Raw genomic sequence first — 230,686 nt, forward strand, 5'->3', positions numbered from 1 at the left:
AGCGGGCGCAAGCCCGCGTCTCGAAGGATGGGCCACGGGCCACATGGTTCGAGACGGCGCTTGCGCGCCTCCTCACCATGAGGATCAACAAATCAGGGAGTGGAAAAAGCAAATGCCCGTTCCGACACACATCTTCGATCCCCCCTTCAACATCATCCGCTGCAGTCACGCCGTGCTTGATGTCGTCGACCTCAACAAGAGCCGCGCCTTCTACGAGAACACCGTCGGCCTCCATGTCGAGGACGCCGACGACAAGGCGGTGTATTTGCGCGGCAGCGAGGAGCATCAGCATCACTCGCTGGTGCTGCGGAAGGCCTCTGTCGCGGCCTGCAGCCGGCTCGGCTTCAGGGTTGGCAATGACGGCGATCTCGACAAGGCGGCCTCATTCTTTTCCGAGAATGGCATCACCTACGCCTTCGCTGAGCAGCCGTTCCAGGGCCGCACACTGCAGTTCACCGATCCGGCCGGCTTCCAGCTCGAACTCTATGCGACGATGGACAAGCGCCCGCATCTGCTCAGGCGCTACGATCTCTACAAAGGGTGCCATCCGCAACGGCTCGATCATTTCAACGTCTTCGCGCCCGAGGTACAAAACACCGTCGATTTCTATGCCCGGCTCGGCTTCCGCCTGACCGAATATGGCGAGGAGGACGGCCCGAACGGGCGCATCGCCGCGGCGTGGATGCACCGCAAGGGCAATGTCCACGACTTCGCCATCACCAATGGCAAAGGCCCTCGCCTGCACCACATGGCCTATTGGACGCCGACCGCGATGAACATCCTGCATCTGTGCGACGTCATGGCCTCCAGCGGATACCTGAAGAACATCGAGCGCGGCCCCGGCCGCCACGGCATCTCGAATGCGTTCTTCCTCTATGTCAGGGATCCCGACGGCCACCGCCTCGAACTCTATACCAGCGACTACTTCACCGGCGATCACGACCACGAACCGCTGCGCTGGTCGCTGAAGGACCCGCGCCGGCAGACGCTGTGGGGCGCGCCCGCGCCGCGCTCCTGGTTCGAGGAGGGTACGCCCTTTACAGGACAGGCGGTGCGCGAACCGGCTTTCGTCGCCGACGTCACGATTGCGGATTGATTGGATAACAGATGGCCCGTCCCCGTCTCGCTACCTACACCATCAACGGCGCGCAGAAATATGGTGCCGTGACTGATACCGGCATCGTCGATCTCTCCGCGCGTTTCGGCAAAGAATACCCGACGCTGCGCGAAGTCATTGCCGCCGGCGCATTGATGAAGCTCGCCGAAGACGCCGCGCGGCGTTCGTCGGACCATGCGCTCGATGCGATTACCTGGCAGCCGCCGATCCCCTCGCCGGAAAAAATCATCTGCATCGGCGTGAACTACCCGGACCGCAACGCCGAATACAAGGACGGCCAGGACGCGCCGAAATATCCGAGCATGTTCATGCGCACGCCGCGCTCCTTCGTCGGTCACAACACACCGCTGGTCCGCCCGCGCGCTTCCGCGCAGCTCGATTACGAGGGCGAACTGGTGCTGATCATCGGCAAGGCCGGCCGGCATATCAAGGAGAGCGACGCGCTGGACCACATCGCCGCCGTCACGCTCTGCAACGAGGGCACCATCCGCGACTGGGTGCGGCACGCCAAGTTCAACGTCACCCAGGGCAAGAATTTCGATTCAACCGGCAGCCTCGGCCCCTGGCTCGTGCCCTACACCAGTGAAAGCCAGATCGCGGATATCCGCCTGACCACGCGCGTCAACGGCGAGACGCGGCAGGACGATCGCACCGGGCGATTGATCTTCGGCTTCCGATACCTCATCAACTATCTCTCGACCTTCACCACGCTGGTGCCCGGCGACGTCATCGTGACGGGGACGCCGACCGGGGCCGGCGCGCGGTTCGACCCGCCGCGCTATCTCAAGCCCGGCGATGTCATCGAGGTTGAAGCCGATGGCGTCGGCGTGCTGAAGAACGGCGTGGCCGACGAAGCCTGATAAATCCTGAGAAGCGAGTGGAAAGAGCAATGAAATCAACCTCCGGCGGCGAAGCGATCGTCAATGGCCTCGTCGCGCATGGCGTCGATACCGTGTTCGGCCTGCCCGGCGCGCAAACCTACGGCCTGTTCGATGCCTTCCATCAGGCGCAGTTGAAGGTGATCGGAGCACGCCACGAGCAGGCCTGCGGCTACATGGCTTTTGGTTATGCGCGGTCCTCGGGGCGGCCCGGCGTGTTCAGCGTGGTACCCGGCCCCGGCGTGCTCAATGCGGGTGCGGCGCTGTTGACCGCGTTCGGGTGCAATGAGCCGGTACTCTGCCTCACCGGCCAGGTGCCTACGCAGTTCCTGGGCAAGGGCCGCGGCCATCTGCACGAGATGCCGGACCAGATCGCGACACTGCGCACGTTTGTAAAATGGGCCGACCGCATCGAATATCCCGACCTAGCGCCCGCGATGGTATCGCGCGCGTTTCAGGAAATGATGTCGGGGCGTCGCGGCCCGGTGTCGCTGGAAATGCCGTGGGACGTGTTCACGCAGCGCGCGGAGGTCGGCGCTTCAAAGGTATTCGACACCCTTCCCGCCCCGCAGCCCGACCCTGACCGCATCAAGGCCGCCGCCGATCTCATCAAGGCCAGCAAGCGGCCAATGATCTTCGTCGGCAGCGGCGCGATCCATGCGCGCGAGGAAATCACCGAACTCGCCGAGATGATCGATGCGCCCGTGGTGGCGTTCCGCAGCGGCCGCGGCATCGTCTCCAACGCCCACGAACTCGGGCTGACCATGGCGGCGGCCTACAGGCTGTGGCCGACCACCGATCTGATGATCGGCATCGGCACGCGGCTGGAATTGCCGACGATGTCGCGCTGGCCCTATCGCCCGGACGGACTGAAATCGGTTCGCATTGATATCGATCCCGTGGAGATGCGGCGTTATGTGCCCGACACGGCTGTGATCGCGGATGCCAAGGCCGGCACCGCCGATCTGGCGACGGCGGTGAAAAAGGCCGGCTACAGCAAGAGCAGCGGCCGGCGCGGCGAGATCCGCGAGGCCACCGCGGCGGCGCATCAGGAGATTCAGAAGGTGCAGCCGCAGATGGCGTATCTGAACATCCTGCGCGAGGTGCTGCCCGCGAATGCGATCGTCACGGATGAGCTGTCCCAGGTCGGTTTCGCCTCCTGGTACGGCTTTCCGATCTACGAGCCGCGCACCTTCATCACCTCGGGCTATCAGGGCACGCTCGGCTCGGGATTCCCGACGGCGCTCGGCGCCAAGGTCGCCAATCCGGACCGGCCGGTGGTCGCGATAACAGGCGATGGTGGCTTCATGTTCGCGGTGCAGGAGCTCTCGACCGCCGTGCAGTTCAAGATCGGCGTGGTGACGCTGGTCTTCAACAACAACGCCTATGGCAATGTCCGCCGCGACCAGCGCGAACGCTTCGATGGCCGCGTGGTCGCGTCCGACCTCGTCAATCCGGACTTCGTAAAACTTGCGGAATCTTTTGGCGTTGGCGCGGCGCGCGTGACCTCGCCGGATCATTTCCGCCCGGCGCTGGAAAAGGCGCTGGCCGACGGCGGGCCGTATGTGATCTCGGTGGAGGTGCCGACGGATTCGGAAGTCTCGCCGTGGGCGTTCATTCATCCGGCGAAGAACGCCTAGCCACACGCAACGCCTTCGTCCCTTCTCCCCTTGTGGGAGAAGGTGGATCACCGCGTTTTTCGGAAAGTCAGGTTGATGCGCTGACGGCCCATGATAGCGTGTTCGCCGTCGGCGAGCGGCGCTACACCGTGAAAGAACAGCCGCGACGGGCCGCCCCAGACCACGACGTCGCCATGCTCCAGCCGGTAACGGTTCGGCTTGTCGGCGCGCTTCGGGCCGCCGAACAGGAAGATCGCGGGCAGCCCCAGCGACACCGACACGATCGGCGCGGCAAAATGCAGCTCGTCCTTGTCCTGATGCAGCGACAGCTTCGCGCCGGGCACATAGCGGTTGATGAGGCAGGCTTCCGGCTCGAAGCCGTTGAACCCGGCGTCCGACGCCGCGTCGGCCGCGAGCCTGCGCAGCACCGTCGGCATCGCCGGCCACGGCAGTTTGGACACGGGGTCGATGGCGCCATAGCGATAACCCGTGTCGTCCGACACCCAGCCGACACTGCCGCAATTGGTCATCGCGACCGACATGCGGTGGCCGCCCGGCGTAATCAGATGCCGGAACGGCGCCTGTTTGACGATCGCGCGAAGCGCCGGAAGCAGCTCGGCTTCAAACGGCCGCGCGAATCCGCGCAGCAACACCGCGCCCTCCGCCATCGCTTCACGCGACGGGCGCGCGTCCGGAACAGCCTCGAACAAATCCGCAGTCAACTCAGCCCGCACTCACTTTGCATCGTGGAAGATCACGCCGACGGTGTGGCGATGGCCGGATCGGATCCGGCTGACGCCATGGCGCAGATTAACGCGATACGGCCCGCGCGTCCCCTGCACCGGCCGGTGATGCACAGCAAACGCCACCGCGTCGCCCTGCTTTAGCGGAACCACCTCGGGCCGCGACTGCATCCTTGGCCGCTGCTCCGTCAGCACGAACTCGCCGCCTTCGAAATCACGCCCCGGCTCCGACAGCAGGATCGCGACCTGCAGCGGAAACACGTGCTCGCCATAGAGATCCTGATGCAGGCAATTGTAATCGTCCTCGCCATATTGCAGCAGCAGCGGCGTCGGCCGCGTCTGCCCGGCGTCATGGCAGCGTTTCAGGAACGCCTCGTGCCGGTCGGGGTAGCGGATGTCGATCCCCATCGTCTCGTTCCAGCGATTGGCTGTCCCGCAGAGCCTCGTATAGAGCGCGGGCCGCAATTGCGCGATCAGCTCGGGCAGCGGATAGGCGAAATACTTGTATTCGCCGCGGCCGAAGCCGTGGCGGCCCATCACGATCTTGCTGCGGAAATTCTTGTCGTCAGGATAGAGCGCCGCCAGCCCGTCGCATTCTTCTGGCGACAGCAGTTCCTTCAGGACGGCGCAGCCCTGCGCGTCGAGATCGGCGGTCGCCTGCGTCCAGTCGATGGCGTCGACGCGGGAGGGGATGGTGACGGGATTTGCCCTGACGGTCGCGAGGTTGGCTTTAGACATGTCGGTCTCCGAAATTGGTCATTCCGGGGCGGCGCGAAGCGACGAGCCCGGAATCCATACTCACGATCGTGGCTATGGATTCCGGGCCTGCGCCTACCAGCGCATCCCGGAATGACCGACTATTTCGCAATTCCGGGCTACATCCACCACCCGATTCCCGGACGATCTGCTATTGGAACCGGCTAATTCTCGGCACTATTTGCCAACAATGTGCGGCCAAGCCCCCGCACACTTCACAGGTACCATGCGCAAGGCGCTCATCATCTTCGGAAAGTCCCTTCTGGCCCTGCTCTCACTGGCAGGTGTGGCGTTGCTATGGTTCACAGGCTGGCTGATCTGGCACTACGAATATGGCCTCGGGTTTCCGAACGAAGCTCAACTCGCCGCGCTATCATCAACCGGTCCGGTCTGCACGGCTGCCACGCAACAAACATACGTTCCCCTCGCCGAGATTCCGCCCTTGCTTCGTAATGCCGCGATCGCTTATGAGCAACCTGATTTCTACGAAGTCTGGTCCCTGAATCCCTTTGCGCACCTCGCTTTTGGCGGTGGCAATCCCCATCGGGCACAGCACATCCTGCACTCCGTCACGCATTGCCTGATATCTCTTGCTCCGGGTTGCTGCAGGGGATTGGACTGGAACATCGGTGCAGTCTTCTTCATGCAGCGCATGGCGAATACCCTGTCCCGCGACCGCATCCTCGAAATCTACCTGAATGAGAGCTATCGCGGCCGCGGCGCGTATGGCGTCGCGGCCGCGGCGGAAGCGTACTTTGGAAAGCCGCTCTCGAACCTTGATATTGACGAGGTCGCATTCATCACATCGCGCGCGCGGCTACCTAATACCAGCCGCCGATCCTTCGAGACGAGCGTCAGAGACTCCGTCATCGATCGCATGCAGACGGCCGGCTTGGTCAGCGCGATGCAGGCGACAACAGCCAAGAGCCGGCCGCTGCTTCTGAAGGACATTCCGGGCGGCCATGCCAAGCCGGTCAATCAGTGATCGCGTCAGCTATCCCAACACCGGCATCGTGATCACATCGTACCCATGACCGATCTTCCGCTTCAGCACGGGATCTTCCAGCTCGAACTCGAAGCGATCAGCCGGGCGAATGCCGCCCTTGGCCGCAAACGTGCCGCCGAACATGGCGCAGCCGTCGGGCAGGCCCTTTCCGCCGAAGCCGCGGTCGATCAAATCCTGCACCGGCAGCATCGCATCGAGCGTGCCTTCCTGGTAGAGGACACGGGCGCCGTCGATGACGGCCCAGGATCGAAGGATCATCTTGTCCCAGTGGGCGATGATGTCCTCGAGTTCCCACAGTACCGAGGCTACTGGCTTGTCGCACATCTGCTTGGAGACCGTGACGCTGTAGGCTTCCACCTTGCGGTCGGTGTGGTCGGAGCCGCAGCCGACGAAGATGCGGCCCTGCCATCCGATCAGCACGAACTCGACCTCGCCGCTGGAGTCCCCGCCCGAGACCTCGATGCGGTCGGCCTGCGTGATCCGCCGCGCCGAGCAGCGATAGTAGATCGGCGTCGAAGCCGGCCGCGCGATGCCGATCGCTTCGAGTTCAGCGATGTGCTTGTCGCGCGCCACCGGATCGCGGCCGGTCCAGCCGGCGATGACGGCCTGATCGATCGCAAGCGTCAGCGGCGTCAACATACCCTTGTCGTCGACGTTGAAGGTCAAATCAAACACGGATGATGTTCTCCATTCCGGCGGCCAGTTCAAAGATGCGGCGGTCCGATCCGCCGGCTGCCGCCAGCATCAGCCCCACGGGCATCTCGCCTTCGCGATGCGCCGGCAGCGAGATGGAGCAGCCGTCGAGCATGTTGATCAGCGTACAGTTGCGCAAAGCGCGCAGATTTTGTGTGGCGAAGGCCTTGTCATCGGCGAGATCGGCAATTCTGGGCGGCGCATTCGCTGTGGTCGGCAGCACCAGCGCGTCGTAGGGCGCGATGCGCCGTTCGGTGCGTGCAATGAACGAGCGGCGCGCATTGAGGATATCGATATAGTCGGCCGCGCTGATGCCTTCGCCGCGCAGGATGCGGACTCGGACGCGAGGGTCATAGACGTCGCCATGGCTCACGATCAGGTAGCGGTGCCAGGCGTAGCTCTCCGCGGCGGCAAAACCGCCCTTGCTGTTCATGACACCGACATCGTTAAATTCCGGCACCTCGATCCGCTCGATCGACGCGCCCTGCCGCGACAGCGTTTCCAGCGCGCGCTCGAACGTCGTCGCGACCTCGTCGTCGAGATCGTCGAGCGCGACTGTCGTCGGCACCGCGAGCCGCATGCCCTTGACGGGCCTCGGCTGCAGCGGTGGCACAGCCTCATTGGCGAGCACGGCATCCAGCACCGCGCAACAGCCGACCGTGCGTGCCAGTGGTCCAAAACTGTCGAGCGAGAACGATAGCGGCACGCCGCCATCGAGCGGCACGCGCGCCTGCGTCGGCTTGAAGCCGACGATGCCGTTATAGGCCGCCGGAATCCGGCACGAGCCGCCGGTATCGGTACCGAGCGCGCCGTAAGCCATGCGATCGGCGATCGAGACAGCCGCGCCCGAGGACGAGCCGCCGGGCACATGACCGACGTGGCGATTGAAGACGCTTTTCGGCGTGCCGTAATGCGGATTGATGCCGATGCCGGAATAGGCGAATTCGGTCATGTTGGTGCGGCCGATGACGATGAAGCCGGCCCGGCGCAGCCGCGCCACCACGGGCGCATCGGCTTCGGCGGGGGGCGAATCCTCCAGCGCACGCGAGCCTGCGCGGGTCACCTGTCCCTTGATGTCGAACAGGTCCTTGATCGACACGGGAATGCCGACATAGGGCGACGGCGCGGCGCGCGCTTTGCGCAAATGATCCATCGCATTCGCAGCCGATATCGCGGCGTCCTTGTCGACGTGGATAAAGGTCTGCGCGCCCTCGCCGGCGGGATCGGCAATTCTTGCGAGACATTCCTCGACCAGTTTGCGCGCGGTGGTGCGTCCGGCATCGAGGTCGGCGGCCAAAGTGGCGAGTGTCGGGTTAGCAGACATGATCGTCGGTTGCTCTCTTGTTATTTGCCATCCGGCGCGGTTGAGATGTCGAGATCAAGCAGCGCAGAGCTCAATGATTTGCCGTGCGCATCGAGGGCCAGCGAGCGCGTCACGCCGCCTCCCAGCGCCTGGTCCATCACGAAATTCAGTGCAGACAGATTGGGCAGTTCATAACGAACCACCTCGCCCTGGACAACACCTGCGAAATGCGATTTCACCCGCGCGGCCGTCACCTGCTCAAGCAACAGCGGATAGTGCTTCGCGTCATAGGCAATGACGGAGATGTTGGAAATGTTGCCCTTGTCGCCGGTGCGGGAATGGGCGATCTCGCGCAATTTCACCTTAGGCTCCCACAAATCGGACTTGCGGCTTTGCCAGCTCGCGCGGCAGCAGAACGGAAGCGACCGCCACCACGTCGCGCGCCGATTTCCACGCACCGCCGCCCGCGGCCGGACCGTTGGTATAGAGCGTCTCGACCTCGTTGCCGATCCTGATCGCTTCGCGGAGGTTTTCGGTGCGCCCTGAAATGCGCACGCGCACCTCGTAGGGTTCGCCGGCGTGCGCGGAAACCTGGGGCCCGTGCAGGGAATCGACGCCGACCAGTTCGAACCGCAATTCGCTCGCGGCGACATTGGTCAGCTTCAGCCGCTCGCGGACGATCTCCAGCGCCAGCCGTCCTCGCGCCAGTGCGCCGGGGCCGGCATAGGAGATCTGTCCTTCGCCGATGTAGCTGTCGACATAGCCAACCGAGACCTTCAGCGTATCGGTACGCCTCGCACCGCGCCCGCCGCTGACACGAACACGATCGGGTCCGATTTCCTCGATCCTTACCTGCGAGAAATCCGCGACCACGTCCGGCTGGAAATACTTGGCAGGGTCGTGCACCTCGTACAACAACTGTTCCTTGCAGGTTTGCGCCGTCACCGCGCCGCCCGACCCCGCAACCTTGGTGATGACAAGGCTGCCGTCCTCGCCGACCTCTCCAATCGGAAAGCCGAGCCGCGCCAGATCTGCCACATCCTTGTAACCGGGATCGGCAAAATAGCCGCCGGTGATCTGGCCGGCGCACTCCAGCAAATGTCCGGCGACCGTCCCCTGCCCGAGCAGATTCCAGTCGTCCATCGCCCAGCCGAAGGCATGGATCATCGGCGCCAGGAACAGTGCCGGATCGGATGCCCTGCCGGTGATGACGATATCGGCGCCGGCGACCAGCGCCTGCGCCATCGGTCCGGCGCCGAGATAGGCATTCGCCGACAACAGCCGGTTGCCGAGCTGCTTGATCGTGCCGTCGAATTCCATGATCGGCAGATCGCCGGCCTTGCAGGCGTCGAGTACGTCGTCGCCGACGATGGCGGCCACTTTCAGAGAGGGTAGCCCGAGCGACCTGGCGATGTCGGCGGTCTTTCGCGCGGCGGCTTCCGGATTAGCCGCACCCATATTGGTCACGATCTTGATACCCTTTGCGGCGCAGATCGGCAGCACCGCGCGCATCCGCTCCTCGAGCAATGGATCATAGCCGCCGTCGGGATTCTTCATGCGCGCCTGCTGCGCCAGCGCCACCGTTCGTTCCCCGAGGCACTCGAACACGAGATACTGGATATCGCCCTTCTCGGCGAGTTCGATCGCGGGCTCGATGCGATCGCCCGAATAGCCGGCACCGGATCCTATTCGTATCGTTCGCACGTCGTCTCCTTAGTCGTCACAAGCACCACGCAGCTTGCAACAGAAATACCCTAGCGCGGAAAATTACTGGCATACAAGCGCTGTGGCTTGGAGGAATGCGGCCATGCGGCAACGCCGTTGCTGGGACCGTTGACGGGAAACGGTCAATGGCGCATCAAGTTCGCAACGAGCGGGCTTAGCCCGCAGCCCTAAGGAGAATAGCCGATATGGCGGAGCCTGCGCGCGCAAAACCAAAACCCACGCCCGAAACGCAGCATTTCTGGGATGGAACGCAGGCCGGAGAGTTGCGCCTGCAGCGTTGCGATGCCTGCGCCAATGTCTATTTCCCGCCGCGTCCGTTCTGCCCCTCCTGCGCCTCGCGCAAGGTCAGCGTGTTCAAGGCCAGCGGCAAGGGCACGCTCTACAGCTATGTCATCAATCATCGCCCGGCGGCGCCCGGCTTCACCCCGCCCTATGCGATCGCCGTCGTCGAACTCGACGAAGGCCCGCGCATGATGAGCAACATCATCGACTGTCCGCAGACGCCGGAGGCGCTCGAGCTCGACATGAAGCTCGAAGTCGCGTTCGAAAAACTCGACGACAAGATCACCCTTCCTTTGTTCCGTCCGGCGAAGGGCTAAGCACCATGCGCAAAAATGCAGTCGCCGTCGTCGGCGCAGCCGAGACCACCGAGCTCGGCGTCATCCCGAACATGTCGCAGATTCAGCTCCATGCGGACGCGGCGCTCAACGCCATCGCCGATGCCGGACTGAAATTGTCGGATATCGACGGCATCGCCACCGCGGTCGAAACCCCGCAGCAGATCGCCCACTACCTCGGCATCACGCCGACCTGGGTCGACGGCACGTCGGTTGGCGGCTGCTCGTTCATGCTGCATGTCCGCCATGCTGCCGCCGCGATCGAGGCCGGCCTCTGCAAGACCGTGCTGATCACCCACGCCGAAAGCGGTAAGTCGATGATCGGCAAGCTGCCGCGCTCGACGCCGCCTGACAGCCTCAACGGCCAGTTCGAATCGCCCTTCGGCGTCTACGGCCCGCCCAGCATGTTCCCGATCCCCGTGCTGCGCTACATGAAGACCTACGGCATCACGCATGAGCAGATCGCCATGGTCGCCGTGGCGCATCGGGAATGGGCCGCGAAGAACCCGCGCGCCACGATGAAAGCACCGATCACGGTCGAGGACGTGCTGAATTCGCGGATGATCGCTTATCCGTTCCGCATCCTGCAATGCTGCCTCGTCACCGACGGCGGCGGCGCACTGATCCTCACTTCCGCCGATCGCGCCAAAGACTTTCCGAACAAGCCGGTCTATATTCTAGGCACCGGCGAGAGCGTGGAAACGCCGATGGTCAGCCAGATGGAGACGTTCAACTCCTCGCGCGCCTTCAAGGTCTCAGGTCCCACGGCTTTCAGGGAAGCCGGCATCGCCCACAAGGACGTCGATCATCTCATGATCTACGACGCCTTTGCGCATCTGCCGCTTTTTGGCCTGGGCGATCTCGGCTTCATGCCGCATGAGGAAACCGGCAAGTTCATCGCCGACGGCAACACCCGCCCGGGCGGCAAGCTGCCGCTCAACACCAATGGCGGCGGATTGAGCTATATGCATTCGGGCATGTACGGCATGTACGCGCTGCAGGAGAGTGTGCGGCAAATGCGCGGCATCGCGCCGGCGCAGGTCAAAGACGCGAAGATTTCGGTCTGCCACGGCGTCGGCGGCATGTTCGCGGCATCAGGCACGATCGTCTTTACGAACGAGAAGTAACCTCTTCGTCATTCCGGGGCGCGCAACGCGTCGAACTATGATGTGCAATTGCACATCAGAGAATCTCGATATTCCGGGTCTGGTGCTTCGCACCATCCCGGAATGACGAAGAACAACAGGAGACTCCCATGGCAAAATCACTGCAAGACAAAGTCATCATCGTCACCGGCGCAGGCCGCGGCATCGGGCGTGAAATCGCGCTGCTCTGCGCCGCCGAAGGCGCTAAGGTCGTGGTCAACGATCCCGGCGTTGCCGCTGATGGCGCCGGTTCGAGCGCTGCGCCCGCCGAGGAAGTGGTCGAGGAGATCAAGAAGCGCGGCGGCACCGCGGTTGCCAATTTCGAATCGGTGGCGGAAGCGATCCCCGCCAGCAAGATCGTGAAGACGGCGACCGATCATTTCGGCCGGCTCGACGGCGTCGTCAACAATGCCGGCATCCTGCGCGACATGATCTTCCACAAAATGAGCGTGGAAGCGTTCGAGGCCGTCATCAAGGTGCACCTGATGGGCTCGTTCTATGTCAGCCACGCCGCGGCGCGGCTGTATCGCGAACAGGAGAGCGGCTCCTTCGTGCACTTCACGTCGACGTCGGGCCTGATCGGCAATTTTGGCCAGGCCAACTACGCAGCCGCCAAGCTCGGCATCGTCGGCCTGTCGAAGTCGATCGCGCTCGACATGGGCCGCTTCAACGTGCGCTCGAACTGCGTCTCGCCCTTTGCCTGGACACGCATGATCGGCACCATCCCGACCGAGACCGAGGCCGAGAAGGCGCGCGTGGCCAAGATCCAGCAGATGGGACCGGAGAAGATCGCGCCGATCTGCGCTTATCTGCTCAGCGACGCCGCCAAGGACGTGACCGGGCAGATCTTCGGGGTGCGCATGAACGAGATCTTCCTGTTCAGCCAGAATCGTCCGCTGCGCTCGGTGCAGCGGAGTGAAGGCTGGACGCCGCAAACCATCGCCGAGCACGGCATGCCGGCGCTCGCGGGATCGTTCTACAAGCTCGATCGTTCCGCGGACATCTTCCCCTGGGATCCGATCTGACGTCCTTGTAGCCCGGGTGGAGCGTAGCGAAACCCGGGAATTTGGAATGTCGGCCCCGGATTGCGCTTCGCTCCATCCGGGCTACCGCTATGCCGACATCTCCGGTTGTTTCGCTACAACCCGCCCGCTTTATGCCGGAATGCGGGCAGATGTTTTTCCTCCCAACAAAAAATACACGGGAGGAAATCATGACAACCTCGCTGACCCTTTCCGATTCCCAACAACAAGGCGGCGGTTTTGACCGTCGCAAGATACTGACCGGCGCGGCAGCACTCGCCGCCTCGGCTGTAACGATGAAGACGGCCTCTGCGGCTTCCGTCGCGCCGCTCGGCCAGACCGCCGCGCCAACAACGGCATCGCCGCCCCTGCCGCTCGGCCCGCTTTCCGGAGCCCGCTATCCGGACGCCCGCCTGGAGTCGATGAAGAAGCCGAAGGTTTCGTTCGGGCCGACAGGCTTTCCGGCCTTCGCCGGCACCATGGCGGTCGAGCGCGTCGCGACCGGGTTCCGCTGGGCCGAAGGTCCGGTCTACTTTCCGGCTGGGCGATACGTTCTGTTCAGCGACATTCCCAACAACCGCATCATGCGCTTCACGGAGGACGACGGTCACCTCAGCGTCTATCGCCAGCCGTCGATGAACTCGAACGGCAACACCATTGATCGGGAAGGACGCCTGATCACCTGCGAACATAGCGGTCGGCGGGTGACCCGGACCGAACTCGATGGCTCGATCACGATCATCGCCGACAAGTACAATGGCAAGAAACTGAACTCGCCGAACGACGCGGTCGTCGCGGCCGACGGTTCGATCTGGTTCTGCGACCCAGCCTACGGTATCGGAGGATTTTACGAGGGCATCAAGGCCGACGCCGAGCAGGACAAGAAAAACGTCTACCGGGTGGATCCGAAATCCGGCGACATCAAGATGGTGGTCGATGACTTCGTGCAGCCGAACGGCCTTTGCTTCTCGCCCGACGAGAAGAAGCTCTATATCTGCGATACCGGCTTCACCGATGGGCCGGACAACCCGTCGCATATCCGCGTGTTCGACGTGGATCTCGGGGCCGGAAAGCTTTCGAACAGCAAGGTCTTTGCGGACATGCCCAAGCCCAGCATTACCGACGGGCTGCGCTGCGATCGTGAGGGCCGCCTTTGGTGCTCCGTGGGTTGGGGCGATCCGAACGAGGACGGCGTGCGCTGCTACACGGCGGACGGCGACCTGCTCGGCAAGATCCACATCCCGGAAACCGTCGCCAATTTGTGCTTCGGCGGCCAGCAGCGAAACAGACTTTATATCTGCGGCTCGTCGTCGCTGTACGCGGTTTATACGAGTGTGCAGGGCGCCATGAAGCCGTAAGAGGCATCCGCCGTCATTGCGAGGAGCGAAGCGACGAAGCAATCCATGCATCTGCGTACGCGGAGAGATGGATTGCTTCGCTACGCTCGCAATGACGGGGAGAGGTCGTCGTCCATTCTCACCCGCTGTTCCTTAACCCCGCCGAGATCCCGTTGATCGTGAGCTGAATCCCGCGCAGCACCTGTTCGTCCGGGTTCTGCGCGCGATGCTCCTTCAGCAATTCCACCTGCACATGGTTGAGCGGGTCGAGATAAGGGAAGCGGTTGCGGATCGAACGGTCCAGCAGCGGGTTGCCTTGCAGAAGCCGCTCGTGTCCCATGATGTCGAGCAGCGTCTCGATCGAGGAATGCCATTCGCGCCGGATGCGCCCAAAGATGCTCTCGCGCAGCTTCACGTCGGGCACCAGTTCAGCATAACGCGAAGCGATCGCGATCGAGCTTTTCGCCAGCACCATGTCCATGTTCGACAGCAGCATGCGGAAGAACGGCCATTCGCGGTAGAGCTCCTGCAGGAACGGCATGCCCTGCTCCGGATGTTCCGCGATCCAGGTCTCGACCGCGGAGCCGAACCCGTACCAGCCCGGCAGCATCAGCCGGCATTGCGCCCAGCTGAACACCCAGGGAATGGCGCGGAGGTCTTCGATCTCGCGGGTCTTCTTGCGCGACGCCGGGCGGCTGCCGATGTTGAGCGTCGAGATTTCGGTGATGACGGTGGAGCCCCAGAAATAATCGGCAAAGCCCTCGGTCTCATAGACCAGCCCGCGATAGGCCTTGAATGCCAGGGCGGAGAGCTGCTCCATCGCGGTCAGATATTCCTTGCGCGGCGCGCTCTGCCGGGGATGCAGCAGGCTTGCTTCCAGCGTGGCGGCGGCGAGGATTTCCAGATTGCTGCGGCCGACCTCGGGATTTGAATATTTGCTGGAGATGATCTCGCCCTGCTCGGTGATGCGGATCTGGCCGTTCACGGCGCCGCCGGGCTGCGCGATGATGGCGTCATAGCTCGGCCCGCCGCCGCGGCCGACCGATCCACCGCGGCCGTGGAACAACCGCAGCCGGATGTGGTGGCGCTCGAACACCTCGACCAGCTCGATTTCGGCCTTGTAGAGCTCCCAGCCCGAGGTGACGAAGCCGCCATCCTTGTTGCTGTCGGAATAGCCGAGCATTACTTCCTGAATGCCGCCGCGGCTGTCCACCAGCTTGCGATAATCGTGCAGCGACAGCATCCGGTCCATGATGCCGGATGACGCCTGCAAATCCTCGATGGTCTCGAACAGCGGCACGATGTTGATGGCGCTGCGGCCGGAGGGGTTGATGAGACCGACCTCCTTCAGCAGCACCGCCACCTCCAGCATGTCCGACATCCCCTTGCACATGGAGATGATGCATTGGTGGATCACATTGGTGCCAAACCTGGCATGGGCCTCGGCCGCCGCGCGGAAGACCGCGAGTTCGCCAAGCGTCTCCTCGCTGTATTTGACGAAGGCCGAGCTGAGTGGCCGCGCACTGCGCAGCTCGCTCAATAGCAGATTGACGCGGGCTTCTTCGTTGAGGTCCAGATAGGACATCCCGGGGATCGCCGCGTCGAACAGTTCCGCCACCGTGCGTTCATGCACCGCGGAATTCTGCCTTATATCGAGCCGGGCGAGATGGAAGCCGAAACAATCCACGGCCCGGCGCAACGACCGCAGCCGCCCGCGCGCGATCACGCCGGAATTATTTGCGATCAGCGAGCGGTTGAGCACGTCGAGATCGGCTTTGAATTCCTTGACGCTCGCATAGGGCGCAGCCTCGCCGACCGGCCGGCGCGTGGTTTCAACCTCCAGCCGCAGCGCGGTCGCAGTCAGCCGGGCATAGATGCCTGACACCGCCAGGCGATACGGTTCGCCGCTCCGATGCGGCGATTTGTCGGGCGAGCGCTCGGCCAGCGCGCGTAATTCGTCGGAGACGTCGGCAAGATGCGCCGCCAGCGACAGTTCCGAGCCGAGGACGTGCAGCTCCTCCAGGTAGAAGTTCATCACCCGGCTCGACTGCAGACGCAGCGTGCCGCGCATGACGTCGGCGGTGACGAACGGATTGCCGTCGCGATCGCCGCCGATCCAGCTTCCCATGGTCAGGAACGACGCCAGTTCGCCTGATGTGCCGCCCTCCTCCTGGTTGAGCCGGTCTTCCAGTGCGCAATGCAGCCGGGGGACCTCATGCAGGAACGTGTAGTCGTAGAATGACAAACCGTTTGAGACTTCATCGAGCACGGTCAGTTTGGTCCGGCGCAGCAGATTGGTCTGCCACAGCGTCAGCACGGCGCGGCGCAACTGCTCGTCGCTGGCCTCAACCTCTTCCGGCGTGAGCTGCACCCGCTCGCGACGCTCAAGCAGCGCCGCTATTTCCATCTCGCGGTCGATCGTGCTCTTGCGGCGAACCTCTGTCGGGTGCGCTGTCAACACCGGGCTGACCTGCGCATCCCCAAGAAAACGCCGCAACTCCGCGGCGCTGATGCCGGCCGTTTTGGCGTGTGACAACGTCTGCGTCAGCAGGCTCGGCCGCGGCCCGCCGGGGCCTCGACCGCGCATCTGGCGGATGTTGTTCTGGTCCTCGGCGATGTTGGCGAGATGCGAGAAATAACTGAAGGCGCGGACGATGCGCACGGTATCGCTGGTCGACATGCTGTCGAGGATGGTTTCGAGTTCCCGCCGCGCCAGCTTGTCCTCGTCGCGATGGAACCGGATCGAGGTCTGCCGGATGCGCTCGACCAGGTCGAACACCTCGGCACCCTCCTGATCGCGCACGGTATCGCCGAGAATACGGCCCAGCAGGCGAATATCCGTGCGCAGCCGCGCGTCTTCCTCCAACGCCAGCGCCAGTGCTTCATCGGTACGGTTGAACCGGACCTCGATCTCGGGAGGCATGGTCTGGGAAGACATTGGCTGGCCACCTCAGAAATTGCCCGGCGATTTCCGAGTGTGCAATTTTTTTGCCGCAGTGCAAGATAAAGATGGAAGACACCACGGCTGTCGTCCCCGCGAACGCGGGGACCCATACTCCGTGCCTTCTGTTATGGCGCGCTCGGGAGAGATCTTTCGCAAGCCCCAAGGGCTGTGGATATGGGTCCCCGCATTCGCGGGGACGACAGAATCAAATCCTCCGCCCGGCCCGCTCCCAATAAGGATCGCGCAGACGGCGCTTGAAGATCTTGCCGGAATCTTCCCGCGGCAGGTTCGACTGGATCTCGATGTGCTTCGGCACCTTGTAGTCGGCTAGCGAGACCTTGAGCTGGGCGCGGACCGAGTGCATGTCGAGCGTCACGCCCGGCTGCGGCTCCACCACCGCCATCAGCGCCTCGCCGAATTCCGCGTCGGGAATGCCGAATACCGCGCAATCATGCACGCCCGGTATCGCGTGCAGCGCGGCCTCGATCTCGGCCGGATAGATGTTGACGCCGCCCGAAATCACCATGTCGCGCTTGCGGTCGCAGATGAAGACATAGCCGTCCGCGTCGATGTAGCCGACATCGCCCGAGGTGATGAAGCCCTCGCGATCGATCTCGGAGCGTTTTTCCGGCTTGTTGTGATAGGTGAAATCAGGGTTGCCCGCGATGCGCGAATAGATTTCGCCGATCTCGCCCTGTGGCAGTTCTTTGCCGTCGTCACCGATGAAACGCAGCTCCGCGCCGGGCGAAATCTTGCCGACGGTGCCGGGCTTCTTCAGCGCGTCCTCGGAAGTGGCGAAGGTGACCGCGCCGGACTCGGTCGAGCCGTAGAATTCGTAGATGATCGGCCCCCACCATTCGATCATCGCGCGCTTGACGTCGGCCGGACAGGGCGCAGCCGCATGAATGACGTGGCGCAGCGACGACATGTCGTATTTGCTGCGGACATCATCCGGCAGCTTCATCAGCCGGATGAACATGGTCGGCACCATGAAGATGGTGTCGATTTTTTCGGTCTCGACCACGCGCAAAAATTCTTCCGCGTCGAAGCGCGGCATGATTGCCAGCGCGCCGCCGAGGCGGCCGGCGCGCAGGCCGAACGAGTTCGGCGCGGAATGATACAACGGCCCCGGCAGCAGCGCGCGGGCGCCCGGCCTGAGGCCGTAGATCAGGCTACGCATGCGTTCGGCGTTGGCGGTTTGCTCCGGCGTCGGCGCGAAACGACGGACACCCTTGGGATGGCCCGTGGTGCCCGAGGTGTAGATCATGTTCTGGGGCTGCGGCACCGCCGGCCCGTCATAGCGCGGATGCTGTTTCAGCCAGGATTCGAAATCGATCGCGAAATCGGGCGTGGTGAGGTGATCGGGATTGATCTTGTAGTTGGCAAGGATCTCCGGCGGTGTCGGCACGCTGAGCGCGGTGACGCCGTCCGGAATCGCCTCGCGCAACTGATGCAGCATGTCGGCATGCGCGATCAGCACCGAGGTGCCGGAATCCTTCAACACATAATTGATCTCTTCCGGCTTGAAGTGCCAATTGACGGGCACGCCATAGGCGCCGAGCCGCATCGCGGCATAGGCGGCCTCGATGAAGGCGATGTCGTTGCGCATCAGCATGGCGACGCTGTCGCCCTGTTTGACGCCGAGTTTTTGCAGGCCGCTGGCGATGCGGTCGGTGCGGTCGGCGATCTCGTCGTGGCCGCGCCTGCGCGGGCCGCTGATGATGCCGTGGAAGAGTGATGAGGTTTCGGTCATTGCCTTCTTTTTCTTACGAGGACTTCTCAGATCGTCATGGCCGGGCAAAAGCGCGAAGCGCGTCTTCGCGTTAGGTAACCCGGCCATCCACGTTCTTGCTCGCGGTTACAAAGGTCGTGGCTCACCGGGACATCTAGCGCGAAGACGCGCTTCTGCCCGGTGATGACGGCGAATTATCCCACGTCCGCGAATCGCGGCGCGCGCTTTTCCATATTGGCGCGCACGGCCTCGGTCTGGTTGGGGTTGCCGAGCAGCTTCTGCTGTTCGACGGATTCGGCGAGCAGCGCCGGGGCGGGATCGACGGACAGTTTGTTGAGCATGCGCTTGGCGGCGCGGATCGCGTCCGGACTCTTGCCCGCGATTTCGCGCGCGACCTCGAGGGCCGCAGCAAGCGGGTCGTCGCAGATCCGCGTCGCGAGGCCGTAGCTCATGGCTTCCTGCGCCGAGAAAATGCGGCCGGTATAGGTGAGTTCGCGCAAAATATCGTCGCGGACGAGGCTTGCGAGGATCGGCGTGCCGGCCATGTCGGGCACCAGGCCCCATTTGATCTCCATGATCGACATCCGCGCGTCGGGCGTGAGGAAGCGCATGTCGGCGCCGAGCGCGAGCTGGAACCCGCCGCCAAAGGCCACGCCCTGGATCGCGGCTATGACCGGCACCGGAAGCTGACGCCAGCCCCAGACCGCAGCTTGCGGAAAGTTCGCCAGCCCATGCGTGCGTGCAGTGAGGTCGCGTTTCTCGCCACCGGCGATCCCGTTACCGCCGCTCTCCTTCATCGCGGCAAAGCGTCCCATATCGAGACCGGCGCAGAACGCCCGCCCCTCCCCGGACAAAACTACCGCCCGAACGCCTTTTTCATGGGCAAGCCGCTCGGTTGCGGCCACCAGCGCCTCGAACATCGCGGCATCGAGCGCGTTCATCTTGTCCGCCCGCACCAGCCGGACGTCAGCGATGCCGTCCGAAATCGATATCGAGACGCGTTGTTCCATGAGAATTCTCCTCCACACTTCCTTCTTGGCGCTTTACAGAACGGCCGTTGCCGGTTTTAGTCAATCGACCAATTAACAGACAATCCCCTTGGGTGGAAACGATGTTCAACGATCAGCTTCTCGCCGGGCGGCGCATTCTCGTGACCGGAGGCGGCACCGGCCTCGGCAAGTCCATGGCCGCACGGTTTCTCCAACTGGGAGCCGAGGTCCACATCTGCGGCCGCCGCAAAATCGTGTGCGACGAGACCGCGACCGAACTGATGGACCTTCATGGCGGGCGTGTGATCAGCCACGGCGTCGACATCCGCAATGCAATGGCCGTCGACGAAATGATCGAACAGATCTGGACCTCGGGTCCCCTCACCGATCTCATCAACAACGCCGCCGGCAATTTCATCTCGCGCTCGGAAGAGCTGTCGCCGCGCGGCTTCGATGCGGTCGCCAATATCGTGATGCATGGCACGTTCTATGTGACGCATGCGGTGGGACGGCGCTGGATCGCCGCCAAGCTGCCCGGCAATGTGGTGTCGATCACCGTGACCTGGGTGCGTAACGGTTCGCCCTATGTGGTGCCGTCGGCGATGAGCAAATCGGCGATCCATGCCATGACAATGTCGCTCGCGGTCGAATGGGGCAAACACGGCATCCGCCTCAATACCATTGCGCCCGGCGAAATCCCGACCGAGGGCATGAGCAAGCGCATCAAGCCGGGCGACGAAGCCGGCGCGCGTACCCGGGCGCAGAACCCGATGGGCCGGGTCGGCACCATGGAGGAACTTCAGAATCTGGCCGTGTTCCTGATCTCCGGCGGCTGCGACTGGATCAACGGCGAAACCATCGCCATGGACGGCGCGCAGGCGCTGGCGATGGGCGGCAATTTCTATCAGCTGCGCGACTGGAGCGACGACGACTGGAACACGGCGCGCGATTCGATCAAGGCGCAGAACGAGAAGGATCGCGCCGCGCGGGGGTAAGTTGTCGTCCCTGCGAACGCAGGGACCCATAACCACCGACGTTCGTTTTGCGAAGGCAACTAGCTCCATCGTCTCACCGATAAGCCGCGGCGTATGGGTCCCTGCGTTCGCAGGGACGACGTGCTGAAACGTCGCGACCATCATCCCGTATTGTCTTTGTTGCCGGATGACGCCAAACTCCGCGCAACGAAAACAAGACGCTACGGGAGTGACATGTCCGCACCAGAGCAACTGACGAACCTTGCCGACATGGTGCGCGACCGCGCCAAGACGCTTGGGAACGCGCCGGCCTATGAGTTCGAGGGACGCCAGACAACTTTCGCCGAGTTCGACGTCAACACCAATCGCGTTGCGAACGCGCTGATCGCGCTCGGCGTCAAGCCGGGCGAGCGGATCGCGTATCTCGGCAAGAACAGCGACTTTTATTTCGAGCTCTTGATGGGCGCGATGAAGGCCAAGGTGGTGATGGCGCCGGTCAACTGGCGCCTCGCCGGCCCCGAGGTCGCGTTCATCGTCGGCGACTGCAAGGCGCCGGTGCTGTTCGTGGGACCCGAGTTCATCACCCAGGTCCGCAACATCAAGCCGCAATTGCCTGACGTCCGCACGGTTATCACCACCGAGGGCGGCGCGCCGGAATGGCAGGATTTTGCAGCCTGGCGCGATGCCGCCGATGGCGGCGACCCGAAGGTGCCGATCAGCCCGAAGGACATCGCGATCCAGCTCTATACGTCGGGCACCACGGGCAAGCCCAAGGGCGCGATGCTGTCGCATGCCAACTTCCTCAATCTGGTGAACGCCGGCAGCGAGGCCGAAAAGCCGGAATGGAACAAGTGGACGACGGATGACGTCTCGCTGGTGGCGATGCCGATCTTCCATATCGGCGGTTCCGGCTGGGGCGTCATGGGCCTCTACCACGGCGCCAAGGGCGTGATCGCGCGCGAGTTCGATCCGACCAGGATTTTGGATTTCTTCGAGCAGTCCGGCATCACAAAACTGTTCATGGTGCCGGCCGCGATGCAGCTCGTGGTGCGGCAGCCGCGGGCGCGGCAGGTCGATTTCTCCCGGCTGAAATACATGCTTTACGGCGCCTCGCCTATTCCTGCCGCGCTGCTGAAGGAATGCATCGAGGTGTTCAAGTGCGGCTTCGTGCAGTTGTACGGTATGACCGAGACGACAGGCACCATCGTAGCCCTTCCGCCCGAAGACCATGTCGAGGGGCTGGAGCGTATGCGCTCCGCCGGCAAGGCCCTGCCCGGCATCGAACTCGCCATCCTCGATGCCGACGGCAAGCGATTGCCGCCGCGCGAGGTCGGCGAGATCGCCACCCGCTCCGGCTCCAACATGGCCGGCTACTGGAACCTGCCGGAGGCAACCGCGAAGACGCTCGGCAGCGACGGCTGGCTGCGCACCGGCGACGCCGGCTACATGGATGAGGACGGCTACCTCTACATCCACGACCGTATCAAGGACATGATCATCTCCGGCGGTGAGAACATTTACCCGGCCGAAGTCGAAAGCGCGATCTGCGATCACCCTGATGTGGCCGAAGCCGCCGTGATCGGCATCCCCGACGACAAATGGGGCGAAGCGGTGAAGGCGATCGTGGTGATGAAGCCGGGCAAGGCAGCGACCGCGACCGACATTATCAATTTTACGCGCGAACGCATCGCCGGATTCAAGACGCCGAAGTCGGTGGATTTTCTGGAGGCGCTGCCGCGCAATCCGTCGGGGAAGATATTGCGGCGGAATCTGCGCGAACCGTATTGGGCTGGGAAGGATCGTCAGGTGAATTGATCTCCGCTGCATGGGGTTTGGGAGCGGCATTTCATCCCCATCGTCGTCCCTGCGAAAGCAGGGACCCATACGCCGTACCGTCGGTTATGTGGGAAGTGTTAATTGCCTTCGCTTGATGCCCTAAACCACGTCCTGTGGTTATGGGTCCCTGCGTTCGCAGGGACGACGTGGAGAGAGAGAGATGCGCATCGCACTCCTTAATGTTTCCCCGCCCCCATGTAGCCAAACAGGAATCCCGCCACTTTCCGCTTCTGGATTTCCTCGCTGCCCTCGGTGATCCGATAGCGGCGGTGGTGGCGGTAGATGTGTTCGAACGGCTTGTGGCGTGAATAGCCCATGCCGCCGTGGACCTGCATGGCGCGGTCGGCGGCTTCGCAGCACAGGCGGTTGGCCCAAAAATTACACATCGACACCCGGTCGGAGAGCGTGTGCTCGACCTGCGCCTGCGTGAGCTGGTCCATTTCCCACGCGGTCTTGCGGATCAGCAACCGCAGCATCTCGGCCTGCGTCGCCAGCTCCACCAGCGGCCACTGGATCGCCTGGTTCTCAGCCAGCGCCTTGCCAAACGGCTTTCGCTCGCGCGCGTATTTGACGCTTTCGTTGATGCAATAGACGGCGGCACCCAGCGAACTCGCCGCCTGCCGGATGCGGTTCTCATGCACGAAGCATTGCGCCAGCGACAGCCCGCGGCCGATTTCGCCGAACAGCGCGTCGTCAGGCACGAACACATCCGTGAAGCTGACGCGCGGATGGTCCGTCGGCATGTTGAAGGTCCACATATACTCCTCGACCTTCACGCCTGCGCTCTTGGCGGGCACCAGCAGGCAGGTGATGCCGCGCGCGTCGCCATCATTGCCCGACGTGCGGGCGAACAGCGCGCAATGGGTGGCGACGTGCATGCCGGTCGTCCACATCTTCTGGCCGTTGATGATCCAGCCCTTGACGTTGTCGCGGGTCGCCTGGACGGCTTTAGTTTCCATATGCGTCGCGTCGGAACCGTGGTCGGGCTCGGTGAGGCCGAAGGTGATACGATATTTTCCGGTGATCGACCCGTCGATCATCGCCTTCTGATCGTCGGTGCCGTAGCGATCGAGCATGGTGACGATGGGTAAATTGCCGACGATCGAATGCTCGTTCTGCAAATCGTTGTGCAGGCCGAGACCCTTTGACGCGAAATGCTCGCGGATGACGGCCATCCAGAGGTTGGAACCATCCTTGCCGCCGTAACGCTTCGGAATCGCGAAGCGCAAATGCCCCGCGGCATCGGCGAGATTTTTCGCCTTGCGCAGCAGCGCTTCCCATTCATGCCGCGGCAGACCGCCGTTCTCGAAATCGGTGCGCGCCCATTCGCGGCGATGATCGAAGAAGCGGATGTTGTCGTCGGCCTCCTCCAGCGGCTTGATCTCGCGCGCGATGAAGCGGTCGAGTTCATCGAGATAGGCCGTGAGGTCGGCAGGCAGGTTGAAATCCAAGGCGGTCTCTCCCGGAAATGTCGTTTGCTTTGATTTGCGTTTAGGCGCTACGAGCGCGCTCCTGCTCGGATCGATTTAGGTGAGAAGACCACGTCCAAGTCAAGCAAGGGAATGGACCTTGGCACGCGCGGGGGCCTTGCGTAATTGGATGGTATCGGACGCCGCGCCGGCGCTATGATCGCGGTCAATATTCTTCGCCGCAGAAAATCGAAACGGGAGCAAACATGGACCTGAAGTTCTCCAAGGTGACGCGCAAGGGACCGGTCACGATCATCACGCTGTCGCGGCCCGAAGTGTACAATGCGTTGCATATCGACGCGCATTTCGAACTCAACAAGGTGTTCGACGACTTCTCCGCGGACCCCGAGCAATGGGTCGCGATCGTCACCGGCGCCGGCGACAAGGCGTTCTGCGCCGGCAACGACTTGAAATGGCAGGCCGCCGGCGGCAAACGCGGCTGGGACAAGGGCGGCTTCGCCGGCCTCACCTCGCGCTTCGACTGCGACAAGCCGATCATCGCCGCCGTCAACGGCGTCGCGATGGGTGGCGGTTTCGAGATCGCGCTGGCCTGCGACCTCATCATCGCGTCGGAGAATGCGACCTTCGCGCTGCCTGAGCCCCGCGTCGGCCTCGCGGCATTGGCCGGCGGCGTGCACCGCCTGCCGCGGCAGATCGGGCTGAAGCGCGCCATGGGCATGATCCTCACCGCCCGCCACGTCTCGGCCAAGGAGGGGCTTGAACTGGGTTTTGTGAATGAGGTGGTTCCCGCCGGCGAAGCGCTGGCGGCGGCCGAGCGCTGGGCGGAGACGATTGCCAAGAACTCGCCGATGTCGATCCGCGCCTCCAAGCAGGCGATCCAGCGCGGGCTTGACGGGTCGCTGGAACAGGCGATCGCCGAGCAGCGGGAATATCCTGCGGTGAAGGCGATGGCGGCCTCGCAGGATTACATCGAGGGGCCGAAGGCGTTTGCGGAGAAGCGTGCGCCGAAATGGCTGGGGAAGTAGGGATCGCGACGCTCTATCCCCATCATTGCGAGCGAAGCGAAGCAATCCATCTATCCGCTTGCGGTGAGATGGATTGCTTCGTCGCTGCGCTCCTCGCAATGACGTGGTGGGATTTTCGACCACTCTACTTATTTCCCCAGCTCCCGCTTGTACGACGCATAGTTCGGCTGATCCACGGCGAGCTTGTCCATCGTGGTCTGCCAGAGATGCTCGGCCAATCCCGGCGTCTGCAGATCGACCTCGCCGTTCGCGATCTTCTCCGATAGCGCGCGATTCAACTCGATCAGGGAAGCGTCCAGACCCAGCAACTTTTTCAGCCGCGCGGCTTCCGCAGCATCGCCCCCCTGCTCCAGCGCCAGTTGCCGCGTGACGAGGTCCAGCGCGTTGATGCCGACGCGGAGCTTGAAGGCGTTGTGGCCCTTAATAGCTGGCGTGATCTCGTTGCGGAGAAAATCCGCGACCGCCTTGATCAGTTCGGTGGGTGTCGGTTCGTCCTGCATCTCACCCTCCCCTTGGAGCCAGCAGTCGTAACAGATCGATTTCCGTCTCCGACGAGCGCCGGCCGATCATCGCGCGCTCCATCGAATGATCCGGCCCGGAGCGAAACCGCTGCATCATGCCGCAGCACATGATGCCCCAGCGCAGCGTGCCCATCACTTCCCAGAACATCACGCGCGCGGGATCGGCCTTGCGGCCCGCCTCCGCATAGCCCGCGAACAATTCCTCACGCGAACCAAAGCCGCCGACCGGCTTGTCGATCACGCCGAAGCGCCAGGAGTTGACGCAGATCCAGCCGAGATCCTCCATCGGATCGCCGAAATGCGCGAGCTCCCAGTCCAGCACCGCGCGGACGCCATCGGGGCCGACGATGAGGTTGCCGTGGCGGAAATCGCCATGCACCAGCGTCACCTCTTTCGACGGTCCGGGATCGCGCTCGCGCAGCCAGCGTAGCGCCAGTTCGAACACCGGACGCGGCCAACCGAAGCTGCGGTATTCGCGTTCGAGATCGGCGATCTCCTTTGTCGCGCTCATCTCGCGCAGTTTTGGCAGCCTCAAAGCCGGCAGACCGTGAATGCCGGCGATCACGCGGCCGAGCTGCCGCGCCAGGATCGGCCGCGCCTTGGCGAACTGCGCATCGCGCAGAATCTTGCGCGCGATGGTCTCGCCCTCGATGCGCTGCATGATGAAGCCGGTGCCGAGTTCGTCGTCAGGCGTGAGCACATGCATCACACGCGGCGACGGCAGGCCGGCGTCGTGCGCAAGCTGCATCAGTGTCGCCTCGGCATCGAGCCCGGCGGCCCGCCCCGGCGAGGCGCCATAGCCCGGCGGCGCACGGCGCAGGATGGCGCCGACGCTGCCGTCCGCGTGCACGATGTCAAACGTCCAGGTCTCCTGGCTGGCGCCGCCGGAAAGTTTGGCGGCGCCGGTCACGCCGGTCGCTCCCGGATACCAGGAGGCGACGCAGCGTCCGAGCTGGTCCTCGATCATTTGCCTTTGAACTTGGCGGGGCGCTTTTCCAGGAATGCGGTGACGCCTTCCTTGAAGTCTTCCGCCGCGCCGGCGATGCGTTGCGATTCGAATTCGAGGTTGAGCTGTTCCTCAAAGGAATTTTCCGGGCTGTCCCAATAGAGTTTTCGGATCAGCGACAGCGCGATCGTCGGGCCATTGGCGAGATCGTGCGCGAGCTTCATCGCCTCTTCCATCAAGACCGCATCGTCATAGACGCGGTTGACGAGGCCCCATTCCAGCGCCTTCTCCGCCGGCAGCCGCTCGCCCATCAAGGACAATTCGACCGAACGCGCCTTGCCGATCATGCGCGGCAGCAGCCAGGTCGAGCCGCAATCCGGCACCAGACCGATGCGGCGGAACGCCTGCAGGAAATAGGACGAGCGCGCGCACACGATCATGTCGCCCATCAAAGCAAAACTCATCCCGGCGCCGGCGGCGGGGCCATTGACCGCCGACACGATCGGGCAATGCAGCCTGCGCAGCCGCCGCAGGAATGGATGAAAGCCGATTTCCAGCGATTGTCCGGCATTGCTTTTGCCGGCTTTCTGGTTGCCCCGGCCCTGCAGGTTGGCGCCGGTGCAGAAGGCGCGGCCGGCGCCGGTCAGCACGAGGCAACGCACCTCATCCCGCTTGTCGTCGATCGCATCGAGCGCCTCGCCGAGACCGCCCAGCATGTCCATCGAGACCGCGTTCATGACCTCCTGATGGTCGAGCTTGAGAATGGCGACCGGGCCATCGAAATCGAGCGTGACGTGCTTGAACTGCATTGCTTCCTCATGACTTGTGTTTACGCGCTATTTCGCTGCGCGGAAGATCGGACGATGTCTCGCCCATATTTGATTTTTCGGACGCGCTTGTCCATGCTTGCGGCAGAGCATCTGCCCGTCACTGGGCGCACGACTTAACGCGCCCGACACCAAATGGAAACATCCAATGAGCATCTTTGACCTCACGGGCCGCACAGCCGTCATCACCGGCGGTAACGGCGGCATCGGGCTTGGCATCGCACAGGCGCTGAACGCGCAAGGCTGCAACGTCTCGATTTGGGGCCGCAACACCGACAAGAACAAGAACGCGGCGGCAACCATGTCGGCTGGTCCCGGCAAGGTGCATAGCCTCGTCTGCGACGTCTCCGATCCTGCTTCGGTGAAAGCTGCGATGCAGGCGACGCTCGATACATTCGGCCGCGTCGATGGCTGCTTTGCCAATGCCGGCATCGGCGGCGGCGGGCGCCGCGCCTTCATCGACCGCACCGAAGAGGAATGGCGGCGCATGTTCGCAACCAATCTCGACGGCGTCTTCCACGTATTCCAGGTTGCCGCCCGCCACATGACCGAACGCGCCGAGGCCGGCGACAAATTCGGCCGGCTGGTCGCGACCTCGAGCCTGGCGTCGCTGTTCGGTACCGCGCGCAACGAGCATTATGCCGGCACGAAAGCGGCGCTGAACGCGCTGTGCCGCGCGCTTGCCGTCGAGCTCGCGCGCCACGGCGTCACCGCGAACGCGATCCTGCCGGGGTGGATCAAGAGCGACATGACCGCGGGGATCATGGGGAATGAAAAATTCGTCGCCAACGTGATGCCGCGGATTCCGGTGCGCCGCTTTGGCGAGCCCACGGATTTCGGCGGCATCGCCGTGTACATCATGAGCAAGGCGTCGTCGTATCATACGGCGGATTGTTTCGTGATCGATGGCGGGTACACGGCGTTTTAAGGTTGGGTGTGGAACTGTAGCCCGGATGAGCGAAGCGAGATCCGGGGCGGTGTGAGCGTGATCCCGGATGTCGCTGCGCTCATCCGGGCTACGAAGCTTGCGTAACGTGTCATGCGGGGCATCCAGTACGCTGCGGCTTATCGGTTCAATCATTTGGCGTCTCTGGGATACTGGGTCGCCCGGCCAAGCCGGGCGATGACAGCTGAATATGCGTTAGCGATCTCGCGGCACAATGCGCCCGAGGTTTGCATCTTCATTTGGCCCTCTTCGAAATAGAGGGCGCAGGGAAGACCGGGTGCGCGCCGCACCCGCGGTCTCGCGTGCAATTTGCGCATAAGAACGCGCACACGAGCATACAGGTTCGGCGGAAACACTCCGGCCTTCCCTGCGCAATGGCTTTACGGCTTACTTCGTGCTCTCCCCGGTGAACGGCTTTCTTGCCACCGTCGTCCGTGAGAGGCGTGCCTCTCGCGAACTTAGCGCCAGCACCGCGGCGCCAGAACCACACGACTTCGCCGTACGCTTCAGGCGCGTACGTCTATCGCGCCTCTCGCGTCCATAGCATCTCACCGCACGTTCGTGACGATGGCCAACGCCCCTCATCTGCCGTGAGACGGGCGGAGTTATGCCGGTGATTTGCGTGAGAACGAAAGCGGAATATTTTTGCGGGAAGGGCTGGACGACCCAAATCAGCTTGATCCGCCTTGGAAAATTGGCGTTTTGGCGCAGCGCTCTCTCCGCGTCATTGCGAGCGAAGCGAAGCAATCCATAGCGCGGCTTGCGGAGACGTGGATTGCTTCGCTTCGCTCGCAATGACGGTGAAAGTCCGTAGGGTGGGCAAAGCGAAGCGTGCCCACCGTTTCGATGCGCGGTCGGCGATAGATGGTGGGCACGTCGCTAACGCTCCTTTGCCCACCCTACGATCTCAGCATCCCCAGCTCCCCCGGCGATTGTCCCGGTTTGCGGGAATCTCCATCACACCCGGCGGCGATTGTTTCCTGAAATCATCGAAGCCAGCTTTGTTCGGGTAAATGGAGAATCCTTCATGACATCCGACAGACGTACCTTTCTAGGCGCCGGCCTCGGCATCGCCGCGGCCGCGACCTCGCGAAACTGGGGCCTCACAGCCAACGCAGCCGAAATGCCGTCGCGCGAAAACATCCGCGCCGAAGCAAGCACCGATTTCGGCCACCTGATTCACAGGGAGCCGCGCGCGGTAGCGCAGCCGGTGTCCCCTGAGGAGGTCGCCAGCCAGTTGCGCCTGGCGAGGAGCGAGAGACTGAAGGTTGCGGCCCGCGGCCAGGGCCATTCAATTTACGGCCGCTCGCTGAGCGAGGACGGCATCGTGGTCAATATGGGCAGGCTCAGTTCGATCCGCGATCTCCAGGCGGATCGCGTCGTGGTTAGCGCCGGCGCCACGTGGAAGAGCGTGCTCGATGCCACGCTGCCGCAAGGCCTGACGCCACCGGTGCTGACCAATTATCTCGGCCTGTCGGTCGGCGGCACAATCGCCGTCGGCGGTATCGGCGGCTCGTCATCCCGATACGGCATGCAGACCGACAACGTTCTCGAACTGGACGTCGTGACCGGCGATGGACGCCAACTGACCTGTTCGGCGGAATCGAACCCGAATGAATTCGACGCCGTTCGGGCCGGCCTCGGCCAGTGCGGCATCATCACGCGCGTGACGTTGCGCCTGGTGCGTGCGCCGGAACGCGTTCGCCGCTTTCAACTGTTCTACCCTGGCCTGACCGAACTGATCGCCGACCAACGGCGCGCCCTGGCGGAAGAACGTTTTGATCAGTTGCAGGGTGCCATCCTCCCCGACGGCGCCGGCTGGCGATATCAGCTCGACGGAGCCGTCTTCTATGACAGTAACGAGCCTCCCGACGACAAAGCCCTGCTCAAGGCGTTATCGGACACGCGCAGCGCCGCCGTCATTTCCGACCTTACCTACGGTGAAGATGCCGGTGCATTTGCAAAATTCGAAGCCCTGCTTCGATCGAAGGGCCAGTGGGCCACGCCAAAACCCTGGCTGCTGACGTTCCTGCCCGGAAGCAACGCGGAAAAGCTCGCGCGCGACGTCCTCACCGGATTGACCCCTGCAGATATCGGACCGTTCGGACGGATCACCTGCTATCCCATGCGAACGCAAGCGTGCCACACGCCGCTGTTGCGTCTGCCCGACGAGAGTGTCGTCTTCCCGTTCAATGTCATCCGCATGCCGGCCTCCGACGATCGCGCTGCGACACAGCGAATGGTCGCACAGAACCGCTCGCTCTACGATCGGCTTCGCAGCGCCGGAGCATTTCAGTATCCGGTTGGCGCCTTTCCGATGTCGCAAGACGACTGGAAAGATCATTTCGGACCAAGCTGGGCGCGATTTGCCGAAATCAAACAGCGCCTCGATCCAGCCAACCTGCTTGCCCCCGGTTACGAGATATTCTGATGATAGCTAGAGCAGCTCGGCCTTGAGACCGTTCGCCAGGAAATCGGTGAAGCGCCGCATGCGTTCCAGCGGCGCTTTCGTCGGTGGCCAGACAAGCTGGATCGGCATGCCCTCGGTTTCGAACTCCTGCAGGACGACGGCCAGCGCACCCTCTTCAACCAGCTCCCTGATCTGCCAGAGCGGCAGCTGCGCGAGGCCGACGCCTTCGCTGGCCGCCGCTCGGATCGCCGCAGCGCTGTTCGAGTGAAAGCGGCCGGATACCCTGACCTTGTGCAACTTGCCGCCGATGCGAAACGGCCATTTGTCTGATGGCCCGGTCCCCGCCCGTAGCACGCAGTGATGATTTTCGAGCTCGTCCGGATGTTTCGGAATGCCGTGCTGGGCCAGGTAGGATGGCGCACCACAGGTCACGACGCGCAGCGCCTGCAGCCGGCGTGCCGTCAGCTGTTCGTCGACAGACGAACCGATCCTTACGGCCAAGTCGAGGCCTTCGGCAACGAGGTCGACCTGATCGTCGGATGCCTTCAGTTCGATCTCGACCTTCGGATAGAGTTTTAGAAAACGGCCGATGATCGGGGCGACGTAGGATGACGCAAACAACACCGGCGCGCCGATCTTCAGCGGACCCGATACTTCGGCGCGAATGCTGGCGGCTTCGTTGCGCGCCTCGAGGATTTCGGCAACCGCCGGCTTAATGCGTTCGTAGAACAGCTTCCCGGCTTCTGTGGGTTCCGATCTCCGTGTCGTTCGCTTCACCAGTTCCACGCCGACCGAGCGCTCCAGCGCGATCAGCGACCGGTTCAGCGATTGCAGTGGACGCCGGAGATGGCGCGAGGCGGCGGCCTGACTGCCTTTCTCGACAACCGCCACAAATGCTTCGAGGTCGTCCAATCGTTCCACGCCGGGATCCTTGTTTGCTGTATCAAAGAGCTCCCTAGTCGCGCGCGGCGCCGACGGAATCCGCAAAACCATGGCAGCCTATATCGGCAGGAAGCCACACATGGACGTGGTAACGCACCACACGACCATTGCCGGCGATTTCGCGATGACAGGCCCGCCGCTGTGACAGCCGCGGGCCTTGTCCTGGTCTCGCCTTCTATTTGCCTATCCCCACGGTCCGCGTGAGGCCGAGGGCCGGCCCCACGGGCTGCGGCGCGGATAGCTGCCGCGGGTGTTGACGGAAAGCGTTCCGCCCTGCGCGCCCATCTCCGCCGCGAGCTGTTGCAGCGCTGCGATGCGATTCTCCGTCGCCGGGTGCGTCGTGAACAGATTGTCGACGCCATGGCCTGACAGCGGGTTGATGATGAACATGTGCGCCGTCGCCGGATTGCGCTCCGCTTCCGGATTCGGGACTTGATGCGCAGCCCCGGCGATCTTGGACAATGCCGACGCCAGCCACATCGGCTGGCCGCAGATGCGCGCGCCGAGATCGTCGGCGGCGTATTCGCGGGTCCGGCTGATCGCCATCTGCACCAGCATGGCGCCGAGCGGGGCCAGGATCATCATCGCGATCGAGCCGATGATGCCCGGTCCGTGGTTGTTGTCGCGGTTGCCGCCGAAGAACATGCCGAACTGCGCAACCATCGAAATCGCACCGGCGATCGTCGCGGTGATCGTCATCAGCAGCGTATCGTGATTCTTGATGTGCGCGAGCTCATGCGCGATCACGCCGGCGAGTTCCTCGCGGCTCAGCGACTGCATCAGACCCGTGGTCACGGCGACCGCCGCGTTCTGCGGATTGCGGCCGGTGGCAAACGCATTGGGCTGCGCCTCGTCCATCACGAACACACGCGGCATCGGCAGGCCGGCGCGGCCGGCCAGCTCGGCCACGAGGTGAACGAGGTCGGGCGCGCTGTTGCGGTCGACTTCATGGGCGCCGTACATCGACAGCACCATGCGGTCCGAATTCCAGTAGGCGAACAGGTTGGTCGCGGCGGCGATCACGAGCGCGATCACGGCGCCGCTGGCGCCGCCGATCAGATAACCGACGCCCATGAAGAGGCCGGTAAGACCGGCCAGCAGAATGGCAGTCTTGAAATAGCTCATCGTCGTCTCCCTGCAGCCCACGGCCAGGACGCCGGGCTGGCATCCCAGAGGTAGGGATTGCCCCGGCGGGCCTTCAAGATGCCATGGTGCGTCGTGGCGCCGCGCTGGCTGGCGGGCCCATGGCGGATTACCAAAGCGTAATCCGCCGTATCGGTTCCGCTCCCCTGTTCACGGGTAAGGGACCGGATCGTTCTCCGGAAGGTCAAATCAAAGTTGAAGCTCCGGTGGCCTCGCAAACCCCCCGAATTCCCGTTCCAGCATGGCTGCGAAGGCCAACGGGGTACGATCTTCAAGCAGCGGCCCGATGATCTGAACACCGATCGGAAGACCGGCTTTGGAACGGCCCACCGGCATCACCGTGGCCGGCAAACCCGGCGGCGTCGCAACCGTCGACCAGACGATCAATGAAAGGTAGGGGTGGGTTTCGCCATCGATGTCGATCGTGCGCTGCTCCTGATCCGGCTTCTGGTCGTGCGGGAATGCGACCACAGAAAACGGCGGACACAGAACCACGTCGAATTCGCGGAACAGGGCCGCCCATTGCTGGCGCAGCCGGGCGCGGGCGATTTCTCCGGCCATCCACTGGTGATGATTGAGCAAGGGCGCGCGCGTTCGCCACGCTTTCAGACTGTCATCATCCGGTTTGAGTGCCGCAACTTCATCCTGGTGTTTCTTGAAGAACTCCGGAGGACGGCCGAAGGCGACGAAGTTGCGCACCATGCGGGTGTGCAAACGTGCGGATTCGGCGAGATCAGGCAGCAGCGAGCTTGACCGCGCAACTTTCGCGCCCGTCGCCGACAGCTTGCCCGCGAGTTGATCCAACGCAGCGTGAATTTCGCTCGCGACCGGCAACAATGGATGACTATCGAGCATCAGGACACGAAAGTCTTTCAAGGCTCCGTGGCGCGCCGGCGGGAGGGCAAGACGATAAGCGAGCGCATCAGACTCGTCCGGTCCTGCCAGCACGTCCAGCGCCAGTGAAAGATCAGCGGCGGTTCGAGCCATCGGTCCGCAGACGCCAAGTCCACTTGTCAGATCCGTCGCCAACGCTGGCGAGCGCGGCGGCGCCTGGCCGCGTTGCGGGACCAGATTGGATGTGGGCTTGTGGGCGAAAACACCGCACAGATGCGCCGGTATCCGGGCCGAGCCGCTGAGGTCAGAACCGAGCTCCAGCGGCACGTATCCGGCGGCCAGCGCCGCCGCGGATCCGCCGGACGATCCGCCGGCCGTACGCGTGATGTCCCAGGGATTGTTCGTCGTGCCGTAGATCGGATTGAAACTCTGCCAGTCGCCGAGCGCGATCGCAAGATTGGTCTTGCCAACGATCACGGCCCCCGCCGCCTTCACCCGCGCGACGGCGACGGCGTCTTCCGGCGGCTGCCAGTCGCGGCCCGTCGGCAACCCCCAAGTGGTCGGCAATCCCCCGACATTGAAGGACTCCTTGACGGTCATGGGTATGCCCAGCAGCGGCCGGCGCTCGCCACGCCCCAGCGCGGCATCCGCCTCGCGCGCGGCGGCGCGGGCGCGATCGAAGTCGCGCACGACCACGGCATTGATCCGCAAATCGAAGGCTTCGATGCGGCCGACGGCGTGCTCGAACAATTCGACCGCGGAAACCTTGCGCGCGTCGAGCAGCGCCCGCAACTCGCTCACGCTGCGATAATCCAGGCTTTGCCCCGAAGCGGTCGCGCGCGCCTTTTGGGCGGAAACCGGGTTGGGCAACGTGCCCGCCATGGTCGCCAATGTGCTGGCGGCGGCGCCCAGAAAGAAACGTCGGTTCATGGTCATGGTGGCTCTCCTTCCGCTCGACGGGGTGGACGCCATTCCCGTTGCCGCCGATCTGGCCTAGGATCGGGGCAAGCAGGGCGTCGGCATTGCCGCCGTTCTGTTTCGGTTGGGAGAGCTTGGGCGCTTTGACGCCGCGACGCCCGAAAGAGTGCCGAATGAACGCCGAAATTGGCGCGAAAACGAAGCCGACGGCCGCGGACGGCGACACGCCGGCCACGGTTCCTCACGGCGTACGGCGCTTCGCAGGCTTCGTGGTCGATCTCGACCGGGGCGAGTTGCGTGTTGGCGGCACGGCGGTTTCCCTGCGACCGAAAACCTTTGCATTGCTCGCCTACCTCGCCGGCCGCCCCGGCCGATTGCTGACCAAGGATGAACTGATCGAGGCGGTGTGGCCCGATGTGACCGTGACGGACGACTCGCTGGTGCAATGTGTCAGCGAGCTTCGGGCCGCCTTCGGGGATGACGGCCAAAGCCTAATCAAGACCGTTCCGCGGCGCGGCTACCTCCTCGACGCAACCCCGGTCGAGGCGACACAGGCCGATGAAGCGTCCGGGATCGACGCGAACGCTGCCCCGCCGCATAACGCTGTGCCCCAACCTGCCGCGCGAAGCCGGTCATTGCCGCTGCTCGCTGCTATGGCGGTCGCGGTCGCGCTCGCCGGAGCGCTCTGGTTCGGGCTTGGGCATCGGGGACAAGGCGGCGCCGTCGTCAGCAAGAACACCATCACCATCCTGCCGCTGGCCGGCGTTGGCGGGCAGAATGCCGCCGACCTCGCCGAGGCCGTCACCGAAGATCTGACCATCGAAGTGTCGCGCCTGCCCGATACGGTCGTGATCGCGCACCCAGCCGGCCCCGACAGCGATGTACCGAGCGTCGGCCGCCGGCTGAACGTCGACTATGTCCGGAGCGGCAGCCTGCAGAGGCAGGGCGAAGCCGTCTCGATCGCGGTGAAATTGCAAACCACCGCCGGCGGCACGCTGCTATGGTCGGAGCGGTTCGACTATGCCGAACAGGCCGGATGGAATTGGCGGCGCGACATCACCGCGCGCATCGCCAATCAACTGAAAGTCCGGATCGACGATTCCGGAACGCCCTTCGACAAACCTTATGCCGGCCGCCCCCTCGCCGCCATCGACCCGACGCTGCAGGGCTGGCGTATCCTCAAGCGGGTCTATGCGCATGAAGAGCCGCAGCGGGCCCGCGCCCTGTTCGAGCAGGCGCTGCAGGTCGATCCCGATTCCGCCAGCGCGCTCTCGGGACTGGCGCTCAGCCACATCACCGAAGTGCTGAACCGCTCGAGCAAGACGCCTCACAACCAGATCGCGCTGGCCGCGCAAGCGATCGAACGATCGCTGGCGCTGCAACCCAACGATCCCCGCGCCAACTACGTGCGAAGCCTCGTGCTGTCGACGCAGGGCCGCATCGGTGAAGCCGAACAGGCGATCCAGCGCGCGCTGTCGCTCTATCCCAATCATCCGCGGGCGTTGCAGCGGCTGGGCTTCCTGAAACTGCAGCAGGGTTACCCTGAGGAGGTCGCAGCCCTGGTCACGCTGTCGCTGCGCCTCGATCCAACCAATGCCGAACAGGTGAGCCTCGGTCACTTCACGCTCGGCATGGCGGAATTCCATCTGCACCATGACGACGCCGCCTACGAGCACATGCGGCAGGCAACCATCAGCAGTCCGCAGAATGGCTTTGCCTGGCAATGGCTCGCAGCTATCGATGCCCTGCATGGCCGCACCGAACAGGCCAGGATGAATCTGGCCGAGTATCAAAAGCGGTTTCCCGGTCATACGATCGGCAGTCTGAAGGCCTCCGAGCTTTCGCGCTATTCTGCGTTCTGGCAGGGACGCAACCGCTTCTATGAAGGGTTGAAGCTGGCCGGATTACCTGAGTAGCGTTGCGTCAGGCCGGCACCTCGCTCTCCTGCTTGTGCAACACCCACGCAGCCGTTTACATTGCCCAAACGCGGGCGGCGTGGACCATTCGCCCCAAGAACCGGGAGGAATATAGGAAATGTTTTCGCATGTGATGATCGGCACCAACGACCTCGAAAAGGCCAAGGCGTTCTACGACGCCCTGCTCGGCACGCTCGACATCCGGCCGGCCAGGGTCGACGGCCACCGTATTTTCTACTTCACCAAGACCGGCGTGTTCTCGGTGTCGAAGCCGATCAACGGCGAGCCGGCGACGCACGCCAATGGCGGCACCATCGGCTTTGCGGCTGCTTCCCCCGAGCAGGCCGATGCGTGGCACGCGGCCGGCATCGCCAATGGCGGCAAGACTTGCGAAAACCCGCCCGGCATTCGCGAGGGTTCTGCCGGAAAGATGTATCTCGCCTATCTGCGCGATCTCGATGGCAACAAGCTCTGCGTGATGCACCGGATGCCGGCGTAACTGCCCTTCTTCCGTCATGGCCGGGCTGGTCCCGGCCATCTACGTCTTCGTTGCAGAAGGAAAGACGGCCCAATCAAGGAGCGCTGAGCCATGAATCGATTTGTCAGCTCATTGGCAGTGTCCGTCGCATTACTCGCGGCAAGTCTGGCGCCGGCCCATGCCGAGCTCGACGTCCCCAGTCTGAAGAAGGCGATCGAGACCTCGCTCGCGAGCGACTATCCGAAGCTCGACGCGCTCTACAAGGAAATCCACGCCCATCCCGAGCTTGCGTTTCAGGAGGTGAAAACCGCCGCCAGGCTCGCCGCGGAAATGCGCGCGCTCGGGTTCGAGGTCACCGAGAATGTCGGCATGACCGGGCTGGTCGCCATCTACAGAAACGGCGACGGGCCCACCATCATGGTGCGTACCGAACTCGACGCGCTGCCGATGGAAGAGAAAACCGGCCTCGATTATGCGAGCCGCGACAAGGCCAACTGGAACGGGCGGGAGGTATTCGTCGCCCATAGCTGCGGCCACGACATTCACATGGCGAGCTGGGTCGGAACGGCGAAGACGCTGCTTGGCCTGAAGGACCAATGGCGCGGCACGCTGATGTTCATCGCCCAGCCGGCGGAAGAGATTGTGTCCGGCGCCCGTGCCATGCTTGCGCATGGCCTGTTCACGCGCTTTCCCAAGCCCGACGCCGCCTTTGCCCTGCATACCGGCCCATTCTCCCATGGCACGGTCTTCTATCGTACCGGGGTCGGCACGTCCGCCGCCGACAGTCTCGAGGTGACATTCCACGGCCGCGGCGGTCACGGTTCGGCGCCGCACACGACTATCGATCCCGTGGGGATCGCGGCGCGCTTCATCGTCGAAGTGCAAAGCGTGATCAGCCGCGAAAAGGATCCAACCGAATTTGGCGTCGTGAGCATCGGCGCCATTCACGGCGGCACCGCTGGAAATATCATTCCCGACTCCGTGCAGCTCTCCGGCACCATCCGCTCCTACAAGCCCGAGGTTCGCGCTAAAATGCATGCCGGGATCGAACGAACGGCAAAGGCTGCTGCCGCCATGTCAGGCGCACCCGCGCCCGATATCCGGATCGCCGAGGGCACCAAGCCCGTCATGAACGATCCCGATGTGGTCGCCGCCACTGCTGAAGTGTTGAAGACCGTATTTGGCGACAAGTTCAGGGTTTCGCCGCCGGGGACCGCCAGCGAGGATTTCTCCGAATTCGCCGGCGCAGGCGTGCCATCGATGATGTTCAACATCGGCGTCTATGACCAGGAACGTATCGACGCGGCACGCAGCGGTGCCGGCCCGCCAATACCGTCCAATCATTCACCGCTGTTCGCGCCGGTGCCAAAGCCGACCATCGAAACCGGCGTCACCGCCATGACGCTCGCGGTGCTCAGCGCGTTCGACAAAGCCCGGCGCAAATGAGAGTGGTAACGTAATTCGCCCATAACGGGACACCGGCCTCGCTTCCCACGAGGCGGAAAATCGCGCCCTTTTGCGCGTGCTTGTACAAGCCCTGCCCGCCCGTCTACATTGCCGGCCAACGAGCCGAGTGCGCGCCCGCAAGATGAACGTTCTTGCGCAAATGGGAGGAAATAATCCATGAAACACGCCTACATCCCGCGAACGACGACCTACAATCTCAATCCGGGCGAGGAACTCAACGATCTGCGCATGTCGGACGAGGTCCGTCCGCTGTACGAGCACGTCAAGAAATTCATCCGCGAAACCGTCGACCCGATGTCGGTCGAGTTCATGCGGCTTGCCGAAGGCAAGAAGGATCGCTGGAGCTTTACGCCGGAACAGCTCGCGGTGCTGCAGAAGGCCAAGGACAAGGCCAAGGAAGAAGGCCTGTGGAACTTCTTCCTGCCTGACGACGAGACCGGCCAGGGCCTGAAGAATCTCGATTACGCCTATATCGCGGTGGAGCTCGCGAAGAATCCGCTCGCCTCCGAGACCATGAACTGCTCGGCGCCCGACACCGGTAACATGGAGGTGCTGGAGCGCGTCGGCACCAAGGCGCAAAAGGAGAAATGGCTGAAGCCGCTGCTGGCGGGCGAAATCCGCTCGGCCTATGCGATGACCGAACCGAACGTCGCCTCGTCGGACGCCAAGAACATTTCGACGACAGCAAAACTCGTCGGCGACGAATGGGTGATCAACGGCGAGAAGTATTACATTTCCGGCGCCGGCGATCCGCGCTGCAAGATCATGATCGTGATGGTGAAGACCAATCCCGACGCGCCGCCGAGCAAGCAGCAGTCGCAGATCCTGGTGCCGATCGACACGCCCGGCGTCGAGATTTTGGGCCCGATGCATGTGTTCGGCCACGACCACGCGCCGCGCGGCCACATGCACCTGCGCTTCAACAATTGCCGGGTGCCGAAGGAGAACATGCTGCTCGGCGAAGGCCGCGGCTTTGAAATCTCGCAGGTCCGCCTCGGACCGGGCCGCATCCATCACTGCATGCGCACGATCGGCAAGGCGGAAAAGGCGCTCGACCTGATGGTGTCGCGCGGGCTCACCCGCGAAGCCTTCGGCAAGAAGATCGCCCATCTCGGCGGCAATCTGCAGATCATCGCGCAGGCGCGCTGCGAAATCGAGGCGATGCGGCTGATGGTGCTGAAGGCGGCCAAGGCGATGGACGTGCTCGGCAACAAGGAGGCGCGGATCTGGGTCAGCATGGTGAAGGCCATGGTGCCGGAGCGCACCTGCAAGATCATCGACCAGGCGATCCAGATGCACGGCGCCACCGGCATTTCGCAATGGAGCCCGCTCGGCGAAATGTACCAGGACGTGCGCCACCTGCGCTTCGCCGACGGTCCCGATGAAGTGCACTGGATGGTGGTTGGCCGGCATGAGCTGAGCATGCCGTAGTCTGATCTGCGTAGGGTGGGCAAAGGCGCGCTTGCGCCGTGCCCACCACCTATCCAGACCGTTATCTTCAATGGTGGGCACGCTTCCGCCTTCGTTCTGCGAACTACGGCGGACAAGCCGCTTTGCCCACCCTACGGGAGCTCCGCGAATCCTCCATGCAATACGATCCCAGCGATCTGAAACCCCGCGAGCGCTACAAGGTGCTCACATCCTTCGTGCTGCCACGGCCGATCGCGTGGGTGACGTCGGTGGGACCTGCCGGCGTGGTCAACGCGGCGCCGTTCAGTTTCTTCAACGTGTTCTGCGAAGATCCGCCGCTCTGCATGTTCGCCGCCAATCTGCGGCCCGACGGCCGCATCAAAGACACCGTGATCAACATCCGCGCCACGAATGAATTCGTGGTCAACATGACCGACGAGGCGCTGGCGCATGCGATGCATGAGAGCAGCGGCGACTTCCCGCCTGATATCGGCGAGCCGGATTATTTGAAACTCAAACTCGCACCCTCGACCAAAATCGCCGTACCGCGGCTGGCGGATGCGCCGTTCTCGATGGAGTGCAAGACCTGGAAGGAGATCGACGTCAACGGCGACCGGTTGCTGGTGATGGGCGAAGGCATTCACTTCCACATCCGCGACGATCTCTGGGACCACGCCGCGATGCGCGTGCATATGGAGCGCTATCATCCGATCGGCCGCATGTTCGCGGATCGCTATTGCCGGACGGACGATCGCGTGGTGTTTCCGCCGGCCGAGGGGGCGAAGAGCGCTGTCTAGACGTAGGATGGGTGGAGCGAAGCGATACCCATCGGCATCACGAATGGTATTGATGGGTATCGCTGCGCTCCACCCATCCTACGGACTATGGCACCGGCCGGTGCGCCCGGAGGAAGGACCGGATCTGGCGTACCGCCAGCGGCACGCGCTCCTTTGGCTCCTTCCACGGAAACAGGCTGACTTCCGCGTTCGGCGCCAGCATCGCGCTCTCCATGGCGACGGCGTATGGATGCGCCGGGATATCGTCGGGCAGGATCAGCACCGGCGTCTGGCATTGGCGGACGAAATCGCGTGTGACCGTGAAGACGAAATCGGGGTTGGTGCGATACATTTTCGTCAGGAACTTCTCGGCCTGCTCCATCGTGATGTCGGGCCGGCGTTTTGTCAGTTCCGGCGCCCAGCCCTTCATGTTGTTGTCGTAGAACAGGTCGCGCATTTCGGGGCGCGACCCCGAAGGCATCGCCAGCACGCCGGCAACGACGCGATCCGGCGCACGCTTGAGCAAATTCCAGATCAAGGGACCGCCGATGCAAAAACCAAGCACCATGAATTTTTCGATGCCGAGGTGATCCATCAGTGCGAGCTGATCGTCGGTGTGGGAATCCCAGGGGCGGTCGATCTCGAGCGGGCCGGAGGACTCGCCAGGTGGCGCGTTGCGCAGGTCGTAGGCGATGCAGCGGTACTCGTCGCCGAACTCCTTGATTGCGTTGAAGGGCGGATAGTCGCCGGTAATCCCTGAGATGTTCGAATTCAATCCGCCGCCGGCGATCAGCAGCAGCGGAAAGCCGGAGCCGGCCTCTTCATAATGGATGCGAACGGCGCCCTTCTCGAAAAAGCTCATCACGTTCCCCTCGCCTCACGCCTTGGCGGGCTCCCCGATCTTGTCCTGGGTCTTCGTATCGAAATCGCTGACCTCATGCCGCTCATGCAACTGGCTCGCCGGATCGCCCGAGATACGATTGACCATGCGCCCGCGCTTGACGGCGGGGCGCTTTGCAATCGCGTCGGTCCAGCGCTGCACGTTCTTGTATTCGTGCACCGACAGGAATTCGCCGGCGCCGTAGACCAAGCCCTTGGCCAGCGCGCCGTACCACGGCCAGGTCGCCATGTCGGCAATCGTGTACTCGTGGCCTGCGAGATACTCATTGTCGGCAAGCCGGCGGTCGAGCACGTCGAGCTGGCGCTTCACCTCCATCGCATAGCGGTCGATGGCGTACTCGATCTTGGTCGGTGCGTAGGCGTAGAAATGGCCAAAGCCGCCGCCGAGAAACGGCGCGCTGCCCATCTGCCAAAAAAGCCACGACAGGCATTCGGCCCGCGCCGCCCCGCTTGTCGGCAGAAACGCCCCGAACTTTTCGGCGAGATGCATCAGGATCGCCCCGGACTCGAACAGCCGGATCGGCTGAGGTCCGCTGCGGTCCATCAGCGCCGGGATTTTCGAGTTCGGATTGACCGCGACAAAACCGCTGCCGAACTGGTTGCCGTCGATCTTGATCAGCCAGGCGTCGTATTCCGCTCCGCTGTGGCCGGCGGCCAACAGCTCCTCGAACATCACCGTGACCTTGACGCCGTTCGGCGTCGCCAGCGAATAGAGCTGGAACGGATGGCGGCCGACCGGCAGTTCGGCCTCATGCGTGGGGCCTGCGATCGGGCGATTGATGCTGGCAAAGCGGCCGCCGCTTTCCTTGTTCCAGGTCCAGACCTTTGGCGGCTCGTAAGCGGTGGGATCGGTGACGGGGGCGTCGGTCATTCGGGTTGGCTCCAGGCTTAATTCGGCCGTCTCACGGTTTAAGTCATCTGTCGCGCGGCGGCCGCCGCAATCCATGTAAGGTTTCGTATCAGCACCGCAACCAGACAGAAAGCGCGCAGAAGTCAGGGGAGGAATGCGCCATGCTGCGCCTGCCGCAATCGCACGGCGTGGCAGGTGTACTCGGAGCAATGCTCCTGTGGCTGGCGCAGTCGAGATCGGCCATAATGAATGTGTCGCTACAAAAGAGACCATCCAATGCTCCCATCGCAGCGTGCCTTGTTCGAGATACCGCGCCAGATCTGCTACCTGAATGCCGCCTCCTACAGCCCGCTGCCGCTTCGAACGCTGGAGGCCGGCCGAGCTGCCGTTCTCCGCAAGGGCACGCCGTGGACGCTCGAGGCCTCCTTCGCCAACCAGCAGCATGAGCGCGCGCGCCTTGCCGCCGCCCGGCTGATCAATGCCGAGGCCTCCGATGTCGCGCTGATTCCCTCGATCAGTTACGGCGTCGCGACCGCCGCGAAGCTGCTGCCGATCGCTCGCGGCACGCGCGTGATCGTGCTGGAGAACGATCATTCCTCGCCGGTGCTCGAATGGCAGACGCGGGCCGAGGCGGAAGGGTTCACCGTCGAGACGGTTCGCCAGCCGGACGACGGCGACTGGACATCGGCGGTTCTCGAAAGCATCGAGCGATCCGGCGCCCAGCCGCTCAGTCTGGCCTCGATTTCATCGGTGCACTGGTCGGACGGCGGGCTGATCGATGTCGACAAGGTCGGCGCGGCACTGCGACAGCGGGGCGCGGCTTTCCTGATCGACGCGACGCAAGGCGCCGGCGTGCTGGCGACGGACGTAAAGCGTCTCGACCCGGATTTTGTGATCTTCCCGACCTACAAATGGCTGCTCGGCCCTTACGGTCGCGCCTTTCTCTATGTTGCAAAACGCCATCAAGGCGGTATCCCGCTCGAGCAGACCGCGTCCGGCCGCCGCAACGTGCGCGCCGAGAACGCGGTCTATTTCACCGATGTCAGCTACGTTCCCGATGCGCGGCGCTTCGACATGGGCGAGCGCGATCATTTCGTCTCGATGGAGATGGCCTCGATCGGCATGGAGATGATGGTCGAATGGGGAGCGCCCGCCATTGTGCAACGTATCACGATGCTGACGGAGCGGATCGCGCAGGCCGTGCGCGGCATCGGCGTCCACGTGCCGGAGCCTCACCTGCGGGCGCCGCATATATTGTGCCTCGCCTTCAAGGGCGGAATGCCGGCGGGATTGATCGAGGGAATGGCAAGCGAAGGCGTCTATGTCGCCCCGCGCGTGGGGCGCATGCGCGTGTCGCCCCACGTCTATAATGACGAGGCTGATGTCGATCGGTTTGTTGAGGTTTTGACGCGGCGGCTGCGGGGCTGACTTGTAGGGTGGGCAAAGCGCAGCGTGCCCACCGCTAATGCTCGGCTCGCGATGGTGGGCACGCTGCGCTTTGCCCACCCTACGGGAGATTACGACGCCGCCAGCTTTCGCGGCGCTTCCGCCCTCTCCATCACAAACCCTTCATAACCCTTGGCCGCGACGTCGTTGCAGATCTGCCGGTAGGGGCCGACGCCGCCGATATAGGGCATGAAGATCCGCGGCTTGCCGGGGACGTTGGCGCCCATGTACCAGGAGTTGGCCTGCGGATAGAGCGTGGTGTAGGCGACCTCGTTGACATGAGCGACCCATTTGTCTTCGGCATCGGTTGCAGCTTCCATGGTGTCGAGGCCGCGATCACGCAGGTACGCCAGGCAATCGCTGATCCAGTCGACATGCTGCTCGATCGAGACGATCATGTTCGACAGCACCGACGGGCTGCCCGGACCGGTGACGACGAAGAGATTCGGAAAACCCGCGCTCATCAGGCCGAGATAGGTGCGCGGGCCCGCGGCCCATTTCTGGTTCAGCGTCTGGCCGCCCCGGCCTCTAATGTCGATTTTCGCCACCGATCCCGTCATGGCGTCAAAACCGGTCGCCAGCACCAGCGCATCGACTTCGTAATCCCTGGCGCCGACGCGCACGGCATTCTCCGTGATCTCCTCGATCGGATTGGATCTGATGTCGACCAGCTTCACGTTGGGGCGATTGAAGGCCGCGAAATAATCGGTGTCGATGCAGATGCGCTTGGAGCCGATCGGATGGTTGTTCGGCTGCAACAGCTTTGCCGTCTCCGGGTCCTTGACGATCTCGGCGATTTTTCCGCGGACGAAATTGGCGGCGGTGTCGTTGGCCGCCTTGTCGAGCGCAAGGTTGTTGTAGACCGACATGAAGGTGAGCCCGCCGCGATTCCAGCGCGCCTCGTATTTCGAGCGGCGTTCGTTGTCGCCGTCATCGAGCGCACCGCGATCGGGCATCTCCGTATAGATGCCGTTCTTCGCCACCTCGCGCGCAAAACGCCTGATCTCGGGATAGTTTGCACGAAACTTCTCCCGCTCCTGCTCGCTGAGCGCAGCGTTGCGGGCGGGAATGGAGAAGTTTGCGGTGCGCTGGAATACCGTGAGCTGGCTCGCCTGCTCGGCAATGACCGGCACCGACTGGATCGCCGAAGATCCGGTGCCGATGACGGCAACGCGCTGGCCGGTGAAATCGACCGCTTCATGCGGCCAGTGGCCGGTGTGATAGACCTTGCCCTTGAATTGATCGAGGCCCTTGATGTCGGGCATCCGCGCGTTCGACAGGCAGCCGGTAGCGAGCACGACGAATTTCGCCATCACTGTCTTGCCGTCGGATGTCGAGACCGACCACACGCCGGTCACTTCGTCGAAGGCGGCGCTTTCGACCCGAGTGTTGAACTGGATGTCGGGCCGCAGGTTGAAACGATCCGCGACGTGGTTGGCGTATTTCAAAATCTCCGGCTGCGGCGCGTAGCGCTCGCTCCAGTCCCATTCCTGCTGCAACTCTTCGGAGAACGAATAGGAATATTGCATGCTCTCGACGTCGCAGCGCGCGCCGGGATAGCGGTTCCAGTACCAGGTGCCGCCGACGCCACTGCCCTGCTCAAAGACGCGCGCCGTCATTCCCTGCCCGCGCAACCGGTGCAGCATGTACATGCCGGCAAAGCCCGCACCGACCACGACGACGTCGTAAGTCTCAGTAGATTTGGCGGAAGATGGCATTGCGGACATGAATATGGGCTCCCTGATATTCTCTTTGATTTGGCAACCAGCATTCCTTCCGTAGCGCCAAAGCGCAAGACGCAAATCCGCGGCATGGCCTTGCATATTTTGCGACGTGGAATGTGTGCTCCTCGGGATGGGCGTTCCGCTTGGCACGCATACCCCCGATGGGCTAGCGTCGGTTCAACACCGCCAATCAAAACCAACAATGAGCGGCTGGCCCGCGGCCGCCACAGGGAGCAACCAACCATGAAATCGCCGATCTGCGACATGCTGGGAATTGAGTTTCCGCTACTCGCCTTCAGCCACTGCCGCGACGTGGTCGCGGCCGTCAGTCGCGCCGGCGGCTTTGGCGTGCTGGGCGCCACCGCGCACTCGCCGGAGACGATCGAGCAGGAACTGAAATGGATCGACGATCACACCGACGGCAAGCCCTACGGGCTCGACGTGCTGATCCCGGAAAACATTTCGACCGCGGGTGAAAAGGACGTCACCTGGAAAAGCCTGGAGGCGCGGATCTCGCCGCAGCATCGCGACTTCACCCGAAACCTGCTGAAGAAATACGGCGTCGAACTGACGACGACCAATGTCGCCGACAACCAGCCGCAGCCATTCGACGCGCAGCGCGCGCTCGACGTACTCGACGTCTCCTTCCGCCATCCGATCAAGCTGATTGCGAATGCGCTTGGCGTACCGCCCAAGCAGATGATCGACATGGGCCGCAAGCACGGCGTGCCGGTCGCAGCGCTCGTTGGTTCCAAGGAGCATGCGCTGCGGCAGGTCGCTGCCGGCGTCGATATCCTGGTCGCGCAGGGCACCGAGGCCGGCGGCCATTGCGGCGAGGTCTCGACCATGGTGCTGGTGCCCGAGGTGATCAAGGCGATCAAGCCGACCCGTGATGTGCCGGTGCTGGCCGCCGGTGGCATCATGACCGGACGTCAGATGGCGGCCTGCATGGCGATGGGCGCGGCGGGCGCCTGGACCGGCTCGGTGTGGCTGGCGACGGTGGAGTCCGAGACGACCGAAATCTTCCGCGAGAAGATGATCGCGGCGTCCTCGCGCGACGCCGTCCGCTCCAAGGGCCGCACCGGAAAGCCGGCGCGGCAATTGCGTTCGGTGTGGACCGATGCGTGGGATCGCGGCCCGGACAGTCCCGGCGCGCTGCCGATGCCGCTGCAGAGCATCATCAGCCGCGACGCCTTCAACTCGATCGACCGCGCCGCCGCCGCGGGGAATGCGCAGGCGCGCGACCTCGTGACATATTTTGTCGGCCAGGGCGTCGGCCTGATCGACAGCGTGAAATCGGCCGGCGCCGTGGTGCAGGAATTCAAGGAGGATTTTGCCGATGCGGTGGAGCATATGAATATGCTGATGGAGGAGTGAAGGTCTCTCCACGTCATTGCGAGCGAAGCGAAGCAATCCATACTTTCTTTGCCGCCATGGATTGCTTCGCTTCGCTCGCAATGACGGACAAAGCTCGTAGGGTGGGCAAAGCGAAGCGTGCCCACCACTTCCGAGCAAGATGCTAGATGGTGGGCACGGCGCTGACGCGCCTTTGCCCACCCTACGAATTGAATCTCTAAGAAAGCAAAGCAAGAAAAAATGTCCACCGCTCCCCTCCCCGAAGACCGCATTCCCGTCATCGTCGGCATCGGCGAGATCGCCGATCGGCCAAAGGACATCGCTGCCGGCCTCGAACCGCTGGCGCTGCTCGAAGAAGCCGTGCGGCGCGCGGAGGCGGACAGCGGAGCAAAATTGCTCGGCGAGCTCGGCTCACTCGACGTCGTCAATTTCCTGAGCTGGCGCTATCGCGATCCCGAGAAGCAGCTTGCGGCGCGGCTCGGCGCCAATCCGGCGCATTGCTATTATGGCCCGGTCGGCGGCGAGAGCCCGATCCGCTACATTCACGAAGCGGCAAAGCGCATTGCGCGCGGCGAATGCAGCGTGGCGGTGGTCTGCGGCGCGGAAGCGCAATCCACCGCAACCAAGGCCGAGCGCGGCAGCATCGCGCTGCCGTGGACGCCGTTCGCCCATGACGTCGAGGAGCCGAAGCGCGGCGCGGCGTTCCAGAAGCCGATGGCGGTGAAGCTCGGCGTGTTCCGCCCCATCACGGTCTATCCGCTGTACGAATCCGCAACCTCGGCGCATTGGGGCCAGACCCCGCGCGAGGCCCTGGCGGAGTCCGGTGCGCTGTGGTCGACCTATGCGAAGGTCGCCTGCGAAAATCCGAATGCGTGGCTGAAGAAGCGCTTTGCGCCCGACGAGATCACCACGCCCACGCCTGAGAACCGGCTGATCGCCTGGCCGTACACAAAACTTATGGTGGCCAATCCTACCGTCAACATGGGCGGCGCGGTCCTGTTGACATCGCTGGCAAAGGCCCGCGCGGCCGGCGTATCCGAAGATCGCCTGATCTATCCGATCGGCGGCGCCTCGGCGGAAGAGCCGCGCGATTATCTGGTCAGGGACCAGTTCTACGAAAGTCACCCGCAGAACGCGGTGCTGAAGGCAGTCATGGACCTCGTCGAGGGCGACGGCAGAAAATTCGACGCGATCGAGCTTTATAGCTGCTTTCCCTGCGTGCCCAAGATGGCACGGCGGACGCTCGGCCTCGGCGCGGACGTGCAGCCGACGGTGACCGGCGGTCTCACCTTCTTCGGCGCGCCGCTCAACACCTATATGACGCACGCAGCGGTCGCGATGGTGCGCAAGCTTCGTCAAGGCGGCAAGCTCGGCCTGCTCTACGGCCAGGGCGGTTTCGTCACCAAGCATCACGGGCTGGTGCTGTCGCGAGAAGCACCGCGCGAGGCGCTGAAGCAGGACACCAGCGTGCAGGCCGAAGCCGACCGCAACCGCCGTAAGGTACCGGACTTCGTCACCGAAGCTGCAGGCAAGGGCAAGGTCGAGAGTTTTACCGTGATCTACAAGGCCAAGGGTGAGGTCGAGCACGGCGTGGTGATGCTGCGCACCGAAGGTGACGCGCGGGCGCTGGCCCGAATCCCGGCTGCGGATACAGCGACGCTCGTGCATCTACTAGATATGGAACGGACGCCGGTCGGATCGGTCGGCAATATCGTCACGGCCGAAGACAGCGTGCTGGAGTGGCGGGTGGGGTAGCCCTCGCCTGGCATTGCCGGGAGCACATTCGTAGGGTGGGCAAAGCGAAGCGTGCCCACCATTCTCGGCGACAATCCCGGATGGATAGTGGGCACGGTGCAAGGCGCCTTTGCCACCCTAAAGTCTACCTCGCGCGAAAGCCCTCTACCCCTTCACGTCCTGCTTTTCGGAGGCGGTCGTGGGCTTCCCGTCCTTGGCACCGACCACGCGAACCTGGTCACCGTCGGCGAGACCGTCCGGAGGCGCGGTGATAACTCGGTCGTCGGCTGCAAGGCCGGAGGCGAGCTCGATCTCCCTGCCGAGGTCGCGCGCGATGGTCACGGTCTTGAACAGCACCTTGTCATCGGGACCGACGGTGGCGACCCGCAGGCCGTCCTTGTTGAAGATCAGCGCGCTTGCGGGGATGTGCAGCGGCACGGCATCGCGCTGCAGCGGCAGGCGGACGTTGGCATAGCCGCCCGGCATCAGCTCGCCCTTCGCATTGTCGAGCGCCAGCTGCATGCGCGTGGTGCCGGAAGATACGTCGACCGATTGCGACGAGGCTTCCACCGTCGCTGCAAACGTCCGGTTCAGATATTCCGGCATCGTCAGCACCGCCTTGGCGCCGATCCTGATCGCGGGCACGTAGTTCTGCGGGACGTTCACATAAACCCGCAACTTGGTGATGTCGGAGACAACGAACATCGCAGGGCCCGCGCCGCCGCCGGCATTGATCAGCGCGCCGACATCGGTTTCGCGCGAGGTGACCACGCCGACGAATGGCACCGTGATCTTCTTATAGCCGGCAAGCGCTTCCAGCCGCTCGACATTGGCCTGCCCGGAATTGACGGCGGCCTTCTTGTTGGCGAGATCGGCCGTGCGTTCGTCGATCTCCTGCATCGAGACGAAATTCGAGGCGAGCAGCGTCTTGCGCCGGTTCAAGGTTGCTTCGGACAGCCGCGCGCTGGATTGCTGACTGGCGAGATCGGCCCTCGCCTGCAGCAATTGCTGGTCGAGGTCCGGCGCCTCGATCTCGGCGATCACCTGCCCTGCCTTGACACTGGCGCCGATATCCGCGCTCCAGCTCTTCAGGTAACCGCTGACGCGCGCGAAAATCGGCGCGCGCGAATAGGCCTCCAGCCGGCCCGGCAGATCGATGGTCGGACTGAGCGCCTTCCCGCTGGGAGGCGCAACAGCGACGGACGGGACCGCCTGCGCATCGGTCCATTCCTTGAGCTTCGCGTTGGAATCCTCGCGGGCGCGAATGCCGGTGGCGACGATCAGGCCCGCCCCGATCAACGCTGCAAGCCCGAAAATGCCCAGTTTCCGATGCGAGACCGGCGGGCGCGGTTCAGTGGGCATGCGGCATCTCCGATGGGGCGGCGGCTTCGGCGCCCTGTTTCTTGTGTACCATGCTGAACACCACAGGGACAAACATCAGGGTAGCGATCGTTGCAAAAATCAGGCCGCCGATCACGGCGCGCCCGAGCGGGGCGTTCTGCTCCCCGCCCTCGCCGAGCCCCAATGCCATCGGCGCCATGCCGATGATCATGGCAAGCGCCGTCATCAGCACCGGACGGAAGCGGACGAAGCCGGCTTCGAGCGCGGCGGCGACGGGATCGCCGAGCTCTTCGTAGCGCTCGCGGGCAAAACTGATCACGAGCACGCTGTTGGCGGTGGCCACACCCATGCACATGATCGCACCGGTCAGTGCCGGCACCGAGAGCGTGGTCTGGGTCGTGAACAGCATCCAGACGATGCCGGCGAGCGCCGCCGGCAGCGCCGTGATGATCACGAACGGATCGGACCAGGACTGGAAGTTCACGACGATCAGGAAATAGATCAGCACCACGGCAGCAAGCAGCCCGAACAGCAGGCCGGAAAAGGCGCTGTTCATGGTCTCGACCTGGCCGAGCAGCACCACCGACGATCCCTTCGGCACGTCCTTGGCCGTATCCGCCATCGCTGCCCTGACATCGGCGGCGACCGCGCCGAGATCGCGGCCCTGCGGCGTCGCAAAGATCTGAACCATCGACTGGATGTCGTATTGGGAAACGACGGCACTCGAGGTCGAGCGCTTGACGTCCGCAATGCCGCCCAGGATCGGCGATTGCGGATTGCCGCTGGCGGTGATCGGCAGCGCCTGCAAGGCGCTCAGCGAGTCCATCTTGTATTGCGGCGTCTGCATCACGATCGAGTACGACACGCCATTGTCAGGGTTGAGATAGAAGGTTGGCGCGACCTGCGAACTGCCGGCGAGGTTGACGACGAGGCTGTTGGTGACGTCGCGCTCGGTCAGCCCGACATATTGCGCGCGCGTACGGTCGACGTCGATGTTGAAGGTCGGGTTGTTGGGCGATTGCTGGATGCGCGCGTCGGCGATGCCGGGAATCCGGCGGATCCGGCTCAGCAGCTTGTTGGCGTAAGCGAAATTCGCTTCGAGGTTGGCGCCGCGGATCTGCAGGTCGATCGGCGCCGGCGCGCCGAAATTCAGGATCTGGCTGACGATGTCGGCCGGAAGGAACGAGAAGTTCATGCCGGGAAACAGCCGCGGCAATTGCTCGCGCAGAGCCTGGACGTACTCCTCCGTCGGCCGGTGACCTTCCCGGAGCTTGATCTGGATGTCGCCGTCCGCCGGGCCGATCACGCCGGTGTTGTTGTAGGTCATGTTGATGCCGGAAATCGGCATGCCGATATTGTCGGTGAGCGTGTCGATCTCGCCGGGCGGAATGATCTTGCGGATCGCCTTCTGAACGTCGGCGAGCTGGTTGGCGGTCTCCTCGACGCGGGTGCCGATCTGGGTGCGGACGTGCATCAGGATGTTGCCGGCATCCACCGCCGGGAAGAAGTTGCGGCCGAGAAACGGCACCAGCAGGAAAGACAGCGCGACGACGCCGAGGAAGCCGGTGACGAACAGCGGCCGCCGCCCCAGTGCCATCGAGAGAAGATCGCGATAGGTGGCGCGCACGCGTTCGAACCGCGCCTCGAACGCACGCTGGAAGCGCACCAGCGGATTGCGTGACGGCGGCGGTTCGCCGTCATGATGGACATGCGCCCTGAGGAGATATTTCGCCATCGTCGGCACCAGCGTGCGCGACAAGATAAAGGACCAGATCATCGCAAACATCACCGCTTCGGCCATCGGCACGAACAGGAAGCGCGCGACGCCCTGCAGGAAGAACATCGGCACGAACACGATGCAGATGCACAGCAGGGATACGAAGGCCGGCGTCACGATCTGGTTGGCGCCGTCGAGGATGGACAGTTCGACCGGCTTGCCCTGCTCCAGATGGTAATTGATGTTTTCGATGGTGACGGTGGCGTCGTCGACGAGAATACCGACCGCCAGCGCCAGCCCACCGAGCGTCATGATATTGAGCGTCTCGCCGATCGCCGACAGCATGATGATGGCGCCGAGCACCGAGAGCGGGATCGAAACGGCGATGATGACCGTCGAACGCCAGCTTCCGAGGAAGAGCAGGATCATCACGCTGGTCAGGAGCGCGGCAATGACGCCTTCGACGGCAACACCTTCGATCGCGCCGCGGACGAACACCGACTGGTCGCCGATGAAGCCGATCTTCAGCGTCTCCGGCAGCTGGTCCCTGACGTCGATAACCTTCTGCTTGATGCCGGCGATGATGTCGAGCGTCGAGGTCGCGCCCGCCTTCAGCACCATCATCAGCACCGAGCGGTTGCCGTCGACGTGAACGATGTTGGTCTGCGGTGGGTTGCCGTCGCGCACGGAGGCGACGTCGCGAATATAGACCATCGCGCCGCTGACGGCCTTGATCGGCAGTCCGCCAAGCTCCTCCATCCGAAGCGGCGAGTTGTTGAGCTGGATGATGTATTCGAACTGGCCGATCTTCTGGGTGCCGACCGGGGTGATCAGGTTCTGCGCGGCCAGCGCATTGGCGACATCCTGTCCCGACAGGCCGCGGGCCTGCAACGCGGCCGGATTGAGGTCGATCTGAACCTGGCGCTGCTTGCCACCGAACGGATAGGGAATGGCGGCGCCGGGCACGGTGACCAGCGGGGTGCGCAGCTGGTTGATGCCGATATCGGCGAGATTTTGCTCGGTCAGCCCCTCACCCGAGAGCGCGACCTGAATGATCGGAACGGTGGATGCGCTGTAGTTCAGGATTAGCGGCGGCGTCGCGCCCGGCGGCAGCTGCCTGATCATTGTCTGCGAGATCGCGGTCACCTGGGCGTTGGCGGTGCGGATATCGACATTCGGCTGGAAGAATATCTTGACGATTCCAATGCCGTTATAGGAATTGGCGACGATGTGCTCGATGTCGTTGACCGTCGTGGTCAGCGCCCGCTGAAACGGCGTGATGATGCGCCCCGACATCTGGTCCGGTGGCAGGCCGGTATAGTTCCAGACCACCCCGATGACCGGGATGCGGATATCCGGAAAGATGTCGGTCGGCGTGCGGAGCGCGGCCAGCGGCCCGATGATCAACAACAGCAGGGCCAGCACGACAAACGTATACGGCCGGCTCAGCGCGATACGGACCAGCGCAATCATGTAATCGGCATTCCCGGGGCCCCGCGGCGGGATGGCGACTGGGCGCTACAAAAAGCCCAATCTGATTGCGTTGATTTAGCCGAAACGAGCTCAAAAGGCCAATTCCGGCGGCGCAGCCGCCCTTCACTTCCCCGGCATAGCTCGTATGCCGGAGTCGCGGCCGACCTCGTCAGGCCGCCCGCACCGAATCCAAAAACTTACCGACCTCGAGCTTGAGGCGGTTGGAGTCTGACGACAGCGACTGCGCCGCTGAGAGCACCTGCGACGAGGCGGAGCCGGTCTCGCTGGCGCCGCGCTGCACGTCGGTGATGTTGGAGGAGACCTGCTGGGTGCCGTGAGCGGCCTGCTGCACGTTGCGGGAGATTTCCTGCGTCGCCGCGCCCTGCTCTTCCACGGCGGCTGCGATGGCCGAGGCGATCTCCGACAGCCTTTCGATGGTCCCGCTGATTGCCTGGATCGCGGTTACCGACTCCTGGGTCGCGCCCTGGATACTGGTGATCTGCTGGCCGATCTCGCCGGTGGCCTTTGCGGTTTGTTCGGCGAGCGCCTTCACTTCGGAGGCCACGACGGCAAAACCGCGGCCGGCTTCACCGGCGCGCGCGGCCTCGATGGTGGCATTGAGCGCCAGCAGATTGGTCTGGCCGGCGATGGTGTTGATGAGTTCGACCACGTCGCCGATGCGGGCGGCCGCCTTCGACAATTCGCCGACGCGGTCATTGGTGTGACGGGCCTGATCGACGGCCTCATTGGCCATCCGCGCCGATTCCTGCACCTGACGGCTGATCTCGTTGACGGATGAAGACAGTTCCTCCGTTGCCGATGCCACCGACTGCACGTTGGTGGATGCTTCTTCCGAAGCCGCGGCCACCGTGGTCGTCACCTGCTGGGCGCGCTCGGCGGTTGCCGTCAGCGTGCCGGCGGAAGCTTCGAGTTCGGTAGAGGCCGACGACACGGTTTCGACGATCTCGCCAACCGCCGTCTCAAAGGAATCGGCCAGCCTGACCATCTCGGCCTTGCGCTGCTGGGCCGCGATCTGGTCCTGCCTGATCTTGGCTTCCGCCTCGTCGCGGGCCTTCTGCTCGGAGACGACCTTGAATTTCTCGACGGCGCCGGCGACCGCGCCGAGCTCGTCCTTGCGCCCAAGGCCGGGCAACACCACACCGAAATTGCCGCCGGCAAGCTCTTCCATCGACGCGCTCAATGCGCGCATCGGACGGGAGATGGTGAAGTAGGAGAATATGCTGGTTCCGATCAGCAGCAGCATCGTGCCGATGCCGATTGCCATGGCTTCCCATTCGACCGCAGTCATTTCCCTTGCAGCCTGTGCGGTTTGCTCTTCCACGCTGTGCTTGGCGAAATCGGCGATCTGGTTGGAGATCGGCTCGATTTCGGCAATGATCGGTAGCGTTACCTCGCGCGCGATGCGCACGGCTTCCTCGTTCAGCTTCGCAACCCGCACGGCGGCCTCAGCACCGCCGCCCGCCGCGGCAATCGCTTCGCCGCGAACAGCCGCGATCTGCTGCGCGCCTTTCTCATAATCTCCCGCCCTCGCCTTCAGCTTTTCGATGCGCGTACGGTTTTCGGCAGATTTGGACAGTCTCAGCATCTCGTCGGTAAATTTGTTGAGTGCCGTCAACCGGTCCGCCACATAGTCCTTTGCCTTCTGCAGATCGGCCGCGCTGCCGGCGAGGCGGAGGTCACGAACGCCGATCTGCATGCCGCGCAGCGACGCCTTGGCTTCCGCAGCATCACGCGCGATAGTCTGCTGCCCGGCCATGCGCGCATCGAGATCGCGCATCGCCGCGTTGGCCCGGATCTGGACGATCACCATCGTGGCGACGAGCAGAACGCCGAGGCCCGAGGCAATGCCGAGCTTGGCACCAATCGAGAGGTTCAGAAGAAGACGAGTAAGGCTCGACATGAATAACGTCCTTGACAAAAGAGGTCAGTAAAATCGTGGCAATACTGGCTGTTTCCCGAACAGCGGGATCAGGCTTGAAAGAGAGCCGGGCCACACGATTGGACGAGCCGGTTCGTTGCGAACGAAGGGGCTCCTGCGGCAAAGCCACAGAGCGGCACTCATGCCGCTAAGGTTTCCATACGATGGTTAATGAGGGACTAAATCGAGCTGGCGTAAAACTACGGTGTCGCCGCTCGCTTCGCAGGTATCACGACTGACTGTCCGTATTCTTACGTGCCGACAATGTCTGCTGCGGCGTTTCGCCAAACAACTCGCGATAGAGCGAGGAGAACTCGCCCATGTGCCAGAAGCCGTTCACGAGTGCGACCGCCTTGATCGATTGCGGCGACGCACCCCGCAGCAGTTGCTGGCGCACGTTCCACAGCCGCCGCAGGCGCGTGTAGCGATGCACGCTCATGCCGCGAATCGCAACCACGGCGTTATGCAGCGTCCGTACCGAGACCCCAAGCTGTCGGGCCACGTCGGCGCTGTACAGCGTTTTGCCGGCGTTGGCGGCAACGAACTCATCGAACTTTCGGACCAGCGCCAGATAGTGGCTCAGGCTCGGGCGCTTGCCTTCGGACGCCGGCGATGCCGCAGCCATCGCCAGATCGACCGCTTGCAGGATCGATTCCTCGACACTCCCGGTCACATCAGGCTGAGCGAGTGTATCGGGCGAATGCGACGCGAGCATCAGGACGTCGCGCAAGGTTACCCGAAGCGCCTCGAGCTTGGCGGGTTCCGTTGAGATCAGCTGAGCGCGGTCGATCTCGCCCGGCCAGCCGCGATCGTCGACGGAATCAAAATTCACCAAGGCGACCAGATTGGCGTGCTGCTCCACAATCTCACACTGCGCGCTGCCTTTGACCAGCAGGAGCGCCGGCGCGCGGCCCTCCATACCGTTCAGGATCAGCGAACCCGCATCGTCCATCATCAGACCGACGATCGCCCCGGTCGAGGAATATTGTATCTGAAGAATGCGCGGAAATGTCTGCTGCAGATAGACCGTGCAGGACTTCAGCTTCAGCGACGCGAACGATGCGGCGAAATCCCGATGATCGAGCGGAATGCTGCTCGCCTCACCCAGGCCTTCGATGTTCCGGAAATGATCGATATCCGGAGACCGGTTGATCTTCACGAAGTCAGATTCAACGAGTTCATCAAGCAACGACACGCGGCGGTCATCCGAGCCGTCGGTAGCGATCGTCGCAACAACGAAAAAAAGCGCTAGCCGGTATTGAGAGGGATCGTATGCGCAACTTGACCATGGCGGATGGGTGCGTCGATGCGCCCTGCCATCGGATGAAGCGTCTTGAGTCCTGGCGCGTCTTCATTGACGCAGAACACGTGGCATCAGATCCGGCACAAACCTTCGCGATGCATTTGTATGTTACCAATTTTTCCCGATTTCGGAAATTCGTTGGCCACATTCGCCTTCAGTTTCACTCAGGGCGATTGGTCGGCCCATGCCGCAATCGCAATTTTACGATCTAGGGATGTTTCCCGCTCGCCGTGCAGCCGAACAACAGGCTGCCTGAAGGCAGCTTGCGCCTCTGATTCGGATCATCTGTTATCGCGAAGCCGGCATGAAGAACCGGCTTCGGACCGAATAAGTCAATACGAAATCAGGCCGCCCGCACCGAGTCGAGGAACCTGCCGACCTCGAGCTTGAGACGGTTGGAGTCACCCGAGAGCGATTGCGCCGCCGCAAGCACCTGCGACGACGCCGATCCGGTTTCGCTGGCGCCGCGCTGCACGTCGCCAATATTGGAGGACACCTGCTGGGTACCCGCCGCCGCCTGCTGCACGTTGCGCGAGATCTCCTGCGTCGCGGCACCCTGTTCTTCCACGGCCGCGGCGATAGTCGACGAGATCTCCGACAGCTTCTCGATGGTGCCGCTGATCGCCTGGATCGCATTCACCGACTCCTGGGTCGCGCCCTGGATGCTGGTAATCTGCTGGCCGATTTCCCCGGTGGCCTTTGCGGTCTGCTCGGCGAGCGCCTTCACTTCGGAAGCCACGACGGCAAAACCGCGGCCTGCTTCGCCGGCGCGCGCCGCCTCGATGGTGGCGTTGAGCGCCAGCAGATTGGTCTGGCCCGCGATGGTGTTGATCAGCTCGACGACGTCGCCGATGCGGGTTGCCGCCTTCGACAATTCGCTGACGCGATCGTTGGTGACACGCGCCTGATCGACGGCGTCATTGGCCATCCGCGCCGATTCCTGCACCTGGCGGCTGATCTCGGTGACGGACGAGGCCATCTCCTCGGTGGCGGAGGCCACCGATTGTACGTTGGTGGAAGCTTCCTCGGAGGCTGCCGCGACTGCGGTCGTGAGTTCCTGCGCGCGCTCCGCGGTCGCGGTCAGCGTGCCTGCGGATACTTCGAGCTGGCTCGATGCCGACGATACCGCTTCGACGATCTGGCCGACGGCGGCTTCGAAATCATTGGCCATCTTGTTCATGTCCGCCTTGCGGCCGCTCGTCGCGCGAATCTCCGCCTCGCGCTGCTCGCTCTCCAGCGTCTGACGGGCGACGGCATTGCTCTTGAAGATCTCGACCGCCTTGGCCATCTCGCCGACCTCGTCGCCGCGTCCGACACCCGGCACCTCGACGGCAAGGTTGCCGCTGGCGAGATCGTTCATCGCGACCGTCATCCGTTGCAGTGGGCCGGTGACGCTACGCGCCACGAAGATCGACACCACGAGCATGCACAGCAGGATCATGCCGGCAGCGATCAGGGAGCGCTGGGTCGAAGCCCAGGTCTGCGCCTTCAGGTCGTCGATGTAGACGCCGGTGCCGACGACCCAATTCCACGGCGCGAAGCCGACCACGTAAGACAATTTCGGCTGCGGCTTGTCGAAGCCCGGCTTGGGCCACTCATAGGGAACGAAGCCCGAGCCGCTCTTTTTGACCGTATTGACGAAGTCGACGAACAGCAGGTTGCCATTCGGATCCTTGTAGGTCGACAGATCGTTGCCGTTCATTTCCGGCTTGATCGGATGCATCACCATCTTCGGATGCATGTCGTTGATCCAGAAATAGTCGTTGTTGCCGTAGCGGAGCGCCCCGATCCGCGCCATCGCGCGCTTCTGGGCGTCGGCGTCCGAAACGCCACTCTTCTGCACCGCGGCATGCTCTTCCTTGATGATGCCGAGCGCGACGTCGCCGAGGTGCCGCAGCTCGATCTGCTTCTGCTGGTCGAGGCTCGATGCCAGTTCGCGCGACTCGAGAAAGGTCACGCCCAGGAGCCCGATGAAGCTCAGGCAGATGAGGGCATAGATCTTTCGGCCAACCGTCATCCTGGCCCGGCGTATCGTTGCAAACATGTCTGGATCTCCACGCGACGACGGAGGTCGTCCGCCCCATTTACGCGGAATCGTATAGGTGAGCCGCTCCCTTCCCGTTAATATCTACTCAGTAGATATACTGAGATCTCCATCAGCCTGACTTCACGCAGCCGGCACCTCAGGCCGCCCGCACCGAATTGAGGAACTTGCCGACCTCGAGCTTGAGGCGGTTGGAGTCCGTGGAGAGCGACTGTGCCGACGAGAGCACCTGCGCGGAGGCCGAGCCGGTTTCGCTGGCGCCGCGCTGCACGTCGGTGATGTTGGAGGAAACCTGTTGGGTCCCTTCCGCCGCCTGCTGCACGTTGCGGGAGATTTCCTGCGTCGCCGCGCCCTGCTCTTCCACTGCCGCCGCAATCGTCGAGGAGATTTCCGACAGCCGTTCGATGGTGCCGCTGATCTCCCTGATCGCGCCGACCGACTCCTGGGTCGCGGCCTGAATGCTAGAAATCTGCTGACCGATCTCGCCGGTGGCTTTCGCCGTCTGTTCCGCGAGCGCCTTCACTTCCGACGCGACGACCGCAAAACCGCGACCGGCCTCGCCGGCTCGCGCCGCCTCGATGGTGGCGTTGAGCGCCAGCAGATTGGTCTGGCCGGCGATGGTGTTGATGAGTTCGACGACGTCGCCGATGCGAGCAGCCGCCTTCGACAATTCGCTGACGCGATCGTTGGTGTGACGGGCCTGACCGACTGCCTCGCTCGCCATCCGCGCCGATTCCTGGACCTGACGGCTGATCTCATTGACCGAAGAGGAGAGCTCTTCGGTGGCGGAGGCGACCGACTGCACGTTGGTCGAAGCTTCCTCCGAAGCCGCCGCCACCACGGTGGTCAGTTCCTGCGAGCGCTCGGCGGTCGACGTCAGCGTGCCGGCGGAGGCTTCGAGTTCGGTCGAGGCCGACGACACGGTTTCGACGATCTCGCCTACCGCCCGCTCGAAACCGTCGGCGAGCTGAAGCATCTCGGTGCGGCGTTGCGCGGCGGCGCGGACTTCCGCCTCCTTCTGCTCACGCTCCATGCGGATCCGGGCGAGGCCATTCTCCTTGAACACCAGGGCGGTCTTGACGACGTCGCCGACCTCGTCGCCGCGCTCCGTGCCCGAAATGCCGACGTCGTATTTGCCGGCGGCGAGCTGCTGCAACAACTCGACCACCGCCCGGATCGGCTTGGCAATGCCGTACTGACCGACCGCGAAGCCGAACCCCAGGCCGAACACCATGCTTCCGACCGCGAGGATGACAAGCAGCCGCGACGCGGAGGCGTATTCCTCCTCAGTGGCCTTGTTGTTTTCCATGACCCGCTGGTCAAGCCTGGTCGCCACCGCGCGGATAGCGATCTGCAGCGCCTCTGCCGCAGCGCGGCTCTTCATCGTCACGTCCCGCAGCCCTGCCGCCGACTGCGTCACCTCCACGGATTTGGCGTCGTCGACCGATTGAAGTGTCTGCTTCATTTGCGACTGATAGGCGGAAAACGCCGATCTGACGGCCGGCAGCAGAGCCTGCGCCTTCTCGTCAGGGGTCTTGCTCACTTCGGCAAGGCGCTCCTCGAGCTGCTTGAGCTGCTCATCAATCGTCGCGCGTGCAGCCAATCTGTTTTCATCGCGAGGATCAAGAGCGCTGCGAAACTCGGCGCGGTTCATAGTCACCACGTTGTTGTTGGCGCGGGTAGCCAGCAAAGCACGTTCCGCCGATCGCGCCATGGCGCCGGCGCGTTCGCTCACCGAATGCAGCGAACTGATCCCGAGCCAAGCCGTGATCCCCGTAATCAGCGACAGCACACAAATAATTGCCAATACTTTCGTGAGCACACGGAACTTCGCCAGAAACATCGGGGACCTCTTTGTCAGCGGCATAAAAACGCCTGTACAAAGGGTTTAGGCGGCGGCTCTTTATCCAATGTAAAGTTGACGCTCCGTAACTCTACGGTGACTGACGCGTTACTTGCCGAAGCCGATATCGATTTGTTTCTGGTTGTTGCTGGCGACAGCAAGAGGCTTGAGCCAACTGATGCTCCACCCTCGAAAAGAAAAGCCCGGCTGCAAGTGGCGCCGGGCCTCGAATTTGCTTGATGGCGGATAAATCAGGCCGCCCGCACCGAATTCAGGAACTTGCCGACCTGGAGCTTGAGGCGGCCTGACTCCGACGACAGCGACTGGGCCGACGAAAGTACCTGCGAGGATGCCGTGCCGGTCTCGCCGGCGCCGCGCTGCACGTCGGTGATGTTGGCGGAGACCTGCTGGGTGCCCCGAGCGGCCTGCTGCACGTTGCGGGAGATTTCCTGGGTTGCGGCACCCTGCTCTTCCACGGCGGCCGCAATGGTCGAGGATATTTCCGACAGCCTCTCGATCGTGGAGCTGATCGCCTGAATCGCCCCAACCGACTCCTGCGTCGCGGCCTGGATGCCCGTGATCTGCTGGCCGATCTCGCCGGTCGCCTTCGAGGTCTGCTCCGCCAGCGCCTTCACTTCGGAGGCAACGACAGCAAAGCCGCGGCCGGCGTCGCCGGCGCGGGCCGCCTCGATGGTGGCGTTGAGCGCCAGCAGATTGGTCTGTTCGGCGATGGTGTTGATGAGTTCGACCACCGCGCCGATGCGGGCTGCCGCCTTCGACAATTCGCTGACCCGGTCATTGGTGGTGCGGGCCTGATCGACGGCCTCATTGGCCATCCGCGCCGATTCCTGAACCTGACGGCCGATCTCGGTGATGGACGAAGCCATCTCCTCGGTGGAAGAGGCCACCGACTGCACATTGGTGGAGGCTTCCTCGGAAGCCGCCGCCACCATCGTGGTCAGTTCCTGGGCGCGTTCAGCCGTCGACGTCAGCGTTCCGGCGGCCGATTCGAGCTGGGTCGACGCCGACGACACCGTCTCCACGATATTGCCGACCGCACCTTCGAAATCGTCGGCGAGCTTGATCATTTCGGCCTTGCGCCGCTTCGCCGCGACCAGGTCCTGCTCGACCTTGGCTTCGGCTTCCTCGCGCGCCTTGTGCTCGGCGTTCTCGCGGATGACAGTCACCGTCTTGGCGAGGTCGCCGATTTCGTCGCCGCGGCCGGCGCCGGGAATCTCGACCTCGATATTGCCGCCGGCCATCTCGCCTAGCGCACCGTTGAGGCGCGTCATCGGACGGGCGACGCCGAGGAAGGAGAATATTACCGAAGCGATCAGCGAAGCGACCACGACGATCGCCATGATCAGGTTGATCTGATTGGCGCTCTCGGTGTCGGACATCACCGCGTCCTTGGAGATCTTCGCATCCTTCTGCGCACCGCCGACCGTCTCCTCCATCAGGTGGGCGACGTCAGCGGCAGCCTTGACGGTGCGGGTGGCGATGATTTCGCTCTTCGACTGCTCGGTCTTGACGGCCTCCTCATTGGCGGCCAGGAAGCGTTTCACGATCGAGGAAAGGTTGCTGACCACGACCAGCAGATCCCGGTCATCGGCTTCGCCACGCAGCTTGTTGAAGATATCCTTGAGCGAGGCTTCGGTCTTTGCCATCTCCGTGACCAGGTTGGCATCGCCGGTGGCGCCGAGCTTCCAGGCACCAGCCCGCAGCGCGTTCACCTTGCCATCGGCCTGAAACAGCAAACGCTCGATCTCGAGGCGGTTGTCGAGCTTCTGCATAGCCGGCAGCTTCAGCTGAGAATCAACCGACTTGTTCCATTCTTCGGAAATGGCCGAGCGCTTCTCGATTTGAGCCAGCAGCGTCGTCTGCGCCTTCGCGAGATCTTCCACCGCCGCGGTAAAGCCTTCCATCAGGGCCTTGGTCTTCTGGAGCTGTTCTTTGGCTTCCGGCCGCTGGGCCGTTGCCAGCGCCGCCTCCAGCTCCTTCACCGCGCTCGCCTTGTGGCGCTGCAGATCGGCAAGGGCCTTTTCGACTTGCGCGGGCGTTCTCGCCATTCGAACGTCGCCAGCGTCAAGCTGAATCTTGCGCAGGTCGATATGCGCGGCGAGCGCATTATTCGCCACCTGCTGCGATCGGGAGGCGCGATCGCCGGCTTCCTCGATTTTCGTTTCGGTGACCATCTGATTGGCCACCATGCCGATTGCCAGCAAGACGCCGACCGCTCCGGCCAAGCCCAGTTTGTTTCCGATACGGTTGAGCTTGATCATGACGGCGACCCCAAATTCTTCTGAAGCATTTTTCCGGAGGCGGAATTTGCGACGGAACGGAACCCACAACCTGCGCACGCAAACCCCGAAGATGCGGGTCAGCGTAGTGGCGACCGGTTAATTTCCGCTTGCGTAAAGCTACGGAATATCCAGCTTGGTTGTAATTCCATCGACTTCTCGTCACACGCGAAAAGGCCCGACTCCCTCGCCGGGAGCCGGGCCCTTCGTCTGTCGCCGGCCGGTTGTCAGGCTGCCCGAACCGACTCCAGGAACTTGCCGACCTCGAGCCTGAGGCGATTGCTGTCGCCCGACAGCAACTGCGCCGCCGAAAGCACCTGCGAGGAGGCCGCGCCGGTCTCGCTGGCACCGCGCTGCACATCGGTGATGTTGGTAGAGACCTGCTGGGTGCCCCTGGCCGCCTGCTGCACGTTGCGGGAGATTTCCTGCGTTGCCGCGCCCTGCTCTTCCACGGCAGCCGCGATCGCCGAGGAGATCTCCGCCAGCCTTTCGATGGTGCCGCTGATTTCCTTGATTGCGCTCACGGACTCCTGGGTCGCGCCCTGGATGCCGGCAATCTGCTGGCTGATTTCGCCGGTGGCCTTTGCCGTCTGTTCGGCGAGCGCCTTGACTTCCGACGCCACGACCGCAAAGCCGCGGCCGGCATCGCCGGCACGCGCCGCCTCGATGGTGGCGTTGAGCGCGAGCAAATTGGTCTGGCCGGCGATGGTGTTGATGAGTTCGACCACGTCGCCGATCCGGCCCGCCGCCTTGGACAATTCGCTGACCCTGTCGTTGGTGACGCGGGCCTGACCGACCGCGTCCGTCGCCATCCGCGCCGATTCCTGCACCTGACGGCCGATCTCGGTCACCGACGAAGAAAGCTCTTCGGTCGCCGACGCCACTGACTGCACGTTGGCGGAGGCTTCGCCGGAAGCCGAGGCCACGGTTGATGTCAGCGTCTGCGAGCGTTCGGCCGTCGCCGACAGCGTGCCGGCGGAGTCTTCGAGCTGCGTCGAAGCCGACGACACCGTCTGCACGATCTCGCCGATCACGTTTTCGAAGTTGCGGGTGATGCCGTCGACCCGCCGGCCACGCTCGATCTTGGCTTCGGCGTCGGCGGCTGCGGCCTCGTCGGCGGCCTTCTTGGCAATCAGCGCCTGCTTGAAGACCTGCAAGGTGTCCGCCATCGCGCCGATTTCGGTCTTCTCGCCCTGATGCGGCACATCCGCGCTCAAGTCGCCGTTGCCCAGCGCCTGCATCGGCGTGACGATGGAGGCGATGCCATCAGATACGTCGCGAACCAGATAATAGCTGACGGCGATGCCGATGAGCACGGCCGCGCAGAGGATCGCGGCCAGCATGATCAAGGCGGAAGCGTAGCTGTCGGCCGCCTCCTGCGCCGCCTTGTCGCCGCCCGCGTTGTTGAGGTCGATATTCTTCTTCAGAACGGCATCGGCCTGAAGCCCGATCTTGTTCACGGTCGTTGCATTCAGGTCGTTGGCTTCAGTGGGAATCTGCCCGACCGCATTGCGGGACAGCTCCATGACTTCCTGGGTGCCCCTGCGGTATTTGTCCCAGAGCTGCGCCCACTCATTATACAGCGTGCGCTCTTCCGCCGACGTAATCAGGGGCTCATAGGCTGCGCGGATCTTGTTGTTGGCCTCGATCACGGCAGCCAGGGTCTTTTCCGTCGCCAGCTTTTCATCCAGCGTCTCGCTCAGCATGTGCTCGCGGATCACGTTGCGATAGGTGATGACGCCGGCGCGGAGGTCACCGAGCACGCGCACGCTCGGCATCCAGCTCGTCGCGATGTCCACCGTGTTGGCGTTGATGGCGCGCATGTTGCGGACGGCGAGCAGGCCCATGCCCGTCATCGCGACGAGCAGGAAGGCAACCACGGCGACGATCTTGGTGCGGATGGAGTACCTGGCGAGCATGGCTGGAATCTCTTGGTCTTGGGCGCGCGGGGAGCACGCCGGATGGCGGCAAGGCTGGAAGACGGAGGATGCCTTGCCGACATCAAACCCGATGCGTCCTCAGGTTGAGTTAACGCGCGTTGGCAAAGAAGACCGACGCGGCGGACCTTACCGGGAGATGAACGCCGGCTAAGCCGTTAGCGCATCAGCTTCAGTGCATCGGAAAAAAACTCGGGCCCGCCGAAATTGCCCGATTTCAGCGCAAGCAGCATCTCGCCCTTGTCGGCACCCACAGCGCTTAAAACCGGCACTCCTGCAGCGATTTCTGCGCCTACGAGGAATCCGGGAATGCGCAGGCGATCGACGACCGCGCCTGAAGTTTCACCACCCGCGACCACCAATCGCCGCACGCCCGACCGCACCAGGCCTTCCGCAATATCGGCCATCGCCTGCTCGATGGCATGCCCGGCTGCATCGCGGCCATGACGAGATTGCAGAGCTGCGACCTGATCCGGCGTCGAGCTGCTGGCGATCAGAATGGGACCGCCGCTGATTCGGTCGCTCGCCCAGGCCAGCGCGCGACGTACCTCGCCGGGGCCGGCGATGATCTGTTCGGGATCGAGATGCAGGACGGCCATGGACTTCTCGGCGTTGGCGATCTGGGCCAGCGTCGCCTGCGAACAGCTCCCCGCCAGGCACGCCGCCGGTCCGCCGACCGCTGCCCCGGACACCGCGCCGGCCGAAGCCGATTTGACCTTGCCGGAGGCGACCAGCCCCCGGGCGAGGCCGAGACCGATGCCGGATGCGCCGACCGACAGGCGATGATCGAGCGCGACGCTGCCGATGGTTTCGAGGTCGCGATCGAACACGGCGTCGATGATCGCGGCGCCAATGCCCTTCCCCGCGAGATCAGCGAGACGTGCGCGAACCGCATCCGCGCCGCGCGAAAGCGTGGCGAGATCCACCAGCCCGACCTTGGTCTGGCTCTGGCGTGCCAGCACCCGCACCAGGTTGGAATCGTGCATCGGGTTAAGCGGGTGATCCTTCAGCGGGCTTTCGTTCAGCGGCACAGAGCCTACGAACAGATTGCCCTGATAGACGGTGCGGCCGGTTTCCGGAAAGGCCGGCGTCACCAGCACGATGGCGTCGCCGGAATCGGCGCGCAGCGCGTCCATGACAGGGCCGATATTGCCGGCGTCGGTGGAATCGAAGGTCGAACAGATCTTGAACAGCACGTGGCCGGCGCCGCGGCCGCGCAGCCATTTGTCCGCCGCGCGCGAACGATCGACCGCAACATCCGCCTCGATCGAGCGGCTCTTGAGCGACACCACGACCGCGTCGACCTCCGGCAACGCGAGATCGTCGGAAGGTACGCCGATGGTCTGCACCGTGCGCAGGCCCTGGCGGGTCAGCGTGTTGGCGAGATCGGAGGCGCCGGTGTAGTCGTCGGCGATGCAGCCCAGCGATAACTTCACGATTTTGCTCCGGCATAGGGCTTGAACCAGCCGAGGCCGTCGGCGGTCTTGGCCCGCGGGTTATATTCGCAGCCGACGAAGCCGCCATAGCCGAGGCGATCGAGTTCAGCGAACAGGAACGGATAGTTCAGCTCCTCGCCATCGGGCTCGTTGCGCGAGGGAATGCTGGCGATCTGGACGTGGCCGGTGATCGGCATCATCTCGCGCAACCGCATGGTGACGTCGCCATGAATGATCTGGCAGTGATAGATGTCGAACTGCAGTTTCAGGTTCGCGATCTTAAGCTCGGTGATCAGGTCGCGGGCGAAGCCAAAATCGTTGAGAAAGTAGCCCGGCACGTTGCGGGCATTGATCGGCTCGATCACGACGTCGAGGCCATGAGGCGCGAAGAATTCCGCGGCCCATGTCACCGACTTATAAAACTGCTCGACGGCTTTTGGTTCGCTGCGGCTGGCGATACCTGCCATCAGATGCAGCCGCTTGACACCGGTTGCCTTGGCATAAGGAAGCGCCGTCTCAAGGCTTCGCTTCAGATCGTCGAAGCGCTCCGGCAGCGCGGCAAAGCCTTTTTCGCCGGCATCCCAATTGCCCGGCGGCAAATTGAACAACGCCTGCGTCAGACCGTTTTTCTGCAACCGTTCGCCGACGGCCTCCGCCGGATGATCGTAGGGAAACAGGAATTCGACCGCGGTGAAGCCCGCTTTCGCCGCTGCGTCGAAGCGATCGAGGAACGGTACATCCGTGAACATCATGGAGAGATTGGCGGCAAAACGCGGCATCGAGCGTCCCCTTCTTGATCTTGCTGCTATTTCGGCTCACCCGGCAGATGCGTGCCAGTGACCTTGGCATACATCCGCGCCACCGACGCGTCGTCATCGCGGCCCATGCCGGATGCGGCCGTCATCAGGAACATCTGCAGCGCGGCGGCGGCAACCGGCACCGGGAATTTCTGCGAACGCGCCATGTCCTGGATGATGCCGAGGTCTTTCACGAAAATCTCTACCGCGCTGCGCGGCGCGTAGTCGCCGTCGAGCACGTGCGGCATGCGGTTCTCGAACATCCAGGAATTACCGGCGGAGGCCGTGATCACCTCGTAGACCTTCCTGATATCGAGGCCCTGCTTGGCGGCGAAGGCGATGGCTTCGGAGGCGGCGGCGATGTGCACGCCGGCCAGCAACTGGTTGATCATCTTGAACGCGGCGCCCTGGCCGGCGTCGTCGCCAAGCTCGTAGAGTTTTGCGGCCATCGCATCGAGCGCCGGACGGGCTTTGGCAAAGGCGGCCGGACTGCCGGATGCGAGGATCGTGAGCTCACCCTGCGCCGCCCGCTGCGCGCCGCCTGATATCGGCGCGTCGAGGTAGTGCCGTCCGGTTCCTTCGAGTTGCTTCGCTAGCCGGCGCGCGACGTCGGGGTCCATCGTGGCGGAGGAGATGAACACGGCTCCCTTGCCCAGGGTTTCGGCGACGCCATTGGCGCCGAACAGGATGGCTTCGGTTTGGGCTGCGTTGACGACCACGCTGACGACGATGTCGGCCGATTTGGCAGCCTCCGCTGGCGTGCTGGCGCCCTTGCCGCCGTCAGCCACAAACCGCTTCACCGAATCCGCCGAAACGTCGCAGCCGGTCACTTCGAGCCCGGCGCGGCGCAGCGAGGTCGCCATGCCGAATCCCATCGAGCCCAGCCCGATGACGGCAACGCGCGGTTTGGCGGATTCTGGCATGCGGCGGTCCCTCACATGGTTTCATTCTAGCCGCCATTGGCTGGCGGCTCCTTGCCTCTGGGTATCACGGCTTGGCCGCGCTGCCAAAGCGTGAGACAAGGCTTCAAAACGGGGTCAGTTCATGAGCGAAACCAGGATCCGCGAGGAAATCTGCCGCCTCGGCCGCTCGCTGTTCGAGCGCGGGCTGACGCCGGGCTCCTCGGGCAATATCAGCGTGAAACTCGATGACGGCGGCTGGCTGGTGACCCCGACCAATGCGTCGCTCGGCTCGCTGGACCCGGCGCGGATGTCGCGGCTTGGCCCCGACGGACGGCTGGTCTCCGGCGATGCCCCGACCAAGGAAGTCCCGCTGCATACCGCGCTCTACCAGACCCGCACCGCCGCACGCGCCGTGGTGCATCTGCATTCGACCCACTCGGTGGCGTTGTCGATGCTGCCCGAGATCGACCCCCGCGCCGCGCTGCCGCCAATGACGCCGTATTATTTGATGAAGTGCGGCCACACCGCGCTGGTACCGTATTATCGGCCCGGCGATCCGGCGGTGGCCGACGCCATCAAGGGGCTGGCCGGGAAATACTCGTCCGTGCTGCTCGCCAATCACGGGCCGGTGGTGTCGGGCGACACGCTGGAATCCGCTGTTTACGCGATCGAGGAACTGGAAGAGACAGCGAAACTGTATTTGCTGCTGCGGGGGCTGAACCCGCGGTATTTGTCGCCAGAACAGGTGAAGGATTTGACTAAGACGTTCGGGTTGACGCTGCCGGAACATGACGAGCATTCGTAGCGATCGTATGCCGAACTCTCTCCACGTCATTGCGAGCGAAGCGAAGCAATCCAGGGGCCACAGAAAAATTGATTGCTTCGGAGCTAACGCTCCTCACAACGCCGGCGGAGAGATCGGATGAAACAGCCCTGCGTCTACATCGTGGCGAGCTGCCGCAACGGAACACTCTATACCGGCGTAACAAGCAACCTGCCGAAACGGGCTTTTGAACATCGTGAAGGGCTGGTTGCTGGGTTTTCAAGGAAGCACGCGTGCAAGCTTCTGGTTTGGTACGAACTTCACGACAGCATGGTCGAGGCCATTACGCGCGAAAAACAAATCAAGGCAGGTAGCCGCGCCAAGAAGCTGGCATTGATTGAGAGCCTTAACCCCAGCTGGAAGGATCTTTACGGCGATCTAATTTGAGTTCGTCATTTCGCAGAGTATAAGCCACAAAGCCGTCCGGACCGTCTCTGCCGTGAAATTTCTGGATTGCTTCGCTTCGCTCGCAATGACGTGGAGAGAGCCTGCCCTCCCCGGTGCATCACAGCCCCAGATACGCCTTCCTTACATCCGGATTGACGCGGATGTCCGCAGCACTCCCCTGCATCAACACGCGGCCCGTCTGCAGGATATAGGCCCTGTCAGCAATCTCCAGACACTCCGACATGCGCTGTTCGACGATCAGCACGGTCATCCCCGCGTCGCGGATGCGCTTCACCGCCTGGAAGATTTCATCGACCAGTTTCGGCATGATGCCCTGCGACGGCTCGTCGAGCATCAACAGCCGTGGCCGCGTCATCAGCGCGCGGCTGATCGCCAGCATCTGCTGTTCGCCGCCGGACAGTGTTTCGGCGCGCTGCTCCAGCCGTTCCTGCAGGCGCGGAAACAGTTGGAACACGAGATGCAGCGGCTCCTCGCGGTTGCTCTGGCCGCGAAAAAGATAGCTGCCGAGCCGCAGATTGTCGCGCACCGACAGCCGCGGAAACAGCCGGCGGTTTTCCGGCACATAGGCAATGCCGCGCGAGGTGATGACGTGCTGCGCCATGCCGTCGATGCGGGCGCCGTCGAACGACACGGTGCCGGAGCGCGGACGTTCCGCGCCCGCGATCGATTTCAGCAATGTGGATTTGCCGGCCCCGTTAGCGCCGGCGACGCAGACGATTTCGCCCTTTGCCACCTCGATCGAGACCGCCGAGATCGCGACCAGGCCCTGATAGGCGGTGGTGACTTCATGCACCGACAGCATGACGGTCTCCCAGATAGGCGGTAATGACTTTCGGATCGCGGACGACGTCGGCAGGCTTGCCTTCGACCAGCACCTTGCCGAGATCGAGCACGATGGCGCGGTCGACCAGTGGCATCACGATTTCCATGACATGCTCGACCATCAGCACGGTGACGCCGGTATCGCGTACCTTACGCACCAGTTCGACGCCGGTTTTGGCTTCGACCGGCGTCAGCCCGGTGAGCACTTCGTCGAGCAGCAGCAATTTCGGCTCGGTCGCAAGCGCCCGGGCGACTTCGAGCCGGCGCTTTTCGGAAGGCACGAGATCGCTGGCCAGCACGTCGGCGCGCGGGCCGAGTCCGCAGAATTCCAGCACCTGATGCGCCTTGCGGCGGGCATCGCGCATCACGGTGGTGCGGACCAGCGCGCCGACGATGACGTTGTCGATGACCGTCATGGTCTCAAAACTCTTCACGACCTGGAACGTGCGGCCGATCCCGCGCTGGCAGCGTTCCGCCGCCGGCAATGCGGTGACGTCCTCACCGTCGAAGATGATCGAGCCTTGAGTCGGCGGCAGCACGCCCGCGATCAGGTTGAACAGCGTCGACTTGCCGGCGCCGTTCGGACCGATCAGGCCGACGATTTCGCCGCGTCCGACCGAGATCGAGACGTCGCTGTTCGCAATCAGGCCACCGAAGCGCTGCCAGACGCCGCGGGTTTCGAGGAGTGGCGCCGTCGTCATCGTGCCGCCTCCTTACGCCCCAGCGAGAACAGACCGACCAGCCCCTGCGGCCGCGCCAGCGAGATCGCGATGATCAGGCCGCCATAGACGATCAGGTCGACACCGCGGCCGGAGCCGCCGGCGTAGGACCGCGTCAATTCCGTGAGCGGGATCAGAATGACGGCGCCCAGCATCGGCCCCCACAGCGTGCCGATACCTCCCAACACCGCGGGCAGCGCCATCAACAGCGAGATGTGAAAGCCCATGATACTCTCGGGATCGATATAGGAGACGAACTGCGCATAGAAGCTGCCGCCGACCGCGACCAGGAACGCCGATACCGCGGCTGCGCCCATCTTGGAATTGAAGACGACGACACCAAGGCTTTCAGCGGCGTCCGGATTGTCCTTCACCGCGCGCCACCAATAGCCCCATTTGGAATCTTCCAGCCACCAGGTGACGAACCAGGCGACGCAGGCCAGCGCCAGCGCGAAGTAGAAGTACGGCAGCTTGCTGCGCGGGAACTGGAATTTCAGCCAACTGTCGCCGCGCACGGGAATCTCGATGCCCATTGCAGCACCCGCCCAATCCCAATTGTGGAACAGCAAGAGCCCGATCTCGGCGATGACGATGGTGGCGATGACGAAGTAATGCCCGCGCAGGCGGAAGCAGGGATAACCGAGCGCCATGGCAATGACAGCGGAGATCACGCCGCCGCCGAGCATGCCAAACCACGGCAAGACACCGAACTTGGTGAACAGCAGCGTCGTGGTATAGGCGCCAATCCCGAAATAGAGCGCGTGACCGAGCGAGATCTGTCCGCAATAGCCGGAGAGGATATTCCAGCTCTGCGACAGCGCCCCCCACATCAGCGTCAGCACCATGATGTTCTGGACGTAGGAGTCCTTGACAAAGAGCGGCACCACGGCTGCCGTCGCGGCAAGACAAAATGCGACGATGAGGTCGCGGCGGCGGCTTCTGGCGAAATTCGTATCCATCACATCGATCCGAACAGGCCGCGCGGCCGGATGAAGACGACGAGGAGATAGACCGCGTAAATGCCGACCGCCTTGAGCGAAGGCGGCAGGAGCATTGCGGTCGTGGCCTCGACGAGGCCGACGATGATGCCGCCGGCGAAGGCGCCGAACACGCTGCCGAATCCGCCCAGCGCCACCGTCACATAGGCGATCAGCGCGAACGAAGCGCCGACGTCGGGATAGATGTAGAAGAAGATCGCCATCACGGCGCCGGCGAGGCCCACCAGCGCCGCACCAAGGCCCCAGCCCAGCGCAAACACCTTGTTCTTGTCGATACCGACCAGCGCCACCGCGCCGGCGTCCTCGCGGGTCGCCTCCAGCGCGCGGCCGAAATCAGTGCGGTTGATGAAGAGGTAGAGCGCGCCGAATGCGGCGATCGCGACCAGGGCGCCCACCAGTTGCGGCACCGGCAGAAAGATGCCCGCAACCGAAACCGTTTTGCCGCCGAGCCAGGAATGCGTAACGCTGCGGTAGTCCGGCGTGAAGAAGAACTGCGCCACGCCGCGCATGACGATGGCGAGGCCGAAGGTGGAGAAGATCTGCACCATGCCGGCGTTGGCCTTGGCGCGGACCGCAAACCGCACGATCAACAGATAGGCCAAGGCTCCGAACACGAACAGCGCCGCGGCGACCAGCGGCGCCGCCAGCAACGGATCGATCGCGAAGAACACGAACAGGAAGAACGTCGCATACATCGCGATCATCAGGAATTCGCCATGGGCGAAGTTCACGACGTCCATCAGGCCGAAGATCAGCGCAAGGCCTACGGCAATCAGCCCGTAGAGCAGCCCCATCAACAGGCCGCTCGCCAGACTTTGGATAATGGTCTCGGCCGTCATGTCCCCCGTCCCCCTCGTGTTCGATGCTTATTTCATCGGCCAGACGGCTTCGGCGATCGCGGCCTGCGGCGGGAAGATGGTGACGAACTTGCCGCCGATATATTGCAGCAGCACCGGATCGGCGTCGTTGTTCTGGCCCAGCTCGTCGAACTTGACGCGCTTCCACGGCATGATGGTCTGCTCGCCCGGAATGTCGGTCGCCACCAGCGCCTCGCGGATCTTTTCGCCGTCGGTGGATTTGGCGCGGTTGATGGCGTCCGCCATCACCAGCAGACCCATGAACTGCCGCGACGTCAGGTCGTTGAAGTCCTTGCCCGACTTCTCCTTGAACATGGTGTTGATCGTGCCGACCATCGGCCGCTTGGCGGCGAGATCGAGCGAGAAGCTGCCGCGCGAGATCACGCCTTCCAGCTTGTCGCCGACCGCATCATACAGCGCCTTTTCGGAGAAGCCGGCGTTCTGGGCGACGATCGCGTTCGGCTTGTAGCCGAGCTCGGCCATGGTCTTGACCAGCAGGATGCCGTCGGTGGTGTAGCTCGAGGGCATCAGCACGTCGGCGTTCGCCGTCTTGAGCTGCTGAACCTCCGCCGACAATGAGGGAGAATTGGAGCGATACTTGATGTCGGTGGCGATCTTGTAGCCGCGGTCGGCAGCCAGCTTGAGCTGGGTGTTGGCGGAGTCGGTACCGAAGATGGTGTCTTCGTGGAACAGCGACAGCGTGTCGATCTTGGCGCCCTTCTTCTTCATGGCGTCGAAGAAATTGAACATCGCGGCCGAGAACATCTCGTCATGCGGCGCGGCGCGGAAATAGAACTTGAGACCGCGCTTATGCAGGCTCGGCGAGGAATTGTCGGCCGAGATGAATGGGACCTGGTAGCGCTCGCAGACCTGGCTGACGGTGACCGCGACCGAGCTCTGATAGGTGCCGATGACGGCGCAAACCTTTTCCTGGGTGATCAGGCGTTCGGTCTCGGCGCGGCCCTTCTGCGGATCGGCCTGGTGGTCGGCGAACACGAGGCGGATCTTGGCGCCGCCGAGGCCGGGCAGGCCTTCGCCCTTTGCCAGCGGCAGATCGAAATCATGGTTCTTGTTGATGATGTCGAGCGCGGTCTCGAACGACTTCTGCGCATCGACGCCCATCTGGGCGCTGGCGCCGGAGAACGGATAGATCACACCGATCACCACTTCGGAAGTTTGTGCACGGGCCGCGATGGGTCCAAGTGCAGCAGCGGCGGTAGCTCCAAGCAAGACATTCCGGCGCGTGATGTTCATGGCGATATCCTCTGTTGGATCGGCAACTATCGATGAAGCGGTTGATGGTTACGGTAAAGCCTCAATGCGTGGCATTGAGTGCATCAAAGCACGGCAAGCTGTTTGTTCATGAGATCGGTCACCAGCATCAGCCCGGGTGCATGCGTAATGGCAAACGGCAGCTTCGCGGCTGCGATCACCGATTGCGGCGTGACACCACACGCCCAGAACACCGGAATTTCGTCGGCGCCGATCGGCACCGCATCACCGTAATCGGGCTTGTTGATGTCGGCGATGCCGATCGCATGCGGATGGCCGAGATGAACCGGCGCGCCGTGCACAGAGGGAAAGCGCGAGGTGATCTGCACCGCGCGGATCGCGTCCGCTGGCTTGAATGGCCGCATCGACACCACCATCGGCCCCGCGAACGGCCCTGCGGAACCGCAGGCGATATTGGTGCGGTACATCGGCACGCGCAGCTTGCGCTCGATGTGACGGATCGGCAGGCCGTCCGCCAGCAATGCCTCCTCGAAGGAATATGAACAGCCGATCACGAAGGCGACGAGGTCGTCGCGCCAGTGCGCCGTGATGTCGGTCGGCTCTTCCACCACCTCGCCATCACGCCAGACGCGATAGCGCGGCAGGTCGGTGCGGATGTCGAGATCGATGCCGAGCGCAGGGATCCTGGGATCGCCGACATCGGACATGCCGATGATCGGGCACGGTTTGGGATTGAGCTGGCAGAACCGATGGAACGAGGCTGCGAGCTTCTCGGGCAGGATCACAAGGTTGCCCTGGACGAAACCGTTGGCGACGCCGGCCGTGGTGGCGGCCATGCCGCTGCGGCAGGCATGCCGGGCCGCGACGCTCGGCGATAAATCCGCCGTATCGTGGCCGCGTGTTTCCGTCCTCGCCAAGCTGGTCATCGTTATCCCCGCTTCCATTCTTGTCGACATCCACTCCCGCATATGGCTATGATAATGTCTAATCGTCTTTTCTAATCAAGTTCAATAAATTTTCATTATCAACCTGCGATCAGAGGATGCATGACTGATTTCAAGGCAATTGAGACTTTCATGTGGGTGGTGACGCTCGGCAGCTTCCGCGGCGCTGCGCAGAAGCTCAACACCACCCAGCCCGCGATCTCGCAACGGATCGCCCAGCTCGAACGCGAGGTGGGCGTGAAACTCCTGCAGCGCGACCGCCGCATGGTGCTGCCGACGCCAAGCGGCCGGCAGTTGATGGTCTATGCCGAGAAGCTGATCGGCTTGCGCTCGGAAATGCTGGCGGTCGTCGGCGACCGTTCGGCGATGCGCGGCGTGCTTCGGCTCGGCGTCGCCGAAACCATCGTCCACACCTGGCTGCCGCAACTGATCAAGAGCGTCAACCACGCCTACCCGAACCTCTCGCTCGAAATCGAGGTCGACATCACCTCGAATTTGCGAACCCGGCTGCTCGCACAGGAAATCGAACTCGCTTTCGTGCTCGGGCCGCTGACGGCGCCGATGGTCAATAACCGGACGCTGTGCGATTATGCCATAGGCTTTACGGCCAGTCCCTCGCTCGGGCTCGGCAAACAGGAGCTGACCCTGCACGATCTGGCGAAATTTCCGATCATCACCTTTTCGCGCCGGACTCAGCCCTATGAGATCGTGCGTTCCCTGTTCAACCGGCCTGACCTGCCGCCGATACGGCTGCATGCCAGCGCTTCGCTCGCAACCGTCATCCACATGGCAATCGAAGGTCTCGGCATCGCCTTGATACCGACCGCAATCGTCGAGGACGACATGGCAAACGGGCGGCTGCAATTGCTATCGACCAATCTGCAGTTGGCGCCGCTGACGTTTTCGGCAAGCTGGCTCGCCTCCCCCGATACGGTCGCGGTGGAGCGCGTGGTCGAACTCGCCGCCAGCCTGGCGCGAGGCGGCGTCATTGTTGACGCGCCGCCGCAGGCGCGTCATTGAAAATGCGCACCTTGCATATCGTCTGAACTTCGGAACGGCCAATGACAAAAATCGCCTCCAACCTGCAAATCGACTCCGCCCGGCTGTGGGACACGATTCACGAAACCGCCAAATTCGGCGCCACGCCCAAAGGCGGTGTGCGGCGGCTGACGCTCGGCCCCGAGGACAAGCAGGTGCGCGACTGGTTCCGGAACGCCTGCGAGGCCGCAGGACTTGAAGTGCACGTCGATGCACTGGGTTCGATGTTCGGGCTGCGCAAGGGCCGCGACATGGCGAAGGCCCCAATCGGCCTCGGCTCCCACCTCGACACCCAACCCACCGGCGGCAAATATGACGGCGTGCTCGGCACGCTGGCGGCGTTGGAAGTGGTGCGTACACTCAACGATGCCGGCATCGAAACCGAGACGCCGATCTGCATCTGCAACTGGACCAACGAGGAAGGCTCGCGGTTTGCGCCGGCGATGATGGCGTCGGCGGCTTACGTGGGCGACTTCACCACCGACGACATCTTGTCGCGCCGGGATGCCGAGGGCGTCACCGTGGCACAGGCGCTCGACGGCATCGGATATCGCGGCGCGACCCCGGTGGGGACGCAGAAATTCTCAGGGTTCGTCGAACTGCACATCGAACAGGGGCCGATTCTGGAGGCGGAAAACAAGACCATCGGCGTGGTCGATTCCGGCCAGGGCGTGCTCTGGTATGACGGCAAGATCACCGGTTTCGAAAGCCATGCCGGATCGACGCCGATGCCTTTGCGGCGCGACGCGCTGGCGACGCTGTCCGAAATCGTGCTGGCGATGGAGGCCATTGCCAGGAAGCACGGGCCGAAGGCCGTCGGCACCGTCGGCGAGGCGGTGATTGCCAACCCCTCGCGCAACGTCATTCCCGGCGAGATCGCCTTCACGGTCGACTGCCGCAGCGCCGATGCCGCCATCATGGACACGCTGGACAAGGATTTGCGCAGCGCGATTGCCGAGATCGCGGCACGGCGCAAGGTCGATGTCCAGTTCGATCTGATCTGGCGCAAGCCGCCGACGCATTTCGATCCGCGGCTGGTCGACGCCGTGGAGAACGCCGCGAAGATGCTTGGGCTTTCGCATCGCCGCATCACCTCCGGCGCCGGCCACGATGCCTGCAACCTCAACACCGTGATGCCGGCGGCGATGGTGTTCGTGCCGTGCAAGGACGGCATCAGCCACAACGAACTGGAAGACGCCACGCAGGCCGATTGCGCGGCGGGCGCCAATGTGCTGATGCATACCGTGCTGGCGCTGGCCGGCGTCGCATCCTGATGAATAGAGCTTGATAAACAGAACTTGGGGAAATGCCATGCGTGGAGTTTTCGTCGACGCCAATGAATCGCTGGCCGTGATCTTCGAGCGGCTGCAGAAGCCGGGCGATCCCGAGGTGCGGATCAACCGGGACCCGGACATCAGCCCGGAGCAATACCCTGAGATCCTCGACGGTGCCGAGATCGCCATCGTCGATCACACCGCGCTGCCGACCGACATCGCCAAGAAGTGCGCCGGGCTCAAGCATGTCGTGTTTCTCGGCACCGGCGCGCGCAGCTACATGAACCCGGACGAACTCGCCGAGACCGGCATCCACGTGCATCTGATCAAGGGCTATGGCGATACCGCCGTGGCGGAATGCGCTATCGCGCTGATGTGGGAGGGCGCGCGCGGCCTTGCCAAGATGGATCGCGGCATCCGCGCCGGCAACTGGCTGCGCGACGACGGCATGCAACTGACCGGCAAGACGCTCGGCCTGATCGGCTTCGGCGGCATCGCAGCCGAGGTGGCGCGTATCGCGCTAGGGTCGGGCATGCATGTGATCGCCTGGAACCGGTCACCGAAAAAATATCCGAAGGTCGAGTTCCTCGATTACGACGAAGTACTGACCGAGAGCGACGTGCTCTCGATCCATCTCCTCCTGAACGACGAGACGCGCGGCATGATCTCACGTGCCTGCATCGAGGCGATGAAGCCCGGCGTCATCCTCGTCAATACCGCGCGCGGCGCCATCGTCGACGAGGAGGCCATGATCGAGGCGCTGCAATCCGGCCAGATCCGTCATGCCGGCCTCGACGTCTTCAACATCGAACCGCTGCCGGCGGATCATCCCCTGACGAAACTCGACAATGTGACGCTATCGGCGCATTCGGCGTTCCGCACGCCGGAAGCGAGCGAGAACTTGATGCGCGCGGCGTGGGAGCATTGCCGGAGGATCGTGAAGGGAAAATAGCCGACAATACCTCGTTCGGCTTCGGACACCGGGTGCCCATGCCGGCACCGCCAGTGCCGGGCACGGATTTCAAGACATTCCTGTTTCTCACGCCGATCATCAAGCGGGATCAACGTATCGCCGAGGCGCTTTCGATCGCGAGCGATCCGGTGGAGATCCTGACCGTCAACCTGATCTCCGACCGTGAGTACGAGCTGATCAAGAAAGAGGGGGTTGATGGGTTTCTCGATCTGCTCGATGAGAATGATTACCCGCCGATTTTCGATCCGTCGCGAAGGTCGTATGTCTAGTTTTTACCATTCGCCGTAGGGTGGGCAAAGGCGCATTAGCGCCGTGCCCACCATCTATCCGAAATGCAACGATGGATGGTGGGCACGCTTCGCTTTGCCCACCCTACGGGATTCCTGCCGCTGCGCGTCAGTGATCAATCCACCATCTCCGCGACCGCCTTGCCGCAGGCAGTCGTATCAGCATTGCCGCCGAGATCCCTTGTCCGCAGCGTGCGTTCGCCGAGCGTGCGCTCGATGGCGCCGACGATCGATTGAGCCGCTTCCTTTTCGCCGAGATGCTCCAGCATCATCGCGCCGGACCAGATCATGCCGATCGGGTTGGCGATGCCCTGCCCTGCAATATCGGGCGCCGAGCCGTGCACCGGCTCGAATACCGACGGAAAATTGCCTTCCGGATTGATGTTGCCTGACGGCGCGATGCCGATGGTGCCGGTGCAGGCGGGACCCAGATCAGACAGGATGTCGCCGAACAGATTGGAGCCGACCACGACGTCGAACCAGTCCGGATGCAGCACGAAGTTCGCGGTGAGGATGTCGATGTGGTACTTGTCCCACTTCACACCAGGATAGTTCTTCGCCATCGCCTCCACGCGCTCGTCCCAATAGGGCATCGTGATCGAGATGCCGTTGGATTTCGTGGCCGAGGTCAGGTGCTTCTTCGGCCGCGACTGCGCGAGATCGAACGCGAATTTCAGGATGCGGTCGACGCCAACGCGCGTCATCACGGTCTGTTGCGTCACGAATTCACGGTCGGTATCCGGGAACATCCGACCGCCGACGGAGGAATACTCGCCTTCGGTATTTTCGCGCACCACCCAGAAATCGATATCGCCGGGCTTGCGATTGGCGAGCGGCGACGGCACGCCGGGCATCAGCCGCACCGGGCGCAGATTGACGTACTGGTCGAACTCGCGCCGGAATTTTATGAGCGAGCCCCACAGGGAAATGTGATCCGGGATTTTCGCCGGCCAGCCGACCGCGCCGAAATAGATCGCATCGTGCTTGCCGATTTTTGCCTTCCAGTCCTCCGGCATCATCTCGCCGTGCTTTTCGTAATAGTCCCAGGACGCGAAGTTGAAATGATCGAAATGAACCGACACGCCGTGCTTTTTCGCGGCCGCCTCCAGCACGCGCAGGCCCTCCGGGACCACTTCCTTGCCGATGCCGTCACCGGGAATGACCGCGATCCGATACTGCTTTTTGGCGCTGCTCATCGAGAGTTTCCTTGGCTGACTGTCAGGCGGCTAATGCCGGTTATTTGATTGCCTTGCAATGGACCAAACCTGCCCCTTGCGCAACGCTGCACTGCAATGTTGACCGCCATGGCGCCGCAAGCCTAACAATTTGCGGCCCCCTCTTTCTATCTCCCCTCACCCAAGCGAGTATTCCCATGGATCTGCATCTGCGCGGCAAGCGCGTCCTGATCACCGGCGCCTCCAAAGGCATTGGCGCGGCTGCGGCCGAAGCCTTTGCCGAAGAAGGCTGCGACGTCATGCTGGCCGCCCGCAGTGGCGAACAGTTGAAGGCGCTGACCGAGCGGCTGCGCTCGGCGCATCAGATCAGCGCGACCGCCCATGTCGTGGACCTGCGCAAGCCGGACGACATCGCCAAGCTCGCCAAGGAAGCCGCCGACATCGACATTCTCGTCAACAATGCCGGCGACATCCCGGGCGGCTCGATCGACAAGATCGACGAGGCGACCTGGCGTCACGCCTGGGAGCTGAAGGTGTTCGGTTACATCAACCTGACCCGCGCGATCTACGCGCAGATGAAGGCGCGTGGCGGCGGCGTCATTGTCAACGACATAGGTGCAGCCGGCGAAAAGTTCGACGCCAACTACATCTGTGGCAGCGCCGGCAACGCCGCGCTGATGGCGTTCACCCGCGGGCTCGGCGGCAAGAGCCTCGCCGACAACATCCGCGTGGTCGGCATCAATCCCGGTCCCGTCGGCACCGACCGTCACGTCACGCTGTTGAAGACGCGGGCGAAGAACCAGTTCGGCGACGAGACCCGCTACAAGGAATTCCAGAAAGGCATGCCGCTCGGCCGGCCCGCGCATGCGCGTGAGATTGGCGATCTCATGGCGTTTTTGGCTTCTGACCGGTCGGGCTATACATCAGGGGTGATCTTTACGGTGGACGGCGGACATACGTCGGGGTGGGGTTAGCTCCACAGCTACTGCACGACCTCATCCTGAGGAGCGCGCTCTTGCGCGCGTCTCGAAGGATGCGACCACAGCTGGGCCTGCATGGTTCGAGACGGCGCTACGCGCCTCCTCACCATGAGGGTCCTGTGCGCGACGACTAACCCGTCGTCCGCTCGAACAACTGCCGGATCAGCGTCGTGATCCTCCCCTTCGGCGACATCATCTCGTACATGATGGTGAAGTGGTTCGCATCCGGGATTTCCTCGTACGTTACCGGCAATCCATATCGCGCGCGGTGGCCGGCGAAATCGGCGGTCTGCTTGCGCAACAGCGGCAGTTCGGCGCTGCCGACCACCAGCGACAGCGGTTTTGACGGACCGCCTTCCTGCATCATCGGCGAGTTGCGGCGGGAGGTTGCTTCATCGGCTTTGAGCTTCTCGTTGAGATAGGAATGGCGGATCGGTTCGAGATCGTAGATGCCTGAGATCGCCATTCCCGCCCTCACCTTTGGATGCGACAGCGCCATCGAGGTCAAGTGCCCGCCGGCGGACCAGCCTGATACCACGATGCCGCCGGCAGCGGCGCCAAGCGCCGGCAGTTGTCCGGTGAGGTAATCGATCCCGGCGTGGATTTCGGCGACGATTTCGTCCAGCGTCGCCTCCGGCGCCAGCGTGTAGCCGATCAGCGCCACATTGATGCCATGCGTCATCGGCCCTTCGGCCATAACGGTAAAAACCTCCTTCGCCCGCGCCTGCCAGTAGCCGCCGTGGATGAACAGCAGCGTCGGCGCGGTGTCAGCGGCTTTCAGGAAATCGATCCGGTTGCGCTCGCGCGGGCCATACCGCAGGTCGAGATGCCCGGGGAAACGCTTGCGCATCTCGGCGGAGCGCTGCTCCCAGCCTGCAACCATCTCGACGCTGCCGGGCACAGCTACGCCGTTATTGAGGCCGAGGTCCCGCGCCTCCTGGCTCATCGCGCGCCAGTCCAGCTCAGAAAACAGAGTCGTCATGCAATTTCTCCGGTCGGCCACAACTGTGGTGCGTTTCCACTTTGCCGGAAAATGTTCTACAGCACCATCTGCGATCAAGAAACGGAAACGAACGGAGATAGCGAAGTGGCTGATCAGGGGCTGGTGCATGAGACGGCGTGTGCCATCGTCGGCAAGCTGAAATCGGGCGAAGTCACCCCGCTCGACCTGCTCGACGTGCTGGAAAAACGCATCGCCGAGGTCGACGGCAAAGTCAACGCGCTGCCGACGCTGTGCTTCGATCGCGCCCGAAAGCACGCCACCGTGCTGATGAAGAAGCCAGCCAGCGAGCGCGGGCTGCTCGCCGGCCTTCCGATTCCGATCAAGGACCTCACCAATGTCGCGGGCGTCCGGACCACGCAGGGCTCGCCGATCTACAAGGACAATATCCCGGCGAAGTCGGACATCCTGGTCGAGCATCTCGAAAACAATGGCGGGGTGATCTACGCCAAGTCGAACACGCCGGAATTCGGCGCCGGCGCCAACACCTTCAACGAAGTGTTCGGCCCAACGCGCAATCCCTGGGATACGTCGCGCTCCGCCGCCGGCTCGTCGGGTGGCGCGGCAGTGGCGCTCGCCACCGGCACGGCGTGGCTCGCGCATGGCTCCGACATGGGCGGTAGCTTGCGCAATCCCGCGAGCTTCTGCGGCATCGTCGGCTTGAGGCCGAGCATCGGCCGCGTCGCGCATACGGTAGCCGCGGCGGTCGATCGCAATCTCGGCGTCCAGGGCCCGATGGCCCGCAACGTGGAAGACCTTGCGCTCTTGCTCGATGCCATGAGCGGCGAGCATCCAGCCGATCCGCTGTCGCTGCCGGTGCTGCCGAAATCGTTTCTTTCCGCCGCCCGTTCCGGCAGCAAGCCGAAGCGCATCGCCTATTCGCCCGATCTCGGCATCACGCCGGTCGATCCTGAAGTCGCGGCCATCACCCGCAAGGCCGCGCAGCGCTTTGCGGAAGCGGGCGTCATCGTCGAGGAAGCGCATCCGGATTTGCGCGAGGCGCACGAATGCTTCCATGTACTGCGCGCGTTCGATTTTGCGCTCTCCAAGGCCGCGCTCTTGCGCTCGAAGCGCGACCTGCTCAAGCCCGAAGTGATCTGGAACATCGAGGAGGGCCTGAAGCTGACGGTCGAGCAGCTCGAACGCGCCGAAGCGCAGCGCGTCGCCATGACCGCACGCACGCTGGAATTCTTCGAAAAATACGATCTATTGCTCGCGCCCGCCACGATCGTACCGCCCTTCCCGGTCGAGAACCGCTACGTCGCCGAATGCGCCGGCAAGAAGTTCGATAACTACGTCGAATGGCTCGGCATCGTCTACGCGATCACGCTGGTGTGCTGTCCCGCGCTGTCGCTGCCATGCGGCTTTACCGCGTCCGGCCTGCCGGTCGGGCTTCAGGTGGTGGCGCCGCCCCGCGGCGAGGCGCAGTTGCTGGCGGGCAGCAAAATCCTGGAGGATATTCTTGGCGTGCGTGGCACGACACCGATCGATCCAAGGGCGCCGAAGTAAGCGCGATCGTCAGAGCAAAATCTCTACCCGGCCCCGCGTTCTCCGTTTCGTGATCGGAGAACCCGGCATAGCCCGTCCTCGTTTCCCGCTGTTGTGCGTGGCGAAGTGATTCGGGACAAAGGGATCGTAGATCGCCCTTTGGAGACGGATCATGACCGATCAAGCCATCAAATCTGCCGACGATCATTTTGACATCAAGGACGTGGAACGGCGGATCAAGGCGATCTTCATCGGCTCAATCGGCAACCTCGTCGAATGGTACGATTTCTACGCCTACACCGCGTTCGCGCTGTATTTTGCGCCGGCGTTCTTTCCGAACAGCGACCCCGTGGTGCAGCAGCTCAACGCCGCGGTGCTGTTCGCGGCGACGTTCCTGATGCGTCCGCTCGGTGGCTGGCTGTTCGGTTTCATCGCCGACCGCCACGGCAGGCGGCTGTCGCTGACGCTGTCGGTCGTCTGCATGTGCTTCGGCTCGCTGATCATCGCAGTGACGCCGACCTATGCCACGATCGGGATCGCCGCTCCCGCCATACTGGCACTGGCGCGCATCATCGAAGGCTTGAGCCTCGGCGGTGAGTATGGCGCCAGCGCGACCTATCTCACCGAAGTCGCCGATCCCAGGCACCGCGGCTTCTATTCGAGCTTTCAATACGTCACGCTGATCGGCGGCCAGCTCACCGCCATCATGGTGCTGTTGCTGCTGCAAAAGGTCTTCCTCACCCCGGAGCAGCTAAAGGATTGGGGCTGGCGAATCCCGTTCGTGATCGGCGCCCTGCTCGCGATCTTTGCCGCTGTCATGCGGCGTAACCTGCACGAGACCGAAGCGTTCGAGGAAGCCAAGAAAGTCAGCAAGCCCTCGGGATCGATCCGTGGTCTGTTGAAATATCCGCGCGAGCTGCTGCTGGTCGTCGGCCTCACCGCCGGCGGTACCGCGGCGTTCTATACCTTCACCACCTACATGCAAACCTTCGTCAAACTGTCCGTTGGCCTCACCGAGGACCAGACCACGTTCGTGATCTTCGGCTCGCTGATCTTCGCGACCGTGCTGCAGCCGATCTATGGCGGCCTGTCCGATCGTATCGGCCGCAAGCCCCTGCTGATTTTCTTCGGCGTCGCCGGCACGCTGGCGACGGTCCCGATCCTGACTACGCTGAAAGACACAAAGTCGCCGTTCACGGCTTTCCTGCTGATCTGCGCCGCCTGGATCTTCGTCGCCGGCTACACCTCGATCAACGCCGTCGTGAAGGCCGAATTATTCCCGACCAATATCCGCGCGCTCGGCGTCGGCCTGCCCTATGCCATCACGGTATCGCTGTTCGGCGGCACCGCGCCGGCGGTAGCGCTCTATTTCAAGACGCTGGGACATGAGGACTGGTTCTACTATTATCTCAGCGGCATGATCTTCCTCTCGCTCATCATCTATGCGACGATGCGCGACACCAAACATGCGTCCGTAATGCATCGCCACGAGTGACTGGTCGAGATAATGGCCGACGAGAACAATCCGCCGCCCGAGAGCAAGCTGACGCGCAGCAAGGAACGCTGGGCGCGCGAGGGGAAATTTCTCACGGGAAAAGTTTCGCGGCCTGAAGAAGCGCGTCTGCCGCCGGGCCAGCATCTCACCAGGGATTGGCCGACGCTCGATCTCGGACTGATGCCGGACATTTCGCGCGAGCGCTGGCGGCTTGATGTTTATGGCGCGGTCGAGAATCCCCTGTTCTGGGACTTCTCGCAGTTTTCGGGGCAGCCGCAGAGCAAGTTCGTTTCAGACATTCACTGTGTCACCACTTGGTCGCGCTACGACAATCAGTGGGAGGGGTTGGCGACCCGCGACCTGCTCGATGCCTGCCGGCCGCGCCAGGAGGCGCGGTTCGTGGTGCTGCATTCGCATGACGGCTACACCACCAACCTGGCGCTGGAGGATTTTGCCGCCGAGGATGCAATCCTCGTCCATAGCTGGTCGGGCGCACCGCTCGAGCAGGAGCATGGCGGCCCGGTGCGGCTGGTGGTGCCGCATCTCTATTTCTGGAAAAGCGCGAAATGGCTGCAGGGCATCGAATTTCGTGCAGAGGATGCGCCGGGCTATTGGGAAGTGCGCGGTTACCACAATCGCGGTGACCCGTGGCAAGAACAGAGATATTCAGGCGACTAACGCCACAACATTGACCGGGGAGAACGCCCGTGCCGACCGAACGCTTCCAATTCACCGGCGAAGGCGGCCATCAGCTTGCCGCAGCGCTGGACACACCGGACGGACCGGTGCAGGCCTACGCGCTGTTCGCGCATTGCTTCACCTGCGGCAAGGACGTGCTGGCCGCGAAACGCATCGCGACCGCACTCGCCGCCAAAGGAGTTGCGGTATTGCGCTTCGACTTCACGGGCCTTGGCTCCAGCGAAGGCGAATTCGCCAACTCGACCTTTTCCTCGAACGTCGCCGACCTCGTCCGCGCCGCTGATCATCTGCGCGAAACCCGCGGGGCGCCCACTCTCCTGATCGGACACAGCCTCGGCGGCGCGGCAATCCTTGCCGCCGCCGGGCGGATTCCGGAGGCGAAGGCAATCGTCACGATCGCAGCGCCCTCCGATCCCGCCCATGTCACTCATCTGTTCAGGGATCGCATCGAGGACATCCGCAAGCATGGTGGGGTGGAAGTTCAACTCGCCGGGCGGCCATTTCACATCAAGCGCGAATTCCTCGACGACATCGCCGAACACAGCCTGATGTCGCACGTCGCCAAACTGCACAAGGCGCTGCTGATCATGCATGCGCCGACCGACGACACGGTCGGGATCGACAATGCCACGAATATCTTCGTTGCGGCCAAGCATCCCAAGAGCTTTGTGTCGCTGGCGGGCTCGGATCATCTGTTATCCGGCAAGCGCGACGCTGCCTATGTCGCGGGCGTCATCGCCGCCTGGGCCGAACGCTATATCGAGCCTGCCACAGCGCAGCCCGCTGCCGCGAGCGAGGGCCCGCGCAACGTCGTGGTGCGCGAAACCCGCAACAGCAAGTTTCAGCAGATCGTCACCACAGGTCCGCATGAGATGGTGGCGGATGAACCCGTTGCCGCCGGCGGCCGGGACAGCGGGCCCGGGCCGTATGATTTCGTTCTCGCCGGCCTTGGCGCCTGCACGTCGATGACGATGCGGATGTATGCCGACCGCAAATCGCTGCCGCTCGAGCGTGTCACCGTGACGCTGAAGCACAGCAAGATTCACGCAAAGGATTGCGAGGAATGCGAAACGCGGGAGGGCATGCTGGATCAGATCGACCGGGTGATTTCGATCGAGGGCGCGCTCGACACCGATCAGCGCAAGCGGCTGATGGAGATCGCGGACAAGTGTCCGGTGCATCGCACCCTCACCTCGGAAATCCGGATCGTGACCAAAGCGGCGGATTAGGCCGCCGCCAGCGGGCGGACGCGCAGTGCGCCGCGCAGGCCGGCGGCCGTGCCGACGAGAATACCGGCGAAAGCGATCAGCGACGCCAGCGCCAGCGTGGAAAATCCCGTCAGGCCCTGCCCGATCGAGCAGCCAAAGGCCATCACGCCGCCGGCACCCATCAGCGCCGCGCCTCCGCCGGATCGCAGCATGTGACGCGGCGATTGAAAGCCCTCGAGGTGGAAGCGTCCGGTCAACAGCGCGGTGACAAGGCTGCCGGCGAGCACGCCGAACACGGTGACGATGCCGAAATTCAGCGTCGATCCCGTCGATAGCATGACATATTGAAGTGCGTCCGCGATCGGCGCGATGAAGGTGAGCGATGTGACCGGTGTCGGATTGAAATCGTCGGCGCCGAGATAGCCGGTGGCGAACCAGCCGGCCGCGACCAGCAGGCCGACCGCGAGACCCGCGGCGATCTGACCCGGCGAGCGCCGGAACGCCGGATGCGCAAAGGCGAAGATGATCAGCGCCGCCGAGATGATCGAGGCTGCCAGCATGCGTGCAACCGTCGCGGTCAGGCCTGCTCCCGCGAACAGCGCCGGCACCGAGTTTGCCGTTGCCGTGGTCTGGGACGCGGCAACCATCGCAATGCGCGGCGGCGCGATCAGGCCCTTTAGCGTCATCTGCGCGAAAATCGCCAGCACTACGACCACCACGAAGGAACGCAGATTGCCACGCCCGAGCAGAACCAGCGCACGCGAGCCGCAGCCGTTCGAGAGCACCATTCCGTAGCCGAACAAGAGGCCACCGAAGAACATCACCGGCGCAGAGAACGAGGCCTGCAGATAGATCGACTTGCCGATATCGATGAGCCCGGCCGCCGCCAGCAATTGCGTCGCGGCGACCGCCACGCCGATCGCCAGCGCATAGGTGCGGACCAGCCGGCCATCGCCATCGGCCCACCAGCCGCGCAAGCCGGAGAGCAGGCAAAAGCCGCTCAGCAACCCGACCGAGCCGTAGACAAGGCCGATCAGCAATCCGCTCACGACGATAATTTGGCCACCATCAAGCACTGGCGTTTTCCTGCTCTCTAGGCGCCGCGGGCACGGCTATCGTTGCTCAAATAGGATGCAGTTTCCGTGCTGCTAATACGTTGGAAGCATAGGCCCGTCCACGGCCTGCCGCACAGAGAATGAATCTCTCGCACAACCCAACAACCAGGGAATAAAAACGTTGCCGTCGACCAAGACGGGAGATTTGTTTTTCCGCGCGGCAGTCGAAAATCGCGGCCCGCAAAGCCCAAGCCCGGGCCTAAGGCCGCAGGATGACGCGATCGCGCGACGATCCGGCCACGGCCATGAATGCCGCCTTGGCCTGCTCCAGCGGGTAGATCGCGCCTGCCTTGATCGGGAATGGCTTGAGATGTCCACTGGCGAAGCCGGGGCCGAGTTCCCGCAGCACCGCGCCGGTCGCGACCGACGACAGGCCGAGCGTATCGATGCCCACGTAAGTGTGCTGGCCGCGATAGAACTCGAGGATATTGAACTGCACGATGCGGTCGACCGCGGCGATCAGGATCTGCCGCCCACGCAACGCCAGCGATTGATGCGCCGCCTGGAAATAGGGATCGCCGACGGTGTTGAAGACAATATCGGCGCCCTTGCCATCCGTGAGTTCGCGCACACGCGAAGCGACGTCGGTCGCGGAGGCGTTGATAACCTCGACGTGTGAATTGGAATGGCCTTCATAGGGCTCGCTCTTGCGGACGACGCCGATCACCCGCGCGCCGTGCCAGGTCGCGATCTGTGTGGCCGCCTGCCCGACCTTGCCGTTCACGCCCATCACCAGCACGGTCTCGCCGGCCTTGGGAATGCCAGCGCGGCGCAGGCCTTCCATGGCGGTGACGAAGGGCACGCCGATGCCAGCCGCCTCTTCCCATGAAATGCTCTTCGGCTTCTCAACTACCGCTTCCGCCTCTACCACGAGATGCGTGGCATGCGTGCCGTCGCGGCGGATGCCGAGATCGCCGGACGAGCCGAACACTTCGCGACCGGTCCAACCCTCGGGGCCATCGATCACGACGCCCGCATAGTCACGGCCCGGCGTGCGTGGAAAGACCGCATAAGGCATCAAGCCGGTCGCGGCCTTCACGTCGGATGGATTAACGGCGGCGGCCTTGACCTCGATCAGCAGATCATTTTCGCCGCGCGACAGCGGACGGCTTTCGACTGCGGGGGCGATCGAGGCGGCATCGGCGGCTTTCGACAATAGACGGAGGCAGCGGGCCTGGACTGATTGGTATTGGTTCATGGGGTAGGCTTCAACGACACTTCGGTTGAGTTGGGCAATCAAGCAGCAGTAAGTCGCTGGCTACCCATGACTACCGCGCTGCCAGTTTTGTGCAAGGCCTATCGATCTTCCACGGAGGTTGAAGGATGCGATGACCGGCGCGAGGCCAGTGCCTTCAACGCTGCAAAGTCGCCCCGAATGAAGGCCTCCTTCTTCGCTCGGCTCCATTTCTTCAGCTTGCGCTCGTTCTCGATCGCGTCGGTTACGCGATCGAACCATTGCGAGAAGACGAGCGTTACCGGGCACCTTGTTGAAGTGTAGCCGCCGAATGCTCCGGTGTTGTGCTGAGCGATTCTCAATTCGAGATTTGTCCGGGTCGTTCCGATGTAGTAGCTGCCGTCTGCACAGCGAAGGATGTAGAGAAACGCTCCTTCCGTCATTTTGCCCTCCGCACACTCCTGGTCCTCATCCTGAGGAGCCGCGTCAGCGGCGTCTCGAAGGATGAAAGCCCGGCTGCCGCAACAGCGGGGCTACATGGTTCGAGACGGCGCTGACGCGCCTCCTCACCATGAGGATGGAAAGCTAGACTTTCGGTCGCTTGTCGTAAACACGTTTCGCCTTGCCGAGCGATCGCTCCAGCGTATCCGGGGCCACCGCCTTGATGCGGGCGGTGATGCCGATGGTGTTCTTGATGAAGACGGAGACCTTTTCGGCATGCGCGTGCAGGCCGCTGCCGTCCCAGCTTTCCGGGCGGGCTTCGGCGAGCACGGTCATCTCGTCCATGCGCCCTTCCCGAGTCAGCTCGATGATGAAGTGTCCGCCGCACCAATCGGTCGCGAGCAGCGCTTCCTCGATCTGGGTCGGGAATACGTTGACGCCGCGCAGGATGATCATGTCGTCGGAGCGGCCGGTGACTTTCTCCATGCGCCGCATGCCCGGACGCGCGGTGCCGGGCAGCAGCCGCGTCAGGTCACGCGTCCGGTAGCGGATGATCGGGAAGCCTTGCTTGGTCAGCGAGGTGAAGACCAGTTCGCCCTTTTCGCCGTCGGGCAGCACGGCGCCGGTCTCGGGATCGATCACCTCGGGATAGAAATGATCCTCCCAGATGTGGAGGCCGTCCTTGGTCTCCACGCATTCCTGCGCCACGCCGGGGCCGATCACTTCCGACAGACCGTAAATATCGGTCGCGTCCATGTCGAAGGCGTGCTCGATCTCGGCGCGCATCGCATTGGTCCAGGGTTCGGCGCCGAAGATGCCGAACTTCAATGACGATTGGCGTGGGTCGAGGCCCTGCCGCTTGAACTCGTCGAGAATGGCCAGCATGTAGCTCGGGGTCACCGTGATGATGTCGGGCTTGAAGTCGTTGATCAACTGCACCTGCCGCTCGGTCATGCCACCGGAGACCGGCACCACCGTGCAGCCGAGCCTTTCGGCGCCGTAGTGCGCACCGAGGCCGCCGGTGAACAGGCCATAGCCATAGGCGTTGTGCATCAGCATACCGGTGCGCCCGCCGGCGGCGCGGATCGAGCGCGCCATCACGTCCGACCAGATGTCGATATCGCCTTGGGTGTAGCCGACCACGATTGGCTTGCCGGTCGTGCCCGAGGAAGCGTGGACGCGGACCAGTTTTTCGCGCGGCACCGCGAACATGTTGAAGGGGTAATTGTCGCGCAGGTCGGTCTTTACGGTGAACGGGAATTTGGCGAGATCGGAAAGCTGCCTGAAATCGGAGGGATGCACGCCGGCCGCATCGAACGCTTTCTTGTAGTGCGCGACGTTGTCGTAGGCGTGCTTGAGCGACCAGGCGAGGCGCTTGGTCTGCAACGCCATGATCTCGTCGCGCGAGGCGCGCTCGGCCTCGTCCAATTCTGCGCTGTAGCCACTCCCGCTGGATTTCAATCTTGCCATGGCCATGGCGTTCCCCTTCTCGCTATTTTTGTGTGGCCGCGTTGTCCGCACTCGGCAGCCACGTCCCGGCAATGGTGCGGGAATGGCCGCGGAACTCGGCGATCACGACATCGCCAGCGGTGACGCGAACGTCATAGATGCCGGACCGGCCGTTGCGCGAGATTTCCCGCGCGGTCGCGACCAGCACGTCGCCGAGCTTGCCCGGCCGGATGAAGGTGACGTCACATTGCGCGGCGACGGCGCGCTCGTTGCGGGAGTTGCAGGCAAAGGCGAAGGTGGAATCGGCCAGCAGGAAGATGAAGCCGCCATGGGCGATGCGCTGACCGTTGACCATGTGCGGCTCTACCGTCATCGTCAGCGTCGCCTGCCCGGGTTTCACCTCGACAATTTTCATGCCGAGGCCCTTGCTGGCGTCGTCTTCCTTCCACATCGCATCCGCGCAGGCACGGGCGATATCGTCGGGCGAAAGCGCGACGTTCATAGCGGGTTGCCCGCTCTGCGAGACGATTCCACGACGTTCTCTCCCTGGGCGTACGGGCCTGTTTGAACAGGCCTCTTCACGTAGTCAGTGTTGGGACGAAGCACCGGAGGTGTCAACGATCCCGCGATTTCCTAGACGTGATCGTAGTCCACCACGACCTTGTCCGAACATGGCCGGGCCTGGCAGGTCAGGATGAATCCCGCCTTCAGCTCCCACGGCTCCAGCGAATAATTCACTTCCATCTGCGCGTCGCCCTCGACCAGCTTGGCGCGGCAGGTCGAGCACATACCGCCCTTGCAGGCGAACGGCAAATCCATACCGGCGCGCAACGCGGCCTCGAGGATGGATTCCTCCTCGGCGACCGGCACCTCGCGGCGCTTGCCGTCGATGATCAGCGAGGCCATCGCCTTTGGCGGCGCGGACGCTTCGATAATCTTCTTTGGACGCGGCTTGCCGCCAAACTCCGACACAAAGCGCTCGACGTGAATGCGGTCGTCGGCGATACCGATCTCGCGGCAGGTCGCCTCGATGTCCTCGCTCATGCCCATGGGGCCGCAAATGAAGACGTGATCGACGCTTGCGGCCGGTACCAGCGAGCGCAGCAGCACGCGCACCTTCTCGCCGTCGAGCCGGCCGTGCAGGATCGGAATGTCCTGCTCTTCGCCCGAGATGACATGGAAGAGCGAAAGCCGCTGCATGAAGCGGTCCTTCAATTCCTCCAGCTCTTCGAGGAACAGCATGCCTGCCGTCGCGCGATTGCCGTAAAACAGAAAGAAGCGGCTGTTCGGTTCGCGCGCCAGCACACCCTTCACGATCGACAGGATCGGCGTGATGCCGCTTCCGGCGGCAAAGCCGACATAGACCCGCGCTTGATCGGGCACATGGGCGATGCCGAAGCGGCCGGTCGGCGTCATCACATCGAGTTCGTCGCCGCGCTTCAGTTCGTCCGCGGCCCAGTTCGAGAATGCGCCGCCATCCACCTTCTTCACCGCGATCCGCAACTCGCCATCGTCAGGCCCCGAGCAGATCGAGTAGGAGCGGCGCACCTCCTCGCCGTCCATCGTGGTGCGCAGCGTGAGGTATTGGCCGGGGGTGAAACCGTAATCGTCTTCCAGCTCCTTCGGGATTGTAAACGTCATCGATACCGCGTCAGCGGCTTCGCGGCGCAGGTCGTTGACGGCAAGACGGTGAAAGCGCGGTGCGTGGGACATCGGTGTTACCTCACCGTCATTGCGAGCGCAGCGAAGCAATCCACACTTTCTTTGCGGCTCGATGGATTGCTTCGCTGCGCTCGCAATGACGACATGGAAGACCTCAATGGCACTTGAAATAATCAAAGGGTTCGCGGCAAGCCTTGCAGCGCCACAGTGCCTTGCAGGAGGTCGAGCCGAACTCCGACAGCAGTTCGGTATTCTGCGAGCCGCATTGCGGGCACGCCACCTGCTGTTCGCCGAACAGCGCGCGGCGCGAGTTTGAGGCCTGCGGCGGCGCGATGCCGTAGGCTCGGAGCTTGTTGCGGCCGTCCTCGCTCATCCAGTCCGTGGTCCAGGCCGGCGACAGCACAGTGCGCACGGTCGGCCCCGCGATGCCCGCGCGCTCCAGCGCCAGCTCGATTTCCAGCGCGATCATGTTCATGGCGGGACAGCCGGAATAGGTCGGCGTGATCGCGACCTCGACGCGGCCGTCATGGACCTCAACCTCGCGCAGCACGCCGAGATCGGCGATCGTGAGCACGGGTATCTCGGGATCGACTACCTGCGACGCCGCTTCCCAGGCGCGCTGGCGCAGATCGGTATCGTTGAGGACAGCCATCACCATGTCGCCCCCGGAAAGGTCCGCGGCATCGATTGCAGTTCGCCGAGGAGATGGCCGAGATGCTCGCTGTGCCGGCCGCTGCGGCCGCCCTGCTGCATCCAGTCGTTCTTCGGCAAGGCTAGCGTCGCCTCGCCAACGACGCCGGTAACGGTCTTCAGCCATTGCGGGTGCAACGTCGCGGGATCGATCGCGATGCCGGCATCGATCAGGCCACGCTCGCTGTCGTCGACGGCGAACATTTCGCCGGTAAAGGCCCAGAGCTCGTCGATCGCCGATTGCGCGCGGGCGTGGCTTTCCTCGGTGCCGTCGCCGAGGCGAACGATCCACTCGGAAGTGTGCCTGACATGATAGGCGCTTTCCTTTTCCGATTTCGCCGCGATCGCGGCCAGCGTCGCGTCGGTCGAGCGCATCATCGCGCGCCAATAGAGATCAGCAAAGGTCGCATAGAAGAACTGCCGCACCATGGTGCGCGCGAAATCGCCGTTCGGCTGTTCCAGCAGCAGGAGATTGCGGTACTGCCTGACGTCGCGCAGGTAGGCGAACTTGTCCTCGTCGTTATCCCTGCCCTCGACCTTCGCGGCATAGGAATAGAGCTCCCGCGCCTGACCGAGCAGATCGAGGCCCATATTGGCGAGCGCCATGTCTTCTTCCATCATCGGTGCATGGCCGCACCATTCGGACAGGCGGTGGCCCAGGATCAGCGCATCGTCGGCGCGGCGCAGGGTGTAGAGCACCAGCGGGGTTTCGGAGACCTGGATGTTGGCGACGGTCATTTTTTCAATCACCTGCTAGCAGTCATCGTCATTGCGAGGAGCGAAGCGACGAAGCAATCCACTCTTCCGTTGCGGCGCGATGGATTGCTTCGCTGCGCTCGCAATGACGGAAGGACCTACATATGTCCGACTTCATCCGGCACATCGTAAAACGTCGGGTGCCGGTAGATCTTGGATTCCGCCGGCTCGAACATCATGCCCTTCTCGGAGGGATCGGACGCGGTGATCGCGCTCGACGGCACCACCCAGATCGAGAGCCCCTCGCCGCGGCGGGTATAGATGTCGCGCGCGGCCTGCAGCGCCAGGGTCGCGTCGGTCGAATGCAAGGAGCCGACATGCTTGTGCGCCAGCCCGTTGCGGCTGCGGATAAAGACTTCCCAGAGCGGAATGTTCGGCGTTGCCATCACGGATCCCCCTACTCTGCGGCCTGCAAGGCCGACCGCTGCCTGCGCTTCTCCGCATAGGCCATCGCCGCCTCACGCACCCAGGCGCCATCCTCATGCGCCTTGCGCCGCGCGGCCAGGCGGTCGCGGTTGCAGGGGCCGTTGCCGGCCAAAACTTGTTTGAACTCTTCCCAATCGATCGCGCTGTATTCCCAGTTGCCCGCTTCGTTCTGCTTCATGCCGGGATCGGGAATTGTCAGGCCCAGGTACTGGGCCTGCGGCACCGTGGCGTCGACGAATTTTTGGCGCAGCTCGTCGTTGGAGAAACGCTTGATCTTCCACTTGGTCGAGGTGTCGCTGTGCTGGCTGGCCTGATCGGGCGGACCGAACATCATCAGCACCGGCCACCACCAGCGGTTCAGCGCGTCCTGCGCCATCGCCTTCTGCTCGTCGGTGCCGCGGCACAGCGTCAGCATGATCTCAAAACCCTGGCGCTGATGGAAGGACTCTTCCTTGCAGACGCGGATCATCGCGCGCGCATAGGGGCCGTAGGAGCAACGGCACAGCGGGATCTGGTTCATGATGGCGGCGCCATCGACCAGCCAGCCGATCGTGCCGATGTCGGCCCAGGTCAGCGTCGGATAGTTGAAGATCGAGGAATACTTTGCCTTGCCGGCCAGCATCAGGTCGACGAGCTCCTCGCGCGACGTGCCGAGCGTCTCGGCCGCGGCGTAGAGATATAGCCCGTGTCCGCATTCGTCCTGAACTTTTGCCAGCAGCGCGGCCTTGCGGCGCAGCGATGGCGCGCGGGTGATCCAGTTGCCCTCGGGCAGCATGCCGACGATTTCGGAATGCGCGTGCTGGGAGATCTGCCGCGTCAGCGTTTTGCGGTAGGCCGCCGGCATCCAGTCGTTCGGCTCGATGCGTTCCTCGGCATCGATGCGAGCCTGAAACTGCGCGGCCCGCGCGGCGTCCTCAACGTTGCGGTCTTCGCCCTCGGACGAATTGAGCGCCTGCGTATACATGGCGGACCTCCCTGAACTTGTTGGGAGGAAATATATAACAAAATTTTTGATATGCAATATATTTCTGTAACATATCTACAGCCCATCGAACCGCTTGAGAAGTTCCGGCCCGGGCTTCGGCAGCGCTCCGCTTTCGTTGGAGGCGTTGCGATCAAGCCATTGTTCGGATGCGGGAAGTAGCCCCCGATAGATCTCGCCGCAGAGCGAGCGCGCTGCCCTCCCCGGCCAGTCCGACGGCAACAGCGCGGGCGGCAGCAAGGGATCGCGCAGCACGACGCGGCGGTAATGGTGGATCAGGAGGATCCGCGCGGTGAAGGCGTCCGCCTCCGTCAGCCGCTCGCCGCTGATGATCCAGCCGTGCAGCGGCTCGAAGGTTTTCATGAATTTCTGATAGGCGTCGGCGGTGCGATGCAGCGGCCAGCTTTCGCTGAGCAGGCGCCGGCCGCTGTCGTCCTCGGCGGAGACTTCGAGGCGGATGGCGCCCGAGGCTTCCTTGGGGATAGGCACGCCCGAAGGCGCAACCCACACGCCCGGCAACGGACTGCCGAATCCTGCATTCTTCAGCGCCTCACGCGCGGCGTCACGATCGCCGCCATTGCCGATCAGCAGCAGCTCGAACCGGCCGGTCCAGTCGGAAGCCGGCGGGCCGTAGATGTGTTTCGTTGCGATATCAAAAGTTTGCCGCCCGCTCTGCACCAGACGGTAGAAGCTGTTGCGGCCGACTTTATTGCGTTCGAACCAGCCGTCGGCGGTCAGCCGCGACATCGCAGTGCGTACCACGCTGGCGTCGATGTCCAGCTCCCCGAAGAACTCCAGCAACGTGCCGAGCCAGACCGAGCCGCCGCGCGGCACGATGGCATCGCCGAACACGGTGATGACGATCGAACCGGTGCGCGACGGTTCGCGCTTCAATTGCTTGATGATGCGGGCAAGCGGCGGCGGCATGCGTCAAGGCATAGCGCGTTTTCCGGGAGAGCGACAATCTCGGCAAGAGCCGGGCTTCATCCTTCGAGACGCGGCCAAGCGGCCGCTCCTCAGGATGAGGTCAAACCTTGGGAGGTCCTCATGGTGAGGAGCGCGGCAGAGCCGCGCGTCTCGAACCATGGCCCGGAATGAGGTCTACCGATGCGGATTCGGATAAACCAGGCTGCGCCAGCCGCTTCGATCGAACGGAGCCCATTCGCCTTCCGGCTGCGCCAGGCGGTCGGCGACCGCATAGACGGCGGCCGGATGATGGCCCATGCCGCAATGGCTGCTCTCGACCTCGATGCTCTCTGATGTCGCTGACGTCTTCTCCATGCAGCCTTGCCAGGCGCAGACGCCGTCGGTGCGGCTGAAGATCGCGGTGGTCGGCACCGGCGGCGTGCCGGACAGCGCTCCGCCGAAACGGGCGTCCTCTTCGTCGGCGCGGCGGCCGCTTGCCATCTCGTAGACGCGCCAGGCGTTGGTCGCCTTCGGTCCGGCGGCAAACGGGCTGCCGAGCGTGATCACCGAGCGCACGCGGTCCGGCATCATCTTGGCCAGCTGGCGCGCGTACAGACCGCCGAGGCTCCAGCCGACCAGCGAGACCTTGCGGCCGTGCATGTCGTTCAACTCGTGCACGAGATCGACCATCGCGTTCTGCACGCCGTGGCGCAGTCCGAGATTGCGGCCCTGGCGCCAGCCCGAGACCGCATAGCCGCGGCTCTTCAGGAAGCTGCGCAGCGGACGCGTGGAAGTGTCTGATGCAACAAGCCCGGGCAGCACCAGCACCGGATGACCATCGCCACGCGGCGCGAGGCTCAGGAGCGGCAATGCACCAAGAAACGCACCCAACTCGGAAATGGCTCGCCCCTCCAGAAACATCAGGGTTCTGGACGGCGGCGAAAGCGTCTGTGCAGCAACGGACATTATGTCTCCTCTCGGGTCGGCCCCTTACGTCGCGGCAGCCGGCCACTGGTTCAGTTAAGTAGACGCAGACGCAGCAGAATCGTTCCGCAGCGCAACATGGCTCCATAAAAAGCTAAGGAACCGGTTTTGCTCTTGCAAGCGGGCGAGATCACACTTGGGATAACTAAAAGCGTTGACGTGATTAAATAGTCACAACAGCCGCAGCAGATACTCGAGGGTGTACAACGCCAGCCCCGCAAGCCCGCCGATCAGCGAGCCGTTGAAGCGGATGTATTGCAGGTCGCGGCCGATGTTGATTTCGATCAGCGAGATCAACTGCCCCATGTCCCATGACTTCACCTGGTCGGAGATGAACGTCGAGACGCCGCTCTTCTGTTCAGCGACGACCGTTCGCAGCACGGCAACCAGGCCCTGGTTGATTTCGGCGCGTAGTTCGGCGTCGCCGGCCAGCGCCTCGCCTGCCGTCACGAACATGCGCACCAGATATTGCTCCAGCACCTGCGTCTCGCCCGACGCGCTGCGCTCGAAGAAGGTGCGCGCATTCTCCCAGATGTGACGCGCCAGGCTGGTCAGTTCGGGCCGCGCCAAGAGATCGCGCTTCAGGCCCTGGATGCGCTCGGCATAGACCGGATCGGTGCCGAGCCGGTCGACGAAGGTCAGCACCATGCGGTCGAACTCGCCGCGAAACGGATGCGCGGGATCGTTGCGGACTTCCTCGAAGAACGCGCTAGCTGATGCCACGATCTTGTTCACGAGAAATTTGTCGGCGCGATAAAGTTTTAGAAGCGTCGGCAATTCGGCGCGGATCTTTTCGCGGATCATCGCCATGGTCTCGGCCTGCGTCATCGTTTGATGCACGCCGCGCAGGAGATCGTCGAGCAGCCCCTGATGCCGGCCCTCCTTCACGAACGCCCGCAGCGTTCCGGCGGCAAGCGGCGCCAGATCGATCGCCATTAGTTGCGCGGTGATGCGGCGGCTGACGAAGGTCATCAGGCCAGAGTTCTCGGTCGCGGCGACCGCCTCAGGCAACAGCCGCAGCGCAAAGCGCGCAAGATCCTCGCTGCGCTTGCGGTCGCGCAGCCAGTCGGCGATAAACGAGCCGAAATCGATCTGCCGCAGCTTGGCTTCGACGGGGGCAGATTCGAGGAAATGCACCTCGATGAATTCGCCGAGCTTTTCGGCGATGCGGTGCTGGTTGCTCTGGATAATTGCCGTGTGCGGGATCGGCAGTCCCAGCGGCCTTTTGAAGAGGGCTACCACCGCGTACCAGTCGGCGAGGCCGCCGATGGTGGCGGCCTCGGCAAAGGCCGCGATGAAGCCGAACGCCGGATGCATCGGCACCAACGCCTTCGCGCCGAGGAAGATGGCAAATGTTGCTACCAGCACCAGCGTCGCCAGCAACTTCACGCGCCGCAGCTCGGCGGCGCGGGCGGCGTCGGCGGGAGTGTCGATGAAGGTGGCGGGAAGGGTCATGACGGCTTTCGAAGAAGATTCGCGCCCGTGTCAGCCTATCCCGTCATTGCGAGCGCAGCGAAGCAATCCATCTCACCGCGGATGGAAAGATGGATTGCGTCGTCGCTTCGCTCCTCGCAATGACGGAGGAGGATGCAACGTTGATCTATGAAGAGACCCGACAAAAAGAAAGCCCGCCAAAGCGGGCCTTCGAAAATGCAGTTGTCAGGCGGATCGCGTTCAGGCGGTCTTGGAGTAGACCTTGGCGAAGTTGTCCTGCGCGTTCTTGGCACCCTCGGTGACGAGCTTGCCGAGATATTCGGTCGTGGCCTTCGCCCGCGAGACGAACACTTCGCCACGCGCACGGGCCAGGTCCGACTGGATCTGGGCGGCTTCGCTCAGCGACTTGGCCGAAGCGAGCTTGTCGATGCCGGCGAAGAACGCTTCCGCGTCCTGATAGAACGCCTGCTGGATGTTGCGGCTGATCTTGGCAGCCTCGGAAACCGAACCGGCAACGGCGGTCTCGATGGCGGCGGTGACCTTCTCGGAGCCGGCATGCATGTCGGCGGCGCGAACCTTGGCGGTCTCGGCCTGCTTCTTCACGAACTCACGGGCAGCTTCCGGAACTTCCAGGTTCTGGAGCTTGGTGAACGCCTCGGTGACGGGCGCGAAGGCTTCCTTGACGGTGTTCAGCACGGAATTGGTTTCGGTGGTCATTGGGGGTCTCTCCATCCTCAGGTTTGAGCTATGGGCTCACCCCGTCCGGATTGGCCCGGGGCGAGATCGTTGTGCCATAGTTAATGGTGCGACGCAACATCAATGTTGCAGCGCGATATCACAAATCTGTGAATTGATGGATGGATGGGCGCCTTGCCCACTGAACCGGCAAAAGTTCCACTTTAGTCTAATGCCGGAGCCGCCCCTCTAGTTTGCATGGGGTTGTTTTGCGAGTTTTTGTCCGGGCGGTGTCCGGCCGGTCAGTGCTGGACCGCCCCCGGCAGCCCATAGGCTTCCATCTGTGCCCGCACCTGCGCCACATTATGCCCGAGCACGACGATGTCGTGCTTCTTGCCATCGACGTCCCGGACGTGGTCCCGCAGCAGGGCCTCGGCCTTGAAGCCGAGGCTTTCGAACAGGGCGATCGCCGCCTGCTGGTCGACCGTCATCTGCACCGACAGCTTTTCCAGCCCGGCCCCCAAGGCCAGCGCGAAGGTCTCCTGGGACAGCGCCCGGCCGACGCCCTGCCCGCGGACATCCTGCGACACCACCATCCGGATCTCGCCGACATGGGGCGACCAGGAATGCGGATCGCGCACCAGCGTGCCGCAGCCGACCACCGCCCCGCCCTTGATCGCCACCAGGCTCACGATCGCACCGCGCTCGATCTCGTTGATCCAGGCCGACAGCACCTTTGGCTGGCTGATGTTGCGCGGCAGGAACAGCAGGTCATGCGTCGGGAGCTTTTGCGCAAAAGCCAGCACCGCGGCCTCGTCGCTGCGCGCCATCAGGCGAAATTCGATGTCGCCGGCGTCGGTCTTGACGTGGCGCGGATAGGAACGTGTCTCGCTCATGTTGATCTCTTACCTAGCCAGGAGTCCAGTTTCGGCCATAGCCGTTTGATCGCGTTGGCACCGGCGACGAGGCTGACGTGACCGCCCTTGAGCATCACCTCTTCCTTGTCCGTTGAGCCGACCTTGGCGATCAGATGTTTTGCCGCGTCATACGGCACGATGTGATCGTGCTCGGCGACCGCATGCAGGATCGGCACTTTGATCCTGGAAATATCGGCCGCGCGTCCGCCGACGGTCATGGTGTCGTTGAACAGCTTGTTGTCCCACATCAGGTCCTTGGTAATAGTGCGAAAGTACTCGCCGGCCAGCGGCAAGGTGTCCGTGCCCCAGCGATCCATCATCCGGTAGGCCTTGACGTATTCGTCGTTCCAGATGTTCTCCCACAATTGCACCTGGCTGACCGCGCGCGACGCCGGCCGCAGCATCTCGAATGAGGACAGGATCATTTCCGGTGGCACGTTGCCGACGCTGTCGACGAGGCGATCGACATCGAAATAGCGCCGGTCGGAGAAATTCGAAAACAGCTTCATCTCGCGGAAATCGATCGGCGTGGTGAAGCAGATCAGGTTCTTCATCGGCCCGTCGTTGAAGATCGAGCCGTACAACAGCGACAGCACGCCGCCGAAGCAGTAGCCGATCACGTTGACGTCTTGCTCGCCGGAATCCTGCTGCACGCGACGGACGCAATCCGGGATGAAGTCGAGGACGTAGTCCTCCATCCCGAGGCTTTTTTCTTCCGGCTTCGGCGCGGTCCAGTCCAGCATGTAAACGTCGTAGCCGCGCTTCAGGAGAAACTCGATAAAGCTCTGGCCCGGCACCATGTCGAGGATGTAGCCGCGGTTGGTGGTCGCCATCACAATCAGGATCGGAATGCGGTAGATTTCATCCGCGATCGGCCGGTAGTGATAGAGGTTCATGGTGCCGCGGACGGCGAGAATGTCCTTTGGCGTCGAGCCGAGCGCTGGGCCCGATGAAGCAATGTATTCGACGCCCTTGATACTGCGCTGGATCGCGCGCTGCACTTCGGACTGGACCCGCTCCGAGATGGAGGCGAGATCGAGGCCTGCGGGAGCGTTCATTTTTGCCCTCCCTCCGGTGGCGGAGTTTTGGTGCGCGGCGGCCGCGGCGTGCCAAGACCGCTGTCCGGTGACAGCGAGTTATGATGCACCTGATGCAGCATCGCCTTGATCTCGTTGAGCTGGCCTTCGATCGACTGCAGCCGCTCGGCCATCCCAACCATCTGCGCCCGGCTCGGCAGATTCATCGCGAGCAGATATTTCTCCATCAGCTCGCCCAGCTGCTTCTGCGCGCCCGCCGATACGCCGCCGACCTGATTCATCACCTTGGAGAATTCAGGCGACGCCATCGCCTGGTTGGCGAAGGAGTTGAACCCCTTTTCCATCTCCCCGAGCATGGTCTGCCAGATCACGGCAGGATCGTTGCCTTTGTCGGCCATAGGCGCCCTCTCCCTCACGGTTACGAGCGCTTGTCACGCTTCGCTTGTATTTGGCCCCATACCACACCGTTGCGGCGGGCCGGTCAACCGCCGCAAAGCCTTCTGCGGTGCAGGAAACCGTGCCATAGTTACTCAAAGCTCAGGTCACCCAAGGGAAGACAAAACGCGATGCTCGCTCATCAGCCGCCACAGATCGCTCGCGCCAATGGCATCGACATCTGCTACGAAATCTTCGGCGATCCGGCCGCGGAACCGCTGCTCTTGATCATGGGGCTCGGCGCCCAGATGATCCATTGGGACGACGATTTCTGCCGCCAGCTTGCCGCGTGCGGTTTTCGCGTGATCCGCTTCGACAACCGCGACATCGGCAAATCCTCGCATCTTTCCGGCGGCAAGCGCCTGACCCCGTTCGAGCTGCTCAAGCTCCGGTTCCTGAAAATTCCGGTCGCAGCCCCCTACCGGCTGATCGACATGGCCAAGGACACGGTCGGCCTGATGGACGTGCTCGGCATCAAGTCGGCGCATCTGGTCGGCGCCTCGATGGGCGGCATGATCGCCCAGGAAATCGCGCTATCGTTCCCGCAGCGGGTGCGTTCGCTGACCTCGATCATGTCGACCACGGGCAATCCCAAAATACCGTCGCCGACTCGTGAAGCCGCCGCCGTGCTGATGGCGCCGCCGCCCGCCACCAAGGAAGAGTATTTCGCACGCTTCGCCAAAACCTGGAAAGTGCTGCGCGTCGGCTCGTTCCCGGAAGACGAAGCGCTGGATCCGGCGCGTGCGGCCCGCACCTATGAGCGCGGCCTCAATCCGGCCGGCGTCGGCCGGCAGTTGCGCGCCGTGCTGGCCTCCGGCAGCCGCAAGGAGCGCCTGGCTCAAGTGAAGGTGCCGACGCTCGTCATTCACGGCACGGTCGATCCGCTGGTGCGCCCCGAAGGCGGCAAGGACACCGCGGCGTCGATCCCCGGCGCAAAGCTGCTGATGATCGAAGGCATGGGCCATGCCTTGCCGATCCCGATGTGGCCGCAAATCATCGAGGCGATTGACAAGCATGCGCATGGAGCTGCGGCGAAGGCGGCGTGAGCTCTCTCGTCGTTCCTGCGAATGCAGGAACCCATAACCACAGGGCGTCGTGAGTTAAGCGAGGCGTCAACCACCGCCTTTCATCAGCCGGGCCGCGGCGTATGGGTCCCTGCTTTCGCAGGGACGACGGCGAGAATTAATTTCAACGACTCAATTCTTCGTAGCAATCCAGATGACGTGGCGCGCGCCGCCGCCCCGTCCTGTCGCGCGCACGGCAACTTCGTTGACCTCAAAACCTGCACCGCGAAGGCGCTTTGCGAACGCTGGATTGGGGCCCGAAGACCAGACGGCCAACACAGCGCCCGGCCGCAGCGCCACGTGCGCCGCTTTCAGTCCGGTTGCACTGTAGAGCGCGTCGTTGCCCTTGCGAGTCAGCCCTTCCGGTCCATTGTCGACATCAAGCAGAATGGCGTCGAATTTCGACCGGTGAGCGCGGATGATTTCGGTAACATCGGCTTCCCGGATACTCACGCGAGAATCACTCAGGCTGTCGCCAAAAATTTCCGCCATCGGGCCGCGTGCCCAGGCGACGACCGCCGGTACCAGTTCGGCCACCACGATCTGCGCCTTGCTGCCGAGTACAGCAAGCGCGGCACGCAATGTAAAACCCATGCCGAGGCCGCCGATGAGCAAATGAGGTTCTGCAACCTTTTCGATCTTCTTCGCCGCAAGCGTCGCAAGTGCGGCTTCCGACCCCGAAAGGCGGCTGTTCATCAGCTCGTTAGTGCCGAGCATGATGGAGAACTCCTTGCCGCGGCGCATGAGCCGGAGTTCATCGTCGGTGCCGGGAATGCGGGCGGTGTCGAGTTTTTCCCAGGGAATCATGCGGAGCTTTTAGCATGATTGCGCGATGTCGCCGCTAACGAAGGGCCGTAGGGTGGGCAAAGCGAAGCGTGCCCACCATGGACGCCAACGATTTCGGAGAGACGGTGGGCACGCTGCGCTTTGCCCACCTACGAAGAAAACCTATCCGCCCGCCCACACATCGAGCACATACCGGTTCTTGGTTCCGAGATCGTCGATCCAGCGCAGGCCGGCCTCGGCGTCGGCGCCGGACTTTTCGCGATAGATCGCAACCAGCGCGGCCTTGACGTCGGGTTCCATCTTGCCGCCGTCGCCGCAAACGTAAACGATCGCGCCCTGCTCGATCAGGCTCCAGATGCGGTCCTTCTGTGCGGCGACTAGATGCTGCACATAGGTCTTCGGCCCGTCGGCGCGCGAGAACGCGGTGTGCAGCTCGGCAATGCCGTCGGCGGCAAAGGCCTTCAATTCATCGGCATAGAGAAAATCCTGATCGGGATGACGGCAGCCGAAGAACAGCATCGCCGGGCCCAACTTGGCACCCTGCGCCTTGCGGTGCGCGCGCTCCTGCAGGAAGCCGCGGAACGGCGCCAGCCCCGTGCCGGGGCCGATCATGATGACGGGTTGGGTCGGATCATCGGGTAAGCGGAAGCCGGCCTTGGTCTCGCGCACGGTGGCATGCACGCTGTCGCCGACGCGGCGGCCGGAAAGATAGTTCGAGCACACGCCCTTGTAGACGCCACGGCCCGAACTGGCGGGCGCCTCGACGACGCCGACGGTGACGCTGCAGCGCGCCGGATCGCCTGATGGCGACGACGAGATCGAATAATAGCGCGGCGCCAGCAGCGACAGCATTTCCAGATAGGCGTGGAACGGCAGTTCGCAGGCCGGATGTTCCTCCATCAGATCGAATACGGATTTGCGCTTGTCCAGAACGTCCGAGCGGTAACGCTCCGTGGAAGCAGCGTCGTCGCCGACATAGGCCAGCAGCTTCGGCTTGGTGACGGGACAGCGCGTGTGTTCCGACATGATCTGGATGTGCTTGCGGGTCGCGATCTGCTGCAGCTCCACGAACTCGGTCAGCAATCGCCCGACCGATACGGCATCGCCCACCGGCAATTGCGCGCGGCGGCCTTCGGCGACCTGCAGGCGGATCTGGTCGGCCGGCAGGAAGCCGAAGCGGCGGGCCACGGAATCCACCAGCGCCGGATCGTTGCGCGGGACGACGCTGAGATGGTCGCCGACGCGATAGGTGATGCCGGGCGGCAACTGCACCTCGATATGCCGGGTCGAGCGGTCGGAAGGATTGGCGCCGCTTTTGTTCTGCAATTCCGAATTGACCGACACTTTCATCGGCGCAACGCCGCCCTGCGCAACGAGTGCGTTGACGGCAGAGGGCGCCACCGGCTCGATCGAATAGAGCGGCGCGTCGTCGGCGCTGCGGGCGAAGCTGGAATCGACGCCCAGTTCCTTCATCGCCGCGGGTGCAGCCGTCGCAAACCATTTTTCGAACTGGCCGTCGAGATCGCTGCGGGCATCACCCTCGCCGCGGGCATAGAGGCTGCGCGCGCCATGCGCCGCCAACTGCTCGTCGATCATGCGCGGCACGGATTGATAGGTCGCCGCCCAGTCGCTGTTACCGCAGCCGAACACGGCGTAACGCACCTTGGCGAGCGCATCCTTCGGCTGGCCGCCGTCCAGCCATCTGACGAACTGCGTGGCGTTATCAGGGGCGGCGCCGTTGTAGGAAGCGCAGAAGATCAGCAGCCCGCCCTCCTCCGGCAGCTTGCCGACATAATCGTCAAGCGCGCCGAGTTTGGTCGCAAAGCCGTTGACCTCGGCGAGGTCAGCCACCCGCGTCGCCAGCTCTTCCGCCGTGCCAAGGTTGGAACCGTAGAGCACCAATAGCGGCGTGTTGTGCCCCGGACGGGTCCGCGCCTGCGGTGCCGCCGCGTTCGAGGCGGCCACGGCCACCGCTGCCCGGCCGGCGAAGGCGCCGCGATCCTTGTCGGCGCGCGGCCGCACCTTGATCTTGAAGCCGTCGGGCTTGATCGTCAGCGTTTCCTTCAGGTGCATCTGGTAGCGATTGACATCGATCAGCTTGAAGCGCTGCAGGATCATGCCGATCGCGAGCGCCGCCTCGTGCATCGCAAAGCCACGGCCGATGCAGGCGCGCTGGCCGTTACCGAACGGCTTCCAGGCGTTGACCGGGCGCTTGGCCTCGGCCTCGCGGCTGAAATTCTCGGGATCGAAGGCATCCGGGTTCGCCCCCCAGACGCTGGGGTCGCGGTGCAGCGCCATCACGAGCACCGTGACGAAGGTATTCTTCTTCAGCTTGTACTTGCCACCAATCGTCTCGTCCTGAAGCGGCGCGATGCCATAGGCCGGCGCCGGCGGCCACAGCCGCAGCGCCTCTTTCAATATCTGCGTGATGTAAGTGAGCTGCGTGACCTGCTGATAGGTCGGCTTTGCGTTGATATCGGGCCCGAGCACCCGGTCGACTTCTTCGTAGGCCTTCTTCAACACCTCGGGATGCTTCAGCAGCGCATAGATCGTGCACGACAGGAGCCCGCTGGTAGTCTCGTGGCCCGCGATCAGGAATGTATTGATCTGATAACGGATGTTGACGTCGTCGAGTTGCTCGCCGGTGGCACGATCGACGCCGGTCATCATGGCGCCGAGCATGTCCTTCTTGCCCTCGGCGGCCTCTGCATTGCCGCGGCGCTCGGCGATGATCTCGTCGACCATCTTGTTCATGAAGGCGACATCCAGCGCGAGGTCGCGGCGGCGCTTCTGCAGCCACAGGCCTTCCAGCGGAATGCCGCGTGTCATCATGATGGTCTCGAGCGAGCGCACCAGCGATTCGACGAACGGGTGATAGTCGCGGCGATAGAACGAGTTGAAACGGTAGTCGAAGCCGCAGAGGCCGATGGTGTCGAGCGTCAGCGCGGTCATGTCGTGGACAACGTCGATCTCCTCGTCGCCGTTCAGCCGCTCCCATTTCTTCACGAGCTGCTCGGCGATATCGACCATGCTCGGATGATAGGACGTCATCGCGCGGTTGCCGAACGGCTGCAGCAGGATGTTGTGCGCCTTGCTCCAGTTCGGCTCATTGGTGTCGGCGGTGAACAGACCGTCGCCGCCGACGGCGCGGACACGGCGCAGCGAGCCGCGCACCGCCTTGTCGAAGCGCTTTTCGTCGGAGAGCTCGTCGATGAGATCGTGGCCGGAAACGATGACGAGTGGCGCGCCCATCATGTCCAGCCAGAAAATCGGCCCCAGCTCCTTGGTCAACCGCACCAGATGCTGCACCGGCGCGTTGGGATCCAGCGACAGCATGTTGCCGACAACGGGCTTTTTCGGCGGATGCGGTATCGGGTTTAGTTTGTTAGTCGACGCCATTGTCGAAGTATCTCCTGCCTGCCTCAACCGTCATTGCGAGAAATCTCTTGCTTTGTCATTCCGGGATGGTCCGAAGGACCAGACCCGGAATCTCAAGATTCCGGGTTCGATGCTTCGCATCGCCCCGGAATGACCGCATAAGTCGCTGCGCTCCTCGCAATGACGGCTTGCTGTCCTGTGTGCCCTAACCAAACCGCTTCTTACGCCATTCGATCAGCTTGGCGCTGACCTCGTCCGGCTTTTCCTGCTGCGTCCAATGACCGCTGTCCCGCACGAGATATTTCTCCAGATCGGGAACGAGCTTCTCCATGCCGTCGGCAGCCGATGGCGGCAGCACCGCATCGTTCTCGGCCATGATCATCAGCGACGGCACGCGGACGGTATGGTCGAGGCCTTTCGAGCGTTGCCAGTTGCGCGAAAAATTGCGGTACCAGTTGATGCCGCCGGTGAAACCGGTTTTGGTGAAGGTATCCACGAACACCTTCTTTTCCTCCGCCGAAAGGATCGGCGTGCGTGGATCGTGCTTAGCATCGTAATTCGCGATCATCTGCGGAAACGCCAGATTGAGCCGCGCCGACGCGCCGACGCCGGCAATCGGCTGTTCCTCCGGCGTACCTTCGGGGCGCGCCACCGGCTTGCGCATGAAAGCATCAAAGGTCTGCTCGACGCGGCTTGCGAAAATCCTGTCAGGCTCGCGGCCAGGGTCCTGGAATTGCACAATGTACATCTTGTCGCCGAAGCGCTGACGAAACAGCTCGATCGGATCGGCTGGGGCGCGATCCCAGTGCGGCGTGTTGACCCCGACGACGCCGGCGACGCGGTCGAGATGGCGCAACGGCATCTGCCAGACAATAAAACCGCCCCAGTCGTGGCCGACGAAGATTGCCTTGTCGATCTTGAGATGGTCGAGCAGTCCGACGAGGTCGCCGGTCAGATGCTCCATGTCGTAGTCCTCGACCGGCTCGGGTCGGTCGGTCGCGCCATAGCCGCGCTGATCCGGCGCGATGACCCGGATGCCGGCCTCGCTCAAGGCCTTGATCTGGTGACGCCATGAAAACGCGATCTCCGGCCAGCCATGGCACAGGATGACCGGAGGCTTGTCGGAGCTAGGCCCCGCCTCGTAATAGCCCATGCGAATACCGTTCACCTGGGCGAACTGCAGCGGCGGCATTTCAATCATCACCAGCCCCTATTCAGCAGCGCTGGTCATGCTGGGCGGCGGCGCGAACGCCGTCTCCAGCGCTTCAAATTCGCGAGGGAGCATGTCGCACATAAGCTGGACATGCGGAATGATGTTGGCGCCCGCGATGAAGCCAAAATCGAGCTGGTCGCGGTAGCTCTGCACGGTGATGTTGAGCGCGATCCCGTGAGTCGAGATCGACACCGGGAAGATGTGCAGCAATTCCGCACCCGCGGCGTACAGCGTCTGCCGCGGCCCCGGCACGTTTGATACCGTGATGTTGGCGGACGGCGGCAACACGTTCGACAGGTCCGAGCGGCTGTAGAGCAGCGCCATGATCTGCACCAGGATCGGCGCGCCGAGCATCGAGACGTTCGAGACCTGCGGCATGAAGGCCCGCAACGGATGCGACATCTCCTTGGATTTGGTGGATTGCGCGATGATCGCCTCCAGCCGCTCCTTGGGATCCTCGATATTGGTGGCGATCGAGCAGATCATGCCGAACACCTGGTTGTTGGCCTCGGTGTTGCCCTCCTCTCGCAGCGAGATCGGCACCGCTGCCGTCATCGACTTCGCGGGCAAGGCGCCCCGTTCCAGCAGATAACGCCGGACCACACCCGACGAGAGCGCCAGCACCACGTCGTTGAGCTTGCCGCCGGATGCCTTGGCGACCGCCTTGGCGCGCGACAGTGAAATCGAGGTGCCTGCGAAACTACGCTCCGACGAAATCGCCTTGTTCAAAATCGTCGGCGGCGAAACCATGCCGGCGATGCTGTCGCGCGACTTCGGATCGGAGATCTTGCCGACCACGTCGGAGACGCTCTTGAGCATCGAGGGAATGCTGCCGGCGAATTTCACCGCGCTCTCGATCTGGAACATGGCGTTGTCGAACAGGATCGATCCGAGATCGCTCTTGCCCGAGCGCGGCAGGTCGAGGGTCTTCGGCGTCGACGAGCCATCGAAGGGCTGGCGCCAGAGCTGCTGGTAGGAATCGATCAGGTTGGCGGCGATGTCGCGCGGCTCGTTGCCGCCCTTGGCCTGCGGAACGGGCTTCTCGACCACGCGCGGCACCGGGGTGACGTCATAGATCATGTTGGTCAGCGCCGCGCCTGCGCCGCCGTCGATGCAGGCATGGTGCATCTTGGAATAGAGCCCGATCTCATTGTCCTTCATGCCCTCGAAGACATAGAACTCCCAGAGTGGCCGGGCGCGATTCAGGAGTTTCGCGTGCATCCAGCCGACGATGCGCTCCAGCGTGGCGCGGTCATACGGCGCCGGAAGGCTGCCGCGGAAAATGTGTCGGTCGATGTCGAACTGGTCGTCCTCGACCCAGGACGGATGATCGATATCGAGCGGGGCCTTTTCCAGACGGGCTTTGAGGATCGGCGCGATGTGCAGCCGTGAGGCGATCATCGCCTTGAAGTCCTCGAAGAAGTTGCCGTTATAGTTCTCCGGCAGGCGGAAGATCGCCATGCTCCCGACATGCATCGGCATCTCGGGCGTTTCCAGATACAGAAACGACGCGTCCATCGAAGACAGTTTCTTGGCGTCCGCCATATTTTCCTCCCGCAGTAGAAAACGCGGCGCCTTGTCGGCGCTTCTGGCGTCTAGAATGTCTTTGTTATTGGAGCATATCCGAAAACCTCTCACCATCCCGCATCAATTGCGGGGCGGGATCTTTCGGGATTATGCCCTAAGCACAGGGCGTTGGCTCAGGATTGTGCATTTTCCGGGGGGCCGTAGGCAATGGCAAATGGTCCTGATCGGTCAAAATGCTTAAATTCCCCCTCGGCCTGCGCCAGACGGTCCGCCACCGCCCACAATGCTGCGGGGTTGACGCCGAGCCCGATATGGCTGGCAAGGTGCACCTCGATATTTTCGGCGGTTTCGGAGGGACGCAACAGGCTGGTGTGCCAGTTCACGATGCCGTCGGTACGGGAATAGATCGAGGTCGCCGGCACCGGCAGGTCGCCGGCGATCGCCTGTCGGATTTCCGGATTGTCGTCGACGGTCTCCCCCGTCAGCGCCTCATAGAGCCGCGTGGCGTTGGTCGCGCGGATGTCGTTGGCAAACGGACTGCCGAGCGTAATCACCGAGCGCACCATGTCCGGCATCTGCAGGGCGAGATCGCGCGCATAGACGCCGCCGAGACTCCAGCCGACCAGGCTGACCTTGCGGCCGGTCGATTCATGGGTGCGCCGCAGGAGCTCGCGCAACGCGCCGCGCCTGGAAGCGATGCCGCCGAAATTGCGGCCCATGTTCCACGCGTAGGTATCGTAGCCGAGTTCTTTCAGGTAGCGCCGCATCGGCGCCATCGAGAGATCGCTGGCGAGAAAGCCCGGCAACGCCAGCACCGGATGCCCGTCGCCCTTCGGCGCGCGCATCAATAGCGGCGATAGCAGCAGGCTCGAGTTCAGCTCGAACAAGGCCCTCGTTTCGGCCAGCATCAGGAACAGGCTCGGCGGCCGGAGCCTTTGCTCGTCCGTCACTGCCGCGCCCTCCGCGTTCGCCACTTACTTCTTGCCGCCAAGGCCAGCCATGGTCACGAACATGTCCTGGAACCGTTCGGCGAGCTTCGGATCGAACGTGAACCAGCTCTGGATCAGCGATTCCGGAGAAACCTTTTCGATATTGGCCATCACCTGCTGCTGCATCTTGTCCATCACGGCGGTCTGCATCGGCGAGACGTCAGGCAATCCAAAAAACTGCCTGGCCTCCAGCGGCGTGCAATCTATTTCGACGTTAACTTTCATGACCGCTCCTCTTGCTGGCTTCTTGCAGTATCGCCACGATAGCCCTGATCGCGCAAGGACACGAGCCGGGCACCGGCCCTCTCAATTCCCGATATGGTCAACCAAAGCGCTCGACGGCAAAGGGCCTGGCGTCGGCAAACGGGGTCTCGCCGGTCATCATTTCGGCCAGCAGGCGGCCGGTTGCGGGTCCGAGCGTCAGGCCGTGGTGCTGGTGGCCGAAATTGAACCATAGCCCGCTATGGCGAGGAGCCTTGCCGATAACCGGCAACATATCGGGCAGACAGGGGCGCGCGCCCTTCCACGGCGCGGCGTCGACCGGCGCCCCCAGTGGGAACAACTTGTGCGCCCGTGGCAGCGCCCGCTCGACCTGGACCGGCGTCGGCGGCGCATCGCGGTGGGCGAACTCGGCACCGGTGGTCAGACGAATGCCCCGGTTCATGGGCGCCAGCAGATAGCCGAGGTCGGTGTCCAGCACGGGATGGTGCAGCACCGCATTGCCGCTCGGCTTGAGATGCAAATGATAGCCGCGCTTGACCTGCAGGGGGATTGAATAGCCGAGCGGCGCGAAGATCTGATCGGACCACGGTCCCATCGCCACCACAACCTCGCGTGCCGTGATCGTGCCTTCCAGCGTCGCCACCCGCCACCTTCCGGAGGATTGTTCGAGCGTTCGTGCGTCACCGACCAGGTATCGCCCGCCCTTGCGGCCGAACAGCGCCGAATAGGCTTTGGCCAGGCCGCCGGGATCCGGCACGAAGCCCGGTGCCGGAAAATGGATTGCGCCGCTGAAATCGCCGGTCAGATGCGGCTCGCGCGCAATAATCGCCGGAGCGTCGAGAACCTCGCCCTCGACGTCATATTGCCGGGCGCGCTCCAGATCCTGCACCGCGCTCGCAAGCGTCGCCTCGGAGCGAAACAGCTTGATCCAGCCGGTCCGCCGCAACAGCTCCGGCACGTTGGCTTCCGCGATCAACGCCTCATGCTCGATCAGGCTGCGCTGGATCAACGGCAATTCGGCCATCGCACTGTGCAGTGCACGCTGCGGCGACGAGGCGAGGAAATAGCGTACCAGCCACGGCAGGAAGTCCGGCAAGTCCTTGAAATGGTAACGCACCTGGGGCGCGCGAAGGAACGCGTAGCGCAGGATCTGGCCCAAATCCCGCGGAAACATATACGGAAAGACCGAGGCGCATTCGATCAGTCCGCCATTGCCATGACTGGTTTCCTCGCCGGCAACCTCATGCCGGTCGATCAGAACCACGTTCCTGCCGCGCTTCTGCAGGTGCAAGGCGGCGCTCACGCCGACCATGCCCGCACCCAGGACGAGAACGTCGGCCTTCAGTTCCGCCATCCGGCACTCCGAAAGTTTAATGTAACGTGCTTGCGCGCACGGCTTATGGTGAAGCTAGTCAATACCGCACCGCCGCGCAAACTGGCACGCGGTGCGGGATAATGATGCTTGCGCGGCGGCTGGACTTTGGCAACATGGCTCGGCAATATCCGCCGTTAGGCGCAGAAATTGCTGATCAAAGTGGGGAAATCGAACAAATGTCGGTACGTCAGAATTTGTTTGCAGCGGCTACGGCTACGATCCTTGCCTTAACGACGGCCTTGGCAATGGTGCCGGCATCGGCCCAGACCCTGCGCTACGCCAACCAGGGCGATCTCAAATCGCTCGACCCGTACACGCTGAACGAGAGCACCACCCACGCCCATCTCGGCCATGTCTTCGAAGGCTTGGTGGCCCGCGACAGGGACCTGAAGATCATCCCGGCATTGGCGGAAAGCTGGGAGACGCCGGAGCCGACCCGCTGGCGGTTCCATTTGCGCAAGGGCGTGAAGTTCCAGAACGGCGATCCCTTCACCGCCGACGACGTTGTTTTCTCGGCCGATCGCGTTCGCAAAAAAGGCTCGAACCTGCAGACGCGCATTCCCACCGACGCCAAGGTCGTCAAGGTCGACGATTACACGGTGGACTTCGTCCTGACCTCGCCAAATCCCATTCTCAATTCGCAATGGGATACCTGGTACATCATGAGCAAGAAATGGGCCGAGGCGAACAATTCCATCGACCCGACGCCCGCAGCGGCTACGACACCGAGCTTTGCCTCGCTCAACGCCAACGGCACCGGCGCCTTCTCGATCGAAAGCCATCAGCCCGGCGTCAAGACCGTGTTCAAGGCCAACCCGAACTGGTGGCGCAAGCCCGAACATAACCTGAAAGAAATCATCTTCACGCCGATCGGCTCGGACGCCACGCGCGTGGCCGCCCTGCTCTCGGGCGAAGTCGATGTCATCGAGCCGGTTCCGATCCAGGATATTTCGCGGGTGGATTCCACCCCGACCGCCCAGGTGCTGAAGGGACCGGAGCTTCGCACGATTTTCCTCGGCATGGATCAGGTGCGCGACGAACTGCTCTATTCCAACGTCAAGGGCAAGAACCCGTTCAAGGACGTCAAGGTGCGTGAGGCCTTCTTCAAGGCCGTCGACATCGAACTGATCAAGACCCGCGTCATGCGCGGCCTGTCGACGCCCTCGCCGCTGATGATCGCGCCGCAACTGTTCAAGCTCTCCGGTGACTTCACGCGGCCGAAACTCGATCCCGACGGCGCCAAGAAGCTTCTGACCGAAGCCGGTTATCCCGATGGCTTCGAAGTCACGATGGACTGCCCGAACGACCGCTACGTCAACGACGCCGCGATCTGTCAGGCGGTCGTCGGCATGCTGGCCCGCATTGGCGTCAAGGTGACGCTGCTGGCCCAGCCCAAGGCGCAATATTTCGCCAAGGTGCTGAAGCCCGGCGGCTACCAGACCTCATTCTACCTGCTCGGCTGGACTCCCGGCACGCTCGACTCCCACAACGTCCTGTTCGACATCATGGGATGCCGTGACGATCCGAAGTCCAGCCGCGGCGAGGGCAATCTCGGTGGCTACTGCAACAAGAAGCTCGACGAGCTTACCGACAAGGTGCTGCAGGAGTCCGACATGAGCAAGCGCGACCTCCTGATCAAGCAAGCATACGAAATCGGCGCCAAGGACTTTGGATATATCCCGCTGCACCAGCAGGCGCTGGCTTGGGGCGTGTCGAAAAAAGTCAAGCTGAGCCAGCGCGCCGACAATCAGGTCCTGCTGTACTGGGCGACCAAACAGGACTAGTCAGGCGTCAAACAGGTCCCGGCGGGCTTAGCGGCTTCCGGGACTTTTCCTTTCGAGGCGACAGCGACGTACGCCGCCGCATCTACAGCATGATCCGGAAAAGTGGGTACCGGTTTTCCGAAAAGATCATGCTCAAACAAGAAGATGACCGACGAGCATGATTCAACTCAGTTGAAGCATGCTCTAGAGAGCAGTGAAAGGAATCCATGCTCGCTTTCACTCTTCGCCGCGCTATCCAGGCCATCGGCGTCATGATCGCGGTCGGCGTCATCGCGTTCTCGATGTTCCGCTTCGCCGGCGACCCTGTTAACCAGATCGTCTCCTTGGATACGCCGGCCGCTGAACGCGAGGCGGTGCGCAAGTCTCTCGGCCTCGACGATCCCGTGCCGGTGCAGTTCGCCCGCTACTTCGCCAATGCCGCGCAGTTCAAGTTCGGCGTCTCCTACCAATTCCGCCAGCCGGTTTCGAACCTGTTGATGGAGCGGATGCCGGCGACGCTGGAGCTCGCCGCCTGCGCGACCGTCTTCGCCATGGTGTTCGGCATCCTGATGGGGGTCTATTCGGCGCTGCGACGCGACACGTTCTTGACCAAGATATTCCAGGCGGTGTCGCTGATCGGAATTTCGTTGCCGACGTTCCTGATCGGCATTCTCCTGATCTATCTGTTCTCGGTGACGCTGGGCTGGCTGCCTTCATTCGGCCGCGGCGACGTGGTCCGGATCGGATGGTGGACCACCGGTCTGCTCACGCTTTCCGGCCTCAAGGCGCTGATCATGCCCTCGATCACGCTGGGCTTATTCCAGATGACCCTGATCATGCGGCTGGTGCGCGCTGAAATGCTCGAAGTGCTCCGCACCGACTACATCCGCTTCGCCCGCGCCCGCGGCCTGACCACACGCGCCATCCATTTCGGCCATGCGCTGAAGAACACGCTGGTTCCGGTCATCACTGTGGCAGGACTGCAATTTGGCTCGGTAATTGCATTTGCCATCATCACCGAAACCGTCTTCCAGTGGCCGGGTATGGGATTGTTGTTCGTGCAGGCGGTGCAAAATGTCGATATCCCGATCATGGCGGCCTACCTGCTGATGGTGTCGCTGATTTTCGTCACCATCAATCTGGTGGTCGATATCCTCTACACCATCGTCGATCCGCGCCTGCGCTCGACCATCAGCCGTCCGGCCTAAACGAGACGCCCAATGTCCGACGCCGTCGTCCCACACCGAGTAGAGCCCAGCGCGCCGCGAGCGCGCTCCGGCACAGGCTGGTTGAAGCGCGCGCTCGACAGCGACATCTTCTATTCGTTCCGCCGCTCCCGAATGACCATGGTAGCGGCGGCCGTGACGCTCCTGTTCTTCCTGCTGGCGGTCTTTGCTTCCCAGCTCGCGGTGCAGAACCCGTTCGATCCGGCGCAACTGCAATTGATGAATTCGCGGATCTCGCCGCTGTGGACCGCCGACGGCCAGAGCCCGTTCCTGCTCGGCACCGACGAACAGGGCCGTGATGTGTTTTCCGCCATTCTTTACGGCTTGCGGATTTCGCTCGTGGTCGGCGTGCTCGGCGTTATCTTTGCCGCCGCGCTCGGCATCACGCTTGGCCTGATCGCGGGCTATGTCGGCGGCGCGGTCGACGGGCTGATCATGCGTATCGCCGACGTGCAGCTCACCTTCCCCGCGATCCTGATCGCGCTATTGGTCAATGGCGTTGCCAAATCCGTGTTCGGTAACCGGCTGGACGCCATGAGTACGCTGGCGGTGCTGGTGGTCGCGATCGGCTTGAGTTTCTGGGTGCAGTATGCCCGCACCGTGCGCGGCTCGGTCATGGTCGAGAAGAACAAGGACTATGTCGCGGCCGCGCAGCTGATCGGCCTCCCCGCACCCAAGATCATCTTCCGGCACGTGCTGCCGAACACGATGGGACCGATCCTCGTGATCGCAACCATCAACCTCGCGCTCGCCGTCATCACCGAGGCGACGCTGTCGTTCCTGGGCGCCGGCATGCCCGACACCATGCCCTCGCTCGGCACCCTGATCCGGATCGGCAACAACTACCTGTTCGCCGGCGAATGGTGGATCGTGGCCTTCCCCGGCATTGCGCTGGCGGGGCTGATCCTCGCCATCAACCTGCTCGGCGACTGGCTGCGCGACGCGCTCAATCCAAAGCTCCGATGACAGTTCCCGTCCTCTCCGTGCGTAATCTCGAGGTGGAATTCCTCACCCGCCGCAGCACGCTGCACGCGATCAACGGCGTCTCCTTCGACATCGCCAAGGGCGAAGTGCTCGGCGTGGTCGGCGAGTCCGGCGCCGGCAAATCAGTCACGGGACTAGCCGTCATCGGGCTGATCGATCCGCCCGGCCGCATCGCCGGCGGCGAGATCTATCTGTCGGGAACGCGGATCGATCACCTGCCGCCGGAAGAAATCCGCCGCATCCGGGGCAAACGAATCGGGATGATCTTCCAGGATCCGCTGACCAGCCTCAATCCGCTCTACCGGATCGGTGACCAGATCGTCGAGACGATCCGGACCCACCTGAATCTGTCCGAGACGGCAGCGCGCAAGCGCGCCATCGATCTCCTGGCCGAGGTCGGAATCCCCGCCCCCGAGAAACGCATCGACGCCTATCCGCACGAATTCTCCGGCGGCATGCGCCAGCGCGTCGTGATCGCGCTCGCGATCTGCGCCGAGCCGGAGCTGATCATCGCGGATGAACCAACCACTGCGCTCGACGTCTCCGTGCAGGCCCAGATCATTTCGCTGATCAAGCGCCTCGGGCGCGATCACGGCACCGCCGTCATGCTGGTCACCCACGACATGGGCGTGATCGCCGAAACCTCCGACCGGGTCGCCGTGATGTATTCGGGCCGGATCGCCGAGATCGGCCCGGTGCAGGACGTCGTGCAGAACCCCCTCCACCCCTACGCCAAGGGACTGATGGGCGCGATTCCGACGCTGGCCGGCGAAGACAAGCGGCTGGTGCAGATTCCCGGCTCGATGCCGCGGCTGTCGGCAATCCCGCCGGGCTGCTCGTTCAATCCGCGCTGTGCCTTTGCGTTCGACCGTTGCCGCGTCGAACGGCCAGAACCGCTCAAGCAAGGCTCGCACGCGGTGGCCTGCCATCTCTACGACACCGCGCCAAACGAAACCGCGAAGGAGACCGCGGCATGACGGCCTCCTTTGTCGATGTGAGAAATCTGCGCCGCGTGTTCGACGTCTCAAAACCGTGGCTCAACCGTGTGCTGGAAGGCGGCCATCTGGAATTCCTGAAGGCCGTCGACGGCGTGACCTTCGATATCAGGAAGGGCGAAACCTTCGCGCTCGTCGGCGAGTCCGGTTCGGGCAAGACCACCGTGGCGCGGATGGTGGTGGGATTGCTGCCGCCAAGCTCGGGCGAAGTGATCATCGATGGCGTATCGATGACGAATGCGAGGCAGGCCCAGGCGCGGCAGCGGCTGCGCCGCCGCATCCAGATGATCTTCCAGGACCCTTACGCGAGCCTCAATCCGCGTTTTCGGGTCGATGCCATCGTCTCCGAGCCGATCCGCGCCTTCGACCTGATCCAGGGCGAGCGCGATATCCGCGCGCGCGTCGGCGAATTGTTGAGCGTCGTCGGCCTGCACCCCGACGACGGCCTGAAATATCCGCATGAATTCTCCGGCGGCCAGCGCCAGCGTATCGCGATCGCGCGCGCGCTGGCATCTGAAGCCGAATTCATCGTCTGCGACGAGCCAACCTCGGCGCTGGACGTTTCCGTGCAGGCGCAGATCCTCAATTTGATGCGCGACCTGCAGGACAAGTTTGGGCTGACCTACCTCCTGATCAGCCATAACCTGGCCGTGGTCCGCCACATGGCGACCAGGATCGGCGTGATGTATCTTGGCCGCATCGTCGAGATTGCCGAGGGTCGCGAGCTGTTCGCCAATCCGCGGATGCCCTACACCAAGATGCTGCTGGGCGCCGTTCCCGATCTCGCGATGTCCGGCCGCCAGCGAATTCCAGTCAAGGGCGAAATCCCCAATCCGATCCATCCGCCGCCCGGCTGCGCCTTCAACCCGCGCTGCCCGCTGGCGTTCGATCTCTGCCGGAAGGAAGCGCCCGTCCTGATCGACGGCGTCGCCTGCCATGCCGTCAACCATCCGGTTGAGACCACAGTCTTGGTATGATCACGGAGATGGGTGCAATGCGTGGCATCCCAGTGGTTGGCATCCAGCCTCGCCTGTGGTCAAGTGCGCGCGCACCGCGATACCAACACGGCATTGGATTCCCATGAGCAACATCAATCCCGATCCGTTCACCACCCGGCCGGAAATCGAAGGCACCTTTGGTGTCGTGACCTCGACGCACTGGATCGCCACCGCGGTCGGCATGGGCATTCTGGAAAAAGGCGGCAACGCCTTCGACGCCGGGGTTGCTACCGCCTTCACGCTGCAGGTCGTCGAGCCGCATCTGAACGGTCCCGGCGGCGACGTTCCGATCATTGTGCATGACACCAAGCGCGGCCGCACCGAGGTGATCTGCGGCCAGGGCCCCGCACCTGCCAAGGCCACCATCGCGCATTACAAGAGCGAAGGCCTGGAAATGGTGCCCGGCACTGGACTCTTGGCCGCCTGCGTGCCCGGCACGTTCGAATCCTGGATGCTGCTGCTTCGCGACTACGGCACGATGCGGCTGCGCGATGTGCTGGAGCCCGCGATCGCCTATGCGCGCGACGGCTATCCGCTGGTCGAGCGAGCCGCGGCGACTATCCAGGTCGTCGAGAAATTGTTCCGTAATCACTGGAAGACATCGGCCGCCGTCTACCTGCCGAACAACGAGGTGCCCAGGCCCGGCACGCTGTTCACCAACAAGCAGCTCTCCGAAACTTACGCCCGCATTCTCAAGGAGGCCGAGAGCGCCGGCTCCGACCGCGTCGCGCAGATCGAGCGTGCGCGCAAAGCCTGGTCTCACGGCTTCGTGGCGGAGGCGATCGACAAGTTCTGCCGCACCCAGGAAGTGATGGACGTCTCCGGCTCGCCGCATCGCGGCGTGCTAAGCGCCGACGACATGGCGCGCTGGCAGCCGACCGTCGAGGCGCCGCTCACTTACGACTATGGCCGCTACACCGTCTGCAAGCCCGGTGTATGGAGCCAGGGCCCGGTCATGCTGCAACAGCTCGCGCTGTTGAAGGGTTTTGAACTCGACGGGCTCGATCCCGCCGGCCCCGACTTCATCCATCTGCAGATCGAATGCGCCAAGCTTGCTTTCGCCGATCGCGAGAAATTTTATGGCGACCCGAAATTCACTGACATCCCGATCACGACCTTGTTGTCGGACGCCTACAATGACGAGCGCCGCAAGCTGATCTCCAGGGACAAGGCCTCGCTCGATTTCATCCCGGGCTCGGTCGAAGGTTTTGGCTCGGTGGTAAAACTGCGCCGCGCAGAAGGCCACCGCGAGGCCGTTGGCGCCATGGGCGCGGGCGAGCCGACCGTCGGCCGCTTCGGCGAAGTGCGCGGCGACACCGTGCATTTTGACATCATCGACCAGGCCGGCAATATGGTCTCGGCGACGCCGTCCGGTGGCTGGCTGCAATCCTCGCCGGTCATTCCCGAACTCGGCTTCTGCCTCGGCAGCCGCGCGCAGATGTTCTGGCTGGAAGAAGATCACCCCGCGGCGCTCGCGCCAGGCAAGCGCCCGCGCACCACGCTCTCGCCTACCATGTGCTATCGCGACGGCGAGCCGTACATGGCGTGGGGATCGCCCGGTGGCGACCAGCAGGATCAATGGACCACGCAATTCTTCCTGCGGCATGTGCACGCCAAGCTGAACCTGCAGGAGGCGATCGACGCGCCCGCGTGGCACTCCGAACATTTCCCGATCTCGTTCTGGCCGCGCACCGCGCGCCCCGGCGTGCTCGTGGTCGAGAACCGCGTGCCGAAGGCGACCATCGATACCCTGAAGAGCCGCGGCCACGTCGTCGAGATCGGTCCCGACTGGTCGGAAGGTCGCCTGACTGCCGCCTCCAAAGTTGGCCGCCGCCGCCGTGCCGCCGCCAATCCCAGGGGCATGCAGGGCTACGCGGCGGGACGATAATTAGAGAAGAGACAAGATGACCTGGTCGATCATCGCCCGCGATCCCCTCACCGGCCAAATCGGCATTGCGGTCGCGACCAGGTTTTTCGCGGTCGGCGCGCGCGTGCCGCATATCGCCCCCGGCATCGGCGGCATCGCGACACAGGCGCTGGTCAATCCCTATTATGGCATCGACGGCGTGAAGCTGTTGCGCGAGGGACGCGAGCCGCGCGAAGTGGTGGACACGCTGATTGCGGCCGACGGCGGCCGCGAGGCTCGACAACTTCATGTCATGGATATCAAGGGCCGGATCGCCACGCATACCGGCACCGAATGCGTCGACTGGTGCGGACATATCCAGGGCGACGGCTTCTCCCTCGCCGGCAATATGCTGGCCGGCGCCGCCGTGCTCGACGATACTGCGAAGGCTTACATCGCCAACGCTACTCTGCCCTTTGCGCAGCGGCTGATTGCGGCCATGAAGGCCGGCGAAGCCGCCGGCGGTGACAAGCGCGGCAAGCAATCGGCCGCGCTTGTGATCCAGGGCGAGGAGGAATGGTCGGATCTCGACCTGCGCGTCGACGACCATGTCGATCCACTCGCCGAACTCGAGCGGCTGGAACAGGTGAGCTGCGAGCGCTGGGTGCATTTCCGCCCGTTCCTGCCGACGCGGAAGAACCCGGCCGGGATCACCGATCGCGCGGTCATCGATGCGACGATTGAAGCCGCGACGACGGGCAAGGCATGACCGCGAGCCCGCTGATCGAAATCGAGGGCCTGCGCGTCGTCTTCCACGGCGACGACGGCCGCACCACGCATGCGGTCGACAGCGTCGATCTCAGCGTCGCCAATGGCGCGACGCTCGGCCTCGTCGGTGAATCCGGCTGCGGCAAGAGCGTGACCTCGCTCGCCATCATGGGGCTGTTGTCAAAGCATTCCGCCGAGGTCTCCGGCTCGATCCGCTTCGACGGCTTCGACCTGCTGGATGTGCCTGACGAAACCCTGCGCGACCTGCGCGGCAATCGGCTCGCGATGATCTTCCAGGAGCCGATGACCTCGCTCAATCCGAGTTTTACCATCGGCGACCAGATCATCGAGACGATCCTGCGCCATCGCGGCGGCTCGCGCCGGCAGGCGCGCGAGCGCGCGATCGAATTGTTGCGGCGCGTGCACATCCCCTCGCCCGAGAAACGTATCGACGAATATCCGCACAAGCTCTCCGGCGGCATGCGCCAGCGCGTGATGATCGCGATGGCGCTGGCCTGCGACCCGCGGCTTCTCATCGCGGACGAGCCGACCACGGCGCTCGACGTTACCCTACAGGCGCAAATTCTCGATCTGATGCGCGAGCTGAAGGCCGCCAGTGGTGCGGCGATCATCCTGATCACCCACGATCTCGGCGTGGTCGCCGAAGTCTGCGACGAGGTCGCAGTGATGTATGCCGGTGAGATCGTCGAGCGCGCGCCGGTCGATGAACTCTTTGCCAACCCGCAGCATCCCTACACCGTCGGCCTGCTCGGCTCGATCCCGCGGCTCGGCCGCCGCGCCGCACATCTGGCGACCATCGAGGGCATGGTGCCGAACATGGCAAACCCGCCCGCCGGCTGCCGCTTTGCCGCGCGCTGTCCGTTTGTCATGGAGAACTGTGTCGCCGCGCCGCCGCCGCTGGCCATCGTGAGCACGGGCCACGCCTCACGCTGCATCCGTGCACCGCTGGAGCGGCTGGTATCATGACCGCCTCATTTTCGGCTCTCGTGCCCCGGGCGCAGCGCAGCACAAGCGAAGCGCGGTGGTGCACTGCTGAACCGGGGCCCACCGTCGTTCCAGCGCGCGATGGGTCCCGGTTCTGCAGCGCGTCGCTTCGCGCCGCGCAGCGCCCGGGACACGAGAGGCTTCAGCGATGACCGCGCTTCTCGAAGTCGAAGGCCTCGTGAAGCATTTCGTCGCCGCGCGTTCGGTGTTCGGAACACCCACCGCCTATGTCAAAGCGGTCGACGGCGTCGACTTCACAGTCGAGGCTGGCAAGACGCTGGCGCTGGTCGGTGAATCCGGCTGCGGCAAATCCACCGTCAGCCGGCTGGTGCTGCGGCTGATCGAGCCGGATGCCGGAACCGTGCGCTTCGAAGGCCGCGACCTCGGCGCATTGAACGCGAACGCGTTGCGTGCCTTCCGCCGCGATGCGCAGATCATTTTCCAGGACCCCTACGCGTCCTTGAACCCGCGCATGACCGTCAACCAGATCCTCACCGAACCGCTGGCGCTGCACGATCTGGTGCCGACCGCGCGCCGACGCGAGCGGGTCGAGGAGCTGCTGCGGCTGGTCGGGCTGGAGCCGCGCTTTGCCCGCCGCTATCCGCATGAGTTTTCCGGCGGCCAGCGCCAGCGCATCGCGATTGCGCGGGCGCTCGCCGTGGAGCCAAAACTGATCATCTGCGACGAGCCGGTATCGGCGCTCGACGTCTCGATCCGTTCGCAGATCCTCAATTTGCTGCGCGACCTGCAGGACCGGCTCGGCCTCGCCTACATCTTCGTCAGCCACGATCTCGCGGTCGTAAAACACATCGCTGACCGCGTCGCCGTGATGAATCTCGGCGGCATCGTCGAGATCGCGGCCGCCGACGCGCTGTTTGCCGCACCTCGGCATCCCTATAGCCGCGCGCTGCTGTCGGCCATTCCGGTGCCCAAGCCGCAGGCCAAACGCAGCCGCATCGTGCTGGAGGGCGAGATGCCGAGCGCGCTCAACCCGCCCTCCGGCTGCCGCTTCCATACCCGCTGCCCCTATGTCATCGCGCGCTGCCGCACTGAAATTCCGCCGCTGCTCGCCGACGGCACGGGACACGCCACCGCCTGTCATCGCACCGCGGAATTGCCGGCGGCCGAAAATATCGTTCCCGCCGACGGCGGCTTTTCGCCGGTGCTGGAAAAATTGGTCGCCGCCTTCAGCGGTGGCACGGAAGGTGCAGGCCGCGCCGGGGTTGATATATCCGGGACACGGCCAACAGCGTAATCGTGAATAAGGGGATGGCAGCAATGAAAATCATTCGTTTGGCAGTCACCGCGGCGGCGCTGCTGCTGTCGCTCGGGGCAACCGTTCAAGCCCAGACCACGCTGCGGATCGGGCTCGCCGAGGATCCTGATATCCTCGACCCGACCATGGCGCGCACTTATGTGGGCCGCATCGTTTTCGCATCGTTCTGCGACAAGTTGTTCGACATCGACGAAAAGCTCAACATCGTCCCGCAGCTCGCACTGAGCCACGAGACGTCGGCCGACGGCAAGGAAGTCACCATCAAGCTCCGGCCGGGCGTCAAGTTTCACGACGGCGAGGCCTTCACTGCGGAGGCTGCAAAGTTTTCGCTGGAGCGGCACCTGACATTCCCGGGCTCGTTCCGGAAGCCGGAGCTGGCGGCCGTCGATCGTATCGATGTCGTCGATCCCCTTACCATCAAGCTGACACTGAAGGCCCCCTACTCGCCGCTGGTCGCGCAGCTCACCGATCGCGCCGGGATGATGGTGTCGCCCAAGGCGGCAAAGGAGGCCGGCGACAAGTTCGGACTGCGACCGGTTTGCGCCGGTCCCTATAAATTCGTCGAACGCGTGCAGCAGGACCGCATGGTGTTCGAGAAATTCGCCGATTACTGGAACAAGGATAACATCCATATCGACCGCATCGTCTATCTCCCGCTTGTGGACGCGACGGTCCGCCTCGCCAATTTGAAATCCGGTGGCCTCGATCTGATCGAACGCCTGCTCGCGACCGATCTCAAGGAAGTGCAGTCGGACTCGAAGCTGAAACTGTCCAGCGCAATCGAGCTCGGCTATCAGGGCGTGACGCTGAACGTCGGCAAGGACAAGGCCAAGGGCCCCCTCAGCCAGTCCGCCAAGGTGCGGCAGGCGCTCGATCTATCGCTCGACCGCGACGCGATCAGCCAGGTTGTGTCCAACGGCGAGTTCAAGCCCGGCAACCAGTGGGTCAACCCCGATCATCCCTATTATCAGAAGGCCTTTCCGATCCCGAAGCGCGACGTCGCCAAGGCCAAGGCGCTGTTGAAGGAAGCCGGCGTCACCCCGCCGGTCAGCATCGACTTCATGGTGTCGAAAGGCGCGGAGACCGAAGCGGCATCGCAGGTGATCCAGTCGATGGCGGCGGAGGCCGGTTTCGACATGAAGCTCAGGGTCACCGAGTTCGCGACGTCGTTGAAGCAGGCCGAAGCCGGAGAATACCAGGCCTATCTGCTGGCCTGGAGCGGCCGGATCGATCCGGACGGTAACTCCTACATTTTCCAGAAGACCGACGCGCCACAGAACTACAGCGCCTGGTCCAACAAGGAAGCCGACAAGGCGCTCGATGACGGACGTCTTGTGACGGATCCGGCGCAGCGCAAGGCGATCTATGAAAAACTGGCCAAGATCGTGCTGGAGGAAAAGCCGCTGCTCTACATCTACCACCGCCGCATCCTGATCGCGCACACCACCAGGCTCGAGGGCTACAAGCAGATGCCGGACGGGCTGGTGCGCGTCGTCGGGCTGAAGCTGAAGTGAGCAGCGTTCTCTCGTTCTCGTGTCCCGGATGCATTGCAGCGCGTAAGCGATGCAATGCTAAGCCGGGACCCAATTGGTCGAATACCCTCCATCCCTCTCGCATGGGTCCCGGTTCTGCAGCGCAGCGTTGCACGCAGCACTGCGCCCGGGACACGATTGAACGATGCTGAATTTCCTCGCACGTCGTGTCATGCAGCTTATCCCGACGCTGTTCTTCGTCTCGATCCTGATCTTCTCGCTGCAGCAATTGCTGCCGGGCGATCCGGCGCTGGTCATGGCGGGCGAGGAACGCGACCCTGATGTCATCGCGCAGATCCGCCAGCAATACCGGCTCGATCAGCCGGTGCCGGTGCAGTATGTCTACTGGGTCAAGGGCGTGTTATCGGGCGATTTCGGCGAGTCGCTGCGCAACAAGGTATCGGTGCGCGAATTGATCGCACAGAAACTTCCGGTGACGATGCAACTGGCGTCGATGGCGATCATCATCGCCTTCCTGATCGGCATCCCCGCAGGGATAGTATCGGCAGTCAAGAAGGGCACGGCCTGGGATTATGGCGCGAATTTCTTCGCGCTGTGGGGAATCTCGACACCCAACTTCTGGCTCGGCATCATGCTGATCTTCCTGTTCTCGATCAAGCTCGGCTGGCTGCCGGCATCGGGCTATGTGCCGCTGACGGAGAACTGGCGCGCCAGCATCGCCTCCACCATCATGCCGGCCTTCGTGCTGGGCAATGCGATTGCCGCGATCCTGATGCGGCATACCCGCAGCGCCATGCTGCAGGTGCTGGAGAGCGATTACGTCCGCACCGCCCGGGCCAAGGGCCTTTCCGAACGCTCCGTCATCCTCAAGCACGCCATGCGCAACGCGCTGACGCCGATCATTACGCTGGGCGCGCTCGAACTGGGCACGCTGCTGTCGGGCGCGGTGCTGACCGAGCAGATTTTCTCGATTCCGGGCTTTGGCAAGCTGATCGTCGATGCGGTCTTCAACCGCGACTATGCGGTCGTGCAGGGCGTCGTGCTGACGACTGCGACAATCTACATCACGCTCAATCTCATTGCAGACATCGCCTATGTCCTCGTCAATCCGCGGCTGAGGGCTTAAGCCATGACCGACACCACGCTCAGCGCGTTGCCGATTACCGTCTCCGACGAACTGGAGAGCCCGGCGCGGCGCGCGTTGCGGCGCCTGTTCAAGCGCAAGGGCGCGGTGGCGGGCCTTGTCGTGATCGCAATCTTCGTCCTGCTCGCGGTGTTTGCGCCGCTGATCTCGCCTTACGAGCCGATCGCGACAAGCTGGTCGCTGGTGCGCAAGCCACCTTCCGCGCTGCACTGGTTCGGGACCGACGAACTCGGCCGCGACATTCTTGCCCGCGTGATCTACGGCGCGCGGGCTTCGCTGCTGGCCGGCGCGATCTCGGTCGGGATCGCGCTTTCGATCGGCGTGCCGCTCGGCCTCTTGTCGGGTTATCGCGGCGGCTTCATCGACGCCCTGATCAGCCGCATCACGGACGCGATGCTGGCGTGCCCGTTCCTGATCCTCGCGATTGCGCTGGCCGCATTTCTGGGGCCGAGCCTCGGCAATGCCATGATTGCGATCGGCATATCGGCGACGCCGATCTTCGTGCGGCTCACGCGAGGCCAGGTAATGAGCGTCAAGGTCGAGGATTATGTCGAGGCCGCGCGCGCCATGGGCAATCCGCGCTGGCGCATCGCGCTGTTTCACATCCTGCCCAACATCATGCCGGCGCTATTGGTGCAAGCGACGCTGTCGATCGCCGCCGCAATCATTGCAGAAGCCGCGCTATCTTTCCTCGGTCTCGGCCAGCAGCCGCCGGCGCCGTCCTGGGGCAGCATGCTGAACGCCGCGCAGCGCTTCCTCACCAACGCGCCCTGGATGGCGGTCTGGCCGGGGCTCGCGATCTTTCTCGTGGTGCTGTCGTTCAACCTGGTCGGCGACGGCCTGCGCGACGCGCTGGATCCGAGGGAGAGGTAGGACATCGGTCAAATCGCAACTTCGAGATGCACAATTTATTTACGCGAAGCGGCGACCCTCGAGGCCGGCTGGTTGCAGTTTCCGTAGGGAATGTCATGCGCGTCTTCATAGCGTCGATCTTGATCTGGGGATCGGCTGCGTTCGCCCATGCCGCCGAGTTGGACCTTCCAAACAGCAAGCTACTCGTGGGTAACGATCCATGCCGGGTGGAAACCACCGTCACGGAACGCTCCAAACGGGTCGCGCCAATTCAAGTCAGCCGCCGCAGTGCGGTCTACGTCATCCAACACATTCACAAGGCCTGCCAACTCCTTGCCGACGCCAGCGACGAAAGCTCGCGATCCGACTCCATTCGCGGCGATCTTTACGGCAGCATTATCGGCCCGATCTATCAGGCCCATCCGGACATTGCGCGAGGCTCGCCTCGGTCGTCCATTCCAAAGGTATTTCATGCGACTCCGCGCGATATTGAACGAATGTCCGCCAGCCGCCTCAACGACGAAATAACGCGCCTTCAGAAAGAGATCGTCAAACTCGGCGAGGACAGGCTTGAGCGATCCGTCGATGAGAGCGCCGCCACGAAAGCGCTGCAGCCGCTAATCGATGCTGCCGCCGAACTCTCATTCGCCGGCAAGGTCGCTCTCGACGCCTACCCCGACCTGTTTGCGAAGATGCTGGATGCAGCCCCGGATCAGCCCCGCACGGCCGAGCGCGACGCAGCCTTTCGCAAAGGTGCCCCGCCCCAAGGCTCGGTAAGTCTGAGCGACGCTGCGCTGGCGCTGGTGCAGTCGTTCATGCGGGATGTACGTCGTATATCTGGAAGCGAGCACATCGCAGCGATAGGCTGGGCACGGGAACAGAGGTCAAAGCGCCCCGGCGATAGGGAATGGTCCAACAGCGGCGCCGGCTGGACCCTTGGCGCCTACCGGAAGACCGAGGTCCCTCCCGACGTCATCGACACGGTTCGGGGTATCGAGATCGTATTCACAGCCGAGGACCCGTCAGCGCTTGCGGGCAAGACCTTTGATACAACAAAGCAGAAGTTTTTCGTTCGTGACTGAACGCCGGCTGACGCGCTTGCTACAACCGACGCCGCTCCCTCAGTCATGCTGAGGAGCGCGGGATACGCGTCTTCAGGATGAGGGGTTGGATCTGTTCCGCTAGATCATAATCTCCCGCAGCACCCTCCGGCAATCCATCTCATATTCGAGATCGATCACCGGCGGCCGCGCGAAATGCCAGGTCAGGCCCGAGCGCGCGGCGCCGCGGCGAACCAGCGCATCGGCGAAGACGTGGTGGAAATCGTGGATGGTGTAGGTCTGCACATCAGTCGCATCTTTCCAGCCGAACCCGAATTCGTCCATGCGCCGCTCCATCACGCCCGCGACGTAACGGACCTTCTCCGCAATGCCCTCCGGGCTGATATCGCGGTAGCGCACCGTGCGTTCGGCATAGCTGGCATTGCCTTCCTGCGACTCGCCACTGCCCGCGATCACGAAGCTCGGCGTAGTGCTCTGGCTCGGCCGCGTAAACGAGAAGGCATAGAACGAAGGCTCGGCCGGCGGATCGATCTCCGGACAGACATTGCTGCGCGCCACCGGATTGGTCTTGCCGTCATAGACGCCCCACTCCGCCAGCGTCTTGACGTAGTGCAGGTTGAAATTGCGGAATCCCTCGTCGGTGAAGGCGGCCGGCGATCGCAGCTCGCAGGCACAGAACGACGTCAGCGGCCTGCCCGCCGCCTGAATGTATTTTGCGATTTGTGCAAATCCCTCGGCCAGCGGCACCCATTTATCGAACCGCACCCGCTCGATCTCATGACCGGGGTTGGCAGCCACCCCGCCGGAATACTGAAACACGGCCGGAATGAAGCGGTAGTTGCCGGCGGGAAAGTCGTTCGTCATGTTGGCTCCCCTGTTTTTCTTCTTTCCTAGCATGGAGAGCCGGAGCCGTCGCGAGGCCGCATGGCGCTCCGGCGCAAAAAAGCGACGGCAGCGGTGTCCGCTGCCGTCGCCCGTAACTTTCCACCTGTGGGAAGGGCTCAGGTCGGCTTGAGCGCCGTCCTCCCGAGATCGAAATCGGCGATCTCCTTGGTCCGCTGCGAGTCGGCCTTGGCCTGGTGGTCGGTAGCGAGCCAGACATAGACCGCGGGCAGCACGAACAGCGTGAACAACGTGCCGATCGACATGCCGGAGACCACGACGAGGCCGATTGAGAAGCGGCTCGCCGCGCCCGCGCCGGTTGCCGTCAGCAGCGGGATCAGGCCGGTGACCATAGCCGCCGTCGTCATCAGGATCGGACGCAGCCGGATGCGGGCCGCCATCTCGATCGCCGAACGCTTGTCGAGGCCTTCCTTGAGCTGCAATTCGTTGGCGAACTCGACCATCAGGATGCCGTGCTTGGTGATGAGGCCGACCAGCGTCAGCAACCCAACCTGCGTATAGATGTTGATGGTCGCCATGCCGAAGAACAGCGGAATCAGCGCACCGACGATCGCCATGGGAACGCTGATCATGATCACCAGCGGATCCCGCAAGCTTTCGAACTGCGCCGCCAGCACCAGGAAGATGATGATCAGCGCAAAGCCGAAGGTGACCGCAAGCTGGTTGCCTTCCTGCACATATTGGCGGGAATCGGCCAGATAGTCGTGACCGAAGCCGGCGGGCAACTTTTTCGCTTCGCCCTCCAGGAAATCCACCGCCTGCCCGACCGTCACGCCCGGCATCGGCACCGCCGAGAAGGTCGCCGAGTTGAGCTGGTTGTAGTGCGTCAGCGAGTTCGGATCGATGCCGGTCTCGATCGACACGATGGTCGACAGCGGCACCAGCTGCCCGGTGTTGGTCGGGACATAGTAGCCACCGAGCGATTCCGGCGACAGCCGCATGCCGCGTGGCACCTGCGGGATCACCTGATAGGAGCGTCCCTCGAGGTTGAAGCGGTTGACGTAATTGCCGCCCAGGAGCGTCTGCAGCGTGGCGCCGACCTGCGCCATGTTGATGCCGAGATCGCTGGCCTTGGAACGGTCAATGGAGACGCGCACCACCGGCTGGTTGAAGTCGAGGTCGCTGTCGGACACGATGAACAGGCCGCTCTTGCGTGCAGCATCCTTCAGCTTGTTCATCTCGTCGTAGACGGCCTGGAAGCCGGAGGTCGAATTGATCACCATCTGTATCGGCAGACCGCCCGGCCCGCCCGGAAGCGGCGGCAGGTTGAACGCAAACGCCTGAACACCTTCGATCTTGCTGAGCTCGGCCTGTACCAGCGGCTTGAGCTGGATCGAGGAGCGCTCACGCTCGTCCCATGGCTTGAGCAGCATGCCGGCGATGCCGCCCTGCGGGCCGGTGATACCGTTCAGGACGAAGCGGAGATCGGTCTCGGGGAACTTCTGAAACGCCTTGTCGAGCTTGTCGCCGTAAAAATCGACATAGTCGATGTTGGCGTATTTCGGCGCCTTGGTCACCGAGAACACGATGCCCTGATCCTCTTCGGGCGCCAATTCCTTTGACGTGTTCATATAGAGGAAGCCCACCAGACCGAGGATCGTCAGCGCGAACACACCGGTGATCGGGCGATAGTCGAGCGAGCGGTCGAGCTGGCGGCCGTACCAGCGCGTCATCGCGCCGAACACCCGGTTGACCAGCCTGGCGAACCGTCCCTCGTCCGCGCTCTTCAATAGCACCGAGCACATCATCGGCGACAGCGTCAGCGCGATCACGCCGGATACGATCACCGAGCCCGCGAGCGTGAAGGCAAATTCGCGGAACAGCGAACCGGTCAGGCCGCCGAGGAAACCGATCGGCGCGTACACGGCCGCCAGCGTGATCGTCATCGAGATCACGGGGCCGACGATTTCGCGCGCGCCCTGCAGCGACGCCTGCACCGGCGTTTTTCCCTCCTCCAGATGGCGATGGATATTCTCCACCACCACGATGGCGTCGTCGACCACCAGCCCGATCGCCAGCACCATCGCCAGCAGCGTCAGCAGGTTGAAGCTGAAGCCCAGCGCCAGCATCAGGCTGCAGACGCCGATCAGCGACAGCGGAATCGTGACCACAGGGATGATGACCGAGCGGAACGAGGCCAGGAACAGGAAGATCACGACCACGACGATCAGAACGGCCTCGATCAGCGTGTTCTTCACCTCATCGATCGATGATTGAATGAATTTAGTGGAATCATACGCCACCTTCATCTTCATCGACGGCGGCAGGTTGCGTTCGAGCTCTGGAAACAGCGCGCGCACGCCCTTGACCAGCGTCAGCGGGTTGCCTTGCGGGGTAGACTGCACGCCGATGAAGATCGCGCGCTCGCCGCTGAACGCGACGCTCGCATCCGTGCTTTGCGCGGCGAGTTCGACGGTCGCGATATCCTCGACCCGCACGAAGCCGCCGTCCTTGGACTTGACGATCATCTTCTTGAATTGGTCGAGGTTCCGCAGGTCGGTATTCGTCGTGATGTTGGAGACGATGAGGTAGCCCTTGGACTGACCGGCCGCGGCCTGGAAGTTGTTGGCGGCAATCGCCGCCGAGACATCGCTTGGCGACACCCCGCGCCCCGCCATCCGCACCGGATCGAGCCACAGCCGCATCGCAAACGTCTGGCCGCCAAGAATGTCGGCCGACGCCACGCCGTCGACCGTCGACAGCACCGGCTGCACCACGCGCGTCAGATAGTCCGAAATCGCGGACCCCGAGAGTTCATCGCTCGAGAACCCGAGGTACATCACCGCTGTGGTCTGACCGGTCGTCTTAACCACGATCGGGTCGTTCGATTCCTTTGGGATCAGGTATCTGACCGAATTCACCTTGGCGAGAACTTCGGTCAGCGCCTGGTTCGGATCGAAATTCAGCTTGACGTAGACCTGGATCGTGCTGGTGCCCTGCACGGAGGACGAGGTGATGTAGTCGACACCCTCGGCGGAGGCGACCGCCTGCTCGATCGGCGTGGTGATAAAGCCCTGGATCAAATTGGCCGACGCGCCCGGGTAGACGGTGGTGACCGTGACCACCGTGTTCGACAGCTTCGGATATTGCCGGATCGGCAATACGCTGGCGGCCCTGAGGCCGATCAGGAGGATCAGCAAGCTGACAACGACCGAGAGGATCGGACGCTTGATGAAGATATCGGTTAAGGCCATCGCAGATTTATCCCGCTGAGTTCAGCATTTTTCCGGGCACGGCCTCATCTCAAGGACCGTTGCCCGCCTTGTCATCAGCGCGGCCCTCGGGCCGCGCGATCGTCCCTCAGTAGCGCGGCGGCTTCGCCGGAATCGGTGGCGTCGGCTCGGTCGAGATCGTCACGGCCGATCCGGATTGCAGCTTGAGCTGCCCCACCGACACGACACGGTCGCCGTCCTTCAACCCTTTCAGGATTTCGGCACGTCCCTCGAGACGCTTGCCGGCCTGCACGAAGGTCCGCGTCACAATGAGGCTGGTCTTGCCGTCCTCTTCCTTCTTCTCGCTGAGGAGGAACACCGAGTCGCCATAGAGCGTGTAGTCGACCGCGGTTTCGGGCACGGTGACGACCGGTGGCTTATCCGGCAGCACCACTGTGGTGGTCGTGAACATGCCGGGCTTGAGGATCTTGTCCGGATTCTGGATCGTCGCCTGCACGCGGATGTTGCGTGTGTCGGTCGCGATCTGCGGCTCGATGGTGGTGATCTTGCCTTCGAAGGTTCGCCCTGGATACGCGTCGACGGCGATGCGAACGATCTGGCCAACCTTGAGCTGGGCGGAATCCTTTTCCGTCACGGTGAAGTTGGCATACAGCGCCGACAGATCGGTCAGCGAGACGATCTGCGTGCCTGCAGTGAGATATTGTCCGACCTCGACCCTGCGAACGCCGAGTTCCCCATCGAACGGCGCCCGCACCAGCTTCTGCGAGATGATGGCCTCCGTCTTGGCGATGCTGGCGCTGGCCTGATCGAACGCCGCCTGCGCGGTATCCACCGTCGCCTGCGGTCCGACCTGGCGCTCCGCCAGTTGCTTGGCGCGATCCAGCGAGATCTGCGCCACGCGTTGCTGAGCCTTGAAGTTGGCAAGGTCGCCCTGCTCGGGACCGTCAAACAATTGAATCAGCGGTGTGCCCGCCTTCACGCTGGCGCCCGCCGTGAACTGGATGTCGGTGATGCGGCCGTTCACGTCGGAGGTCACATTGACCTGATGCACGGCGGCGAGATCGCCGACTGCGGTCAGGAGATTCGGAATGGTTTCGGACTTCGCCGTGGCAATGTTTACGCTGGTCGGCGGCGGCTTGTTGTTCGCGAAGAACTGCGCGATCATTTTTCCGCGGAAATAGTTGAACCAGACGAGGCCGCCGACCAGCAAGGCCAATAGCGTCCCCACGACGATGAACCAGCGCACCATCCGGACCGGCCGCTTGTGCGGCTTGTCGGCAATCGGTTTGCCCGAAAGTTTGGGTTCAGTCACGATATTCATGTCATGCACTTTCTGCAGTTACCGATTGTCCCGGATTCGGTGACAGCTCGCAGCCCAGATGAGAAGCAATTGCGGCCTCGGTAAGTCCGATGCCGCGCAGGATGAATTGAGAGAGCTGTCGCTCCAGATCGGCGGCGTTGCCGTAGGAAAGGCAGGGCACGGCGGGAAGCCTTGAGAGCGCCGCCATCAGCACGGTGTGGTGGGCGAACCAGAACAGGTTGAGCGGATCGCTGCCGATCCGCGTCGCGTCGCCGGCCGCAACCGCGCTGTCGATCGACGCGGAGAACACTGGCCCGATCAGGCCGCCGATCTTGTCGTAGAGCAAACGCGCGAACTCGCCGTCGTCGAGATGGCTGGTCGTCATCAGCCGCAGCCGCTGCGCTTCTTCCTGGTCCGAGCCGTCGGACACTTCCATGAAGTGACCAACCATGCCCTTGACCAGTTCAACCAGTGTGGCAGTTGAAGGCTCCTGGCCGAGCAGGTGCGCGAAATCCGGATCGGCCTCGCACTCCTCCGCCAGTATCTCGGCATAGAGCGCGGCCTTGGAGGGGAAGTGCTTGAACAACAGCCCTTCCGAAATGGCCGCGGCCGCCGCCACGCTCTTGGTCGTGGTGCCGGCAAAGCCGTTGCGGGCGAAGCACCGCTTGGCGGCGCTCAAGATCAATTGCCGCCGCAAGTCACTGGTCATGCGCAGGTTAGACATGGGCGTGTGAGTAATTACTCACCTTGACCAAGTCAAGGATCTATTGCAGCGCACCCGTCGAATTCTAGCATGCTGCGGCACCGGCAACACACCCCTCACAGCTTTGTTTAAACACCGGTTTTTCGAAAACCCTGCTCTCACCACCTGTGGCACATTCCGGTCGCCTGCAACTCCAACGCGCCGCCAGGGGTCCCGGCCGGGGCGTCGTGCCCATATGGCCTGACGGTCCTGCGGTACCGTGGCTGCCGCGCACCGGTCATTCGTCATCTCTTCAATCCGAGTTGACGCCGGGTGCGGCATTGAAGATAGTTGCATATGCGACTAATTTGGACGGTCGCCCCTTGTCCGTCTTGCCAAAGAGTATGACGAGCGATGAATTTGGATGCGCGCGAACTGGCGGCCACCTTCGACCTCGAAAAGCTAACGCCGGAGTTCTATGCGAACCCCTACCCGACCTATCGCGCGCTGCGTGAGACCGATCCGGTCAAGCGGCTGCCGAATGGCTCGTATTTCCTGACCCGCTACGACGATCTGGTCGCAGCCTACAAGAACACCAAGGCCTTCTCATCGGACAAGAAGAAGGAGTTCGCGCCGAAGTATGGTGCCTCCCTGCTCTACGAGCACCACACCACGAGCCTCGTCTTCAACGATCCCCCCGCCCACACCCGCGTCCGGCGCTTGATCATGGGCGCGCTCTCGCCGCGCGCGATCGCCGGCATGGAGCCCGATCTGGTCCGGCTGATCGACCGCCTTCTCGACGCCATCGCCGCCAAGGGCAAGGTGGACCTAATCGACGATTTCGCCGCCGCGATCCCGATCGAGGTGATCGGCAATCTGCTCGACGTGCCCGAGGACGAGCGCGAGCCCTTGCGCGACTGGTCACTGGCCATCCTCGGCGCGCTGGAGCCGGTGATCGGCCCAGACGCCTTCGCCCGCGGCAACAAGGCGGTGCAGGATTTTCTTCTCTATCTCGAAGGGCTGGTGGCGCGGCGGCGGGCCAAGCCCGGCAATCCCGAACGTGATGTGCTGACCCGGCTCATTCAGGGCGAAGACAATGGCGAACGGCTGACCGAAAAGGAGCTGCTGCACAACTGCATCTTCCTGCTCAATGCTGGCCACGAGACCACCACCAATTTGATCGGCAACGGCTTGGTCGCGCTGTCGAACCATGCAGGCGAGAAACGCCGGCTGATCGACGATCCTTCGCTGATCAAGACCGCGGTCGAGGAAATGCTGCGGTTCGAGAGCTCCAACCAGCTCGGCAACCGCATGACCGTCGAGCCGTTCGAACTCGGTGGCATCGCGTTGCCACCGGGCACGCCGGTGACGCTGTGCATCGGCGCCGCCAACCGCGATCCCGCGCAATTCCCCGATCCCCAACGCTTCGATATCGGTCGCACGCCGAACCGGCATCTGGCCTTCGGCACCGGCGCGCATCAATGCGCCGGGATGGCGCTGGCGCGGCTCGAGGGTGCAATCGCGATCTCGCGTTTCCTCGCGCGCTTTCCGGATTATGCGCTCGACGGCGAACCGGTCCGTGGCGGCCGGGTGCGCTTCCGCGGATTTCTAAGCGTGCCTTGCGAGATCAGTTAGGGCTGTGACGAATTGCAGCAGCCCGCATCGCAACATACGAAAACGCAAGTCGTAGGGCCAGGCGAACGATTTCTGCGCTTGCGCGTTGATACTCCCGGGCGGCGAAGCACGAGGGAGTTGAGATCATGCTTCCGCGCCCTGTTCGCGTTGCCGTGTTTTTTCTTGGTGTGTCCGCGATCGCGGTGAACACCGGCTCTCTCGCCCAAGACCGAGGCCGCCCAGGGGGCGGCGCTGCGCCAGCAGCACCGCCAGCCATGGCCCGCCCAGCAGCACCACCTGCCGCGATGGCCCGCCCAGCGGCACCTCCGGCCATGGCGCGCCCTGCCGCGCCGGCGTTCCGTGCGGCTCCCGCGCCACAGCGCCCGGCGATGACCCCGCATGTGGCCCCGCGGATCGCCGCGCCACCGCGACCAGCCGCACCGCGCGTTGCAGGGCCACGACCCGAGATCCAACGTGCCGCGCCGCCGCAGCGACCGGCGATGACGAGACAGCCCGAGCCGCGCATCGCCGCACCATCGAGCCCAGGCACATCGCCCGCGGCGGGCACGCGACCGTCGCGAAAGGAACAGATAGAAACGCGTGCGCAGCAGCGTGAGCAGCGCATCCAGCAGCGACAGCAAATCGTGCAGGAGCGGCAGCGTGACATGCTGTCGCGCCAGAGCACGGAGCGCCAGACCCGCATCGATCGCCTGCAGCAGCGCGTGCAGCAATTGCAGTCGCAAAAGCCGGACGGCCTGCGGGCGCAGCGCGCGCAGGAACGGGTGCTGCAGACTCAGAACCGCCTGCTCCAGCGCGAGCAGCGCATGCAGCAGACCGATCAGGCGCGCCTGCAGCGGCTGGCACCACCGCCCTCGGCTGAACGAACTGCCGCTATGCAGGCTGCCACACGCGGGCGCTTTGCCGCGCAGTTCCGCAGCAATGATGCCCTGCAGGCCCGAACCGCGCTCACGGCCCGGGAGAACGGCTGGGCTCCTCGCCACGCCTGGCGGCGCGGCCACCGCGCAGCGTTTGTGGCCTGGCTCGGCCCGGTGTTCTGGCCCTACGCCTATTCCGACATTTTCAGTTACACCTTCTGGCCCACCGCCTACGACCCCGGCTATTGGGCCTACGCTTACGACGATTTCGTCGACACGGTGTTTTGGGGCACTGACAGTCCGTATTCCGCTTACGCCCGATATCCTGAACCCGGCGCTGCGATCACCGATTTTCGAGCGCGCGGACGCGCAAGCGTGAGCCCACAGACTCTCCGGCAATTGTGCGCAGATCCGGATAAGGGCGTGACCGCCTGGCCGATCGCGGAGATCACGCGAGCCGTGCGGCCGACACCCGAGCAGCGCGCCCTGCTCGATGAACTGAAAACCGCTGCGGCAAAGGCTGCCGATGTGTTCAAGGAATCCTGCGCCGATTCCTATGCGATGACGCCCCCCGGCCGCTTGCGAGCAATGACGAACCGCGTAAGCGCAACGCTCAATGCGGTGAAGGTCGTACGGCCGGCACTCGAGCAGTTTTACAATTCGCTGAACGACGAGCAAAAAGCGCGTTTCAACGCGCTCGGCCCGAACATCGGCGAGCGTGCGCAGCAGCAACAGGCGAATGCTCAGGCCGAGGGCTGCGGCGATCCGAAATCCAGTCTCACCCAGCTGCCGATCGAACGGATCGAGGCTGTCGTACGGCCGGCCGGCGAGCAAAAGGAAGCGCTCGACCGCTTGAGCGACGTGACCAAGAAGGCGGTTGCAGGGCTGCAAGCTGCCTGCCCGGACGACGTGCCGCTTACGCCGATCGGACGGCTCGACGCGATGGAGAAGCGGCTCAAGGCCATGCTCGAGGCAGCCGATTGGGTGCAAGATGCATTGGACAAGTTCTACGCCGGGCTGAGCAACGAACAGAAGGCGCGCTTCAATACGCTGCAACAGACCGCAAGCCCCCGACCGCAACCTTGACCCGATCCCGATCCTCTTGCTGACGAGGTGATCGAATGAGGCAATGGCACTTCATCATGCTTCTCGCCTGGCCATCGCTCAGCCGGCGGCGCCGTAACCGGATGTTCCGGGTAGGCGCATTGACCGCAATGGCGTACATGCTTCCATTGCCTTCCGCCCTGCCTCAGGCGTCGCAAGGTGCGGAGGACGCCTCAGGGCAGCTGGCGTTCAACAATGCCTGTCGAACATGTCACATCGTAAAAGAGGGCGACAATCGGCTGGGCCCCAACCTCTACAAGATTGTTGGGCGTAAAGCAGGATCGCTGCCGGACTACGGGTTTTCCAGCGCGATGAAGGAAGCAGGCTTCGTCTGGGATGAGGAGAAGCTCGATCGCTTCATTGCAAACCCCGATGAGGTCGTACCCGGCAACAGCATGAAGCCGTATGGTGGCCTCTCATCGAGCGACGACAGAAAAAAGATCATCGCCTTCCTTGCTCAATCGCGATAGCGCAGCCTCAGTCGGTGACGCTATTGCCGCCTTACGCGCCGCACGTGCTAATTGCCAGCCGTGTTGAAGCGGGAGAGATCGCAATCCCGTTCGGCATATCTCACGCGGCGCAGACCCTCGCGGTCTTCGACCACGGTCGGCCGGCAGCGCTCCTTCCAGGCGGCCTGTCCGGCTTCATCGGCCTTCAGCTCTTCGGCCGTCCGGGGCGCGATCTTTATGGTGCCGCCGCTGCCGACGTAGAAGTTGGTTTGCTGGCTGGGAAGCAGCGGCGCGCCGGAGGCAATGGCCGAGGCCTTGGCATCCGCTGCAGCCCGCGCCGCGCGGGCGGCCTGGGCGGCATCCGCGGCGTGGCCGTGATCCATTGCGAATTGCGCGGACGCGGACGATACCGAAGCGACGACAATCGAGATTGCGATGAAGACGCGCATTGACACTGCCTCTTGAAATGAATGTCGAACATCAGGAATGCCCGACAAGCATTGAGGCGGCGTAAAGCGGCGTGACTAACCGGATCGCAATCTGGTCGATAAAGATTTATCGGTCTTTCGGGCGCGACAAGGCGCCGGACCCATCGGGCGCGGAAGGCCCGGAGCACTCCTCGCCGATTGCGAGGAGCGAAAGCGACCGGTTACTCGCTGCGGCCGAACTCGCAGCCCTTGCGGGCGTAAACCAGGCGGGTGACGCCTTCGTCATCGTAGGTGCGCTTCGGCTTGCAGAACGCTTCCCACTTTTCGATGCTGGCGCGTCTTGCCTTTGCGTCTTCCTGATCCTGCGTCGTATTGCGCGCCGGATCATCCAGATAGGACGTCGTGCACACGCTGCCATAGAACTTGCTGTGGGTGCAGCGTTCCACGACTTGCCAGGCCTGCGCCGACGTCGACAGCAGGGCGAGGGTCGCAATTGCGTAAAGGATTTTCATGTTGTCGCTCATCGTTCGCGGAGAACTTCTCCGTCCGATTAGCTAGCGCCGAAGCGCGCGCGGGCGCAACGGTAACCCTTTGTTAATCTAAATAGCCGCGCAAAAGGTTAAATCTGGAACCGCACGCTGTCTCTTCGCGCTACACTATCAGAGTAAAGAGCACATGGCAGTTCACATACGAGACAACACCGTCCACCATTGAGACAGCAAAGACGCGACTTCGATCGACGGCTGTTAGACCACCGTACGATGCCGCTCGATGCAAGTCCTTAAAACCTCGTCCATCGACTTGTTCCACCAGTCGTTGGAGAAGATTTCGATCTCGGAATAGCCGGCAAAGCCCTGCGCCTCGACCGCTGATCGCACAGATGTGATGTCGATGACGCCGTCGCCCATCATGCCGCGGTCATTGAGGATGTCTTTTGTGGGCACCAGCCAGTCGCAGACGTGAAACGCGAGCAGGCGATCCTTTCCCGCGCGCGCGACCTGCGGTATCAATTCCGGATCCCACCAGATGTGATAGACGTCGAGCGCGACGCCGAGCGCGCCGGTGCGCTGCGGATCGAGCTGGTCGCAAATATCCAGCGCCTGCTTCGTCGTGTTCACGCAGGCGCGATCGGCGGCGTAGGCTGGATGCAGCGGCTCGATCGCCAGCGGCATATCGGCAGCTTTCGCATATTCCAGCATTTCGGCGATGGCGTCGTGAACCTGTGCCCGCGCGCCTACAATGTCCTTGGAGGACGCGCTTCCCGGGCGCGAATATTGCGGCAGCCCGCCGACGACCAGCACGATGCAGGGTGCGCCCAGCGCCTTGGCTTCGTCGACGGCGCGGCGATTGTCGTCACGCGCCTCGATGCGGTGCGCCGCATCCGCCGTGAACATGCCGCCGCGGCAATAACCCGATAATTCCAGCCCGGCATCGCGGACGGCCCGCACCGCGCGGTCAAGGCCGACGGCCGCGACCTGATCGCGCCAGGGATCGATGGCGCGGATGCCGTGGCGCGCGCAGGCCTCGATGATGGCTGTGAGATCGCCCTGCTTGCGGACGGTCGCCGTGTTCAGCGACAGCCAGCGATGATCGGAAGAAAAATCGCGCATCAGGGCTCGATGCCGCGCGTTGCCAGCACCGTCTTCATGCGCCGTGTCGCCATTTCAGGGTTGGAGAGCAGTCCGGCCTTGTCGGCCAAACGAAACAGTTCGGCCAGATGCAGCGTCGAGCGCGTGCTCTCCTGCCCGCCGACCATGGTGAAATGGTCCTGATGGCCGTTGAGATAGGCCATGAACACGATGCCGGTCTTGTAGAACCGCGTCGGCGCCCGGAAGATATGGCGCGACAACGGCACCGTCGGCCCCAGCACGTCTTGGAAACCGGCCTCGTCGCCGGCAGCGAGCCGCGACAGCGCGTAGGAAGCCGCCGGCGCGATGGCGTCGAAGATGCCGAGCAGCGCGTGCGAAAACCCCTTGTCGTCGCCGGCGATCAGTTCGGCATAGTTGAAATCGTCACCGGTATACATCTTGACGTTCTTATCCAGCCGCCGGCGCATGTCGATCTCGCGCTGCTTGTCGAGCAACGAAACTTTCACGCCATCGACCTTGGCCGCGTTGGCGTTGATGATGGCAACCGCAGTATCCATCGCCTTGTCGAGATCGGCCGTGCCCCAATAGCCTGATAGCGCCGGGTCGAACATGTCGCCGAGCCAGTGGATGATCACGGGTTCGCGGACCTGTGACAGCACGCGGTTATAGACTTTGGCGTAGTCGTCGGCGCTGCGGCCGAGTTTTGCCAATGCGCGCGAAGCCATCAGGATGATGCGGCCACCGGCCTTTTCGACCGCGGCGATCTGCTCCTCATAGGCGCGAATGACGTCGTCGATGGTCCTGGCATCTTCCACCGCGAGGTGGTCGGTGCCGGCGCCGGAAAACACCAGCGCATTCCCCTTTGCCTTCGCCGCCTTGACCGAGCGCTCGATCAGCTCCAGCGAGGTCGGCCAGTCCAGCCCCATGCCGCGCTGCGCGGTGTCCATCGCCTCGGCGACGCCAAGGCCGAGGTCCCAGACGTGCTCGCGAAACGCAATGGTCCGGTCCCAATCGATCGCGGATGACAGCCACGGGTCGTTATCGGCAAGAGGATCCGCCACGACATGCGCGGCCGAGAATGCCACACGATTGAGCGTGCCTTCGAGTTTCGCCGGAAACGTTCGCGACGCCGCCAGGTGATAGGTCTCGATCGAACGATCCGCCGTGGGCAGCTTCAGCGACAGCGATGACATCGGCAGGACAGGCTTATTCATGGTTATGCCTCCTCACACCTTGATCGGAGCGACGTCGATCCAGCGCCGCTCGCGCCAGCTCTGCAACGCACATTCGGCAAGCTGCACGCCCTTGGCGCCTTCCAGCAGCGTGAACTTGTAGGGCGCGTCCTCGCAGACGTGGCGGATGAACATCTCCCACTGCTCCCTGAAGCCGTTGTCGTAGACGGCGTTTTCCGGAACCTTCTGCCAGTCGGCGTAGAAATCATGGGTGCGCTTTTCGTCCGGATTCCACACCGGCCGCGGCGTCGCCTGCCGGGCCTGGATCACGCAATCCGTCAGGCCCGCCACCGCCGAACCATGGGTGCCGTCGACCTGGAAGGTGACGAGATCGTCGCGATAGACCCGCGTCACCCAGGACATATTGATATGCGCGATCACGCCGCCCTTGAGGCGGAAGGTGGCGTACGCGGAATCATCCGCGGTCGCCGTGTACTTCTTGCCCTTCTCGTCGAAACGTTCAGGGATATCAGTCGTGCCGAGGCAAGAGATGCTCTCGACCTCGCCAAAGAGATTGTCGAGCACGTAGCGCCAGTGGCAGACCATATCGAGAATGATGCCGCCGCCGTCCTCGCTGCGGTAGTTCCACGACGGCCGCTGCGCCTCCTGCCAGCCGCCTTCGAACACCCAGTAGCCGAACTCGCCGCGCACCGAGAGCATGCGGCCAAAGAAGCCGGAATCGCGCAGGAAAGCGAGCTTCTTCAGGCCGGGCAAGAACAGCTTGTCCTGCACCGTGCCGTGCTTGACGCCCCGGGCGTTGGCGAGCTTGAGGACCGCGACCGCCTCTTCCAGGTTGGTCGCGATCGGCTTTTCGCAATAGACGTGCTTGCCGGCGTTGATCGCCTTGGTCAGCAGCGAGGGCCGCGCCTGCGTGGTCGCGGCATCGAAGAAGATCGTATCGTTCCTATCGGCCAGTGCCTTGTCGAGATCAGTCGACCAGCGCTCGACGTTGAAACGCCTGGCGAGCCGCTCCACCTTGTCCGCGTCGCGGCCGATCAGGATCGGGTCGGGCAGCATGCGATCGCCGTTCGCGAGCACCACGCCGCCCTGGTCGCGGATCGCGATGATGGAGCGGATCAGATGCTGGTTGAGCCCCATGCGGCCGGTCACGCCGTTCATGATCAGGCCGAGGCGTTTGGTCGTCATACTGCTTTCTCCAGGGGAATTCGTGTTGCCGGCTGCGCCAGCGGCGACATCACGGACCAGTCCGGATGCACTGAAGTGGCGAAGCCTGGTGTCGTCAGCGATCCCGTCAGGAGATCGCCGTCGTGGATCGTGAGCCGGATCATGTTGCCGTCGCGGGCATAGAGATCGGGATGCGCCGCAAGAAACGCCTCCGCTTCGGCGGCCGGCGTGTCGCCAAAGCCATCGACATAATGGTGGCCGTTGCGCTCGGCATGGGTGACGCCAATCAGCGCGCCGAGCGCGAGATCCTGCTGCACCGCCAGTCCCGCCTGACAGGTCAGATCCTCGCCGGCGATGAAGCATTTTTCTCCGCCAGCGCTCCACTTGGCCGCACGGGTCGCGTTAATGACGGACTTGTATAGGCCCTTGCAGGATTTTGAGGAGATACCGCGATAGCCGAGCGCCCGTGCGATCGGGAACGCGTCATAGGAGTCATCGGCCTCGTCGACGATGAAATCGCGCCGTGCCAGTCCGCCGAGCGGAGAGGCCTTCGTGATGTCACGCGGCATCGGCTGTTCGATATAGAGCAACTTTGACGCGATCGGCCGCAGCGCCGCGTCGCGGTCAAGGCGTTCGACCAGCGCGCCCAAGACGGCGAGGTCGGCATACTGCTCGTTGGCATCCAGCGTGACGCGGTAGTCATAGGGGAGCGTGGCGAGTTCGTTGCCGATCCGGATCAGGCGCTCTGCATCATGGACGGGATCGCCGTTGAGCTTGAGCTTGAAGTAGCGGGCGCCAGCGTTTTCCCTGCTGTCGGCAACTCCGCCCTCGCCTTCGACCTGATCATCCATGCCGACCGTGTGCCGGACCGCCACACGCTCCAGCCGCTTGCGGCCGGCGAGAAACTGCGACACGTCGGCATCGGCCAGATCGCGCGACAGCCGCGCATCGATGCCGGCAATATTAGCCGCCATGCCGTCGAAGAAATTGGCACCCGTACAACGCAGCAGCGCATCCAGGATCGCCTTGTCGATTTCGGCCGGCCCGTACGCCGCGGCTAGCGGCGGGATATCTTCTCTCGCGCATGCCTCGACCTGCGCGCCGATACAGGCCGCATGCACGCCGAACGCTGTTTCGAAGCCGGAATTTGCCGGATAGATCTCGCGCGCAATCAGCAGCGAGCGGCGCAATTCCGCGACCGTTTCCTCCGGCGAGAGGTGCGGCCGCTTGTCGAACCATTTTGGCACCAGAAACTCGGCGCTCGCGCCTGTCGCAACGCCCTTGCCTTCGACCTCGATCTCGACGCACACAAAAGCCTGCGGCGTCGCGTTGATGACGACCGCGCCAAACCGGAACGGCCGGGCGAAAGTGACCGGACGTTCAAAAAAAGCGATATCTTTTACGGCTAAGCGTGGCGGCATTGAAAGCCTGTCTCAGTCCAGCGCGCTTTGGGTGAAGAAATGCTTGCGGATGCGCTGCACCAGTTCGGTGAAGGCGGGATCGGCCATCGCATCGAGCGAACGCGGGCGCGGCAGCGGCACGTCGTAGATAGCCGCGATCGCGCCGGGCCGTTCGGTCATGACCAGCACGCGGTCAGCGAGGAATACCGCTTCCGGAATCGAATGCGTGATCAGCAGCACGGTCTTGCCGGTTTCGCGCTGGATGCGCATCAACTCGACATTCATCTTCTCGCGCGTCATGGCGTCGAGCGCGCCGAACGGCTCGTCCATCAGCATGATCTTGGGATCGTGCACCAGCGCCCGGCAGATCGAGGCACGCTGCTGCATGCCGCCGGACAACTGCCAGGGCAGTTTCTTCTCAAAACCTTCGAGCCCGACGAGTTTCAGAAGCGCCTTAGCCCGCGGCAGATATTTTTCGCGCGACAGCCGTTTCATGTCGATCGGCAGCATCACGTTGGAAAGGATGTTCCGCCAGGGCAGCAGCAGCGCGTTCTGGAACACGATGCCGACATTGCCGTGCGGCTTCGTCACCTGCTCGCCCTCGACCAGGATTTCGCCCGTCGAAGGCGCGAGCAACCCGGAGATCATTTTCAACAACGTGGACTTGCCGCAACCGGACGGGCCGACCACGACAAAGAACTCGCCCTCGTTGATGTGAAAATCCAGCGGCCGCAGCGACGGCACGTCGCCGTCGCGCGAACGATAGGTTTTTGAGACGCCGGAGAGCGTGATCCCCGACGCAGGGCTGCCGGCGCGATCGGACACCAGGCGCAGATGCGCGCTTGATGGGTCAACACTAGTTGCCTTGGTCGCAGCGCTCATTCAGCCAAGCCCATTCAGGAGGTTGCTGTCGTCCCTGCCTAGTGCGCGGTTGCGCACGGAGCAGGGACCCATACGCCGAGCCTCCTCGTTCGAGCAGACCGGTAGAGGCCTGCTGCAACAACTAAGGCCGGTGGTTATGGGTCCCCGCGTGCGCGGGGACGACGATAGATTTGTCACAAGTCCACTCACGAACCGCCCTGCGGCAGATAGTCGTTGGTATAGAACGCCTTCGGATTATCCTTGGCCTTGGCATCCAGCCCACCATATTCGACCATCAGATTGACCGTGTCGGTCATGTTCTGATCGGTCACCTGGAACGGCCGCTTGCCCTTGGTTTCCGCCGTGCGATAGAGCGGGATCGTCAGCTCAAATCCTTGCGTCAGCGTTTCGATCTTGCCGCCCTTCGGGTTGGCGTCGAGAATCGACTGCGCCGCGCCCTTCGCATCCTTCTCGGCAGCTTCAACGGCCTTGGTGGTCGCCGACATGAAGCGCTTGACCAGATCGGCATTGGCCTTGACGAACTCGGTGTTGGCGACGACGCCCGAGCAGACCATGTTGATGCCGTAGTCGGCGAACTTGATCGCGTTGACGTCCTTGCCGGTGGCGTCCTTGATCTTCATCGACTGGTCCATGACGTAGCCGAGCAAAAGGTCTGCCTGGCCGTTGATGACGGCGTTCAGCTTGGTCTGGCCGTCACCGGCCACCGTCTGGAAGTCGCTTTCCTTCAACCCGGTCTTCTTCAGAAACAGCGGCCAGATCTGCGTCATGGAATCGGCCGGCGTGATCGCCACCGTCTTGCCCTTGATGTCCTCGGGCTTCTTGATGTTCTTTTCGACAAAGCCCATCGCCGACATCGGGCTGGTCTGCAGCAATACGCCGGTGGCGACGATCGGGGCGCCCTTCACGGCCGCTCGCATCATGGTGGGCACGTCGACATAGCCGAAATTGGCGGTCTTGGCCGCAACGGCCTGCGTGGTCGCCGCCGAACCGCGGCCTTCCTGGATCTCGAGGTCGATGCCCTCGGCCGCATAGATGCCCTTGGCCTTGCCGTAATAGAACGGCGCGTGCTCGCCATAGACGTACCAGTTCAGCATCAGCACGACCTTGTCGGCCGCCGATGCCGGAAGTACTGAAAGCGCGGTCCAGATCAGGGCGGCGGAGATCGCCGCTGTCACTCGTATCATGGTCATCCTCCCGTTGGTGGTGGCGCGGCCCTTGAGGCGGGTCGCTTTCTGGTTTGGTTACGAAGCGAAAATGATGTCTTCGCGCTGGCTGACGTGCCAGGGAATCACGAGGCGTTCGATGCGGTCGACGACCCAGAACAGGACGACGCCAAGCAGCGCGAGGATCACCAGGGCTGCAAACATCGTCGGCAGATCGAACGTTCCGATCGAGCGCTGCATCACGTAGCCGATGCCTGAATTGGAGCCGACGAACTCGCCGACCACGGCGCCGACCACGGCGAGCGTGATCGAGACCTTCAGGCCGGAGAAGATCGCGGGCATCGCATGCGGCAGGTTGACCGCGCAAAATACGCGGAAGCGGCTGCCCTGCATGGCTCGCGCGAGATCGACCATGTCAGGGTCGACCGATTTGAAGCCCTGCACGGCGGACACCACGACGGGGAAGAATCCGAGCAGGAACGCCGAGATCACTTTCGGGATGATGCCGAAACCGAACCAGACCACGAACAGCGGCGCGATCGCGATCTTCGGCACGGACTGCGAGAACACCAGCAGCGGATAGATGTAGCTCTCCACCGTCTTCGATCCCGCGATCAGCATGGCGACGGGAATGCCGAACACTGCCGACAGCAGGAAACCGCAGATGGTGGCGTAGGTGGTGGGCCAGGCCTGCCGCAGCAGTTCTGGCCAGTCCGTCCGCAGCACCGCCACGACATCGCCGGGCGCGGGGATCTGGTAGGCCGGAATCTGGAACAGGCGGATGGTGAGGTCCCACATCACCACGATGAAGAGCAGGAACAGAAACGGCCGCACCCACGCCGCGTTCAGCGCTTTCGACAAGCCGCTCTCGCGCTTCAGCTCCGCCACGTCCCGCTCCCTGATGATCGTCTTTCGGGGAAGAAATTAACCCGTTGGATAAATACTGGCAAGCGGGTTTTCGTGCGGCAATTTGGACTACCGCTGTCGTTCCTGCGAAAGCAGGAACCCATAACCACCGAAGCTAATTGTTACAGCAGGATCAACGACTACCGCCCGACATCGAGGGGCCGCGGCGTATGGGTTCCTGCGTTCGCAGGAACGACGGGTCAAACCGGCTGATGTGCCGGTGCGCGCACGCCCTGCCCCACGGCCTTGCCGAAATCCGCGGTGGATTTGCCCGTCAGCGCCGCCAGCACCAGCGCCACCATATGGGCGAGCCGCTCGTCCCTCGCCTCCTTCTTCAGGAGGTCGCGGCCGAAGATCACGCTGAGCGTGGCGCTGTTGGAGAGATAGAAAAAGCACAGCGCCGCGATCGAAATATAGAGCTGCACCGGATCGACCGCGACGCGAAAATCACCGCTTTCGACGCCGCGCGTCACCACCGTGCGGATCATCTCGACGAACGGCGAGTGCATCGATTTGACCTTGGTCGAGCGCTTCAGGTGGCGGGCCTTGGCAAGGTTTTCGGTGTTGAGCAGCGCCAGGAATTCCGGATTACGCAGGAAATAGTTCCAGGTGAAGTCGATCAGCCGTTCGATCGCCTCGGGCGGATCGAGATGTTCGAGGTCAAGCCCGCGCTCCTCGGAGCGGATCTTCTCATAGGCGCCTTCCAGCACCGCGAGGTAAAGGTCTTCCTTGTTGCCGACGTGGTAGTACAGCATGCGCTTGTTGGCGCCGGCATTGGTCGCGATGCGGTCAACGCGCGCGCCGGCCAGGCCGTGGGCGGCGAATTCCTGCTTGGCGGCCTCGAGAATGCGAAGCCGCATCCCCTCGGGGTCGCGCTGCCATTTCTGAACGCGTTTTGCCTTTGCCAAATCAGTCGCTCGATGCTCGCACGAAGCAAGCTGTAGCACGCGCGGAAAGCTTTGAGAAATCGTACGGCGTTTCCTTACCCTCCCCTGGAGGGTAAGCCTCACGCGTCCTTCCCCACCGACGGCTGCACCAGCAGCGTCGGGACGCCGCATGTCCCGCTGCGCACCGTCATGACCCGCGTCCCCGGCTTGCGGCCGGTGCGGACTTCCGAGACGTCGACGCCGGCCTGAACCAGCCGCGCATGGGTGGCGTCGATGTCGGAGACGCGCCAGCACAGGCCGCGAAGCCGGTCCTGCGACGTATCCGTCTCCTTGCCCGGCCGATGCGTGACCTCGACAATCAGGTCGCCGCAGCGGAAGAACATCAGCCGGCCCCAATCGGGGTGCGAGCGATCGAGCGCCATGTCGAGGCCGAGCCGGGCGCCATAGAGGGCTGCGGCCCGCTCGGGGTCTGATGTCGAGACCACGACATGGTCCATCGCCGTGATCGATCCGGCCGTGGTTCGCACCGACAGCGGGCGCTCCTTGTCGCGCTCGAGGAAGAACAGGCGGACGCCGCGCGTGGCTTCCGTTGCCGCTCGCGTGCGCTTCCACGACAGCGTCGCACCTGAGATCGCGTCGCGGCTTTCGACGTCGGCGATCACGTCCGGCTTCAGCGTGAGCCGGTCGAGCCTGCGATGCATCCTGGCGATGTCGCTGGTTCGAAAGCAGATGCTTGCGAGCCCCTCGCCCTGTGCGGCCAGCACCGCGCGAATGCGGTCCGCATTGGCGCCCTTGCCGTTCGGCGCCATCAATTCCAGCGTCGTGTTATCCAGCGTGAACAGGACGCGGTCGGCGCCCTCGCCGCTGTTCTGCCAGGCCGGCGCGCGGGCAAACAAGGTCTGGTAAGCCGCCGAGGCCGCATTGATGTCGCCGGTGAGAACGACGACGTGGTCGAGGCCGGTGATCACGGGAACAGACCTCGCGTGTTCTTGGCGGCGCGGACCTTCTCCACGCCGATCGCCATCGCCGCGGTGCGATGCGGGATCTTGTCCGCTTTGGCGCGCGTCACCATGGTATCGAAGGCGCGATCGAGGATAGCGTATTCGCGCCGCGTCACCTCCTCTTCCTCCCAGAACAATTGCTGCAGGTCTTGCACCCATTCGAAGTAGCTGACCACCACGCCGCCGGAATTGCAGAGAATGTCGGGAATCAAAAACACTTCACCCTGGCGTTTCTCCAGCACCAGATCGGCCTCCGGCGTGGTCGGGCCATTTGCGCCCTCCGCCAGCACGCGGCATTTGAGGTTTTCCGCGACCTTCGCATCGATCACCCGTTCCATCGCCGCCGGCACCAGCACGTCGCAAGGCAACGTCAGAATTTGCTCGGGGTCGAACGTCATCTGATTGGAGAAGCCGGCGATGCTGCCATGCGTGCCGGCATGCCGCATCAGCGCCGGGATATCGAGCCCGGCAGGATCGTGCAGCGCGCCGGTGTGATCGCTGACGGCGATGATCTTCAACCCGTATTGATGCAGCTCCAGCGCCGCGTACGATCCGACATTGCCAAAGCCCTGGATCACGGCGGTCGCGGTGCCTGGATTGATCGACAGCTCCTTCAGTACGCGCCTGGCAAGATAGGCGACGCCGCGCCCCGTTGCTTCGCGCCGGCCGAGCGTACCGCCCGACGACACCGGCTTGCCGGTGACGATCTCGGTCACGGTGCGGCCCTGGTACATCGAATAGGTGTCCATGAACCAGGCCATCACCTGCTCATTGGTGCCCATGTCCGGCGCCATCACGTCGGTATGCGGGCCGACAAAGGGAATCATCTCCTGCATGTAGCGCCGCGACAGCGCTTCCAGCTCGCGCTTGGAGATGGTGGAGAGATCGACATTGACGCCGCCCTTGGCGCCGCCATAGGGCAACCCGACGAGGGCGCATTTCCAGCTCATCCAGATCGCAAGGGCTGCGACCTCGCCGATGTCAACGGAGGGCGCGAATCGTGTGCCGCCCTTGGTCGGGCCGAGGGTGAGATGATGCTGCACCCGGTAGCCTTCGAATACCGCGACCGTGCCGTCGTCGCGATGGATCGGACAGGAAACAGTGATGGCCCGCTTCGGCATCAGGATTCGGCCGCGCTCGTCCATCGGAATTTCGAGATGGTTGGCGATGACGCCAAATTGGTTAACCGCCATGTCGAACACCGGACCGGAGTAAACGGTCATCATTTCCCCCACTTTTGTCGCGCCGCCGGGAAACCCGGACAGCCGTCAGCCGTTATACGGCAGTATGGCCAAGACCTCTAAGGACAAGACCCCCAAGGACGGTCGTATTCTCCTCATACTCCCATCTCAAGCTGCAAAGACGGCACGGTTGCGAATAATTTCAGCGAATGCATCCGATAACCGGTGCTAATGTATCTGCGCCGGGCCGGGATCACCCCTCAGCTCATGACGGAAAACGAATGCAGGCTCTCTTCATCGGACAGACCTATATCGACGTTACCTTCATCACCGACCATATGCCGACCGGCGACGAAAAACATGTGGCCTCCGCCTATGCGGTCTCCTTTGGCGGCAACGCCGTCACCGCGGCATTTTGCTGCGCCAAGCTCGGCGTCGTACCCGACCTGATCGCAACGGTGGCGAACGATTGGCTCGGCCGCATGTTTCAGGACATGAGCGCGAAATACGGAATCTCGATCCACCCGCGCAAGGTCAACTCCTCGTCACTGTCGTTCATCATGCCGAAAGACGGCAAACGCGCCATCGTGCGCTGCCGCGACGACGAGCACATTCATCCCTTCCCGATGCTGAATTTGAAGGGCTGCCGCGCGCTGCATGTCGACGGCCATCAGCCGGACGCCGCCATCCATTATGCCAAGCTTTGCCGCGAGGACGGCATTCTGACCTCGCTCGACGGCGGCGGCCTGCGCACCAACACCCATGAACTACTGGAGTTCATCGATGTCGCCATCGTCGCCGAGCGGCTGTGCGAGCAGATGGACAAGACGCCGGAAGCCATGCTCGACTACCTCAAGAGCCGCGGCTGCAGGGTCGGCGGCGTCACCATGGGGGAGCAAGGCCTGCTCTGGTATGACGAGACCGGCGCGGTCCGCAAGCTGCCGGCGCTGCCAATCGCGCGCGAGCGCGTGCTCGATACCAACGGCGCCGGTGACGTATTTCATGGCGCTTACGTGTTTTCGTACCTCAACAATCCCTCGAAAAGCTGGCACGACCATTTCGAGTTTGCGCGCGCGGCCTCGACCTATAAGATCCAGCGCCTCGGCAACGAGGCTGGATTGCCGACGCTTGCCGATATCGATGCCGTCAGGCAGGAATTCCAGATCGGGCGCAAGAAGGAATTTTGGGATTAGGCAATTCTGGGATTAGATATGGGACGTGTCTTCGTCGCCGGCAGCATCAACATGGATGTGGTGGCAATAGCCAGCCGGCATCCCAGGGTCGGCGAAACCGTCGCAGGCCAAGCCGTGCATTATTTTCCGGGCGGCAAGGGCGCAAACCAGGCGGTGGCCGCCGCGAAGCTCGGCACGCCGGTCACGCTGATCGGCCGGCTCGGCACGGATGCTTTTGGGCAGCAGTTGCGCACGTTTCTCGCCGCCCAAGGCGTTGACCTCGTCTTGGTCAAGGACACCGCGGATATTCACACCGGAACAGCCATCATCACCATCGCCGACGCCGACAACACCATCGTCGTCGTGCCCGGTGCCAATGCGCTGGTCAGTGCCGAGGATGTCGCCGCGCCCGTCCTGGCCAAAGGCGACGTCGCCGTCAGCCAGTTCGAAATTCCGCAAGCTACGATCACCGCCTTCTTCAAACGGGCGCGCGAGGCCGGGGCGATCACCATCCTCAATCCGGCGCCGGCGCTTGCCTGCGGCGCAGAATTGCTCGATCTCGTCGATATCCTCATCCTTAACGAGACCGAGCTCGGGCTTCTCGCGCAGACCGAACTTCGTGATACCGACGCCCCCACCCGTTTCATCGAAGCGGCGCGGCGCCTGCCAACCGCGTCAGACAAGATCATCTGCGTCACGCTGGGCAAGCGCGGCGTGCTCGCGCTGGTGGGCGGCGAGCCCTCGCTGATCGCGGGACGTGCCGTGAAGGCAGTGGACACCACCGGCGCCGGCGATTGTTTTGTCGGCGCCCTCGCCGCACAGCTTGCCGCTGGAAAGGCGATCCGCGACGCGCTCGAATACGCCAATGCCGCCGCATCGATCTGCGTGCAGCGGATGGGCGCCGCGCCATCGATGCCGACGGCGGCCGAGGTCGCGGCATTGCGCGGCTAGAGCCTTCTCGGTTCTGATTTGAAATCAGAACCGGGCTCTAGATTTTTTTCTGACGCGTTTTCTTTACGCGAACCGGTGTCCACTTCGCTCGAAAACGCTATGCCTACTTCAGCGCCTGCAACTCGTCATATTGCGCCCTGGTCCAGCCGGCCCCGACGGATGCATCATTATGCAGCGGGATCGCCGCCTTTCGGAACGCCTCGCGATCAGGCTCGACCACGGTCCTGCCGAGCTTCCTGAACTCCCCGGCCAAAATCCTCTCGGATGCCTCGATCGCCTCCGTCGCCCTCGACGCGGCTTCCTTCAACGTATCCGCAAACAGCTTTTGCTCGTCCGGCGTCAGCTTGTTCCAGACGTGGCTGCCGATCACCGTCACCATTGACTCGGTGATGTGGCCGGTCAGCACGATGTGGCTCTGCACCTCGTAGAATTTCTTGGCCATGATCGTCGGCAGCGGATTCTCCTGGCCGTCGACCAAACCCTGCTGGAGCGCGTTGTAGACATCGGAAAAGGCGATCGGGGTTGCGTTGGCGCCGACGGATTTGGTGAACATCAGCGACAGCGGCGCCGCCGGCACGCGCAGGCTCATACCCTTCATGTCCTCCGGCTTGCGGATAGGCTTGTTGGCGGTGACATGGCGCTGGCCGTAATAGGTCAGCGCGACGATCTTGTGTCGGGTCTTCTCGTCGTAGCCTTGGACGAGATCGGAAAACAGCTTGCTGTCGCGATAGGCCTTCCAGTGATCGAAATCGCGCAGCATGAACGGCGCGCCTGTGATGCCGAGCGGCTGGTAGGTCGCCGCGACGAAGTTGATCCCGACGTAGACGATATCAACGGCGCCGAGCCCAAGCCCTTCATTGAGCTGGTTTTCGTTGCCGAGTTGGGAAGCCGGAAACACCTCGATGTCGAATTTGCCGTTGGTGCGCTTCCTGATCTCGCTGGCGGCCCACAACGCCTCGGTGTGGTAGGGTTCGGTGACCTCGTAAACATGCGCCCATTTCAGCTTGGTCTGCGCCGAAGCCGGGCCACCAATAACCAGGGCGATGATGGTGGCGCCTATCAATCTTAGATAGCACGTCCAAACGGACATATACCCTCCGAAAACGACCGCCGGAGACCTCTTTAGATTCCGGCGCCAACGTTGCCGAAATGATCGGCAGACGCAAGCAGACTGGCGCTGCGGTAAGTCCGATTTAAGTCAGGGCGCGTTCTAAGTCAGGGCACTCTTCAGGTCGAATCCCGCATCGGCCGCCTGCTCGGGCGTGATCGACCTGTGAGCGCCAAGCAGCCGTCGGCCGAACATGTGGTCGCCGGCGCGGTTGACGGATTCGATACCCACGAGCTGCCCGGCTTTGTAGCAAAACGCGGAGAACGCCCCCTGCTCGCGGTCGCCGCGCACCACTACCTGATCATAGCCGGTGGTCAACCCGACCATCTGCAGCTTGTCGGGCCCCTGATCGCTCCAGAACCACGGCAGGCCGTCATAGGGCTTGGCATCCCCGGTCAGCCGGGCCGCAATGCAGCGCGCGTGGTCAGTGGCGTTCTGCACGGACTCCAGCCGCAGCGAACCGCCGAAGCGCGGGCTCGCATAGAGCGCGCAATCGCCCATCGCCGAAATATTCGGATCCGCGGTCAGGAGATGCTCATCGACGATGATGCCGGCGGCGACCTTCAGGCCGGCTTCGGCCGCCAGTTCGACATTGGGCAGAACGCCGACGCCGACCACGATCAGGTCGGCTTTGATATGCCGCCCGTCACTAAGGCTCACGCCGGTAACCTTGCTGCCGTCGCTCTCGATGCTGGTAACCTGCACGCCGAGATGAATCCGGATGCCGGCCGCGGTATGCCGCGATTGAAAGTGCTCCGAGATTTCCGCCGTCACCGCGCGCGCCATCACCCGCGGGGCAAGCTCGATGACGTCAACTTCGAGGCCTTTGGCCCGCGCGGTCGCGGCGAATTCCAGGCCGATAAATCCAGCTCCGATAACGACGACGCGTTGACCCGCCGTGATGTAGTCGCGCAACGACTGGCTTTCGTCGAGCGTCCGCAAGTAGCGAACGCTGTCGAGATTGGCGTTGGGAATGTCGAGCAGGCGATTGCGCGCGCCGGTCGCCAGCACCAGATGGCCGTAATCGAGCGAAGCGCCGGAGGCGAGCAACACCTTGCGCGCGGCGCGGTCGATCGACACCGCACGGTCGGTGATGAGGTCGACCTTCTGGTCGTGGTAGAATTTTTCCGGCCGGAACATCAGGCTGTCGGGTCCGCCGGTCCCCTTCAGGTAGGCCTTGGATAGCGGCGGCCGCTGATACGGCAGATGGCCTTCATCGTTCAGCAGCGCGATGCGTTCGGAAAAGCCGTGCTGGCGCAGCGACATCGCAAGCTGAAAGCCCGCATGGCCCGCTCCAATGATGACAACCGGTCCTGCGGTCATGGGAACATCCTACGTTCGAGCGCACGGGAATGACCCATGTCGTTTCCTCTCCACTGATTTTGGCTTGCCTGTCTCGTCCCTTGGAAGCGGCGCTCGTGTCCGTTCCGAACGATGACAGGCCCTATCTGACCTCATGGCGCGAAGAGACGCAAGAGCGCCGTGGCCCAGGAGGCAGGGGGATTGCGTGGTATTTTGCGGACCATGCCGGGGATTGTCACCTCCTACCTTCTGTTATTTAAATGCTGGCCCCTGTTCCGAGCCGAGGCCCAGCCATGCCGACCTCCGATGATACCGCCGCCGACGCCCCCGCCCTGCTCCGGATCGAGGGTCCGATTGCCACCATCACCCTGAACCGGCCCGCGGCCTTCAATTCCATCAATCTGTCGATCGCGCAAAAGCTCGAGCAACTCGGCGCGGAGGTCGAGGGCAACGACGATATTCGTGTGCTGGTCATCGAGGGCGAAGGCCGCGCCTTCTCGGCCGGCGGCGATCTGCAGACCATCGGCGCAGCCGCCGCCAACGACACTGTTGCACCCGTGGTGGGCGAGCTGCTGAAGCACTACCACGCCTTTATCGAGACGCTGCGGCGGATGCCGAAGATCGTTCTCTCCAGCGTCCACGGCTCCGCCGCCGGCGCCGGCATGGGGCTGGCTTTTGTCGCCGACCTCTGCATTGCCGCCGACGATGCCCGCTTCACGCCGGCCTATGCCAAGATCGGCGTCTCGCCGGATGGCGGCAGCACCGTCGGCATGGTCGGCACCGTCGGCGCCCGCCGCGCGCTGCAGATATTTTTGGCCGAAGACAGTTTTACCGTGCAGCAGGCCTATCAATGGGGACTGGTCGCCCGCGTTGTTCCAGCAGCGGAGCTGAAGGCAGAGACGCGCAAATTCGCCGAGCGGCTGGCGCAGAACCCGCCCGCGGCGATCGCTGGCACCAAGTCGCTCGTCTATCAGGCCGCGGTCACGTCGACCAGGCAGCAACTCGATGCCGAGGAAGCGAAGATCATCGGCGCCATGCAGACCGACGACTTCCGCGTCGCGGTGAAGAAGTTCACCAGCAAGTCGAAGTGAGAACTGAGGCGGCGCGGTCGACTGGGTGGTGGACGGATACTCTATCGTCGTCCCTGCGGACGCAGGGACCCATAACCACAGGCATTAATTGTTTGGGAAAGCGTCGCCGACCTTGCTTCAATCGAGAGAGCAACGCGGTATGGGTCCCTGCGTTCGCGGGGACGACCACATAATGTGCTGAAGCGCTTTAATCCTTGCCCTGCTCGCGCATGAAATCGAAGTCGCAGCCTTCGTCGGCCTGCAGAATCGTCTCGTTGAACAGGTGCGCGTAGCCGCGCCTGGCCCATTCGGGCGTGACGGCCGGCGCAAGCGCCGCGCGCCGCTTCTCCAGCTCCGCCTCGTCGACCAGGAGATCGATGCTGCGTTTCGCGACATCGAGGCGGATCATGTCGCCGTTCCTGACCAGCGCCAGCGGACCGCCCACGGCGGATTCCGGCGTGATGTGCAGCACGATGGTGCCGAACGCGGTGCCGCTCATGCGCGCGTCCGATATCCGCACCATGTCCTTGGTGCCGCCGCGTGCGAGTTTCTTCGGGATCGGCAGATAGCCCGCCTCCGGCATGCCGGGCGCCCCCTTGGGGCCGGCATTGCGCAGCACCAGCACGTCGTCGGCGTTAACGTCGAGATCGGGATCGTCGACCCGCAGCGTCATGTCCTCCACGGATTCGAACACCACGGCACGGCCGGTATGCTGCAGCAGTTTTGGGCTTGCCGCCGATTGCTTGATGACGGCTCCGCGCGGCGCAAGGTTGCCATGCAGCACCGCCATCGCGCCTTCTGCCTTGATCGGATTGTCGCGCGGACGGATGGCGTCCTGTCCCGGTACCTCCTCGGCGTCGGCAACGACCTCGCGCAGCGTTTGGCCGGTGATGGTCTTGGCATCGAGGTCGATGAGATCGCCAAGCTGCGCCATCAGTTTGGGTACGCCTCCGGCATGATGGAAATGCTCCATGTAATGCTCGCCTGACGGTTTCAGGTCGATCAGCACGGGCACCTCGCGGCCAAGCTTGTCGAACGCGTCGAGATCGATGCGGTGCCTGGTGCGGTTGGCGATTGCCGTCAGATGAATGAGCCCGTTGGTCGAGCCGCCGATCGCCTGCAGCACCACTTGTGCGTTCTGGAACGAAGTAGCCGTCAGCAATTCGCTCGGCTTTGGCCCCTTTGCCTTGGCCATCACGGCCGCCACCCTGCCGCTGGCCTCCGCCGAGCGAAAGCGCTCGGCATGCGGTGCCGGGATCGTCGCGCTCATCGGCAGCGACAGACCGAGCGCCTCGGTGATGCACGCCATGGTCGAGGCGGTGCCCATCACCATGCAGGTGCCGACCGACGGTGCGAGCCGGCCGTTGACGGCTTCGATTTCAATGTCGTCAATTTCGCCGGCGCGATATTTTCCCCACAGCCTCCGGCAATCCGTGCACGCCCCCAGCACCTCACCCTTGTGATGCCCAACCACCATCGGCCCGACCGGAATGACGACAGTCGGCAGATCGGCACTGACTGCGGCCATGATCTGCGCCGGCAAGGTCTTGTCGCACCCGCCGATCACGACCACTGAGTCCATCGGCTGCGCGCGGATCATCTCCTCGGTATCCATCGCCATCAGGTTGCGAAGATACATCGAGGTCGGAAACGCAAAGCTCTCGGCGATCGAGATGGTCGGGAACACCATCGGCATCGCGCCCGATAGCATCACGCCGCGCTTCACGGCTTCGATGATCTGCGGAACGTTGCCGTGACAGGGATTGTAGTCGCTGTAGGTATTGGTGATGCCGACGATCGGCCTGTTCAGCGCATCATCCGAATAGCCCATCGCCTTGATGAAGGCCTTGCGCAGGAACAGCGAGAAGCCAGCGTCGCCATAACTCGTCAGTCCCTTGCGAAGTCCGTCGGCCATTTTTTCTTCCTGTCGTTGCGGGTGCCACTTAAGGAGTCCGCCGAATTATTGTCAATGCTTGATTATTTGGCACAGAATCCGATCGTTTTGCCGCATCTAGCGCGATATTATTGACAATAATACGAGTGCGTGCTGACTTCCGACCATGATCGGAACCGTCTGCCCATGAACCAACCATTGCGCATTGGCCTGATCGGCGCCGGCATGGTGAGCCGTCATCATCTCATCGCGTGGGCGAGCATATCAGATCAGGCCCGCGTCGTGGCGGTCGCCGATCCCTCCAGCGACAATGCCGCGCGGCGCGCGAGCGAGTTCGGGATTTTGCAGACCTGGGCCAGCGCCGAGGCGATGCTGGCGGCATGCGAACTCGACGCCATCGATATCGCAGCGCCCCGGGACATGCACGCGCCGCTGGTGCGGCTCGCCGCCGCGAAGCGATTGCCGGTGCTTTGCCAGAAACCGCTCGCGCCCAACCTGCAGGAGGCCGTCGAGCTCGCCGCCGAAGTCGAGGGATTGACGCGCCTGATGGTGCACGAGAACTGGCGCTTTCGCGGCTATTACCGTGACGCGGCGACATGGCTGCGCGAGGGGCGCATCGGCAACGTCAAGCAGGCGCAGCTCACGCTGCTGACGTCGGGCGTGCTGCCGGGTCCGGACGGGCTCTGCCCGGCGCTGGAGCGACAGCCCTTCATGCGCCGTGAACGGCGCATGCTCGTCGCGGAAGTCCTGATCCATCATCTCGATACGTTGCGCATGCTGCTCGGACGGCTGCAGGTGACCGCGGCACGGCTCTCCCGTTCCAGCGATCTCCTCGCCGGCGAAGACGGCGCGGTGATCCAGCTTACGACCGGCAATGGCGCGGGCGTTGCGGTCTTTGCAAGCTTCGCCGCCCACGGCCATCCGGCCGCACAGGTCGACCGGCTGGAGATTCTCGGCGACAAGGGCGCGATCAGACTCGACGGGCCATCGCTGACATGCTCGGGCGCATCGCCCGGCGAGCGCACATACGATCTCGTCACTGAATATCAGGGTTCCTATAACCGGACGATCGCGCATTTCGTGAACGCGCTCCGCGATGTCTCGCCCTTCGAGACGGCACCGCAGGACAATCTCGAGACCTTGCGCCTGGTCGAGGATTGCTATCGGCTGTCGGGCTGGGAGGCTTTGCGATGAAGCCACAGGAATCATTGACCGAAACTTCCGCGCCGACGCGTGAGGAGGAACAGGCGGAGGTCATCCGCCGGCTCGAGGAGGACATCATCTTCGGCCGCTTCGCGCCCGGCTTGCGGCTGGTCGAGGACACGCTGATGCAGCGCTACGACGCCAGCCGGCATTTCGTGCGGCAGGCGCTGTTCCAGCTCGAGCGCCAGGGCATCGTGCTGCGCGAGAAAAATATCGGCGCCACCGTGCGGTTCTATTCGGCCGACGAAGTGCGCCAGATCTACGAGGTGCGCGAAATGCTGACGCGGCAGGCGGCGCTGATGATCGCACTCCCCGCCCCCGCCAGCCTGATCGAGCAGTTGAACGAATTGCAGCGGCAATACTGCGCAAGGGCCGACGCGCAGGATTTGCGCGGTATCCATGAGGCCAACGATGCCTTTCACGTCGCGCTGTTTTCCGCTTGCGGCAACCCGTATCTGGTGCGCTCGCTGCAGGACTACATGAACCTGACGCTGCCGATGCGCGCGAAGAATCTCGCCGACAGAGAAGGACTGGCGCTGTCGCGGCGCCAGCACGAATTGATGATCGAGCTGTTGAAGGGCCGCGACAGCTGGGCGCTGGCGCAGCTCTGCGTCGATCACATGCAATACAGCAAGTCAGACTATCTCGAGCGCATCGCCGGGGATGAGGGCAAGCGCTAACGCTTTTTCCAATCCACAATCCGACCCTTGTCGCCGCCGAACTCCATGCTGCAGAACGTGCCGCCCTGGTAGTAGTCGCCAACCGGATCCGGCTTGAGCTTGGCCTGCTCGGCCATGGCGTGGTCGCGGAAGTCTTCTCCGCGGCCGGTCGGCCGGTAGCCGAGCTCGTAGGCGCGGTGGTTGTCCCACCAGGCACGCTCGTTGTAGGAGGCGCCGTAGAATATCTCGAAGTGAATATCGGGATGATCGAGCCCGATGCGGCAGAGCTGCACCAGATCCTCCGGCTTTAGCCAGATCGACAGGCGTCGATGATCGAGCGGCATCTCGCCGAAATTGCCGATCCGCAGGCAAGTGACGCCGAGCCCGTGCTTGTCGGCATAGAGTGCGCCGACCGCTTCGCCGAACACCTTGCTGACGCCGTAGCGGCTGTCTGGGCGCGCGGTGACGTCGGTGCCGATCCGGTGATGGCGCGGATAGAAGCCGACCGCATGGTTGGACGAGGCGAACACCACGCGCTTCACGCCCTTCTTCCGCGCCGCCTCGAACAGATTGTAGCCGCCGATGATGTTGGACTGCAGGATCGAATCCCAGGGCCCTTCGACCGAATAGCCGCCGAAATGCAGGATGCCGTCGACGCCTTCGCAGATCGCCTCGACTTGGGCGAGATCAGCGAGATCGGCCGCCTTGAACTTCTCGTCCTTGCCGAGATCGGCCGGCGCCTTCAGATCGCTCAGCAGCAGGTCCGGATAGATCGGCGGCAACAGCTTGCGCAGGCTCGTGCCGATCCCGCCGGCGGCACCGGTCATCAATATGCGTGGCATCTCGTTCCTCTTATCTCTCGACCGATTTGCGGTCATTAGCCGGTAATGATAGCAAACTCAAACGCTCAGGGAACGCAACAACGAGAACAGCAAATGTCCGATGCAGCATCGCATTCAGCCGGCTGGCGCCCGGCCACGTATTACCCCGATCCGGCCATTCAAGCCCTCGATCCGCGCTTTGAAAAATATTGGCTCAAGCTGTCGGCGGTGGAGCGGCTGACCACCGGCCTGCGCTGGGCCGAGGGGCCGGTGTGGTTCGGCGACGGGCGCTACCTGCTCTGCAGCGACATTCCAAACCAGCGCATCCTCAAGTGGGAAGAGGAGACGGGCCACGTCAGCATCTTCCGCAAGCCCTCGAACTTCGCCAACGGCAACACCCGCGACCGTCAGGGACGGCTGGTCACCTGCGAGCACGGCGGCCGCCGCGTCACCCGCACCGAATATGACGGATCGATCACAGTGCTGATCGACTCCTTCGACGGCAAGCGGCTGAACTCGCCCAATGATGTGATCGTGAAGTCCGACGGCTCGATCTGGTTCACCGATCCGGTGTTCGGCCTGCTCGGCAATTACGAGGGCTACAAGGCCGAGCCCGAGATCGACATGAATGTCTACCGGGTCGACGGCGCGACCGGCAAAGCCGCCATCGTCGCCGAAGGCGTGCTGGGGCCGAACGGGCTCGCGTTCTCGCCCGACGAAAAAATCCTCTATGTCATCGAGTCTCGCGGCGCGCCGAACCGCAAGATCCTCGCCTATGACGTCTCGCCTTCCGGCGACAAGCTTTCCAACAAGCGCGTGTTTGTCGATACCGGACCAGGCACGCCGGACGGTTTTCGCGTCGACATCGACGGCAATCTCTGGTGCGGCTGGGGCATGGGCGATCCCGAACTCGACGGCGTCGTGGTGTTCGCGCCCGACGGCGTCATGATCGGCCGCATCGCCCTGCCCGAGCGCTGCGCCAACCTCTGCTTCGGCGGATTGAAGCGCAACCGCCTGTTCATGGCCGCGAGCCAGTCTATCTACGCGCTGTATGTGAACACGCAGGGCGCGCCGGGAGGATAAGTCCGCGCGCGCCCTTCGCGTCGGCTTACCCCTTCTTTTCCTGTGCAGTGGCGGTTTGCTTGACGAGTGCGTCTTCAAACGCCTTCTCCAGCGTCGCGGCGTAGGCGTTGAACTCGCCGGGATTGACGAACGGATTGGGCACGCCATCCGCGAGCTTGGCGCGCTTCTCCGCCATCTTGTACATTTCCGGATGCGGCGCGAGCAGCACATCCACCTTCATGTCCTTCGCCCGCGCGAACGTCTTGCGGTAATCGGCGACGATCCCGAAATAGGTCGGATCGCCGACCAGACGGTTCAGCGCCACGGTGCCGCTGCAGAAGATCAGGACCGAGCGCGTGGCATCGCCCTCCTTCACCGCAAATTCCCAGCTCGTGCAGCCCGGCGAATGTCCGGGGGTTTCCCGCGCGGTCAACTTGACATCGCCGACCGTCACCTCGTCGCCCTCGCGCACCGTGCGATCGACCTTCACCGGGGGGAAATTGAGCGCATCATCGTTCTCCGCGCCCGGATAGTAGCCGCCTTCCAGCAGCGCCTTGTCCGCTTCGCCGGCCACCATCCGCGCGCCGCTCGCCTTCTTGATCTCGGCAAGGCCGCCGGTGTGGTCGATATGGGCGTGGGTATTGAGGATATATTTGATATCGGCGATCTTGAAGCCGAGCTTCTCGATGTTTGCTTTGACCAAAGACGTCGATTCCGGCATCACCATGTCGACGAGGACATGCCCCTGCGGCGAGGTGATCAGATAGGACGCCAGCCCCTCGGTTCCAACATAGTAGACATTGCCGATCATCTTGAACGGCTCGGTCGGCGCGTTCCACTTGGCGCGCAGCGTCGCGAGCAGATCCTTGACGGTCTGGGCCTGCGCGGCACCGGCAAGCGACATCAGCGCGACGAGCGCAATGGCGATTTTCTTCATCTTCAACCTGTTTTTTCTTGATTGCTTCGCGCCCGCCCGGTGGGCGGCGTCATTGTGAGGATCGAAAAGCAACGAAGCAATCCACGCTTGTCCGGCGGTGGATTGCTTCGTTTTACGCGTATTGACGTTTAAAGGCTTACGCGGCGTTGTAGCCGGCGACTGCCTTCACCTCGAGATATTCCTCGAGGCCGTACTTGCCCCACTCGCGGCCATTGCCAGACTGCTTGTAGCCGCCGAACGGCGCGGTGCGGTCGTTCGGCACACCCTGCAGGTTGATGTTGCCGGCGCGGATCTGTTTGGCTACGCGACGCGCGCTTTCCACTGTATCGCCCGTGACGTAACCGGCGAGACCATAGGGCGTATCGTTGGCGATCTTCACCGCTTCGGCTTCATCCTTGGCGCCGATGATCGTCAGCACCGGTCCGAAAATTTCCTCCCGCGCGATCGTCATCTCGTTGGTGACGTCGGCGAAGATGGTCGGGCGCACATAGAAGCCCTTGTTGACGCCCTCGGGGAGACCGGGACCACCGGCGACCAGCGTCGCGCCTTCGTCGATGCCCTTCTTGATCAGCGCCTGGATCTTGTCCCACTGAATGCGCGACACGACGGGGCCGATGGTGGTGCCTTCGGCGCGGGGATCGCCCGCCTTGGTCTTGTCGGCGACGCCCTTGGCGATGGCGGCGACTTCCTTCATCTTCGACAGCGGCACGATCATCCGCGACGGCGCGTTGCAGGACTGTCCGGAGTTGTTGAACATGTGCATCACGCCGCCGGTGACGGCCTTGGTGAGGTCGGCGCCTTCGAGGATGACGTTCGGCGACTTGCCGCCCAGTTCCTGGCTGACGCGCTTCACGGTCGGCGCGGCGCGCTTGGCGACGTCGACGCCGGCGCGGGTCGAACCGGTGAACGAGATCATGTCGATATCCGGATGCTCAGCCATCGCGGCGCCGACTTCCGGGCCGAGGCCGTTGACGAGGTTGAACACGCCCTTCGGCACGCCGGCTTCATGGAGGATTTCGGCGAAGATCAACGCCGAGCTCGGGGTAAACTCCGAAGGCTTGAGGATCATGGTGCAGCCGGCGGCGAGCGCGGGCGCTACCTTGCAGGCGATCTGGTTGAGCGGCCAGTTCCACGGCGTGATCATGCCGATGACGCCGACCGGCTCACGCACGACGACGGCCGAACCGATCGTCTCTTCGAAGTGATAGTTTTTGAGGACTTCCAAAGTGGAAGCGATGTGGCCAAGCCCGGCGCCGGCCTGCAGCCGTTCGGCCATCGGCAGCGGCGCACCCATCTCGTCGGAGACGGCGGCGCCGATCTCCTTCATCCGGCCTTTGTAGACCTCGATGATCTTCTCGAGAAGCGCGATGCGCTCCTCGCGGCTGGTCTGCGAAAAGGTCAGGAAGGCGCGCTTGGCGGCGGCAACGGCCTTGTCGAGGTCGGCCTTCGAGCCGAGCGCAACTTCGTACATCGCTTCTTCGGTCGCCGGATTGACGACGGGCGTGGATTTCTTGACGGCGGGATCGACCCAGGCGCCATCGATGTAGAATTGCATGCGATTGACCATCGGAAACCTCTTTATCTCGGAGCAATGGAGGGGAACGGTAGCGTTCGGCAGGCATCCTTGCACGAAAGCCAGGGCAGTTGAACCCGCCATATGCGGGGTGCCGCGATGCGGCAGGCGCTGGATATAAGGTCAGGGATGGCAGAGTGGCAAGGCTCACCCTTCACCGTCGTCCCTGCGAACGCAGGGACCCATACGCCGCGGCCGCTGTGAAGGGCACGCAGGGAGACGGCTTTGCTTCTGCAGGCCACAGCGCTAGTTAATTAACGCAGAGCGTCAGCCACCACGCTTACTCGATAGATCACGCGGTATGGGTCCCTGCGTTCGCAGGGACGACAAATACCGTTCCACCTCCCCTTACCGTTACACCCCCCTCTCACACCGCCATCTTCCGGTGCCGCACCGGCGCCCCGACCGTCAGGCTTTCGGCCGCATCGATGATGGCGTTGGCGTCGATGCCGTAGTGGCGGTAGAGGTCGCCAATGGTACCGGTCTGGCCGAACTGCTCGACGCCGAGCGCCTCGGCGCGGTGGCCGCGTACGCTGCCGAGCCAGCCAAGCGCGGCCGGATGGCCGTCGATGACGGTCACAATGCCGCAGTCGCGGGTGAGCGGCGCCAGCAATTTTTCGACATGGCTGAGATACTGGATGCCACGGCGGTCGCGCCGCAAATTCCGCGCGGCGGACCATCCGGCATGCAGCCGGTCGGCCGAGGTTACCGCCAGCAAACCGACATCGCGGTGGCTTTCGCCGATGAAGCCCACCGCCTCGATCGCCTCCGGCGCCACCGCGCCGGTATAGGCGATCACGATGTCGCAGTTCGGCCCCGGCTCGCGCAGCCAGTAGGCGCCCTCGGTGATGTCTCTTTGCAGTTCCGGCGCCATGATGCGCTGCGGCTGGTCCAGCGTGCGGGTCGAGAGCCGCAAATAGACCGAACCGCCCTCGCCGGCTTCGCGCTGCATGTGGCGGAAGCCCCACCCCATGATCACGGCAAGTTCATCGACAAAGGCCGGTTCGAACGAGGCCAACCCATCCTGCGCCATGCCGATCAAGGGCGTTGCGATCGACTGATGCGCACCACCTTCCGGCGCCAGCGTGATGCCCGATGGCGTCGCCACCACCATGAAACGCGCATCCTGATAGCAGGCGTAGTTCAACGCATCGAGGCCGCGCTCGATGAAAGGATCGTACAACGTGCCGACCGGCAACAGCCGCTCGCCATTGATCGCATGCGACAGCCCGAGCGCCGAAAGCATGATGAACAGGTTCATCTCGGCAATGCCGAGTTCCAGATGCTGACCCCTGGGCGAATAATCCCAGTTGAAGGTCGAGGGGATTTTCTCCTGCCGGAACAGATCGTGGTTCTCGGCTTTGGCAAACAGGCCGCGCCGGTTGACCCAGGCGCCGAGATTGGTCGAGACGGTGACGTCGGGCGACGCGGTGACGATCCGCGCGGCCAGTTCGCTGTCGCCGCGCGCGAGTTCGTTCAGCACCAAGCCAAAGCCTTGTTGAGTGGACATCTGTGCCGCGGGCTTGAAGGCAAGCTGTTGCGGCACCTCGATGACATCAGCGGTGAGACGGCGGCGGCCATCCTGATTGAACGGCGCTGCCGCCAAAAATGCTTCGAGTTCGGCTGGCGCCTGCGACAGGCCTTCGAACTTTTCCCATTCATGGCCGGGGCGGATGTTCTGCGCGCTGCGCCACTTCTCCATCTGCGCGACCGTCATCAGGCCTGCGTGGTTGTCCTTGTGGCCCTGCATCGGCAGCCCGACACCCTTGATGGTGTAGGCGATGAAGCAGACGGGGCGATCATGGTCGATTGCCTCGAACGCCTCGATCATGCTCGCCATGTCGTGACCGCCGAGGTTGGACATCAGCGCCAGCAGTTCGTCGTCGCTGCGGCGGTCGATCAGTTGCGACACCTGCCCCTGATCGCCGATGTCGTCCTGCAGATGCTTGCGGAAGGCAGCTCCTCCCTGGAAGCACAGCGCCGCATACATCTGGTTCGGGCAATTGTCGATCCAGCGCCTCAAGGCTTCGCCGCCGGGCTCGGCGAACGCCGCCTGCATCAGGCGGCCGTATTTCACGATCACGACCTCCCAGCCGAAATTACGGAACATGGACTCGAATTTCGCCCACAGCCCCTCGCGCACCACGGCATCGAGGCTCTGGCGATTATAATCGACGATCCACCAGGTGTTCCGTAGCGCGTGCTTCCAGCCCTCGAGCAGCGCCTCGAAGATGTTGCCCTCGTCCATTTCGGCATCGCCGACGAGCGCGATCATCCGCCCCTCGGGCCGGTCCTTCATCCAGCCATGCGACGTGACGTAGTCCTGCACCAGCGAGGAGAACAGGGTTTGGGCGACTCCCAAGCCGACCGAGCCGGTAGAGAAATCGACGTCGTCGGCATCCTTGGTGCGCGAGGGATAGGATTGCGCGCCCTTGTAGCCGCGGAAATTCTCCAGCTTCTCGCGGGTCTGGTGGTCGAACAGATACTGGATGGCGTGAAACACCGGGCTCGCATGCGGCTTCACCGCGACGCGGTCCTGCGGCCGGAGCACGGAGAAGTACAGCGCCGACATGATGTTGGCGAGCGAGGCGGACGAGGCCTGATGGCCGCCGACCTTCAGCCCGTCAACATTGGGCCTGATATGGTTGGCGTGATGGATCGTCCACGACGACAGCCAGAGAACTTTGCGTGCCAGTGCGGACAACAGTTCGAGGCGTGCGGGCTCGATGGGCATGGCCATGCTCCGGACAGGGTCAGTATGCGCCGATTTTAACGGGCAGTGGGGCGCCAAAATTCTCAATTTCCTGCGACATACCGCCCAATATTGGGATAATTTACCACAACGCGCCTCGAAACCATGAGTTCATCCCAATGCCTAGCCTCGACGCCATCGACCGCAAGATTCTCAGCCTGCTGCAGACCGACAGCCGCATGACCATGCAGGAACTGGCCGACAAGGTCGGCTTGTCCGTGTCGCCCTGCCACCGCCGGGTCAAGCTTCTGGAAGAGCGCGGCGTCATCACGCGCTACATCGCGACCGTCGATCAGAAATCGTTGGGGCTCCATGTCAGCGTCTTCATCTCGATCAAGCTGGCGCGGCAGAAGGAAGAGGACCTCAACCGTTTTGCCAAGGCGATTTCGAAATGGGACGAGGTGCTGGAATGCTACCTGATGACCGGCAACCGCGATTATCTCCTGCGCGTCGTCGCCGCCGACCTCTCCTCCTACGAGGCGTTCCTGAAAAACAAGCTGACGCGGCTGGATGGTATTGCTTCTATCGAGTCGAGCTTTGCGCTGAGCCAGGTGAAGTATTCGATCGCGCTGCCGGTGTGACACGACTCTCTCCACGTCATTGCGAGCGAAGCTTGTAGCCCGGATGAGCGGAGCGATATCCGGGGCGGTGTCAGAGTGGTCCCGGATATCGCTTCGCTCATCCGGGCTACGGATTCTTGGGGCACGATTCTCTCCACGTCATTGCGAGCGAAGCGAAGCAATCCATAGCGCGGCAAGCGGAGAGGTGGATTGCTTCGCTGCGCTCGCAATGACGGCTGAACGAGCTCTTGCATTCTCGCGGCACAATGTGCCCGAGGTTTGCATCTTCGTTGCCCTCTTCGAAATAGAGGGCGCAGGGAAGACCGGGTGCTTGCTGCACCCGCGGTCTCGCGTGCGATTTGCGCAAACAAAAGTGCACACGAGCATACAGGGCAGCGGGAGCATTCCGGCCTTCCCTGCGCAATGGCTTTACGGCTTACTTCGTGCTCTCCCCGGTGAACGGCTTTCTTGCCACCGTCGCCCCCGAGAAGCTTCGCTTCTCTTGGACTTAGCGCCAGCACCGCGGCGCCAGGACCACACGACTTCGCCGTACGCGTCAGGCGCGTACGTCTAGCGCGCCTCTCGCGTCCATCGCATCTCACCGCACGTTCGTGACGATCGCGAGCGTCCCTCATCTGCCGTGAGACGGGCGGAGTTATGCAGATGATTTGGGTGAGAACGAAAGCGGAATATTTTTGCGGGAAGGACTGGACAGGTTTTAGGTGATTTGCCCGTCGTGCCAATTGGTCGCAGTTGCGCATCGAGATTGCGCTTGCGGGCAAGGCAAATCAGTTCACCGGCCGTAGGGTGGGCAAAGCGCAGCGTGCCTACCATCGAGAGGCGCGATCGGTGATGGATGGTGGGCACGTCGCTGACGCTTCGCTTTGCCCACCATACGCGCGTTCTACGAGCGCTCCCGACGCATGGCCGTTTTCGCGGGTTTTGCGTCATTTCGAACTGAACATAACGGCAGTAGACTCAGATCCAAATCAACGCATCGAGTCAGCAAGCCATGAATTCGCGACGTGTATTGTGGAGCGCGCTCGGCGCAGTCGCACTTGTCGCCGTGATCGGCGGCGCCTGGATTTTTTCGCTGCCACCGGCGCCTTCCTCCGAAGCTCCGCCGGCGATCGCACAAGACGAGCGCGATGCGACGATCGCGGCGCTGAAGCCGCCGAAGCGACAGCGCCCGCTGATCGCCATCATCGGCATCAACGACGCCACCGAGACCACCGATTACCTCATGCCTTATGGCGTCCTCACGCGGGCTGACGTCGCCGACGTCGTGACGCTGGCAACCAGACCGGGTCCGGTGACGCTCTATCCGACGCTCAAGGTTGAACCGCAGGCAACCATCGCTGAATTCGATGCGCAGCATCCCGACGGCGCCGACTATGTCATCGTGCCCGCGATGAGCCGCGACAACGATCCTGTAGCGCTGCAATGGATCAGGGACCAGTCGGCCAAGAAGGCGATCATCGTCGGCGTGTGCGCCGGCGCCAAGGTCGTCGGCGATGCCGGGCTGCTGCATGGCAAGCGGGCGACCACGCACTGGTATTCCGTCAAGGAGATGCGCGGCAAGCATCCGACGATGCGCTACGTCGAAGACCGGCGGCTGGTGGTCGACAACGGCGTGGCGACGACGACCGGCGTCACGGCGTCGATGCCGATGTCGCTGGCGCTGATCGAGGCCATCGCCGGCCGCGACAAGGCCAATGCGGTCGGCCGGGATATCGGCCTCGCCAACTGGGACACGCGGCATGAGAGCGACGCGTTCAAGTTCACACGTCCGTTTGCGCTGACGGCAATCGGCAACACCGCTGCATTCTGGGCGCATGAGCAGCTCGGCATCGAGCTAAAGGACGGCGTCGACGAAGTATCGCTGGCGCTCGTGACGGACGCGTGGTCGCGAACCTTTCGGTCACAGGCGGTGACGTTCGCGAGCGCGGCCGGTGCACAACAGAGCAAGAACGGCATCCGCATCTACCCCGATCAGGTCGCGGCGAGTTGGCCGGCGGAACGTCTGCTGCCGTCAGTGGGGAATCGGAAACCAGCGGAAGCGCTGGACAACGCGCTGAACGGGATTGCGGCCCGCTACGGAACGCACACGACCGACTTCGTCGCCATGCAGCTAGAGTACCCGAGGCATAGGGTGACGCAGTGACGGTCCGTAGGGTGGGCAAAGCGTAGCGTGTCCACCATTCCAACGAGAACGCGGATAGATGGTGGGCACGTCGCTGACGCTCCTTTGCCCACCCTACGCAGCCCTACGCTGTCGTTCACCGCCACGGCTCGACGATGATCTTGGTGTGCGCTTCCGGGTTGGCGAGATCGGCGAACGCTTTGGCGACGCCGTCGATGCCGACGCTGGCGGTGACCATCGAGGCCGCATCGACCTGCCCTTCCGCGATCAGGCGCAAGGAATATGCGAATTCCTCCGGCGTGTAACCCAGCACATATTGAACGTTGAGTTCCTTCAGGATGCCGAGCATCGGCTCGGAGCGGTCGGTTTCCATGCAGACGCCGACCACGACGATGCGCGCATCGCGCGGCGCGCCCTCGAACACCTGCTGAATCAGGCCGGGAACGCCGACGCATTCGAAGATCAGCGCAGGCTTCAGCGCCGGCAACAGGGCCTGAAGCGGCGGGCGCGCAGCCTTTTCCTCCGGCGACATCTGGGCATGCTCGGCCCAGGTCGCATAGGGTTGCGTGCGCGCAGGGTCCACGACCACGTCGGCGCCGAGCTTTTCGGCAAGCGCGCGCCGTGCCGGCGAATAATCGGCGGCGACGATCGGATGCAATCCCCTGATCTTCAGCGCCGCGATGACCGCAAGCCCGACCGGCCCGCAGCCGATCACCAGCGGCACCTCGCCACCTCTGATGTTGGCTTTCGCCACGGCGTGCACACCGACCGCGAGCGGTTCGGTCAGCGCGGCGTGCTCGGCCGCGAGACCGTTGGGGACTTCGAGCAGCAACGCTTCGCTGAGCAGCATACGCTCGGCGTAAGCGCCGATATTGTCGTTGGAGTAGCCGATGCCTTGCGGACCTTCCGCCGTCAGCAGCGCGGGCAATGAACAGACTTTGGTGCCGGGCTTGAACTTCTGCGTCGTGCCCGGACCATAGTCGAGCACCTCGCAGCAGAATTCATGGCCGAACACGACGTCGCGGGAGAGGTCCATCGGCTTGCGGTCGGGAAAATGTTTTGCCAGTTCGACCATCCTATGCGCGTGCTTGCGCGCGTGCAGGTCGGAGCCGCAGATGCCGCAGGCCAGCGATTTGACCAGCACCATGCCCGGGCCAAGCTTGGGCTCAGGCATTTGATCGACGACGATCTCGCCGTTTCTGAAAATGGCAGCGCGCACTTAAGTTCCTCCCGGTGATTTTTCATCACCTTAGCACGGAGGTTCACCACGCATAGCGCACGACGCCCTTGCCGGCGTAGGAATTGGTGACGTTGGAGAACTGGCCCTCGAAGATGGCCGCCGCAGACCAGCCGTTCAGCCATTTCATCTCGGCCGCGCCCGTCACCAGCGCCGAGTCGTGCGCCTGCGCCGCGCCGTTGACGACGAAGGCTGCGCCGGGCAGCGTCTGGAACAAGGCCGTGACGTTGCGGTCGGAGTTGAAATCATGCGCCCAGGCGGCGCGGCCGCGCAGGGTCAGGATGCCGTTTGGAACGGCAAAGGATTTGTCGGTGCGAACGCCGAGCTCGGTGCGCGAGGCCGTGACGTCCTTCGCCGCATAGTTCAGCGCAAACGTGCCGGCGCCCGCCAGCACCTGCTCGGCATAGGCCGGCAGACTGTAGGTGGTAAATTGCCCGGCGGCATAGGGCGTGATGCCCATCCATGGCGTCACATAGCGGTAGCCGCCCTCGATGCGGCCGGAAAAAGCGTTGGCGTTGAACTGGGCGCGCAGGCGCTCGAAGCCGGCCACCGTGACCGTGCGCTCGGTCGTCACGTCCTGCCAGCCATAGGCCGCGGCGGCGATGATATAGGCGGCGCCCATATTGTGGCGAATGAAGGCGCCGGCCTGGAACAGATCCGAGCGCCCGGAGCCGAAACCGCTGACGCTGAAATTGGTGCCGCCGCCGGCGAGCGCAAAACCTGCCAGCGTGTCGCGCGAGAGGCGATAGTCGGCGCCGACTGCAAAACCGAATGCGCGTGCGGTCGCGTCGTTCGATCCGAGCGCGGCATTGCCTGACGTGTTGCTGCCGCCGCCGTAGGCCGAGCCCCAGACGCTCCAGCGCTGCTCGAACAGATCGCTGCGCGCGACATCCGCCTTGGTCGGGAATTTGGCAAATGCGTCGCGCGCTGCGGCCGGCTTCCTCTTCGCGGCATAGCCAAGCGCGCTCTCCTCGGCGAACGGGATCGCACCTGCATTGCCGCCGAAGCCGTCATTTCGGCCCGCGACGAACGGATCCGAGATAAGCGAGAGGAACAGGTTCATGGCGTCGAAGGTCGCCTGCTGCGATCCGGTCGCCAGTTCGCCGGAGATCTGGGTCAGGCCGGCCGGCGAGAGCGCGGCGAAGCCGGCCGGAATGCCGCCGGTCGTATTGAAGAAGTTGCTCAGCGCGTTGGCGACGTTCTGCTGATTGACATTGAGACCGCCGCCATAGTTCAGCGCGAAGTTCAGATAGACGTTGTTGGTGTCGTAGCTGAGGGTCGGGTTCAGGTTTGGCGAGACGCCTGATACCACCGGGTTGAACGTGTCGAGCACGCCGCCGGTCGCAGTCAGGATCGTGTACTGCTTCGCCACCGTGCCGATGGGAACGACCACGACGGTGGCTCCGCCAAGCGTGGCGATGCCCGTGACCCTGGTCAGGTCGCTGCTCGCGCCCGAGATCTCGACCATGTAGCTCGACGCCGCCGAGAATGTCAGGCTGCCCGCCACGTTGAGGGTGCCGATCGAGTTACCCGGCGCCAGCGTGCCGCCATTGACGATGACATTGTCGATCGTGCCGGTGCCGCCGAGCGTGCCACCGGCATTGACGGTCACGAGGCCGTTGATGACGCCGTTGACCGAAAGCGTACCACCAAGGACGTTCCAGTCCTGCGCGCCGGTGCCGGTGACGGTCCAGTTCGAGCTGTCGATCTTGTTGAAGGTCGAAAAGCCGTCATATTGCTGGCCGGCGCCGATCAGGCTGAGGTTGAAGGTATCCTTGCCGGTGCCGCCGAGTTGGAACGTGTCGGTGCCGGTGCCGAGCACGAGGCCGTTGATGACGCTGCCCGGGCCCAGCGTCAGCACATTGGCGATGCCGCAGCCGCCGCAGAACTCGATCGCTGCAAAACCGGTTGCGGCATTGATCGTGCCTGAATTGAAAACGGTGCCGGTGCCGCTGACGAGGATACCCGTCGCGCCCGCGCCGACGTTGATCGTTCCGGTGTTAATGATGGAATTGCTGCCGCCGAAACTGCTGACGTCGATGCCGGCGCCGCCATTTCCAACGGTGATAGTGCCGCTGTTGGTGATGGTGTTGGAATCACCTAGCGCGACGATGCCGAAGGCGGCATCGCCGAGAAGGATGCGGCCGCTGTTGTTGATCGTACCGGACGAGCCGTTATAGGCGACGCCGGCGCTTCCGACCCCGCCATTGATGGTGCCGAAGTGCGTGATCAGGGCGCGGTCGCCCTGCCCCGAGATTCCGGCCGCGTTGGCGCCAACGTTGATCACCCCGTTGCTCGTGATCATCGCATCGTCGCCGAACACGTCGATTCCGGGGCCGAAATCGCCCACGTTGATCGTGCCGGCATTGTTGACGATGGCGCGATTGCCCTGCACCGAGATGCCCGCAGCATTGATGCCGACGGTGATGGTTGCGCCGGCGATGTTGCTGACGGTGTTGTCGTCATTGATCGCCAGGATGCCGGCCGCCGGCCCGGCGGCGTCGCCGATCGTAATCTGACCTGCGTTCGTCACGGTACTGTTGCCGGCGGTGAAGATTCCCACGCTATCGTCGCCGAGGGTAATGACGCCTGAGGCGGCGTTGACGATCGTGTTGTTCACGCCGGCGAAGATGCCGCTGCTCGATGGCCCGGCGGTGAGCGTGCCGCTATTGGTAACGGTGTTGAAGTCGTTGACGCCGATGATCACGCCACCGCCGCCGTCGCTGGCGGTCGCTCCCGCCAGCACATTGACGGTGAGATTGTCGACGCCGCCGCCGGCCTGAAAGCCGCCCGGGGTGTTGCCGCTGCAGGTGACGGTCTGGCCGCTGGATGCCGGATCGGGCACGCAGGCCGCATTCGCGGGCGCCGTCGACAGGCACAGGCCAACGAGAAACGCCGACATCGCGACTGCCCGCGCAGCCACAACCCGGTGGCGTCGGCCCTGCGCCGACGATAGCAATTGAAAATGCAACGCCCGAACCCCATTCCCCGGCGCTCTGCGGCGCCATCGGGACTCCCTAGCATGGGTTCCGCCGTCGAATTACGGGTGCGGGGGTGAATCCGCCAGATTTGCGTCACAACCGAGCGTTTTGCGGCGCTGCTGTGGCACTCGCGCCACGTTTTGGGCGGGTGCGGCCATGACCCAGTGGCCGCGCAAGATCAGGCGTTCGGCGAAGGCTCGCCCGGGACCGCCAGCAGCTGCGACTGCCGCACCCGCTCGCGATGGGCGGTGTAGAGCCCTGAGGCAACGATGAAGGCGGCGCCGGTGATGGTGTAGGCGTCCGGGACTTCGCCGAAGATGAAGAAGCCGAGCACGCTGACCCACAGCAACTGCATGTAGGAAAACGGCGCCAGCACCGAAGCGTCGGCATAGCGGAACGCCAGCACCACGATCCACTGCCCCGCGGTCGAGGCGACGCCGATGAAGATGCCGAAGGCGATGTCGTGCCAGGTCGGCGTCACCCAGACGAACGGCACCAGCGCGGAGAGAATGCAGACGCCCACGATCGACGAATAGGCCATCACGGTGATGGCGCGCTCGGTGCCGCTCATCATCCGCGTGATGATCAGCGTGCAGGCCCAGGCCAGCGCCGAGACCAGCGGAAAGAACGCCGCGGGATGAAACGCGCCGGTGCCCGGGCGCAGGATGATGAGCACGCCGATCAGGCCCACTGCCGTGGCGATCCAGCGGCGCAGGCCAACCTTCTCGCTGAGGAAGATGATCGACAGCGCCGTGACGAACAGCGGCGCGACGAAGCCGGTGGCAGAAGCTTCCGCAATCGGCAGGAATCGCAGGCCGGAAATGAAGAACAGCGACGAGCCCAGGATCGTCAAGCCACGCAGCATATGCAGGCCGAGCCGGTTGGTCTGCATCGCAAACAGCGGGGAACCCGGCATCATCGCGGGCGTCATGATCAGCGCGAACACCAGGAAGCGAATCCAAGTAATCTCGATCGAGGGCAAGGTCGCCGAGAGATATTTCGCCGTGACGTCGGAAGCGCCGAGAAAGATCGTCGAGGTCAGCACCAGCGCGATGCCCTTGAACGGCCGGTCGGCGCGCGCGGGCGCCTTGCGGACGGCGGCGGATTTCTTCTCGGGAAAAGGTATTGGAGCGCTGTCCAGCCTTGCGGCTGCGGCGGGAGGCGGTGTCACGGCAATCTCGAAGGCAGTAATGATCGACTCGGGCGAGGTTGTAAAAAACACCAGATCGCGCGAGGCGACTAGGCCCGAAAACAGGATGCGGATATGCGCTGAGGGCGCGATTGCAACACTTTGTTAAGGACGGTGTTCCGTCAGAGCATCGGCAAGCCTCGCGGCTTCGGTCCGCGCGGAAAGGCCTTGTCGAGCGCGGCGATCTCGGCGGCGCTCAGCTTCAGATCGCCGGCAGCGGCGTTCTCCGCCGCGTGCTCCGCGCTCGAAGCTTTGGGAATCGCGAGCACCGAAGCCGCACGCGTGAGAAAAGCCAGCGCGACCTGGCGCGCTGTCGCCGTGTGCGCATCCGCAATCGCCTGCAGCACCTCGCCGCCCTTGCTGCGCGGGGACGGAAACTCATCATGTCCGAACGGCGAATAGGCGACGACGGCAACGCCGTTGTTCTGGCACCATGGGATGACCGCGTGCTCGATTGCGCGCTCCTGCAGATGATAGAGCACCTGGTTGCAGGCGATCTTGCCCTCGCCCGCGACGTCGAGCAATTCGTCGAGATCGTCTGAATCGAAATTGCTGACGCCCCACGAACGGATCTTTCCGGCAGCCACCAGTTCGTCGAACGCCGCCACCGTCTCCTCGAATGGATACGAGCCGCGCCAGTGCAGGAGATAGCAATCGAGATGATCGGTCTTCAGCCGCTTCAGCGAACGCTCGCAGGCGGTGATGGTGCCGCGCCGCGAGGCGTTGCTCGGCAGCACTTTTGAAACCAGGAATAGTTTTTCACGCGGCAGCCCCGCGATCGCATCCGCGATCACGAGCTCGGCATCGCCATACATCTCGGCGGTGTCGATATGCGTCATGCCGGTTTCGATGCCACGGCGCAGCGCCGCGATAGCAGCCTTGCGGTCGCCGCGGTCGAGATACCAGGTGCCCTGCCCGATCACGGATACGTCCGGGCCGTTGGTGCCGAATTTTTTCTGATTCAAGATAACCTCAACTTCTGACGATGCCGACCAAGCGGCGACGACGATGCGGCGCGAGCGCGTTCTCGGAAGGCAGACCGCGCAGCCAATCGCGGAAGCCTGATATCTCGGGGCAATCAGCCGTGCCGGCAGGCGCAATCAGCCAATCGCCGAGCCCGGATCCCTCCGTGACGCGATCGCAGCGGTACCCCGGTTGATTGCCGAGCCCGCGGGCGATCAGCAAATCGACCTTGCCCTCGATCAGCTCGTGCAAGCCGGCGGGCTGCAGCACCCGTAAGCCGATTTCCGCGTGGGTTGCGCGAAACTCCGCCAGATCCAGACGGCGCAGATCGAAGCTGCCATGCACGCCCAGTTGCAACAGCACCGCGCCCACCGGCTTCAATTGCGCGGTTGCATCGGCGATGCGGCGAAAGCCGTCGGATATTTCCGGCAGATAGGCCTGGCCGGCCTCGGTCAGGACGAGTTGCTTATGCAGCCGCTCGAACAGGCGTACGCCCAGACGCGCCTCCAGCGCCTTCACCTGCTGCCCCACGGCGGCAGGCGTCACATGCAGCTCATGCGCGGCGAGCTTGAAGCTGAGATGCCGCGCGGCGGCTTCGAATGCGCGGAGCGCATTGAGCGGTGGAAGGATGTAGGTCATCGCCGTCCAGTTTGTCACTGATAGGCGCTGGCCTTGCAATAGATTTTCTTGCGCTGGACCGCAGCAACAATGCTTTGCCTCGCGGTGATGCCGCCGGTTACGGTCGGTCAGCAGCATCCGGAGATCCCATGCCCCGCCGACTAGATCATCTCGTCATTTGTGTCCGCGATCTGGCGCAGGCTGCGCTGGATTGGCGAACGCTCGGCTTCAACCTCACGCCGACCGGCGTGCTTCCATTCGGAGTCAGCAACCACCTGGCGATGTTCGAGAACAATTTTCTCGAGCTGCTCGCTGTGACCGATGCTGCGGCGGTAACGCCGGTCGCCCCTGATAGATTCAGCTTCGGGGCCCACAACCGGGATTTTCTTGCCACCGCGGAGGGAATGTCGATGCTGGCTTTGCACAGCGCCGACGCCCATGCCGATGCGGCGCGCTTCAGGGCCAATCACATCGGCGCCTACGCTCCGCTTGATTTTGGACGTGACAAGGTGCTTCCGGGCGGAGGCACGACTCGCCTTGAGTTTTCACTGGCCTTTGCCACCGATCCCGCCATGCCCGGGATCGCCTTCTTCACCTGCCAGCAGCGTCACCCGCCGGAACGGTTCTGGAACCCCGAATATCAACGCCATCCCAACGGCGCCTTGCGCGTGATCGAAGTCGTGATGTCGGCGCCGGAGCCGGCGGCGCACCGCGGTTTCCTCGAACGCTTCACGGAAAGCACGGCCGAGCTTGTGCCCGGGCGATTGACGGTCGGAGAAAGCGGCGACCGGATCACCGTGCTCGGCCCGGCCGAGATCGCGCGCCGGCTGCCGGACCTCGCCGGCGATACGTCGCCGCGCTTCTGCGCCGCGCGTTTGGCGGTCACCGACCTGGATGCGACCAAGCGAGTATTGGAAAGCAACGGCGTCGACTTCGAGATTGCCGGCGCTGTATTGCTCGTTCCGCCCGCGGCGTCACATGGTCTGGCGCTGGAATTCGTCGAACAGGAGATAATGTAACATGTCTCAAATCGTCAGGCATAACCCCACAGCGGTCCACGCGCCTTCCAGCGGCTACAGCATGGGGCTGGAACTTGGTCAGCACCGCCGGTTGCTGTTTGTCAGCGGCCAGGTGCCGGAAAACCCTGATGGCAGCGTGCCCGAAGGCTTCGAGGCGCAATGCGAGCAAGCCTGGCGCAACATCATCGAGGTGCTCACTGCCGCCGGTCTCGGCGTCGAGCATCTGGTCAAGATCAATACGTTCCTGACCGACAAAAGCCAGGTGGTGGCGAACCGCGCCATTCGCCGCAAGATGCTCGGCGGAAACGAACCCGCGTCCACGGTGATGATCGCTGAAACCGTCGATGGCAAATGGCTGCTGGAGATCGAGGCGATCGCTGCGGAATGAAATGCGTACCGGGCCGCATCATGGGGCGGGCGATACTGGTTAGAGAGGTGTCCAATGGCTGAGATCATCCATCCATTCTACGAGTCGCATCGCGGTGCCATGGAGGCCGCCATGCGCCATCGCCTCGACCTTGCCGAAGCGATGTTGTGCGAGCGCGCGCATCTATCCAATATCGATGGGATCAGGCAGGAGGTGATGGACGAATTCGAAATCGTGCTCACCCAAATGCCCTATGTCGGAGGCGCGGCAAGTCGTATGAGCGATTTCTTCATGCGCCTCATGGGCTTTATGGCCATCAGCCGAGTGCTCCGGCGACACGGCGTGTCGCTGTCCGTGATCGGCGAAATCGAGCGAGAAACCTACAAGGCGCAATTGCTCACCGTGCCCGAAGCGGAACGTCTCGCCTCGGGGCGTCAATTCATGTCGTCAGAGAATCAGACTCTGCTGCGCGAGCAGGCTACAAAAAGCCATCGACAAGAATTTCCGGAAGATTTCGTCTACGATTTCGTCGAGCCGGGCCCGGGTGACAACTTTGAATTCGGCATCAACTACAAAGCTTGCGGCTTTTGCAAATTCGCAGCTCGCCATGGAGATAAAGAAATCTTGCCGAACATTTGTGGGCTTGATTTCGACGCCTACGCAACGCGTGGCATTCGTTTGGAACGAACCCAAACGCTGGCTGGCGGCGCCAGCCACTGCAATTTTCGCTTCTCCCGCCTCGAAACAAAGTAGGACAGCCATGGACCCAGCGCTGCAAGCGAGGATGTCGTTTGCGGACTAAAGCACGAGAAAATCTAACTCTGAGAGCGTTACGGCAGTATCGAACGTGGCAATCGCAGCATTTGATGTCGCGACCGCCCCGTCTGCATCCCAGTACAGCGTCCTGTTTGCATCTTTGTACAGAAATCGGCCGTGGTCGACATCGGCCAGACTCGACTTTGCAAGAGCAAAGTAGCTCGAATCCGGTAGCACACCTGTTGTGAGGCCGTAGTCGTCGCCATAGACGGCGAGGCAGTCGCCCTGGGCGGACGAGAAGTCGGTCACTCTGTCGGCGCTGGCGCGGAAGGGTTCGGCAAACACGAACTGATCCGCTCCAGGGCCGCCCGCGTAGATGTCGAAGCCCTCTCCGCCGATCAATATATCATCGCCGGCTTTACCTCGCAGCGTGTCCTTTCCGCGTTCGCCGCTCAGCACGTTATTGCCGGCATTGCCGGTGATCGTGTTTGCGCTCCCATTGCCGATGCCGACGGTATCGTCGCTGCCTGTGAGCGTGAGATTCTCGATGTTCTTGCCGAGCACGAAGCTGATTGAGCTCTTGACCCGATCGGAACCCTCGTGGAAGTTTTCGATCACGAGATCGCCCGGATTGTCGACGATGTAGAGGTCGTTGCCCGCGCCCCCGTACATGACGTCTGCGCCGAGGCCGCCGTCGATCTTATCACGGCCCGCCCCGCCGTAGACCGTGTCGTTGCCGCCCAGCGCCTGTATGGCGTCCTTTCCTCCCGCGCCGTAGATTGTGTCTTCTTCACCGGTGGGAAGCGACTGGCCCGGCACGGTCGTCACGGCATCGATGACATCCTTGGCGGCAGTGCCCATGATCGTAGCGCCGGTGACATCGGTGACCTCGACGAAGATCGTTTGAAAATCAGACAGCGCTCCATCTGTTGCCTGCACCTCGACGGTATAGCAGTTGTCGACGTCGCTATCCTCAGGGGACTCGAAATCCGGAGCTTCATTGAAGCTCAGCACCCCGGTGACCGGATCGATCGTGAACAAGAATTGATCCGCTCCTCCGGAGAGCGAATATGTCGGTGTTGTTTGATCCGGGTCTGTCGCCGTCACGATCGTCACGAAGCTCGAATTCTCGGGAACCGCAAGGCTTGCCGCGTCATTGCCGCCGTTCGACGTGATGACGGGCGCTGTGTTCTGATCAAGATTGACGACCGTCCATGTGACGGTTTGCTCAAGCTCGCTGCGGTCGCCTCGTACCCAGTCGGTCGGATCGTACGCACGCGCCGTGACCGTGTACTCTCCAGACCCGAAGCCGTAAGCAGCAAAGCTGAAGGTCTCGCCTACATCGACGAACGTTTTGCCGTTCACCGTCCAATCAACATCGATTACAGCCGGATCGATCGTGTCCACACTGAGGCTCTGCACGTCATATCTGGTCCCGGCATTGTCATCATAGCCGTCCAGTGGATCGACCAAGGCGTAGAAGTCGAGTATGAACTCCTCGATGGCAATCGGATCAAACGGTTGCCCGAGGATACGCATTTTTGAATCCAACGTCGGACGATAGATCCCGAAATCGTATTGTCCGCCACCTTCATAGGCGCCCACGGTCCCGAGTATGGGGTCGACGTAGCCAAGCCACTCTGCCCACTTCTCGCCCGCTGGATTTGTCGTAACGTTGATCTCGACTGGCTCGGCGCCCAAGTACATTTGTGGGATACCGCCGTACTCGTCTGCAAGCCCTGCAAATGAATGGCCGACCTCGTGGAGAGCAATTTCCTGGGCCATGACGTCGCCGGCCGCGTAAACGGCGAAGTAGCCTCCCCCGCCGCCATACTGCGTGTCATTTACGAGGACATAGCGCATCTCGGCGGCGATGCCGGTGCCGCTCAACGCGGCGTCCATCGCTGTCGTGGCCTTCGTATCGTTCACGTACAAAAGCCGCTGGGTTACCCCGTCAAATAAGTAAGTAGCATCGAGCGCGGTATCCCGCACAATTCCGGCCGTCGGATCGTCCGCGCCCGATTCATTCGACACTACGTCGACAGCGTAGATGTTGAAGAAGTTTTCGTAGCGGCCAAACGGTTGGGTCAAGGCGCTATCGTCAAAGATGTAACTCAAATAATCGAGGATGTCGGACGTGAAGGTCGTATCGATCTCGGAAGAGGTATAACCGTCGCCGAGAAAAATGATGTCGACCCGATTGTCGCTGTCTCCGGTCACGACGATCGAGCGCAATCCTTCGGCCGGCACCGTGTACGCATCAGCCGCGCTTATCGCAGTAGTGGCGAGGGGGGTGTTCTGGTTATCCATTTGCGCCTCCTCGCTGTGGCAAAGCGGTTAGCGACAGGACTACTTACCTGAGTCTGTGCCCGTGCTGGCAGATCACGCTCGCCAACAGCAGCCTGAACCAATCTCCTGCCATCGAGTCTATTGCGGTTTCGCGTAGCCATTTGTGAAGTAGCCCACCGAAAAGCAAAAACCACGCATGCTTTGCGTTGAACATTTGGCAGATTTCTCTCACCGCCACCGGTTGATCATGCGAAATCTCGGCCGCGCTTCGGCGGCGTCCCGCCGGCAACATACGTCCTACGATTCTAAACCCTTGCGGTTACCGCGCCCGCCCACCATCATTGGTGCCAATTCTTTCTCGCAGCCAGGTGATGATCATGCCGGGCACGCGCAATTGGCCGCTCCGCGACGGTGAACAGATCATCGCTTGCAATGGAAGCCTCTTGGGCCATAGGCACTTTTTGATCGGAATAACCCGCGTTCGCAATGAAGCACTTATCCTCCGGGATACACTGGACTACGTCGGTAAACACGTCGATGCGATCGTCGCTTATGATGACGCGAGTACGGATCGAACGCTGGAGATTCTTGGCGGAAACCCGAAAGTCGCTCTGATCGTAACAAATCGGTCGTGGGAAGCGGATATCGATGCACGCCGGATTGCCGAGGGTCGACATCGCGGACTTTTGCTGCAGACGGCGCGCGAACATTTGCAGTTCGATTGGATGTTTTGCTTCGATGCGGATGAGCGCGTTACCGGCGATCTACGCGGATACATGGAACGAACGCATTCCAGCGATTGCGACGGCGTGCGCGTTCAACTGTTCGACGCCTATATGACTGCTGGCGATCATGCACCCTATCAAGCCGATCGCGAACTATTGGGCTTTCGTCGTTTCTTCGGCCCGGAACGCCGAGATATTTTGATGTTGTGGCGAAACCGGTTGGAGGTCTTCTTCGCGAAGCATCATGGGCGAGAGCCGGGTGGTGTCGAACACGTGGTGACCGGTCCGTATTGCCAACACTATGGCAAGTCGCTATCGGTCGAACATTGGGAAGAGACTTGCGAATACTACATGCGACACTTTCCGTTCGATACCTACGGAAGAAAATGGCGCGATCGCAAAGGTCGAGCAATCCACACCCAATCCGACTTCATGCGGCCCTTGTATGAGTGGGGTGACACGCTCTTCGCCAATGCGGTGAAGATGTGACTTGTCCGAAAATCGAACGTGCGTCCCGCTTCGTGCTCTGAATCTACCTCCGCTTTCGGCGGAACAGCGGATACGGCCGGGCTTGCCACTGGTTGGTCCCGGTCGCGAATGAACCCAAAGCAGAACTCCGAGACGAATCTAAGTGCATGCTGGGAGCGCGGAAAGGTCAATTGCACTGCCATGATCGGTGGTTTTGGCGAAGGAGCGGAAGTCGTATAGTTGAATCCATTCTTTTCAGATGAGGCAGAGGGAGCAATCCATGCGGAAGTCTCTATTCGGGGTCACCGTCGCGGCTCTTGTCCTACCAATGGCTCAGCCGCTGGCCGCGCAAGACGATGTCGATCAGCAGCTGGGCAACGTGCACTTCAAGACCTCCTGCAACGACGTTGCGCAGCGTCGCTTCGATCGCGGCATGCGCTATCAGCACTCCTTCTGGTACACCAATGCCAAGGAGGTCTTTGAGGAGGCCGTCAAGGCTGATCCCACATGCGCCATGGCATATTGGGGCATCGCGCTCACGCTGATGGACAACCCACACGCCGCAATCCCGCGGCCGAACCTCGCGCCTGGCCTCGCCGCTATCACGAAAGCCAAGGAGATGGGGGCCAAGACCGAGCGCGAACGCGACTACATCGACGCGCTTATGGTGATGTACACGGACTACGACAATATCCCTCACGTCCAGCGCATGCGCGCCCTGCGCGACAAACAGGCGCAGATCGCAGCGAAATATCCGGACGACGACGAAGCCCAGATTGGCTACGCAATCACGCTCAACACATCGGCGGACCTGAACGACAAGACTTACGCGCAGCAGACCAAGGGCGCGGGAATCCTGGAGCCGATGTCCATACGGCTACCGCAGCATCCGGGCGTGACGCATTACCTGATCCACCTCTACGACTATCCGGCGACCGCGCAGAAAGGCCTCGACGCGGCCAACCGCTACGCCAAGATCGCGCCGGCCGCGCCGCACGCCCAGCACATGCCGTCGCACATTTACACCCGTGTCGGCTATTGGAAGGAATCGATCGCCTCCAACGCCGCCTCCGTGAAAGCAGCGAAGGCCGAGAAGTCGGTGGGCAATTACCTGCACGCGCAGGATTACATGGTTTATGCCCACCTTCAGCTCGCCCAGGACCAGCAGGCGCGCGCCGTCATGGACGACATGATAAAGGAGACCGACTTCAAGGCGACGGTCGTGGCAGCCGACTACGCGCTGGCAGCCTCGCCGGCCCGGTATGCGGTCGATCGCGGCGACTGGGACGCCGCCTCGCAACTATCTGTCAGGCAGAGCGGCTTGAACTACGCGATGGCGATCACGCACTTCGCGCGCTCGCTCGGCGCGGCGCGCTCTGGCAAGCCGGAAGCAGCCAAGGCCGACATTCAAAAGCTCGCAGAACTGCGCGACAAGTTGCGCGACGCCAAGGATAATTATTGGTCGCAGATCGTTGACATCCAGCATCAGGTCGCCGTTGCCTGGGTGCTTCATGCAGAGGGCAAGTACGACGAGGCTCTCAAGGCCATGAGTGCTGCAGCGGACGCCGAGGACAAGACCGAGAAGCATGTGGTCACGCCCGGTCCGCTGGCGCCGGCGCGCGAGCTCTACGGCTTTATGCTGCTCGATCGCGGCATGGCCAAGGAGGCGCTTGCGGCATTCGAGGCCACCAAGGCCAAGGAGCCGAACCGCTTGCAGGGTTACGCAGGCGCGGCAAAGGCAGCCGACACGCTCGGTGACAAGGCCGCGGCGCGGCAGAACTATCAGCAACTCGTGACGCTGACGGCGAACGCCGACACGGAGCGGCGGGAGGTTGCGGCGGCGAAGACGTATCTCGCCAGCAACTAGCCCGACCAGAAGCGAGAACGGTGGCGCAATGAGAAGGGTAGCTATCGCCGTCGCAGCAGCCGCGCTGGGGTGCGTACCAGTGGCGGCGTTGGCGTGGTTCGGTCTGCCACGGCACACGGCCGCAACTGCGACCGTGCCGGTATGGACCGAGGTGGCCTGGCCCTTCCCCATCGATCAGTGGGGGAAGGGAAAGGCATTTCGCTGCAAGGCGGCTAACTGCGGCGCCGAGGTGAACCTCTATCTGCGTGCCAAGATAGGATTTTGCAATTGCACGACCGGTGTGGCCGATGACGAAGATCTAGATCGTATGGGCGATCTCGTTCTCGTCGGCGAAGTTTCACCGCTCGGCGCCGGCCGTCCGATCAGCATTGCGTGGATGAAAGGTCGCAGCCGCGCCTACACGCTCAACGCTCGCAATCCGCCTGGCAAGACGGCGATATCGGTCGTTTTTAGGGAGCGCTGCGACATGATTGCAGCGACCGCCGTGCTCGGCCACGATCGGCCTGAAGCTATCGAGCCCAGTGTGATCGAGTTTCTCAATGGCAATACGGTGATGCGCTGGGCCGAGATCACGCTTGGCCTCTGATGCGAGTGCGCCAGCGAAGCGAACTGGGTTGCCGCCAAATCACCCTGTCCATGATGCCTGGACTACGGCTCAGTCGAGCAACACCCCCGCGGCCATGGCAGGCAAGACTGCCCAACTGGGATAGAGACGGCAAATGGACATTCGAGCTGCCCTGAAGGAGCTATGTGAAGCGTTCAACGCGCACGACCTTGATCGCATCATGACATTCTTTTCTGACGATTGTATTTTGGAGATGCCGAGGGGAAGCAGTCCGTGGGGCTCCCGTTTCGAGGGCAAACGGAATGTACGAGAAGCGCTGGCAATGCGCTTTGAAGGCTTGCCCGATGTCCACTACGGCAACGATGAGCATTTTGTCGATGCGGCTGCCGATACCGGCATCTCAAAATGGACCCTCACAGGAACCACCCGCGAGGGCACGCGAAAGGAGGTCCGCGGTTGTGACTTCTACACGTTCCGCAACGGCAAGGTGATCCGCAAGGATTCGTACTGGAAAATCACGGATTGAGAGTCCGGTTTTGGCACATAGCGTCGTTTCGCAGCGATGCGGAGTGTGGTCATCATCGCATAGCGGACAAGCCATCCGCTCGGTAGATTCACGGGTTCTCGGCCTGGATCAGCGAATGCAAAGCCTTGACCGCGGCCTCGCGGCTCTCGACAGGAACAAATAGATTTACCGAATGCGGTGACAAGACATATTTGTCGGCGACAATCCCGTGATGCCCGAGAATCTGAATCGCCTTAAACGGCAAGTCCGAGGAAACGCCACCGAAGCAAGTAAGGCTCACCGAGCTCAAGGTCTCGCGCTGTTGGCGCAAGTCTTTACTCCCCTCCAGCGTTCGCAGCAAAGTGTCGAGCGACTCCGAATCGGAAGTCATCATGATGCGGGTTTTTCCGGCGGTGAAAGCCGAGGCGAGGAGTTGCGGCCAAGACAAGCCGTTTTGCTTGAGATGCTGCGCGAATTTCTCAAAGCCTTGATTGAGATCCGTCGAATCGATCTCCACATGCTCAATGCGAGCCATCGAGTTGACGGCCAGAACTTTTCCGGTTTCCATCCCCGTGACCTCTCTCATCACTTGCGTGCTGTGTTCAGCGCCGCCCAATTTTTTCAGGACCAAAGGAACGTTTTGGCTTTGTGCCAGCTCCACGCTGCGAAAATGCAGGACCTTGGCGCCCCAAAAACACATTTCGGATAGCGACGCAAAATCCAGCTGACGCAGGGGTTTTGAATTCGCCACGATGCGCGGATCGGCCGAACAAACTCCGTCGACCTCTTTGATAATCTCACAACGCTCGGCTTGCAGTGCCGCTGCCATGGCAACCGCAGTGGTGTCGCTGCCACCCCGGCCCAGCGTGGTAATTTCCTTGGTCAGCGGGTTCACGCCCTGAAAGCCGGCCAAAACCACGATGCGTCCGCGGTCGAGTTCTTCGCGCACGCGAATGGGCCGCACATCCAGGATGCGCGCGGAAGAGTGGGATTCGTCGGTCATCACTCCGGCCTGGCTGCCGGTAAAACTAATCGCCGGCACGCCAAAATCGGACAGCGCCATGCTCATCAGAGACATACTGATGCGCTCGCCGGTGGTTAACAGCATATCGAGTTCACGCCGATTGGGATGCGGGCTTACTTGATAAGCCATCTTAACAAGTTCATCGGTGGTCTTTCCCATCGCTGAAACGATCACTACGACCCGATGACCACGCCTCTGTAGATCGGCGAGATTGCCCGCGACCGCGCGGATTTTTGCCGGTGTTTCGAGACAGGCACCGCCGTATTTTTGCACGATGATGGGATTGTTGCGCATTCTACTTTCAGAATATGTCCCGAGAGAGCCCTGCACGCCAGCAGGAACAGGAGCGCTGCAGTGCGGCATTGTGCATAAAGCTGCCGCCGGATCGGCACGGTCGCTACGCTCCCTTGCGCAAACCCGCAGGCAATGACGTGAAGGGTGACCTAATTCGCCGCCACCAGCTTCCGCTGCGCAGGCTCGCTCGTGCCGGTCTGCGCGATCAGCCGCTTCAGCTCGGGAATGCAGGAACCGCAATTGGTGCCCGCTTTCAGCCTGGCGCCGATGTCCGCGGCCGAACGCGCGCCGCCCGCGATGGTATCGCAGATGGTGTTGCGGCCGACACCGAAGCAGGCGCAGACGATCGGACCGGTGTTCGCAAGGCCATCTACCGATTTGCCCGACAGAAGCATGCGGCGCTGGTCGTTGCCGAGCGCATCCGCGGCGAACAGGTCCTTGACCACATTCCAGTCGCCGGCGTCCCGCGCAGGCCCGATGAACAGGCAGGTCTCGATGCGGTCGCCGCTAAAGGACGCCGCGCGATACACGCCGCCGCCGAAATCCTTGTATTCGGCAAGGTCATCCGAGGTCACGGATTTCAGCCAGGACTGCCAACCCGCAATATCAGCGTTGTCGGCAAACAGATAGCCGTAGCCGCCATTGACGGCGACGCGCGCGCTCCAGGCGTGCTCCAGCAAAGCCAGCGGCTTGCGCGACAGTGCAAAGCCCCGGAACACATATTCGTAAGGCGTGATCGATACCGGCGTCGCCTTGTTCTCGGGCTGGCCGGAGAACGGATCGGTGATGGGAGCCACCAGCGAACCGACACGCGCGCCGGTCGCGTTGGCCTCGCTCCAGTGGATCGGCGCGAACAGCATACCGCGCTGTTGGCGTTCGCTGACGACGACCCGGAGCGTGCACTGCCCGTGGTCGGTCGTGACCCGTGCGAAGTCGCCGTCGGCCACGCCAAACTTCAAGGCGTCGTCGGGATGGACCTCAACGAACGGCTCCGGCAGATGCTGGCCAAGCCGCGGGCTCATCCCCGTGCGGGTCATGGTGTGCCACTGGTCGCGGATGCGGCCGGTGTTCAGTCGCAGCGGCCGCGCCGCCGTGGTCTCGGTCCGCAGTGCCGGCATTTCCGGCGCGATGAAACGGGCCTTGAAATCGTTGGCGAAGAAACCGCCTTCGGCGAAGAAGCGCGCTTGCGGCTCACTGCCCTGCCGAATTGGCCACTGCACCGGCGCCATCGCGTCGAAATCGCTGTCCGACAGCGACTGCAGCGCGCCGATGTCGAAGTCGCGCACGCCCTCGTTTTCGAATGCCGAGAGCGACGCGTGCTCACGGAAAATATCCGCCGCCGAGGTGAAGCCGAAGGCCGCGCCGAAGCCGAGGCGCCTGGCAACCTCGCTCATGATCCACCAATCGGGCTTCGCCTCGCCGGGCGCGGAAAGGAACGCGCGCTGCCGCGAGATGCACCGTTCCGAATTGGTCACGGTGCCGGATTTCTCGCCCCATGCCTGCGCCGGCAGCAGCACATGCGTGCCCGCATCCACCGTGTCGTTGGAAACCACGTTCTCGGAAACCACGAACAGTTCGAGCTTCTTCAGCGCGTCGCGAACGCCGTCGGCGTTCGGCAACGACACCGCCGGATTGGTGCCCATCACCCACAACGCCTTGATCTCGCCGCGCGCAATGGCCTCGAACATCTGGACGGCCTTCAGGCCTTCATGGGTGGCGATGCGCGGCGCCTTCCAGAACCGGCGCACGCGATCGATGTCGGGCGGCGTGAAGCCCATATGGGCGGCGAGCTGGTTGGCGAGCCCGCCGACCTCGCGCCCGCCCATCGCATTGGGCTGCCCGGTCAACGAGAACGGCGACGCGCCCGGCAGGCCGATCCGTCCGGTCGCGAGGTGGCAGTTAAGGATGGCGTTGACCTTGTCGGTGCCTTGGGCCGACTGGTTGACGCCCTGCGAATAGAGCGTCACCACGCGCGGCGTATTGGCAAACATCTGGAAGAATGCCGCGACGTCTTGTTCCGGGAGGCCGGTCGCCAGCGCGGTGGCCCCGACGCTGCCCGCGATATTGCGCGCGCGGGCGATGGCGTCGTCGAAGCCGGTGGTGTGGAGTTCCATGTAGTCGCGATCGAGCGCGCCGTTGTCGGCAAGATGCACCAGCAATCCGCTGAACAGCGCCGTATCGGTGCCCGGCTTCAATCCCAGGAACAAATCGTCGTCGCCAACGGTATCGGTCCGGCGCGGATCGATCACGATCATCCGCGCGCCGCGCTTCTGCTTGTTGGCAAGCATGCGCTGGTACAGCACCGGATGGCACCAGGCCGCGTTGGAGCCGACCAGCACCAGAAGATCCGCCTCGTCGAGATCTTCATAGCAGCCCGGCACCGTGTCGGCGCCGAAGGCGCGGCGGTGGCCCGCCACCGAAGAGGCCATGCAGAGCCGCGAATTGGTGTCGACATTGGCGCTGCCGATAAAGCCCTTCATCAGCTTGTTGGCGACGTAGTAATCCTCGGTCAATAACTGACCCGAGAGATAGAACGCGACGGCGCCCGGACCGTCGCGCGCGATGATGTGCTGGAAGCGGTGCGCGACATGGTCGAGCGCGTCGCTCCAGGCCACCCGCTCCATGGTCCCCTTGCCGCAGCGGATCATCGGATAGAGCAACCGGTTGGTCAGGCCGAGCGTCTCGCCGAGCGCCGATCCCTTCGAGCAGAGCCGGCCGAAATTGGCGGGATGCTCGGGATCGCCCGATATCGCCGCCCCGCCCCGCCCGTCCGGCGTCGCCAGGATGCCGCAGCCGACGCCGCAATAGGCGCAGGTGGTGCTGACGGCACGCAGGTCGGGATCGATGGCAGTCATGGTGGCAACCGGATCATGCAGCTTCCGAACGAATGGCGAGCGAGCGGCCGAACATCATGTCGGCGCGAATTCTTTGCGTCGGCTGCCGCGTGCGGATCAGTTCGAGATACCAGAGCGCGTCGCCGACATCGCCGATCAGGACCGCACCGGTCAATCGCCCGTCCGCAATCACCAGCTTCTTGTAGGTGCCGTGATTGAGATCCGAGAGCACGATGGTCTCGCTGCCGTCGCCGCCCATGAAATCGCCGGCGGAGAACACGCTGACACCGGAGACCTTCAAATTGGTCGCGACGATGCTGCCGGCATAGCAGGCTTCCCGGCCGGCGAGATGCCGCGCCAGCGCCCTCGCCTGCTCATAGGCCGGCTCGACCAGCCCGTAGCAGATGCCGCGATGCTCGGCGCATTCGCCGATCGCGAATACATCCGGCGCACCGGTCCGCAGGTGGTCGTCGATCACGATGCCACGGTTGACGGCAATGCCGGCTTCCTTTGCCAGCGTGATGTTCGGCCGAATGCCTGCTGCAAAGATCACGGCATCGGCGTCGATCCGCCGGCCGTCCGCCAGTTCGACGCCTTCGACGCGCGTCTCGCCATGTATGCGCGCGGTATTGGCATTGAGCAGGATTTCGATCCCCTTGCGCTCGACGAGGGATTTCAAGAGTTCGGCCGCGGGGGCGTCGAGTTGGCGCTCCATCAGGCGGTCCATCAGATGCACCAGCGTCACCGGCGCGCCGGCTTTGGCGAGGCCGTAGGCCGCTTCGAGGCCCAACAATCCGCCGCCGACCACCACCACGCGCTTCTTCTGCGCCGCCAGCGTCAGAAGAAGATCGACGTCCCGGCTGTCGCGGAACGTATGCACGCCGGCGAGGTCGGCGCCCGGCACGTTGAGCCGCAACGGCGACGAGCCGGTGGTCAGCACCAGTTTCGAAAACGGAACGCTCTCGTCATTCTCGATCTTGAGTTCGCGCCGGCCGACATCGATCTCGGTGGCCGTGCAGCCATATTTCAGGGTGACGCCGCGGTCGCGCCACCAGGAGGCCGGCCGAAGCTCGATGTCCTGCGACGTGGTCTCGCCGGCCAGTACCGACGACAACAGCACGCGATTATAGGCGAGCCGCGGCTCGTCGCCGATCACGGCGATGGCGTAGCGGCCCAACGCCACCTTGGCCAATTCATCGACCAGACGGGCAGCGGCCATGCCGTTGCCGACGATGACAAGCGGTTCGCTCATGACGCATCCTCACTCGGCGGCTTGAGCGCTGCCGTAGGCTTCCGAGATCATGTAACCGGACAGCGTGCCGTAAGCGGCGGTCCAGGCATCGGCGATTTCGGGAGTCCAGGCCTCGCCGAGCCCTTTTTCGAGCGTCCACAACAGCGTCCCGCCGACCACGGGATAGTGTTCGGGCTTGGCGCCATAGGAGACGTGACGCTTTGCCAATGCGCTGGCGGCCGGCAACACCGACCCGAGATCGCCGAGGCCGTTGACCACGACGGCGAGCGTTCCCATCAGCTTCTTGCGCTGTTCCGTCATGTCGGCGGGAAACATCGCCTTGACCGAGGGAGCGACTTCGAACAGGCGGTCGTAGAACAACACGGCGGCCTGTTCGGAAATCGGAGCGACCTTGGTGAAACTTTGCTGCACGAGATTGACTTGCTCAGGTGTCATTTCCTTCTCCTGCCTCTTCCAAGCCCCGCCCGCACGGGACCAAGCAAAATTCAGGCCGCTTCGACGAAGCGGTGCCGCTCGTAGAGGAACTCGAGCACGCGCTGCCGGCACTTGAGGTAACCGGCGTTGGTCGCAAGCTCCAGTCGCTTGCGCGGGCGTGCCAGCGGCACTTCCAGCACTTCCCCGATCCGTGCGCTGGGACCGTTGGTCATCATCACGATGCGGTCCGACAGCAGCACGGCCTCGTCGACGTCGTGGGTGATCATCAGGATGGTGTTGCCGAGCTTCTGGTGCAGCGCCATCACCGAGTCCTGCAGATGCGCGCGGGTCAGCGCGTCGAGCGCGCCGAAGGGCTCGTCGAGCAGCAGCACCTTCGGCTCCATGGCGAGCGCACGCGCGATGCCGACGCGCTGCTTCATGCCGCCGGACACTTCGGACGGACGCTTGTCCTTGGCATGCGCCATCTGCACAAGGTTGAGATTGTGCATCACCCAGGCGTCGCGCTCGGCCCGGGTCTTGGTCGAGGCGAACACCTTGTCGACGCCGAGCCGGACGTTCTCATAGACCGTCAGCCACGGCAGCAGGCTGTGGTTCTGGAACACCACCGCGCGGTCCGGTCCCGGCGAATTGACCTCGCGGTTCTCCAAGAGCACGCAGCCCTGGGTGGTGTCGGTGAGGCCGGCGACAATGTTGAGCAGCGTGGACTTGCCGCAGCCGGAATGGCCGATGATCGAGACGTATTCGCCCTTGTCGATCGTCAGGTTGATGTCCTTCAGCACCTCGGTGGTGGCGTTGCCGCGGGTGAAGGTCTTGTCGATGTGGTCGAGCTTCAGATAGGCGTGCATGACATGCTCCTTCAGTTCAGCGCGGTGCCGCGGGTCACGATCTTCGCCAGTCCCGCGATCAGGCGGTCGAGCACGAAGCCGATGATGCCAACGTAGAACAGCGCCAGGATGATTTCGCTGATGTGCGAGGAATTCCAGGCGTCCCAGATGAAGAAGCCGATGCCGACGCCGCCGATCAGCATCTCTGCTGCTACGATCGCAAGCCACGACAGGCCGATGCCGATGCGAAGGCCCGTGAAGATGTAGGGCGCCGCCGCCGGGATCATGATCTTGGAGAAGAACTCCAGCGGATTGAGCTGCACGACCGCTGCGACGTTGCGATAGTCCTGCGGGATGTTGCGAATGCCAACCGCGGTGTTGATGATGATCGGCCAGACCGAGGTGATGAAGATGACGAAGATCGCCGAGGGCTGGCCGTCACGGAACGCGGCGAGCGACAGCGGCAGCCATGCCAGCGGCGGAATGGTGCGCAGCACCTGAAACAGCGGATCGAGCCCCCGCATCGCCCATACCGACTGCCCGACCAGCGTGCCAAGCCCGATGCCGACGACAGCGGCGATCGAATAGCCGAACGCGACGCGCTGAAGCGAAGCGGACAAATGCCAGAACAGGCCCTTGTCGATGCCGCCGCGATCGAAGAACGGATCGAAGATCAGTTCCTTGGTTTCCTTGAAGACGCGCGACGGCGGCGGCAGGGTCGAGCCGGTGCGGCGGCAGACCAGCTCCCAGAACAGCATCAATAGCGCGAGCACGATCAGCGGCGGCACGACGCGCACCGCGGCCTCTTTCGCCATCTTGATGTACTTCTCGGCACGAGGCGCCTGCTTCGGCGTCATCGTGACCACTGGCGCCGCCGCAGTCGGCGACGCGGTCGGAATGGCCACCGTGGTGGCATCGGCTTTGATCGCGGGCATCGACATTGAAATCATATCTCCGTGTTCAAAAAAGGCGGGCCGCTCGCTGCTTTACGCGCGGCCCGGGCTTGATCAGACATCAACACGTTTGATCGACAGGGACTTCAGATACGCAGCCGGGTTTTCCGGATCGAACACCTTGCCGTCGAAGAAGGTCTCCTTGCCGCGCGAGGTCGAAGCCGGAATATCCGCCGCAGCGACGCCGAGCGTCTTTGCGGCGTCGCGCCACATATCCTCGCGGTTGACCTTGCCGATCAGCGCCTTGCTGTCGAAGCCCGCTTCATATTTGCCCCAGCGGATGTCTTCGGTCATGAACCAGAGATCGTGGCTCTGGAACGGATAGGAGGCGAAATCGCGCCAGTACTTCATGATGTGCGGCGAGTTCTCGACGACCTTGCCGGGAATGCCGTAGTTGAACTTGCCCTTGGCGCGATCGGCGATGTCTTCGACCGGGCAGTTGATCCACTGCCGCTTGCCCATGATGGTGGCGAGTTCGTCCTTGTTCTCCATCTTGTCGGCCCATTGCTGCGCCTCCATGACCGCCATCAGGATCGCCTTGGCGGCTTTCGGATTCTTGTCGACCCAAGCTGCGCGCATGCCGAGCGATTTTTCCGGGTGCTTGCTCCAGATTTCGCCGGTGTTGATCGCGGTATAGCCGATGCCCTGATGGACCAATTGTCCGGGCCATGGCTCGCCGACACAGAAGGCATCCATGGTGCCGACCTTCATGTTGGCGACCATTTGCGGCGGCGGCACCGTGATGGTCTCGACATCCTTGTCGGGATCGATGCCGCCGGCGGCGAGCCAGTAGCGAATCCAGAGATCGTGCGTGCCGCCCGGGAAGGTCATCGCAACCTTGGCCGATTTGCCGGCGGCTTTCTTCTGCTCGAACACCGCCTTGAGCGGCGAGGCATCGACGCCAACCTTGAGCTCGGCATGTTCCTTGGCGACCGAGATGCACTGCGCATCGAGATTGAGCCGCGCCAGGATGTACATCGGCGTCGGCACATTGTTCTGCGTCACCTTGCCGGCCGAGATCAAATACGGCATCGGCGTCAGGATGTGCGCGCCGTCGATGCCGTTGCCTTCCGAGCCGAGCACGAGGTTGTCGCGGGTCGTGCCCCATGACGCCTGCTTGGCGACTTCGACATCCGGCATGCCGTATTTGGCGAACAGCCCCTTGTCCTTGGCGACGAACAGCGGACCGGCGTCGCTCAGCGCGATGAACCCGAGCGTCGCCTTGGTGACTTCCGGACCCGCGCCTTGTGCGAAGGCCCCGGCGGGGAAGTTCAGCTTGGCGGCGGCGAGCAGTGCTGCCGTGCCACCGGTCGCCTTCAGGAGCTGGCGGCGGCTGAAACCGCGGCGTGAGGTTGGATTGGTGGGCTTCGTCATGGGCGTCATTGTCCTTTTGCGTCAGTGCGTGAAACGGGGCCGTCCGATTGGGTCACCGCGCCAGGCGCGCAAAGGCGTGTTCCAGGGAGGCCCCGGAATGGCGGCGTCACAATTCGGATGAGTGGTCTCAAGGGACGGCATCGATGGCGTCAGCACTAGCTATTCAAGCTCCGTGCCAAGCCTCGTGCAGCGTAAAAAACTTTTTGGTATCAGTACATTGTCGGAAAGTTGCCGAAAAAATAGGCGCCGGTCAGGAACCAGTCACAGCTTTCCAAATTTGCGATTCGCTCAATTCTTGTGCGGCGCACAAGAATTGAGCAAGCGGTAGAACATCCCGCACTACGCGTCCTCGGTGGTCTTCGCCATCATCGGTTTCGGCGCGCTTCCCTCGCCCGGCTTCATCCGGAATTCGTAGGTCATGAGGTGCCACGGCGCGGCCGCCGGCTTGCCGTCCGGCATCGTTGGATCGGTGCGCTTTTCGATTCTCGCGACAAGCTCGTCCTTGACCCCGAACACCACGTCGGAATCGAGATATTTGTCGCCGTCCATGAAAACGTGAGTGATCAGCGGCTGGTGGCCGGGCGCGTCGACCAGGAAATGGACATGGGCCGGCCGCATCGCGTGGCGGCGGGACTGCACGATCATTTCGCCGACCGGGCCGTCGGTGGGGATGGGATAGCTGCACGGCAGGATGGTGCGGAAGAAGAACCTTCCATCGGCGTCGGTCATGAAGCGCGCCCGTGACGACGGCCCTTCCGTCTCATAGGCCGGCTTCTGGGAATCATAGAAGCCGTCGTCATCGGCGTGCCAGACGTCCACCGGCACGTCAGCCAGCGGCTTGCCCTGGAGGTCGGTGACGCGGCTCTGCACGAACATCCGCTCGCCCGGCAGACTGGCCGAGATATCGGTGCCATGCGGCGTCACCTTGTGCTCGCCGACATAGAACGGGCCGAGCACGGTGGTCTCGGTGGCGCCCTCGCGCTCCCTGTGGTTCACGGCATCGACCAGCATCGACACGCCGAGCACGTCGGAGAGCAGGATGAACTCCTGCCGGATCGGGGTGCACTTCTGGCCGGTCCGGGTCAGGAAATCGATCGCAACCTCCCACTCCTCGAAGGTGAGATCGGTCCTGCGGACATAGTCGTGCAGCGACTTCACCAGTTCCTGCAGCAGAAATTTGGCGCGCGGATCCGGCGTATCGTTGAAACTGCTGATTACGGCGGCGGTCAGTTCGGTTTCGCTGAATTGGCGCATTTTTGCTGTCCTGCGGGATAGACGAAGGCTGGCGTCAGCCTATACCAGCGCCCCGCGCCGGGTAAGCGCGGCTGGTTGGAATGGAGCACACTTTTCGGCTATCAAGGTCGCCTCGCCAGCCGGAGATCAGCGCCGATGTTAGCCCCTACGCCCGCCTCGCCCGAATCTGCCGGAATGTCCAAGGCTGCGCTCGATCGCCTCGAAAATCACCTAAAGCAGCGCTATGTCGACGGCGGGCGCTTCCCGGGGACGCAGCTCCTGATCTATCGCCGCGGCAAGGTCGTCCATTCGACCGTGCAGGGCTTTGCCGACGTGGAGCGCAAGGCGCCGGTGAAGGACGACACGATCTTCCGCATCTATTCGATGACCAAGCCGCTCACGAGCGTAGCTTTCATGATGCTGGTCGAGGAAGGCCGCGTCGCGCTGGACGAGCCCGTGCACAAATACATTCCGGAATGGAAGAACCTCGGCGTGTTCGTGGCCGGTACGCATCCCGCCTTCCTGAGCCGTCCGCCGGCGCGGCCGATGCTGATCGTGGACCTGCTGCGCCACACCTCGGGCCTGACGTATGGCTTCCAGCAGCGCGGCAATGTCGATGCCGCCTATCGCGAGAACAAGATCGGCGAAGTGATCAAGGCCGGCACGCTGCAAGGCATGATCGACGACCTCGCGAAAATCCCGCTGGAGTTTTCGCCGGGCGAGGCCTGGAACTACTCCGTTGCCACCGACGTGATCGGCTATCTCGTCGGCCTGATCAGCGGCAAGCCGTTCGAGCAGTTCCTCAAAGAGCGGATCCTCGATCCACTCGGCATGAACGACACCGATTTCTTCGTGCCGAAGGACAAGGCGCATCGTTTCGCGGCTTGCTATTCGGCCGATCCGCAAGGCGGCATGACGTTCCATGCCACCGAGCGCAAGGGCACGCTGACGTTGCAGGACGATCCGACGACGAGCTCGTTCCTGGAGCCGCCCTCCTTCATCTCCGGCGGCGGCGGCCTGTGCTCGACCGTGGCCGACTACCTGACCTTCTGCCGGGCGCTGCTCAATGGCGGTGAGCTCGACGGCATCAGGCTGCTGGGCCCGAAGACCTTGAAGCTGATGACGTCGAACCACCTGCCCGGCGGCGTTGACCTGCCGGCGATGTCGCGCTCGCTGTTCTCGGAAGCCGCCTACAACGGCATCGGCTTTGGGCTCGGCTTTGCCGTCACCATGAACCCGGCGCAGACGCTGATCGCCGGCAGCCCCGGCGAGTTCAACTGGGGCGGCGCGGCGACGACCTCGTTCTTCATCGACCCGGCGGAAGAGCTGATCACGATCTTCATGACGCAGGTGCTGCCGTCGAGCGCCTATCCGTTGCGCCGCGAGCTGCGCACCATGGTGTACGCCGCGATCACCGACAGTAATCTTTGAGGGAAGTAATCCGGGTTCCGCGGTGCACTCAGGCAGTCACGGAGCCCGGCGCAACCGCCAAAGTGCCGGGTCAATTCCTCTCGATATCCCTTTAATCTCCTTGGCGAAATTCGGCGGCTTCTCCTATGCTTCGTCGACTGGGCGCCGATCCGGGGCTTGCGTTGCCAAAACTTTCACTGCCAGTGCGTCTCGTCCTTCTGGTTGCGGGAACCACGCTGCCGCTGATCATTTTCGCGGCCGGCATCACGTACAACAATTACAAGCAGGACCGCCAGAACGCGACACAACGCGTGCTTGAAACGGTTCGCAGCATTCGCCTCGTGCTCGACTCGGAGATGCAGCGGATCACCGGCGCGCTCCAGGTGTTGTCGCTGACAAACGCACTGCGCGACCAGGATTTTGAAGGATTCCGCCGCATCTGCCAGGGCTTCCTCGACCAGTATGGCGAAGGCGGCGTCGTGCTGGTGGCGGACCGCGAAGGCCGCCAGGTGTTCTCCTCGCTTAACCCGGATACGGCAAGCCTGCCGCTTCGCAGCAACCGTGCCATGGTCGACAAGGTCTTCGCGGAAAAGAAGCCGGTCTATTCCAACCTGTTCTTCGGGTCGGTCAAGAAACAGCTGATCGTCACGGTCGAAGTACCTGTCATTCGCGACAACGAGGTGCTCTACGACATCTCCTTCAGCCCGCCGATCGAGGTCTTCCAGGCCATGGTCGAGCAGCAACGGCCGAGCAAGGACTGGACGATCTCGATCTTCGACGGCGAAGGCACCAACTTCGCGCGCGTGCCGAACCCGCAGGAGACCATCGGCAAGCGTGCATCGCCCTCGCTCTATGCGCAGATGTTCCACATTCCCGAAGCGACCGTGCCGACGATATCGCTCGAGGGCGTGCCGCTGATTACGAGCTTCGCCCGCTCCTCGCTCACCGGTTGGACGGTTGCCGCAGGCGTCGCCGAAAGCTCGCTGGTCGCGCCGCTCTGGCGCAACCTCGCGATAACAAGCGTGATGGGCGCCATTCTGCTGATGGTCGGCCTCGCCTTTGCGGTGCGGATGGCGACCCAGATCGCCCGCGGCGAGATGCTCCACAATCTCCTGATCGAGGAGCTCAACCACCGCGTCAAGAATACGCTCGCGGTCCTGCAGTCGATCGCCACCCAGACGTTTCGCAGCGCGAGCCGGGCCGAGCGCGAGAAGTTCGAGGGAAGGCTCGGCGCGCTGGCGGAGGCACACAATTTGCTGAGCCAGGAAAAATGGCAGGGCGCGGAGTTGCGGGAAGTGATTGCGCGGGTGCTGCAGCCCTATCTGCTCAACACTCCGGAGCGGGTGCGGATGTTCGGACCACAGGTTCCGCTGTCGCCGCGGCTCGCCGTGGTGCTGTCGATGATCGTGCACGAGATCGCAACCAATGCCGCCAAATACGGCGCGCTATCGAACGACAGCGGGACCGTCGCGGTGGATTGGGAGATCCTCGAAGAAAGCGATGGGCGCAAGCTGCGGCTGATCTGGACCGAGGCCGGCGGACCGCCCGTCACGGCGCCGGTGCAGCGCGGCTTCGGCTCGCGGCTGATCGAGCGCAGCGCGCGCGACCAGCTCGGCGGCGAAGCAACCGTCGACTTCCTGCCGCGCGGCGTCGTCTACTCGATAAGCTGTGCGCTCGACAGGGAGGAATAGCTCGACACGAAGAATATTATTTCAGCATCTCCGGCACGATCAAGCGCGGCAGAAACAGCGAGACCTCGGGCCAGATGATCAGCGCGGCCAACACCAGCAACATCGGGACCAGCATGATGGCCGTGTCCTTGAGCGCATAGCGCAGCCGCACGCCTGCGATCGAGCAGGCGATCATCAGGCACAGGCCATAGGGCGGCGTGACCAACCCGAAAGCCAGCGAGACGATCGAGATGATCGCAAACTGCACCGGATGGAGGTCGACCGCTTTCGCCAACGGCTCGAGCACGGTGCCGACGATGACGATCGCCGGAATGGCGTCGAGAAAACACCCCACCACCAGGAAGCAGAAGGCGATGAAGAAGCCGGCCCCGATGGTGCCCATGCCCCACGTCGAGACGTTGGCCAGCAGCTCCTGCGGAATCTTGTAGTAGGCCAACAGCCAGCCGAAGGCGCTCGCGGTGCCGACGCAAAACAGCGCGACACCCGCCAGACGCCCGGTGTCGAGCAGGGACTTGTAGAGCTCACGCCAGCCGGTTTCGCGGTAGAAGAACGCCGACAGCGCCACCGAGTAAACCACCGCGACGCAGGCGGACTCGGTGGCGGTGAACCATCCCAGCAGGATGCCGCCGACAATGATGAACGGCGTCATCAGCGCCGGTATCGACCGCCAGATGGCGCAGCACATCTCCCGCCAACTGTCCTTCGGATAGGTCGGATAGCCGCGGCGCACGGCATAAACATGCACCGTCGCCATCTGCGCGCCTGCGATCAAGAGACCGGGGATGATGCCGGCCAGGTACATCGCCGCGATCGAGGTCGAGATCAGGCCGCCCCACACGATCATCAGGATCGAGGGCGGGATAATGACGGCGAGCACGGCCGAGACCGCGGTGATGGCGATGGAGAACGAGAGGTCGTAGCCTTCCTTGGTCTGCGCATCGATGAATATCTTGGACTGGCTCGCCGCATCAGCGGTGGAGGAGCCGGAGATGCCGGCAAAGAACACCGACAGCACGACGTTGATCTGCGCCAGCGATCCCGGCCAATGCCCGACCATCGAGCGCGACAACGCGACCAGGCGGTCGGTGATGCCGCCGATGCTCATCAGGTTGGCGGTCAGGAGAAAGAACGGCACCGCCAGCAGGATGAACGAATTGTAGGCGTTGAAGGTCTCCTGCGCGAGCGTCATGATCGACAGGCGCGGCTCGGTCAAGAGGATCGGCACACAGGCAAGGCCGAGCGCAAAGGCGACCGGCACGCGAATAATGAGCAGGCCGATGAAAGTCCCGAACAGGACCAGTGCGGCCTCTCCGGCAGAAAGAATATTCCCACTCATCGTTTTGCCCCAACCAGAATCCGCGCTTCATCGACGATCTGTTCACCCGCAAATGCAATCCACGTCACACCGGCCACCGGCCAGGCGACATGGATCAGCCAGAGCGGCAGATCCGCCAGTTCAGACGTTCGGTTCCAGGCGAAGCGCGTGAATTCGAGCCCGGCCCACACGAACACCAGCGCCATCGCCAAAATGCCGAGGCGGGCCGCAATCCGCACCGCGGCCTCAGCCCGTCGCGACAGGTCGGGCCAGACGTCGACCTCGAAATGCTGCGCCTCTCTGACGCCGACCATGGCGCCGATCATGATCGTCCAGACGAACAGGAAGCGCGCCATCTCCTCGGTCCAGATGTAGGACGGGATGAGCGGCGTGTAGCGCGAGATGATCTGCAGCGTGACCGGAATGACCAGAATGCCGACGCAGGCGGCGAGCAGGAATTCCAGCAATTTTGCATAGGCTGCCGTTGCTCGGCGCCATAGCGACGGGTGGGACATCACAGGCATTTCAGTCATTTCGGCTCCGTCTCGGATACCAGTCCGCCGATCCGGGCAAGAAGCGGGGCTTGCCCGGAAGGCTTTCGGCGGTCGTTCGATTTCAGGCCCCCGCGCAAACGCATTCAGCGTCGTCGCAACGAAGAGCCGGCCCCCTTACGCCTTACGCGACGTTGATCTTCTCGAAGATGCCCTCGGCGCCGATTTCCTTGGCGTAGGTGGCCATCACGGGATCAGCGAGCTTCTTCATGGCGTCGCGCTCCTCGAACGGAACGCGCTTGAGCTTGCCCGCCTTCTCCAGCGTGTCGAGCTTGACGACTTCCTCGCTCGACTCCAGTTGACGGCCGTAATCGCCCGCCTCCTTGCCGGCCTTCATGATCGCGTCCTGCAAGTCCTTCGGCAAGGTCTTCAGCGTTTTCACCGAGAAGCAGATCGGCCGGATCGATACCGCGTGCTGCGTCAGGTTGAGGTGGGGAGCTACTTCGTAGAACTTCATCGCCTCGACGCCGGCCGCCTCGTTTTCGCCGGCCGAGATCACACCGTTCTGGATGGCGTTGTAGACTTCATTGTAGGCGATCACGGTCGGGCTCATCCCGACGGCTGCGAACGTCTTCGACCAGATCGGGGCGCCCTGCACGCGCACCTTGAGACCCTTGAGATCGGCAAGGTTCTTGAGCGGCTTGTTGGCGAAGATGTTGCGGATGCCGCCGCCCGCATAACCGATAAGAACCACCTCGGCCTTGGCCGCGACTTCATCGGCGACCGGCGCCAGGATATTCGCTTCGACCACCTTGTTCATGTGCTCGATGCCCTTGAACACAAAAGGCGCATCGATGAACGGCGCCGCCTTGGCGAAGGTCGACATGTGGGCCGGCGAGACGATGCCGTAATCGACCGCCTTGCCCTGGGACATGTACTCGAAATACTGCTTTTCGAGGCCGAGCGAAGAGTTGCGGTGCAGCGTGAAGTTGATCGGCTTGCCGTAGTACTTCTTCACCAGCTCTTCGAACCGCAGCAGCGCCCTGTTGAAGGCGTGGTCGTCGTTGAACTGTACGGCTCCGTTGAGCGTGACGGGCGCTTGCGCCCTGAGGATCGATGGCATGCCCAAGACGCCGGCAGCCGCCGTCGCACCAAGGCCCGCGAGTACGGTTCTTCGCTTCATAGCGTTCCTCCCCTGTAATGCCCGTCCCTTGTAAGCGGAACTTTGGCTTGGCCGATGATGCGGCCACTACCGCAAAGCGTATGCAAAACGGTGCGGCTGTGGAAGCCAATTTAAGTAGTACCTGGGCCAATAGGCCGCAGACGGCTGAGCCGATGATCGCAATCATTTCGGCAAACCTCGCCTGGAAGCGCGGGCCGAACCGGTGTCCCCGTCCACAAACAGCCGCAAGCGCTCGTCACGGCTTCCGGCATATCAGTTGCCTAGGCAACGTCTTGCGATTCCATTTGACGCCGGCGGGGATGTTCATTGCGCAGGCAACCGACACGCCGCAAATGTTGCGCGATGTCGGATCTGGCCCGCTCCAACAAAGGCACGCATGACGTGCGAGCACGCGGCTTACCGCAATTTCCCGTCATGCCTTATCTGAAAACCGGAACTGAACGTTGCTGCATTTTGTCAGGCATCACCGCCCGCGAGCATTTCACGCGATGCACGCTGATGTCGAGCCGCCATGCGCTGCGAGCGATCGCATTATTGGTCGGAAAACCCCGTAGAAATCCGGTGCTTAAGCGCGACACAGTAAGCATTCTGGCCAAAATCTGTGGCCATTGAACTCGCGGTGGTTGTGGTTTGTCGAATATTTTGTCAAATGTAGAGGGCGGGGTTTTTTGCCAAATGCCCCGGGTGCCGACAGCCTTAGGTGGTTGGCGGCGCCGGTATCAGGATGCTTCCAATACGCGCATGCGTTTGGCTACCATCCCGTAATATCTCAGGATTCCTGTGGTTCTCTATACAACCTCACGGTTCGAACTGACTTTAAACACGGCAAATGCGGATGAACCTCTGACCTACTTTTGCCAGGGTTTCCCGATTGAAGGACGGTAAAACCAGAATGAACAGATCAGCAGCGAAAAAGATGAAACAGCGCAGCGCCGGCAAACCCGATATCGAATTGGGCAAGCGGATTCGCCTGCGGCGCGTGGAACAGAAAATCTCTCAAGCGGAGCTCGGCGATAAACTCGGCGTCAGCTTCCAGCAGGTCCAGAAGTACGAGAAGGGCGTCAACCGTGTCGGCGCAGCTCGTCTTCAGGCAATCGCTACCGCGCTCGACGTGCCGGTGACGTTCTTCTACGACGGCGACGGCAAGGCGCGCGAAGTCGAGAGCCTGCTCTTCCTGGACAGCGCGTTCAGCCTGAGGCTGTTGCGTGCCTACAGCAAGATCAAGGACCAGACCGTACAGCGTCAGCTGGTGTCCTTGATGGAATCGATCGCCGCCAACGAGGGCTAGGCATTATCGCGCCTGGATCGCAGCACCGCGGACCCGACCAATCGACGCGAGAAATCGCCGGGTAGCCTGTTGCTGCGCTAGGCCTGATCTTGATCTGGCCGGAACAAGATCGGTTCGTCGCCATCGCGAAGTGGCGGAATCCGGCCGTATCGCAGCAAGAAGGCTGCGCGGCACGGTCCGGCGAATAGTTGCGGGTTCTCACCTCCGCAAAGTCTCTCTACCGGTGCGCGTATGCTCGCCTCGCGCGTGGGCCGGCCCAGCGCCACCCATCTCACATTCCTCTCTCATAATCCCGCTCTCTCTCTTAATCCCTCCCGGCACCTGTTTCGGTCTTGACGCCATGCAAGATGCGGCGATTGACCTCGGCGCGACGCTCGTCCGACAATGGACCAAGTCCCCGACTGAAAGCCGCAACCGATGCTCGACATCCCCAAAAGCGCCGAAACATCCCATGCCGATGGCAAGATCCTGCAAAGCGTCAGCGATGGCGTCGGCGTCATCACCTTCAACAATCCCGACAAGCGCAACGCGATGTCGCTCGAGATGTGGGAAGGCCTGGGCCATGCGCTGGTCGGGCTGCGCGACAATCCCGACGTCCGCGTGGTGATCCTGGTCGGCGCCGGCGACAAGGCCTTCGTCTCGGGCGCCGATATCAGCCAGTTCGAAAAGACCCGCCACAACGCGGCGGCTTCGGAAGAATATTCGAAACGGAGCGAGGCGCAGCGTGCGCTGCTGGCGAGCTATCCGAAGCCGACGATTGCCTGCATCCGCGGCTTCTGCCTCGGCGGCGGCATGCAGGTCGCGATGCTCACCGACATCCGTATCGCCTCCGACAGCAGCCAGTTCGGCATTCCCGCCGCAAAACTCGGCATCGCCTATGGCTATGACGGCCTCAAGCATCTGGTCTCGCTGGTCGGGCCATCCTGGGCGCGGCTCATCATGTATACGGGCATGCGGATCGAGGCCGCGGAAGCGTTGCGGATCGGATTGGTCGACCGCATGCTGCCGGATGCGGAATTATGGGACGCCACCATGGAGATCGCGCGCACCATTTCCGGCAACGCGCCGCTGGCAATCAAGGCCGCCAAGATCACGATTGCCGAAGTGTTGAAGGACGAAAGCAAGCGCGACATGGACGCGATCAAGGCGATCGGCATGGCCTGCATGGATAGCGAAGATTTTCGCGAAGGGCGCACGGCTTTCATGGAAAAGCGCAAGCCGCAGTTCAAGGGACGGTAACGCGGGCTGCTGCCCGTTCTCGTCATTGCGAGCGAAGCGAAGCAATCCACGCCTCCGCGCAAAGAAAGAATGGATTGCTTCGTCGCTACGCTCCTCGCAATGACGGCGCGTTTGTCGGCGTCACAGCGCCGCGAGCACCGCTTTCGTAATATCCGCCGTGCCGTTGCTGCCGCCGAATTCCATCGGCTTGATTCCATCAGCATAGGCCTTGTCCACCGCGCGCTCGATGCGCTCGCCGGCCTCTGCCGCGCTTTCGAGGCCGTGCTTGTCGGCGAGCCAGTCCAGCATCATCGCGGCTGAAAGCATCATCGCGGTGGGATTGGCTTTGCCCTGCCCCATGATATCAGGCGCGGTGCCGTGGCAGGGCTGGAACACGGCGTAGCGATCGCCGATATCGGCTGACGGCGCCATGCCCAGCCCGCCGATCAGGCCGGCGGCGAGGTCGGAGAGAATGTCGCCGAACATGTTCTCCGTCACCATGACGTCGAAGTCCCAGGGACGCTTCACCATCATCAGCGAACAGGCATCGACATAGACCCGGTCCGCCTTGATGCCCGGATGGCGTTTGGCGGCTTCATCGAACATCTCGCGAAAGAACGCGAACGCCCTGAACACGTTTGCCTTGTCGACGCAGGTCAGGCCGCCATTGGTCTTGCCGCGCGCCTTGCGCCGTTCGGCGAGGCGGAACGCAAACTCGAACAAGCGCTCCGAGGTTTTACGGGTGATGACCAGCGTCTCGCGCGCTTCGGTGTCCGTCACGACGCCCTTGCCCATCGAGGCGAACAGGCCTTCGGTCGATTCCCGGATCAGCACAAGATCGATGCCGCGCTGGTCGGCGCCGACGATCGGGCTCGGCACGCCCGGGATCAGCCGCGCCGGGCGCACGCCGGCATAGAGGTCGAAATGGAAGCGCAGTTCGATCTGCGGGGCGATCTCGGTGTTGTCAGGGTAGCGCACCGACGGCAGGCCGCAGGCGCCGAGCAGGATGGCATCCGCTTCCTCGCACAGCCGCACGGTGCTGTCAGGCATCGATTTGCCGGTCGCGAGATAATTGTTGGCGCCGGCCGGGGCATCGGTGAAGCGGAATTTGAGGTCGCTGGTCGCTTCGATCTTGCGCAGGACTTCCAGCGCGGGTGTCATTACTTCAGGGCCGATGCCATCGCCGCCGAGCACGGCGATGTGGAGGGCGTTGTTTGCGGACATGGGGGTTCCTTGGGAGTATTCGGACTGGAATTAGCGACGTCATTGCGAGCGCAGCGAAGCAATCCATGTCACGGCAGATCGGGTAGATGGATTGCTTCGCTGCGCTCGCAATGACGAAGGCAACAGCGGGGGCCTACGGCGTCAGCACGGCGCGGCCGACCAGTTTGCCTTTCTGCAAATCGGTCAGCGCTTCGTTCGCTTTCGCGAGCGGCATCGTCGTCACCGGAATCGGTGCGATCTTCTGGTTGCGGACGAGATCGAGCAATTCCTCGGTTTCACGCAGATTTCCGACATAGCTGCCCTGGATCGTGATCGCCTTGATCGGAATCAGCGGCAAGGCCCAGGTCGCGCCGCCGCCGAACAGGCCGACGATGACGAGCTTGCCGCCCTTGGTCAGGCAGTCGAAGCCGAGCTGCGTGGTCTGGGCGTTGCCGACCAGATCGATTACCGCGCGGATCGGGCCGCCGGCCCTCTTGGCGAGTTGCTCGAGCGCGTCGGGCGCCTTGCCGTCGACGGTGGCGAGCGCCCCGGCGGCTTCGGCGGCTTCGCGCTTGCGCGCGTCGATGTCGACGACGATCGCGCCCTTACCGCCCAGCGCCTTCAACAACGATAGCGCCATCAGCCCGAGCCCGCCGGCGCCGAAGATGACGATCGGCGAGTTGAAGGCGAATTCGACCTTCTTCAGCGCGCTATAGGTGGTGACGCCGGAACAGGCATAGGGCGCCGCGGTGACGGGATCGAGCCCCTTCAGGTTCAGGAGATACTTCGGATTCGGCACCGTCATGTGATCGGCATAGCCGCCGTCGCAGTAGACGCCGAGCGAGTTCGGCTTGACGACGCACATGTTCTCGTCGCCGCCGCGACACGTCTCGCATTTGCCGCAGCCGAGCCAGGGAAAGACCAGCGCGACATCACCGACCTTGAGATCGCCCTTGTCGGCGGCCGTCACGTCAGGCCCGAACGCCGCCACCTCGCCGACCGTCTCGTGCCCCATGGTGCGCGGCAGCGACACGCCGCGGTCCTTCAGCGACAGCGGCTTGCGGCCGTGGCCGAGATCATAGCCGCCTTCCCATATGTGAAGGTCGCTGTGGCAGACGCCGGCCGCCTTCACCTTGATCAGCACCTGCGTGCCCGTGGGCTGCGGCGTCTCCTGATCCACCTCTTTCAGGGGTGCGTTGAACTCGGCGACCTGAAAACTCTTCATCGCTTCTCTCCCGTCATTCTTGTTCTTGGCACAGGCATTTCTTTCGGGGCGGACATTGCCACGTCTCGCCAAGCGAGACAAACGCGGGCGGCAGTCTTCCGGTATCTATAGCGTTTTCGACCGAAGTGGATGCCGGTTCGCATAGCAATCAAGTTTACGCAGATTGCGTAGACTTATCTGCGGTAGAAAACGCGTCAAAACAAGAATCTAGATCAGCGGATGATGGCAAGCCACGAACTGGCCGGGCGCCACAGCGCGCAGTTCCGGCACCTCGTCGCTGCATCGCTGATCCGCGCGGGGGCAGCGGGTGCGAAACCGGCAGCCGGACGGCGGCGCGATCGGCGATGGCGGCTCGCCCACCGGCACGGTCTCGGTGGGGCGGACATCCGGATCAGGCACCGGGATAGCCTCGATCAGCAGCGCGGTATAGGGATGCGCCGGGCGGGCGAAGAGCTGTTCGGAGGGGCCGACCTCGCACAACCGGCCGAGATACATCACCGCGACACGGTCGCTGACGGCTTTCACCACCGCGAGATCGTGCGCGATGAATAGCAGCGTCAAGCCGAACCGGCCCTTCATCTCCTCCAGCAGGTTGAGGATCTGGGCACGGATAGAAACGTCGAGCGCGGAGACCGGCTCGTCGCAGACGATGAATTCCGGATTGAGAATGAGCGCACGCGCGATGCAGATGCGCTGGCACTGCCCGCCGGAGAATTCATGCGGCAGCCGTCCCACGACCAGCGTCGGGTCGAGCCCGACCGCGGTGAGCACCTCGTGGACGAGCCGCTCGCGCTTCTCCGGATCCTTGACGCCCGCAATCACCAGCGGCTCGGCGACGATGTCGCCGATCCTGCGGCGCGGGTTCAGCGAGGCGATCGGGTCCTGGAAGATCAACTGAACGCGCCGGCGCATCTGCCGCAAGGCATCGCCGTGCATGGCCGTGAGATCCTGCCCGTCGAACGACACCCGCCCCGAGGTCGGGCGGCGCAACTGCAAGACGGCGCGGCCCAGCGTCGACTTTCCGCAACCGGATTCGCCGACCAGACCCAACGTCTCGCCGCGGGCGATCTGCAAGGACACGCCGGACACGGCATGAACGATCTTGGCACCGACAGGATATTCGACGACGAGATTGTCAACGTCGAGCAGCGCGTCTGGTGAAATGGATGGAGCGGATTGCAGCATCATACGTTGGCATCCGCATGGGTTTCGATCGGGTGGAAGCAGGCGAACTGGTGTGCGCTGGTCTCCGCCGCCTCCAGCGCAGGCTTCTCGCGCTGGCAGCGGGACATCGCATAGCGGCAGCGCGGCGAGAACGAGCAGCCCTGCAGCGGCCGGGTCGGATCGGGCGGGCGCCCCGAGATCGCCGGCAGCGGCGTATGGGGCGCGGCATCGAGTTTGGGGAGCGCCGCCAGCAGCGCCTCGGTATAGGGCATTCGCATCTTCTTGAACAACGCGGGCGTCGGCGCGCGCTCGACCACACGGCCGGCATACATCACGGCGACTTCATCGGTGCGGCCGGCGACGACGCCGAGGTCGTGGGTGATCAGGATCATTGCCATGTGGCGACGGCGCTGCTCGCGCGCCAGGAGATCGAGGATCTGCGCCTGGATCGTGACGTCGAGCGCGGTGGTCGGCTCGTCGGCGATCAGGAGCTTTGGTTCGCACGACAGTGCGATCGCGATCGCCACCCGCTGCCGCATGCCGCCGGAAAGCTGGTGGGGATACTGCGCCAGCCGCTGCTCGGGCGCGGGGATGCCGACCGCAGCGAGCAATTCGATGCTGCGCCTGGTGGCTGTGGCGTCGTTCAGTTCGAGATGCTCCTGCAGCGTCTCGATCAACTGGGTGCCGATCGTGAGCACCGGGTTGAGCGAGGTCATCGGATCCTGGAACACGACCGCCAGCGACCGGCCGCGCAGCTTGCGCAGTTTCTCCGGCGAGAGCTGCAGCAGGTCCTGGCCGTCGAACATCACGCGGCCGGAGAGCTTTGCCTTCTTCGGCACCAGTTGCAGGATCGCCCGCGACAGCATGGTCTTGCCGCAACCGGATTCGCCGACGACGCCGAGCGTCTGACCCGCGCCGACGGTGAGGTCAACATGATCCACCGCACGCAGATTGCCGCGCGGCGTCGGCAGATCGACGACAACGTCCTCGACGGAAAGCAAGGTATTCCCGGTCACAGCGCGCCCTGACGTGGATCGGTGAGCGCACGCAGCGTGTCGCCGACAAGATTGAAGGAAAGCACGGTGAGGAACATCGCTGCCGCCGGCAGGAAGGCGAGCCTTGGCGCCACGTCGAGGCTCTCGCGCCCCTCCCCGATCATGGTGCCCCAGCTCGAGATCGGCGGCGGCACGCCGAGGCCCAGGAATGACAAGGCGCCCTCGACCACGATGGTGACGGCAACGGCGAGCAGGAAGAAGGCAAACAGCGGCAGAATGACGTTCGGCAATAGTTCGCGCAACAGGATGCGCGCATGGGTGGCCCCGAGCGCTTGCGCCGCGATGACGAATTCACGGCGCGCCAGCGTCAGCGTTGCCGCCCGCGCCACCCGCATGAAGGCGGGAATTCCGAGCACGCCGAGAATTAAGGTGAGGTTGGGGATCGACTGCCCCAAGAAGGCGGTCACGGCCAGCGCCAGAATCAGGGGTGGAAACGCCAGCAGCACGTCCATGCTGCCGACCACGATCGACTCGAACCGGCCGCGGAAATAGCCCGCGAGCATGCCGAGCGCGCCACCGATGATGAGCCCGATGATGGGCGCGCACAGCCCGACCGCGAGCGAAATTCGCGCGCCATGGACGAGCCTTGAGAGCTCGTCGCGGCCAAGACCGTCGGTTCCGAGCCAATGCTCCATCGAAAACGGAGCCCGCCGCTCCAGCATGTCCATATCGGTCGGGCTCGGCAGCGGCAGCACCGGCGCCAGGATCGCGGCTGCGAACATAAAGATCATCCAGCCGATCGCCATCCAGAACAGCAGTCCCAATCGGCGTCCGCGCTTTGCCGGTTCCGCCGCAACGCCTTCGTCGATTGTGAGTTCAAGCGTGGCCATGACGAATCCTGGGGTCGAGGACGGCGTAGAGCAAATCCACAATGAAGTTCACGATCACGAAACCGGCGGCAACCAGCAGCACCACACCCTGCAGGATGATGAGGTCGCGGGTATAAATCGCGCCGATCAGGAGCCGGCCGATCCCCGGAAGCGCGAAGATCGTCTCCACGATGACGGTGCCGCCGATCAATCGCCCGATATTGATGCCGGTGATCGTGACCAGCGTCAGCGAGGACGGTTTCAGCGCGTGCACGAACAGGATGCGCGAGGCCTTCAATCCCTTGGCTTTCGCCAGCGCGATATAATCTTCCTGCAGGGTTGCGATCATGTCTGAGCGCAGAACCCGCATGATCCCCGGCCATTCGGCGAGCGCCAGCGTCAGCGCCGGAAGCACCATGAAGCGCAGGTTTGCGGCCGGGTCTTCGGCGAATGGCACATACCCGGTCGCCGGCAACCAGCGCAGCTCGACCGCGAAAAAATAGATCAGCAGGATTGCCGACAGGAAGGTCGGCACCGAAAGCATGCCGAAAGCCGTGCCGGTCATGAAGCGGTCGAACGGTCCGCCGCTGCGCGCCGCGCAGAGGATCGCCAGGGGTACGCCGATCGCCAGCGCGCCGAGCTGCGCCAGCAGCATCAGCTCGATGGATACCGGCAGCCGCTCGGCGACCGCCTGCAGCACCGTCTGGCCGGTGCGGAACGAGCGGCCCAAGTCGCCCTGCAGGACATTGCCGAGCCAGCTCAGATAGCGCCACCAGATCGGCTGGTCCAACCCCATGTCACGCCGCAACGCCGCGACGTTCTCCGGCGTCGCCTGGTCACCGAGGATGGTATACGCAAGATCGCCCGGCAACAGCGACGCGATCGAGAACGTCAGCAGCGAAACCGCAATCAGCACCGGCACCAGATACAAGAGCCGGCGTGCGACGAAGAACGCCATGGGCGGCTATTCCTTCCAGGCGCGCGATACGTCGATCATTCCGCTGTACATCTTGGGCAGTCCCTTGAGCTTCGCGCTCGAGATCGCGTAGTAGGTGTTCTGGAAAGTCCAGAACCAGATCGCCTCCTTGTTGATCAGCCGCGTGATCGCGCAATAGTCGTCGATGCGCTTGTTCTGGTCGGCGGTGACCCGCGCACGCTCGAGCAGTTTATCGAGCTCCGGATTCGAGTAGTTGGCGAGAGCCACCGGGCTTCCCGTCTTGAAGTTGGAGTACATCTGAATATCGGGATCGGCGAGATCGACGATGCGCCAGGGCGTTAACTGGAACTGGCGCATGAAGGCACGCGGCGGAATGGTGGCCTGGTCGACCTGCTCGATCTCCATCTCGGCGCCGGCCCGCTTCCAGAACTGTTGCAGCACCTGGCCAATGGTGCGCCCACGGGGCGTCGCCGTGACGAGCATCTTGAATTCGACAGGCTTGCCGTAATCCTTGATCAGCGCCTTGGCCTTCTCAAGGTCTTCGGGAAGCGCACCGTCGTCCTTGCATTTGACCCAGGAGCCGGCACCATAGGGGTTGCTCGCGGGCCTTGCGAGGCCATTCGTGATCGCCTGCGACATCTTCTTGCGGTCAAGCGCCATTACCAATGCCTGGCGCACGCGCAGGTCGTCGAATGGCGCGACCTTGGTGTTGAAGGCGTAGACCTGCGCACCGGACCCCTCGTATGTGTGCACCGTCAGCTTGGAATCTTTTTGGGCCTTCTGGATATTGTCGGCGCTGTATTCGTCATCCCAGATCAGGTCGACCTCGCCCGATTGCAGGCTGGCGAAGCGCGATTGCGCGTCAGGCAGCGGCTTCAGCGTGATGCGGTCGAAGTAGACCTTGTCCTTGTCCCAGTAATCCGGGTTCTTCTCCAGGATCATGCGGTCGCCGGCGGTCCAGGATTTCAGAATGTAGGGACCGGTGCCGACGGGATTGCGGTTGTAATCGTCGCCCTTCGTCTTCCACGCGGTCGGGGAGTGTATCGCGTTGGTCTGGCTCGCGTAGGACACCAACGCTGGGAAGTTCACCGACGGGTCATTGAGGTTATAGACCAACGTCAGCTCGTCCGGTGCCTGAACGTTGTTGACGTTGGAGACATAGAAGGCGCAGCGGCACTTGTTGGCGGGATCTTTCTGCCGGTCGAAATTCGCCTTGAAAGCTGCGGCATTGAACGGCGTGCCATCGTGGAACTTGACGCCAGGACGCAGCTTGAAGGTCCACATCTTGAAGTCCTCGGAGGGCTCCCAGGACAGTGCCAGCTTCGGCTGCGGCTTGCCGTTCGCATCGAGCGTGGTGAGCGTATCGAACAGCGCGGATGATGCGGTGAGTGCCGCAGCGTCGTAAACGCCGACCTTCAGCACATCGAAACCGGGGATATCGAGCTCGAGGCCGACGGTGATGCTTCCGCCCGGCTTCTGTGCGTTGGCGGGCATTGCCGACAACGCCACGCCAAATCCCGCCACAAGAAATATTCGCGCGAGCGCGCTCGAACGGATCGCCGCTTTCATTGATGTTCCCTCCGATGTGTCATCCGTCCGGTATTCCGGATCGTGATCGCTGCGGCAAGATTGTCTGGAATTTCTGTCGCGGGCAAGGCCGTTCGCAACCCGCGGATGAAACGCCGCAGGTTCATGTTTCGCTATGCGGATCGCGCCGTCAGCCGTGCGCGACAGTCTGCGTCTTGCCGGCAAAGGATGCGATTTCATCCTCCGTCAGGCCGGTCTCTTTCAGATAGGCACGCGTGTGCTCACCGAGCGTCGACATGCGTCTCGCCGCCGAAACTTTGGCGCCTGACATGCGGAACGGCAGGTTGAGCACCTTGAAGGTGCCGCCGCCGTCCTCGACCTCGGCCAACGCGCCGCGATGGGCGATCTGCGGATCGCGCAGCGCCTCGGCGACGGTACGGTAGGCCGATGACGGAACGCCGTGCACATTGAGGGCTGTGAGACACTGCTCGGTCGTGACGGTGCGCGACCACGCTTCGACGCCTTCGATCAGGCTCGTCCAGTTTTCCCGCCGATCGGAATATTTCGCAAAGCGCGGATCGCTCACCCACTCCGGGTGACCAATCACCTGCATCAGGCTCTGGAAAGTTTTCTCGCTGGCGATCGCCATCATGACGTAGCCGTCCGTCGTCTCGATCGGGCCGAACATCGGCCGCTGCGTCGGCTTCACCTCGAATTGCGACCATTGCAGTTCGTTCAGCGTCAGGCTCAGCATGGATTCCAGCATCGAGACGTCGATATGCTGGCCCTGCCCGGTCGCGTTACGCTGATACAGCGCGGCCGAGATCGCGCCGAACGCATAGACGCCGGTGAGCACGTCGGCGTGGTAGATGCCGCAATAATCCGGCCGGCTTCGTCCCGGCTGGTACGCCAGATGCGCCATCTCATAGCCCGAGGCCGCGTGAATCACCGGCGCATAGGCCGGCAGTTCGGCCGACGGCCCGGTCTGGCCGTATCCCGAGATCGAGCAATAGATCAGCTTCGGGTTGACCTCATGCAGCGAAGCATGATCGAGCTTCAATCGCCGCATCACGCCGGGACGGAAATTTTCCACCAGCACATCCGCGGTCGCGACCAGCCGGCGGACCGCCTCCAATCCCTTGGGCGACTTCAAATCCAGAACCAGGCTGTTCTTGCCGACATTGAGCTGGCCGAAGGCGGTCGAGCAATTATTTCGCACCGGCGGGCGGGTCCGCATCGTCTCGCCTTCCTCGGTCTCGATCTTGATAACCTCCGCTCCCATATCGGCGAGCATTCGTGTACAATGGGGTCCGGCAATCGTGGTGGAGAAATCGAGGACCCGCAGGCCTGCGAAGCTGCCTGTCGCATTCCTCTGATCATTGCCGGTTATTGTCATTGCGTGAAACTCCTTCGGCCTTTTGCGGCCATTCGTTTTTGGTGGTGGCCTGACCCTAAATTGTGCAGCGTCGACAGGAAAGTAGTTCGCTAAGGAACGACGGCCCGGAGCGCGCGTTGTAACGGGTAAGGAAGTTGGACCCATTCTTGCATCAGTATCACCGCGGCTGGTACGAGGACGTTTGTCTTGAAGGTCTTGTTCGTCACCACTGAAATGGATGACTTCGTCCGGGTGGGCGGTCTCGCAGCCGTTTCCGCCGCCCTGCCCCGGGCGCTGCGCCGCTGGAGTGATGTCCGGATCATGCTGCCCGGTTATCGGGACATCATCGAACAGTTCACCCACATTGAAATCGTTGGGGAATGCCCCGCTCTGGCGGAGATGCCGGCCTGTTCGCTCGGGCGGGCATCGACCAAGGATGGCCTGCCGGTTTACGTCCTGCTCTGCCCGCAACTTTACGACCGGCCGGGCAATCCCTATGGCGACGAATCCGGGCGCGACTGGCCGGACAACGACGTCAGGTTCGGCCGGTTTGCATCGGCTGCCGCCGAGCTTGCCGCGGGCACACTGGACAAGAATTGGGCAGCGGACCTGGTCCATGCCAACGACTGGCAGGCCGCGCTGGCACCGGCCTATCTGGCTTGGCGAGGCTCAAAGGTTCCCTCGATCCTGACCATCCACAACCTCGCCTATCAGGGGCTGTTCCCGCCGGACTCGCTGCGCCGGATTGGCGCGCCCGAAAGCTCCTTCCACATCGATGGGCTCGAGTTCTACGACCATGTCTCGTTCCTCAAGGGCGGCCTCGTCTACGCCTCGCACCTGACTACCGTCAGCGCCACCTATGCGAAGGAGATCACGACGCGCGAACTCGGCTGCGGGCTCGAAGGCCTGCTGCAGCAGCGCTCGGACGCCGCGCAACTGACCGGCATCTTGAACGGCATCGACGAGAGCTGGGATCCCAGCGCCTGTGCGCATCTGGCGCAGACGTTCGCCCCCGGCGACTGGGAGGGCAAGCAGGCGAACGCCGACTATGTTCGCAAGCAGTTCGGCCTGGCGCTGTCGCGCGGTCCGCTGTTTGGCCTGGTTGCCCGGCTGGTTCACCAGAAAGGCGTGGATCTCGTCTTGTCCGCCGCCGACGAAATCATCGAGGCCGGCGGACAGATCGTGGTGACCGGCAGCGGCGAGGCCCAGATCGAACAGGCGCTGGTCAACGCGCACCGCCGCAGGCCGGATGCGATCGGCGTCGTGATCGGCTTCAACGACGCCCAGGCGCGCCGGATTTTTGCCGGCAGCGATTTCACGCTGATGCCGTCGCGGTTCGAACCGTGCGGGCTGAGCCAGATGTATGCGCAGCGGTTTGGGTCGCTGCCGATCGGTCACCAGACCGGCGGGCTGGCGGAAACCATCCAGGACGGCGAAACCGGCTTCCTGTTTCCGAAGCCGTCCGCGGAGTCCTTCCTCGGCGGCGTCAGGCGCGCGTTCGATACGTTCCGCGCCAAGGACCGCCTCGATGCAATGCGGCGCAGCGCCATGGCGCGGTCCTTTAGCTGGGATCTGTCGGCGGCCTGCTACAGCGCGCTGTATCGCAAGACGATCGCGCCTTCCATCATCGCGTAAGCCATCGGCGATCGCGTCACAGCCGCACGCGTCACGCTTGATCCTCGGTCCGCCGGGTCTCCGGCATGAACAGCCAGATTACCGTCAAGCCAAGCGCTGCGATCCCGGCCAGCCCGATGAAGGCCGTGCTGCTGCCGAAGGTGTCGCTGATATAGCCCGCCAGCACCGTGCTCAATGACGCGCCGATGCCGGTCGCGGTTCCGACAACGCCTTGCGCCAGATTGAAGTGGCCGCTTCCGAAGGCGACATCGGCCACGATCAGCGGGATCATCACGCTGAGCACCGCCGCGGTGATGCCGTCGAACACCTGCACCGCGACCAGAACATAGGGATCGCTCACCACCGAAAACAGCAGGCCGCGGATCGCCAACGCGCCGAACGCCAGCAGCAGCAGGGGCCGCCTGCCCCATATCTGCGCCTTGCGGCCAACCGACGGCGAGGTCAAGGCCACGATGGCTTGCGGCACGATGATGCAGGCCGCAATCAGCACCGGCGCCCATTGGCTCGATCGCGTCGTGACGACGCCGGCCATCAGCGGCAGCATGGCGGCGTTCGCGAGCTGAAACAGCAGCACGCCGCCGGCAAAGATCAGCAGCGGACGCTGGCGCAGCAGATGGAAAACGCTGGTGGCCTCTTGATCGGGAACCTCACGCACGACGGCGCCGTGGGATTGCGCCACGTCGATTTCCTGCCCACGGATCCGGGAGAGCGCCAGCAATGTCGGGATCGTCAGAAGGAAGGTAACGATAAACACCGCCTGGTTCGACAGCAGGTAACCGGTCGCGCCCATAAGCGCCGCCGCCGAGCCGTTGCCAAGCGATGCGAAGCGGGCGTTGCGCCCGAGCCGTTCCCCAATCGCGTATGGCCCAACCAGGCCAAGGCTGATCGCCGCAATCGCCGGACCCAGCACGCAGCTCGCCAGCGCATGCAGCGTCGCCGCGGCCGTCACAACCGGAAAGATCGGCCAAAACGCATAGGCCAGCGCAGCGCAGCCAATGGTGGCGACCGCCAAACCCGCCATCAACCGCTCCGAACGCGCGGCATCGACGATGGCGCCGCCCGGCATCTGCCCGAGCAGACCGATGATGCCGCCGATCGACAGCACGAAGCCGATCTCGACCTGCGTCCATTTCTGCGTGGTCAGATAGACCGCAATGAACGGGCCAAAACCGGTCTGAACGTCGGCGAGAAAGAAGATGAACCAGTCGAGGCCGCGCTGGCTTTCGCGCGACGGTTTTGGTTTGCTGCCGGGCGCAGGCGGCAGCGGCAAAACATTGCCCTCGCCGGCGGATCGCCCGCGGCGATCGTCGTCAATCCGATCGAACGATTGGGAAGGACGTGCGACCAGGCTGCTGCTCCTCCTTATTCAGGCATGAACTCCGGGCAAATGCGTCGCGTTTGTCCCGGGGAAAACCGGTAGCGACTGTTCCGGACCATGCGCTAGTGATCGAAATCCCACGGCTGCAAACGGCCGGCCGCACCGAGAACGATGACCGGCGCGTCCTCTTTGTATTCGGGCGCCGCCGCGACCTGCGCCTTGGTCAGTTCAAGCGTGATGCTGTCACGCTTGTTGGCAACGCCGCCGAAACGCAGCGCGCCCCAGTCGACGACGATCTTCCGGCTGCCGACGCCGAGAAAACCGCCGAAATCGATCACCGCGGCGCGCACGTTGCCTTCGCGGTCCACGATCGCATCGACGATGCGCCCCATGTCTTCGTTCGCCGCGCTGCGGACCTCGCGGCCGAGGATGCCGTGGGCATCCTTGGCGCCGATCACGGTAACCGACGGCGGCGGTGCAGGCTCCTTTGCCTTTACGGCATCCTGCGGCGCGGTGCGGCTACCCTGCGTCGCGCCGGAGTCCTCCGCCGCCGAAACCGCCGGACTGCCGGCTAATCCAGCGATCAGAAACAGAATGAGAATACCAATGCGCATGTGGCCCTCCTGACTCTTAGATGCATGAGCCGCGCATGGCTCCTAATGCGTCAATACAATCGACACCTGAATCTGACCGCGGGTTCGCACCACCTCGAGCGACACTTCATCGCCGTGACGGCGAACCCTCAAATCGACGCTGGAAGGCCCGAGCCGCAGATCGCGCAGCAGCACCTCGTTGAGGAATTCCGGCAGGCGCGGATCGCGAAGACGGATCTCGCCGCGCGCGGCATCGAATTCTAGACCGAGCGCCGCTTCCAGCAGGCTGAATGGCGTCGCGCTGGCCCAGGCCTGCGGCGCGCAGGCGACGGGATAGAGCACCGGTCCGCGCCGCCTTTCGCGCTGGAATCCGCAGAACAATTCCGGCAGCCGCCGCAGGTCCATGTAGCTCGCGGCATCGAACAGGCCCTTGAACAAATGCGCCACCGAATGCTTCAGGCCGTAGCGCGCGAAGCCAAGCGCGATCAGCGCATTGTCGTGCGGCCAGATCGATCCATCGTGATAGGACATCGGGTTGTAGCGGGCTTCGCCGCGCGCAACGGTGCGGATACCCCATCCCGAAAAGAATTTCTGGCTCATCAGATCGGCCGCGACCCGCCGGGCACGATCGGTGCGGACGATGCCGGTGAAGAGAAGCTGGCCGGCATTCGACGTTCGCACCTTGCACTGCCGCTTGGCGCCGTCGAGCGCCAGCGCGTAAGTGCCGAGTTCCTCGCACCAGAACGCCGCCTCGAAGCGCTCGGCAAGCAGTAGCGCCGCGGATTCGAGCTGCGCCGCCTGATCGATCAACCCCAGGCGCCGGGCGCAGCGCGACGCCAGCCGCTTGCCGGCAAAGACATATCCCTGAACCTCCGCCAGCGCGATGTAGCCTTCGGCGAGTTGCCCATCGGCATGAAAGATCGCGTCGAAGGAATCCTTCCAGCCCTGGTTGGCAAGCCCCTGCTCGGTCGCGCGCTGGTACTCGACGAAGCCGTCCTTGTCGGGATCGCCGGGGCCGTCGATCCATTGCAACGCCGCCTCGATCGCAGGCCATAGCTCGGCCAGCGTTTCGTCGTCGCCGGTGCGTTCGACATAAAGACCGGCCAGCAGCACGAAAAGCGAGGTCGAATCGACGCTGCCGTAATACTGTGCGAACGGCACCTCGCGCAGCGCGGCCATCTCGCCCCCGCGCATCTCGTGCAGGATCTTGCCGGGTTCGGCATCGGCGAGCGGATCTGTGGTCTTGGCCTGGAAGAAAGCGAGCCGCCGCAGCACGCCCTGGGCAATACGTGGATCGATCCACAGCATTTGCAGCGCGGTGATCAATCCGTCGCGGCCGAACGTGGTCGAATACCAGGGAATGCCCGCATAGGGGTACCGCCCCTGCGGCGTTTCGGTCATCAGCATGTTGAGGTCGGCCATCGCCTGGCACAACACTTCGTTGAAGATATCGTTCGATGTTTCGATGCTGGCCGCACCCGATGTCGAGCGCCGCATCTCGCGACGGTGTGCCAGCAAGCCGCGGAAGAACGGCACCGGCTTCTGCATGATCGGCTTGTTGCAGGATACCGCAACGAACAATGCGGTCGCTTCCTTCGGCTCCAGCTCGAAATGAAAGGTCGCCGAGTGGGTGGCGAGCCGGGTCGGCCGCGGCTCGAAATGCAGGGCGGTAATGCGGATCTGGCCGTCGAGCCCGCTATATTCCAGCACGACATCGGCGGGGCCGAGCAACCGGCTGGAGCCCACTCCCCGGCGCGGCCGTCGCTCGCCGCGCACCTCGAACAAATCGGCGAAATCATTGTCGAACAACAGCGTCAGGTCGAAGCTCGCCGGCAGGTCGCCGTGATTTTGCAGGGCGATGCGCTGGTAGGCCGTGCCGCGCCACAGGAAAATCGAGCGTACGATGTGCAGCGTGTCCTTCTGCAGCACCAGCCTGCCGTTGCGGTAAACGTCGGAATTGGTGAGGTCGACGGTCAGCGCCGAATTGTCGTCGCGCAGATTGGAACCGAGCAACAGCGGCTGGACCTCATCGAGCACCATCTCCAGCCGGGCGAGATAGCGCGTATCGGCATTGAACAGGCCGTCGGGCCCGCCGGCAGAGGCGCCGATATCGCCGTGACTGTCCAGGACGATGAAGGTGTCGTCGTGCTTGAGCGAGCGGCGCTGCCGCGTCGCCGGGCCCGTCATCGGGATGTAGAACGGCGATTCCGCGACGTGCTCGGCAGCCTCAATGGTGATGAGTTGAGTGACTTCGGCCGTCATTTGAACCTCAAGCGATTTTCCTGCGTTGCGATGGACGCATCGGGACGCAAACGCTACTGGCGCAGATCAGGCCGCATGAGTGGCCAGGCGGCCGATTTCGCGCGCGACCAGTTCGCGGTACGGGCCCCTTCCCTGTACCAGAATATCCGGCGGTCCGTCTTCGATGATCCGCCCGCCCTGCAGCACCACGACGCGGTCGAAATTGCGCAGGGTGGCAAGGCGATGGGCGATGGCAATCACCGTGCGTCCGCGCATCAGCCGCGACAACGCCTCGCGGATCGCCTCTTCGGATTCGCTGTCGAGCGCAGCGGTCGCTTCATCCAGCAACAGGATCGGCGCGTCCTTCAGAAAGGCGCGCGCGATGGCGATGCGCTGCCGCTGCCCGCCGGAGACCTTGATACCGCGATCGCCGACCATGGTCGCCATGCCCTCGGGGAGATTCTCGATGAAATCGCAACGCGCCGCGATTGCCGCGCGCAGCACCTCGTCATCGGTCGCGTTCGGCCGTCCGTAACGGATGTTTTCCATGATCGAGCGGTGGAACAACGAGATGTCCTGCGGCACTACCGAGATCGCCTCGCGCAGGCTTTGCTGCGTCACCCGCGAAATGTCCTGGCCGTCGATCGTGATGCTGCCGCGCTGGATATCATAGAACCGCTGCAACAGCGCGAACAGGCTGGACTTTCCGCCGCCGGAATGACCGACCAAGCCGACCCGTTGTCCCGGCTGAATGCGCAAGGCGAACTTCTCGAACACCTGAACGCCGCCTGGATAGTGGAAGCCGACATTGTTGAAGGCGACGGCGGCGCCGCTGCGGACCAGCGGCTCGGCCTCGGGATGATCCTTCAACTCGTGCGGCAGCAGCAGGGTCGCGATCGCTTCGGTCAGGCGAGCGACGTGCTGGGTCACATCGACCAGCGCCACCGCAAGGTCGCGCGTCGCGCTCAGGATCGAAAGCCCGAGCGTACAAACCAGCACGACGTCGCCGGTGGTCGCCGCACCCTGCTGCCAGAGCGTGATGACCCACGCCAGCAGCGCAATGGTCAGCAGGATTGTCACGACGGCGTGAAGCAGCCGCAGCTTCTCGAGATAGCGCAGACTGCGTCCACGGGCGTCGAGTTCCCGCTCGACGGTGGCGTCGAAGCGATCGTGTTCGTAGCTGAGGCCGCAGAACGCGCGGACCAGCGGCAGGTTGCTGATGACGTCGACCATCTCGCCGTCCACCGCAGCCGCTTTGTCGGCGAAGTCGTCATGCAGCGGCCTGCCGGCCGCGGCGAGGTGGAACATCGCCATCAGCATGATACCTGCGATGACGATCAGCCCCGCGGACATCGCAAGGCTGACGGTTCCGATCAGGAGGATTGCCGAAATCGTCGCGATACACGGCGGCAACACGTTCCAGACAAACATGTTTTCAACGGTGAACACCGCGTTGGAAGTCGCGGTGATACGGCTGGTGAGCATGCCCGGCAGCCGATCGGAGAAATAACTGGGAGCGTGACCGGTCAGATGGCGGAACATGTCGCGGCGGAGATCGCCGGTGACGCCAACAAAGGTGAAGCTCGCTGTCCAGCTTGCCACCCGCCACAAGAGATTGTCGGCGGCGATCAGCGACATGAGGAAAGCGAATGCCAGCCATACGCTGCTCGCGTGCGACGAACCGGCCGTCAGGCTGTCGACCAGATTCTTCACACCGTATTGCGTGCCCACCGAGCAGGCAACCGCTGCAGCGACGGCAGACACGATGACCACATGGGCCGCGCGACGCCGGCGCAGATAGCGCAGCACGAATGGAAACGGCCGTCGCACATATCCTGAGAGATTGTCCATGAGTTCTGCAAACCTGTTGAGAGTGAACGAGAATCCCTAACGTGCTTCGCACACGACGACGTGAAGAATACCGCTTCGGGTTTCCGTGCGCGTGGCCATCACTGCGCAACAATTCTGCAGCATCGAGACGGCCGTAGTTTTGTTCGTGTCAGATGGCATCAGCAAGACAGCCGTGTGGAGGAAGCAAGATGTGCTGACAGAAGGAACTTCGCAGATGCGGGAACGTTCCCGCTACTGGCACGCCGGTGTCTGGCACGTCGGTGTCGATCGTGGGCTAAGGGCTTTGTTCAACCACCATTCCAAAAAGGAGACGCAAATATGCGCATCGCGCAGGTCGCCCCGCTGACGGAGGCTGTCCCCCCCAAATTGTACGGCGGCACCGAGCGGGTGGTGCACTGGCTGACTGAGGAACTTGTGGCATTGGGGCACGACGTCACGCTGTTCGCCAGCGGCGACTCACGCACCTCAGCGAAACTCGACGCGATGTGGCCGAAAGCGCTGCGCCTCGACGGCTCAGTGCGGGATCCCAATGCGCTGCATATGGTGATGCTGGAGCGCGTGCGGCAAAAATGCGACGATGAAGAGTTCGATTTTCTGCACTTTCATCTCGACTACTATCCATTCTCGCTGTTCTACCGGCAGCCGACGCCGTTCCTGACGACACTGCATGGCAGGCTCGACCTGCCGGAGCATCAACCGGTATTCAGCACCTTCTCCAAGGTTCCGGTGATCTCGATCTCCAACGCGCAGCGGCGCCCGGTACCGCAGGCCAACTGGGTGCGCACCATTCACCATGGATTGCCGGAGGGATTGCTGACGCCGCAGCCGGTGCAGCCGTCGTATCTCGCCGTGCTCGGGCGGATCGCGCCGGAAAAGGGCGTGGATCGCGCCATCCGCATTGCCACAAGATGCGGCATTCCGCTCAAGATCGCAGCCAAGGTCGATCGCGCGGACCAGGACTATTACGATGAGTTGATCTCCCCGCTCATCAAGGCCAATCCGCTGGTCGAATATATCGGCGAGATCTCGGACCGCGAGAAATCCGATTTCCTGTCGGGTGCGATCGGCTTGCTGGTCCCGATCGACTGGCCGGAGCCGTTCGGCCTCGTGATGATCGAAGCCATGGCCTGCGGCACGCCCGTGATCGCCTATAATCGCGGTTCGGTCCCGGAGATCATCGACCCCGGTCTCACCGGCTTCGTCGTGGAAGACGAGACCAGCGCGGTTGCCGTGGTCGATCGCCTTTCCGCGCTGGACCGAACTGCGATCCGCAAGCAGTTCGAGGTCCGCTTCACCGCGCGTCGCATGGCGCTGGATTATCTTGCCGCGTATCGCGGCCTGATGGAGGAAGCCGAGCCGCGCATCAAGCTGGTGAGCAGCGCCGAGTAGCGTGACAAAGGTCGCCGTCATTGCGCGGCCGTAGGGTGGGCAAAGGCGCACTTGCGCCGTGCCCACCATCTATCCTCGACGCGAAAGAATGGTGGGCACGCTTCGCTTTGCCCACCCTACTGGTTCATCAACTCACCGCCGTCCGTTTCGGCTCGACGATCTCGAACATTCGCGGGAATTCGTCCATCAACGTCATCAACTCGGCGAGCCGCATAGCATCGCCGCTGACCTTGATCTTGCCGGAGGCGACTGCTTCCGGGAATGTCGTCAGCTTCGCGATCACTTCGTCGAGCACGCCGCGCGGCAGCGTGAAGCTGGCGTCGGCATCGGACGCTTGCGCGCCCGCGGCATAAGTCAGTGCGCAGTTTTCCAGATTGAGGATGAAGGCCTCATTGGTGTCGGCGAAATTCCAGTTCAGCACGATGCGCTTGCCTTCGGCCTTGGGGCCGTTGAGACGAACGCCGAGCACGTCCCATAGCTGCTCGGTGCGCAGCGCCGCCAGCGTTTCGCGCGGCATCGTCGAGCGTGGCGGCACCTTCGGCATGCCCTGCCGCAATTCCTGCGCGCCGAACAGGTAGGCGTTGCGCCAGGTCGAGCTCTCCGAGGCGTAGCCGAGCTGCTCGAACGTATCGGCGAGCATGGCGCGCGCCGCCTGGTTGTCGGGATCGGCAAACACCAGATGGCTCACCGCCTGCGCCACGAATCGAAATTCGCCTTTGGCAAAATCCTTGGCCGCGCGCGCTAGGATCGCGTCCGCACCGCCCATATACTCGACATATTTCCTGCCTGACTCCACCGGCGGCAGCGGATCGAGATTGACGGGATTGGCGTCGTACCAGCCGAGATATTTTTGGTAGATCGCCTTCACATTGTGCCTGATGTGGCCGTAGTAGCCGCGGCCGTGCCAGGCGCCCTCCAGACTCGCCGGCAAGCGAATGGCTTCCGCGATTTCGGTCGCGGTGAGCCCGTGGTTCATCAGGCGGATGGTCTGGTCATGCGAGAATTTATAGAGATCGCGCTGCTGGCGGATCATGGTGTCGATCCGCTCCTGCCCCCACACCGGCCAATGATGCTGGCCGCACATCGCATCCGCCTTGCCGCCCCACATCTGCAGGGCTTCACCGAGATACTTTGACCACGCCAGCGCGTCGCGCACATCGGCGCCGCGGAACGGCAGCAGATTGTGGAAATTATGCGTGCAGTTCTCCGCGAGGTTCAGGAGCTTGTAGCGTGGGATGAAGAAATGCATTTCCGCCGGGGCTTCGCTGTTCGGCGCCATCTGGAATTCGAATTCCACACCGTCGATGGTTCGCTTGTCGCCGGTTGCGATGATCAGATCAGTGGGGCGCAACAGCGCGACCGCACCCGCCGCCATGGTCTTGCCGAGCCCGCAATCGACCTGCCCGCGTACGCCCTTCGCCAGCAGCGGCCCGAACTGATACATCGCGCGGCGCAGCATCGCCGGCCCGGCGATGATGTTTTCCGAGACCGCATGCTCCATGAACAGATTGGGCGCGATGATCGGCACCTTGCCGCCGGCCAGCGTCTTGTCGTCGAGCACGCCGCGCGCGCCGCCCCAATGGTCGGTATGGGTGTGGGTGAAGATGACGGCGGCGACCGGCCGCTTTCCACGATGCTGGAAGTAGAGCTCCATCGCGGCCCGCGCGCCCTCGATCGAAGTCAGCGTATCCACCACGATCACGCCGCTGTCGCCCTCGATCAGCGTCATGTTGGCGATGTCGAGGCCGCGCACCTGGTAGACGCCGGGCACCACCTCGAACAGGCCGTGATGCATGTTGAGCCGCGACTGCCGCCAAAGGCTGGGGTCGACAGTCGGCGGGGCTTGTTCTGCGGAGAGGAAGCCGTATGGCTCCAGACTCCAGACCACCCTGCCCTGCGGCGACGTGATCCTGGCGTTCTCCACCGTGCCGAGGAAGCCGCGCGCGGCGTCGTCGAAATCTCTGACGTCGGAGAACGGCAGCGCCTTCAGCGTCGCTGCGTGCTGCGCGATGACGGAGGCGGAAGCCTCCTTTGGAGATTCCTTGGGGGTTTCCGTCGTGGCTGGTTGGCTCATTGTTGGGTACTCCCTTGCGCAAACAAAAATCGGAACGACGTCAGCGGAACTGCAGCCCCTCGAACTGGCCGCTGTTGCGCCATCCATCGATGTATTTGAAGTAGGCCATCGGGCCTGCGGGATGCCCGACATTGAGCTTGGCCGCCAGCCCGGGTTCACGTCCTTCATTGTTGTAGTAGCCCGGCGTGCAGTCGGGCGAGCCGATCATACGGCCCGCACCGGTCAACAGCAGTTCGACCCAGCGGTCCTCGGCTTCCCTGGTGACTTCGATCTCCTTGAAACCGTTCGCCTGTGCGTGCCGGATCATCAGCGCAATCGTCTTCGCAGCCTCGGTCAGATTGTGCGGCACATTGGAGATGAGATTGGCGCCCTGCGTCGGCTGCACGAAGAACGCGTTCGGAAAGCCGTGGACGTGGATGCCGTGCTTGGTGCGCATGCCCTCGGCCCAATGGTCCGATAGCTTGACGCCGCCACGGCCGGTCAGATCGAAGCCGGCGCGCCGCTTGTACTCGGTGCCGACCTCGAACCCCGAAGCGTAGATGATACAGTCTAGCGCGTATTCCTTGCCCGCGACCACGACGCCGTTCTTGGTGATGCGCTCGATGCCCTTGCCGTCAGTATCGACCAGATGCGTGCCCGGCGTGTTGAAGGCTTGAAGGTAGGAGTCATGGAAGCACGGCCGCTTGCAGAGCTGGCGATACCAGGCTTTCAGTTTCGTCGCCGTTTCGCGGTCGCTGACGATCGCATCGACCCGCGACCGGATTTCCTCCATCTTCTCGAAATCGGAATCCTCGAACGCCGCCAGCATGTTTTGTGGGATTCGCTGCTCGCGCGGCAGATCCATGATCTTGGCGCGAATTCGCCGCGACAGATCGGTCCAGCCGTCCTGCACCAGATCCTCTTCCGCGGAGCCGCCGGCCTGGTTGGCGGTAAAATTCTCCAGCCAGCGCTGCTGCCAGCCTGATGTCGCAATCCCCGAAAACCATTTCGGATCGATCGGCGCATTGGCTCTGATGTCGACGGATGACGGCGTGCGCTGGAAGACATAGAGCTCCTTGCAGGCGCGCGCGAGATGCGGCACGCACTGCACGGAAGTGGCGCCGGTGCCGATGATGCCGACGCGCTTGTCCGCCAGTTTTTCCATCGGCGCTCCCTTGGGATCGCCGCCCGTGTAGTCGTAGTCCCAGCGGCTGGTGTGGAACGAGTGCCCCTTGAACGACTCGATGCCTTCGATGCCGGGAAGTTTCGGCACGTGCAGCGGCCCGGTGCCCATGCCGACGAACTGCGCGGTGAAGGCATCGCCGCGGTTGGTGCGGATGGTCCAGCGCGATTTTGCCTCGTCCCAATCGAGGCTTACGACCTCGGTGTGGAAGAGCGCGTTGTCGTACAGGCCATATTGCTTGCCGATGCGCTGGCAGTGCGCGAGGATTTCCGGCGCATGCGCATATTTCTCCGAGGGCATGTGGCCGGTTTCTTCGAGCAGCGGCATGTAGACCATCGACGCCGTATCGCATTGCGCGCCGGGATACCTGTTCCAGTACCAGGTGCCGCCGAAGTCGCCGCCCTTCTCGATGATGCTGATATCCCTGACCCCGGCTTCCGACAGACGCGCGGCGGTGGCAAGCCCGGCAAAGCCGCCGCCGATGAAGGCGAAGGTGACGTGATCGGTCTTCGGCTCGCGCGCGGTAACCGGCGTATAGGGATCGTCGAGATAAGGCGCGAGCTGCCCCGCGACACGGAGATACTGGTCGTTACCATCGGGACGCAGCCGCTTGTTGCGCTCCTCGAGATATTTTTGGCGCAGCCGCTCCTTGTCGATCGCAGGGCTCTGCGAAGCCTTTGCTTGTTCAGTCATCGTCATCCGGAGCGCCTTTCAGAAAATTACGAGCGTGCCTGTCATTACCACCGCTCAGGACGGATGTGCGGACAGATACGGCGAATTTGCAATCGACCAGGACGGCATCGGCTCCATGCGAAAGATCTGCCGCAGATGGACTTCATCGGGGCCGTCGCCGATGCGCAGCAGGCGGCCCCAGGCCAGCGCCTGATGGATCGGCGTATCGTCGGAGCCGCCCATCGCGCCGAACACCTACATGGCGCGGTCGGCGATCCGCTGCAGCATCGCCGGCACCGCGACCTTGATCAGCGATACATCGCGCCAGGCGTCCTGGTGGCCGGCCTGATCGAGCCGCCACGCACAGCGATAGGCCAGCAGGCGCGCCTGCTCGAGTTCGACGCGGGATTCGGCGATCCAGCGCTGCACGGTGTCGTACTGGATCACGGTGCGCCCGAAGGCGGAGCGCTCCGACGAGCGCACCATCATCAGTTCGATCAGCAGTTCGCAGAGCCCGATCGAGCGCATGCAATGATGGATGCGGGCCGGCCCCAGCCGAATTTGCGCGACCTTGAAACCTTCGCCCTCGGCGCCGAGCAGGTTCGAACGGGGCACGCGTACGTTATCGAATGTCAGTTCGCCGATCGGGGCGACGTGATCCTCACATCCCATCCAGCGCAGCCGCCGCACCAGGCGAACGCCCGGCGTCTCCATCGGCACGATGATGCATGAATGGCGGCTGGTGCGGTCGGCATTGGAATCGGTCACGCCCATCACGATCAGGAAGCTGCATTTTGGATGCGCCGCGCCGGTGATGAACCATTTGTGTCCGTTGATGACGTAGTCGTCGCCGTCGCGGACCATGCGCGTGGCGATGTTGGTGGCATCGGATGACGCCACATCAGGTTCGGTCATGCCGAAGGCCGAGCGGGTTTTGGCTTCCAGCAGCGGCTGCAGCCAGCGCGCCTTCTGTTCAGAAGTGGCGCAATTCTGCAGCGCGATCATGTTGGGCACGTCGGGCGCCTGACAGTTGAAGACCTCAGGCGCCCAGAACAGCCGGCCCATGACTTCAGCCAGCGGCGCATATTCGAGATTGGAAAGCCGGGTGCCGGGTTCGTCGTCGGACAGTTCGGGAAGGCCGAGATTCCACAGCCCTGCTGCCCGCGCCTTGTGTTGAAGGTCGGCCATGAAGGGCGCAGCCTCGCCCTTGGCGACGTGCGCAAGCCAGGCGCGGTGGCGCGGCAGAACTTCCTGATCGAAGAACGCCTGCAGCTTCTCCAGCCATGCTTCCGATCGACCGGAAAGATCGAAATCCATGTCGCCTCCCGCTTTTTCGGGAACCTAAGCGTATATCGACACAATTTGCAAATTCATTTCGATATATTGACAGAACTAGGGAACCATGGCCAAAATTCGGTCATGGGAGCGATTTCCAGTATTGATACCCCGAAGCCCCGGACGGCGGAGGACCAGGCCGATCCTTCCTTCGCGACCACGCTGGCGCATGGGCTCGACGTGCTGGCCGCGTTCCGCAACCGCAGCGGCTCGCTGTCGAACGCGGACCTCGCACTGCATACCGGCCTGTCTCGGCCGACGGTGTCGCGGCTGACCTACACGCTGGCGCAACTCGGCTATCTCAAGCGCGACACCAAAGGACGCTTCCAGCTCGGGCTCGGCATTCTGGCCGCGGCCTATCCGGTGCTGTCGGCGCTGAAGGTCCGGCAACTCGCGCGGCCCCTGATGCGCGATTTCGCCGCCTATACCGGCGGCACGGTTTCCATCGCCATGCCGTTCGGCCTCGACTTCATCTATGTTGAAACGCTGCGTACCACCGACGCAGTAACGCATTTGCCCGACGTTGGCTTTGCGAGTTCATTGGCGCCCACCGCCGTCGGCCGCGCGCTGCTGTCGCTGTTCACCAAAGAAGAACTCGACGCGTATTTGGCGAACGTGAAAGCCGAGCGCCCGGAAGAAGCCGACTATGTGCAGGCGCGGACCCTGCCTGATGTCGAGCTTTGCAAGGAGCGCGGCTTTGCGATCTCGCTCGGCGAATGGCGGCGCGAAATTTTCGGCGTCGCCGCGCCGCTGTACCGCACGGCCTCGGGCGACTGCCTTTCCGTCAATTGCGGCATCCCGTCGTTTCGATTCAACGCCGAACAGATCGAGCGCGAATGCGCGCCGCGCATGCTGGGCCTGGCGCGCAGTATCCGCTCGCTGGTAGCGAACGACTGAATACCCCCGAAAGAGGGGCAAAGGCGCATCGTCTCGAACGATGCGAAAAAATGGGGAGGGAAGAATGAGCCGGATCAAAACCGTGCTGGGCTTCGCCGTGGGTTTTGCTTTGGTCCCAGCCATGCTGCTCGCCGATGCCGCGCAGGCGCAGAACAACTACCCGAACCGTCCGATCCGCATCATCGTGCCCTACCCCGCCGGCGGCATCGTCGACATCGTCGCGCGCGCCGTGACCGAACAGGTCGGCCGCGACTGGAAACAGACGGTGGTCGTCGAAGCAAGACCGGGCGGCAACAGCAATATCGGTACCGCCTCAGTGGCGCGCAGCGAACCCGACGGTTACACGTGGCTCGTCACCGGCCCGGCGGCGCTGGTCAACCCGATGCTCTACAAGGACGCCGGCTGGGACGCGCTGAAAGATCTTAGATGCGTCGGCCTCGCCGTCTGGAATCAAAGCGTCGCACTGGTTCATCCCTCGATGCCGGCCAAGACGATCGCCGAGTTTGTGGAGATCGCGCGCAAAAAGCCCGGCGAGCTTAATTTCGGCAATCCCGGCACCGGTTCATCGATCGATCTGAGCGCGCAAAAACTGTTTCAGGCGGCAAACATCAAGCTCACCGATGTCGGCTACAAGGGCCAGCCGCAAGCCTTGATCGACCTGATGACCAACCTGATGCATTTCGAGATCGTCTCGCTCGAACTGGCATTGCCGCACATCAAGGCAGGCAGCGTGAAGCCGCTGGCCGTGATGACCGACAAACGTGTCGCCGACCTGCCTGATGTGCCGACGATTGCGGAAGCGGGATTTCCGGAAGCCACTTATGTGCCCTGGTATGGCATCTATGTTCAGGCGGGGACACCAGATGCCATCGTCGAGAAAATCAACGACGGCATCAACAAGGCGCTGCAGAACCCGGAAGTGCAGCGCCAGCTATCGGTCGCCAATATCCCGGGCAAGCCGATGCCGCTCAAGGACCTCGCCGCACTGATGAAGACGGATTACGAGAAGCTGACGAAGGTGATCGCGACGTCGGGCATGGCGCTACAGTAACGCGGGCCGATCCTGTCGCTAATTGAGCGCCCACAGGTAGGCCAGCGTCGCCGCGATCCCGAGAGCCGTTCTGACCGCGTGCAGGCCTCCCCACTTCACGATCAGCGCGCGTGATTGCGCCCCGGCGTCTTGTTCGGCAATCGCCTTCAACGCGCGGTTGGTCGGCATGATGCCAAACAGCGTATAGGGCCAGTTGGCGAGAATAAGCACCGCGCCGACAATCCAGCGCCAATCCCCAGTCAGCCAAGCGGCGATCAGACCGAGCACGCCTGAAATGACCGCGCCGCTCGCCTGCATCTGAAGACCGCGGTCGTAGCTTGGCTTCCACTGTTTCAAAAGGGCCCGGTCATCAAGACTGAGGCGAGCCGGCTGCTCGGCGAAACTGACGTAGAATGCGGCCCCGGCGAACGCGGCGGCGACAATCGTCGCAAGCTGTCCTGCAAGCATGACTCACTCCACATCATCTCTTCAAGGTCATCGCAAACTCAGGCATGGCGCTGCAGATACAAAACACCAGCCTCACCGCGTCATTGCGAGGAGCCAACGGGTCCGGCCTTCGGCCGGCCCGATGATAAACTCCGCGACGAAGCAATCCATATCTCAACGCGAGGATAGATGATTGCTTCGCTGCGCTCGCAATGACGGCTGAGAGCGCCCCCTACTTCTTCACCTTGCTGGCATCCATCTTGATCGACGTATCCAGCATCTTGACCGAAAACGCGCTGTTGACGTCAAACGGCTTCTCCATGCCGAGATAAGTCTGCACCAGTTCGTAATCCTTCTTCATCCGCTCGGCGTCGATCCAACCCAGCGCCTTGGTCGTGGTGAAATCGTCCGTCATCAGGAACTTGATGCGCTCCCACTGGCGCTGCTGGTTTTCCTTGTCGAGACCGGAGGCCTGATCGAGCAGCGCCTTGAGGCACGGCGCGACGTCGGCGACGCAGGCGGCATACGCCTTCTGGCTGATCTTGACGAATTCCTCGACCAGCTTCGGATTCTTCGCCAGATACGCGCCGTTGACAATCAGCGAGTTGCCGTAAGGATTGAGCCCGATATCCTTCCAGTTGACGTAGCCGAGGTCGGCGCCGAACTCGATCACCTTCAGATCGTGCTCGTTGTAGAAATCGCTGATGATATCGACGGTATGGCTCTTCAGCGCCGCGATCTTGGCGGTGGGGCCGACATTGACGAAATTCACGGAGTCAGGTGCGATGCCGGCGGCCTTGGCAAAGGCCGGCCACATCACGCGCGAGGCGTCGCCGGGCGGATTGCCGATCTTGTGGTTCGGAAAGTCCTTCGGCCCGTTCACGCCATAGCTCTTCAGCCAGTAGAAGGTCTGCCCGGTGTTGGCGTAGATGCTCATCAGCGCCACCACGTCGGCGCCCTTGCTTTTGGCCACCAGCATGGTCGCGAGATCGGCGATGCCGAACGGCGATCCGCCGGAGCCGACCTTCAGCGAGGAGACGCCGGACCCCTTGCCGACCTCGATCGTCAGGTCGATGCCGGCCTTCTCGTACCAGCCCTGCGCCTTGGCGTAATAGAACGGCGAATGATCCGCCGTCGGCGTCCAGTTCAGGATCAGGTTGACGGCCTCGGCGGCCGCACAGGGCACAGCCGGTACGGCAAGCGCAAGCGCCAATCCCGCAATTCGCAACCCCTTCATGGCAACCCTCCTCGTTTGCAACCGATCTTGTCGCCGCACGCCGGTGACGCTACCAATGCAACAAGGGACCAGACGACTTGTCAACTATTTGGTTGGAAATGCCCAGAAAACGCATCGACGATACCAAGCCGCAGCGGCGCGATCCGGCCGCAACCCGCAAGAAACTGCTGACGGCGGCGCGGCGGGAATTCGCCAGCAGCGGCCTTGCCGGGGCCCGGGTCGACGAGATCGCCGCGCGCGCGGGCGTCAACAAGCAGCTCGTGTATCACTATTTCGGCGACAAGGACGCGCTGTATCTGGCGGTGCTCGAATGGGTCTACGAAGAAATCCGCGCGCAGGAGCGCAAGCTCAATCTCGAGGGATTGCCGCCCGAACAGGCGATCAAGAAACTGATCGAGAGTTCCTTCGACCACCTCGCCGCGCATCCGGACTTCATCGTGCTGTTGAACGACGAAAACCGCGGCGGCGCCCGGCACGTGCGCGGCTCCCGCAAACTGGAGGCGATGCATTCCCCGCTGGTCAGCCTGGTTTCGACCATCCTCGGCGAGGGCGTAAAGGCCGGCATATTCCGCAGGGGTATCAACCCCGTACACCTCTATATCTCGATCGCCGGGCTCAGCTATTTCTACTTCTCGAACACGCCGACCCTATCGGCGATTTTCGGCAAGGACTTGTCGAGCCGGGCGGCGCGGCAGGCCCGCCGCAAGCATGTCGTCGATCTGGTAATGCACTCGCTGCGGCCCTAATCAACCAGATGGTTGATTACCGGGAAAGGCCGCGATAGATTACCGCCACGCGGCCGGGAACCGGCTGCGCGTCTAAAGGGAGTGTGCGGTGTTCAGCGGTGACGGCGGATCGGCACGGTCTTTCGCGATCATCCTGATCGTGCATCTGGCTGTGATCGTGCTGTGGCAGGTGCTGGTCGACGCCTTCCAGGTACCGAAATTCATTCTGCCCTCGCCGCTTGCGACCATCGCGACGCTCGGCACGCCCGGCTATGCGTGGCTCTCCAACCTCGCGGTGACGGCCATCGAAATTCTCGGCGGGTTCTGCCTTGGCGCGCTGGTCGGCATCATGCTGGCCGTGATGTTCACCTGGTCGCCGC

Annotated in this window: 193 protein-coding genes and 1 pseudogene (1 of these 194 running past the window's edge); 75 read left to right on the forward strand and 119 right to left on the reverse strand. The window is 63.1% G+C overall.

Annotation, left to right across the window (positions count from 1 at the left end):
• The first annotated feature begins 112 nt into the window (after nucleotides 1–112).
• The 3 genes from hpaD to KIP88_RS00235 are packed head-to-tail and all read left to right on the forward strand — an operon-like array spanning nucleotide 113 to nucleotide 3,635.
• On the forward strand, nucleotides 113–1,096 hold the full coding sequence (hpaD, locus tag KIP88_RS00225; RefSeq protein WP_214485817.1) for a 3,4-dihydroxyphenylacetate 2,3-dioxygenase: 984 nt from the start codon (nucleotides 113–115) through the stop codon (nucleotides 1,094–1,096).
• An 11-nt stretch (nucleotides 1,097–1,107) separates the two neighbouring features.
• Nucleotides 1,108–1,977 carry a fumarylacetoacetate hydrolase family protein gene (locus KIP88_RS00230; protein ID WP_214485818.1) on the forward strand — a complete coding sequence of 290 codons (870 nt, stop codon included), beginning with the start codon at nucleotides 1,108–1,110 and terminating at the stop codon, nucleotides 1,975–1,977.
• A gap of 29 nt (nucleotides 1,978–2,006) precedes the next feature.
• Entirely contained in the window at nucleotides 2,007–3,635 is a 1,629-nt protein-coding gene (locus KIP88_RS00235; protein WP_214485819.1) for a thiamine pyrophosphate-dependent enzyme, read from the forward strand.
• A gap of 47 nt (nucleotides 3,636–3,682) precedes the next feature.
• Here the strand turns inward: KIP88_RS00235 and alkB are convergent, their stop codons facing one another.
• The gene (gene alkB, locus KIP88_RS00240; protein WP_214486606.1) at nucleotides 3,683–4,336 is read right to left on the reverse strand and encodes a DNA oxidative demethylase AlkB; all 654 of its coding nucleotides are present in this window, start codon (nucleotides 4,334–4,336) and stop codon (nucleotides 3,683–3,685) included.
• 12 nt (nucleotides 4,337–4,348) lie between these two features.
• Nucleotides 4,349–5,095, reverse strand: coding sequence for a 2OG-Fe(II) oxygenase (locus tag KIP88_RS00245; RefSeq protein ID WP_214485820.1), 747 nt, complete (start codon nucleotides 5,093–5,095; stop codon nucleotides 4,349–4,351).
• 244 nt (nucleotides 5,096–5,339) lie between these two features.
• On the opposite strand from KIP88_RS00245, the gene KIP88_RS00250 reads away from it, so the two are divergent.
• Nucleotides 5,340–6,098, forward strand: coding sequence for a transglycosylase domain-containing protein (locus KIP88_RS00250; protein ID WP_214485821.1), 759 nt, complete (start codon nucleotides 5,340–5,342; stop codon nucleotides 6,096–6,098).
• Between the two features lie 9 nt (nucleotides 6,099–6,107).
• Here KIP88_RS00250 and KIP88_RS00255 read toward each other — a convergent pair whose 3' ends face one another.
• From KIP88_RS00255 to KIP88_RS00270, 4 genes are read right to left on the reverse strand one after another with little or no spacing between them, the layout of a single operon-like run.
• Nucleotides 6,108–6,794, reverse strand: a complete 687-nt coding sequence (locus KIP88_RS00255) for a DUF2848 domain-containing protein (RefSeq protein WP_214485822.1) — start codon at nucleotides 6,792–6,794, stop codon at nucleotides 6,108–6,110.
• Complete coding sequence (locus KIP88_RS00260) at nucleotides 6,787–8,136, reverse strand: amidase (protein ID WP_214485823.1); 1,350 nt, start codon at nucleotides 8,134–8,136, stop codon at nucleotides 6,787–6,789. The genes KIP88_RS00255 and KIP88_RS00260 overlap by 8 nt, the downstream gene beginning before the upstream one ends.
• A 20-nt stretch (nucleotides 8,137–8,156) precedes the next feature.
• Nucleotides 8,157–8,477, reverse strand: a complete 321-nt coding sequence (locus KIP88_RS00265) for a hypothetical protein (protein WP_214485824.1) — start codon at nucleotides 8,475–8,477, stop codon at nucleotides 8,157–8,159.
• Nucleotide 8,478: 1 nt separating this feature from the next.
• Nucleotides 8,479–9,819, reverse strand: a complete 1,341-nt coding sequence (locus KIP88_RS00270; RefSeq protein ID WP_214485825.1) for an acyclic terpene utilization AtuA family protein — start codon at nucleotides 9,817–9,819, stop codon at nucleotides 8,479–8,481.
• A gap of 206 nt (nucleotides 9,820–10,025) precedes the next feature.
• On the opposite strand from KIP88_RS00270, the gene KIP88_RS00275 reads away from it, so the two are divergent.
• The 4 genes from KIP88_RS00275 to KIP88_RS00290 all read left to right on the forward strand — a co-directional run bounded on the left by KIP88_RS00275 (nucleotide 10,026) and on the right by KIP88_RS00290 (nucleotide 13,982).
• Entirely contained in the window at nucleotides 10,026–10,439 is a 414-nt protein-coding gene (locus tag KIP88_RS00275; RefSeq protein ID WP_108519790.1) for a Zn-ribbon domain-containing OB-fold protein, read from the forward strand.
• A 5-nt stretch (nucleotides 10,440–10,444) separates the two neighbouring features.
• Nucleotides 10,445–11,584 carry a thiolase gene (locus tag KIP88_RS00280; protein ID WP_214485826.1) on the forward strand — a complete coding sequence of 380 codons (1,140 nt, stop codon included), beginning with the start codon at nucleotides 10,445–10,447 and terminating at the stop codon, nucleotides 11,582–11,584.
• Between the two features lie 128 nt (nucleotides 11,585–11,712).
• Nucleotides 11,713–12,627 carry an SDR family oxidoreductase gene (locus KIP88_RS00285; RefSeq protein ID WP_214485827.1) on the forward strand — a complete coding sequence of 305 codons (915 nt, stop codon included), beginning with the start codon at nucleotides 11,713–11,715 and terminating at the stop codon, nucleotides 12,625–12,627.
• A 188-nt stretch (nucleotides 12,628–12,815) separates the two neighbouring features.
• Nucleotides 12,816–13,982 (forward strand): SMP-30/gluconolactonase/LRE family protein, encoded by a 1,167-nt coding sequence (locus KIP88_RS00290; RefSeq protein ID WP_214485828.1) that lies wholly within the window; start codon nucleotides 12,816–12,818, stop codon nucleotides 13,980–13,982.
• A 118-nt stretch (nucleotides 13,983–14,100) separates the two neighbouring features.
• Here KIP88_RS00290 and ppc read toward each other — a convergent pair whose 3' ends face one another.
• From ppc to KIP88_RS00305, 3 genes are all read right to left on the reverse strand, one after another.
• Nucleotides 14,101–16,899, reverse strand: a complete 2,799-nt coding sequence (ppc, locus tag KIP88_RS00295) for a phosphoenolpyruvate carboxylase (protein ID WP_214485829.1) — start codon at nucleotides 16,897–16,899, stop codon at nucleotides 14,101–14,103.
• 211 nt (nucleotides 16,900–17,110) lie between these two features.
• Nucleotides 17,111–18,658 (reverse strand): acyl-CoA synthetase, encoded by a 1,548-nt coding sequence (locus tag KIP88_RS00300; protein WP_214485830.1) that lies wholly within the window; start codon nucleotides 18,656–18,658, stop codon nucleotides 17,111–17,113.
• Nucleotides 18,659–18,831: 173 nt separating this feature from the next.
• Nucleotides 18,832–19,647, reverse strand: a complete 816-nt coding sequence (locus tag KIP88_RS00305; protein ID WP_214485831.1) for a crotonase/enoyl-CoA hydratase family protein — start codon at nucleotides 19,645–19,647, stop codon at nucleotides 18,832–18,834.
• Nucleotides 19,648–19,748: 101 nt separating this feature from the next.
• Between KIP88_RS00305 and KIP88_RS00310 the strand changes: the two genes are divergently transcribed.
• Together KIP88_RS00310 and KIP88_RS00315 are read left to right on the forward strand one after the other, a co-directional pair.
• Nucleotides 19,749–20,621 (forward strand): SDR family oxidoreductase, encoded by an 873-nt coding sequence (locus tag KIP88_RS00310; RefSeq protein WP_214485832.1) that lies wholly within the window; start codon nucleotides 19,749–19,751, stop codon nucleotides 20,619–20,621.
• A gap of 213 nt (nucleotides 20,622–20,834) precedes the next feature.
• On the forward strand, nucleotides 20,835–22,415 hold the full coding sequence (locus KIP88_RS00315; protein ID WP_214485833.1) for a fatty acid--CoA ligase: 1,581 nt from the start codon (nucleotides 20,835–20,837) through the stop codon (nucleotides 22,413–22,415).
• A 197-nt stretch (nucleotides 22,416–22,612) separates the two neighbouring features.
• Here the strand turns inward: KIP88_RS00315 and KIP88_RS00320 are convergent, their stop codons facing one another.
• Nucleotides 22,613–23,887 (reverse strand): acyl-CoA dehydrogenase family protein, encoded by a 1,275-nt coding sequence (locus tag KIP88_RS00320; protein WP_214485834.1) that lies wholly within the window; start codon nucleotides 23,885–23,887, stop codon nucleotides 22,613–22,615.
• 224 nt (nucleotides 23,888–24,111) lie between these two features.
• On the opposite strand from KIP88_RS00320, the gene KIP88_RS00325 reads away from it, so the two are divergent.
• A complete protein-coding gene (locus KIP88_RS00325; RefSeq protein ID WP_214485835.1) occupies nucleotides 24,112–24,891 on the forward strand; it encodes an enoyl-CoA hydratase-related protein in 780 nt (259 codons plus the stop codon).
• A gap of 128 nt (nucleotides 24,892–25,019) precedes the next feature.
• Here the strand turns inward: KIP88_RS00325 and KIP88_RS00330 are convergent, their stop codons facing one another.
• Genes KIP88_RS00330 through KIP88_RS00340 form a run of 3 tightly spaced genes read right to left on the reverse strand, consistent with a single transcriptional unit; the run spans nucleotide 25,020 to nucleotide 27,167 of the window.
• Nucleotides 25,020–25,391, reverse strand: coding sequence for a DUF6285 domain-containing protein (locus KIP88_RS00330; protein WP_214485836.1), 372 nt, complete (start codon nucleotides 25,389–25,391; stop codon nucleotides 25,020–25,022).
• A gap of 1 nt (nucleotide 25,392) precedes the next feature.
• Nucleotides 25,393–26,379 carry a phosphotransferase family protein gene (locus KIP88_RS00335; RefSeq protein WP_214485837.1) on the reverse strand — a complete coding sequence of 329 codons (987 nt, stop codon included), beginning with the start codon at nucleotides 26,377–26,379 and terminating at the stop codon, nucleotides 25,393–25,395.
• Nucleotides 26,376–27,167 (reverse strand): enoyl-CoA hydratase/isomerase, encoded by a 792-nt coding sequence (locus tag KIP88_RS00340; RefSeq protein WP_214485838.1) that lies wholly within the window; start codon nucleotides 27,165–27,167, stop codon nucleotides 26,376–26,378. The genes KIP88_RS00335 and KIP88_RS00340 overlap by 4 nt, the downstream gene beginning before the upstream one ends.
• A 166-nt stretch (nucleotides 27,168–27,333) precedes the next feature.
• Between KIP88_RS00340 and KIP88_RS00345 the strand changes: the two genes are divergently transcribed.
• Together KIP88_RS00345 and KIP88_RS00350 are read left to right on the forward strand one after the other, a co-directional pair.
• Entirely contained in the window at nucleotides 27,334–28,113 is a 780-nt protein-coding gene (locus KIP88_RS00345; RefSeq protein WP_214485839.1) for an SDR family NAD(P)-dependent oxidoreductase, read from the forward strand.
• A 1,045-nt stretch (nucleotides 28,114–29,158) separates the two neighbouring features.
• Nucleotides 29,159–30,562 (forward strand): FAD-binding protein, encoded by a 1,404-nt coding sequence (locus KIP88_RS00350; protein WP_214485840.1) that lies wholly within the window; start codon nucleotides 29,159–29,161, stop codon nucleotides 30,560–30,562.
• 6 nt (nucleotides 30,563–30,568) lie between these two features.
• Here KIP88_RS00350 and KIP88_RS00355 read toward each other — a convergent pair whose 3' ends face one another.
• The 3 genes from KIP88_RS00355 to KIP88_RS00365 all read right to left on the reverse strand — a co-directional run bounded on the left by KIP88_RS00355 (nucleotide 30,569) and on the right by KIP88_RS00365 (nucleotide 34,396).
• The gene (locus KIP88_RS00355; protein WP_214485841.1) at nucleotides 30,569–31,462 is read right to left on the reverse strand and encodes a LysR family transcriptional regulator; all 894 of its coding nucleotides are present in this window, start codon (nucleotides 31,460–31,462) and stop codon (nucleotides 30,569–30,571) included.
• A gap of 204 nt (nucleotides 31,463–31,666) precedes the next feature.
• Nucleotides 31,667–32,608, reverse strand: a complete 942-nt coding sequence (htpX, locus tag KIP88_RS00360; protein WP_214485842.1) for a zinc metalloprotease HtpX — start codon at nucleotides 32,606–32,608, stop codon at nucleotides 31,667–31,669.
• A gap of 207 nt (nucleotides 32,609–32,815) precedes the next feature.
• Entirely contained in the window at nucleotides 32,816–34,396 is a 1,581-nt protein-coding gene (locus tag KIP88_RS00365) for an amidase (protein ID WP_249790443.1), read from the reverse strand.
• Nucleotides 34,397–34,551: 155 nt separating this feature from the next.
• Here KIP88_RS00365 and KIP88_RS00370 point away from each other — a divergent pair, with 155 nt between their 5' ends.
• From KIP88_RS00370 to KIP88_RS00390, 5 genes are all read left to right on the forward strand, one after another.
• Complete coding sequence (locus KIP88_RS00370) at nucleotides 34,552–36,294, forward strand: winged helix-turn-helix domain-containing protein (protein ID WP_214485843.1); 1,743 nt, start codon at nucleotides 34,552–34,554, stop codon at nucleotides 36,292–36,294.
• A gap of 118 nt (nucleotides 36,295–36,412) precedes the next feature.
• A complete protein-coding gene (locus KIP88_RS00375; RefSeq protein ID WP_214485844.1) occupies nucleotides 36,413–36,793 on the forward strand; it encodes a VOC family protein in 381 nt (126 codons plus the stop codon).
• Between the two features lie 90 nt (nucleotides 36,794–36,883).
• On the forward strand, nucleotides 36,884–38,218 hold the full coding sequence (locus KIP88_RS00380; protein ID WP_214485845.1) for an amidohydrolase: 1,335 nt from the start codon (nucleotides 36,884–36,886) through the stop codon (nucleotides 38,216–38,218).
• A gap of 177 nt (nucleotides 38,219–38,395) precedes the next feature.
• Complete coding sequence (locus KIP88_RS00385) at nucleotides 38,396–39,670, forward strand: acyl-CoA dehydrogenase family protein (protein ID WP_214485846.1); 1,275 nt, start codon at nucleotides 38,396–38,398, stop codon at nucleotides 39,668–39,670.
• A 155-nt stretch (nucleotides 39,671–39,825) separates the two neighbouring features.
• Complete coding sequence (locus KIP88_RS00390) at nucleotides 39,826–40,446, forward strand: flavin reductase family protein (protein WP_214485847.1); 621 nt, start codon at nucleotides 39,826–39,828, stop codon at nucleotides 40,444–40,446.
• Nucleotides 40,447–40,531: 85 nt separating this feature from the next.
• On the opposite strand, the gene KIP88_RS00395 is transcribed toward KIP88_RS00390, so the two are convergent.
• Nucleotides 40,532–41,287 carry an alpha/beta fold hydrolase gene (locus tag KIP88_RS00395; protein ID WP_214485848.1) on the reverse strand — a complete coding sequence of 252 codons (756 nt, stop codon included), beginning with the start codon at nucleotides 41,285–41,287 and terminating at the stop codon, nucleotides 40,532–40,534.
• A 15-nt stretch (nucleotides 41,288–41,302) separates the two neighbouring features.
• Complete coding sequence (gene yghU / locus KIP88_RS00400; protein WP_214485849.1) at nucleotides 41,303–42,196, reverse strand: glutathione-dependent disulfide-bond oxidoreductase; 894 nt, start codon at nucleotides 42,194–42,196, stop codon at nucleotides 41,303–41,305.
• A 255-nt stretch (nucleotides 42,197–42,451) separates the two neighbouring features.
• On the opposite strand from yghU, the gene KIP88_RS00405 reads away from it, so the two are divergent.
• Nucleotides 42,452–43,603 carry an aminotransferase class V-fold PLP-dependent enzyme gene (locus KIP88_RS00405; protein ID WP_214485850.1) on the forward strand — a complete coding sequence of 384 codons (1,152 nt, stop codon included), beginning with the start codon at nucleotides 42,452–42,454 and terminating at the stop codon, nucleotides 43,601–43,603.
• Between the two features lie 89 nt (nucleotides 43,604–43,692).
• Here KIP88_RS00405 and KIP88_RS00410 read toward each other — a convergent pair whose 3' ends face one another.
• Nucleotides 43,693–45,348, reverse strand: coding sequence for an NAD(P)/FAD-dependent oxidoreductase (locus KIP88_RS00410; RefSeq protein WP_283848473.1), 1,656 nt, complete (start codon nucleotides 45,346–45,348; stop codon nucleotides 43,693–43,695).
• Nucleotides 45,349–45,588: 240 nt separating this feature from the next.
• Between KIP88_RS00410 and KIP88_RS00415 the strand changes: the two genes are divergently transcribed.
• Nucleotides 45,589–46,722, forward strand: a complete 1,134-nt coding sequence (locus KIP88_RS00415; RefSeq protein ID WP_214485851.1) for a nitronate monooxygenase — start codon at nucleotides 45,589–45,591, stop codon at nucleotides 46,720–46,722.
• A gap of 219 nt (nucleotides 46,723–46,941) precedes the next feature.
• Nucleotides 46,942–48,456, forward strand: a complete 1,515-nt coding sequence (locus tag KIP88_RS00420; RefSeq protein WP_214485852.1) for an acetyl-CoA acetyltransferase — start codon at nucleotides 46,942–46,944, stop codon at nucleotides 48,454–48,456.
• A gap of 144 nt (nucleotides 48,457–48,600) precedes the next feature.
• Here the strand turns inward: KIP88_RS00420 and KIP88_RS00425 are convergent, their stop codons facing one another.
• The 11 genes from KIP88_RS00425 to ltnD all read right to left on the reverse strand — a co-directional run bounded on the left by KIP88_RS00425 (nucleotide 48,601) and on the right by ltnD (nucleotide 67,488).
• Nucleotides 48,601–49,797 carry an efflux RND transporter periplasmic adaptor subunit gene (locus KIP88_RS00425; RefSeq protein WP_214485853.1) on the reverse strand — a complete coding sequence of 399 codons (1,197 nt, stop codon included), beginning with the start codon at nucleotides 49,795–49,797 and terminating at the stop codon, nucleotides 48,601–48,603.
• Nucleotides 49,787–52,966, reverse strand: a complete 3,180-nt coding sequence (locus tag KIP88_RS00430; protein WP_214485854.1) for an efflux RND transporter permease subunit — start codon at nucleotides 52,964–52,966, stop codon at nucleotides 49,787–49,789. The genes KIP88_RS00425 and KIP88_RS00430 overlap by 11 nt, the downstream gene beginning before the upstream one ends.
• Nucleotides 52,967–53,135: 169 nt before the next feature.
• Complete coding sequence (locus KIP88_RS00435) at nucleotides 53,136–54,887, reverse strand: methyl-accepting chemotaxis protein (RefSeq protein ID WP_249790444.1); 1,752 nt, start codon at nucleotides 54,885–54,887, stop codon at nucleotides 53,136–53,138.
• Nucleotides 54,888–55,134: 247 nt separating this feature from the next.
• Complete coding sequence (locus KIP88_RS00440; RefSeq protein WP_214485855.1) at nucleotides 55,135–56,100, reverse strand: helix-turn-helix domain-containing protein; 966 nt, start codon at nucleotides 56,098–56,100, stop codon at nucleotides 55,135–55,137.
• Nucleotides 56,101–56,551: 451 nt separating this feature from the next.
• Nucleotides 56,552–58,252: a methyl-accepting chemotaxis protein gene (locus KIP88_RS00445; RefSeq protein WP_214485856.1), complete on the reverse strand. Its 1,701-nt coding sequence runs from the start codon at nucleotides 58,250–58,252 to the stop codon at nucleotides 56,552–56,554.
• A 139-nt stretch (nucleotides 58,253–58,391) separates the two neighbouring features.
• A complete protein-coding gene (locus KIP88_RS00450) occupies nucleotides 58,392–60,095 on the reverse strand; it encodes a methyl-accepting chemotaxis protein (protein WP_214485857.1) in 1,704 nt (567 codons plus the stop codon).
• Nucleotides 60,096–60,346: 251 nt separating this feature from the next.
• On the reverse strand, nucleotides 60,347–62,374 hold the full coding sequence (locus KIP88_RS00455; protein WP_214486610.1) for a methyl-accepting chemotaxis protein: 2,028 nt from the start codon (nucleotides 62,372–62,374) through the stop codon (nucleotides 60,347–60,349).
• Between the two features lie 248 nt (nucleotides 62,375–62,622).
• Entirely contained in the window at nucleotides 62,623–64,314 is a 1,692-nt protein-coding gene (locus tag KIP88_RS00460) for a methyl-accepting chemotaxis protein (RefSeq protein ID WP_214485858.1), read from the reverse strand.
• Nucleotides 64,315–64,490: 176 nt separating this feature from the next.
• On the reverse strand, nucleotides 64,491–65,768 hold the full coding sequence (gene otnK / locus KIP88_RS00465; RefSeq protein ID WP_214485859.1) for a 3-oxo-tetronate kinase: 1,278 nt from the start codon (nucleotides 65,766–65,768) through the stop codon (nucleotides 64,491–64,493).
• The gene (otnI, locus tag KIP88_RS00470) at nucleotides 65,765–66,547 is read right to left on the reverse strand and encodes a 2-oxo-tetronate isomerase (protein WP_214485860.1); all 783 of its coding nucleotides are present in this window, start codon (nucleotides 66,545–66,547) and stop codon (nucleotides 65,765–65,767) included. The genes otnK and otnI overlap by 4 nt, the downstream gene beginning before the upstream one ends.
• A gap of 26 nt (nucleotides 66,548–66,573) precedes the next feature.
• Nucleotides 66,574–67,488 (reverse strand): L-threonate dehydrogenase, encoded by a 915-nt coding sequence (gene ltnD / locus KIP88_RS00475; RefSeq protein ID WP_214485861.1) that lies wholly within the window; start codon nucleotides 67,486–67,488, stop codon nucleotides 66,574–66,576.
• A gap of 121 nt (nucleotides 67,489–67,609) precedes the next feature.
• On the opposite strand from ltnD, the gene KIP88_RS00480 reads away from it, so the two are divergent.
• Both KIP88_RS00480 and KIP88_RS00485 read left to right on the forward strand, forming a co-directional pair.
• The gene (locus tag KIP88_RS00480) at nucleotides 67,610–68,272 is read left to right on the forward strand and encodes an aldolase (protein WP_214485862.1); all 663 of its coding nucleotides are present in this window, start codon (nucleotides 67,610–67,612) and stop codon (nucleotides 68,270–68,272) included.
• A gap of 117 nt (nucleotides 68,273–68,389) precedes the next feature.
• Entirely contained in the window at nucleotides 68,390–68,677 is a 288-nt protein-coding gene (locus tag KIP88_RS00485; protein WP_214485863.1) for a GIY-YIG nuclease family protein, read from the forward strand.
• 118 nt (nucleotides 68,678–68,795) lie between these two features.
• On the opposite strand, the gene KIP88_RS00490 is transcribed toward KIP88_RS00485, so the two are convergent.
• From KIP88_RS00490 to KIP88_RS00515, 6 genes are all read right to left on the reverse strand, one after another.
• Nucleotides 68,796–69,500 (reverse strand): ABC transporter ATP-binding protein, encoded by a 705-nt coding sequence (locus tag KIP88_RS00490; RefSeq protein ID WP_214485864.1) that lies wholly within the window; start codon nucleotides 69,498–69,500, stop codon nucleotides 68,796–68,798.
• Nucleotides 69,484–70,221, reverse strand: a complete 738-nt coding sequence (locus tag KIP88_RS00495; protein ID WP_214485865.1) for an ABC transporter ATP-binding protein — start codon at nucleotides 70,219–70,221, stop codon at nucleotides 69,484–69,486. Before KIP88_RS00495 ends, KIP88_RS00490 begins: the two co-directional genes overlap by 17 nt.
• Entirely contained in the window at nucleotides 70,218–71,198 is a 981-nt protein-coding gene (locus tag KIP88_RS00500; RefSeq protein WP_214485866.1) for a branched-chain amino acid ABC transporter permease, read from the reverse strand. Before KIP88_RS00500 ends, KIP88_RS00495 begins: the two co-directional genes overlap by 4 nt.
• Nucleotides 71,198–72,076, reverse strand: coding sequence for a branched-chain amino acid ABC transporter permease (locus tag KIP88_RS00505; RefSeq protein WP_214485867.1), 879 nt, complete (start codon nucleotides 72,074–72,076; stop codon nucleotides 71,198–71,200). Before KIP88_RS00505 ends, KIP88_RS00500 begins: the two co-directional genes overlap by 1 nt.
• Nucleotides 72,077–72,103: 27 nt before the next feature.
• Entirely contained in the window at nucleotides 72,104–73,348 is a 1,245-nt protein-coding gene (locus KIP88_RS00510; RefSeq protein ID WP_214485868.1) for an ABC transporter substrate-binding protein, read from the reverse strand.
• Between the two features lie 83 nt (nucleotides 73,349–73,431).
• Nucleotides 73,432–74,253: a putative hydro-lyase gene (locus KIP88_RS00515; RefSeq protein WP_214485869.1), complete on the reverse strand. Its 822-nt coding sequence runs from the start codon at nucleotides 74,251–74,253 to the stop codon at nucleotides 73,432–73,434.
• Between the two features lie 120 nt (nucleotides 74,254–74,373).
• On the opposite strand from KIP88_RS00515, the gene KIP88_RS00520 reads away from it, so the two are divergent.
• Genes KIP88_RS00520 through KIP88_RS00535 form a run of 4 tightly spaced genes read left to right on the forward strand, consistent with a single transcriptional unit; the run spans nucleotide 74,374 to nucleotide 77,825 of the window.
• A complete protein-coding gene (locus KIP88_RS00520; protein WP_214485870.1) occupies nucleotides 74,374–75,291 on the forward strand; it encodes a LysR family transcriptional regulator in 918 nt (305 codons plus the stop codon).
• Nucleotides 75,292–75,332: 41 nt separating this feature from the next.
• On the forward strand, nucleotides 75,333–76,583 hold the full coding sequence (locus KIP88_RS00525; protein ID WP_214485871.1) for a Zn-dependent hydrolase: 1,251 nt from the start codon (nucleotides 75,333–75,335) through the stop codon (nucleotides 76,581–76,583).
• Between the two features lie 37 nt (nucleotides 76,584–76,620).
• A complete protein-coding gene (locus KIP88_RS00530) occupies nucleotides 76,621–77,535 on the forward strand; it encodes an NAD(P)-dependent oxidoreductase (protein ID WP_214485872.1) in 915 nt (304 codons plus the stop codon).
• Entirely contained in the window at nucleotides 77,499–77,825 is a 327-nt protein-coding gene (locus KIP88_RS00535) for a suppressor of fused domain protein (protein ID WP_308163145.1), read from the forward strand. The genes KIP88_RS00530 and KIP88_RS00535 overlap by 37 nt, the downstream gene beginning before the upstream one ends.
• A gap of 134 nt (nucleotides 77,826–77,959) precedes the next feature.
• Here the strand turns inward: KIP88_RS00535 and KIP88_RS00540 are convergent, their stop codons facing one another.
• On the reverse strand, nucleotides 77,960–79,039 hold the full coding sequence (locus tag KIP88_RS00540) for a tartrate dehydrogenase (RefSeq protein ID WP_214485874.1): 1,080 nt from the start codon (nucleotides 79,037–79,039) through the stop codon (nucleotides 77,960–77,962).
• Between the two features lie 176 nt (nucleotides 79,040–79,215).
• Here KIP88_RS00540 and KIP88_RS00545 point away from each other — a divergent pair, with 176 nt between their 5' ends.
• The gene (locus KIP88_RS00545) at nucleotides 79,216–79,992 is read left to right on the forward strand and encodes an SDR family oxidoreductase (protein ID WP_214485875.1); all 777 of its coding nucleotides are present in this window, start codon (nucleotides 79,216–79,218) and stop codon (nucleotides 79,990–79,992) included.
• Nucleotides 79,993–80,128: 136 nt separating this feature from the next.
• Here KIP88_RS00545 and KIP88_RS00550 read toward each other — a convergent pair whose 3' ends face one another.
• Nucleotides 80,129–80,980 (reverse strand): alpha/beta hydrolase, encoded by an 852-nt coding sequence (locus KIP88_RS00550; RefSeq protein WP_214485876.1) that lies wholly within the window; start codon nucleotides 80,978–80,980, stop codon nucleotides 80,129–80,131.
• Between the two features lie 105 nt (nucleotides 80,981–81,085).
• Between KIP88_RS00550 and KIP88_RS00555 the strand changes: the two genes are divergently transcribed.
• From KIP88_RS00555 to KIP88_RS00570, 4 genes are all read left to right on the forward strand, one after another.
• Nucleotides 81,086–82,507 carry an amidase gene (locus KIP88_RS00555; protein ID WP_214485877.1) on the forward strand — a complete coding sequence of 474 codons (1,422 nt, stop codon included), beginning with the start codon at nucleotides 81,086–81,088 and terminating at the stop codon, nucleotides 82,505–82,507.
• 151 nt (nucleotides 82,508–82,658) lie between these two features.
• A complete protein-coding gene (locus tag KIP88_RS00560; protein WP_214485878.1) occupies nucleotides 82,659–83,981 on the forward strand; it encodes an MFS transporter in 1,323 nt (440 codons plus the stop codon).
• Nucleotides 83,982–83,993: 12 nt separating this feature from the next.
• Nucleotides 83,994–84,659 (forward strand): sulfite oxidase-like oxidoreductase, encoded by a 666-nt coding sequence (locus KIP88_RS00565; RefSeq protein ID WP_214485879.1) that lies wholly within the window; start codon nucleotides 83,994–83,996, stop codon nucleotides 84,657–84,659.
• Nucleotides 84,660–84,688: 29 nt separating this feature from the next.
• Nucleotides 84,689–85,909: a bifunctional alpha/beta hydrolase/OsmC family protein gene (locus KIP88_RS00570; protein WP_214485880.1), complete on the forward strand. Its 1,221-nt coding sequence runs from the start codon at nucleotides 84,689–84,691 to the stop codon at nucleotides 85,907–85,909.
• Here KIP88_RS00570 and KIP88_RS00575 read toward each other — a convergent pair.
• From KIP88_RS00575 to KIP88_RS00655, 17 genes are all read right to left on the reverse strand, one after another.
• Nucleotides 85,906–86,964 carry a YeeE/YedE family protein gene (locus tag KIP88_RS00575; protein WP_308163147.1) on the reverse strand — a complete coding sequence of 353 codons (1,059 nt, stop codon included), beginning with the start codon at nucleotides 86,962–86,964 and terminating at the stop codon, nucleotides 85,906–85,908. The genes KIP88_RS00570 and KIP88_RS00575 overlap by 4 nt on opposite strands.
• Before the next feature lie 238 nt (nucleotides 86,965–87,202).
• Entirely contained in the window at nucleotides 87,203–88,201 is a 999-nt protein-coding gene (locus tag KIP88_RS00580; protein WP_214485881.1) for a zinc-binding alcohol dehydrogenase family protein, read from the reverse strand.
• 98 nt (nucleotides 88,202–88,299) lie between these two features.
• The gene (locus KIP88_RS00585) at nucleotides 88,300–88,620 is read right to left on the reverse strand and encodes a GIY-YIG nuclease family protein (RefSeq protein WP_214485882.1); all 321 of its coding nucleotides are present in this window, start codon (nucleotides 88,618–88,620) and stop codon (nucleotides 88,300–88,302) included.
• A gap of 142 nt (nucleotides 88,621–88,762) precedes the next feature.
• Nucleotides 88,763–90,094 (reverse strand): phenylacetate--CoA ligase PaaK, encoded by a 1,332-nt coding sequence (paaK, locus tag KIP88_RS00590; RefSeq protein ID WP_214485883.1) that lies wholly within the window; start codon nucleotides 90,092–90,094, stop codon nucleotides 88,763–88,765.
• A 16-nt stretch (nucleotides 90,095–90,110) separates the two neighbouring features.
• Nucleotides 90,111–90,569 carry a hydroxyphenylacetyl-CoA thioesterase PaaI gene (paaI, locus tag KIP88_RS00595; RefSeq protein ID WP_214485884.1) on the reverse strand — a complete coding sequence of 153 codons (459 nt, stop codon included), beginning with the start codon at nucleotides 90,567–90,569 and terminating at the stop codon, nucleotides 90,111–90,113.
• Between the two features lie 131 nt (nucleotides 90,570–90,700).
• Nucleotides 90,701–91,780: a 1,2-phenylacetyl-CoA epoxidase subunit PaaE gene (gene paaE, locus KIP88_RS00600; protein WP_214485885.1), complete on the reverse strand. Its 1,080-nt coding sequence runs from the start codon at nucleotides 91,778–91,780 to the stop codon at nucleotides 90,701–90,703.
• Between the two features lie 103 nt (nucleotides 91,781–91,883).
• A complete protein-coding gene (paaD, locus tag KIP88_RS00605; RefSeq protein WP_214485886.1) occupies nucleotides 91,884–92,387 on the reverse strand; it encodes a 1,2-phenylacetyl-CoA epoxidase subunit PaaD in 504 nt (167 codons plus the stop codon).
• Nucleotides 92,381–93,157 (reverse strand): 1,2-phenylacetyl-CoA epoxidase subunit PaaC, encoded by a 777-nt coding sequence (paaC, locus tag KIP88_RS00610; RefSeq protein ID WP_214485887.1) that lies wholly within the window; start codon nucleotides 93,155–93,157, stop codon nucleotides 92,381–92,383. The genes paaD and paaC overlap by 7 nt, the downstream gene beginning before the upstream one ends.
• Before the next feature lie 116 nt (nucleotides 93,158–93,273).
• Nucleotides 93,274–93,561, reverse strand: a complete 288-nt coding sequence (paaB, locus tag KIP88_RS00615; protein WP_214485888.1) for a 1,2-phenylacetyl-CoA epoxidase subunit PaaB — start codon at nucleotides 93,559–93,561, stop codon at nucleotides 93,274–93,276.
• An 11-nt stretch (nucleotides 93,562–93,572) separates the two neighbouring features.
• Entirely contained in the window at nucleotides 93,573–94,565 is a 993-nt protein-coding gene (gene paaA / locus KIP88_RS00620; RefSeq protein WP_214485889.1) for a 1,2-phenylacetyl-CoA epoxidase subunit PaaA, read from the reverse strand.
• A 75-nt stretch (nucleotides 94,566–94,640) separates the two neighbouring features.
• The gene (gene paaX / locus KIP88_RS00625) at nucleotides 94,641–95,510 is read right to left on the reverse strand and encodes a phenylacetic acid degradation operon negative regulatory protein PaaX (RefSeq protein ID WP_214485890.1); all 870 of its coding nucleotides are present in this window, start codon (nucleotides 95,508–95,510) and stop codon (nucleotides 94,641–94,643) included.
• Between the two features lie 174 nt (nucleotides 95,511–95,684).
• Complete coding sequence (locus KIP88_RS00630) at nucleotides 95,685–96,455, reverse strand: triacylglycerol lipase (protein ID WP_214485891.1); 771 nt, start codon at nucleotides 96,453–96,455, stop codon at nucleotides 95,685–95,687.
• Between the two features lie 189 nt (nucleotides 96,456–96,644).
• On the reverse strand, nucleotides 96,645–97,928 hold the full coding sequence (locus KIP88_RS00635; protein WP_214485892.1) for a DUF445 domain-containing protein: 1,284 nt from the start codon (nucleotides 97,926–97,928) through the stop codon (nucleotides 96,645–96,647).
• 219 nt (nucleotides 97,929–98,147) lie between these two features.
• Nucleotides 98,148–98,624: a phasin gene (locus tag KIP88_RS00640; RefSeq protein WP_214485893.1), complete on the reverse strand. Its 477-nt coding sequence runs from the start codon at nucleotides 98,622–98,624 to the stop codon at nucleotides 98,148–98,150.
• A gap of 260 nt (nucleotides 98,625–98,884) precedes the next feature.
• A complete protein-coding gene (locus KIP88_RS00645) occupies nucleotides 98,885–99,478 on the reverse strand; it encodes a GNAT family N-acetyltransferase (protein ID WP_214485894.1) in 594 nt (197 codons plus the stop codon).
• Nucleotides 99,475–100,557 carry an alpha/beta fold hydrolase gene (locus KIP88_RS00650; protein ID WP_214485895.1) on the reverse strand — a complete coding sequence of 361 codons (1,083 nt, stop codon included), beginning with the start codon at nucleotides 100,555–100,557 and terminating at the stop codon, nucleotides 99,475–99,477. The genes KIP88_RS00645 and KIP88_RS00650 overlap by 4 nt, the downstream gene beginning before the upstream one ends.
• Nucleotides 100,554–100,934, reverse strand: a complete 381-nt coding sequence (locus KIP88_RS00655) for a hypothetical protein (RefSeq protein WP_214485896.1) — start codon at nucleotides 100,932–100,934, stop codon at nucleotides 100,554–100,556. The genes KIP88_RS00650 and KIP88_RS00655 overlap by 4 nt, the downstream gene beginning before the upstream one ends.
• A gap of 168 nt (nucleotides 100,935–101,102) precedes the next feature.
• Between KIP88_RS00655 and KIP88_RS00660 the strand changes: the two genes are divergently transcribed.
• Nucleotides 101,103–102,017, forward strand: a complete 915-nt coding sequence (locus KIP88_RS00660) for an alpha/beta fold hydrolase (RefSeq protein WP_214485897.1) — start codon at nucleotides 101,103–101,105, stop codon at nucleotides 102,015–102,017.
• A gap of 150 nt (nucleotides 102,018–102,167) precedes the next feature.
• Here KIP88_RS00660 and KIP88_RS00665 read toward each other — a convergent pair whose 3' ends face one another.
• The 7 genes from KIP88_RS00665 to KIP88_RS00695 form a co-directional block, all read right to left on the reverse strand.
• On the reverse strand, nucleotides 102,168–102,842 hold the full coding sequence (locus tag KIP88_RS00665; protein WP_214485898.1) for a spermidine synthase: 675 nt from the start codon (nucleotides 102,840–102,842) through the stop codon (nucleotides 102,168–102,170).
• A gap of 141 nt (nucleotides 102,843–102,983) precedes the next feature.
• Entirely contained in the window at nucleotides 102,984–106,220 is a 3,237-nt protein-coding gene (locus KIP88_RS00670) for a bifunctional cytochrome P450/NADPH--P450 reductase (protein ID WP_214485899.1), read from the reverse strand.
• Nucleotides 106,221–106,404: 184 nt separating this feature from the next.
• Nucleotides 106,405–107,400 (reverse strand): alpha/beta fold hydrolase, encoded by a 996-nt coding sequence (locus KIP88_RS00675; RefSeq protein ID WP_214485900.1) that lies wholly within the window; start codon nucleotides 107,398–107,400, stop codon nucleotides 106,405–106,407.
• Nucleotides 107,401–107,409: 9 nt separating this feature from the next.
• On the reverse strand, nucleotides 107,410–108,957 hold the full coding sequence (locus KIP88_RS00680) for a wax ester/triacylglycerol synthase family O-acyltransferase (protein ID WP_214485901.1): 1,548 nt from the start codon (nucleotides 108,955–108,957) through the stop codon (nucleotides 107,410–107,412).
• A gap of 155 nt (nucleotides 108,958–109,112) precedes the next feature.
• Nucleotides 109,113–109,847, reverse strand: a complete 735-nt coding sequence (locus KIP88_RS00685) for a triacylglycerol lipase (RefSeq protein WP_249790483.1) — start codon at nucleotides 109,845–109,847, stop codon at nucleotides 109,113–109,115.
• 66 nt (nucleotides 109,848–109,913) lie between these two features.
• Entirely contained in the window at nucleotides 109,914–110,153 is a 240-nt protein-coding gene (locus tag KIP88_RS00690; RefSeq protein ID WP_214485903.1) for a DUF6489 family protein, read from the reverse strand.
• Between the two features lie 97 nt (nucleotides 110,154–110,250).
• A complete protein-coding gene (locus KIP88_RS00695; RefSeq protein ID WP_214485904.1) occupies nucleotides 110,251–111,504 on the reverse strand; it encodes an FAD-binding oxidoreductase in 1,254 nt (417 codons plus the stop codon).
• 197 nt (nucleotides 111,505–111,701) lie between these two features.
• On the opposite strand from KIP88_RS00695, the gene KIP88_RS00700 reads away from it, so the two are divergent.
• The 13 genes from KIP88_RS00700 (at nucleotide 111,702) to KIP88_RS00760 (ending at nucleotide 126,957) form a co-directional block, all read left to right on the forward strand.
• Nucleotides 111,702–113,309, forward strand: coding sequence for an ABC transporter substrate-binding protein (locus tag KIP88_RS00700; RefSeq protein ID WP_214485905.1), 1,608 nt, complete (start codon nucleotides 111,702–111,704; stop codon nucleotides 113,307–113,309).
• A gap of 206 nt (nucleotides 113,310–113,515) precedes the next feature.
• Nucleotides 113,516–114,496, forward strand: a complete 981-nt coding sequence (locus tag KIP88_RS00705; RefSeq protein ID WP_214485906.1) for an ABC transporter permease — start codon at nucleotides 113,516–113,518, stop codon at nucleotides 114,494–114,496.
• A gap of 12 nt (nucleotides 114,497–114,508) precedes the next feature.
• Entirely contained in the window at nucleotides 114,509–115,480 is a 972-nt protein-coding gene (locus tag KIP88_RS00710; protein ID WP_214485907.1) for an ABC transporter permease, read from the forward strand.
• Nucleotides 115,477–116,475 carry an ABC transporter ATP-binding protein gene (locus KIP88_RS00715; protein ID WP_214485908.1) on the forward strand — a complete coding sequence of 333 codons (999 nt, stop codon included), beginning with the start codon at nucleotides 115,477–115,479 and terminating at the stop codon, nucleotides 116,473–116,475. The genes KIP88_RS00710 and KIP88_RS00715 overlap by 4 nt, the downstream gene beginning before the upstream one ends.
• A complete protein-coding gene (locus tag KIP88_RS00720) occupies nucleotides 116,472–117,470 on the forward strand; it encodes an ABC transporter ATP-binding protein (RefSeq protein ID WP_214485909.1) in 999 nt (332 codons plus the stop codon). Before KIP88_RS00715 ends, KIP88_RS00720 begins: the two co-directional genes overlap by 4 nt.
• A gap of 103 nt (nucleotides 117,471–117,573) precedes the next feature.
• A complete protein-coding gene (locus KIP88_RS00725; protein ID WP_214485910.1) occupies nucleotides 117,574–119,379 on the forward strand; it encodes a gamma-glutamyltransferase family protein in 1,806 nt (601 codons plus the stop codon).
• A 16-nt stretch (nucleotides 119,380–119,395) separates the two neighbouring features.
• Nucleotides 119,396–120,106: a DUF1028 domain-containing protein gene (locus KIP88_RS00730; RefSeq protein WP_214485911.1), complete on the forward strand. Its 711-nt coding sequence runs from the start codon at nucleotides 119,396–119,398 to the stop codon at nucleotides 120,104–120,106.
• Nucleotides 120,103–121,092 carry an ABC transporter ATP-binding protein gene (locus KIP88_RS00735; RefSeq protein ID WP_214485912.1) on the forward strand — a complete coding sequence of 330 codons (990 nt, stop codon included), beginning with the start codon at nucleotides 120,103–120,105 and terminating at the stop codon, nucleotides 121,090–121,092. Before KIP88_RS00730 ends, KIP88_RS00735 begins: the two co-directional genes overlap by 4 nt.
• 166 nt (nucleotides 121,093–121,258) lie before the next feature.
• A complete protein-coding gene (locus KIP88_RS00740) occupies nucleotides 121,259–122,365 on the forward strand; it encodes a dipeptide ABC transporter ATP-binding protein (protein WP_214485913.1) in 1,107 nt (368 codons plus the stop codon).
• Between the two features lie 23 nt (nucleotides 122,366–122,388).
• Nucleotides 122,389–123,900 (forward strand): ABC transporter substrate-binding protein, encoded by a 1,512-nt coding sequence (locus tag KIP88_RS00745; protein ID WP_214485914.1) that lies wholly within the window; start codon nucleotides 122,389–122,391, stop codon nucleotides 123,898–123,900.
• 163 nt (nucleotides 123,901–124,063) lie between these two features.
• On the forward strand, nucleotides 124,064–125,005 hold the full coding sequence (locus tag KIP88_RS00750) for an ABC transporter permease (protein ID WP_214485915.1): 942 nt from the start codon (nucleotides 124,064–124,066) through the stop codon (nucleotides 125,003–125,005).
• 3 nt (nucleotides 125,006–125,008) lie between these two features.
• Nucleotides 125,009–125,896, forward strand: a complete 888-nt coding sequence (locus KIP88_RS00755; RefSeq protein WP_214485916.1) for an ABC transporter permease — start codon at nucleotides 125,009–125,011, stop codon at nucleotides 125,894–125,896.
• A gap of 26 nt (nucleotides 125,897–125,922) precedes the next feature.
• Nucleotides 125,923–126,957 carry a hypothetical protein gene (locus KIP88_RS00760; RefSeq protein WP_214485917.1) on the forward strand — a complete coding sequence of 345 codons (1,035 nt, stop codon included), beginning with the start codon at nucleotides 125,923–125,925 and terminating at the stop codon, nucleotides 126,955–126,957.
• A gap of 99 nt (nucleotides 126,958–127,056) precedes the next feature.
• Here the strand turns inward: KIP88_RS00760 and KIP88_RS00765 are convergent, their stop codons facing one another.
• From KIP88_RS00765 to KIP88_RS00780, 4 genes are all read right to left on the reverse strand, one after another.
• Nucleotides 127,057–127,800: a hypothetical protein gene (locus KIP88_RS00765; protein ID WP_214485918.1), complete on the reverse strand. Its 744-nt coding sequence runs from the start codon at nucleotides 127,798–127,800 to the stop codon at nucleotides 127,057–127,059.
• Between the two features lie 137 nt (nucleotides 127,801–127,937).
• A complete protein-coding gene (locus KIP88_RS00770; RefSeq protein ID WP_214485919.1) occupies nucleotides 127,938–131,033 on the reverse strand; it encodes a MexW/MexI family multidrug efflux RND transporter permease subunit in 3,096 nt (1,031 codons plus the stop codon).
• Nucleotides 131,034–131,139: 106 nt separating this feature from the next.
• Nucleotides 131,140–132,333 carry an efflux RND transporter periplasmic adaptor subunit gene (locus tag KIP88_RS00775; RefSeq protein ID WP_214485920.1) on the reverse strand — a complete coding sequence of 398 codons (1,194 nt, stop codon included), beginning with the start codon at nucleotides 132,331–132,333 and terminating at the stop codon, nucleotides 131,140–131,142.
• Between the two features lies 1 nt (nucleotide 132,334).
• Nucleotides 132,335–133,021 (reverse strand): TetR/AcrR family transcriptional regulator, encoded by a 687-nt coding sequence (locus KIP88_RS00780; protein WP_214485921.1) that lies wholly within the window; start codon nucleotides 133,019–133,021, stop codon nucleotides 132,335–132,337.
• 387 nt (nucleotides 133,022–133,408) lie between these two features.
• Between KIP88_RS00780 and KIP88_RS00785 the strand changes: the two genes are divergently transcribed.
• From KIP88_RS00785 to KIP88_RS00795, 3 genes are all read left to right on the forward strand, one after another.
• Nucleotides 133,409–134,629, forward strand: coding sequence for a cytochrome P450 (locus KIP88_RS00785; protein WP_214485922.1), 1,221 nt, complete (start codon nucleotides 133,409–133,411; stop codon nucleotides 134,627–134,629).
• A 479-nt stretch (nucleotides 134,630–135,108) separates the two neighbouring features.
• Complete coding sequence (locus tag KIP88_RS00790; RefSeq protein ID WP_249790447.1) at nucleotides 135,109–136,569, forward strand: Spy/CpxP family protein refolding chaperone; 1,461 nt, start codon at nucleotides 135,109–135,111, stop codon at nucleotides 136,567–136,569.
• 101 nt (nucleotides 136,570–136,670) lie between these two features.
• Nucleotides 136,671–137,057, forward strand: a complete 387-nt coding sequence (locus KIP88_RS00795) for a c-type cytochrome (protein ID WP_214486612.1) — start codon at nucleotides 136,671–136,673, stop codon at nucleotides 137,055–137,057.
• 47 nt (nucleotides 137,058–137,104) lie between these two features.
• On the opposite strand, the gene KIP88_RS00800 is transcribed toward KIP88_RS00795, so the two are convergent.
• The 12 genes from KIP88_RS00800 to KIP88_RS00855 form a co-directional block, all read right to left on the reverse strand.
• Entirely contained in the window at nucleotides 137,105–137,485 is a 381-nt protein-coding gene (locus KIP88_RS00800; protein ID WP_214485924.1) for a hypothetical protein, read from the reverse strand.
• A gap of 200 nt (nucleotides 137,486–137,685) precedes the next feature.
• Entirely contained in the window at nucleotides 137,686–137,976 is a 291-nt protein-coding gene (locus KIP88_RS00805; RefSeq protein ID WP_214485925.1) for a hypothetical protein, read from the reverse strand.
• Nucleotides 137,977–138,210: 234 nt separating this feature from the next.
• On the reverse strand, nucleotides 138,211–139,074 hold the full coding sequence (locus KIP88_RS00810; protein WP_214485926.1) for a sugar phosphate isomerase/epimerase: 864 nt from the start codon (nucleotides 139,072–139,074) through the stop codon (nucleotides 138,211–138,213).
• On the reverse strand, nucleotides 139,074–140,267 hold the full coding sequence (locus KIP88_RS00815) for a dihydrodipicolinate synthase family protein (protein ID WP_214485927.1): 1,194 nt from the start codon (nucleotides 140,265–140,267) through the stop codon (nucleotides 139,074–139,076). The genes KIP88_RS00810 and KIP88_RS00815 overlap by 1 nt, the downstream gene beginning before the upstream one ends.
• A 12-nt stretch (nucleotides 140,268–140,279) precedes the next feature.
• Nucleotides 140,280–141,431: a Gfo/Idh/MocA family protein gene (locus KIP88_RS00820; RefSeq protein WP_214485928.1), complete on the reverse strand. Its 1,152-nt coding sequence runs from the start codon at nucleotides 141,429–141,431 to the stop codon at nucleotides 140,280–140,282.
• Nucleotides 141,428–142,831: a hypothetical protein gene (locus tag KIP88_RS00825; RefSeq protein WP_214485929.1), complete on the reverse strand. Its 1,404-nt coding sequence runs from the start codon at nucleotides 142,829–142,831 to the stop codon at nucleotides 141,428–141,430. Before KIP88_RS00825 ends, KIP88_RS00820 begins: the two co-directional genes overlap by 4 nt.
• A gap of 12 nt (nucleotides 142,832–142,843) precedes the next feature.
• Complete coding sequence (locus KIP88_RS00830; protein ID WP_214485930.1) at nucleotides 142,844–143,692, reverse strand: ABC transporter ATP-binding protein; 849 nt, start codon at nucleotides 143,690–143,692, stop codon at nucleotides 142,844–142,846.
• 185 nt (nucleotides 143,693–143,877) lie between these two features.
• Nucleotides 143,878–144,876 (reverse strand): ABC transporter substrate-binding protein, encoded by a 999-nt coding sequence (locus KIP88_RS00835; RefSeq protein WP_374226415.1) that lies wholly within the window; start codon nucleotides 144,874–144,876, stop codon nucleotides 143,878–143,880.
• Between the two features lie 57 nt (nucleotides 144,877–144,933).
• Nucleotides 144,934–145,743, reverse strand: a complete 810-nt coding sequence (locus tag KIP88_RS00840) for an ABC transporter permease (RefSeq protein WP_214485932.1) — start codon at nucleotides 145,741–145,743, stop codon at nucleotides 144,934–144,936.
• Between the two features lie 218 nt (nucleotides 145,744–145,961).
• Nucleotides 145,962–146,669, reverse strand: a complete 708-nt coding sequence (locus KIP88_RS00845; RefSeq protein ID WP_214485933.1) for a TetR/AcrR family transcriptional regulator — start codon at nucleotides 146,667–146,669, stop codon at nucleotides 145,962–145,964.
• Between the two features lie 98 nt (nucleotides 146,670–146,767).
• A complete protein-coding gene (locus tag KIP88_RS00850; protein WP_214485934.1) occupies nucleotides 146,768–147,616 on the reverse strand; it encodes a VOC family protein in 849 nt (282 codons plus the stop codon).
• Nucleotides 147,613–148,872 (reverse strand): Glu/Leu/Phe/Val dehydrogenase, encoded by a 1,260-nt coding sequence (locus KIP88_RS00855; RefSeq protein WP_214485935.1) that lies wholly within the window; start codon nucleotides 148,870–148,872, stop codon nucleotides 147,613–147,615. Before KIP88_RS00855 ends, KIP88_RS00850 begins: the two co-directional genes overlap by 4 nt.
• A gap of 239 nt (nucleotides 148,873–149,111) precedes the next feature.
• Here KIP88_RS00855 and KIP88_RS00860 point away from each other — a divergent pair, with 239 nt between their 5' ends.
• Complete coding sequence (locus tag KIP88_RS00860) at nucleotides 149,112–150,023, forward strand: sugar kinase (protein ID WP_214485936.1); 912 nt, start codon at nucleotides 149,112–149,114, stop codon at nucleotides 150,021–150,023.
• A gap of 18 nt (nucleotides 150,024–150,041) precedes the next feature.
• Nucleotides 150,042–150,953, forward strand: coding sequence for a ribokinase (locus tag KIP88_RS00865; protein ID WP_214485937.1), 912 nt, complete (start codon nucleotides 150,042–150,044; stop codon nucleotides 150,951–150,953).
• Nucleotides 150,954–151,056: 103 nt separating this feature from the next.
• On the opposite strand, the gene KIP88_RS00870 is transcribed toward KIP88_RS00865, so the two are convergent.
• Together KIP88_RS00870 and KIP88_RS00875 are read right to left on the reverse strand one after the other, a co-directional pair.
• The gene (locus KIP88_RS00870; protein WP_214485938.1) at nucleotides 151,057–152,043 is read right to left on the reverse strand and encodes a sialic acid TRAP transporter substrate-binding protein SiaP; all 987 of its coding nucleotides are present in this window, start codon (nucleotides 152,041–152,043) and stop codon (nucleotides 151,057–151,059) included.
• Nucleotides 152,044–152,163: 120 nt separating this feature from the next.
• Nucleotides 152,164–153,384: an NAD(P)/FAD-dependent oxidoreductase gene (locus KIP88_RS00875; protein ID WP_214485939.1), complete on the reverse strand. Its 1,221-nt coding sequence runs from the start codon at nucleotides 153,382–153,384 to the stop codon at nucleotides 152,164–152,166.
• Between the two features lie 272 nt (nucleotides 153,385–153,656).
• On the opposite strand from KIP88_RS00875, the gene KIP88_RS00880 reads away from it, so the two are divergent.
• Nucleotides 153,657–154,454 carry an enoyl-CoA hydratase/isomerase family protein gene (locus KIP88_RS00880; protein ID WP_214485940.1) on the forward strand — a complete coding sequence of 266 codons (798 nt, stop codon included), beginning with the start codon at nucleotides 153,657–153,659 and terminating at the stop codon, nucleotides 154,452–154,454.
• A 187-nt stretch (nucleotides 154,455–154,641) separates the two neighbouring features.
• Here the strand turns inward: KIP88_RS00880 and KIP88_RS00885 are convergent, their stop codons facing one another.
• Complete coding sequence (locus KIP88_RS00885; protein ID WP_214485941.1) at nucleotides 154,642–156,348, reverse strand: IlvD/Edd family dehydratase; 1,707 nt, start codon at nucleotides 156,346–156,348, stop codon at nucleotides 154,642–154,644.
• A 165-nt stretch (nucleotides 156,349–156,513) separates the two neighbouring features.
• Here KIP88_RS00885 and KIP88_RS00890 point away from each other — a divergent pair, with 165 nt between their 5' ends.
• Both KIP88_RS00890 and KIP88_RS00895 read left to right on the forward strand, forming a co-directional pair.
• Nucleotides 156,514–157,521 (forward strand): Gfo/Idh/MocA family protein, encoded by a 1,008-nt coding sequence (locus KIP88_RS00890; protein WP_214485942.1) that lies wholly within the window; start codon nucleotides 156,514–156,516, stop codon nucleotides 157,519–157,521.
• Nucleotides 157,518–158,210 (forward strand): GntR family transcriptional regulator, encoded by a 693-nt coding sequence (locus KIP88_RS00895; RefSeq protein WP_214485943.1) that lies wholly within the window; start codon nucleotides 157,518–157,520, stop codon nucleotides 158,208–158,210. The genes KIP88_RS00890 and KIP88_RS00895 overlap by 4 nt, the downstream gene beginning before the upstream one ends.
• Here the strand turns inward: KIP88_RS00895 and KIP88_RS00900 are convergent.
• Nucleotides 158,207–159,031 (reverse strand): NAD(P)-dependent oxidoreductase, encoded by an 825-nt coding sequence (locus KIP88_RS00900; RefSeq protein WP_214485944.1) that lies wholly within the window; start codon nucleotides 159,029–159,031, stop codon nucleotides 158,207–158,209. The two genes, KIP88_RS00895 and KIP88_RS00900, sit on opposite strands and share 4 nt — an antisense overlap.
• Before the next feature lie 93 nt (nucleotides 159,032–159,124).
• Here KIP88_RS00900 and KIP88_RS00905 point away from each other — a divergent pair, with 93 nt between their 5' ends.
• A complete protein-coding gene (locus tag KIP88_RS00905; protein WP_214485945.1) occupies nucleotides 159,125–160,093 on the forward strand; it encodes an SMP-30/gluconolactonase/LRE family protein in 969 nt (322 codons plus the stop codon).
• 25 nt (nucleotides 160,094–160,118) lie between these two features.
• Here KIP88_RS00905 and bla read toward each other — a convergent pair whose 3' ends face one another.
• The 3 genes from bla to KIP88_RS00920 form a co-directional block, all read right to left on the reverse strand.
• Complete coding sequence (gene bla / locus KIP88_RS00910) at nucleotides 160,119–161,009, reverse strand: subclass B3 metallo-beta-lactamase (RefSeq protein WP_214486613.1); 891 nt, start codon at nucleotides 161,007–161,009, stop codon at nucleotides 160,119–160,121.
• Between the two features lie 136 nt (nucleotides 161,010–161,145).
• Entirely contained in the window at nucleotides 161,146–162,576 is a 1,431-nt protein-coding gene (locus KIP88_RS00915) for an aldehyde dehydrogenase family protein (RefSeq protein ID WP_214485946.1), read from the reverse strand.
• Between the two features lie 373 nt (nucleotides 162,577–162,949).
• Complete coding sequence (locus KIP88_RS00920; RefSeq protein WP_214485947.1) at nucleotides 162,950–165,316, reverse strand: transketolase; 2,367 nt, start codon at nucleotides 165,314–165,316, stop codon at nucleotides 162,950–162,952.
• A gap of 137 nt (nucleotides 165,317–165,453) precedes the next feature.
• Here KIP88_RS00920 and KIP88_RS00925 point away from each other — a divergent pair, with 137 nt between their 5' ends.
• Both KIP88_RS00925 and KIP88_RS00930 read left to right on the forward strand, forming a co-directional pair.
• The gene (locus KIP88_RS00925) at nucleotides 165,454–165,915 is read left to right on the forward strand and encodes an Lrp/AsnC family transcriptional regulator (protein ID WP_214485948.1); all 462 of its coding nucleotides are present in this window, start codon (nucleotides 165,454–165,456) and stop codon (nucleotides 165,913–165,915) included.
• Between the two features lie 991 nt (nucleotides 165,916–166,906).
• Complete coding sequence (locus tag KIP88_RS00930) at nucleotides 166,907–168,058, forward strand: DJ-1/PfpI family protein (protein WP_214485949.1); 1,152 nt, start codon at nucleotides 166,907–166,909, stop codon at nucleotides 168,056–168,058.
• Between the two features lie 115 nt (nucleotides 168,059–168,173).
• On the opposite strand, the gene KIP88_RS00935 is transcribed toward KIP88_RS00930, so the two are convergent.
• The 5 genes from KIP88_RS00935 to KIP88_RS00955 all read right to left on the reverse strand — a co-directional run bounded on the left by KIP88_RS00935 (nucleotide 168,174) and on the right by KIP88_RS00955 (nucleotide 175,046).
• Entirely contained in the window at nucleotides 168,174–169,256 is a 1,083-nt protein-coding gene (locus KIP88_RS00935; protein WP_214485950.1) for a zinc-binding dehydrogenase, read from the reverse strand.
• Between the two features lie 43 nt (nucleotides 169,257–169,299).
• Nucleotides 169,300–172,176: an autotransporter domain-containing protein gene (locus tag KIP88_RS00940; protein WP_214485951.1), complete on the reverse strand. Its 2,877-nt coding sequence runs from the start codon at nucleotides 172,174–172,176 to the stop codon at nucleotides 169,300–169,302.
• A gap of 257 nt (nucleotides 172,177–172,433) precedes the next feature.
• Complete coding sequence (locus KIP88_RS00945; protein WP_374226423.1) at nucleotides 172,434–173,381, reverse strand: DMT family transporter; 948 nt, start codon at nucleotides 173,379–173,381, stop codon at nucleotides 172,434–172,436.
• Nucleotides 173,382–173,566: 185 nt separating this feature from the next.
• On the reverse strand, nucleotides 173,567–174,409 hold the full coding sequence (locus KIP88_RS00950; RefSeq protein ID WP_214485953.1) for an aldo/keto reductase: 843 nt from the start codon (nucleotides 174,407–174,409) through the stop codon (nucleotides 173,567–173,569).
• Nucleotides 174,410–174,416: 7 nt separating this feature from the next.
• Entirely contained in the window at nucleotides 174,417–175,046 is a 630-nt protein-coding gene (locus KIP88_RS00955) for a LysR family transcriptional regulator (protein WP_214485954.1), read from the reverse strand.
• 128 nt (nucleotides 175,047–175,174) lie between these two features.
• Between KIP88_RS00955 and KIP88_RS00960 the strand changes: the two genes are divergently transcribed.
• The 3 genes from KIP88_RS00960 to KIP88_RS00970 are packed head-to-tail and all read left to right on the forward strand — an operon-like array spanning nucleotide 175,175 to nucleotide 177,164.
• Entirely contained in the window at nucleotides 175,175–176,044 is an 870-nt protein-coding gene (locus KIP88_RS00960; protein ID WP_214485955.1) for a VOC family protein, read from the forward strand.
• A gap of 1 nt (nucleotide 176,045) precedes the next feature.
• Entirely contained in the window at nucleotides 176,046–176,432 is a 387-nt protein-coding gene (locus KIP88_RS00965; protein ID WP_214485956.1) for a RidA family protein, read from the forward strand.
• Between the two features lie 54 nt (nucleotides 176,433–176,486).
• A complete protein-coding gene (locus KIP88_RS00970) occupies nucleotides 176,487–177,164 on the forward strand; it encodes an L-2-amino-thiazoline-4-carboxylic acid hydrolase (protein WP_214485957.1) in 678 nt (225 codons plus the stop codon).
• Nucleotides 177,165–177,209: 45 nt separating this feature from the next.
• Here KIP88_RS00970 and KIP88_RS00975 read toward each other — a convergent pair whose 3' ends face one another.
• Nucleotides 177,210–179,477, reverse strand: coding sequence for a M64 family metallopeptidase (locus tag KIP88_RS00975; protein ID WP_214485958.1), 2,268 nt, complete (start codon nucleotides 179,475–179,477; stop codon nucleotides 177,210–177,212).
• A gap of 356 nt (nucleotides 179,478–179,833) precedes the next feature.
• On the opposite strand from KIP88_RS00975, the gene KIP88_RS00980 reads away from it, so the two are divergent.
• From KIP88_RS00980 to KIP88_RS00995, 4 genes are all read left to right on the forward strand, one after another.
• Nucleotides 179,834–180,670 (forward strand): glycosyltransferase family 2 protein, encoded by an 837-nt coding sequence (locus tag KIP88_RS00980; protein WP_214485959.1) that lies wholly within the window; start codon nucleotides 179,834–179,836, stop codon nucleotides 180,668–180,670.
• 259 nt (nucleotides 180,671–180,929) lie between these two features.
• Entirely contained in the window at nucleotides 180,930–182,516 is a 1,587-nt protein-coding gene (locus tag KIP88_RS00985; protein ID WP_214485960.1) for a hypothetical protein, read from the forward strand.
• A 28-nt stretch (nucleotides 182,517–182,544) separates the two neighbouring features.
• Nucleotides 182,545–183,102, forward strand: a complete 558-nt coding sequence (locus tag KIP88_RS00990; RefSeq protein ID WP_214485961.1) for a hypothetical protein — start codon at nucleotides 182,545–182,547, stop codon at nucleotides 183,100–183,102.
• Nucleotides 183,103–183,235: 133 nt separating this feature from the next.
• Entirely contained in the window at nucleotides 183,236–183,607 is a 372-nt protein-coding gene (locus KIP88_RS00995) for a nuclear transport factor 2 family protein (RefSeq protein WP_214485962.1), read from the forward strand.
• An 88-nt stretch (nucleotides 183,608–183,695) separates the two neighbouring features.
• On the opposite strand, the gene KIP88_RS01000 is transcribed toward KIP88_RS00995, so the two are convergent.
• From KIP88_RS01000 to KIP88_RS01035, 8 genes are all read right to left on the reverse strand, one after another.
• A complete protein-coding gene (locus KIP88_RS01000) occupies nucleotides 183,696–184,904 on the reverse strand; it encodes an aspartate kinase (protein ID WP_214485963.1) in 1,209 nt (402 codons plus the stop codon).
• Between the two features lie 149 nt (nucleotides 184,905–185,053).
• Nucleotides 185,054–187,759 (reverse strand): nitrate reductase, encoded by a 2,706-nt coding sequence (locus tag KIP88_RS01005; RefSeq protein ID WP_214485964.1) that lies wholly within the window; start codon nucleotides 187,757–187,759, stop codon nucleotides 185,054–185,056.
• Between the two features lie 13 nt (nucleotides 187,760–187,772).
• Entirely contained in the window at nucleotides 187,773–188,990 is a 1,218-nt protein-coding gene (locus KIP88_RS01010; RefSeq protein WP_214485965.1) for an NAD(P)/FAD-dependent oxidoreductase, read from the reverse strand.
• Nucleotides 188,991–188,999: 9 nt separating this feature from the next.
• On the reverse strand, nucleotides 189,000–189,425 hold the full coding sequence (locus KIP88_RS01015; RefSeq protein WP_214485966.1) for a globin family protein: 426 nt from the start codon (nucleotides 189,423–189,425) through the stop codon (nucleotides 189,000–189,002).
• 50 nt (nucleotides 189,426–189,475) lie between these two features.
• Nucleotides 189,476–190,270, reverse strand: a complete 795-nt coding sequence (locus KIP88_RS01020; RefSeq protein ID WP_214485967.1) for an ABC transporter ATP-binding protein — start codon at nucleotides 190,268–190,270, stop codon at nucleotides 189,476–189,478.
• Between the two features lie 11 nt (nucleotides 190,271–190,281).
• A complete protein-coding gene (ntrB, locus tag KIP88_RS01025) occupies nucleotides 190,282–191,190 on the reverse strand; it encodes a nitrate ABC transporter permease (RefSeq protein WP_214485968.1) in 909 nt (302 codons plus the stop codon).
• A 66-nt stretch (nucleotides 191,191–191,256) separates the two neighbouring features.
• Nucleotides 191,257–192,576 (reverse strand): CmpA/NrtA family ABC transporter substrate-binding protein, encoded by a 1,320-nt coding sequence (locus tag KIP88_RS01030; protein WP_214485969.1) that lies wholly within the window; start codon nucleotides 192,574–192,576, stop codon nucleotides 191,257–191,259.
• Nucleotides 192,577–192,915: 339 nt separating this feature from the next.
• Nucleotides 192,916–193,830 (reverse strand): dioxygenase, encoded by a 915-nt coding sequence (locus KIP88_RS01035; protein ID WP_214485970.1) that lies wholly within the window; start codon nucleotides 193,828–193,830, stop codon nucleotides 192,916–192,918.
• 135 nt (nucleotides 193,831–193,965) lie between these two features.
• On the opposite strand from KIP88_RS01035, the gene KIP88_RS01040 reads away from it, so the two are divergent.
• Nucleotides 193,966–195,240, forward strand: coding sequence for a serine hydrolase (locus KIP88_RS01040; RefSeq protein ID WP_214485971.1), 1,275 nt, complete (start codon nucleotides 193,966–193,968; stop codon nucleotides 195,238–195,240).
• 161 nt (nucleotides 195,241–195,401) lie between these two features.
• Entirely contained in the window at nucleotides 195,402–196,910 is a 1,509-nt protein-coding gene (locus tag KIP88_RS01045; RefSeq protein WP_214486614.1) for a sensor histidine kinase, read from the forward strand.
• A 16-nt stretch (nucleotides 196,911–196,926) separates the two neighbouring features.
• On the opposite strand, the gene KIP88_RS01050 is transcribed toward KIP88_RS01045, so the two are convergent.
• The 3 genes from KIP88_RS01050 to KIP88_RS01060 all read right to left on the reverse strand — a co-directional run bounded on the left by KIP88_RS01050 (nucleotide 196,927) and on the right by KIP88_RS01060 (nucleotide 199,899).
• Nucleotides 196,927–198,246: a TRAP transporter large permease gene (locus tag KIP88_RS01050; RefSeq protein ID WP_214485972.1), complete on the reverse strand. Its 1,320-nt coding sequence runs from the start codon at nucleotides 198,244–198,246 to the stop codon at nucleotides 196,927–196,929.
• On the reverse strand, nucleotides 198,243–198,758 hold the full coding sequence (locus KIP88_RS01055; RefSeq protein WP_214485973.1) for a TRAP transporter small permease: 516 nt from the start codon (nucleotides 198,756–198,758) through the stop codon (nucleotides 198,243–198,245). The genes KIP88_RS01050 and KIP88_RS01055 overlap by 4 nt, the downstream gene beginning before the upstream one ends.
• A gap of 142 nt (nucleotides 198,759–198,900) precedes the next feature.
• Complete coding sequence (locus KIP88_RS01060) at nucleotides 198,901–199,899, reverse strand: TRAP transporter substrate-binding protein (protein WP_214485974.1); 999 nt, start codon at nucleotides 199,897–199,899, stop codon at nucleotides 198,901–198,903.
• A 342-nt stretch (nucleotides 199,900–200,241) separates the two neighbouring features.
• Here KIP88_RS01060 and KIP88_RS01065 point away from each other — a divergent pair, with 342 nt between their 5' ends.
• The 3 genes from KIP88_RS01065 (at nucleotide 200,242) to KIP88_RS01075 (ending at nucleotide 202,426) form a co-directional block, all read left to right on the forward strand.
• Nucleotides 200,242–200,511, forward strand: coding sequence for a hypothetical protein (locus KIP88_RS01065; protein WP_214485975.1), 270 nt, complete (start codon nucleotides 200,242–200,244; stop codon nucleotides 200,509–200,511).
• Nucleotides 200,512–200,791: 280 nt separating this feature from the next.
• Entirely contained in the window at nucleotides 200,792–201,187 is a 396-nt protein-coding gene (locus tag KIP88_RS01070) for a helix-turn-helix domain-containing protein (RefSeq protein ID WP_212418902.1), read from the forward strand.
• Between the two features lie 417 nt (nucleotides 201,188–201,604).
• On the forward strand, nucleotides 201,605–202,426 hold the full coding sequence (locus KIP88_RS01075) for an enoyl-CoA hydratase (RefSeq protein ID WP_214485976.1): 822 nt from the start codon (nucleotides 201,605–201,607) through the stop codon (nucleotides 202,424–202,426).
• A 120-nt stretch (nucleotides 202,427–202,546) separates the two neighbouring features.
• Here KIP88_RS01075 and KIP88_RS01080 read toward each other — a convergent pair whose 3' ends face one another.
• The 8 genes from KIP88_RS01080 to KIP88_RS01115 all read right to left on the reverse strand — a co-directional run bounded on the left by KIP88_RS01080 (nucleotide 202,547) and on the right by KIP88_RS01115 (nucleotide 211,721).
• Entirely contained in the window at nucleotides 202,547–203,629 is a 1,083-nt protein-coding gene (locus tag KIP88_RS01080) for an isocitrate/isopropylmalate dehydrogenase family protein (protein WP_214485977.1), read from the reverse strand.
• 133 nt (nucleotides 203,630–203,762) lie between these two features.
• The gene (locus KIP88_RS01085; protein ID WP_214485978.1) at nucleotides 203,763–204,833 is read right to left on the reverse strand and encodes an alcohol dehydrogenase; all 1,071 of its coding nucleotides are present in this window, start codon (nucleotides 204,831–204,833) and stop codon (nucleotides 203,763–203,765) included.
• A 207-nt stretch (nucleotides 204,834–205,040) separates the two neighbouring features.
• Nucleotides 205,041–206,021 carry an ABC transporter ATP-binding protein gene (locus tag KIP88_RS01090; RefSeq protein ID WP_214485979.1) on the reverse strand — a complete coding sequence of 327 codons (981 nt, stop codon included), beginning with the start codon at nucleotides 206,019–206,021 and terminating at the stop codon, nucleotides 205,041–205,043.
• Nucleotides 206,018–207,013, reverse strand: a complete 996-nt coding sequence (locus KIP88_RS01095) for an ABC transporter ATP-binding protein (protein ID WP_214485980.1) — start codon at nucleotides 207,011–207,013, stop codon at nucleotides 206,018–206,020. The genes KIP88_RS01090 and KIP88_RS01095 overlap by 4 nt, the downstream gene beginning before the upstream one ends.
• Nucleotides 207,010–207,882: an ABC transporter permease gene (locus KIP88_RS01100; RefSeq protein WP_214485981.1), complete on the reverse strand. Its 873-nt coding sequence runs from the start codon at nucleotides 207,880–207,882 to the stop codon at nucleotides 207,010–207,012. Before KIP88_RS01100 ends, KIP88_RS01095 begins: the two co-directional genes overlap by 4 nt.
• Nucleotides 207,869–208,819, reverse strand: coding sequence for an ABC transporter permease (locus tag KIP88_RS01105; protein WP_214485982.1), 951 nt, complete (start codon nucleotides 208,817–208,819; stop codon nucleotides 207,869–207,871). The genes KIP88_RS01100 and KIP88_RS01105 overlap by 14 nt, the downstream gene beginning before the upstream one ends.
• A gap of 6 nt (nucleotides 208,820–208,825) precedes the next feature.
• The gene (locus KIP88_RS01110; protein WP_214485983.1) at nucleotides 208,826–210,367 is read right to left on the reverse strand and encodes an ABC transporter substrate-binding protein; all 1,542 of its coding nucleotides are present in this window, start codon (nucleotides 210,365–210,367) and stop codon (nucleotides 208,826–208,828) included.
• Between the two features lie 148 nt (nucleotides 210,368–210,515).
• Nucleotides 210,516–211,721 (reverse strand): CaiB/BaiF CoA-transferase family protein, encoded by a 1,206-nt coding sequence (locus tag KIP88_RS01115; RefSeq protein ID WP_214485984.1) that lies wholly within the window; start codon nucleotides 211,719–211,721, stop codon nucleotides 210,516–210,518.
• Between the two features lie 186 nt (nucleotides 211,722–211,907).
• Between KIP88_RS01115 and glgA the strand changes: the two genes are divergently transcribed.
• Nucleotides 211,908–213,335 carry a glycogen synthase GlgA gene (glgA, locus tag KIP88_RS01120; protein WP_214485985.1) on the forward strand — a complete coding sequence of 476 codons (1,428 nt, stop codon included), beginning with the start codon at nucleotides 211,908–211,910 and terminating at the stop codon, nucleotides 213,333–213,335.
• A gap of 31 nt (nucleotides 213,336–213,366) precedes the next feature.
• Here the strand turns inward: glgA and KIP88_RS01125 are convergent, their stop codons facing one another.
• The 4 genes from KIP88_RS01125 to KIP88_RS01140 all read right to left on the reverse strand — a co-directional run bounded on the left by KIP88_RS01125 (nucleotide 213,367) and on the right by KIP88_RS01140 (nucleotide 219,338).
• On the reverse strand, nucleotides 213,367–214,605 hold the full coding sequence (locus KIP88_RS01125) for an MFS transporter (protein ID WP_214485986.1): 1,239 nt from the start codon (nucleotides 214,603–214,605) through the stop codon (nucleotides 213,367–213,369).
• Nucleotides 214,606–214,775: 170 nt separating this feature from the next.
• Entirely contained in the window at nucleotides 214,776–215,267 is a 492-nt protein-coding gene (locus tag KIP88_RS01130; protein ID WP_214485987.1) for a PRC-barrel domain-containing protein, read from the reverse strand.
• A 42-nt stretch (nucleotides 215,268–215,309) separates the two neighbouring features.
• The gene (locus KIP88_RS01135; RefSeq protein ID WP_214485988.1) at nucleotides 215,310–217,508 is read right to left on the reverse strand and encodes an amylo-alpha-1,6-glucosidase; all 2,199 of its coding nucleotides are present in this window, start codon (nucleotides 217,506–217,508) and stop codon (nucleotides 215,310–215,312) included.
• A 66-nt stretch (nucleotides 217,509–217,574) separates the two neighbouring features.
• Nucleotides 217,575–219,338, reverse strand: a complete 1,764-nt coding sequence (locus tag KIP88_RS01140; protein ID WP_214485989.1) for an ABC transporter ATP-binding protein — start codon at nucleotides 219,336–219,338, stop codon at nucleotides 217,575–217,577.
• A gap of 318 nt (nucleotides 219,339–219,656) precedes the next feature.
• On the opposite strand from KIP88_RS01140, the gene KIP88_RS01145 reads away from it, so the two are divergent.
• Nucleotides 219,657–220,727 carry a glycosyltransferase family 4 protein gene (locus KIP88_RS01145; protein WP_214485990.1) on the forward strand — a complete coding sequence of 357 codons (1,071 nt, stop codon included), beginning with the start codon at nucleotides 219,657–219,659 and terminating at the stop codon, nucleotides 220,725–220,727.
• Between the two features lie 127 nt (nucleotides 220,728–220,854).
• Here KIP88_RS01145 and KIP88_RS01150 read toward each other — a convergent pair whose 3' ends face one another.
• The 3 genes and pseudogenes from KIP88_RS01150 to KIP88_RS01165 form a co-directional block, all read right to left on the reverse strand.
• Complete coding sequence (locus tag KIP88_RS01150) at nucleotides 220,855–222,801, reverse strand: alkyl/aryl-sulfatase (RefSeq protein WP_214485991.1); 1,947 nt, start codon at nucleotides 222,799–222,801, stop codon at nucleotides 220,855–220,857.
• A 40-nt stretch (nucleotides 222,802–222,841) separates the two neighbouring features.
• A complete protein-coding gene (locus KIP88_RS01155) occupies nucleotides 222,842–224,662 on the reverse strand; it encodes an NAD(P)/FAD-dependent oxidoreductase (protein ID WP_214485992.1) in 1,821 nt (606 codons plus the stop codon).
• Between the two features lie 48 nt (nucleotides 224,663–224,710).
• A pseudogene (locus KIP88_RS01165) lies at nucleotides 224,711–225,952 on the reverse strand (acyl-CoA dehydrogenase family protein).
• 102 nt (nucleotides 225,953–226,054) lie between these two features.
• On the opposite strand from KIP88_RS01165, the gene KIP88_RS01170 reads away from it, so the two are divergent.
• Both KIP88_RS01170 and KIP88_RS01175 read left to right on the forward strand, forming a co-directional pair.
• Complete coding sequence (locus KIP88_RS01170) at nucleotides 226,055–226,867, forward strand: IclR family transcriptional regulator (RefSeq protein ID WP_214485995.1); 813 nt, start codon at nucleotides 226,055–226,057, stop codon at nucleotides 226,865–226,867.
• 64 nt (nucleotides 226,868–226,931) lie between these two features.
• Entirely contained in the window at nucleotides 226,932–227,918 is a 987-nt protein-coding gene (locus tag KIP88_RS01175) for a tripartite tricarboxylate transporter substrate binding protein (protein ID WP_214485996.1), read from the forward strand.
• 18 nt (nucleotides 227,919–227,936) lie between these two features.
• Here the strand turns inward: KIP88_RS01175 and KIP88_RS01180 are convergent, their stop codons facing one another.
• Complete coding sequence (locus KIP88_RS01180; protein ID WP_214485997.1) at nucleotides 227,937–228,365, reverse strand: DUF1772 domain-containing protein; 429 nt, start codon at nucleotides 228,363–228,365, stop codon at nucleotides 227,937–227,939.
• A gap of 211 nt (nucleotides 228,366–228,576) precedes the next feature.
• Complete coding sequence (locus tag KIP88_RS01185) at nucleotides 228,577–229,581, reverse strand: ABC transporter substrate-binding protein (RefSeq protein WP_214485998.1); 1,005 nt, start codon at nucleotides 229,579–229,581, stop codon at nucleotides 228,577–228,579.
• 98 nt (nucleotides 229,582–229,679) lie between these two features.
• On the opposite strand from KIP88_RS01185, the gene KIP88_RS01190 reads away from it, so the two are divergent.
• Nucleotides 229,680–230,327 (forward strand): TetR/AcrR family transcriptional regulator, encoded by a 648-nt coding sequence (locus tag KIP88_RS01190; RefSeq protein ID WP_214485999.1) that lies wholly within the window; start codon nucleotides 229,680–229,682, stop codon nucleotides 230,325–230,327.
• Between the two features lie 88 nt (nucleotides 230,328–230,415).
• Nucleotides 230,416–230,686, forward strand: partial view of an ABC transporter permease gene (locus KIP88_RS01195; RefSeq protein ID WP_214486000.1) — the beginning only. It continues 500 nt past the right edge of the window; the window shows 271 of its 771 coding nt (coding positions 1–271); the start codon lies at nucleotides 230,416–230,418; its stop codon lies beyond the right edge, outside the window.

The organism is Bradyrhizobium sp. SRL28, from assembly GCF_018596315.1.
Lineage (GTDB): Bacteria > Pseudomonadota > Alphaproteobacteria > Rhizobiales > Xanthobacteraceae > Bradyrhizobium.

Bases quoted from the DNA above. Each gene is read 5' to 3' on its own strand.
- hpaD (WP_214485817.1), top strand. From the start codon at position 113: ATGCCCGTTCCGACACACATCTTCGATCCCCCCTTCAACATCATCCGC.
- KIP88_RS00230 (WP_214485818.1), top strand. From the start codon at position 1,108: ATGGCCCGTCCCCGTCTCGCTACCTACACCATCAACGGCGCGCAGAAA.
- KIP88_RS00235 (WP_214485819.1), top strand. From the start codon at position 2,007: ATGAAATCAACCTCCGGCGGCGAAGCGATCGTCAATGGCCTCGTCGCG.
- KIP88_RS00245 (WP_214485820.1), bottom strand. From the start codon at position 5,095: ATGTCTAAAGCCAACCTCGCGACCGTCAGGGCAAATCCCGTCACCATC.
- KIP88_RS00250 (WP_214485821.1), top strand. From the start codon at position 5,340: ATGCGCAAGGCGCTCATCATCTTCGGAAAGTCCCTTCTGGCCCTGCTC.
- KIP88_RS00260 (WP_214485823.1), bottom strand. From the start codon at position 8,136: ATGTCTGCTAACCCGACACTCGCCACTTTGGCCGCCGACCTCGATGCC.
- KIP88_RS00275 (WP_108519790.1), top strand. From the start codon at position 10,026: ATGGCGGAGCCTGCGCGCGCAAAACCAAAACCCACGCCCGAAACGCAG.
- KIP88_RS00280 (WP_214485826.1), top strand. From the start codon at position 10,445: ATGCGCAAAAATGCAGTCGCCGTCGTCGGCGCAGCCGAGACCACCGAG.
- KIP88_RS00285 (WP_214485827.1), top strand. From the start codon at position 11,713: ATGGCAAAATCACTGCAAGACAAAGTCATCATCGTCACCGGCGCAGGC.
- KIP88_RS00290 (WP_214485828.1), top strand. From the start codon at position 12,816: ATGACAACCTCGCTGACCCTTTCCGATTCCCAACAACAAGGCGGCGGT.
- ppc (WP_214485829.1), bottom strand. From the start codon at position 16,899: ATGTCTTCCCAGACCATGCCTCCCGAGATCGAGGTCCGGTTCAACCGT.
- KIP88_RS00300 (WP_214485830.1), bottom strand. From the start codon at position 18,658: ATGACCGAAACCTCATCACTCTTCCACGGCATCATCAGCGGCCCGCGC.
- KIP88_RS00305 (WP_214485831.1), bottom strand. From the start codon at position 19,647: ATGGAACAACGCGTCTCGATATCGATTTCGGACGGCATCGCTGACGTC.
- KIP88_RS00310 (WP_214485832.1), top strand. From the start codon at position 19,749: ATGTTCAACGATCAGCTTCTCGCCGGGCGGCGCATTCTCGTGACCGGA.
- KIP88_RS00315 (WP_214485833.1), top strand. From the start codon at position 20,835: ATGTCCGCACCAGAGCAACTGACGAACCTTGCCGACATGGTGCGCGAC.
- KIP88_RS00325 (WP_214485835.1), top strand. From the start codon at position 24,112: ATGGACCTGAAGTTCTCCAAGGTGACGCGCAAGGGACCGGTCACGATC.
- KIP88_RS00330 (WP_214485836.1), bottom strand. From the start codon at position 25,391: ATGCAGGACGAACCGACACCCACCGAACTGATCAAGGCGGTCGCGGAT.
- KIP88_RS00335 (WP_214485837.1), bottom strand. From the start codon at position 26,379: ATGATCGAGGACCAGCTCGGACGCTGCGTCGCCTCCTGGTATCCGGGA.
- KIP88_RS00340 (WP_214485838.1), bottom strand. From the start codon at position 27,167: ATGCAGTTCAAGCACGTCACGCTCGATTTCGATGGCCCGGTCGCCATT.
- KIP88_RS00345 (WP_214485839.1), top strand. From the start codon at position 27,334: ATGAGCATCTTTGACCTCACGGGCCGCACAGCCGTCATCACCGGCGGT.
- KIP88_RS00350 (WP_214485840.1), top strand. From the start codon at position 29,159: ATGACATCCGACAGACGTACCTTTCTAGGCGCCGGCCTCGGCATCGCC.
- htpX (WP_214485842.1), bottom strand. From the start codon at position 32,608: ATGAGCTATTTCAAGACTGCCATTCTGCTGGCCGGTCTTACCGGCCTC.
- KIP88_RS00365 (WP_249790443.1), bottom strand. From the start codon at position 34,396: ATGACCATGAACCGACGTTTCTTTCTGGGCGCCGCCGCCAGCACATTG.
- KIP88_RS00370 (WP_214485843.1), top strand. From the start codon at position 34,552: ATGAACGCCGAAATTGGCGCGAAAACGAAGCCGACGGCCGCGGACGGC.
- KIP88_RS00375 (WP_214485844.1), top strand. From the start codon at position 36,413: ATGTTTTCGCATGTGATGATCGGCACCAACGACCTCGAAAAGGCCAAG.
- KIP88_RS00380 (WP_214485845.1), top strand. From the start codon at position 36,884: ATGAATCGATTTGTCAGCTCATTGGCAGTGTCCGTCGCATTACTCGCG.
- KIP88_RS00385 (WP_214485846.1), top strand. From the start codon at position 38,396: ATGAAACACGCCTACATCCCGCGAACGACGACCTACAATCTCAATCCG.
- KIP88_RS00390 (WP_214485847.1), top strand. From the start codon at position 39,826: ATGCAATACGATCCCAGCGATCTGAAACCCCGCGAGCGCTACAAGGTG.
- KIP88_RS00395 (WP_214485848.1), bottom strand. From the start codon at position 41,287: ATGAGCTTTTTCGAGAAGGGCGCCGTTCGCATCCATTATGAAGAGGCC.
- yghU (WP_214485849.1), bottom strand. From the start codon at position 42,196: ATGACCGACGCCCCCGTCACCGATCCCACCGCTTACGAGCCGCCAAAG.
- KIP88_RS00405 (WP_214485850.1), top strand. From the start codon at position 42,452: ATGCTCCCATCGCAGCGTGCCTTGTTCGAGATACCGCGCCAGATCTGC.
- KIP88_RS00410 (WP_283848473.1), bottom strand. From the start codon at position 45,348: ATGTCCGCAATGCCATCTTCCGCCAAATCTACTGAGACTTACGACGTC.
- KIP88_RS00415 (WP_214485851.1), top strand. From the start codon at position 45,589: ATGAAATCGCCGATCTGCGACATGCTGGGAATTGAGTTTCCGCTACTC.
- KIP88_RS00420 (WP_214485852.1), top strand. From the start codon at position 46,942: ATGTCCACCGCTCCCCTCCCCGAAGACCGCATTCCCGTCATCGTCGGC.
- KIP88_RS00425 (WP_214485853.1), bottom strand. From the start codon at position 49,797: ATGCCCACTGAACCGCGCCCGCCGGTCTCGCATCGGAAACTGGGCATT.
- KIP88_RS00430 (WP_214485854.1), bottom strand. From the start codon at position 52,966: ATGATTGCGCTGGTCCGTATCGCGCTGAGCCGGCCGTATACGTTTGTC.
- KIP88_RS00435 (WP_249790444.1), bottom strand. From the start codon at position 54,887: ATGTCGAGCCTTACTCGTCTTCTTCTGAACCTCTCGATTGGTGCCAAG.
- KIP88_RS00445 (WP_214485856.1), bottom strand. From the start codon at position 58,252: ATGTTTGCAACGATACGCCGGGCCAGGATGACGGTTGGCCGAAAGATC.
- KIP88_RS00450 (WP_214485857.1), bottom strand. From the start codon at position 60,095: ATGTTTCTGGCGAAGTTCCGTGTGCTCACGAAAGTATTGGCAATTATT.
- KIP88_RS00460 (WP_214485858.1), bottom strand. From the start codon at position 64,314: ATGCTCGCCAGGTACTCCATCCGCACCAAGATCGTCGCCGTGGTTGCC.
- otnI (WP_214485860.1), bottom strand. From the start codon at position 66,547: ATGCCGCGTTTTGCCGCCAATCTCTCCATGATGTTCACGGATGTACCG.
- ltnD (WP_214485861.1), bottom strand. From the start codon at position 67,488: ATGCCAGAATCCGCCAAACCGCGCGTTGCCGTCATCGGGCTGGGCTCG.
- KIP88_RS00480 (WP_214485862.1), top strand. From the start codon at position 67,610: ATGAGCGAAACCAGGATCCGCGAGGAAATCTGCCGCCTCGGCCGCTCG.
- KIP88_RS00485 (WP_214485863.1), top strand. From the start codon at position 68,390: ATGAAACAGCCCTGCGTCTACATCGTGGCGAGCTGCCGCAACGGAACA.
- KIP88_RS00490 (WP_214485864.1), bottom strand. From the start codon at position 69,500: ATGCTGTCGGTGCATGAAGTCACCACCGCCTATCAGGGCCTGGTCGCG.
- KIP88_RS00495 (WP_214485865.1), bottom strand. From the start codon at position 70,221: ATGACGACGGCGCCACTCCTCGAAACCCGCGGCGTCTGGCAGCGCTTC.
- KIP88_RS00500 (WP_214485866.1), bottom strand. From the start codon at position 71,198: ATGGATACGAATTTCGCCAGAAGCCGCCGCCGCGACCTCATCGTCGCA.
- KIP88_RS00505 (WP_214485867.1), bottom strand. From the start codon at position 72,076: ATGACGGCCGAGACCATTATCCAAAGTCTGGCGAGCGGCCTGTTGATG.
- KIP88_RS00510 (WP_214485868.1), bottom strand. From the start codon at position 73,348: ATGAACATCACGCGCCGGAATGTCTTGCTTGGAGCTACCGCCGCTGCT.
- KIP88_RS00515 (WP_214485869.1), bottom strand. From the start codon at position 74,253: ATGACCAGCTTGGCGAGGACGGAAACACGCGGCCACGATACGGCGGAT.
- KIP88_RS00520 (WP_214485870.1), top strand. From the start codon at position 74,374: ATGACTGATTTCAAGGCAATTGAGACTTTCATGTGGGTGGTGACGCTC.
- KIP88_RS00525 (WP_214485871.1), top strand. From the start codon at position 75,333: ATGACAAAAATCGCCTCCAACCTGCAAATCGACTCCGCCCGGCTGTGG.
- KIP88_RS00530 (WP_214485872.1), top strand. From the start codon at position 76,621: ATGCGTGGAGTTTTCGTCGACGCCAATGAATCGCTGGCCGTGATCTTC.
- KIP88_RS00540 (WP_214485874.1), bottom strand. From the start codon at position 79,039: ATGAGCAGCGCCAAAAAGCAGTATCGGATCGCGGTCATTCCCGGTGAC.
- KIP88_RS00545 (WP_214485875.1), top strand. From the start codon at position 79,216: ATGGATCTGCATCTGCGCGGCAAGCGCGTCCTGATCACCGGCGCCTCC.
- KIP88_RS00550 (WP_214485876.1), bottom strand. From the start codon at position 80,980: ATGACGACTCTGTTTTCTGAGCTGGACTGGCGCGCGATGAGCCAGGAG.
- KIP88_RS00560 (WP_214485878.1), top strand. From the start codon at position 82,659: ATGACCGATCAAGCCATCAAATCTGCCGACGATCATTTTGACATCAAG.
- KIP88_RS00565 (WP_214485879.1), top strand. From the start codon at position 83,994: ATGGCCGACGAGAACAATCCGCCGCCCGAGAGCAAGCTGACGCGCAGC.
- KIP88_RS00580 (WP_214485881.1), bottom strand. From the start codon at position 88,201: ATGAACCAATACCAATCAGTCCAGGCCCGCTGCCTCCGTCTATTGTCG.
- KIP88_RS00585 (WP_214485882.1), bottom strand. From the start codon at position 88,620: ATGACGGAAGGAGCGTTTCTCTACATCCTTCGCTGTGCAGACGGCAGC.
- paaK (WP_214485883.1), bottom strand. From the start codon at position 90,094: ATGGCCATGGCAAGATTGAAATCCAGCGGGAGTGGCTACAGCGCAGAA.
- paaI (WP_214485884.1), bottom strand. From the start codon at position 90,569: ATGAACGTCGCGCTTTCGCCCGACGATATCGCCCGTGCCTGCGCGGAT.
- paaE (WP_214485885.1), bottom strand. From the start codon at position 91,780: ATGTCCCACGCACCGCGCTTTCACCGTCTTGCCGTCAACGACCTGCGC.
- paaD (WP_214485886.1), bottom strand. From the start codon at position 92,387: ATGGTGATGGCTGTCCTCAACGATACCGATCTGCGCCAGCGCGCCTGG.
- paaC (WP_214485887.1), bottom strand. From the start codon at position 93,157: ATGACCGTCGCCAACATCCAGGTCTCCGAAACCCCGCTGGTGCTCTAC.
- paaB (WP_214485888.1), bottom strand. From the start codon at position 93,561: ATGGCAACGCCGAACATTCCGCTCTGGGAAGTCTTTATCCGCAGCCGC.
- paaA (WP_214485889.1), bottom strand. From the start codon at position 94,565: ATGTATACGCAGGCGCTCAATTCGTCCGAGGGCGAAGACCGCAACGTT.
- paaX (WP_214485890.1), bottom strand. From the start codon at position 95,510: ATGCCGCCGCCGCTTGCCCGCATCATCAAGCAATTGAAGCGCGAACCG.
- KIP88_RS00630 (WP_214485891.1), bottom strand. From the start codon at position 96,455: ATGTCCGTTGCTGCACAGACGCTTTCGCCGCCGTCCAGAACCCTGATG.
- KIP88_RS00635 (WP_214485892.1), bottom strand. From the start codon at position 97,928: ATGACCCTTCCCGCCACCTTCATCGACACTCCCGCCGACGCCGCCCGC.
- KIP88_RS00640 (WP_214485893.1), bottom strand. From the start codon at position 98,624: ATGACCACCGAAACCAATTCCGTGCTGAACACCGTCAAGGAAGCCTTC.
- KIP88_RS00645 (WP_214485894.1), bottom strand. From the start codon at position 99,478: ATGAGCGAGACACGTTCCTATCCGCGCCACGTCAAGACCGACGCCGGC.
- KIP88_RS00650 (WP_214485895.1), bottom strand. From the start codon at position 100,557: ATGAACGCTCCCGCAGGCCTCGATCTCGCCTCCATCTCGGAGCGGGTC.
- KIP88_RS00655 (WP_214485896.1), bottom strand. From the start codon at position 100,934: ATGGCCGACAAAGGCAACGATCCTGCCGTGATCTGGCAGACCATGCTC.
- KIP88_RS00660 (WP_214485897.1), top strand. From the start codon at position 101,103: ATGCTCGCTCATCAGCCGCCACAGATCGCTCGCGCCAATGGCATCGAC.
- KIP88_RS00665 (WP_214485898.1), bottom strand. From the start codon at position 102,842: ATGATTCCCTGGGAAAAACTCGACACCGCCCGCATTCCCGGCACCGAC.
- KIP88_RS00670 (WP_214485899.1), bottom strand. From the start codon at position 106,220: ATGGCGTCGACTAACAAACTAAACCCGATACCGCATCCGCCGAAAAAG.
- KIP88_RS00675 (WP_214485900.1), bottom strand. From the start codon at position 107,400: ATGATTGAAATGCCGCCGCTGCAGTTCGCCCAGGTGAACGGTATTCGC.
- KIP88_RS00680 (WP_214485901.1), bottom strand. From the start codon at position 108,957: ATGGCGGACGCCAAGAAACTGTCTTCGATGGACGCGTCGTTTCTGTAT.
- KIP88_RS00685 (WP_249790483.1), bottom strand. From the start codon at position 109,847: ATGCTGGCCGAAACGAGGGCCTTGTTCGAGCTGAACTCGAGCCTGCTG.
- KIP88_RS00690 (WP_214485903.1), bottom strand. From the start codon at position 110,153: ATGAAAGTTAACGTCGAAATAGATTGCACGCCGCTGGAGGCCAGGCAG.
- KIP88_RS00695 (WP_214485904.1), bottom strand. From the start codon at position 111,504: ATGGCGGAACTGAAGGCCGACGTTCTCGTCCTGGGTGCGGGCATGGTC.
- KIP88_RS00700 (WP_214485905.1), top strand. From the start codon at position 111,702: ATGTCGGTACGTCAGAATTTGTTTGCAGCGGCTACGGCTACGATCCTT.
- KIP88_RS00705 (WP_214485906.1), top strand. From the start codon at position 113,516: ATGCTCGCTTTCACTCTTCGCCGCGCTATCCAGGCCATCGGCGTCATG.
- KIP88_RS00710 (WP_214485907.1), top strand. From the start codon at position 114,509: ATGTCCGACGCCGTCGTCCCACACCGAGTAGAGCCCAGCGCGCCGCGA.
- KIP88_RS00715 (WP_214485908.1), top strand. From the start codon at position 115,477: ATGACAGTTCCCGTCCTCTCCGTGCGTAATCTCGAGGTGGAATTCCTC.
- KIP88_RS00720 (WP_214485909.1), top strand. From the start codon at position 116,472: ATGACGGCCTCCTTTGTCGATGTGAGAAATCTGCGCCGCGTGTTCGAC.
- KIP88_RS00725 (WP_214485910.1), top strand. From the start codon at position 117,574: ATGAGCAACATCAATCCCGATCCGTTCACCACCCGGCCGGAAATCGAA.
- KIP88_RS00730 (WP_214485911.1), top strand. From the start codon at position 119,396: ATGACCTGGTCGATCATCGCCCGCGATCCCCTCACCGGCCAAATCGGC.
- KIP88_RS00735 (WP_214485912.1), top strand. From the start codon at position 120,103: ATGACCGCGAGCCCGCTGATCGAAATCGAGGGCCTGCGCGTCGTCTTC.
- KIP88_RS00740 (WP_214485913.1), top strand. From the start codon at position 121,259: ATGACCGCGCTTCTCGAAGTCGAAGGCCTCGTGAAGCATTTCGTCGCC.
- KIP88_RS00745 (WP_214485914.1), top strand. From the start codon at position 122,389: ATGAAAATCATTCGTTTGGCAGTCACCGCGGCGGCGCTGCTGCTGTCG.
- KIP88_RS00750 (WP_214485915.1), top strand. From the start codon at position 124,064: ATGCTGAATTTCCTCGCACGTCGTGTCATGCAGCTTATCCCGACGCTG.
- KIP88_RS00755 (WP_214485916.1), top strand. From the start codon at position 125,009: ATGACCGACACCACGCTCAGCGCGTTGCCGATTACCGTCTCCGACGAA.
- KIP88_RS00760 (WP_214485917.1), top strand. From the start codon at position 125,923: ATGCACAATTTATTTACGCGAAGCGGCGACCCTCGAGGCCGGCTGGTT.
- KIP88_RS00765 (WP_214485918.1), bottom strand. From the start codon at position 127,800: ATGACGAACGACTTTCCCGCCGGCAACTACCGCTTCATTCCGGCCGTG.
- KIP88_RS00770 (WP_214485919.1), bottom strand. From the start codon at position 131,033: ATGGCCTTAACCGATATCTTCATCAAGCGTCCGATCCTCTCGGTCGTT.
- KIP88_RS00775 (WP_214485920.1), bottom strand. From the start codon at position 132,333: ATGAATATCGTGACTGAACCCAAACTTTCGGGCAAACCGATTGCCGAC.
- KIP88_RS00780 (WP_214485921.1), bottom strand. From the start codon at position 133,021: ATGACCAGTGACTTGCGGCGGCAATTGATCTTGAGCGCCGCCAAGCGG.
- KIP88_RS00785 (WP_214485922.1), top strand. From the start codon at position 133,409: ATGAATTTGGATGCGCGCGAACTGGCGGCCACCTTCGACCTCGAAAAG.
- KIP88_RS00790 (WP_249790447.1), top strand. From the start codon at position 135,109: ATGACGAGACAGCCCGAGCCGCGCATCGCCGCACCATCGAGCCCAGGC.
- KIP88_RS00795 (WP_214486612.1), top strand. From the start codon at position 136,671: ATGTTCCGGGTAGGCGCATTGACCGCAATGGCGTACATGCTTCCATTG.
- KIP88_RS00800 (WP_214485924.1), bottom strand. From the start codon at position 137,485: ATGCGCGTCTTCATCGCAATCTCGATTGTCGTCGCTTCGGTATCGTCC.
- KIP88_RS00805 (WP_214485925.1), bottom strand. From the start codon at position 137,976: ATGAAAATCCTTTACGCAATTGCGACCCTCGCCCTGCTGTCGACGTCG.
- KIP88_RS00810 (WP_214485926.1), bottom strand. From the start codon at position 139,074: ATGCGCGATTTTTCTTCCGATCATCGCTGGCTGTCGCTGAACACGGCG.
- KIP88_RS00815 (WP_214485927.1), bottom strand. From the start codon at position 140,267: ATGAATAAGCCTGTCCTGCCGATGTCATCGCTGTCGCTGAAGCTGCCC.
- KIP88_RS00820 (WP_214485928.1), bottom strand. From the start codon at position 141,431: ATGACGACCAAACGCCTCGGCCTGATCATGAACGGCGTGACCGGCCGC.
- KIP88_RS00825 (WP_214485929.1), bottom strand. From the start codon at position 142,831: ATGCCGCCACGCTTAGCCGTAAAAGATATCGCTTTTTTTGAACGTCCG.
- KIP88_RS00830 (WP_214485930.1), bottom strand. From the start codon at position 143,692: ATGAGCGCTGCGACCAAGGCAACTAGTGTTGACCCATCAAGCGCGCAT.
- KIP88_RS00835 (WP_374226415.1), bottom strand. From the start codon at position 144,876: ATGATACGAGTGACAGCGGCGATCTCCGCCGCCCTGATCTGGACCGCG.
- KIP88_RS00855 (WP_214485935.1), bottom strand. From the start codon at position 148,872: ATGACCGTTTACTCCGGTCCGGTGTTCGACATGGCGGTTAACCAATTT.
- KIP88_RS00860 (WP_214485936.1), top strand. From the start codon at position 149,112: ATGCAGGCTCTCTTCATCGGACAGACCTATATCGACGTTACCTTCATC.
- KIP88_RS00865 (WP_214485937.1), top strand. From the start codon at position 150,042: ATGGGACGTGTCTTCGTCGCCGGCAGCATCAACATGGATGTGGTGGCA.
- KIP88_RS00870 (WP_214485938.1), bottom strand. From the start codon at position 152,043: ATGTCCGTTTGGACGTGCTATCTAAGATTGATAGGCGCCACCATCATC.
- KIP88_RS00875 (WP_214485939.1), bottom strand. From the start codon at position 153,384: ATGACCGCAGGACCGGTTGTCATCATTGGAGCGGGCCATGCGGGCTTT.
- KIP88_RS00880 (WP_214485940.1), top strand. From the start codon at position 153,657: ATGCCGACCTCCGATGATACCGCCGCCGACGCCCCCGCCCTGCTCCGG.
- KIP88_RS00885 (WP_214485941.1), bottom strand. From the start codon at position 156,348: ATGGCCGACGGACTTCGCAAGGGACTGACGAGTTATGGCGACGCTGGC.
- KIP88_RS00890 (WP_214485942.1), top strand. From the start codon at position 156,514: ATGAACCAACCATTGCGCATTGGCCTGATCGGCGCCGGCATGGTGAGC.
- KIP88_RS00895 (WP_214485943.1), top strand. From the start codon at position 157,518: ATGAAGCCACAGGAATCATTGACCGAAACTTCCGCGCCGACGCGTGAG.
- KIP88_RS00900 (WP_214485944.1), bottom strand. From the start codon at position 159,031: ATGCCACGCATATTGATGACCGGTGCCGCCGGCGGGATCGGCACGAGC.
- KIP88_RS00905 (WP_214485945.1), top strand. From the start codon at position 159,125: ATGTCCGATGCAGCATCGCATTCAGCCGGCTGGCGCCCGGCCACGTAT.
- bla (WP_214486613.1), bottom strand. From the start codon at position 161,009: ATGAAGAAAATCGCCATTGCGCTCGTCGCGCTGATGTCGCTTGCCGGT.
- KIP88_RS00915 (WP_214485946.1), bottom strand. From the start codon at position 162,576: ATGGTCAATCGCATGCAATTCTACATCGATGGCGCCTGGGTCGATCCC.
- KIP88_RS00920 (WP_214485947.1), bottom strand. From the start codon at position 165,316: ATGCCCATCGAGCCCGCACGCCTCGAACTGTTGTCCGCACTGGCACGC.
- KIP88_RS00925 (WP_214485948.1), top strand. From the start codon at position 165,454: ATGCCTAGCCTCGACGCCATCGACCGCAAGATTCTCAGCCTGCTGCAG.
- KIP88_RS00930 (WP_214485949.1), top strand. From the start codon at position 166,907: ATGAATTCGCGACGTGTATTGTGGAGCGCGCTCGGCGCAGTCGCACTT.
- KIP88_RS00940 (WP_214485951.1), bottom strand. From the start codon at position 172,176: ATGTCGGCGTTTCTCGTTGGCCTGTGCCTGTCGACGGCGCCCGCGAAT.
- KIP88_RS00955 (WP_214485954.1), bottom strand. From the start codon at position 175,046: ATGACCTACATCCTTCCACCGCTCAATGCGCTCCGCGCATTCGAAGCC.
- KIP88_RS00960 (WP_214485955.1), top strand. From the start codon at position 175,175: ATGCCCCGCCGACTAGATCATCTCGTCATTTGTGTCCGCGATCTGGCG.
- KIP88_RS00965 (WP_214485956.1), top strand. From the start codon at position 176,046: ATGTCTCAAATCGTCAGGCATAACCCCACAGCGGTCCACGCGCCTTCC.
- KIP88_RS00970 (WP_214485957.1), top strand. From the start codon at position 176,487: ATGGCTGAGATCATCCATCCATTCTACGAGTCGCATCGCGGTGCCATG.
- KIP88_RS00975 (WP_214485958.1), bottom strand. From the start codon at position 179,477: ATGGATAACCAGAACACCCCCCTCGCCACTACTGCGATAAGCGCGGCT.
- KIP88_RS00980 (WP_214485959.1), top strand. From the start codon at position 179,834: ATGCCGGGCACGCGCAATTGGCCGCTCCGCGACGGTGAACAGATCATC.
- KIP88_RS00985 (WP_214485960.1), top strand. From the start codon at position 180,930: ATGCGGAAGTCTCTATTCGGGGTCACCGTCGCGGCTCTTGTCCTACCA.
- KIP88_RS00990 (WP_214485961.1), top strand. From the start codon at position 182,545: ATGAGAAGGGTAGCTATCGCCGTCGCAGCAGCCGCGCTGGGGTGCGTA.
- KIP88_RS00995 (WP_214485962.1), top strand. From the start codon at position 183,236: ATGGACATTCGAGCTGCCCTGAAGGAGCTATGTGAAGCGTTCAACGCG.
- KIP88_RS01000 (WP_214485963.1), bottom strand. From the start codon at position 184,904: ATGCGCAACAATCCCATCATCGTGCAAAAATACGGCGGTGCCTGTCTC.
- KIP88_RS01005 (WP_214485964.1), bottom strand. From the start codon at position 187,759: ATGACTGCCATCGATCCCGACCTGCGTGCCGTCAGCACCACCTGCGCC.
- KIP88_RS01010 (WP_214485965.1), bottom strand. From the start codon at position 188,990: ATGAGCGAACCGCTTGTCATCGTCGGCAACGGCATGGCCGCTGCCCGT.
- KIP88_RS01015 (WP_214485966.1), bottom strand. From the start codon at position 189,425: ATGACACCTGAGCAAGTCAATCTCGTGCAGCAAAGTTTCACCAAGGTC.
- KIP88_RS01020 (WP_214485967.1), bottom strand. From the start codon at position 190,270: ATGCACGCCTATCTGAAGCTCGACCACATCGACAAGACCTTCACCCGC.
- ntrB (WP_214485968.1), bottom strand. From the start codon at position 191,190: ATGTCGATGCCCGCGATCAAAGCCGATGCCACCACGGTGGCCATTCCG.
- KIP88_RS01030 (WP_214485969.1), bottom strand. From the start codon at position 192,576: ATGACGAAGCCCACCAATCCAACCTCACGCCGCGGTTTCAGCCGCCGC.
- KIP88_RS01035 (WP_214485970.1), bottom strand. From the start codon at position 193,830: ATGCGCCAATTCAGCGAAACCGAACTGACCGCCGCCGTAATCAGCAGT.
- KIP88_RS01040 (WP_214485971.1), top strand. From the start codon at position 193,966: ATGTTAGCCCCTACGCCCGCCTCGCCCGAATCTGCCGGAATGTCCAAG.
- KIP88_RS01050 (WP_214485972.1), bottom strand. From the start codon at position 198,246: ATGAGTGGGAATATTCTTTCTGCCGGAGAGGCCGCACTGGTCCTGTTC.
- KIP88_RS01055 (WP_214485973.1), bottom strand. From the start codon at position 198,758: ATGACTGAAATGCCTGTGATGTCCCACCCGTCGCTATGGCGCCGAGCA.
- KIP88_RS01060 (WP_214485974.1), bottom strand. From the start codon at position 199,899: ATGAAGCGAAGAACCGTACTCGCGGGCCTTGGTGCGACGGCGGCTGCC.
- KIP88_RS01065 (WP_214485975.1), top strand. From the start codon at position 200,242: ATGTCGGATCTGGCCCGCTCCAACAAAGGCACGCATGACGTGCGAGCA.
- KIP88_RS01070 (WP_212418902.1), top strand. From the start codon at position 200,792: ATGAACAGATCAGCAGCGAAAAAGATGAAACAGCGCAGCGCCGGCAAA.
- KIP88_RS01075 (WP_214485976.1), top strand. From the start codon at position 201,605: ATGCTCGACATCCCCAAAAGCGCCGAAACATCCCATGCCGATGGCAAG.
- KIP88_RS01080 (WP_214485977.1), bottom strand. From the start codon at position 203,629: ATGTCCGCAAACAACGCCCTCCACATCGCCGTGCTCGGCGGCGATGGC.
- KIP88_RS01085 (WP_214485978.1), bottom strand. From the start codon at position 204,833: ATGAAGAGTTTTCAGGTCGCCGAGTTCAACGCACCCCTGAAAGAGGTG.
- KIP88_RS01090 (WP_214485979.1), bottom strand. From the start codon at position 206,021: ATGATGCTGCAATCCGCTCCATCCATTTCACCAGACGCGCTGCTCGAC.
- KIP88_RS01100 (WP_214485981.1), bottom strand. From the start codon at position 207,882: ATGGCCACGCTTGAACTCACAATCGACGAAGGCGTTGCGGCGGAACCG.
- KIP88_RS01105 (WP_214485982.1), bottom strand. From the start codon at position 208,819: ATGGCGTTCTTCGTCGCACGCCGGCTCTTGTATCTGGTGCCGGTGCTG.
- KIP88_RS01110 (WP_214485983.1), bottom strand. From the start codon at position 210,367: ATGAAAGCGGCGATCCGTTCGAGCGCGCTCGCGCGAATATTTCTTGTG.
- KIP88_RS01115 (WP_214485984.1), bottom strand. From the start codon at position 211,721: ATGACAATAACCGGCAATGATCAGAGGAATGCGACAGGCAGCTTCGCA.
- KIP88_RS01130 (WP_214485987.1), bottom strand. From the start codon at position 215,267: ATGCGCATTGGTATTCTCATTCTGTTTCTGATCGCTGGATTAGCCGGC.
- KIP88_RS01135 (WP_214485988.1), bottom strand. From the start codon at position 217,508: ATGACGGCCGAAGTCACTCAACTCATCACCATTGAGGCTGCCGAGCAC.
- KIP88_RS01140 (WP_214485989.1), bottom strand. From the start codon at position 219,338: ATGGACAATCTCTCAGGATATGTGCGACGGCCGTTTCCATTCGTGCTG.
- KIP88_RS01145 (WP_214485990.1), top strand. From the start codon at position 219,657: ATGCGCATCGCGCAGGTCGCCCCGCTGACGGAGGCTGTCCCCCCCAAA.
- KIP88_RS01150 (WP_214485991.1), bottom strand. From the start codon at position 222,801: ATGAGCCAACCAGCCACGACGGAAACCCCCAAGGAATCTCCAAAGGAG.
- KIP88_RS01155 (WP_214485992.1), bottom strand. From the start codon at position 224,662: ATGACGATGACTGAACAAGCAAAGGCTTCGCAGAGCCCTGCGATCGAC.
- KIP88_RS01170 (WP_214485995.1), top strand. From the start codon at position 226,055: ATGGGAGCGATTTCCAGTATTGATACCCCGAAGCCCCGGACGGCGGAG.
- KIP88_RS01175 (WP_214485996.1), top strand. From the start codon at position 226,932: ATGAGCCGGATCAAAACCGTGCTGGGCTTCGCCGTGGGTTTTGCTTTG.
- KIP88_RS01180 (WP_214485997.1), bottom strand. From the start codon at position 228,365: ATGCTTGCAGGACAGCTTGCGACGATTGTCGCCGCCGCGTTCGCCGGG.
- KIP88_RS01185 (WP_214485998.1), bottom strand. From the start codon at position 229,581: ATGAAGGGGTTGCGAATTGCGGGATTGGCGCTTGCGCTTGCCGTACCG.
- KIP88_RS01190 (WP_214485999.1), top strand. From the start codon at position 229,680: ATGCCCAGAAAACGCATCGACGATACCAAGCCGCAGCGGCGCGATCCG.